Below are 223,186 nucleotides of genomic sequence, written 5' to 3' on the forward strand. Positions count from 1 at the left end.
TCTTGGACTCCTTGGCCTTGCGCGACCGGGTCAGGGCCTCGGCTTCCTTCATCGCACCCTTGGTGGCCAGGATGGCCAGCCCACGGGGCAGCAGGAAGTTGCGGCCGTAGCCGTCAGCGACCTCGACGACGTCGCCCGCCAGCCCGAGGTTGTCGACCTCGTCCTTCAGGATGACCTTCATCGGGCGACTCCTAGCGGGTCGTGTAGGGGATCAGCGCCATCTCGCGGGCGTTCTTGATCGCCCCGGACAGCTGGGCCTGGTGCTGCGCACAGACGCCCGACGTGCGGCGCGCCTTGATCTTCGCGCGCTCGTTCAGGAACGGCTTGAGCAGCGACAGGTCCTTGTAGTCGACGTACTCGATGCCCTGGACGCACACCGGACAGGGCTTGTCCTTCTTCGGCTTGCGTGCCTTCTTGGGCTTGGGAGGCATGTGGCTTCTCCTCGAAGGCCCGGCGCATGGCGCTCGGGCGAAGGTCGATGTCGGATCAGAACGGGACGTCGTCGTCGGACGGCGGCGGAGGTGCGAAGTCGCTGGTGCCGCCGCCACCGCCGGAGCCGCTGGTACGCGACACCTGGGCGCGGGCCCACCGCAGACTCGGGGCGATCTCGTCGGCCTCGATCTCCGTGACCCAGACGGTCTGTCCCTGCTGGTTCTCGTAGCTGCGCACGCGCACCCGGCCGATCACGATGACACGGTCGCCCTTGTGCAGGGACTCGGCCGCGTTCTCCGCCAGGTCACGCCAGCAGTTGACGTTGAGGTAGGTCGTCTCCTCCTGCTGCTGACCGGAACGGTCCGTGTAGCGGCGGTTGGAGGCGACGCGCAACGTGGACACGGCGGCCCCGCCACCGGTGAAGCGCAGTTCGGGGTCGTCGGTCAGGTTGCCGATGAAGGTGATGAAGTTGCTCTCGAACGCCACGGTGGGCTCCTCGCGTCGAGCGGCTGATCAGGGTCGCGTGAGCGGACGCGGTCCCGGCGTCAGGCGCTGGTGCGGACGCGGAGCTCCGGGCGCACCGTCTTGAAGCGGACGATGTCGTCGGAGATCTTGAGCAGGCGCTCGAGCTCGTCCACGGCCTCGGCGGTGGCCTCGAAGTCGAGGACGCCGTAGTAGCCGAAGTCGCGCTTGTTGATCTCGTAGGCCAGCTTGCGGCGGCCCCACCAGGCTTCGTCGAGGACCGTCCCGCCCTGCTGGGCGAGGATGTCCTTGGCCCGGTCGAAAGCCGCGCGGGCGGCCTCTTCCTCGAGCGTGTCGGTGACGATGATCATTATCTCGTAGCGGCGCACAGTGCACCTCCCATGGTCTCTGATCCGCCCGCACCGGGTGGCGCGGCCGATGCCGCCGTCGAGGCGCGCGGACGCGACCGACGGCGGCGGGGTGGCTCCCGCGGACGCGGCCCGCGTGCGCGCACGCAGGGCCGCCGGTGGGAGCAGGGGTGCTGCCTGGGAGCGACGCCGAACGCCACTCCGCCGGCACGCACGCAGCACGCGCACGCCGGACACAGGACCTCGGAACCGTACCGGACACCCCGTCCGCTCACAACCGCGCACGGTAGGCAGACCCGGTGACATCCCGCCCGATCGGTGCCGGCGGCGCTGTGGAGAACCCGGGAAGGATCAGTCGTCGACGTCGACCCAGCCGAGGGTGCGCTCGACCGCCTTCTTCCAGCGCGCGTGGCCGGCGCTGCGCTGGGCGTCGTCCCAGGTCGGCTCCCAGCGCCGGTCCTCGTGCCAGTTCTCGCGCAGCTCGTCGGTGTCCTTCCAGAACCCGACCGCCAGCCCGGCCGCGTAGGCGGCCCCCAGAGCGGTCGTCTCCGCCACGACCGGCCGGCTGACGGGCACGCCCAGCACGTCGGCCTGGATCTGCATGCACAGGTCGTTGGCGGTCACGCCGCCGTCGACCTTGAGCACCTCGAGGGCCACGCCCGAGTCCTGCGCCATGGCGTCGGCGACGTCCTTGGACTGGTAGCAGATGGCCTCGAGGGTGGCGCGTGCCAGGTGGGCGTTGGTGTTGAACCGCGACAGCCCGACGATCGCGCCGCGCGCGTCGGAGCGCCAGTAGGGCGCGAACAGGCCGGAGAAGGCGGGGACGAACACGATCCCGCCGCTGTCGGGCACCTGGCGGGCCAGCGACTCGGACTCGGCCGCACCGCTGATGATGCCGAGCTGGTCGCGCAGCCACTGCACCGCCGAGCCGGTCACGGCGATCGAGCCCTCCAGCGCGTAGACCGGCGCCTGGTCCCCGAACCGGTAGCAGACGGTCGTCAGCAGGCCGGCCTGGGAGCGGACCACCTCGGTGCCGGTGTTCAGCAGCAGGAAGTTGCCGGTGCCGTAGGTGTTCTTCGCCTCGCCGGGCGCGAAGCAGACCTGACCGACCATCGCGGCCTGCTGGTCGCCGAGCGCACCGGTCAGCGGCACCTCGGCTTCCAACGGCCCGCCCGGGCGCGTGACGCCGTAGGACGCCGGGTCGGACGACGGCCGGATCTCCGGCAGCATGGCTCGAGGGACGCCGAACAGGGCGAGCAGTTCGTCGTCCCAGTCGAGGGTCTCCAGGTCCATCAGCATCGTGCGGCTGGCGTTGGTCACGTCGGTGACGTGCACCCCGCCGTCGGCTCCGCCGGTCAGGTGCCACAGCAGCCAGGAATCGGTCGTGCCGAACAGCGCCTCGCCCCGTTCCGCGTCCTCCCGTAGACCGTCGACGTGCTCCAGCAGCCACTGGAGCTTGCCGCCGGCGAAGTAGGTGGCCGGTGGCAGACCGGCGCGAGCACGGATCAGGTCGCCGGCACCCTCGCGTTCGAGGCGCGCCGCGATGCGGTCCGTGCGGGTGTCCTGCCACACGATCGCGTTGTGGTACGGCCGGCCGCTGCGGCGGTTCCAGACGACGGTCGTCTCGCGCTGGTTGGTGATCCCGAGCGCCGCCAGGTCACGGCCGGACAGCCCCAGCCGGTTGAGGGTCGTGCGCAGCACCGACGACGTCCGTTCCCAGATCTCCACCGGGTTGTGCTCGACCCAGCCGGCCCGCGGCAGGATCTGCTCGTGCTCGAGCTGGTGACGGCCGACCTCGTTGCCGTCGTGGTCGAACACCATGAACCGCGTCGAGGTGGTGCCCTGGTCGACCGCGCCGACGAACTCCGCCATGTTGTCGCTCCTCCTCCGGTTGCCCGACCTCCGCCGCGGCGTCCTTCGCGTACCCCGCCCGGCCCCGCGCGGGAGCCGGCCACCGACGCTTCAGTCCAGGCCGTGGTCGACCGCGTAGCGGATCAACTCCTGGCGCCGGTTGAGCTGCAGCTTGTCGAGGATGTTGCGCACGTGGTTCTCGACCGTCTTCGGCGAGATGTGCAGTCGCTCGCCGACCTCCTTGTACGGGTACCCGCGCGCGACGTGCTGCAGCACCTCCCGCTCGCGTTCGGTCAAGGGGTTGGCGCCGGTGGCCTGCTTGGCCAGTCGCCGGAACTCGCCCAGCACCAGCATCGCCAGCGAGGAGGAGAACACCGGCTCACCCGCGGCGGCCTTGCGAAGCGAGGTCCGCAGCTCGTCGCCGGGCGTCGCCTTCGTGAGGTAGCCGACCGCGCCGGCGGCGACCGCGTCCAACAGATCGCGTTCCTGCTCGCTGACGGTCAGCATCACGATCCGGGTCTGCTGGGCACACGCCCGCACGACCGCCAACCCGCCGCCTTCGGGCATCTGCACGTCGCAGACGACCAGGTCGGGCCGCGTCTCGCGGACCACCCGTATCGCTTCCTCGGCGTCCGAGGCCTCTCCGACCACCTCGAAGCCGCTGCCCAGGTCCGCCTTCACCCCGTCGCGCCACACCGGGTGGTCGTCGACCAGCACGACCCGGATCGGTGGTCGACGCACGCTGGCTCGCTGTTCCACCACGACGCTCCCTTCCCGGCGGCACCGCAGCCTAGAGGCGGCTAGCGTCGATCGGCTCGCGGCCGCAACGGGAGGCAGGCATGCAACGGATCGCGGTCGTCGGCAACGCCGGCAGCGGCAAGTCGACGCTCGCCCGGCGACTGGCCGACGGGCTCGGGCTGCGCCACGTCGAACTCGACGCCATCTTCCACCAGCCCGGGTGGCAGCCGTTGCCCGAGGCGACGTTCCGGGCGCGCGTCGAGGACGCCGTCCGGGCCGACCGCTGGGTCGTCTGCGGCAATTACGGCGCGGTCCGCGACCTGGTGTGGCCGCGAGCGGACACGATCGTGTGGCTCGACCTGCCACGCCGGGTGGTCACGCCCCGGATCGTCCGCCGCAGCGTCGTGCGCGCCATCACCCGCCGCGAGCTGTGGAACGGCAACCGCGAGGAGTGGCGCAACCTGCTCAGCGCGGACCCGGAACGCTCCATCGTGCTCTGGTCGATCACCCAGCACGCCACCAACCGGGCCGGCTACCGGCGGCGGCTGCTCGACGACCCGCCGCAGGACGTCGAGGTGGTGCACCTGCGCTCGCCGGGAGCGGTCCGCCGGTGGCTGCGGGCGACCCTCAGCGCCGCGCGTCCGGCGGGCTGAACGGGACCGTGAGGCGGATCTCCGCACCGCGCCCTGGCGCCGCGTCCACCTCGACCTCGCCGCCGACCTCGGTGATGCGGCCGCGGACCGAGCGGGACAACCCGACCCCCTCGCGGGCGTGGGCCGGGTCGAACCCGGCGCCGTCGTCACGGACGGAGCAGAACACGGCGTCGTCCAGCGGCTCGAGATAGACCACGACCCGGCTGGCGGCGCCGTGCTTGCCCGCGTTGGTGAGCGCCTCGCCGACGGCACCGACCAGGGCCTGCTGCACCGGCGCGGCCAGCGGCGGCAGGTCCTCGGGCACCAGCACCTCGGCGCGGGCGTCGAAGGCGGTCTCGAACCGCTGGGCGGCGGCCTGCAGGTCCGTGACGAGGTCGACGCTCGCCGAGGACGCCGGCGGCCCGAACAGGTAGCGGCGCAGGTCGCGCTCCTGCTCGCGCGCCATCGCGGCCAGCCGTGGATCGTCGGCGCGACGCTCGACCAGCGCCAGGGTCTGCAGCACACCGTCGTGCAGGCGGCGGGCGACGTCCTCGCGGGCCCGCGCGTCGGCGAGCTCGCGCTCCGCCGTGGCGATGCGGTCCTCGCCGGCACGGATCAGCCGCATCGCGTGGCCGCCGACGCCACCCGCGAGCCCGTACAGGACCATGGTGGTGACCAGCGACAGCAGCTGGACGGGCTCGATGCCCAGCAGCACGACCTCCGAGGTCGGCGGCGGGGCGTGCCACAGCGACGACACGGCCCGGCCGGCGCCGACCAGTACGCCCGTCGCGCCACCCACCAGCGGGCCGAAGGCGATGCCGGCCGACAGCACGGTCGCGATCGGCCAGGCGACGCCCAGCGGCTGCGCGCCGGAGAAGACGTGCGGCGCCCGGTACACGAACCCATCCGCGAGCTGCAACCCCAGGGCGACCCCGACCTCGACGCCCACGACCTGCGGGCGGCACAGGCGGGCAGGGTCACGACGCAGCAGCGAGGTGGTCCAGATCGTCACGGCCAGCGCGGCTCCCACCAGCAGCACGGCCGCGACCGGTCGTTCCAGCGCACGGCGCGCCAGCACCAGCACGATCGCCATCCACACCCATGCCGCCCAGCGGAACACCGCCAGGCCGCGCAGCACCGTCTGCTGCACCCCGGTCAGCCAGTCCGGCGGGCACGCGCGTCACCGCCGCAGGCCCGCAGCATGCCGCACGGACGGCGACGGGCGCGGCTGCGCCGACGTCGGGTCAGTGGAAGCGGGCGAGGTAGTAGCGCTTCTTGCCGACGCGGATGACCATGGTCCGGTCGCTGGCGAGGTGTTCGGGCCCGACCTGGACGGCAGAATCCTCGATCAGGGCGTTGTTGATCCGGACCGCGCCCTGCTGCACGAGGCGCCGCGCCTCACCGTTGGACCTGCTGGCACCCACCTCGGTCAGCAGTTCGAGCAGGCCGAGCCCGTCGTCGAGGCGGCTGCGCGTGAGCACCACCGACGGCGCCTCCTCGAACGCGGCGCTGAGGGTGGCGTCGTCGAGGCCGGAGAACGGCTGGTCGCCGAACAGCACGCCCGTGGCACGCTCGGCCGCCTCCACCCCGGCGTCGCCGTGGATGACCCGGGTGGCCTCGCGGGCCAGGGTCCGGTGGGCGACCCGCGCGGAGGGGTCCTCGAGGTGGCGCTTCTCCAGGTCGGCGATCTCGTCCAGCTCGAGGTACGTGAAGAGCTTGAGGAACCGGACGACGTCCGCGTCGGCCGCGTTGAGCCAGAACTGGTAGTAGGCGTAGGGCGAGGTCATGTCCGGGTCGAGCCACACCGCGTTGCCGGCCGACTTGCCGAACTTGGCGCCGTCGGCGGTGGTCAGCAGCGGCCAGGTCAGCCCGTAGACCTGCGCACCGTGCAGTCGGCGGGTGAGGTCGATGCCCGCGGTGATGTTGCCCCATTGGTCCGAGCCGCCGCCCTGCAGCCGGCATCCGCGCGTCCGGTACAGGTGCGCGAAGTCGTTCGCCTGCAGCAGTTGGTAGCTGAACTCCGTGAACGACAATCCCTGTTCGCGGGTGTCCAGCCGGCGCTTCACCGACTCGCGCGAGAGCATCGCGTTCACCGAGACGTGCTTGCCGACGTCGCGCAGGAAGTCGAGGAAGTTGAGCTGGCCGGTCCAGTCGAAGTTGTCGACGAGGACCCCGCGTCCCTCGGTGAGGTCGACGACCTGCCCCAGCTGGCGCCGGATCGCCGCGAGGTTGGTCTGCAGCGCCTCCTCGTCGAGGATCTCCCGCTCGGTGTCCCGCCCGGAGGGGTCGCCGATGCGACCCGTCGCGCCGCCGGACAGCGCGATCGGGTGGTGGCCCAGGCGCTGCAGCCACGACATCGCCATCATGCCGACCAGGTTGCCGGCATGCAGGGACGCGGCGGTCGGGTCGAAGCCGACGTAGAAGGTGACCGGACCGGCGTCGAACAGCTCGCGCAGCCCGTCTTCGTCGGTGACGTCCTGTACGAACCCGCGGGCCTGCAACACGTCGAGGGCGTTGACGTCCGACGCGTGACCCGCGACCGGGGTGGCCGGCGGGTCCAGGTCGGGCGCGGGGCTGGGATGGGGGGTCTGGTCGCTCATGGCAGCAGAAGCTACCGGTCGCGGCCCGTCACCGGGATCCCGCGCAGGTCCGTCAGTGCCAGCCCTCGAGGCGCTCGCGCACCTCGGCCGGCGGCGTCACCGCCGGCACCTCGCGCGCGGGCAGCCAGTCGGGCATGCCGTCCGCCCACACGTAGGTGTCGGGCCTGACGGTGCCGTGCAGGACCAGGCGACGCATGGTGTCGAGGTCCAGCGGTCCGTGCTGGTCCTGACCCTGTAGGTGGTACCAGCGGGCCGGCTCGTTCACGTTCGCGTCACTCCTGGATCCCGCACGTCAGCGAGAAGCTATCCGCTGCCGCGCGACTGGTCGGACGGGAGCTGGTCGGACGGGAGCGGGGCGGACGGTTGCTCGTCGGACGGGAGCGGGGCGGGGCCGTCGTGGCCCCGCCCCGCCCTCGCTGTCCGCGGGCCGGTCAGGCCAGCCGGCGACGCAGCCCGAGCCCGAGGGCCCCGGCGGCGAGGAACGCGCCGATCGCGATCGCGGCCCGGACCGGCGCCGAGGTGCCGTCGTCGGCGCGGCTGCCGACACCCGCGATCTCGAACTTGTAGACCGCGCTGGCGTCGGCGCCGTCGACGGTGCCGTACGCGAGTCCGTCGCCGTTGGCACCGCGTGCGTCGATCGCCTTGATGGTGTTGTAGAGCAGCGAGGAGCCGGCCGAGGCGTCGCTGACGCCTTCGATCAGCTTCTGCATGCCGGCCTCCGACAGCTTGACCGTGCCGTCGGCGATCTGCTGACCGCCGTCGGCCGCGGCGTCCAGACCCTCGGCGATCTGGCCGGCGCCGTCACCGGCGTCGCCCAGGCCGTCGGCGAGCTGGTTGGCGCCGTCGTCGATCTGCACCAGGCCGTCGGCGAGCTCGTTGCCGCCGGTGGCCGCGGTGCGGGCGCCGTCGGCCAGCTTGCGGCCGCCGTCGTCCAGCTGCCCGAGCCCGCTGGACAGCTCACGCCCACCGCCGGCGGCGGTCTTCGCGCCGTCCGCCAGCTTCTTGGCGCCGTCGTCCAGCTGGCCGAGCCCGCCGGCGAGGTCCTTGCCGCCCTTGGCCGCCGAACCGGTGCCGGCGTTCAGCGCCTTCGCGCCGTCGTCGAGCTGGCCCAGGCCGCTGGCGAGCGTGCCGGCCCCCTTGCGGGCGGCACTGGCACCGTCGGCGAGTGCCGGCAGCTTGCCGGCGAGCGTGGCCGTGCCGTCCGCCAGCGGGACCAGCGCGTCGGCGCGGAACTGCTGCAGACCGCCGTGGAGGTCCGCCGAGCCCTGCTTCAGGTCCCGGACACCCTTCAGCAGTGCACCGGGCTTCTCGGGCGAGCCGAGGTTGGCGGCGTAGGCCTCGAGGAGCGGCACGATCCCGGTCAACGCCTGGGCGCCGGCGACCAGCTGGTCGACCTGGCCCTTGGCGGCGGTCAGGTTCGTGACCGAGCCACCGACGATCTGGTGCGCACCGCCGACGCCCTGGCAGACCGCGGCGTACGGCGAACCCTCGGCGCACGCGCCGACAGCGTTGAGGCCGGCCATCACGTCCTGGAGCAGGCCGTTCGCCACCTTCAGCGAACCCAGCAGGCCGCACTGGCCGTTCTGGACCGCCGTGAGCGTGCACCCGTCGGCGTTGGCGTAGATCGTCCCCGACAGGTCAGAGAGGCCACCGGCGACCTGCGGGAGGCCGGCGATGGCCGCCGGCGCGCCCTGCGCCGTGCCCGCCGCCAACTGCGTGAGGCCACCCTCGATGAGGACCAGACCGTCCTCGATCTTCTCCGCGCCGGGGAGGATGAGCTTCTCGAAGCTCTTGCGCGCCTCGGCCGCGCCGTCCGCGATCTGCCCGGCACCCGCCGTGGCGTCGCCGGCGCCCGCCGCGATCTGCGAGAGCCCGTCGGCCAGGTCCTTGCTGCCGACCCGTGCCGAACCGGTTCCCTCGGCCAGCTTGCCGGCGCCGTCGTTCAGGTCGCCGAGCCCCTTGGCGAGCGTGCCGGCGCCGGTGCGGGCCGCGCCGGTGCCGTCGGCGAGCTGGCCGGCACCGCCGGACAGCTCACCCAGACCGGCGGCCAACTTCCCGCCGCCGTCGCGCGCGCTGCCGAGCCCGTCGGACAGCTGCGTGGCCCCGGCACCGAGATCGTTGAGACCGTTGGCCAGCTGCCGGCTGCCGCCGCGCGCCTTGGAGGTGCCGTCGGCCAGCTGGCGCGCGCCCGGCACGGCCGTGCCGTTCAGGCCCTCGGCCAGCTGCGTGGCACCGTCGGAGAGCTGCCCCAACCCGTCGAGGAGCTGGGCCGCTCCCGCCGCGAGCAGCTGCACGTTGCCGTCGATCAGCACGCCGTTGATCGTCAGGGTGCGGGTCGACTCGACCGCGCCCTTGTAGGACTCGGCCGTCGAGCGCAGCGAACCGAAGGACTTGGAGTCGACCGGCAGGACCTGCGCGACCGCCTCGGGAACGACCGCGTCGGTCACGTGTGCGGTGTAGCTGACGGTCTGCTCCTCGTCGCCCAGCGGCGAGAACAGCAGCAGCGACCACTGCACGACCGTGTTGCCCCGCCCGTCACCGGCGACGGAGGCACCCGGCGCCTTGACGTCGAGGAAGCGCCCGTCGAGGGTCGTGGACACCGTGCCCACCATGGGCACGGCCACGTCGACCGTCTCCGTGCGCTCCTGCTGGCGGCCGTCGAAGTAGCGGATCTCGGTCGGCTGGGCGGTGAGGTTGCGGACGGTGTAGGTCACCGTCACCTCGCCCGACCGTCCGACGAGGGCCTTCGGCTCGATGGGCTCGCCGTCGAGGGCGTAGGAGATCTCCACGCTCAGCGGCAGGTCGGCGGTGTTGTCCGCGACCGTGCGCTCGGAGACGCCGGACCGCGAGGCAGCCATGCGGTAGACGACCTGGTCGCCGTCGACCCGTGGCTTGCCGAAACCGTCGAGGTTGCGCAGGCCCTTGGTGGCTTGGTCGGGCAGGGCCAGCTCGACCTCGCCGTCGCCGGCGACGGTGAGCTGCGTGAACACGCGCGAGGTGCGGACCTCACCGGTGGGGGACACCTCGGTCAGCACCGACTGGCGGTGGGTGACGTCGGCACCGCTGGCGGACTGCGCCAGGGCCGGCAGGCTGGTGGGGACGACGGTGACGGCGGCGATGAGGCCGAGCGTCAGGACACGACGGGTGGCACGCATCAGACCGCCTCTCCTTCTGCGAGTTGGGCGGTCGGCGTCGGCTCGACGACCGGGGACGACGACGAGCGGTCGGCGAGGTTCGCGGTCACCAGTTCCGCCAGCGTCGCGGCGGCGGCGCCGAGCGCCGTCGCCAGCAGCACGGTCACGAACGCGACCGGAGCCTCGGCGAGGAATGCCGTGGGACGGTCCGCGTACATCGGCTCGTACAGCGCCGCGAAAGCGGCGTAGCCGGCCAACCCCGCCCACAGCGGGACCCGGTCACCCGAGACGGCGGCCACGACCGTCAGCACGACGATCACGACGATCAGCACGATGGCCTGCGCCGAGGGCAGGGCCGGCAGCACACCGGCCTGGACGGCCATCGCCACGAAGGCGGCGACGCTGCCGATCACGAAGCCCGCGACCCGGCCGATGGTCACGTGACCGCCGGCCAGCCCGATCGCCGCGGCCAGCAGCACCGGCCACAGCGTCGTGATGCCGAGCGCGCCTCCGGCGACGGCCAGACCGGCCGCGACGAGCGCGATCACGGCACCGGTGAGTACGGTGCGTGTCAATCGAGTTCTCCCCGACAAGGGCACGCCGTGATCGCCACCACGCCGTGCTTCCCCTCCCGGCACACTGGTCGTGCACCGAGTGCCGACCATCCGCCGGTCGCGGGGATGATCCGGGGCACGACGGACCAGATGCCATGCCCCGTTCGGGCCATCTTTGGCGTCCGACCGGGTTGAACGATCCCGGCGGGATCGAATCGCCGAAGCCGCCATCAAGCGCCGAACACCGCGCCGAAGGAACGAAACCGATGGAATCGTGCCGCTGCGACGTCCTCAACGTCCTCAGTGGTCCGCTGGCACAGGACTACGTCCGCGGCCATCTGGAGGGTGCACGGGTCGACGGGCTCGGCCGGCAGGTCCACCGTTGCGCGCGGACCGGCATCGAGTGGACCGAGGACCGCAACCCGGACGGGTACGCGGAGAACGTCCTGGTTCTTCGGCGCGTGCTCCGCTGACGACCGACCGCCACCCCAGGAGGACCGCCATGGCGTTCCTGGACCCGAAGAAGCAGGACGACCCGAACGACGTGCTGCCCGGCGCGCCCGGTCTGCACCTCGACCTCGACGTCCGGGTCTGCCCCGACTGTCGCCTGCAGACGCCACCGTGGGTCGGGCACTGTCCCGAGTGCGGCGTGGCGACCGTGGCTCCGGGGGAGGTGCCCGCCACCCGCTTCCAGCTGCCCGACCTCGACGACGAGTCGGAGTGAGCGGCGTCTGACGCGGGCCTGACGACGCGCCCCGGCGGAGCGTCACTCCAGGCGCAGGCGGATGCGCCGGAAGCCCTTGCCCTTCGACTCGACCTTGGCGACGCGCACCCGCCCGACCTCGGTGGTGTCGGCCACGTGGGTGCCGCCGTCGGCCTGCCGGTCCAGCCCGACGATGTCGATGACCCGCACCTCGCGCAGGCTCGGCGGCAGCAGCGACACCTTCGTCCGGATCAGCGACGGGTCCTCGTCCGCCTCCTCGCGAGGCAGGAAGGACACCTCCACGGGCCGGGCCGCGGCCAGCTGCCGGTTGAGCTCCTCCTCCAGCGGGTCGCGGTCCTCGGGATCCCAGTCCGGCAGTTCGAAGTCCAGCCTGCCCTCACCGGGTTCCATGTTCCCGCCGGTGACCGGGCTGGCGAACCGGTTCCACACCACCCCGCACAGGGCGTGCATCGCGGTGTGGGTGCGCATCAGCCGGTAGCGCCGGTCCCAGTCGACGACGGCCCGCACGTCCTGACCGGTGCCGGGCAGGTCGCCCGCCAACCAGTGCCACACGCCGCGGGCGTCCTGGGTGACCCGGACCACCTCGAGGCGGTCGTCGCCGATCCGCAGCTCGCCGATGTCATGGGGCTGTCCGCCCCCGCCCGGGTAGAAGACCGTGCGGTCGAGCAGCACGCGGCCGTCGTCGGGATCGACGTCCACGACGGTCGCGCCCGTCTCGCGCTCGTACTGGCGGGTGGAGTAGATGCGCTCGGTCACGTCGTCTCCTTCGGCACGGACGCCGTAGCCTTGCACCGATGCACTGTCCACGCTGCCACGCCGAGTACGAACCCCACGCGATCCGCTGCGCGGACTGTGGGGTCGACCTGGTGTCCGAGGACGGCGAGGTGCTGGCCCCCGCACCGCCGGGCGCGACGGCCCCGCTGGGCACCTTCCACGCCACGATGGCCGAGCACGTGGCCGCCCTGCTGACGCGGCGGAAGATCGCGTTCGAGACCCGTACGGAACCCGACGGCGTGCGCGTCCTGGTCGACCCGGCCTGGCGCGACGAGTTGCGCGCCGAGCTCACGCTGGCGTGGGGCGACCTGGTGCGCGGCCTGCCGGAGGAGCAGGTGCTGGAGGTGCTGGGCACGGGCGGCACGGCGCCGGGCTGGTACGACGCCCCGCGCGGCGGCCACGTCGACCGGGCGGGCCGGCTGGTCGTGGAGGCCGGCGACGACGAGGAGGCCGCCCGTGACGCGGCCCGGATCGCCGGGCCGGCACTCTTGACGCTGGGTGCGATCCTGGCCGTGTCCGGCTGGTACGTCTTCGACTCCACTGCGGTGCTGCTCGCCGGGGTGGCGCTGGTGGCGCTCGGCCTGTTCAGCCCGAAGTAGCCCACGCGGCGGCGACGTCAGCCGGACGTCGCGGAGTCCGCGTCGGGATCGCGTGCCAACAGCAGGTACGACTCGACGAGGTGGTGCCAGTGACAGGCCAGGCACACCTCGACCGTGTAGACGGTCAGATCGCCGTAGCGCTCCTGCTGGCTGGCGAGGTGCTCACGCCGCACGGCCCGACCGCCCTGCGACTTCGGCGTCCGGCCGTCGAACACGTAGTGGACGTGGCGGACCTCGTCCTCGTCGCACACCGGGCAGGCGTCGGACACCGGCGACCCGATGTGGGTACCGGCGCGGAGCAGGTCGGGATGCGCGTCGCAGACGTCCTCGCGCGAACGCAGTCCTGACGCGACGTCACGCAGCACCGACCGGCGTTGCATGCGGTAGTCGATCCGGCCCTTGCGCACCGGTGGCTCGCTCCTGGCCCGGCCGCGGCACCTCGCCACGGACGATCCGCGAAGGGTACGGGCCGTCGGGGCGGCGCGCTCGGCGAGTCGTCCACGACCATGACGTGCCGGGCTGGCTAGCGTCGGCGCCCACCTGCACCGACACCACCTCGAGGAAGCCGCCGTGCCGACGCCGACGCCGCCCGACAGCCGCCGTGACGACCTCGTCGAGGACCTCCACGGCCACCGGGTCGCCGACCCCTACCGCTGGCTGGAGGACGCGGGCGCCGACGGCGTCGCCGCCTGGATCGCCGCGCAGAACGAGGCCACGTTCGCGCACCTGGCGCAACTGCCGGCCCGGGCGGTGTTCCGCGAGCGGCTCGCCGCCCTGTGGGACCATCCCCGTCGCGGCGCGCCGTGGCGACGTGGTGAGACCTGGTTCCAGATCCGCAACGACGGCCTGCAGGACCAGGACGTGCTGTGGTGCGCTGCAGGTGTCGGCGGCGAGGTACCACCGGTCGAGGGCTGGCGGGTACTGGTCGACCCCAACGGGTGGACCGCCGACGGGACCGCCTCGCTGTCGGCGGTGTCCGTCAGCGACGACGGCACGCGGTTGGCGTTCGCGCGCTCGGACGCCGGATCCGACTGGCTGACCTGGCGGGTCGTTGACACCGCCACCGGCCAGGTCCACGACGACGTGGTGCCGTGGGCCAAGTTCGCCACCGCGGCGTGGTTGCCCGACGGCAAGGGGTTCCTGTACGGCGCCTTCACGCCACCCGCGGAGGGCGGTGAGCACGCCGCCGCCAACCGTGACCAGCAGTTGCGCCTGCACCGCCTCGGGACCGACGCGGCCGAGGACGTGCTCGTCCACCAGCGGCCCGACCAGCCCGAGTGGATGTTCCACCCGACGACCTCGCACGACGGCCGCTGGCTCGTGCTGACCGTCAGTCACGGCACCCGCCCGGAGACGCGCGTCCACGTCGCCGCGATCGAGGACGGCGCCGTCGGTGACGTCATCCCGGTGCTCGACCGGGGCGACGCGGCCTACGAGGTGCTCGGCGTCCTCGACGACCGGCTGCTGCTGTCAACGGACCTCGACGCGCCGCTCGGACGGGTGGTCGCCGTCGACCTGGCGCCCTACCGCGGCAGGCCCGGGCCGCAGCCGCCGCGGCTGGTCGAGGTGGTGGCCGAGGGCGCCGAGCGCCTGCAGGGCGTCACGCTGGTCGGCGGCGCGAGCGACGCCGACGTCGCCTGGCTCGTCTGTCACCGGCTGCGCCACGCGACCTCCCGCCTGGCGGTCCACGACGCCCGCGACGGCGCGCACCTGCACGACCTCGACCTGCCGGGCGTCGGGTCGGTGATGGAGGTCGCCGGCGGGCGCACGCGGACCAGCCTCGACCTCACCTTCGAGACCTTCGACGCCCCCGCCCGCGTACTGCACCACGACCTCACGGCCGCGGTGCTCACCTCCGCGCCGGAGCCCGTCGGGACGGCGCCGACCGTCCACGACGTCCCGATCGTCACCGAGCAGGTGCAGGTCCTGCACGACGGCGTCGCCGTGCCGCTGTTCCTCGTCCACCGTGGCGACGTGGCGCCGACCGGCGCGGTGCCGACCGTGCTGTGGGGCTACGGCGGGTTCGACATCCCGGTCGGCCCGATGCACCGGCCCGGCTGGCGGGCGTGGGTGGAGACGGGCGGGCTGCTCGCCGTGGCCTGCCTGCGCGGTGGCGGCGAGTACGGCCGCGCCTGGCACGACGACGGGCGGCTGCGCAACAAGCAGCACGTGTTCGACGACGCGCTGGCCTGCGCCGCCTGGCTGACCGGCCGTCGACGCGACGAGGTGGCCGCCGTCGCCCTGACCGAGGACACCGACCCGGCCGGGGTGTGGACCGCGCCTTCGCACCTCGGCATCGAGGGGCGTTCCAACGGGGGGCTGCTGGTCGGTGCCTGCCTGACCCAGGAGCCGGAGGCGTTCGGCAGCGCCGTGCCGGAGGTGGGCGTGCTGGACCTGACCCGCTTCCACCGCTTCACGATCGGCTGGGCCTGGATCTCCGACTACGGCGACCCCGACGACCCCGACGACCTCGAGGTGCTGCTGCGCTACTCGCCGTACCACAACGTCGAGCCCGGCATGGGTGGGCCCTGGGGCAGGCCCGGCCGCGCCTACCCGGCGACCCTGATCACGACCGGCGACACCGACGACCGCGTGGTGCCGCTGCACTCCTACAAGTTCGCCGCCGCTCTGCAGCACGCGCAAGGCGGCGAGGCACCGGTCCTGCTCCGGATCGACACCTCCGCCGGGCACGGGGCGGGCAAGCCGGTCGGCAAGCTGCTGGACGAGCGCGCCGACGTGCTCGCCTTCCACGCCCACCACCTCGGCCTCGCCCCCGGCTGACCCCGCGGTGACCCGGCCGCCGCGGCTGACGGCCGCTAGACGGCGGCCCGGTGCGTGCCGACGAGGTCGTAGTGCTGCGAGTGGGTGTCGAAGCGGGACAGGAGCCGGCGAGCCGGCTCCGGGACCACGGACGACGTCCCGCCGGGGCCGGCGAACGCCTCGACCGCCTGCCAGTCCTCGAACCGCATGATCGTGACGAACTCGACCTCGCCGCGGTCGGATCGGGCCCGCCGCACGATCTCGACGTCGAGGAGGCCGGGGATGCCGCGCCGCAGGATGGCCGGCACGATCGAGCCGTCGACGAGTCGCTCGTAGTCGTCGGCATCCGCCGGGGTCGTCCAGCCGTGCCAGATGCGAAGGATCATGGCGTCGCACTCCCTTTGTCGACTTGACAGCACACTGCCATGATGACAGCCTGCTGTCAAGAGCCGTGAGCGCGACGCCGATGATCGTCGCGGGGAGGTCGGTACGTGACGAATCGGGTCGAGGCCTACCGGCGCCTGGTCGCTGATGTCTACGAACTCGCCGGGATCTCCCGCGAGACCAGCGAGACGCTCGCCAGCGAGGTCGGTCAGACCGCGGCCCGTTGGCACGTCATGAGCGCCATCAGCGAACAGGCCCTGCCCGTGCCGGCCATCGCCCGGCGCCTCGGGCTCGCACGCCAGAGCGTGCAGCGCGTGATCGACGACCTCGCCGCGTCGGGGCTGGTGACGACGCGGCCGAACCCCGAACACCGGCGCTCACCGCTGTTCTCGCTCTCCGAGGAGGGCCAGGCGGTCACCGAGGAGCTCTTCCGCCGCTCCGAGGCCTCACGCGCCGAACTGCTCCGCCGTGCGCGCGTCAGCACGGACGACCTGGAGGGCGCCCGTCGGGTGCTGCGCGCACTCGTCGCCGCGTTCGAGTCCTGACGGGCGCCGACGGACGCTGACACGCCGCGAGCCGCGTCGCCTCAACGTCGACGTTCGGTGGCGGCCACCACGCGCGGGCGCGCCATCAGGGCGGCGATGCCGAGCAGCAGCCCGGCCAGGCTGAACGCGGCGCCGCCGAGGCCGAGCAGCAGCGGGCCCAGCGGCAGCAGGACCAGCGAGGCGATCAGCAGCCGGCCCAGCACCTGCGGTGAGAGGGCGCGCCAGGCCTGCAGGGCCCGCCAGCACAGCCACCCGGTCAGCCAGCCGGCGCCGACGGTGAGGAACAGCACACCGAACAGCGGCGCCCCCGACAGCGGCAGACTGCCGCGGGCCGGCGCACTGGCCCAGGCGAGCACGAACACCGCGGCCTGGATCATCCCCAGGGTGGCGCCCGCCCAGACCAGGGCATTGGCGAGCCGGCCGTACGGGTGACGGCGGGGTTCGGGCGCCTCGTGGTAGGTCATGGTGCCGTGCTTGGCTCGGACGGGGGACGGCAGCCGCGAACGGCGCGGACCCCGCGTCGAAGCGCGGGGTCCGAGCCGTGGGTCAACTCCAGGTCAGCTGGTCATCCAGTCGGGCTTGCCGCCCTTGGTCTTCCAGAAGATGTCGGCGATCTCGTCGATCTTGCCCAGCAGGTCGGCGCCCGCCTGCGGGTCCATCGTCTTCTTCGCGTCGCCCGCGGCCTTCGTGGCCTCCCAGAACAGCTGGTGCAGCTGCGGGTACTCCTCGAGGTGGTTGGGCTTGAAGTAGTCGGTCCACAGCACCCACAGGTGGTGCTTGACCAGGTCGGCGCGCTCCTCCTTGATGATCACGCAGCGCTGCCGGAAGGTGTCGTCGTCGGAGTCCTGGTACTTCTTGGCGATCTCGTGCACCGACTCGGCCTCGATGCGGGCCTGGGCCGGGTTGTACACGCCACACATCAGGTCGCAGTGGGCGTCCACGGCCTGCAGGTCGCGGAAGGGGTTCAGAGCATGGAGCAGCGTCGTCAGCATTTGCGTCAGCTCCTCGGTCGGGTAGACGAGCCGGAGGGGCCGAGCGTAGTCCTGTCCGCCGGCCGCTCGTGCGGCCCAACGCGCACCGTCGGACGAGGGCGATCGTCGTGAACCGGCCCAGAAACCCACAATTGCGACGGAGTCGCAACAACTCCGGACGGTGGCGCCTGAGCGTGCGCGCCGGCGCGTTGGGGGTGGCCTACCTCGCGGCGCTCGCCGTCAACCGCTCGCTGGTCGTCGTCCGGGGGCCCTCCATGCTGCCCTCGCTGTGGCCCGGCGACCGCGTGGTGACCGTGCCCGCCTTCGGCCGGGTCGACCCGGGCGACGTGGTGGTGGTCCGCGACCCGGCCGAGCCAGGCCACCTCGTGGTCAAGCGGGTCCACACCGTCGACGAACACGGGGTCGACGTCCGCGGCGATCACCCGGCCGCCTCCACCGACAGCCGCGTGTGGGGGCCGCTGCCCCGGCGGGCGATCCGCCGTCGCGTCCTGCGGCGCTGGCCCGACCTCCGCACGCCGATGCGCCGCTGAGGCAAGGGCCACTCGCGGCTGCCCGCCGAGCTCAGGGACGACGCGCCACCACCAGCAGTTCCGGGTCGTCGAGGCCGACCTCGCCCGGACGCCGCCGGCCGTACGCGCCGGGCGCCACCCCGCGGACCGACGCCATCGACAGGCCGGCGTCGGCCAGCAACCGCTGCACGTCCCGGACCGTGTAGCTGGCGGTCCACAGATCGAAGGTGCGGCGGGCGTGGTCGGGGCCCCGCACCTCGCTGCGCTGGTGGTGGACGAGGTGCACGGGGTCGAAGGCGTCGCCCGGCACGAGGTGGCGCGCCGCGAACAGCGCGTGGAAGCAGGTGAGCGCCACCGTGCCGCCCGGGCGGACCGCGGCCGTCAGACCACGCAGCACCGCCGGATCGGAGGTCGGCGAGGTGCCCAGGCCCCCCTGGCACAGCGACCACGCCACGTCGAAGCTGCCGGCCTCCGCACCGAGGTCCGCGGCCAGGGTGCGCGCGTCGCCGACCCGGACATCGACACCCACGCCGGCTTCCACGGCGGCGGTCCGGGCGGCGTCCACGAGCCCGGGCGAGACGTCGATGCCGACACCCTCGATGCCGGGATCGGCCGCGAGGGCCCGCAGGTGGCGCGCGTCGCCGCAGCCGACGTCCAGCACGCGCGTGCCGGCCCGCAGGTCGAGCAGCGCACGCAGGGTCGACGCCTCCTCCGCGGTGCCGGCCGCGAAGGCGTTGCGGCGGTAGTCGCGGCCCTGGAAGTCGCCGATGGGCACATAGAAGGCCGGCTCGTCGACCCCGGGCACGGCCGGGACGTCGGCCGGGGTGTCGTCGTGAGCGCGCCACGACGGCGGCAGGACGTCGTCGGCCGGCGCGCTCACCCGGCGTCCGTGTCGCCGTCCCGACCGTCGGCGCCGCCGTCCCCACCGGCCGTGTCGCCGTCGCGGCGGTCCGGTGCGCCGTGGCGGCCGTCGGCCTGGCGCGTGGCCCACCACTCGTCGAGCACCGCGTAGGCCTCGTCCTCGGACATCGGGCCGCGGTCGAGGCGCTGCTCGAGCAGGAAGTTCCACGCCTCGCCGACGATCGGGCCGGGCCGGATCCCGAGGTGCTGCATGATCTGGTTGCCGTCGATCGGCGGCCGAAGCGCGTCGAGCTCCTCCTGGTCGCGCAGCTCGACGATGCGGGCCTCGAGCTCGTCGACGTGGCGCTGGATCCGTGCGGCCTTGCGCTGGTTGCCGGTGGTGACGTCCGCGCGGGTCAGCGCGTTCAGCCGCTCGAGCAGCTCGCCGGCGTCGCGGACGTACCGGCGCACGGCCGCGTCGGTCCACCCCATCTTGTAGGTGTGGAAGCGCAGGTGCATGCGCACGAGTTCGCTGACGGCCCGGATGGTGTCCTTGTCGAACCGCAGCTCGCGCATCCGCTGGCGCGTCATGCGGGCCCCGACGACGTCGTGGTGGTGGAAGGTCACGGTGCCGTCGCGATGCAGCTGCTTCGTGTCGGGCTTGCCGATGTCGTGCAGCAACGCCGCGAACCGCAGCACGAAGTCGGGACCGTCGGCCTCCGACGCCATCGCGTTCTCCACGACGGCCAGCGTGTGGGCGTAGACGTCCTTGTGGCGGTGCATCGGGTCCTGGCACGATTCCAGCAGCTCGAGCTCCGGCAGCACGTGGCGGGCCAGGCCCGTGCGCACCAGCAGCTCGATGCCGGCCCGGGGCCGGATCCCGGTCATCAGCTTCACGAGCTCGTCGCGGATGCGCTCGGCCGACACGGTCGCGAGCTCGTCGGCCATCTTCGTGGCCGCGTCGACGGCCTCGGGCGCGGCCTCGGCGTCCAGGACGGCGGCGAACCGGGCCAGGCGCACCATCCGCAAGGGGTCGTCCCCGAACGAGGTGGCGGGCTCGATCGGGGTGCGCAGGATCCGCCGCTGCAGGTCGCCGAGGCCACCGTGAGGATCGACGAACGCGAAGTCGGGCACCCGGACCGCCATCGCGTTCACGGTGAGGTCGCGGCGAGCGAGGTCGGCCTCGATCGTGTCGCCGAACCGGACCTCCGGATGCCGTGACCCGGGCGTGTAGGCGTCGCTGCGGTAGGTCGTGATCTCGATCTTGCGGGCGGGCCTGCCCGGCTCCTCGCGCTGGCAGGACACGGTGCCGAACTCCGCGCCGGTCAGCCACACCGCGCTGGCCCACGGGCGCACGATCCGCTCCGTCTCCTCCGGCCGCGCGGAGGTGGCGAAGTCGAGGTCCACCTCGGCCAGCGCGTCGGCGTCGCCGCCGGCGAGCAGCGTGTCGCGCACGGTGCCGCCGACCAGGTGCAGCTCGTGGCCCGCGGCGGCGAAGCGCTCGCCCAGATCGCGGGCCTCGGGATGCACGTCGACGAGCCGGCCCAGCTGGGCGGCCTGGTCGGGCGTGAGGGCGTCGGACAACGGAGCAGCGACTCGCGGCGGGGAACGGGGAGACCCCGCAGGCTAACGGCCCGGGCGGGCCGCTGACGGGTCGCGGTCGGGCCGCCGCGGCCGGGTCAGGCCGCCCACCGGCGGCGGACCCAGCCGTTGCTGGTCTCCACGGTGGCGGCCTCGCGCTGGTCGAGGATCAATCGGGCTGCGTGGTCGGCCCGCAGGTAGTTCCAGATCCAGCTCACGAGGACCCCGACCCGGTTCTTGAAGCCGACCAGCTGCAGCAGGTGCAGCCCCAGCCAGGCCAGCCACGCCAGGAAGCCGCGCAGGCGGATGCCGCCCGGCAGCTCGGCGACCGCCGCCGCCCGTCCGATGGTCGCCATGGCGCCCTTGTCGCGGTAGACGAACCCGCGCGCCGGTGCCCGGTCGAGAACGACCTTCGCCACGTGGCCGGCCTGCTGCATCGCCACGGGCGCGACCTGCGGCAGCAGCCCGCCCTCTGCAGCCGGGAAGGCCGCCAGGTCGCCGATGGCGTACACGTCACGCAACCCCACGACCCGCAGGTGCTGGTCGACGGCCAGGCGGCGGCCGGCCGTCACCGGCACGCCGAGGTGGGCCGCCAGCGGCGAGGCGGCGACGCCGGCAGCCCACACCAGCGTCCGCGTCGGCAGTACCTCGCCGTCGGTGAGCTGCACGTGGTCCGCGTCCGCCCGCGCCACGCCGATGCCCAGTCGCACGTCGACGCCGCGGCGGGTGAGCTGGTCGAGGGCGTGTGCGCTGGACCGGTCGGCGAAGGTGCCCAGGAGCCGCTCGCGCGGTTCGAGCAGAACGATCCGGACCTGCTCGAGATCCAGCTCCGGGTGGTCGCGCCGCACGACGAGATCGACCAGCTCGGCCAGCGCCCCGGCCAGCTCCACCCCGGTCGGGCCCCCGCCGGCCACGACGAAGGTCAGACCGCCGTCGGTCGCGTGGACGGGATCCGCCGAGGCCGCCTCGAACATCGCCAGCACGTGGTTGCGCAACGTCGTCGCGTCGGCCAGCGACTTCAACGCGTAACCGTGCTCCGCCACGCCCGGCACGCCGAAGTCCTCCGTGATCGCGCCGGCGGCAAGGACCAGCCGGTCGTAGGCCAGGCTGCCGCCGTCGGCGAGGTGTACGCGGTGCGTCGTCGGGTCGATGTCGACCACCTCGCCGACCCGGATCTCGACGCCACGACGGCGCAGCGTGGCCCGCAACGAGATACCGATGTCCTGCGGCTGCAACCCGGCCGTGGCGACCTGGTAGAGCAGCGGCTGGAAGGTGTGGTGGTTGCGACGGTCGACCAGGGTCACGCGCACGCCAGCGCGTCGAGCCCGGCGTGTCGACAGTTCCCGGGCCACGCGCAGCCCGCCGAAGCCACCACCGACGACCACGACGTGCAGCGCCGCCTGCCGTGGTTGCGCACGTGTGGGTGCGGTGCCCTGGGCAGACGTGCGGTGGCGGTCACCCATGTCGCACCTCCTTGGTGCCGTCGACGTGCGGCCCGGCGTCGCGGCGAGCGTTCGAGCTCGGCGACCGTGCCCGGCCCTCTCGGTCGCTCACTTCGTGAAGAATTTCACAAGGGGGCTTTGTGAAGGTTTTCACGAGCCGTCCGTCCTGTCAAGGGTCCGGCCGGCCGACGGGCAGTACGGTGCGCTCGTCGACGCGAATCCCAACTGTCGCCGCCCGGAGTTGCGCGTGAGCCACCCCGCCGAGGACCCGACGAGCCGGCCGCCTCCGCCGCCGGCCGCTGGCGTGCCGCCGCGGACCGCGCCCCCCGTACCGGCATCCGACGCTCCGGCATCCGACGTTCCGGGGCACGACGCTGCGGGGCCCGGGGCACCGCCGCCAGCCACGCCGGCGCCCGCCAGGCCCGCGCCCGGTGTGGCGCGGCCCGCTGCGCCGGCCACCGCCGCGCCGCAGCGCGGCACCGTCCCGCCCTCCACGCCCCGGTTGCCGCTCGACGACCGCGAGCGGCGGCTGGACCCGCGCATCGTGCAGGTGTGGCGCGTCGGCAACGGGATCGGGGCCCTGTTCGTCCTGGGGCCCCCGGCCGTCTTCGCGCCGCTGCTGTTCGGCCGCTGGGGCTACGTAATCACCGTGCTCGCCGCGGCCCTCGCCCTGGCGTGGATCGTCGCCTGGCCCCGCGCGCAGTACCGTCGCTGGCGATGGCAGCTGACCGACCTGGCGCTCGAGCTGCGCCACGGGGTGGTCGTGCGCCGCCACCAGGCGGTCCCCTACTTCCGCATCCAGCAGATCGACGTCGCCCAGGGCCCGGTCGACCGGCTGCTCGGCCTGGCCACGCTGCAGGTCACGACCGCGTCGGCGTCCGGCAGTGCGGCGCTGCCCGGCATCCCGGCCGACGACGCGCCGGGCATCCGGGTGGAGCTGCTGGCCCGCGCCGCCGAGGCCGTCGGCGAGCACGAGGGTGAGCTCCGCGATGCCGTCTGACCCACGGCCCACGACGCCACCACCGCCGGTACCACCCCCACCGGTACCACCGCCAGGAGGGGCTGGCCCCCGGGGAGCGATGCCCTCGACCCCGCCGCGCGCCCCGACGCCGTCCGGCCCCACGCGCGGGGCCTGGAGCGGCCCGATGCCCGGCCCGGCCGCCCGGGCTGGCGCGGCCGGCCGGTGGGCCCGCCCCCGACGACTGCATCCCGCCTCCGTCGTGCTCGGCGTCAACCTGCGCCAACTGCTGCAGGCGGTCGTGTTCCCGCTGTTCGCCACCCTGGCGGCCGGCGGCATCTTCGCGATCGCGATCATCGGCACGGCCGTGCTGGTCGGCCTGGTGATGCGGATCCTGGCGTGGCAGCGCTTCACGTTCTCGTTCGACGGCGAGGTCCTGCGCGTCGAGGAGGGCGTCGTCAGCCGGAGCGCCCGGTCCCTGGACGTCGCCCGCGTGCAGCAGGTGGAGATCGATCGCGGCCCCGTGCAGCGCCTGCTCGGCCTCGCCGCCCTGCGCGTGGAGACGGCCGGCAGCTCCTCCGAGGTGGAGGTCGACCTGCGCGTCGTCACGGAGGACGAGGCCGTCGCCCTGCGCCAGGCGATCCGCGAGGGCAAGGCACGCAAGACCGGTTCCGCACCGGCCGACGGCGGTGACCCCGCAGGCGCCGAGGCGGCCGCCGAACCGGCCGAGCCCGCGAGGCAGGAGCTGCTGGCCGTGCCGCTGGCGCACGTCGTCCTCGCCGCGGTGACCGGCGGGCGGCTGCTGGTGTTCCCGGCCGTCATCGTCGGTGCCCTGCAGTTCGCCGGGGACGTGTTCGGGCAGTTCCTGGACGACGCGCTGGAGCGGCTGGTGGAGAACGGCACCCAGGGGATGCCCGGCTGGCGTGACCTGACGCTCCAGGCCGGCCTGCTGGTGGGCGCCGGCGTGCTGCTGCTGTCGGTGGTCGCGGCCGTCGTCGTCGGCATCCTCCAGGACGCCAACTACCGCGTCAGCCGCGTCGGCGACGACCTGCACGTCCGCCGCGGCCTGCTGTCCACCCGCGAGTCCGTGGTCCCGATCCGCCGCGTCCAGCTCGTCGAGATCCAGCGCAACTGGCTGCGCCGGCTGCTCGGCTACGGCAACGTCCGGGTCCATTCCGCCGGCGGGTCCGGCGACGCCGACCGGCGCGTGACGGTGCCGCTGCTCCCGGACGGCCGGGTCGACGACTTCCTGCGCGAGGTGCTCCCCGGCGTGCCGGGGGTCCCGGCGCTGCGTGCCCACCCGAAGCAGGCGCGTCGCCGGGTGGTGTTCCGCTGGCTGCGTCCGCCACTGGTGCTGGCAGCCGTGGTCTGGGCCTGGAACCCGATCCCGTTCACCCCCTTCGACCTGCCCGACGCGGCCCGCTACGGCGTGGTGGCCCTGCTGCTGCTCGCGGTGCTGCTGGGGATCGTCGAGCACCGCAACCTGGGCCACGCCCTCACCGAGCGCATCGTCGTGTCCCGCCGTGGGGCCCTGTCCATCACCACGGGCGTCGCGCCGGTCGTGAAGGTGCAGGCCGCCAGCCGAAGCGCGAACTGGTTCCAGCGGCGGCTCGGACTCACCACGGTCGATGCCCATGTCGCGGGACCCGGCGGCGACCTCGAAGTGCTCGACGCCGGCGAGGCGGACGGCGAGCGGCTCTACCGCGCCCTGGTCCGCCACGCCGCCGATCCCGATCCGGTCGGCCCCAGCGTCGAGGAGGTGCCGGCGGGAGCGTGAGCGCGGGCCCGTCGCCCGGACGGGCCGGCGGTCACGCCGTGGCCAGTCCCAGGCCGCGCAGCGACACGCGGAAGTCGTGCGGATTCGTGGCGGCCGCCAGGGCGTCGCGTAGCGACACCTCGCCGTTTGCGTACAGCTGCAGCAGGTGCTGGTCGAAGGTCTGCATGCCGTAGTAGCCGCCCTCGGCGATGGCTTCCTCCAGCCGCGGCAGCTGGGCCGGGTCGGTGACGAACTCGAACAGCCGCGAGGTCATCACCAGGACCTCGACGACCGCCAGCCGGCCGGTGCCGTTGGCCCGCTGGACGAGCCGCTGACACACGATGCCCTTCAGCGAGTTGGCCAACGACAGGCGGGCCTGGTGCTGCTGCTCCTTGGGGAACAGGTCGACGACCCGGTTGATGGTCTCGCGCGCGTCGGTGGTGTGCAGCGTGGAGATGACGAGGTGGCCGGTCTCGGCCGCCTGCAGCGCGGCCGTGACCGTCTCCAGGTCCCGCATCTCACCGATGAAGATCACGTCGGGGTCCTGCCGCGACACCGCCTTCATCCCGGTGACGAAGTCCTCGGTGTCCACGCCGATCTCGCGCTGGTCGATGATCGCGAGCTGGTCGGCGTGGACCACCTCGATGGGGTCCTCCAGCGTGACGACGTGGCACCGGCGGGTGGTGTTGATGTGCGACAGCATCGCCGCGGTGGTGGTCGTCTTGCCCGAGCCGGTCGGCCCGGTGACCAGCACCAGCCCACGGTGTTCCTCGGCGAGCTTGCGGACCGCGGGCGGCAGACCCAGTGAGCCGAAGTCCTGCGCGCCGGGCAGCACCCGCCGGCAGACCAGGCCGACCGAGCCGCGCTGGCGGAAGGCGTTGATGCGGAACCGGCCCAGCCCGCTGATCGAGTAGGCGAAGTCGGCCTCGCGTGCCTCGTCGAACACGCGGCCGACGCGTTCGTCCATCATCTCGCGGGCCATGCGCAGCGTGTCGTCGCCGGTCAGGGCCGGCAACTGCTGGACCGCGTGCAGGTCCCCGTCGACACGGATGAACGCCGGTCCCCCGGCCTTGAGGTGCAGGTCGGAGCCGCCGGCCTGGACCAGCAGGTGGAGGTAGTCGTCGACGCGGTGCATGCTCGAACGGGCTCCCGGCGAAGGGGCGACGGGCAGCCGGTCGGCTGCCTGCTGTAGGTGTCGACCGGCGGGCGGGAGCGCTTGAGCGGTCGGGCGGCGGGCAGGCGGACCGTCGCCGTCCGGGATGGTGTGCTCGGATGCGTCCGGACGGCGAGAGGACGACCCCGGTGCACGTCACGGACGCGCAGCGGCGTGCACGCCTGGTCGCCCGCCACCGCCTCGACGGCTCGGCGCCGGATCCGGTCTCGGCCGCCCGTGCCGTGGTGGCCGTGCACGCCAGCGATCCGGTCACGCCGTACCTCGCCGTCCGGGCGCGGCTGCGAGCCCCGGCGACGGCGGTGGCGGCGCTGGACGCCGCGCTGTATGACGCCCGCACGTTGTGGCGCCTCCACGCCGTGCGCCGGACCTTGTTCGTCGCCGCGCTCGAGGACGCCGCGCTGTTGGAGGCGGCCGCCGGAAGGGACGTCGCCGTGAAGGAGCGCCGCCGGGTCCTCGGCTGGCTGACCACCGAACTGGGCGACGCGACGGCTGCAGCGGCGTGGCTGGGACGGGTCGAGGACGCCGTGTGCCGAGCGCTCGCCGGCACCGGCGTCGACGGCGGGCTGCGCACCACGGCGTTGACCGAGGCCGTGCCCGACCTCGCCCTGCCGGTCACGCTCGGGTCGGGCAAGTACACGACGCGCAGCCCGGTGGGCTCCCGGGTGCTGTTCGTGCTGGCCATGGAGGGGCGCATCGTGCGCGGCCGGCCGGCGGGCTCCTGGCGCGCCAGCCAGTACGCGTGGGCCCTGGCCGAGGAATGGTTCCCGCAGCCGCCTCCCCGCGTCGCACACCCGGTGGACGCGCGCACCGGCCTGCTGCGCCGCTACCTGGCGACCCACGGGCCGGTGACCCGCACCGATCTGCGCTGGTGGAGTGGCTGGGGCGTAGGGCGGCTGGAGGCGGCCCTGGCGGCGCTCGACGTCGTGGAGGTCGACCTCGACGGTGGCGGCCGCGGGATCGTGCTGGCCGACGACCTCGACCATCCGGAGCCCAACCTCGGCAGCGTGGCGCTGCTGCCGGGGCTGGATCCGACGCCCATGGGCTGGAAGGCGCGCGACTGGTTCCTGGGCCCCCACGCGGACCGGCTCTTCGACCGCAACGGCAACGCCGGCCCGACCGTGTGGGTCGACGGTCGGGTCGTCGGGGGCTGGGGCGTGCGTCGCGACGGCGAGGTGGTCCACCGGTTGCTCGAGGACGTGGGCGCCGAGGCGACCGCGCGGGTCGCGGTTGCGGCCGGTGAGCTCACGGACTGGCTCGATGGGACCAGCGTGACGCCGCGCTTCCGCACGCCGCTGGAACGCGAGCTGACCGCGTGACGCCGGGCGGGTCGGGCCGTGTTCAGCCCGCCCCGCCGTCGTCGTCGACCTCGACGAGCAGCGTGACCGGGCCGTCGTTGACGAGGCCGACCTGCATGGAGGTGCGGAAACGGCCCGTGGCGACCTGCGCCCCCAGCCGACGCAGGTGCTCGACGACGCGGTCCACCAGGGGCTCGGCCTGCTCGGGGCGCGCCGCGGCGACGAAGGACGGCCGCCGGCCCTTGCGGGCGTCGCCGTAGAGCGTGAACTGGCTGACGACCAGCAGCTCCGCGCCTTCGTCCGCGGCGCTGCGGTTCATGGCGCCGGCGTCGTCCTCGAAGATGCGCAGGTTCCACAGCTTCTCGGCCATGCGCCGGGCGGTCGCCTCGTCGTCGCTGTGGGTGACGCCGAGCAGCACGACCAGCCCTGCGCCGATCCGGCCGACCGGCTCGTGTGGTCCGCCGCCGTCGGGTGCCGACGTCACCCACGCCTCGCTGACCCGCTGCACCAGTGCCCGCATCCTCGCTCCCGTCTTGGACGACCGACCATGCCGCCGTGTCCGCAGCCGCCCGTGTCGATGGTCCCGGCTCGCTACCCTCGATCCATGCCCAGGTACCCGACGCGACGCGCCACCTCGGCGGGTGGCGTGGTCTGCGACGACCGGCCCGACGGCCGGCGCTGGGTCCTGCTCATCGCCCGCCGCAACGCCGCGGGCAAACCGCAGTGGACGCTACCCAAGGGCGGCATCGAGGTCGGCGAGACCGACGAGGAAGCCGCGCTGCGCGAGGTCCGCGAGGAGACCGGCCACGGCGCGCTCATCGGCCCGCTGCTCGGCACCATCGACTACTGGTTCGTGTGGCGACCCGACCAGGTCCGCTACCACAAGTTCGTGCACTACTTCTTCATGTGGTGGGACGGCCAGGAGGCGGGTCCGCGCGACGACGAGGCCGAGCACGTGGAATGGGTGCCGGTCGACGTGGCGATCGTCCGGCTCGCCCACCGCAACGAGCGCAAGCTGGTGGAGAAGGCCGGCAGCACCCAGCCCGCGCTGGTGCAGCCGGTCCGCGCGGTCGACCTCGGGGCCGACCGGTGACAGCGCGCCACCACCGGGGCCGGCCGGCCCCGCGGGTCCGCTGTGCCTGGACGCTCCTCCTCACCGTCGCCCTGCTGCTCCTGGCGGTCTCACCCGGGCTCGCGCAACCCGCCGACGCGGGCGCCGACGGCGAGGAGGCCTCGGCCGCGGCGGTGCGCCTCGTCGTCTCCGAGCTGGCCGGCGTCCTCGGCCCCGGTACCGCCGTCCTGGAGGGCGACGAACTGGACCCGCGCATGCGCTCGGACGCGGTCGAGGACCTGGCACTGCGGGTGCTCGTGGAGAACGCCGGCGACGCCGCCCTGGACCGAGCCCGTCTGATCGTGCAGCTGCACCCCCCGGTCGCCTCCCGTGACGACCTGCAGCGCGCCCTCGACGCCGGGCCGGGCACGGAGCCGCAACACGTGCTGTACGACGAGCCGCTGCGCGACGGCGAGCCGCTGCGCCCCGGCAGCGTCGCGGGCGTCGCGGCCGACTTCGGTCCGGACGAGATCGCCTGGACCGGCGGGGTCCACCCGCTGAGCGTGGCGGTCGTGCGCGGCACCGAGGTGCTGGCACAGGCCGACACGGCGGTGGTCTGGCTCGACCGGCCGGTCACGGAGCCGGTGCTGACCAGCATCGTGTGGCCGCTCGACGACGTGCCCTGGCGCGGGGTCGGCGGCGACTACCCGCGCGGCGCCGACCGCGCGATCCAGCCCGGCGGGCGCCTGGACGTGCTGCTACGCACCCTGGAGCGTCGTCCCGACGCTCCGGTGGTGATCGCCCCGGCGGTGCACCTGCTCGAGGACCTGCGTGACCGGGCCGACGGCTTCACCTCGCTGGGCCGGCAGGCGGACGGGCAGCTCGACACCCGTTTCGTCGACCCGGAGGATCCACCCGCCGTACGGGCGCGCGACACCCTGCAGCGGCTGCGGGCGGTGGCGCGCCAGCTGCCGTTCGCGCCCGTCACCGGCAGCTACGCCGACGCGGACGTCAACGCCCTGGCCCAGCACGGCGGCGACCTGACGGCGCTGGGCGCCGAAGCGGCCGTCGAGGGACGCCGCCGGCTGCTGCCATTGCTCGACCGGGCCCCCGACGCCGCCGTGCACCTGGCCGGCGGCCCGCTGGCGCCGGAGGTCCTCGACCTCATCCCGGGCGACCAGATCGTCCTGCCGCCCGACGCCGTGACGGACGCGACCGGCGCCAGCCCGGCGCTGCGACCGCTGCGCTCCTCCTCCGGCCGGCTGCTGACCGGCGTCGTGGCCGACCGCCACATCAGCGATTCGCTGGCGGCGAGCCCCTCCGAGGCCGGGCCGATCGTCGACGCCCAGCGGGTGGTCGCCCACACGGCGCAGGCATGGTTCCAGGATCCCGCCGAGTCCGGGCGCAGCCTGCTGGTGCTGCCCCCCGACGGCTGGTCGCCCAGCGCCGAACTGGCGGAACGGCTGCTCGACCAGCTCGACGACGCACCGTGGTTGCGCCTGACGACCCCCAGCCAGCAGGCGGTGCTCGGCCGGCGCGGCGCCGAGCCGGTCGAGTTGGCGACGGCGACGCAGCCGGCGCTCAGCGCTGCGTTCGCGTCGGCGCTGGAGGATGCCGGCGCCGAGCTCGCGGCGGTGCGCACGGCGCTGCCCGACGATGCGACCACGATCGGCGATCGCCGCCCGTCCGAACTGCACGACACACTGCTGCGAGCGACCTCGCGGTGGTACCTCGAGGGCTCGCCCGCCGAGGCCGAGGCGCTCGTCCGGGACGTCCGCGGCACCGTCGAGCAGACGTTCGGCGAGGTGGTCGTCGCGAGCGGCTCGCGGGTGACGCTGACTTCGGACACCGGCCAGATCCCCGTCACGCTCCAGCGGACGCGCGGCGGACCGATCGCCGTGCGCGTCGAGGTGGCGTCTCAGGGGCGGCTGCTGTGGCCGGAGGGGCAGCGCTCCGAGACGATCGTGCTGACCGAAGGTGCGGCCCAGACGGTCTCCTTCAACACCCGGGCCCTGTCGACCGGCACCTTCAGCGTGGCCGTGCGCGTCACCGACCCGTCGGGGGCACACACGCTGGAGCGCACCACGCTGTCGGTGCGCTCGGCCGCCATCTCCGGTCCGGCCCTGGCCGCCACGGGCGGCGCGGTGCTGCTGTTGCTGCTCGCCGGGGCGCTGCGGCGACGCCGCCCGCGGCGACCGCGCCTGGAGGTCGTCGACGACCGCCCAGAGCCCGTGGGACGGCCCTGACGGGCGCTGTGCGCGCACGCGGACAGGGTGCGGACGGACGATGCCGAAGCAGGGAAGGACCGCGCGAGCGCACTGCCGCGCGGCCTGGTCGGTGGTCCGGGGAGGACGTCGTGTCCCGGTGGCGCAGCGAGCATGGGGAGATCATCACGAGCTGGCTGGTCCGGCTCGTGCTCATCATGGCCGTTCTCGGCCTGCTCGCCCACGAGATCGTCGCGGTCGTGGTGAATCGCGTCGCCCTGGACGACAGCCTGCGCGTCGTCGCGCGCGACACCGCCACCACGTACCGTGACACGCGCTCGTTGGATCGGGCCACCCAGTCCGCCTCGTCGTCGGCCCAGACGGAGGACGCGCGACTGGTCGAGATGCACGAAACCGAGGGCGAGGTCGTCGTCACGCTCGAGCGGGCGGCGCGTACAGTGCTGGTCCACCGACTCGGCCCACTACGTGACCTGGCCGTGTCCACCGGCACCGGCCGCGTCCGGTGGGGCTCGTAGAGAGAGGTACGTGGCACAGGATCGACCGGAGCGCGCCAACGCGGCGACGCACGACGACGGGGATGCGCCGACCGTGACCGGCGCGGAGTCGTTCGATGACGTCGGCGTCGGCGAGGTCGCCCCGTCGGGCAGCGTGCCCGAGGGCGAGCACCGGCCGTGGCCGGACCGCTCCCACGTCGGCGGTCGCTACCACCTCGAGGAACCCATCGCGTCCGGCGGCGCCGCCATCGTGTGGCGCGCCTTCGACGAGAACCTGTCGCGCTCGGTCGCGGTCAAGCTGCTGCACCCGCACCACGCCACCGACCCGACCGTCGTCGAGCGTTTCGAACGCGAGTCGCGTGCGGCGGCCCAGCTCAACCACCCCAACGCCGTCCGGATCTACGACACCGGCCGGGACGACGACCTCGTCTACCTCGTCATGGAGCACGTCGACGGGCCCAGCCTGCGCGACGTGCTGCGCGAACGCGGGGCCCTGGAGCCGATGGTCGTCGCCGCCGTGGGCGAGCAGGTCGCCTCCGCCCTCGGCGAGGCCCACGCCCACGGGCTGGTGCACCGCGACGTCAAGCCGGCCAACATCCTGCTCGCCTCCGACGGCACGGTGAAGGTGACCGACTTCGGCATCGCCAAGGCGCTGTCCGGGGCCGACGCGACCCTGACCACACCGGGCACGGTGGTCGGCACGGCGGCCTATGTCGCGCCCGAGCAGCTCGAGGACGCCAACGTCGACGCCCGGGCCGACATCTACGCCCTCGGGGTCGTGCTCTACGAGTGCCTGACCGGCCGCCCGGCGTTCAGCGGGGACACGCCGACGGCCACCGCGGCGATGCGCCTGACCTACGAGCTCATGCCGCCGCGCCAGCTCGTCAACGACATCCCGCGCGCGCTCGACGACGTGGTGGTCCGCGCCACCCGCCGCGACCGCAACGAGCGCTACGACGACGGTGCCACGATGGCGACCGTGCTGCGCGAGCTCGTCACGGTGAAGCCCAGCGACCTGACCGCCTCCCTGCTGGGCGACGGCCGCGACCACGACGGCGAGGACTCGTCTCACGACGAGCTGCGCGCCTTCTCCGGTCCGATGCCGGCGACCCGCAAGGAGTACACCACGCGGCTGCTCGCGACGGTGGCGGCCAGCGTGATCGTCACCCTCGTGGCCGTGTTCGCGGTGCTGTCGCTGCGCGGCGCGGAGGCGCCCGAGACCGCCGCCGCCGTGGAGTGGTCACCGGCCACCGCCGCGGTGTTCGACCCGACCGCCCCCGGCGTGGGTGACAACGCCGGCGAGGCGTCGCTGGCGATCGACGGCGACCTGCAGTCGGCCTGGTCCACCAACGGCTACGCCGACGAGGACTTCGAGGGCCTGAAGGACGGGGTCGGCCTGGTCGTCGACCTCGGCGAGCCGCTGGAGGTTCGCAGCGTCGTCGTACAGCTGGTCCGCGGCGGGGTCGACGTCGAGCTCTACGCCGCCGACACGCTGCCGGACGCCGAGGAAGGCCTGGAGGGCTGGGGCCCGTACCGGGCGGCACAGTCGGACATCCGCGCGTCGCAGCCCTTCCAGCTGGCGCCGACGACGAAGCGCTACTGGCTGCTGTGGATCAGCGGCCTGTCCCCCAACGCCAGCGGCCAGTTCACCGCCGAGGTCGCCGAGATCCAGTTCCTCGGCCCCTCATGAGCGTCACGTCGCGGTGACCACGGCCGCCGAGCACAGCGACGAGGCGATCCTGGCCCGGTTCGCCGACGCCACGCTGACCCGCTCCCAGCGTGAGGCGGCGTTCCACGAGCTCGTCCGGCGCCACCAGCGGCGCGTGTTCGCCGTGTGCCTGCGCGTGCTGCGGTCTCCCGCCGACGCCGAGGACGCCGTCCAGGAGACCTTCGTCCGGCTCGCCCGCAGCGCGACCACGTTCCGCGGCGACGCCAAGCTGTCGACCTGGCTCTACCGGGTCGCCCGCAACGTGTGCACGGACCACGTCCGCTACGACGCCCGGCGGCCCGCCACGCCGGTCGACGACGTCACGGCCGTGGGCGTCGAGCCGGTCGCCGAGGACGTGCTGGAGGCGCGCGAGACCGCGCTGAGCGTCGAGGCGGCCCTGCAGCACCTGGACGAACAGTCACGGCTCCTACTGCTGCTCGTCGCGGTCGAGGGCCTGTCGTACGCCGAGGCCGCCGCCGCGGCGGACCTGCCGGTCGGCACCGTGAAGAGCCGGGTGTCCCGGGCGCGTGTCCGGCTCGGCGAACTGTTGCGGGAGTCGACGGCCACGGACGGCCAGCCGGCCGGCGCCGACGGTGACGAACGTGACCAGCGCCCGCCGCCCGCCGACCTGCAGACCCGCGGACCACCCGGCTGACACGCGCGGCGGCGGCACGGACGCAACCCGCGCCCGTCCGCCGACGTCCCACCGCCAGGTTCCCCCACCGACGCCACCGTCGAGGAAACGACCACCCCCGTGGACGCCGCCGAGCGCATCGCCGACTACCTGTCGGGCGACCTGTCCCCGGACGAGCACGCCGCCTTCGAGGCGGAGCTCGCCCGGGACGCCGCGCTGCGCGCCCGCGTCGCGGACGCACGGCGTGCCGACGACGCGCTGGCCGAGCTGTCGCCGACGGCGCTGCCGGAGGGCTTCGAGGAGCGCCTGCGTGCGCGGGTCGACGCCGAGCTGGCCGACGTCCTGGCGAGCCCCGACGTGACGGCGCCGGACGACCCGCGGGCCGCGGCCGAGGCCGAGCTCGGCGCGCGCGACGAGCTGGCCGCCCGGCGCGCCGCCCGCAGCGCCTCGCGCTGGACCGTGCTGGCCGGCGCCGCCGCCGCGGTGCTGGTCGTCGCCGGTGTCGTGGGCGTCGCCTCGCTGGGCGGCGCCGGGGGCGACGACGCCGCCACGGACATGGCCGCACCCACCGACGCGGGCGGGGACGCCGGGGAGGCGCCGGCGCAGGAGTCGGCCGACGAAGAGATGTCCACGATGGAGGCGCCGGCCGAGGCACCCGAGGAGGAGAGCGCGGGCGACGGCGAGATGGAGGCCGACGCGGACGCGCTGACCCTGTACGCCTTCGGGCGCGAGCTGGCCGACGACGACCTCGACGCCCTGCTCTTCACGCCCGAGGTGCAGGCGTTGGCCTCACGCCAGCTGGACCCGGATGCCGCCGGGCGACTCCGGGCCGCCGAGCCGGCGCCCGAGGCCGCGGAGCAGGACGCGGCCACGGAGCAGGACGCGGCGACGGCCGACCTGGGCAGCGCCGACGACCGGCAGGCGGCGCAGCGCTGCCTCGACGCCCTGCCCGACGACGCCCTGCCCGCCTACCTGGAAGCGGCGCGCTACGACGGTCGCGAGGTGGTCGCGGTCGGCCTGGTGACCCTCGACCCCGGTACGCAGCGCTTCACGGTGCCGGAGGTGCGCGTGCTGGACCGGGAGACCTGCGAGGTGGTCGCCAGCCGCCCGTGAGTCCGGCGGGAGGGACTCTCCCTCACTCGTTCGATTCACGCCGTGTTCTCGGCCATCCGGCAGCGCCCGCGAGTGCGCGCAGGTCGGCGGCATCCCCGTGACCACCGGCCCTGCTGGCCGCGCCACGTCACACGGTCGGTGCGCCAGGTCACCGCACGGTCGAGGCAGCGGCGCGCGGTCGAGGCAGCGGTGCACGGTCGAGGCAGCGGCGCACCCGTGCGCTGCTGGACTGACCATGCGTCGCTCGTTCGACCTCGTGTCCGACGGTTGGGCGCACCGTCGGCCCCCGGACGTCGGCACGCCGAAACCTGGCCATGCTCAGGGAGTGGGTGGGCGTGCGGTGGGCCTCGCCGTCGCCACCCGCCGCGAAACCCAGCCGCCGGACCGCGCCAGCGACCAGCGTGACCGAGGCGTCAGCGCTGCCGCACCACGATCCAGCCGCCGTACATCGCGGCCGGGTAGGCGAGAAAGGCCAGTTCGCGGACCGTGGTCGGTCCCGCCGCGGTGGCCATGCCGATGGCGACGCTGAAGCCGGCCGCGGTGAGCGCGATCGCGCGGACGTAGGGCGTGCTGACCTCGTCCGTGGCCCAGTAGACCGCGCGGGCCACCCCCCAGCCGATGACGCCGGCCGAGATGAGGAAGAACGCGCCCCCGATCAGGATCGGCCCGAGCAGCAGTCCGCCGAGCGCGGCGGCGGCCAGGCCGATGGCGGTCGCCTTCACGGCGGTCGTCGTCGGCAGTCGCTCGCCCGGCGCGGGTGCCGCGACCGCGCCCCGGGCCCGCGAGCGGCTGCGGGGGCGAGGCGTCGACGCGCCGTCCTGGCGTGCACAGTCGGGGCACTTGTAGCCGACGGCCGCCTCGACCCCGCACGACGGGCAGATCGGCGTCTCGCACGCCGAGCACGACAGACGTGTCTCCACGTCGGGATGGCGGGGGCAGGTCGGGGCGTCCACGTCGCCCAGGGTAGGCAACCGTTCACCTCGAACGGGAATGCCACCGTGCAGGTGGCCGTTTAGGCTCTCGACGCAGGTGACGGCCGACGGCGGCCGTCACTCCCGCCTGCTCCCCGCCGTCGTCGACCACAGGTGCCCGCCGCATGTCCCTGACCGTCCCGCCCACTCCCGGTGCCGCAGACCAGGCCCCCGACGCGCGCGTCCACGACGTCGTCATCATCGGCTCCGGCCCCGCCGGGCTGACCGCCGCGCTGTACACGGCCCGCGCCAACCTCGAGCCGCTGTTGGTCGAGGGCGTCGTCGACGGCGGTCCGACCGGTGGTCAGCTCACCCTGACCACGGACGTGGAGAACTTCCCGGGCTTCCCCGACGGGATCATGGGCCCCGAACTCATCATGAACATGCGCTCGCAGGCCGAGCGGTTCGGGACCCGGTTCGTCACCGAGGACGTCACCGCGGTCGACCTCGACGGGCCGGTCAAGACCCTGAAGACCGCTTCCGGGCAAGAGATCGCGACCCGGTCGCTGATCATCGCCACCGGCGCCAAGCCGCGCCGGCTGGACGTTCCGGGCGAGACCGAGCTGTGGGGCTCGGGCGTGTCGGCGTGCGCGACCTGTGACGGGTTCTTCTTCAAGGACAAGCACGTCATCATCGTGGGCGGCGGCGACTCCGCCATGGAGGAGGCGATCTTCCTGACCAAGTTCGCCGCCAAGGTCTCGGTCGTCCACCGCCGCAGCGAGCTGCGCGCCTCCAAGATCATGCAGGAGCGCGCGTTCAAGAACGACAAGATCGACTTCGTCTGGAACGCCGAGGTGGCCGAGATCAAGGGCGCCGACGGTCAGGTCAGCGCCGTCGTGCTGCGCGACACCGTCACCGGCGAGACCCGCGACTTCGCGTGCGAGGGGCTGTTCCTGGCCATCGGGCACATCCCGAACACCTGGCTGTTCGAGGGCGCGCTCGAACGCGACGGCGAGGGCTACCTGCTCGTCGACCAGCCCTCGACCGCCACCAACGTGCCGGGCGTGTTCGCCTGCGGCGACGTCATGGACCAGGTCTACCGGCAGGCCATCACCGCCGCCGGCACCGGCTGCCGCGCCGCCATCGACGCCGAGCGCTTCCTCGCCGAGCACACCTCCGCCGCACCCGACGACCCCCGCTGACCCACCCGAACGGTCGTCCGGTGGGTACGGGCACGGCGGAATAGCCTGTCGCCTCCGACGCGTTCACCCGCGAGACGTCCCACCATCGACACGAAGGAACACGAGCATGGGCGCGACCCCCGTCACCGACGGCGAGTGGAAGACCGAGGTCCTCGAGGCCGACGCCCCGGTCCTGGTCGACTTCTGGGCCGAGTGGTGTGGTCCGTGCCGCATGGTCGGCCCGATCGTCGACCAGATCGCCGAGGAGCACGCCGGCCAGCTCAAGGTCATGAAGCTCAACGTCGACGAGAATCCCGGCACGGCCCGCGAGTACGGCGTCATGTCGATCCCGACGCTGATGGTCTTCAAGGGCGGCCAGCCCGACAAGCGCATCGTGGGCGCCAAGCCGAAGTCGGCTCTGCTCGCCGACCTCGCCGACTACGTGGGTTAGGCCTCGCCAGCCATCCGTCGCGCTGCCCCGGGCCCCTTCGCCCGGGGCAGTCGCCGTGAGGGGGTGGAACGGCCCCGCACGCACCGTCCGAGGAAACTGCGCCATGCCCGACGTCGTGGAACTGATCGGCTACCTGGCCTCGGGGCTGATCGTGCTCAGCCTGCTGATGGCGTCCGTGCTGCGACTCCGGGTGGTCAACCTGGTCGGCTCGGCCGTGTTCACCGCCTACGGCGCGCTCATCGGGTCGCTGCCGGTCGTGCTGACCAACGGCGCCATCGTCTGCATCAACGTCTACTACCTGGCCCGGTTGTGGCGTGACCGCACCGGCAACGGCTACTTCGAGGTCGTGGCCAGCGACACGCGCGCGCCCGTGCTGCGCCGTTTCGTCGACTTCCACCTCGACGACATCCGGCGTTTCCAGCCCGACTTCGCCGGGGTCCGGGACGACCACCTGGCCTGGTTCGTGCTCCGCGACGCCGTCCCGGTCGGCGTGGTGCTCGCCCGCCGCGACGGCGAGGTCGGTCACCTCGACGTCGACTACGTCACCCCGGCCCACCGCGACTTCACCGCCGGGCAGGTCCTCTTCGGCGCGTCCGGGGCCTTCCGTGGGGCCGGCATCTCGCGCGTCACCGCGCACGCGGCGACCAGTGACCACCGGCGCTACCTCGCCCGCATGGGGTTCGCCGAGGACGGCCAGCGCTGGCGACGCGAGGTGTGACGGCCGCCCGCCCTCACGCCTCCGTTCGCGGCGTCGGCAGCCGCAGACCGACCACCCGGCTTCCGATCCGTACCGCGATCGCGGTCGCCGCGCCGGCGATCACGGCCAGGGTGGTGTCGATCGGCTGGAGCAGGAAGCAGACGCCGGCGCCCGCCGCGGCCGCGGTCGCGTAGAAGTCACCCGAGCGGTACAGCACGCCGGGTACCGCGCCGGTCAACAGGTCGCGGATCACGCCCCCGCCCACGCCGCTGACCGCGCCGGCGAAGACGGTGCCCCAGAATCCGAAGCCGGCCGACAGCCCGCGCTCGGCCCCGAGCGCCGCGAACAGGCCGAGGCTGACCGTGTCGAACGCGTAGAGCGTGCGCCCCGTGGGCACGAACCGGTGCAGTGCGAACACCATGACGCCGGTCGCGAACACCAGCCACAGCAGCGTCTCGTCGCGCAGCGCCGTGGGCGGGACGATTCCGACCACCACGTCTCGAATGGAGCCGCCGCCGACCGCCGTCACCGCGGCAAGCACCAGAACGCCCACGATGTCGAAATCCCGGCGAACCGCGGCCAGCGCACCGGTCACGGCGAACGTGACCGTGCCGACGTAGACCAGTGCCTGCTCCACCGTCGTCCTCCGCTGTGCGCCCGGACCCGCGCATACAAGCTTGCGGCCGCGGCCGGCGTCGCCGCCGCGGCAGGGCGGACGTGACCTCGGGCTTGCACCGAGGGCCTAACCTCTGCGCCCGTATGGAACTCATCCAACTCGGAACGGCCGGCGCGGAGGTCGAGGACGTCCAGGGACGCCTCGCCGATCTCGGCATGGCCTGCGACGACGAGACCGGCGTCTTCGGCGAGACGACCCGGGCGGCCGTGCGCGCCTTCCAGCAGCAGCGCGGTCTGCCGGCCGACGGCATCGTCGGCCCCGACACCTGGCACGCGCTGGTCGGCGCCTCCTACCGCCTGGGCGACCGGATGCTGTACGTGACCCGGCCCGTGCTCCAGGGCGACGACGTCCGGGACCTGCAGCGGCGGCTCAACCAGCTGGGTTTCGACGCCGGCTACGAGGACGGCCTGTACGGGTTGCAGACCTTCGAGGCCGTCCGCGAGTTCCAGCTCAACGTCGGCCTGAACAACGACGGCATCGCCGGCCCGGACACCGTCGACCTGCTGCGCCGCCTCTACCGCCAGCACCAGGAGGCCCCGGCCTACGCGGTGCGCGAGCGCGAATGGTTGCGCAGTGCCCCACGCCTGTCGATCGCCGGCGTGCGCATCATGATCGATCCTGGACACAGCCCCGAACTGCCCGGGTTCGTCAACCCCGAGGGCATCGAGGAACAGCGAGTCACCTGGGAGATCGCCGCCCTGCTCGAGGGCCGGCTGGCCGCGCTGGGGGCCCACGTCATCCTCGCGCGTGGCCCGGCCACCTCCCCCACCCCGTCGGAGCGGGCCCAGCACGCCAACCGCGAGGACGTCGAGGCCATCCTGTCCATCCACTGCAACGGCCTGGCGTCCCCGGCGGCGCACGGGGCGGCGGCCTACTACTTCGGCCACGACGGGGCCGTGTCCGAGCGCGGCCGGCTGCTGGCCCAACTGGCGGTGGACAAGGTCGTCGAGGCGACCGGCACGCTCAACTGCCGCACGCATCCCTCCACCACCGCGCTGCTGCGCGAATCGCGCGCGCCGGCGGCGCTGATCGAGCCGGGGTTCCTGACCCACCCGTGGGAGGGCCGCAGGCTGGCCGATCCCGGCCACCAGCGCGACGTCGCCGCGGCACTGGCCGACGCGGTCGTGGCCTTCCTGACCGGGGATCGCACGCTCGCCGGGGTCGCCTGACGCTGCTCCGGGCTGGTCAGCCCGGCGACACGCTGGGGCGCAGACGGCGGGCGCCGGTGTTGATGACCAGTGCCCCGAGGGCCACGCAGCCGGCCCCGGCGAACAGCGCCAGCGCCGGACCGCGCACGTCCACCGCCGCCCCGGACAGCGCGGCCCCGGCGGCCACGCCGAACACGACCGCGGACTGGGTCCACGACTGCGCCTCGGTCTGGGTGCCGGCCAGCGCCAGGTCGTCGATGAGCTGGAAGGCGCAGATGGTGGTCGGTGCGAGGAACAGGCCGCCGACGAACAGCGCCACGGCGAACGAGCCCAGCGAGCCCAGCGCCAGCGGCAACAGCGTCAGGCCGAGGGCCATGACCACGACCAGCACGCGCAGGCGCTGCTCGAGCGTCCCCGGCCAGGACCGGGAGCCGTACACGAGCCCCCCGAGCAGGCTGCCGCCCGCGATCGCGGCCAGCAGGCCACCGGCGGCGTCCGGCTCCCCGGCCAGTTCGGCCACCGCCGGCACGACGATGTCGATCACGCCGAACACCACCGCGATGCAGGCGAAGGCCAGCACCATCACCCGAATGCCGACCGCCCGCAGGGCCCCGCCGACGCCGACCGCGTGCACGCGCGGCGGGATCGCCCGCGCCGCCCCGGTCGCCGCGTAGCCCAGGGCGCCGACCATCGCGATGGTGCCCGCCACGATCACGGCGACCCCACCGCCGAGCCGTGCGTTGATGGCCGCCGCCGCGAGCGGCCCGACGATGAACCCGAGCTCCACGGCGATCGAGGACACGGCGAACGCCGTCTCGCGCTGGCGACCCGTGGGGAACAGCCGGGACAGCAGCACACGCGAGCACGCGGTCACCGGTGGCAGGAACAGCCCCGTGATCACGGTCACCACCACCAGCAGCGGCACCGGCGCTCCCCGGCCGGCGAGCACCGCCAGCGCCGCGGTCCCGGCGGCGTACACCAGTGCGTCCGGCACCAGGAGGCGGGCCTGTCCGATCCGGTCCGCCAGCCGGCCCTGCACGGGTGAACCGAGCCCGACGCCGATCTGATGGGCGGAGGTGACCAGGCCCGCGGCGGCGTAGCCGTAGCCGTGGCCGCGCAGCATCAGCACGATCGCGAGGGCGATCATGCCGGGCGTCAGCCGCGAGACGGTCGAGGCGACCAGCGGCCAGCGGGCGTCGGGATGGGCGAACAGGTCGCGGTAGGCGCGCAAGCGGGCACCAGCGGGAGCATCGAGGCGGCGCCGGCGTCGACGCCGCGGGAGGCGGACCGCTCAGCGTAGCCCGTGGGGGTCGCCGTCCTCGCCGCGGCTGGGGTGTGCCGAGGGCGCCGGGGCCGGCACCGGTACCCGCACGCGGCGCGGCAGGTGGGCGAGGATCTCCTCCAGGGCGTGCTCCAGCGACTCCGCCCAGCGCAGGGTGCGGCGGGTGTCGATGCGGAACAACGGGGTACGTGGATGCTCGCCGTGCACCTCGAAGCCCTCGTGCAGCAACCAGGTCGCGGGTAGGTAGCAGCCCCGCTCCAGCCAGCGGCGGTCCCCGTAGGCCTCCACGGAGGTGATGTCGAGCCGGATCGCCTCCTTGAGCGCGGCCTGGACCAGCAGGCGGCCGAGGCCCAGGCCGCGCCACTGCGGCTGGACCCACACGGTCGCGAGCAGCAGCGCACCCGGCGAGGGTCGGGGCACCAGCGCCGGCCGCGGATGGAAGGCCTCGGCTGGCCCGAACAGCGCGTGCGCGACCACCTCGTCGTCGATCTTGACGACCCGGCCGGCCGAACGCCCGTCCTGCGCGAGCGCGGAGGCCCAGGCCTGCTTGCGGGTGAGGGGGTCGGACCAGCGGCCGTTGCCGTCGAGCGCGGTGGGCGGGTCGTCCTGGGGGCGGCGGCCGCCGAGCTCCCAGAACAGGCACTCGCGGCAGTGCGGCGGTAGTTCCTCGACCACCTCGCCGTACAGCGGAACCACGCGGCGCGCCATGGGGCCGCCTCAGCCCGGTCCGGGACGCGGCGCGGCGGTGGCCTCGTCGTCGGGTGGCAGCACCCGCAGCGCCAGGCCGGCGGCGATCGCGCCCACCAGGAGGCCGACGACCGCCCGTCGCCAGCCTCCGGCGGCGACATGGCGGGTCGCCGGTGGTGCCAGCTGGACCTCGGTCATCCGGCCTCCTCGCGACGGCGGGCTCGAGTGGGCCCGGGCGGAAGGTGTGCCGATGCGCCCTGGGCGGCTCGCTACGCTCGATGCTACCGGCGACGCGGGCGTGCTCGGCAGGGTCGCGCAGCGTCTCGCGACGCCCTCACGGGGCGACGACCCGAAAGACGTGTGTGCGGCTCGACACCGATCCCTACCTGGACCGCTACGCGGGCCGTGTGCAGGGGATGAGTGCGTCGGCGATCCGCGCCCTGTTCGCCCTCACCGCGCGGCCGGAGATCGTGTCCTTCGCCGGGGGCAACCCCGCCGTCGAGGCCCTGGACCTCGAGGCGGCCGAGGCGGTGGCGGCCGCCGTCGTGCGCGAGACGGGTGCGACGGCCCTGCAGTACGGCATCGGGCAGGGCCGCCCGGAGCTGCGCGAACAGCTCGTCGAAGTGATGCACCACGAGGACGTGCCGGCCCACGTCGACGACCTGGTCGTCACCGCCGGCGGGCAGCAGGCGCTGGAACTGATCGCCAAGTGCTTCGTGGATCCCGGCGACGTCGTCATCGCCGAGGGGCCGACCTACGTCGGTGGGATCGGCGCGCTCAGCAGCCACCAGGCCGACGTCCGCCACGTGCCCATGGACGCCGACGGGATGCGGGTCGACCTGCTCGAGGACCTGCTGCAGCAGCTGCGGGCCCAGGGGCGGCGTGCCAAGCTCGTCTACACGATCCCGAACCACCAGAACCCGGGCGGTGTGTCGCTGTCGCCCGAGCGCCGCCGACACCTGGCCGAGCTCGCCGAGCGCCACGACCTCCTGATCCTCGAGGACAACCCTTACGGGCTGCTGGACTTCGCCGGGCGGATCCAACCCTCGATCCGCCAGCTCGTGCCGGACCGCGTCGTCTACGTCGGGACCGTGTCGAAGACGTTCGCCCCGGGGGTCCGCACCGGCTGGATCGCCGCGCCGCATCCGATCCGGGACAAGCTGGTGCTGCTGCGCGAGGCCGCCGACCTCTGCCCTGCCACGCTGACCCAGATGATCGTCGAGCGCTGGCTGGCGGAACAGCCCTGGCGCGAGCAGGTCAAGCGCTTCCGCGGGGTCTACCAGGAGAAGGCCGAGGCGATGCTCGGCGCGCTGGACGCGCACATGCCGGCGGGGGTCACGTGGACGCGCCCCGCCGGGGCCTTCTACGTGTGGATGACCGTGCCGGCGGGCATCGACACGTCCGACCTGCTCGCCAAGGCGATCAACCACCGCGTCGCGTACGTACCTGGCCGCGGGTTCTACGCCGAGGGCTCGGGCGGCGACCAGCTGCGGCTGTGCTTCTCACAGCCCTCGACCGAACGCATCGTCGAGGGCGTCGAACGGCTCGGTGAGCTGCTGCACGCCGAGCTCGACCTGGTCCGGGCCGTCTACGGTGCACATGCCCCCACACCGCCGCCGCGCCCCAACGAGGGCCGCGGCGGCATCGGCTAGCGACCACGCCAGGAGGTCCCCGTGCCGTCGAACGTCGCCGTCCTGTCGGGCGGCATCTCGCTCGAGCGCGAGGTGAGCCTGCGCTCGGGCACCCGGGTCGCCGACGCCCTGGCGGACCGTGGCCACGACGTCACCCGCGTGGACGTGGACGGTGAACTCGTCCACGTCCTGGAGCGCGGCGGCTTCGACGCGGCGTTCCTGACGCTGCACGGATCGGCGGGCGAGGACGGCACCGTGCAGGCGCTGCTCGAGCTGGTCGGGCTGCCGTACACCGGCCCGGACGTGCTGGCCAGCTCGCTCGCGTGGAACAAGCCGATCGCGCAGGGCGTCTACCGCCGCGCCGGCATCCACACCCCCCGCAACGTGACGCTGACGCAGCAGGCCTTCCGCGAGATGGGCGCCGTGGCGGTGCTCGACCGGCTCGCGGCCGCCCTCGGGTCGCCGGTGGTCGTCAAGCCGGCGACCGGCGGGTCGTCGCTCGGGCTGACCATCGTCGAGGAGGCGGCCGGGCTGCCCCAGGCGATCGTGGGCGCGTTCAGCTACGCCGACACCGTCCTGCTCGAACAGTTCGTCGCCGGCACCGAGGTGGCCGTGACGGTCCTGGACGGCCGCGCGCTGCCGGCGGTGGAGATCCACCCCAAGGAGGGCGCCTACGACTTCGCGGCGCGGTACACGGCCGGCGCGACGGAGTTCCACGCACCGGCCCGGCTGGATGACGCCGTCGCGCAGGCGTGCGCCGAGGCCGCGGTCGGGGCCTACCGGGCGATCGGGGCGCGCCACATCTCGCGTGCCGACCTCGTCGTCGACGCCCACGGCACGCCGTGGCTGCTGGAGCTCGACACCTGCCCCGGCCTGACCGACACCTCGCTGGTGCCACTGGCCGCCGAGGCGGACGGGCTGTCGTTCGGTGACCTGTGCGAGACCTTGCTGGGCCTCGCGCTGGCCGACGGCGCCCGGGCCGCGACCGTGGACGCCGACGCATGACCACCTCGGAGATCCCGATCGACCCGTCGGCCGCGCCGCCGCCCGACGCGGTCGACGACCACCTGCGCGAGCTCGACTTCGACCCGGAGACCGTCCCGGACCCGGACGGTCCCTCCCCGCGGACGGTCGTCTTCGACATCGGTGAGGTGCTCGTCGACGAGACCCGGGTGTGGTCGATCTGGGCCGACCTGCTCGGCGTGTCGCCCCTGACGTTCGCGGCGGTGCTCGGGGCCGCCATCTCCCAGGGCGAGGATCACCAACTCGTCTTCCCGCACCTGGCACCCAACATCGTCTGGGAGGAGTTCCAGGACGAGCACGAGCGACGCCTGGGTGGTCTGCAGGAACGCGACCTCTACCCGGACGTGCGCCCGTGCCTGGACGAACTGCGCAGCCTCGGCTTCGAGGTGGCGCTGGCGGGCAACCAGCCCGCGCTACGCAATGCCCAGCTGCGCGCCCTGGACCTGCCCCATGACGTGCTCGCGACGTCCGAGGAGCTGGGGGTGGAGAAGCCCGAGCTCGCGTTCTTCGAGGGCGTCATGCGTCTGGTCAAGGCGCCGGAGCCGGCCGACGTGCTGTACGTGGGCGACCGCATCGACAACGACGTCGAGCCGGCGGCACGATTCGGCATGCGAACCTGCTGGCTGCGGCGCGGACCCTGGGCCCACCTGCAGGACCCGTCCGAGGACCTGGAGATCGACCTCGTGCTCGAGGGGCTGGGTGAGTTGCCGCTGCTGTTGTCCGAGTGGCGCGGCTGAGAAGAGGCGTCGCAAGCGCCCGGCAAGCCCGGGCGCTGCGGCCGGTACGAGGACGTGACGGGATGAGCACAGGCAAGCAGGCGGCCGGCGAGGCAGCGGCCGAACTGGTCGAGTCGGGCATGCGGCTCGGGCTGGGCACCGGGTCGACCGTGGCGTTCTTCCTCGACGCCCTCGCGGCCCGGCGCCTGGACGTCGCGGGCGTCCCCACCTCCGAGGCGACCGCGGCCCGCTGCCGCGAGTTGGGCATCCGGCTGCTGGACATCGACGAGACGACGGAGCTGGACCTGGCCGTCGACGGCGCCGACGAACTCGACCAGCGGCTCCAGCTGATCAAGGGCGGCGGCGGCGCGCTGCTGCGCGAGAAGGTGGTCGCGTCCCTCGCCGTGCGGTTCGTGGTCATCGCGACCGTCGACAAGCTGGTCGATCGGCTCGGTGCGTCGTTCCCGCTCCCGGTCGAGGTGGTGCCGTTCGCCCGCCGGCCCGTCCACCATCGGCTGCAGCAGCGCGGCTTCGAGGTGGTCGAGCGCCACGGTGACGCGGGCCCCTATCGGACCGACAACGGCAACGCCATCCTCGACGCCCGCTTCCCCGGCGGGGTGCAGGATCCGACGGTGCTGGACATCGAGTTGGCACGCATGCCGGGGGTGGCCGACCACGGGCTCTTCGTGGACCTGGCCACCGACGCGCTACTGGGCGACGATCGCGGCGGCGTACAGCAACTCACCAACGAGTCGACAATCGATTTGTCGACATAGAGACGTTGATGGCGCCGTGGTCGCTCGGATGTCGGTCAGACGTCGAGCGCCCCGGCGCGCCGCCACCTCAGGCGTCGGGCCGGGTCAGCTGGTCGAGGTCCGCGTCGTCCAGCGCGTCGAGGTCCAAGCCGCTGACGTCGTCCAGTCCTTCGAGGTCCGGCGCGTTGACGTCGACGGCGTCGAGGACGGCATCGAGGTCGTCGTCCGCGCGCATGCCCTGCGCCTCGGTCACCGCGGCCGCCGCGGCCGGCAGATCGCTGCCGTCGCCCTCCAGGCCGCGAGCGATGATGGCCACGACCCGCTCGAGATCGTCGACCGAACCGAACTCGATCTGCAGACGGCCGGTGCGGGCGCCCATGCTGATCTTCACTCGGGTCCGCAGGGCGTCGGAGAGGTCTTCCTGCAGGTCCACCAGCCCGGGAGCCACCGGGCGGCGACGCGCGCGGGGCGTGGCGGCTGGTTCCTCGACGCGTTCCAGCAGCCGGAGGCGCACGACCTCCTCGGTGGCCCGCACGGACAGCCCCTCAGCGACGACACGGTCGGCCATCCTGGTCATCTCGGCCGGGTCGTCGATCGCCAAGAGGGCCTTGGCGTGGCCCGCGCTGAGCACGCCGGCCGCGACACGTCGTTGCACGGCAGGCGGCAGGGCGAGCAGGCGCAGCGCGTTGCTGACGGCCGGGCGTGACTTGCCGAGTCGGTTCGCGAGCTCCTCCTGCGTGAACCCGAAGTCCTCCAGCAACTGCTGATAGGCGGCCGCCTCCTCGAGCGGGTTCAGCTGCACCCGGTGGATGTTCTCCACCAGGGCTTCCTTGAGCAGGTCCGCGTCGTCGGTGTGCCGCACGACCGCCGGCACCGTGTCCAGACCCGCCAGCCGCGAGGCGCGCAGGCGGCGTTCACCGGCGATCAGCTCGTACCTGCCGTCCTCCCGCGGCCGGACGACCAGCGGCTGCAGGACCCCCATGTCACGGATGGACGTGGCGAGGCCAGCCAACTCGTCCTCGTCGAACACGTCGCGCGGCTGGCGTGGGTTCGGGACGATCTGGTCGACGGCGACCTCGGCCAGGGTCGCCCGCGCCTCCTCGGTCGGATCCTCACCGGGCGGGATCAGGGCTGCCAGGCCCCGGCCGAGACCACCACGTCGTGACATCACGCTTCCTCCTGCACCGAGCTGCGGACGGGGGCGGCACCGCCCAGCAGGCGGTCCAACGGGGAGTCCTCGATCGGGGCGATGCCGAGGCCCAGCCGCTCGCCCACCTCGCGCGCGAGTCGCTGGTAGGCGCGCGAGCCGCGACTGTGGGGGTCGAACACGGTGATCGGCTGGCCGAAGCTCGGTGCCTCGGAGAGCCGCACGGTGCGCGGGATGACGGTGGCGTACGCACGATCGCCGAAGTAGCCGCGGACCTCGTCGACGACCTGCTGGGACAGGTTGGTCCGCCCGTCGAACATCGTGAGTACGACGCCGCCCAGCTCCAGCTCGCGGTTGAGGTTGTCCCCGACCAACTGCACCGTCCGCATGAGCTGGCCGAGTCCCTCGAGGGCGTAGTACTCGCACTGGATCGGCACCAGCACCTGGTCCGCGGCCACGAGTGCGTTGATCGTGAGCAGGCCCAGCGATGGCGGGCAGTCGACGAAGATCACGTCGTAGTCGCCGCGCACGGCGTCCAGGGCGCGACGCAGACGCAACTCGCGCGAGAACGCCGGTACGAGCTCGACCTCCGCACCCGCGAGGTCCAGCGACGAGGGCAGGACGTCGAGGTTCTCCAGCTCCGTGCGCTGACGCGCCTCGGTCACCGCCATGCCGTCGACCAGTACCTGGTAGGTGCTGGGCGCGCCCTCGGTGATGCGGTGTCCGAAGCCGGTGGTGGCGTTCCCCTGCGGATCCAGGTCGACCACCAGCACCCCGGCGCCGAGCTGCGCCAACGCCGCCGCGAGCGACACGGTGGTCGTCGTCTTCCCGACGCCGCCCTTCTGGTTCGCGATGCACATGACGGTGGCACGCCGACCGCTTGACGAACCGGTGCCCGGACGCGGGGTGGTCACCGCCTCGACGAGCTCCGGTGGCGGCGGTGGAACCACGGCGCCGGCGCTGGGACCGCCGGACCCGGCCGGAGGCGCATCGAGGTCGGGTGCCGACGGCCCCTCGATCCCTCGGTTCCTGCCACGTTTCCACGCCACGAACACGGTCCTCAGATCGGCGGGCGCGCGATCCTAACAACCAGGGGTGACGGCCCTCCGTCGGTGTCCGCTGCTGCCGTGTCCGCGTCGTTCGGGGTGGCGACGACCCGCGCCCCGTAGCGACGCACTACCGGCTCCGCCGCGGCCAACTCCTCGGACCATCGCTCGCCCTTGATCGCGTGCAGGACTCCCCCGGGCCGGAGGAAGGGCAGCGTCCACGGGATCAGGCGCTCGAGGGACGCAACGGCACGGGCGGTCACGAGGTCGAACGAGGCGGCGAGTTCACCCCGCGCGAGGTCCTCCGCGCGGCCGTTGTGGACCGTGACCGCGAGGCCGAGTCGTGCGGCCGCGTCGCGCAGGAAGTCGGCCTTCTTGCGGGTGCTGTCCAGCAGGTGGATCTCGTACTCGGGTCGCACGATGGCGACGACCAGACCCGGGAATCCGCCGCCGGAGCCGATGTCCAGCAACCGTTGCGCCCCCGCGGGGAGCCCGCGCGCGAACGCCACCGACTCGGGGATGTGACGTGTGCGTAGTTCCGACCGTGCGAGTTTGGACACCAGGTTGTGCGGCGATGTCTCGACCGCACGCGTGAAGGCTTCGAGTGCGTCGCTCTGGCGCGGGGTCAGGGATTCCATGCCGCTGACCCTACTCGGCGGGTGGTCCGCCTCCGTTCCACGTGGAACGGCGCGCTCGAGTCGCGGCGGTGGCGAAGTGTTCCACGTGGAACGTCTGCTGCGCGGTTCCACGTGGAACGTGGCGCGGCGCCGGCTACGTGAAGCATTTGCGAGCACTGCCCGCTGGACGGGACGTTCCCCTGCCCGCGCCCCCGATTTCTTCGACCCGGTTGTGAGGCGGCGGCAGACGCCGCCAGCTGCAACGGCCCCAGCGCCACCGGGCCTGGGGCGATGGACCCCCCCCCCGCTGCGCGCAGCCCGAGACAACGCGACGACCCTCTAGGCGGACGGCCGAGGTACCGCGAGCGGGGCTTGGTCGCTGCCTCGCCCAAGGGGCCCGACCAATGCCCGCGACGCTTCACGGCGCATCGGGGCGAGGGTCCGCCGGCGGCTTTCGCGCGACGTGCCGGGCGGGACGGGGGCGCCGTCCCGTCGGACCTCGTCGACGAGGCGCGACGCTGGCTCGCACGGGCCACCACACTTCGTCCGACGTCACGTTCGCCTCTGGGTAGGCACCGAGTTCACGGCTGGCTGCCGTCAATACCCCTCGGGAGCACTGCCAGGCCATGTTCCGGACTCGCCACTCTGCGTCGAGACACGAGACCGGGTAGGTGCGCCGGGGCGACTCGGCCGTCGGGCTCCAGCGGCAGGTGCCCAGCGCATCGGTGCTGGAGGCGGTCGACCCTGCTGTCGGAGGTGGTTCCGGCGGTTTGACGGCCCTCGCCCGGCAAGCGCGCCGGCGTCGAGCGTGTTGGCGCCCGTGCTCGGCCGGCCCCTGCGCCGTATCCGGGAGCGTCTGCCGGCCGCGCTCCCGATCAAACGGAACGCCCGGTGGCTCTTCACTCCGGTCCCCGCGTTCCACGTGGAACACGGCGGTGACCGTGACTTCGCCACGCTGACACCCAGTTCCTCAGCGCGTCGAAGCCGCCGTCCGCCAGCCAGGCGCCACGAGAACAAGCGGCGTGCTGGACAGACCAGCTACCGCGGCAGAGCGGGCGACCGCTGCCGGGCCACTGGCGGGACACGGCCGACGGTGCGCTGGCTACATCGCAATGGTCGAAGCGGGAAGCGTGCCGGGGCGCAGCCCCCGTCGGCGTGGCCACGGAGCACGTCGGGGTGATCCGGCGGCCTGGTAGCGCAGGCTGGCCTCTGAGGCGGCGCCGCCCGTCCGACGCTGCCGCATGACGAGCCAGGGCGGACGGGCAACCCCCCGTCGCTTCCCACGCGCCGGCAGGTTCGTAGGGCCCGGGCCCGGAGACCGCCGTCGGTCGCCACGCCCAGGGATGGAAACCGAGGCGGTGCCGCCCCCCAGGCCGCGATGGGCGGTCGTGTCCCCGGTCAAGGCTTCGTCGTTCAGGAAGGCGCCCGCCGTGATGATCACGGGCATGCTCGAACGCAAACGACGGTCGCAGGCGTCGGTGCCGCCAGGTGGCGCCGGACGCAGCGGGGCGAGACCGGGCAACCCGACAGGATCGATCGAGAAAGCGCGGCCGAGCGCAGTTCCGACTCGGCTTCGGTCTGCGTTCATGGCTGTGCGCGGTGAACGCTCATCAGGCCGCTGGTGCGGCCTGTGGTGCGCGGGCCGAGACAACGGTCTCCCCGGCAACTCGTCACACGCGGCATCTGAGCGCGTTTCCCCTGGTCAGCCGGGGTCGACGCGCGGCATGGCGCCGGGAATGTGTGCCGAAGCACCGTCGCACCAGCCTCGCAATGTCGACCTGTCCGTACATCCCGATCGACTTGTCGATAGGAAGACAAAAAGCATCCCGCAGCTTGCTCGCCGGCAGCCGAACACCGCGCGCGTCACGCTGCCGCTGGACCGGTCGCAACGCCGTAGGCGTCGAGTCCGCGCAGCGTCCCGACACCAACATGGCCGCGACCACTGATCGACGCTTGGGCGCCTCGGGAAGGGCGATGCCGCAGTCGCGACGCGGTTGCGGAGGCGCATCGCGGCGCCGGCGCGAAGGCGACGCGACCGCGTGGCGACGTGTGTCGAACCCCCCCGATGCTCGGCGAAGTCGGACGTCACCGCTCGCCGCGCCGATGCAGAGCCGGAACCGTGACCAGGCGCGCCGACGACGATGGACGGGCCCGACGCCGTCGACACGGTTGCACCGGTACGTCGTCAGGCCCAGCCCGGCCCGGACGCCTCGCCGGACGCGGGCGCACCACCGTGGGCCCGTCGCTCCACGGAACGGCTCACCTCATGCACACCTGGTCCGGCTCGCGAGCCGCCGGGGTGGTCGCGGGCGATCACCACCCGAGCCTGCTGCGCACCCGACGGCACAAGCCCACACGTCGCCTCGACCGGCACCCCGTCGGCCAACGCCTCGACACGTGGCTCACTGCCAGAGCGCTGGTCGTGGATCCGTCCCGGTCGCGAGCAGCAGGCGTTCCACGTGAAACGAGAACGGCGGCCGAAGGCCGCCGGTTCTCGAGGTGAGGGGAGGCGCCGTACGAGCGGTCAGTCGTCGAGTTCGATGATCACTCGCCGCGCCGGCTCACGGCCCTGGGAGCGGCTGACGACACCATCGTATTCGGCGACCAGGTGGTGGATGGCCTTGCGCTCGAAGACGTCCATCGGCTCCAGGCGCACGGGGTCGCCGGTGTCGAGCACCTCGTCGATGGCTTCCTCGGCCTTCTCCAGCAGCTTCTCCAGGCGACGGGACCGGTAGCCCTCGGCGTCGATCTTGACCCGGGACCGGCGCTGGAACTCGCGCTGCAGGGCACAGCGCACCAGCTCCTGGATCGCCTCGAGCGTCTGGCCCCGGCGTCCGATCAGCGCACCGCTGCCAATCTCGACGACCTCCACCTCGGCGTGGTCGTCGTGGACCCGGATCCGCAGGTCCCCGGGCAGCTCCAGCGCGTCGAGGAGACCCTCGAGGAAATCGGCGGCGGCGTCGGCCTCGTCGTCCAGCGCCTCGGGCGTGATGAGCTCGGATTCCTCGCTGCGGTCCTCGTCGCCGTCGAAGGCCTCGTCCTCAGCGACGTCGTCGCGCTCGGCTTCGTCGCGTTCCCGGCGGAGATCGCCAGCGACCGTCAGGTCGACCCGCAGTTCACCAGTGAAGTCGTCGGCCCCCGGGGCGTCGAGGCTCAGGTCGACCTTCTCCGGTGCGCAGTCGAGCAGGGTGGCCACGGCGGCGGTCAGCGCTTCCTCGAGCGACTCGCCCCGGACATCGATACGTCGGCTCATGACACGTGCTCCAGATCAGCGGTCGCGCGCATCGCCGCCCCGTCGGGGGAGGTGATCACGCTTCTTCGAGGTTCGAGGTTCCTTGGAGGCCGCCGGCCGCTCGTCGGGCCGACGGTCCCCTGGCTGGTCGGGCTTCTTGCCGTCACGACCCGACCGGGCGCTGCCGGTGCCGCGCGTCGACCCGCCGGCCTTGGGGCCACTGCCCGCGTCCTTGCCGTCGCCGCCCTTGCCGTTGCTGCTCTTGCCGTCGGCACCCTTGCCGTTGGCGCCCTTGCCGTTGGCGCCCTTGCCGTTGGCGCCTTTGCCGTTGGCGCCCTTGCCGTTGGCGCCCTTGCCGTTGCCCTTGGCCGGCTTGGTGCGTCGAGCGGCCTCACCACCCGGGTGATCGGCGAGCGTGCCGATCTCCGCCTCGTGCTTCACCTCCCGGAGAATGATGGCCTGCTGCGCGACCTGCCACACGTTCGTGGTGACCCAGTAGAGGAGGATGCCCAGGGGGAAGTTGATCGAGATGAAGGCCAGGAACAGCGGCATGATGTACAGCAGCATCTTCTGCTGCTGGGCCATGGGGTTGTCGGCCATCTGGGCGGCGTTGCGCGCCATCATCTGCTTCTGCGACCAGAACATCGTTCCGGACATCAGCACGATGAGCAGCCAGCCGGGCCAGCCCGCGGCCCGGACCAGCATCTCCAGGCCGCCCTCGCCGAACGCGGTGAAGAAGTAGAACGGCGCGCCGTTGAGCTCCCCGCCCTCCTGGCCGGCGTACCGCAGGGTCCAGAACAGCGCCAGGAAGATCGGCGCCTGCAGCAGCAGCGGCAGACAGCTGGCGGCCGGGTTGACGCCCTCGCGCGAGTAGAGCGCCATCTGCTCCTCGTTGAGCTTCTGGCGCTTCGCGCGGTACTGCTCGGGGTCCTTGCGCAGCAGGTCGCGGTCGACCTTGTACTTCTTCTGGATCTCCTTCAGCTGCGGCGCCAGCGCCTGCATGGCCCGCATGCTGCGGGTCTGCTTGATGGCCAGCGGCAGCAGCGCGACCCGGACCACGATGGTTAGCAGGATGATCGCCCAGCCCCAGGCGTTCGCACCCGTGAGCGGCTCGACCAGGTCGTGCAGCAGCGTCAGCAGCGCGTCGAGCGCGCCGATCGTGCTGTCACGGATGGTCTCCCAGAGAGATCCCACAGCCTTCTACTTCCTCGGGGGGACGGGATCGATCCCGCCCACGTTCCACGGATGACAGCGGCCCACGCGCTTCGCGGCCAGCCAGCCACCGCGCAGCGCGCCGTGCCGGCGGATGGCCTGCACGGCATACGTGGAGCACGACGGCGAGAACCGACAGCGGGGCTGACGCAGCGGCGCGGTCGCGCGCCACGCCTCGACGAGTGCCAGCAGCACCAGCGCGAGCGGCGAGCGACGTCGTCGCGCCTCGGGCTGGGCCACCGACGTGTTCATGCCTTGCCGTCCAGGGCGTCCAGACCGCCAGCGAGGTGGCGGATCTCGTCCAGCACGGCGTCCAGTCGGCTCTCCGCACACCCGGCCCGCGCGATCAGCACGACGTCGAGGCCGGCCCGCCAGTCGACGTGGCGGGCCGCTTCACGCAACAGGCGTTTGGCACGGTTGCGCGCCACGGCCGAGCCCACGCGACGCGAGGCCACGACCGCGATACGCGGGAGGCCGGAGGTGCGCTCGGCACGGACGTGCACCACGGCGAGACGGCCGGCGCGCTGGCGCCGGCCGCGAAGGACCGCAGCGATGTCGCGTCCCTCGCGCAGCCGATCGACTGCGACCGGGACCACGATGGTCAGGCGCTCAGCGACGCGCGACCACGACGCCGGCGGTTCTTGATGATGGCGCGACCGGCACGGCTGGACATGCGGGCGCGGAAGCCGTGCTTCTTCGCACGGCGACGGTTGTTGGGCTGAAAGGTGCGCTTCACGGACCGGCCCCCCTGGGGTGCGGTGATCGGGTGCACACGGCAGGTCGGGTCCGTTCCGAACAAGAGGAGAGATGGACCGCGAGCCAGCACCGGTGCAGGCAGGACGTGCGCAAAAGCGTACCCGCCCGCGCGCAAGGCGAGCAACCGTCGCGGCGGGTGGGTCGTCGGGCCGGCAGCGTAGACGCATGGGCGCCGGCGTTTCACACCGGGGCAGCTCGTCCCACCACGGGTGCTGCGACCGTCAGCACGAAGCGGGTTGGATGTCCAGCGGTTGCGCGCGAAGCGTGCGGCGCAGCGCCGTGTGGATAACTCCTTGCGACGGCTCGCTCCAGGCGTGTACGGTCCTCGGCCGTTCGCCGTGCGGAGGCGACGCCCGCCCCAGGGGCAAGTCTTTGTGGCGGGCAGCGACAACCTTCGGCGAACCTTCCCCCCGCGGCCTGCTCTGCGTCGTTTCGGACGGGTGAGCTGCGCTTTCCACACCTGTGGACGCTGTTGTGGACAGTGTCTCGCGGGGGGCGCAGGCACACGCTGCCGACGCGCGTGGAGCGGGTCCCAGGATCGCCGGACCCGGCGGTTCCTCGACCCGGATCGGCAGGAGCAGGTGTGTCACGACCCTCGACGCTCGATCTCGACGCACTCTGGGGACAGAGTCTCGAGGCGGTCATGGGAACCGTCTCCTCTCCGGCGCAGCGTCAGTGGCTGGCCGCCACCCAACCGGTCGGCTTCAGCGACGACACGGTCGTGCTGGCCAGTCCGCACTCCTTCGCGCGCGAGTGGCTCGACACCCGTTGCGGGGATCGGATCCGGCAGGCGCTGTCCGCGGCGGCGGGTCGTCCGCTGCACGTCGTGATCACGGTCCAGCCACGGCCCGAACCGATCGACCACCTCGCCAGCAGTGACGGGGACCGGTCGCCGACCGGTGCCTCCGAGCAGGCGCGCTCTGCCGACCACCTGGCCGGCGAGTCGTTCACCGCCGCCTCGTACGTCGACACCGACGGCCGTGCGGCCGACACCTTCGACGCCGCCCCGGTCACACCCGACCGCGGCCCGAGCCACACGCCGCTCGGGAACGCCGCCGGGAACGCCGCCGGAGAGGCGGCCCGCGAGCGCGACGGGTCGCCGCCCGACCGACCACTCCAGGCACCGGGTCGCCCCGCCGGCCCGATCGTCTCCCTGCCGGACCGCCCGGTCCGCACCGACGACGTGGAACCGGAGACCCAGCTCAACCCGAAGTACTCCTTCGACGACTTCGTCATCGGTTCGTCCAACCGGTTCGCGCACGCAGCCGCCAACGCCGTCGCCGAGGCACCGGCCAAGTCGTACAACCCGCTCTTCATCTATGGCGGCGCCGGGCTGGGCAAGACCCATCTGCTGCACGCCATCGGCCACTACGTGCGTAACCTCTATCCGCGGCTCAAGGTGCGCTACATCACCACCGAGCAGTTCACCAACGAGTTCATCAACGCCATCCGTGACGACCGGATCACGACCTTCCAGCGCACCTATCGCCAGGCGGACGTCCTGCTCATCGACGACATCCAGTTCCTGGAGCAGAAGGAGCGCACGCAGGAGGAGTTCTTCCACACCTTCAACGCGCTGCACAACGCCGAGAAGCAGATCGTCATCTCCAGTGACCGCCCGCCGAAGCAGATCCCCCACCTCGAGGACCGGCTGCGCAGCCGCTTCGAGTGGGGCCTGATGACGGACGTGCAGCCGCCCGACCTGGAGACCCGCATCGCCATCCTGCGCAAGAAGGCGGAGTCGGACCGCCTCGGCGTCGCACCAGAGGTGCTGGAGCTGATCGCGTCCAAGGTGGAGTCCAACATCCGCGAGCTCGAGGGTGCGCTCATCCGCGTCAGCGCGTTCGCGAGCCTGCAGCGCTCGTCGGCCGACTCGGCGATGGCGGAGATGGTCCTGAAGGACCTCTTCCCCGACGACCGGGAGCAGGAGGTCTCGGTCCAGCTCATCATGGACGAGGTGGCCGACTACTTCTCGCTGACGGTGGAGGACCTGTGCTCGCCTTCGCGCAGCCGCCAGCTGGTGACGGCCCGTCAGATCGCCATGTACCTCGCCCGTGAGCTGACCGACCTGTCGCTGCCACGCATCGGCAAGGCCTTCGGTGGTCGCGACCACACCACCGTCATGCACGCCAAGTCGAAGATCGCCGGCCTCATGCAGGAACGACGCACCATTTATGACCAGGTCCAGGAACTCACCAACCGCATCAAGACCCGGGCGCGGCGTCCGTGACCCATCCACAGTTTCCACAGTCGGCTGTGGACAGCCCGTGGACCGGCCTCGGGACGAGGTGTGCACGAACGGTGGACACCGGGGGGTCGGTCGTGGACGGACTGAGGACGGCGGTCTCGCACCGGTGGTGGACGAGGCGTGGACAGGTGGTGGAGAATGTCGGGGCGCCGTGGAAGCACGCCGATGTGATTCGTCGGGCTGGGGATGCCGACGTCGTTCGTCCCCACACCGTCCACGCCACCGAAACCCCGTTTGACCTGCAGGAACAAGCCATCATCCACACCGTCCACACCCCCTACGAAGACCACGGGATCTCTCTGTTCTCTCTGGTCTTCCATCAGCGGTGTGCACAACCGCACCGGTAGAGAGGAAGCCACGTGAAGCTGCGTGCCGAGCGAGCCGAGTTCGCCGAGGCCGTGTCCTGGGCCACCCGCACCGTCGGTGCCCGGGTCACCCTGCCGGCGCTGTCCGGTGTGCTGCTCGAGGCCGCCGACGGGCGCCTGGTCTGTCGAGCCACCGACCTCGAGGTGGCGGCGGAGATCTCGATCCCCGTGCAGATCGACCAGCCGGGGCGGGTGCTGCTGCCCGGCCGGCTGCTCTCGCAGCTGGTGGCGCGGTTCCCCGACGCCCCCGTGCAGCTCACCGGCGAGCCGGACCGCGTGGAGATCACCTGCGGTCGGGCGACCTTCCACGTCCGCGGCATGCAGGCCGAGGACTTCCCGGCCCTGGCCCAGCCCGCCGAGGACGCCGCGCAGGGCATCGTCAAGGCCGACGCGTTCGCCCGGCTCGTGTCGCAGGTGGCGCGGGCCGCCTCCTCGGACGAGGGCCGGCCCGTGCTCACCGGCGTCCACCTGGAAGCCACCGGCGAGACCCTGACCGCGGCCGCGACCGACAGCTACCGCCTGGCGGTGCGCTCGCTGACGTGGGACCAGGCGGTGGAGGGCACCGCGCTGGTGCCGGCCCGCTCGCTGCAGGAGGCCGCCAAGGCCGCCAGCGAGGTCGGCGGCGCCGTCACGATCGCGCTCGAGCCCGGTCAGGTGTCGTTCCTGTTCGGTGACCGGCGGCTGACGACGAAGCTCATCGAGGGCACGTTCCCCAACTACCGCGCCCTGCTGCCCGACGCCCACGAGACCTCGGTGGTGGTCGAGCGCGCCGCCCTGATCGAGGCTCTGCAGCGCGTGTCGATCGTGGCGATGGGACAGGCCAACACTCCCGTCAGCCTCACGTTCGGCGACGGCAGCGTCGACCTGCAGGCCAGCAACCAGGAGATGGGCGACGCGGCCGAGGCCCTGCCCGCGGAGATCGACGGCGAAGGGCTCACGATCGCCTTCAACCCGGGCTTTCTCCTCTCGGGCCTGGAGGCGACCGGCACCGAGCACATCCGCGTGGAGTTGCGTGACGGCCTCAAGCCCGCGGTCCTGCGGCCGCACGCCGAGGACGGCCAGGTCGACGACCTGACCTACCTGCTGATGCCGATGCGCGTCAGCTAGCTCGGCTTGCGGCCCGGCCACCCCCGTCCCCGTCAGGAGCTCCGCGTGCACGTGCGTCGCCTGGAACTGCGCGACGTGCGGTCCTACGAGCAGGTTCGGCTCGACCTGCCGGCCGGCGTCTGCGTGCTGATCGGACCCAACGCCCAGGGCAAGACCAACCTGCTCGAGGCCGTTCAGCGGGCCGCGACCGGCTCCTCCCACCGGGTGGCCGGTGACGGCCCGCTCGTGCGTGCCGGCGCCGAGGTGGGCGTGATCCGGCTGGAGGTGGAGACCGACGAGGGGCGGCGGCGCACGCTCGAGCTCGAGCTCGGATCCGGCCGGCGCACGCGGACGAAGGTCGACGGGCACGACGTGCGACGTGCGGCCGAGGCGCTCGGCGTGCTGCGGGTCGTGTTGTTCGCTCCCGAGGACGTCGCCATCGTCCGGGGCGATCCGGCCGAGCGCCGCCGCTTCCTCGACGAGCTGCTCGCCCAGCGCCGCCCCGCGTTCGCGGCCGCCCGCAGCGAGTACGAGCGCGCGCTGCGCCAGCGCAACCAGCTGCTCAAACAGGCGCGGTCCCTGCCGCCCTCGGCGCGCGAGGCCGCCACCGCGACCCTTGACGTGTGGACCGAGCAGCTCGTCCAGCACGGCACCCAGCTGATCGCGGCCCGGCTCGCCGCGGTGCGCACGCTGGCCGGACCGGTCGACCGGTTCTACCGCGACCTCGCCGACCGGCCCGAGCCGGTCGGGCTGACCTACCGGTCCTCGGCCGGTGACCTGGCCGACGTCGGTGCGGGCGTCGTCCCCGACCCGGCCCCGATCGCCGCGGCCATGCGTGAGGCGCTCGCGCGCGCTGCCGGCGACGAACTGGCCCGTGGCGTGAGCCTCGTCGGTCCCCACCGCGACGACCTGGAACTGCACATCGGGACGCTGCCGGCCCGCGGCTACTCCAGCCACGGCGAGGCCTGGTCGCTGGCACTGGCCCTGAAGCTCGCGACGTTCGAGGTGCTGGCCGACGTCGGCGATCGACCCGTCGTGCTCCTCGACGACGTCTTCGCCGAGCTGGACGCGATCCGCCGCAAGCGGCTGGCCGCGGCCTGCGAGCGCTTCGATCAGGTCCTGGTCACGGCCGCGGTCGAAGAGGACGTCCCCCTGCAGGGTGCCAAGGTGGACGTGCGGATCGAGGACGGCCGTTCCTCCGTCTCGCCGCGCGCCGGCGGTGCCACGTGACCGGCGCTCAGGGCAACCGGCGCGGTGGCCGGCGAGGTCGCGAGGGCCGCGCAGCCGAGCGGCGCGATCCGACGGTCGAGGCCCGCCGTGCCGGCTGGCAGGACCGCGACGAGCAGGTCTATGCCCGCAAGCGCGCCCGTCAGGCCCGCGACCGCGCGGCGCTCGAGCGGCGGGCCTTCGACCCGTCACCCCCCTCCGACGACGACTGGACGGTCGCCGAGGAGGAGACCGACGGCATCCGCCGCATCAGCCGGCCGACGGCGATCGGCGACAGCCTCCAGACCTTCGTGCGCCGCAAGGGGTGGGAGGAGCGCCTGCGCGGGGCGAGCGCCTGGTCGCACTGGGAGCAGATCGTCGGGCCGGAGCTGGCCGCCCGCTGCGAACCCGTCCGGCTCGCTGGCGGCACGTTGGTGATCCGTGCCGAGTCGCAGGTGTGGGCGACCCAGCTGCGGTACCTGACCACCCAGCTGCTCGCCAACGCCCGGGCCGTGCTGGGCGAGCAGGCGGTCCGCGAGCTGCGGCTGACCGTCGGACCACTCGAGGGTCGGCGGGAGCCGGACGCCCGCTGAGCACCGCCGGGAACCGACCGGCGCCGTCCAGCGACCACCTCCTCGACATCGTCTTCGCGCTTCGGTGTCGAAGGTCCCTCGTGCCGAGGACCGTTCTGCCCTCGCCGCGGGTCGGGCGCCACGACACGCTTCCCGCAGCCCGCCCGTGGCTCCCGGCCACCCCCGGAGGAACGACCTGCCGTGTTGACCGCTGTCGTCGAGCGCACGCTGGCCTTGCTGGCGCTGCTGGCCATCGGTGTCTCCGTGGCCTGCGTCGTCGCGCTCGTACGCGGTCGCGTGCCCGCGGTCCTGCGGGACCAGGCGCTGTGGCTGGCCACCGCCGTCGCGATGGTCTGCACCGGCGGGTCGTTGTACCTCTCCGAGATCGCCGGCTACCTGCCCTGCGTGCTGTGCTGGTACCAGCGCATCGCGATGTACCCGCTCGTGGTCGTCGTCGGCGTCGCCGCACTGCGCCGGGACGTCAGCGCCTGGCTGACCACCCTGCCGATCGCCGCCATCGGTGCCGGTGTCGCCGCCTGGCACGTCGCGGTGGAGCGCTGGCCGTCCCTCGGCGGCGGCGTCTGCGACGCCGCCGCGCCCTGCACGATCCGTTGGGTCGAGGAATTCGGCTTCCTGACCATCCCGACGATGGCCCTCATCGGCTTCGTCACCATCTCCCTGCTCGTGCTGGTCGCCCGCCGTGGCGCCGCCGAGTGCCGTTGACGCCCCACAGGAGGGCTGCCATGAACGCCACGACGACCCGTCGACGTCCACCGGCGAAGAAGAAGATCGCCCCCTCGCGGCTCCCGCTGCTGCTCGGCGGGCTGGCCGTGCTGGCCCTGGCGGTCGTCATCGCCGTCCTCACCACCTCGGACACCGCCTCCGCCGTGCATGTGGCCGACCTCGCCGGCAGCCCGGAGGTCCGCTCCGACCCGCTGCCGCCCTTCGGGGGCGACCCGGCGAGCGACCCGGCCACCGGCCAGCGCGCCCCGCAGGTCGACGGGCAGGGGCTTGCCGGCACCGCCAACGGCGGGCGGGACGTCACGATCGGCGAGGCCGGTACGCCGCAGCTGCTGGTGTTCCTCGCCTCCTGGTGCCCCGCCTGCCAGGCCGAGCTGCCCGAGCTCGTCGAGTGGCTCGACGCCGGCAACCTGCCCGACGACGTCGAGCTCACCGCCGTCGTCACCGGCCTGGACGACACCCGCCCGAACTGGCCACCGACCGACTGGCTCGAGCGCGAGGGCTACACCGGCGCCACCATCGTCGACGACGCCGACGGCACGATCGCGCAGACCTACGGCATGTCGGGCACCCCGTTCTGGGTCGCCGTCGACGCCGACGGCCAGGTCGTCGCCCGCGCGGCCGGACAGCTGCCCATGCCCCAGGTCCAACGACTGGCCGACGCGATTTCCTGATTGCGCCGGGTTCCTCGTCGACGGTGGCATGAGCCGTTCGCGCGGCGGTCCGGAACGGTCACCCGGCGCGCCGGGTTGCTCTCTGGCGGTCCGCGGGCGGTGCCTCGCCCGCGGGGTGCCCGTGCGCAGGTGCGTTGCGTCGGGCGGGCCGGGCGGCCACGATGCGCGGGTGCCGGAGCTGCCTGACATCGAGGACTACCTCGCCGCCCTGCGGCCGCGGGTCGTCGGCGCACGCCTCGACCGGTTGCGCATCACCGGCTTCTCGCTGCTGAAGACCTTCGACCCGCCGGTCTCGGCCATCGAGGGGCAGCGGATCACCGATCTGCGGCGGCTGGGCAAGCGGATCGTGTTCGTCTTCGACGACGTGCCCGGAGCGCCCGAGCCGCTGTTCGCCGTGCTGCACCTGATGATCGCCGGGCGGCTGCGGTGGCGCGAGGCGGGAGCCAAGATTCCCGGCAAACTCGGCATGGCGGCCTTCGACGTCTCCGACGGCCCGCTCGGCGACGGCACCCTGCTGCTGACCGAGGCGGGCACGAAGAAGCGCGCGTCGTTGCACGTCGTGCGTGGCGAGGCGGCGCTGGCCGAGCACGACCGCGGCGGGGTCGACCCGCTCTCCGTCGACCTGGACGGCTTCGCCGAGCAGTTGCGGCTGGAGAACCGCACGCTCAAGCGGGCACTGACCGATCCCCGTCGCTTCTCGGGCATCGGTAACGCGTTCAGCGACGAGATCCTGCACGCGGCGCGCCTCTCCCCCGTCAAGCGCACGCGGCAGTTGACCGACGAGGAACTCGCACACCTGCACGCGACGACACGGACGGTCCTGACGGACTGGATCCGTCGGCTGCGCGAACGCACCGGCGACGGGTTCCCCGAGGAGGTGACGGCCTTCCGGCCCGACTTCGCCGTCCACGGCAAGTACGGCGAGCCGTGCCCCGTGTGCGCCACCACGGTCCAGCGCATCCGCTACGCCGACAACGAGACCAACTACTGCCCGCGGTGTCAGACGGAGGGCAAGCTGCTCGCCGACCGCAGCCTGTCGCGCATCCTCAAGGAGGACTGGCCGAAGACGGTCGACCAACTCGAGGGCGCCTGACGCCACAGGGATGCCCAACGGTGCGAGGACAGCCGTCCTCTGCCTAGCACGGACGCCGAAATCGCGCCAGCGCCGTTGCAGGGCGTCTCCGGGGTGGGGTACGTGCGAGGGGGTCACGTTCTCCACAGCGCGTCTGGATGCCTCTGGAAGCGAAGGTCGGTCTGATAGGCTGGGAGTTCCTGCCGCTGCCCCCTCTCGGGCGTTGCGGCGTCTCCTCGCCACGAGAGGCTCTTGTTTTGGCTGCTGCCCCCGAGTCCGGCGTGCCCGAACCCGTTCCCGCGATGGGCAACGGGGACTACAGCGCGAAGAACATCACGGTCCTCGAGGGACTCGAAGCCGTCCGCAAGCGGCCGGGCATGTACATCGGCTCGACCGGTCCCCGCGGCCTGCACCACCTGGTGTGGGAGGTCGTCGACAACTCCGTGGACGAAGCGCTGGCCGGCCGCTGTTCGGCCATCGAGGTCACCCTGCTCGCCGACGGTGGCGTGCGCATCGCCGACGACGGCTCGGGGATCCCGGTCGACCTGCACGAGAAGGAGGGCCGCTCCGCCCTCGAGGTCGTGCTGACGGTCCTCCACGCCGGCGGCAAGTTCGACTCCCAGGCGTACGCGGTGTCGGGCGGTCTGCACGGCGTCGGCATCTCGGTGGTCAACGCCCTGTCGCGGCTGCTGGTCGCCGAGGTCCGCCGCGACGGTGGCCTCTACCGCCAGGCCTACGTGCGCGGGGTGCCGCAGGCGCCGGTCGAGCGCGTCGGCGACGCCGACCAGGCCGAGTACACGATCGAGGGATCCGCGACCGGCACGACGATCACGTTCTGGCCGGACCCCGAGGTGTTCGAATCCGTCGAGTTCTCGGTCGACACGATCACCCGGCGCCTGCGGGACACCGCCTTCCTGACTGCCGGCCTGCGCATCACCCTGCGCGACGAGCGCGAACTGGACGCGACCGAACTGCCCGAGGACGCCACGCCGGGCGAACCGCGGGTGACGGTCTTCCACGCCCCGGGTGGCCTGCGCGACTTCGTCGACCACATCCGCTCGACGAAGACCAAGGACGGCCTGCACCCGGTCATCCACTTCGAAGCCGAGGAGCAGGGCCCCAACGGGCCCCAGTCGGTCGAGCTCGCCTGCCAGTGGATCAACGACTACAACGACTCGATCCTGTCGTTCGCCAACACCATCAACACCCACGAGGGCGGCACCCACGAGGAGGGCTTTCGGACCGCGATCACCTCGGTCATCAACCGCTGGGCCAAGGACAAGGGCCTGCTGCGCTCCAAGGAAGTCGAGTCGCTCACCGGCGACGACCTGCGCAGCGGCCTCGTCGCGATCGTGTCGGTCAAGGTCGGCGACCCCCAGTTCGAGGGGCAGACGAAGACCAAGCTCGGCAACACCGAGGTGAAGTCGTTCGTGCAGACGACGACCTACGCCCGCATCGCCGAGTGGCTCGAGGAGCACCCGGCCGAGGGCAAGCTCATCGTGCAGAAGGCGGAGTCGGAGGCGCAGGCCCGCATCGCCGCACGCAAGGCCCGCGACCTCACGCGCCGCAAGTCGCTGCTGGAGTCCACCTCGCTGCCGGGCAAGCTGGCCGACTGCCAGTCCCGGGACCCGGCGGTGTCCGAGCTCTACATCGTGGAGGGCGACTCCGCCGGCGGGTCGGCGAAGATGGCCCGTGACCGCAGCACCCAGGCGATCCTGCCCATTCGCGGCAAGATCATCAACGTGGAGAAGGCGCGCCTGCCCAAGGTGCTCTCCAACACCGAGGTGCAGGCGCTGATCACCGCCATGGGCACCGGGTTCGCGGACGACTTCGACGTGGCCAAGGCCCGCTACCACAAGCTGGTGCTGATGGCCGACGCCGACGTCGACGGCGCCCACATCCGCACGCTCTTGCTGACGTTCCTCTTCCGGCACATGAAGCCGCTGATCGAGGCCGGCTACGTCTACCTCGCCCAGCCGCCGCTGTACCAGATCACCCACCCGACGCGGAAGAAGGAGGTCTTCTACGCCTTCTCGGACGCGGAACGGGACGCGATCTTCGCGCAGCTGCCCAAGGACAAGAAGATCGACGTGCAGCGCTTCAAGGGGCTCGGCGAGATGGACGCCGACCAGCTGTGGGACACCACGATGAACCCGGAGAAGCGCACACTCAAGTTGGTCACGATGGAGGACGCGGCCGTCGCCGACGAGATGTTCTCCATCCTCATGGGCGACGACGTCGAGTCGCGGCGCAACTTCATCCAGACCAACGCCAAGTACGCGACCCTGGACGTCTGATGCGTCGTGCCCTGCTGTGGCTCGGTGCCGGCGTGCTCGCGCTGGTCGTGCTCGTGCTGGTCACCGCACCCGAACTCGTCGGCGCCGACCTGTCGGGTGTCGCGGGTCTGCTCGGCATCGTGCTGCTCGCCGGGGTGCCGGGCGTCCTCCTGATCGGATGGCTCGCCGCCCGCCGCGCCCGCCGCGGCGATCACACGACCCCCGATCCTGGTGGCAACGGTGCCCTGCGGAGGAGGACCTGATGGATCGCACGCTGCGCGCCGCCGTGCTGGCGGCCTTCATCGGGTTCGCGACCGTCGCCGGGCTCGGAACCTTCCTCGGCTTCGACCCCAGCGGCTCCCTGCTCGCCGGCGTCGTTGTCGCGCTCGTCGCCGGGTTGCTGATCTGGGCCGCCGCCCGGCGCGCCGAGACGTTCCACCAGCCGACGCCGCCCTCCCCCGGCTTCCCCGGCCCGCCCGACCGGCCCGACGGCACGCCGTCGGACCCCTCGGACCCGGCCTTCGGGAGCGCCGACGCGCCGCCGACGGACACCACCCGCGACGACGACGAGCGCTGATCACGCGCCCGCTCGCGACCACCACTCGACTCGCTACCGCTGACGGAGGACCCCCGTGTCCGACGGACCCACGCCCCCGCCCGGGAACGACCCCGACCAGACCGGTCAGGACCCGCGTCCGGAGGAGCAGATCCCCGAGGTGACGCCCATCGGCACGCCCGCGCCGTCGCCGGGCGACCCCGTGGCGCGCGCGGAGGACGGCACGCCCGTCGACGAGTCCGGTGGCGTGCTCGCCGCCCGGGTCGAACCGGTGGTCATCGAGGACGAGATGCGCTCGTCCTACCTCGACTACGCCATGTCGGTCATCGTCGGGCGCGCGCTGCCCGATGCCCGTGACGGCCTCAAGCCCGTCCACCGGCGCATCCTGTACTCGATGGACGAGACGGGCCTGCGCCCCGACCGGCCCTACCGCAAGTGCGCGTCCGCTGTCGGCGACGTGATGAAGAAGTACCACCCCCACGGTGACTCGGCGATCTACGACGCGCTGGTCCGCATGGGCCAGGACTTCTCGATCCGCTACGAGCTCATCGACGGGCACGGCAACTTCGGGTCCGTCGACGGCGACCCGGCGGCGGCCATGCGCTACACCGAGGCGCGCCTGTCGCGGCTGGCCATGGAACTGCTGCGGGACATCGACGAGGACACCGTCGACTTCGTCCCCAACTACGACGGCTACGAGGAGGAGCCGGTCGTCCTGCCGGCCCGGTTCCCGAACCTGCTCGTCAACGGCTCGACCGGCATCGCCGTCGGCATGGCGACCAACATCCCGCCGCACAACCTCGGCGAGATCATCGACGCGACGATCGCGCTGATCGACGACCCGTCGTTGACGGCCGTCGACCTGATGCGCCACGTGCCGGCGCCCGACTTCCCGACCGGCGGGCTGATCCTCGGCAACCAGGGCGTGTACGACGCCTACACGACCGGCCGCGGGTCCATCAAGGTGCGGGCCGTCTGCACGATCGAGGAACCGGAGAAGGGGCGTGACCGCGAGCGCATCGTGGTCACGGAGATCCCCTACATGGTCAACAAGGCGACCCTGCTCAAGAAGATCGCCGACCTCGTCAACAGCAAGGTGCTCTCGGGCATCGCCGACCTGCGCGACGAGTCCTCGCGCGAGGGCATGCGCATCGTCATCGACCTCAAGCGCGACGCCAACGCCCAGGTCGTGCTCAACCAGCTCTACAAGCACACGCAGCTGCAGGACACGTTCGGGGCCAACATCCTCGCGCTGGTCGACGGCGTACCGCGCACGATCACGCTCGACCAGGCGCTCAGCCACTACATCGGCCACCAGGTCGACGTCATCACCCGTCGCACCCGCTACCGGCTGCGCAAGGCCGAGGACCGTGCCCACGTCCTCGAAGGACTGCTCACCGCGCTCGACCACATCGACGAGATCATCGAGCTGATCCGTCGCAGCGAGTCCGCCGACGCCGCCAAGCTGCAACTGATCGAGCGTTTCGAGCTGTCCGACGTGCAGGCGCAGGCCATCCTCGACATGCAGCTGCGGCGCCTGGCCGCCCTCGAGCGCCAGCGCATCCAGGACGAGTACGACGAGCTGCAGCGGCTCATCGCCGAGCTGCGCGAGATCCTCGGCGACCCGTCCCGCGTGCGGGCGATCATCAAGGACGAGCTGACCGAGATCCGCAACCGCTTCGCCGACGAACGCCGCTCGCGGATCGTGCCCGACGAGGGCGCGATGACGGTCGAGGACCTCATCCCCGTCAGCGACGTCGTCATCACGCTGTCCCGCGCCGGCTACGTGAAGCGCACGCCCGTCGACGCCTTCCGGACGCAGCGCCGCGGCGGCCGTGGCGTACGCGGGGCGGAGATGAAGGAGGACGACATCGTCGCCTCCCTGCTGACCTGCTCGACCCACGACCACCTGCTGTTCTTCACCAACCGGGGCCGCGTCTACCGGATCAAGGCCTACCAGGTCCCGGAGAAGTCGCGGGCGTCCAAGGGGGTCTACGTCGCCAACGTCCCCGGGCTCGCGCTCGAGCAGGGCGAGACCGTCGCCGCGGTCATGTCGCTCAAGGACTTCACCGGCGAGCGCTACCTCGTGTTCGCCACCAAGCAGGGCACGGTCAAGCGCACCCGCCTCGACGCGTTCGACTCCCCCCGCTCGGTGCTGATCGCCATCAACCTCAACGACGACGACGAGCTCATCGGGGTGGCCGTCACCTCGGGCGAGCAGGACGTCGTGCTGGTGTCGCGCAAGGGCTACGCCATCCGGTTCGCCGAGGAGGACGCGCGCGCGATGGGCCGGACCGCGGCCGGCGTTCGCGGCATGCGGCTGAAGAGCTCCGCGCCCGAGGAGAACGGCGACCAGGTCCTGGCCATGGGGGTCGTCGGCAACCAGGACGCCGACGACGACACCTACCTCATGGTCGTCACCGACCGCGGCTACGGCAAGCGCACCCCCATGGTCAACTACCCGACGCAACGTCGCGGTGGGCAGGGAGTCCAGACGGTGCGCCTCACCGAGGCCCGCGGTGGCCTCGCCGGCGCGCTCGTGGTCCCCTACGAGGCCGAGGTGCTGCTGGTCAGCGACAACGGCACACTGATCCGGATGAGCCTGGCCGACGTGCGGCCGATGAGCCGGTCGACCCAGGGCGTGAGCCTCATGAAGCCGGGCGACGGCGCCAGTGTCGTGGCGGTCGCGTTGGTCGTCGACGCCGACGAACCCGACGGCTCCAGTGCTGCGGACGTCGCCGGCCCGGCCGACGGGGACGGCAACGCCCAAGAGCCCCCGCAGTAGGCTCCGACGACTCTCGAGGGAGCACGCCCGTGGCGAGACGCCGCTCGACCGTGAAGCGCATCGACCCCTGGTCGGTGCTGAAGTTCGGCTTCGTCGTCAACCTCGCGCTGCTGGCGGTCGGCCTGCTGGTCGCCGCCATCGTGTGGATGATCATCGACCGGCTGGAACTCGTCGACCAGGCCTGCTCGATCGCCCTGGACGTCGGGTTCACCGCCTGTGGGGTCAACGCCGGCAACCTGTTCCGGGCGCTGATCCTGCTCGGGCTGCTGTGGGTGGTGGTACAGACTGCCGTCCTGGTCTTCCTGGCCTTCCTCTACAACCTGATCGCCGACCTGACCGGCGGGCTCACGTTCGGGATCGTCGACGACACGCCCGCCGGGCCGGCCCGCACGGTCGGCCCGCGCGCCGGCGCCGCGGCGGGTGCCGGCGCGGCGACCACCGGCCGCCGCAGCGGGGAGTTCGACCGGCCCGCGCAGCCACGCGGCACCGGCGACTTCGACCGGCCCGGGCAGGCACGAGGGACCGGCGAGTTCGACCGGCCCGGCGGCGAGCCACGCCACCAGGCGTCCACGCCCACGCGCGAGCCATTCGGTCGAGCGGGTGCGCAGACCGGGCGGCCGCCCGTCCCACCGCTGGGTGCCGACCCCGACGGCACCGGCTCCTGGACCGACGGTTTCGTCATCGACGAAGGCGCCCCCACGGGCCAGCGTCCCAGCGACAACGAACGCGACGACGACCTGTTCGGGCCCCGTTGAGCCCGGTTCGCCACGTCGCCGGCGGCTCGGTACGCTGCGCGTCGCCGCGGGGCCCTGGCGCCCCGCGTTCGCACGGGCCAATAGCTCAGCTTGGTTAGAGCGCACCCCTGATAAGGGTGAGGTCGGAGGTTCAAGTCCTCCTTGGCCCACTTCCGGTTGCCGCCGGGTTCCTCGGTTCCACTGCCGCCGGGTTCCTCGGCGGCGCTGGCGCGAAGCCGCAGGGTGGGCAGGACACGAACCGTCACCCGGCGGCGCTCGTCCCGCGCCGCCATCGCTGCCGCCGGGTTCCTCGGTCACGTCGGTGCGAAGCCGCTCGGTCGACGCGACACGAACCGTCACCCGGCGGCCCTCGTCCGCGCCAGCCGCGCGGTTCCGCGCTTCTCTGTGGCGGCCTCGGCGTTCTCTACCCCTCGGCCGGATGTCCGGCCCACACCGGGTGCGCGCTGCGCACCGGTGGCTAGGCTCGGGCGCGACCGCGTCCCACTGACGCCGCCGACATTGCGGGGAGGCACCCGATGGCCAAGACCGAGAAGCTCAGCAAGAAGGTCGCGAAGCTCGAGAAGAAGGCCGACGCGCTGCGCAAGCAGGCGGAGAAGAAGGGCAAGCAGCTCACCTCCCAGGCCGGCGACACGTTCGACACCCTCACCAAGGAGGCCAAGTCGCGCGTCGGCAAGGAGCAGGAGGAGGAGTCCGGCGGCGGCAAGGGCCGTTTCGCCCTGCTGCTGGCGGTGCTCGCCGGGGTCGCCGTGGCCCTGAAGCGCAAGCGTGACCAGGAGCTCGACGAGGCCCTCTGGGAAGAGCCCCGCTCGGTCTGACCTCGGCGTCGGCCTCGACGCCGACGCAACGCGTCGCGGCGGATGACCGCCGCGACGCTTTTCACCGCTGGCCCGGTCCGCCGTCCTGGTGGCCGGGCCGCGTGCGTGTCCGCTCCGGCGGCCGGTCGGCAGCCGGCAGCTCCAAGGAGCGCACCAGCGCGTCGAGGAAGCGCTCGACCACCCGTTGCTCGGCCTCGGACAGCCCGGCGACGACTCGGTCGATGCGACCCACCAGCTCCCCGAAGTAGCCGCCCGCGGTCGCCCTGGCGGTCGGACTGATGCCGATGCGGCGTCGCCGGCGGTCGTGCCGATCCGGCCGACGCTGCACGTGTCCCGCCCGCTCCAGCCGGTCCACCAGCCGCGTCGTCGCCCCGGTCGACAGCTGCAGGGCCTTGGCGAGTTCGCCGGCGGTCATCGGTCCGTCGGCGCGGGCGAGCAGCGACAGCGCCTGCAGGTCGGTGGGATGCAGGTGCTCCCGGGCGGCGAACCGGGTCCCGGCCGCATGCATCTGTGTGCCCACGGCGTGCAGCAGGGCCACGATGGCGCTCGCGACGGAGCGGTCCGCTGGCCGCGGGTGCTGCTGTCCCATGGAGGCCGTCCGATGCCGAGGCCGCACGAAGCCGCCACGGCGTCGGCCGCGCCGGCGCCGCCGCACGTTCCTCCGCGCGCCAGCGGTTCGGACCCACGGTCGGGGCCGGTCGGGTCCGTGGACCCGGACGTGCGGAGGGTGCCGGCCGGCGACGACCGCCTCGGGCGGACCGGCGCCGCGCTCAGCCGGTGATGCGGCCGTCGACGATCTCCACCACCCGGTCCCCCAGGTCGGTCACGCGCTCGTCGTGGGTCACCACCACCGACGCCACCCCCCGGTCCTTGACCTCCGAGCGCAGCAGCTCCATGACCTGGCGGCCGAGCTTGGAGTCCAGCGCCGACGTCGGCTCGTCCACCAGCACCAGCGCGGGGTCGTTCATCAGCGCGCGGCCGATCGCGACCCGCTGGCGTTGCCCGCCGGAGAGCGCGCTCGGCAGGTTGCCGGCCCGGTCCGCCAGCCCGAGCTCCTCCAGCAGGTCGTCGGCGCGACGCCTGGCCCCGGCGTCCACCCGGCCGCCGCCGAGCTCGCGGACCGCCAGCAGGTTCTCGCGTGCGGTCAGGAACGGCACCAGGTTGACGTTCTGGAACACGAACCCGATGCGCTCACGCCGGAAGCGGGCCAGTTCCTTCTCCTTCAGCCGGCCGACCTCGTCGCCGCCGACCGTGATGCGTCCGCGGTCGGCCGCGAGCAGGGCGCCGGCCACCGTCAACAGCGTGGTCTTGCCCGATCCCGACGGACCCATGAGCAGCAGCATCTCGCCGTCGTCGACCTGCAGGTGCACGTCATCGAGCGCCACGACCTCCTGGTCGCCGGCGCGGTAGGTCTTGCGGACCTCTTGCAGTTCGAGCGCGGGCATCGGGGTCTCCTGGGAGCGTTGCGGGCGGGCAGGCGGCGCGGACGGGTGGGCGGTACGGGGAGGTGGACGACGCAGACGCCTTCACGGTGCGCGCCGGGTCAGCCGATGGCCCGGGCGGGATCGATGCGCAGGATGCGGCGCAGCACGAGAGCGACCCCCAGGACCGAGGTCAGCAGCGTGGCGACGGCGATGGTCGCCAGCCGTTGCGGCTCGAGCCGGACGGGCAGGTCGGCGGGCAGCGCCGCCACGATCGCGACGGAGGCGAGCCCCCCGACGACCAGGGCGGCGACGGCGATCACCAGCGCCTGGACGATGACGCCGGCGACCAGGTCGCGCGAGCGGCCACCGATCGCCTTCAACACGGCGTACAGCCGGGCCCGCTCCAGGATCAACAGGGCGAAGAAGAGCGCCACCACCAGCAGCACGACCACGAACGTGATGCCGATGATCCCCTGGAACGTGGCCGACTGCTGGGCGACGACCGGTTGCCCGTCGACCAGCCCGGCCAGGTCGACGGTGGTGGTCGAGCCGGTCGCCTCGTCGATGAGGGCCGCGAGCGTCACGGGATCGGTCCCCTCCGCCGGCGTGACCACCAGCGCCTGCACCGTGCCGGGCGGCAGGGCCGCCTGGGGGGCGGCCGAACGCTGCAGCTCACGCCAGGCGTCCAGGTCGAGCCAGGCCGTGACGGCGCCCTGTGACACGTCGTCGGCGATCGCGGTGATGGTCACGGGTTCGTTGCCCGGACCGATGCGCAGCTCGTCCCCGACCTCGCCGGTCGTCAGCCGGGACAGCTGCGCGTCCAGCACCGCCTCCCCGGCACCCGGCGGGTCGGGCGGTACCTCGGTGCCCGTCTCGTAGCCGAAGACGGCGAGGTCGACCACCTCGCCGCTGTCCGGCACCGTGCCCGTGGTCACGAACGACGCGATGCCGCCGATCTCGGCCACCCCGTCGACGCCGGCCACGGTCTCGGCGACGTCCTCGTCGAGCAACGAGCGGCCGAGCTGCAGCTCGGCGCCGTCGTCGATGACCCACAGCCGCTCGCCCTGGGCGCGGAAAGCGCCGGTCTGATTGAGCTCGAGGCCGTCGAGGAAGCCGCCGAGGACGACCAACAGGACGACCAGCAGCGTCATGGCGAGACCCACCGGCAGGAACCGGCCGGGGCGGCGTCGCAGTTCACGGAGCGTGAGGCGCATGGTCGTCTCCCTCAGCCGAGCCCGGCGGCCTGGGTGGCCTCGACCGGTTCGATCTGCAGGACACGCCGGATGGCGCCGCTGGCCGCGATCACGCCCAGGACCAGGACCGCGGCCGCCGACGCGGCGATGGTCGAGACCGCCAGCTCCGAACCGAACAGGTCCTGCGTCGCACGCAGCAGCCCGACGGCCAGGCCGGTCCCCAGCAGGACTCCGAGCCCGACGACCGTGAGCACCTGTGCGAGCACGAGGCGAACCACGTCGGCGCGCTCGGCCCCGACCGCCCGGAGCAGCACCAGCGCGTCCCGCTTCTGGACCGTCAGGATCAGGAAGAACACGCCCGTGACGATCGTGACGACGACGTAGAGCAGCACGTAGAGGATGCCGAACGAGCGGCTGATGAGGTCCACGCCCGGCAGCGCGTCGACCGCTTCCGCGCGGGTCAGCGCCTGGACGTCCGGCACCCGGTCGGCGATGTCCTGGGCCAGGACCTCGACAGCCACCCCGTCGGCGGCGCGGACGGCCACGAACGAGGCCGGCGCCGCACCGCCCGGCCCGAGCCGGTCGGCCAGCGCCTGCTCGTAGGTGTCGAAGGGCACGTACAGGGTGGTGGCGACGTTGTAGCTCGCGTCCGCGGCGATGCCGACCACCTCGACGTCGAGGTCGTCGCCGACCTGCACGGTGGCGCCGACGGGGAAGTCCTCGCCGAACCCGCCGCTGGAGGCCAGGGCTTCGCCGGGCGCCGTCGGCAGCCGCCCCTCGGCGATCGCCGAGGGGGAGCCGGGCGCCCCCGGCGTGATGCCGACGAGGATCGCCTCCTCCTCGACCCCGCCGGACGCCGCGACCACGAAGGTCTGTGCGACGGCGGCGGCCTCGGCGACGCCCGACACCCGGGACACCTCGTCGACCGTGGTCATGGGCAGCACCGACACCACGGGGTTGGCCCGCGCGGTCGCGTCGTAGACGACGACGTCGGCGTCGGCCTGTTCGAGCCCACCCGTGAACCCGGCCAGCAACGAACCAGCGACGGACTGGAAGAACAGCAGCAGGAACACCAGCAGCCCGACGGCGCCGGCCAGCAGGACGAACCGCAGCTTGGACCGGCGGATCTCTCTCAGGGCGAGTCTCATACGGGGCAGTATCACGACACTCTGTCGTGTTGTCAACACCGTGTCGTGAAAGCTCGCGGCGCGCTAGGCTGCGCGGCATGCCGTCCATCTGGGGAGAGACACTCGGCGAGCACCGGGCGTTGGTGCTCGACCGGCTGGTGGACGCCTTCGCCCAGCTCGTGCGCGAGCGCGGATTCGAGGCGACCACCATGGCCGCGGTGGCCGAACGGGCCGGCCTCGCCCGCAGCGCCGTCTACAACCACGTACGCGACAAGCACGACCTGCTGCTGACGCACACCGCCCGGGTCCTGGAGCGCACGGCCGCCGACCTGCAGGCCGCGCTGGACGCCGAAGAAGGTGTGGAGCGCAAGCTCGCCCGCTTCGTGCACGTGACCTTCCACAGCTGGGCCGCGGAACCCGGCGCCGGGCACGACGTCATGGCGAGCCTCGACGAGGACGAGCGCGAACGGCTCCTCCGTCAGCTCGCGCCGATGGGGCAGATGCTGGCGGACGTCCTGCGCGACGGGGTTCAGAGCGGTGAGCTGGCGGGGGGCCAACCCGAGGAGCTCGCGCGCTTCGTCTTCGCGACCCTGGAGGGCTACCGCCTGGCCATTGCCTCCGGGGAACTCGATCCGGACCGCACGGCACAGCAGGTGACCCGGCTGGTGCTGCACGGGGTCATCGGCACGCCGGGCTGAGTGGTCGAGGGCCACGGTCCCCGTGCACGGGACAGGCGCCCCTGCCCAGCCGGGCGTCGGATCGTGACCATCGGGGCTCGCGACCGGCTGCCAGGGGGGAGGCGGCGGATGCCCGCGTGGCCGAACACACGTACGACTTCCACAGGTGTGACCACAGGTGTGGAAGTCCAGGCGTGTTCCTCGTCCACATCCCCACAGGTTTGTCCACATGCTCGCGGCCGGGCCGGCCGGTCGCCTCCGCAGCCCGAACGGCCGTGGTCCGTTCGACGGTCCCGCTTCCTAGGGTCTCCTCGACGCCGATGTCAGGGATGCTCGTGCGCACTCGTGTTCTGGCCCTGTCCGCTGCGTTCGCGCTCTTGCTCACCGCCTGTGGGGACGGCGGCGGGGGCGTGGACCTCGACGACCCGGGCGCGGAGCCCGACACCGGGGATCCCGGCGTCGAGGGCGAGGGCGAGGCCGCCGGCCCGGAAGGTGGGACGCTCGTCGCGGCCATCGGCGGGGAACCCGACCAGCTCAACCCGCTGACGACGACCTCGTCGTTCGCGTTCACCGTGCTGGAGAACGTGTACGACACGCTGGTGCAGCCCGGCGAGGACCTGCAGATGGAGCCCGCGCTCGCCGAGTCGTGGGAGACCTCCGACGACCTGCTGACCTGGGTATTCACCCTGCGTGAGGGCGTGACGTTCCACGACGGCTCCGAGCTGACGGCGGACGACGTCGTGGCTTCGATGGAGTACATCCGTGACGAGGGTGCCAACGGCTGGCGGCTGGAGGCCGTCGACGCGTTCGAGGCGACCGACGACTACACGGTCACGATGAACCTCAACCGTCCGGCGCCCAACCTGCTCGAGCAGCTCGGGCCCTTCAAGGGCATGGCGATCGTGCCGTCCGAGGCGATCGAGGGCGGCACGCTGGGTGACGAGGTGGTTGGAACGGGGCCGTTCCAGCTGACCTCGGCCAGCGCCGACGTCATCCAACTCGAGGCCTACGGCGACTACTGGGGCGAGGGCCCGTACCTCGACGGCATCGAGTTCCGGATCATCCCGGACGAGGGCGTGAAGCTCACCAACCTGGAGACCGGCGAGGTCGACTGGATCGACTCGGTCCCGCCGGAGCAGGTCGTCGACCTCGAGGGCCGTGACGACCTCGTGATCGGTCGCACCCCCGGCAACGACTACTGGTACATGGCGCTCAACAACGAACGCGAGCCCTTCGACGAGGTCGAGGTGCGGCGCGCCATCGCGTTCGCGCTCGACCCGGCCGCCATCGCCGAGGCCACCAACTTCGACGCCGCCACGCCCAACGAGACCGCGATCCCCGAGGGCAGCTTCTGGTACCACGAGTACGCGCCCTTCGGGCACGACCCGGAGCAGGCACAGCAACTGCTCGACGAGGCCGGCGTCGACGGGTTGTCGATCGACCTCATGGTCACCAACGAGTTCCCGGAGACGGTGACCGGCGCGCAGGTGATCGCGAGCCAGCTCGGCGAGGTGGGCATCGACGTCCGAATCCGTACCGAGGACTTCACGACCTGGCTGGCCGATCAGGGCGAGGGCGACTTCGACGCCTTCATGCTCGGTTGGCTCGGCAACATCGACCCGGACGACTTCTACTACGCCCAGCACCATTCCGAGGGCGTGAACAACTTCCAGGGCTTCGCGGACCCCGAGGTGGACCAGCTGCTCGACGACGCACGGGTCGAGGTCGACGACGACGCTCGCAAGGAGCTGTACGACCAGGCGGCCGAGCGCATCGTCGACCAGGCGTCGTACATCTACTTCTACAACCCCGACATCGTCGAGGCCTGGTCGCCGGCCGTGAGCGGCTACGAGACCCGGGCCGACTCGGCGACCCGTTTCGTGGACACCCGTATCGAGAACTGACCGCGTCGGCCCGGACGCGCGTCGCCGCGTCCGGCCGCCATCCGACAAGGAGCCGGATTGGGCCGCTACCTCGCCCTGCGGGTCGGACAGGCCGCGCTGGCGTTGTTCGGCGTGTCGATCGTGGTCTTCGCCCTGATGCACCTCGTCCCCGGCGACCCGGTCCGGGCGGCGCTGGGCACGCGGTTCACCCCGGAGTTGTACGAGGCGCTGGTCGAGCGCTCAGGCCTCGACCAGCCGTTGGTCGTGCAGTACGTGGACTGGATCGGGCGGGCACTCGTCGGCGACCTCGGGGTCAGCTTCCGCACCGGGCAGCCGGTCACGACCATGCTGGCGCAGCGCATCCCGGCGACCGCCCTGCTGGCCGTGGGCGCGATGCTGATCGGGCTGCTGGTCGCCCTGCCGGCCGGCATCGTCTCCGCCGTGCGCCAGGGCAAGGCCGCCGACTACGCCGCCAACACGTTCTCGCAGATCGGCGTGTCGATCCCGGACTTCTGGTACGGGATCCTGCTGATCCTGATCTTCGCCCGGGTGTTGGGCTGGCTGCCGCCGGGGGGCTACCGGCCCCTGACCGAGGACCCGGGCGCGGCGCTGCGCTACCTGGTCCTGCCGGCCGTCACGGCCGGTGTGGTCACCGGCGCGATCCTGACCCGCTTCGTGCGCTCCTCGATGCTGGAGGCCCTCAACGCCGAGCACGTCCGCCTGGCGCGGGCCAAGGGCCTGCCGTGGCGCTACGTGCTGCGCCACCACGTGCTGCGCAACGCCTGGATCCCGATCGTGACCGTGACGGGCCTGCAGCTCGGGACCCTGCTCGGCGGCATCGTGATCGTGGAGATCGTCTTCTCCTGGCCGGGGATCGGCCGGCTCGCCCTGGACGCGGTCGAGACCCGCGACTACCCGGTACTGCAGGGGGCCGTGCTGCTGATCGCGGCGGTCTTCCTGGTCATCAACCTCCTGGTCGACCTGCTGTACGCGCGGCTCGATCCGCGCATCCGGGTGGGAGCGTCGACATGAGCCAGATCGACACGGGCGCCGACCGCCAGGAGCAACCGGGTGAGGGGCCCGGCACGCTCGAGCGCCCCAGCGCGAAGCCGGTACCGCGCTGGCGCGAGACGCTGTCGGTGCTGCTGGCCAACCGCCTGGCGGTCTTCGGGCTGGTGCTGCTCGCGTTGCTGCTGCTGACCGCGATCTTCGCCGACCAGCTCGCCCGCTACCCCATCAACGCCCAGAACCTCGCCGAACGCTTCTCTCCACCCTCGGGTGAGTACTGGTTCGGGACCGACGAGCTCGGCCGCGACCTCTACAGCCGGGTCGTGATGGGCTCGCGCATCTCGCTGCAGGTCGGTGCGGTCTCGGTCGGGATCTCGTTGGTGGCCGGCACCCTGATCGGGCTGATCGCCGGCTACCGCGGCGGGTGGGTCGACACGGTGTGGATGCGCACCATGGACGTGTTGTTCGCCTTCCCGGTCATCCTGCTGGCGATCGCGCTGGTCGCCGTGCTCGGTCCCTCGCTACGCAACACGATGATCGCCGTCGGGATCGTGTTCACCCCGATCTTCGCCCGGGTGGTGCGCGGCAGCGTGCTGAGCGTCCGCGAGGAACTGCACGTCCGCGCCGTGCGGTCGCTGGGCGCCAGCGACTGGCGGATCATCGGCCGGCACGTGCTGCCCAACGTCGCCGCCCCGATCATCGTCCAGGCTTCGCTGAGCCTCGCGTTCGCGATCCTCACCGAGGCGGCGCTCAGCTTCGTGGGGGTCGGCGTGCAGCCACCCGACCCGGCCTGGGGCCTGATGCTCTCCGACGCGCAGCGCTACCAGACCCAGGGGTGGTGGCTGTCGGTGTTCCCCGGCGCCGCGATCTTCCTCACCGTGATGGCCTTCAACCTCCTCGGTGACGGCCTCCGCGACGCCCTGGACCCCAAGCAGCGCTCCGTGATCGAGTCCCGGGGGGTGGAGTGATGACACGGACGGGCGACAGCCGGCAAGAGGTGGTGCTGTCCGTACGCGACCTCGAGGTGTCGTTCGCGACCAAGCGCGGCCTGGCCCAGGTCGTGCGTGGTCTGGACTACGACCTGCACCGCGGCGAGACGCTGGCGCTGGTCGGCGAGTCCGGTTCCGGCAAGTCGGTGTCGACCCTGGCGCTCACCAAGTTGATCCCGATGCCGCCCGGGCGCGTGTCGGGGACGGCGCACCTCGGCGACACGGACCTGCTGTCGCTGTCCGAACGCGAGTTGCTGGCCGTCCGCGGCCGCCGGGTCGGCTTCGTGTTCCAGGACCCGATGACCTCGCTGAACCCGGTGCACCCGATCGGACGCCAGCTCGTCGAGGGCATGCGCCACCACCTCGGCGTGTCCGAGCAGGAAGGCCGCGAGCGTGCCGTGGACCTGCTGCGGTTGGTCGGCATCCCGGCCGCGGAGAAGCGCCTGGACGACTACCCGCACCAGTTCAGCGGCGGCATGCGCCAGCGCGTGGTGATCGCCATCGGGCTCTCGTGCGATCCCGAGGTGCTGATCGCCGACGAGGCCACCACCGCCCTCGACGTCACCACCCAGGCCCAGATCACCGAACTCGTCGACCGGCTCCAGGAGGAGCTGGGGATGGCGGTGATCTGGATCACCCACGACCTCGGCGTGGTCGCGTCGATCGCGGACCGGGTGCTGGTCATGTACGCCGGCGAGATCGTCGAAGAGGCGCCGGTCGACGAGCTGTTCGCCGACCCGCGGCACCCCTACACGGTCGGGCTGCTGAAGTCGCTGCCCGTGCTGGGCGCGTTCGAGCGCGAGGACCTGGCCGCCATCCCCGGCCTGCCGCCGGCACCGATCGACCTGCCGCCGGGCTGCGCCTTCCATCCGCGGTGCACGTACCGGCACGACGAGCGCTGTGCGGTCGAGCGCCCGCCGTTGCGCGAGGTCGCACCCGGGCACCGCATCCGCAGCTTCTACGAGGTGGCCGAGGCCGACCGGCGCGAGGCCGCGACCGTCGGCGCCGCCGAGCCGGCCGGGGTGGAGGAGCAGGGATGAACGACGCGCTGCTCGAGGTCGACGACCTCCACGTGCACTTCCCGGTGGGGCACCGCCGCCGGGGCGGCGAGCGGTCCGCGGTCCGCGCCGTCGACGGCATCAGCTTCGACATCCCGCGCGGCCGGACGTTGGGGCTGGTGGGTGAGTCCGGCTGCGGCAAGTCCACGACCGGCCTGGCGGTGCTGCGGCTGCTCGAACCCACCAGCGGCACGGTCCGCTTCGACGGCACGGACCTGTCCAGCCTGAACCGCAAGCAGCTGCGCCGCTTCCGCCGGCGGGCGGCGATGATCTTCCAGGACCCCTACGCCTCGCTCGACCCGCGCCGGTCGATCGGTGACGCGATCGGTGAGGCGCTTGACATCCACGGCCTGCACCAGGGCAAGCCGGCCCGCCGCGACCGGATCGGTGAACTGCTCGAGCGCGTGGGCCTGCACCCCGACACGGCTGGCCGTTATCCCCACGAGTTCTCCGGTGGTCAGCGACAGCGGGTCGGGATCGCACGGGCGCTGGCGGTCGAACCCGACTTCCTGGTGTGCGACGAGCCGATCGCCGCCCTGGACGTGTCCATCCAGGCGCAGGTGCTCAACCTGCTCGCCGAACTGCAGCAGGAGCTCCGGCTCACCTACCTGTTCATCGCCCACGACCTCGCGGCCGTCCAGCACGTCTCCGACCGGATCGCGGTGATGTACCTCGGGCGGGTGGTGGAGATCGGTGACCGCCGGCAGGTGATCACCGACCCCCAGCACCCCTACACCCGCGCGCTGTTGTCGGCGGTCCCGGTGCCCGACCCGGTGCTCGAGCGCGAACGCCGCCGGGTGGCACTGGCCGGCGACGTGCCGAGCCCGATGGACCCGCCGTCGGGATGCCGGTTCCGCACCCGGTGCCCGGAGGTGTTCGAGGCCTGTGGCCGCGTCGATCCGGACCTGATCGACGTGACGCGCGGGGCGCACGACGCCCCCGGCCACCGGGCCGCCTGCCTGCTGCACGGCGAGGTCGGCCAACCGGTCGAGCGGTCGGAGCACCCCGACGCGAACGCGCGCGACGCCGGATTGGATGGCGCCCTGTCGAACTGACGAAGGGCGCACCATGAGCGAGCAGGACGCGGACCGCACCCCCGGCGGGGACTCCTTCGAGACCGACCGCCTCACCGACGATCAGCCGCCGCGCGAGGACCTCATCCCGGTCGAGGAACTCGACGAGATCGCCGAGGCGGAGGCGACGGAGGCGGACCCGTACCTCAGCGAGGACGACGCGGCGCTGCCACGACCGGCAAGCGAGGACCTGCCGGAGTCGCAGGGCATGGACGTCGACCTCGGCGACAAGATCAGCGAGGACTACGCGGACCGTCCGCGACTCTCCGACGAGGAGCGGTGAACCACGCCGAGAAGTCGTGAAACCTTGTCCAGTCGGGTGGGCCGCGGTCGCCGTCCGCCCGACCTTCGGTTCAGGGAGACTTCAGCCGCCCCGCTCCTAGGGTCCCGGACGTTGGGAGGGGCCGCATGCCTCCATCGGGACAGCAGGAGCGGGGAACCGGGCCGCGAAGCGAGCCCGCGGAGGCGCCGCGAGGCGACGCCTCGACGGCGCCGGTCGACGGTGCGGCAACGCCGACGGCGACGCCGGCGCGCCTGAGCCGCCGGTCGTTCCTCGCCGTGACCGGGACGCTCGCGACGGCGGCCGTCGTGCCGGGCTGCACGACCGACCGCGCGACGGTGCCCGGACCCCAGGAAGGTCCCTCGGCGGTCCCGCAACCCGGTGTGCAGGTGCCCGAGGCGACCGGCGCCGCGACCCGCTTCCTCAACCCCGACCAGTACGAGCTGCTGGAGGCGATGGCGGCCCGGCTGATTCCCGGCGACGAGGACGACCCCGGTGCGGTACAGGCCGGGGTCGTCGACTACATCGACCGGCTGCTGGCCACGCACGAGGGCTACCCGCAACGCACCTACACCATGGGGCCCTTCGCCCGCGGCTACGAAGGCGACGAGGAGCCGCCGGCCGAGCCGGGCATCGTCTGGGTGCCGGCGGACGAACTCGACCGCTACGGCTGGCAGGCCGGGCAGACACCGCGTGAGCTGTACCGCATGGGGCTCGCCCGCTTCCAGGAGCTCGTTGCCGCCCGGCACGGCGGGGCGAGCTTCGTCGAGCTGAGCGAGGACGAGCAGGACGCCCTCATCGAGGCCATCGAGGACGACGAGGACGACGACGTCGGCGAGATCTTCGACCCGATCCCGGCCGGCACCTTCTTCGAGCTGGTGCACAAGCACGTCGTCGAAGGCTTCCTCGCCGATCCCATGTACGGCGGCAACCGCGACATGATCGGCTGGCGCCTGATCGGCTTCCCCGGGGCGCAGCGTGCCTACAGCCCCGAGGAGATGGTGGACCCGGACTTCAGCCGGCCACCGCAGTCGCTGGCCATGCTGCCGATGCTGCACGGCGCCCATCGCGGTGACACGACCGCGCTGGGGTCGGTGCGCCGGCGTCACCCGAACGGACCGATCGACTGATGGGGGCGGCGTGATCGAGCATCCCGAGGTCGACGTGGTCACCGTCGGTGCCGGCTGGACGGCCGGCATCGCGGCCCAGCAACTGACCGCGCAGGGCCTGACGGTCGTGTCGATCGAGAAGGGTCGTGCCCAGTGGACGTGGCCCGACTTCGCCCACAACCACGACGAACTGCGGTTCACGGCCCGCCACGAGCTGATGCACGAGATCGAGCGCGAGACGTGGACCTGGCGGCCCAACGACCGGATGCCGTCGCTGCCGATGCGTCAGTACGGCGCCTTCCACCCCGGCTCCAACGTCGGCGGCGCCGGCGTGCACTGGTCCGCCGTGATGTGGCGGTTCCTGCCGACCGACTTCGACTACCTGTCCCACCACACGGAGCGCTACGGCCGCGACCTGCTGCCGGACGGGCACAGCAACCAGGACTGGCCGGTCGGCTACGACGAGCTCGAACCCCACTTCACCCAGTTCGAGGTGGACACGGGTATGTCGGGTCAGACCGGCAACCTCAACGGCGAGATCCTCGAGGGCGGAAACCCCTACGAGGGGCCCCGCAGCCGGCCGTATCCGTTGCCGCCACTGGCGCCGACCCGGGCCGGGCTGCGGTTCGCCGAGGCCGCCGAGGCACTCGGCTACACCCCGTTCGTGCAGCCCTCGTCGATCCTGTCCGAGGGCTACACCGACATGTCGGGCGAACCGCGGGCGGGCTGCGTGTACTGCGGGTTCTGCACCCGCTACGGCTGCCACGTGGACGCGAAGTCCTCCGCGCTGACGGCCCACATCCCGATGGCGCTGGACACCGGCCGCTACGAGATCCGTACCCGCTGCTACGTGACCCGGATCCCCGTCGACGACACGGGGCTGGCGACGGGCATCGAGTACCTCGGCCCCGACGGGCGCGAGCACTTCCAGCCCGCCCGCACCGTGCTGGTCAGCGGCTACACGATGTCCAACGTGCGCCTGCTGATGCTCTCGACCAGCGACGCCCACCCCGACGGCATCGGCAACGCGCGGGGGCAGCTCGGGCGCAACGCGACCCACCAGATCTGGCAGCAGCCCACCATCGGCCGCTTCGACGGCGAACGCTTCAACACCTACATGGGCAACACGTCCACTTCGCACGCGATCTACGACTTCGCCGGCGACGTGTTCGACCACAGCGGCCTGGGGTTCATCGGCGGCGGCCAGTTGTTCGCCGACGCGGGTGAACGGCTGCCGATCGGCACGGTCGAGGGCATCCCCACGGCACAGGGCGAGGGCGCGGAGACCGCGGACGGCGAGCCACGCGAATGGGGCCAGGCCTTCAAGGACCGCATCCGTCACTGGGACTCGTACATCCCGATCACGATGCAGGCCGAGAGCCCGGCCTACGAGTTCAACCGCTTCGACCTCGATCCGACCTACACGGACTTCTTGGGGCGTCCGTTGCTGCGGATCACGTTCGACTGGACCGACAACGAGCGGCGCATGTACGCGTTCATCGCCGAGCGCGCCATGGAGATCATGGACCGGATGCAGCCGACCGCCCGCGTCGACAACCCGGAGATCGAGCCCTACAACGTCGTCGACTACCAGTCCACGCACATCCAGGGCGGCGCCATCATGGGCACCGATCCGTCCAACTCGGTCACCAACCGCTACGGGCAGGTGTGGGACGCACCCAACGTCGTGGTGACCGGGGCGGCGCTGTTCCCGCAGAACCCCGGCGCGAACCCCACGGCCACCGTGAACGCGCTGATGTACCACACGCTCGAAGCGATGCGTGAGCAGAACTACTTCCGCGCTCCGGGTGAGCTGCTGTCGTGAGGGGGTGGTCGGTGGTGCTGGTGTGCGGCGGACTGCTCGCGGGCACCGTCGGCTGCAGCGGAACCGGGGCCACCGACGCGCAGGTGCTCATGACGGGCGAGTTGCGTTTCGAACCGACGACGGTGGAGATCCCCGCCGGGGGCAGCGTGACCTGGCGCAACGACGGTCAGCGACCGCACACGGTGACGGCCATCGACCGGGACCGGCAGCCGACCGGCGACTTCGACTCGGGGGAGATCATCGGGACCGGCACGTTCACGCACACGTTCCAGGCGGCGGGGACCTACGTCTACCACTGCGAGTTCCACGGCCGCTCGGAGATGGTCGGCATCGTCGAGGTGACCCCGTGACCCGGCGTGCCGCGGCGGCGGCCCTGCTGGTGACGTTGCTCGCCGGCTGCGCCGGTCCCGAGGCGATGCTGGACCCCTTCGGGCCGTCCGCCCGCAACACCGCCCTGCTGTGGTGGATCATGTTCGGGATGGGCACGGCGGTGTACGTCGTCGTGATGGTGCTCGTCGTGCTGGCCTTCCGCCGCGGTCGCCGGCGGCCGGCCGACGACCCCGCCCTGGCGGCGCGCGACGAGGACACCTCGCCGGTCAACCGCCGGCTGATGATCTTCGGCGGCATCGTCGGCCCGGCCCTGGTCCTGCTGGTGCTCAACGTCATCTCCGTGCCGATGGGCATGGCCGTCGGCGACCGGGGCGCCTCGGCCGAGGGCGTCGAGGGCTTCGCCGAGGAGGACGTCGTCGTCAACGTGACCGCCGAGCTGTTCTGGTGGCGCGTGGAGTACCCCGGCCGTGACGTGATCACCGCCAACGAGATCCACATCCCCGCCGGCGAACAGGTCCGCGTGCGCCTGACCAGCCAGGACGTCATCCACAGCTTCTGGGTGCCCAAGCTGGCCGGCAAGATCGACGCCACCCCCGGCCACACCACGGAGCTGGTCCTCGAGGCCGACGAACCGGGCCGCTATCGGGGCCGCTGTACGGAGTTCTGCGGGCTGGCGCACGCGCAGATGATCATCCATGTCGTGGCCCAGGAGCGGGCCGAGTTCGACGCCTGGGTCGAGCACCAGCAGCAGCCGCAGCCACAGCCGCCCACCGAGCGCCTGGAGGAGGGCCGGCAGGTCTTCTTCGGCTCCTCGTGCGTCTACTGCCACACGGTCGACGGCCATGGACCTCCCAACCAGATCGGCCCCGACCTGACGCATCTCGCCTCCCGAGAGACCATCGCCGGCGGCATCCTGCCCAACAACCGCGGCAACCTCGCCGGCTGGATCGTGGACCCGCAGGCCCAGAAGCCGGGCAACCTGATGCCCGGCACCCAGATCGCGGGTGAGGAACTCGACGCGCTGCTCGACTACCTCGAGTCGCTCGAATGAGCGCGGAGACCACCGTCCTGCACGAGGCCGACTACGCCGTCCTCGACCGCACGTGGGACCGCAAGCCGGGGCTGCGCGGCTGGCTCGGGCAGTGCAACCACAAGACCGTCGGCCTGCGGTTCATCGTCACGTCGCTGTTCATGTTCCTGCTGGCCGGCGCGCTGGCGCTGGTGATGCGGATGCAGCTGGCGGTGCCGGAGGCCAACGTCACGACGCCCGAGGTCTTCAACCAGCTGTTCACCATGCACGGCACGCTCATGATGTTCATGTTCGTCGTGCCGATGTTCGAGGGCCTGGCGATCTACTTCCTGCCGCTGCAGCTGGGTGCGCGCGACATGCCGCTGCCGCGGATCAACGCGTTCGGCTACTGGGCCTACGTCGGCGGTGCCGGGCTGCTGCTCACGAGCATCTTCTTCGGGGCGGTGCCCGACGGGGGCTGGTACGCCTACGTGCCGCTCACGACGGCCGAGTACTCGCCGGGGTTGAACCTCGACTTCTGGCTCCTCGGGGTCACGTTCGTGGAGATCTCCGCGATCGTGGCGTCGATCGAGATCATCGTGCTGATCTTCCGCTCACGCGCACCCGGCATGACGCTGGCGCGGATGCCGATCTTCGCGTGGGCGAACCTCGTCACCTCCGGGATGATCCTCGCGGCCTTCCCGCCGCTGGTCGCCGCCAGCCTGCTGCTGGAGGTCGAGCGCAAGCTGGGCACCGCCTTCTTCGACGCCGCCCGCGGTGGCGACCCGCTGCTGTGGCAGCACCTGTTCTGGTGGTTCGGCCACCCCGAGGTCTACATCCAGCTGCTGCCGGGCCTCGGCATCCTCGCGGCCGTCATCCCCGCCATGACCCGCCGGCGCCTGCCGCTTCGCTGGCTGGTCGTCGGGTCGTTCATCGCGATCGGGATCGTCAGCTTCGCGCTGTGGGTGCACCACATGTACGCGACCGGCATCCCGACCCAGGCGCTGCAGTTCTTCGGTGCCGCCAGCTTCATGATCACGATCCCGACCGCCGTAATCATCTTCGCCTACGTCGGCGCGGTCTGGACCGGGCACGTGCGCTGGACCGTGCCGATGCTGTTCGCCGTCGCCTTCCTGGTGGTGTTCATCCTGGGCGGCATCACGGGCGTCATGGTCGCGGTCGTGGCCTTCAACTGGCAGATCCACGACACCTACTTCGTGGTGGCCCACTTCCACTACGTGCTGTTCGGCGGCTCGGTGTTCCCGATCTTCGCCGGCCTGTACTACTGGTTCCCGAAGCTGACCGGCCGCCAACCCAACCGCGCCGCCGGCCTGTGGGCGTTCTGGCTGATGTTCATCGGCTTCAACGTCACCTTCATGCCCCAGCACATCCTCGGGTTCCTCGGCATGACCCGGCGCCTGTGGACCTACGAGGCGGGCCTGGGCTGGACGATCTGGAACGTCATCTCGTCGGCCGGCTCCGGCCTCCTCGGCCTGGGCGTGCTGATCAGCGTGGTGGCCTTCGCCGTCGCGTGGCGCCGGGGCGAACCCTGCGGGGACGACCCGTGGCAGGCGTCGTCGCTGGAATGGTCGTTGCCGTCGCCGCCGCCGAACGAGAACTTCGCGCACCTGCCGGTCGTGACCGACCAGGAACCGCGCTGGGACGCCGGTTCGCGGCCACATCCCCACGAGACGACGGCCTGGTACCAGGAGCTGGCGTCCCCACCGGAGGGCCAGCGCGAGGCCGTCCTCACCACCGTCGCCGACGCGCGACCGCAGGCGATCGTCGTGCTGCCCGGCCACTCGCTGTGGCCGCTGTGGCTGACGCTGGCCATCCTCGTCGGCCTCGTGGGCGTGCTGTTCGACCTCTACGTCGTCGCGATCGTCGGTCTGGTCGGCATCTTCGTCACGCTGGTCGGCTGGCTGTTGCCCGACAGCCTCGTGGACGCCCGTCCGGCCGCGGACGACGACGCTCCCGGCGACCCCGCCGCGACCGGAGGTGGCCGCCGATGAGCCTGCGCACCGCCCGCAACGTCCGCGCGATCGGCGCCGAGGAGGGCCGCACCATCGGCTGGTGGGGCACCGTCATCGGGCTGATCGCGCTGGCGCACCTGGTCGCGGCCGCCAACGTCGCGGCCGTCTATCTCCGCTCGGTCAGCGGTACCTGGCCGCCCGGCGCGATCGACCCACCCGAGGTCTGGCTGAGCCTGCTCGCCGTCGGCCTGGCGGTGGCGGCCGCGGCCGCCACGGGCGTCGCGGCGCGTGGCTTCCGCGACGCCACGCCGCTGCGACTGCCGTTGCTGTTGGTCGCCGCCGTGCTGGTGCTCGCGGCCGCCGTCATCCGCGGCGGGGTGACGATCTTCTCCGACCACCCCGTGACCGAGCACGCCTACTGGTCGATCCGCTGGTTCCTCGGCGGCATCGACATGGTGCTCCTCGGTTCCACCGGCCTGGCGCTGCTGGTGGCTGCGGTCCACGCCGTGCGCGGCTGGACGGTGCCGGGCGCCCACGCCGAACTCGCGTCGATCACCCTGTGGACGGCGACCGTCGCGGTCTTCGTGAGCGTCAGTTGGCTCGTGCTGACGGGTGTGACGTTGTGGTGGGGAGGGTGAGCATGGCCGTCACCGAGCAACCTCCCGCGGCCGAGGACGTGCGGCAGCCGCCGTGGTGGGCGATCACGCTGGTCGCTTTCGGCGCGACCATCGTGTGGGCCGTCCGCTTCGGCCTGAGCTACCTGATGGTGCCCGCCGCGTGCGAGGTGGGTGACTGGCTGCTGCACGCCATCAGTGCCGTCGCCCTGCTCGGCGGTGGCGCGGTCACGGCACTGAACGTCGCCTGGCTGCGCCGACCGCTGGGCACGCAGGCCCGCTTCGCGCTGCTGTTCGGGCTGACGCTCAACGGCTTCTTCGTCCTGGTGACCGCGCTCGAGGGGCTCACCGTGTTCTTCGTCGACTCGTGCATGAAGGGGGCGATCCCGTGAGAACGCCCCGGCCGCTGTTTCCCGTCCTCGCCGTCGTGGGCGTGGTCGGGCTGCTGCAGGGTTGCGACGACGGCGGACAACCGGTGGCCTTCGCCGACGTCGAGCACGGCCGCGAACAGTTCGTCGGCTACGGCTGCGGTGCCTGCCATCAGGTCGACGGCATCCGGCAGGCGCGCGGGCGGGTCGGACCGGATCTCAGCGACCTCCCCGACCAGCGCATCGTCGCCGGTCAACTCCCGAACACGCCCGAGCAGGTGTCCGCCTTCATCCAGAACCCGCAGGAGTACGCCCCCGGCACCGGCATGCCCAACCTCGGGGTCACGCCCGAGGACGCCGAGGCCATCACCGCGTTCCTGTTCGACCAGGGGTGAGTGCCGTGCCCGCCGTCCTGCTGCCCGCGGTCGGCGTCGCGCTGCTGTACCACCGCGGCGCCCGGCGCGCCGGGCTGGCGCCCGCCCGGCGCTGGGCCTTCCTCACGGGGCTGGCGATCGTGGTCCTCGCGCTGACCCCGGCGTTGGAGGGCCTCGCCGACACGAGCTTCGCCTGGCACATGGTCCAGCACCAGTTGCTGACGCTGGTCGCGGCGCCGCTGCTGGCGTCCGGCGGCGCGCTGCGGGCCGTGCTGGCCGCCCGGCGACGGCCCGGCGGCGCCGCGCACGACCCGGCATCCCCGCCGCCGAGCGGGCTGCGCGGCTGGCGTGTTCCCGGCGATCCGGGCGTGCGGGTCGTGCTCGCGGCGGTCATGGGCCTGGGCGTGATGCTGGCCTGGCACCTGCCGCCGCTGTTCGAAGCCGCGCTCGCCGATCCGCGCCTGCACGGCCTCGAGCACCTCAGCCTGCTGGGTTCGGCCGTCGTGCTCTGGACGGCCATCTGGCGGGCCGCCGAGGAGTCCCGCTACGTGCTGGCCGCGGTGCTCGCCGCCGCGGTCAGCGCCGTCGGCGGCGCCGTGCTCGGCGTGTTCCTGCTCGGTGCGAGCGAACTGCTCTACCCCTGGTACGCCGGGCAGCCCGGCGCCCTCACGAGCCAGCGCGTCGGCGGTGCGCTGATGAAGGTCGGCGCCCTGGTGGTCTACGTGGGCGTGGCCGTCACGCTCGTGGTGCGGTGGCTGGCTCGCTCGGCACGTGAGCCGGCGGGGACAGGGTCGTCGCCGGTTGGGTGACGTCGATGACGAGACACCGCACCGGGGAGGTCAGCTCGTCGCGTCCGGGTTCGATGCCGTCCGGCACCCGCTGGCCGAGCTCGCGCAGCACGTCGCACGCCGCGTCCCGGATCCGCAGCAGCGGCCGGCGGCCGCCCAGGTCGTCCGGTTCCAGCCGCAGGTGCAGGCGCGTCGGCACGCGCACCATCAGGGTCGTGTAGACGCGCCCGAGCTCGCGCAGGTCGCGACGGTCGACGACGTGACGCAGGTACGGGAAGACCTCCAGCTCCTCGCGATCGGTGTGCTCGACCAGGTTGCGGTGGACGTGCTGGAACGCGGTCCGGAAACCCTCCGAGGCCAGCGGCAGGCGCAGCGCCGACAGCAGGAGCCGTTCGAGCAGGTCCTCCTCCTCGAGGCGGTGGATGGCCAGTTCCTGACCGCTGGGGAGCCGCTCGGCCACGATCGGGTGCAGCAGCAGCTGCTCGATCGCCTCGTGGGCCAACAGGTCGATCGCCAGGCCACGAAGCAGCCGCTCGCCGCGGCGGGTGGGGGCGTCGAGGAAGGACCGGCAACGCTCGTCGAACCGTCGGTGGTCACGTGCGAGGACGTGCAGCAGATCCTGAGCGCTTTTCATCGTTTCCTCCCCGTTTCCCGCCGAGTCTCACGACCGGCGGAGGAGCATGCCCCTCGCCGGCGCGTCCCGCAGGAGGTGGCCGGCCCGTCGCGCCTGGTCGAGCGACCAGCATGTGGGCGTGTCGCGCCGTCTGACAACCGGCCGCGCGTCCCTCGCCGAGCGCGGAGCGCGCCCGGCGCGGGCCGGGCGCGGGCCGGGCGCGGTACGCGGCTCAGTCGCGCTGATCGCCGCTGTGCGGGGCCTGGCCGGGGTTGGCGGGCCGGGAATCGGGTCCCCGTCCCACCTTGGGGTGGTGCGAGTCGAGGAGGGTCGCGCCCTGGTTCTGGAGCAACTCGACGACGCTCTCGCGGTCGCGGTCCACCGTCACCGTCAGCAACCGGAGCCGGTCCGCATCGGCCGGTCCGACGTGATGAATGTCCTCACCGAGGTCGTCCTCACGCTTGTCGACCTGGATGCCGCGCGCCGTGGTGGCGATGGCGCCGCCCCAGGCACCGCCGAAGACGAGGATGAGGCTGAACGGCAGCCACTCGCGCAGCGGCGGGATGATCACGACCAGCAGCGCGGCCAGCACCGCACCACCGACGGCGCCCAGCACGGCGCGGCGGCTGCCCACCTTGAACATCCGGGTCACTTCGAGGTCGGGCGCCTCGTCGCGGTAGTCGGCCACTTCGGGCTCGCCCAGGGTGATGTGGTCGGCGGGCAGGTCGAGCTCGTCCATCAGCTCACGGCGTACCCGGGGCGCGTCGTCGCGGGCGACGAGCGCCCGTACCAGATGTTGGTCGGCCATGGTTCGCGTTGCTCCTCGGCACGTCGGCGGTGTCGGCTGCTGGGTGGGTCGTCGGCGGGTACCCGGTGAGGGCGTCAGTTGCCCATCCGGGCCGGTTCCAGCGTGGAGCCGTACAGGTCGGTTCGCCACCCGCAGCCCGGCCGGTTGTCCAGCCAGTGGCGGATGACCGGGCGCGCCCACAGCGGGGTGCGCCCGCGGGTCGCCTGCGGCGCCGGCAGGTAGCCGCGGTAGCGGTAGCTGTCGATCGTCGCCTTGGACACGCCGGCCAGCTGACCGATGTCGGCCACGGTCAGCATCGTCAGCACGTGCAGCTCGGGCGCCATCATCCCGACGACGAGGTCGCCGACCCCGGGCGAGCGGCCGTTGCGTGCCGGACGCACCAGCACGTTGTCCAGGTCGGTGGCCTCGCCCTTCACCCAGGCGACCTCGTCGGCGGTCAGCGTGCGCAGCGGCACGGAATCGGTCGGCCCGAGGTGGATGGCGAAGACGTCCGCGAGCGTCAGGTCGGTGGCCCCGGGCACCGGGTCCCCCCAGCCGTAGCGCCACACACCGTCGGCACCGCGGACGTAGGTGTCGTTACAGCAGGTCAGTTCTCGAGTCATCAGTGATCTCCGCTGTCGACGACCTCGCCGTCACCTTGACGCACGAACCCGGGTGGGGTGAGCCGGTCGTGTGTCCAATTGGTCACGTCTCGTGACACGCGCGGCGCCGACGCGGGACGAACGGCCTCCCGTCGGGCGGCCGGGGCGCCCGCGGGCGACCGCCCCCGTCGCGGTGTGAGGTGAACGCCCAGACGCCGGCGAGCCGGGACCGGCGCGCGACGCGAAGGGCCGCCCATGCGGGACGACCAGCGGGGACACGACCACAGCTACTGGCGGGCCACGACCGACGCCTCCTCGCTGGCACCGCTGCAGGGGCTGGCCGACGCCGACGTGACCGTCGTCGGCGGCGGGATCGTCGGCCTGACCACGGCGGCGCTCGCGGCCGAGGCCGGACTCCGGGTCGTCGTCCTGGAGGCTCGCGGCCTCGCCAACGGGACGACCGGTGGCACGACCGGCAAGCTGACGGCGCAGAACGAGACCCGCCTCGCCCGGCTGCGATCCGAGGTCGGCGCCGACGCCGCCCGCCACTACGCACGCGCGAACCAGCGTGGCATCGAGATCTTCGACCGCCTGGTCGCGGACCACGCCATCGCCTGCGACCGCGAGGAGGTGCCGGCCCACCTCGTGGCGTTGACGGAGCAGCAGGAGCCGTCGCTGCACGAGGAGGCCGCGGCCGCCCGCGAGGCCGGCCTGACCGTCGAGGTCGGCCCGGCACCGGACGAGGTCCCGTTCGCCGGCCGACCGTGCCTGACCGTGCCGGACCAGCGCCAGATGCACGCCGTGCGCTACTGCCACGGCCTGGCGGCGAGCGTCCTCGCGCTGGGCGGTGCGGTCCACGAGCACGCTCGCGTCGTCGACGTGGTGCGCCAGCACCAGAGCGCGCGGCGCTGGCGGGTCCTGACCGAGCAGGCCGAGGTGCGCAGCGACCACGTCGTGCTGGCGACGCGACTGCCGGCGTTCCGCGACGGCCGCCTGTTGTTCGGGCGCACGAAGTCGATGTCGGCCGTCGGTGTCTCCGCGCGCCTGGACGGGCCGGCACCGCGCGGGATGTACCTGTTCCAGGAGTCCCGGACCTGGTCGGTCCGCTCCAGCCGCACCGACGGTGCCGGCGAGCACCTGATCGCCGTCGGGATGAGCGAGCCGACCGCGGCGAGCAGCGCACTCGACGGCCGGACCGGTCGACTGGAGGGCTGGGTACGCGAACACTTCCCGGTGACCAGCGTCGACCACGCGTGGATGGCCGAGGACCAGTCGCCATCCGACGGCCGTCCCTACGTCGGTGCCCTGCCTGGCGACGGCCTCTGGACGGCCACCGGGTTCGGGAAGTGGGGTCTGGCCTTCGGCAGCGCCGCCGCCGAGGCGCTCGTGACCCGCCTGCAGGGCGGACCCGACCCGTTCGCGGGCTGCTTCGACACCAACCGCGTGGAACCACCGGCCGGCTGGCGCCAGATGCTGCGCTACAACCTGCGCGTGGGTGGACTCTTCGTCGGCGACCGGCTCCGGGCCCTGCCGGCCGGCGACCTCACCCTGGAGCCCGGCGAGGGACGCCTGGTCCGCCGGGGCCGCACCCCCACCGCGGTGGCCCGGACCCGCGACGGCCCGGTCCACGCCGTCTCGGCGACCTGCACCCACCTCGGCTGCCTGGTGCGCTGGAACGCCGAGGAGGAGACGTGGGACTGCGGCTGTCACGGCTCGCGATTCACGGCCGACGGCGAGGTGCTGGAAGCGCCCGCCACCCGCCCGCTGCGGCGCATCGACCTGGACGGCCAGGGCGGCTGACGGCTCGCCGACCGGTCAGTCGGCCCCCGTCCCGTCGCGCCGGGCGGCACGGCGGGCCGCCGCCTGCTCCCGCAACCGGCGTTCGGCCTCCTCGGGCGTCGGCGCCGTGCCGCCGAGGTGCGCCGGCAACCACCAGCGGTCTTCGGCGTCGCGGGGCTGCTGCGGGTAGGCGGCCTGCTCACGTGCCAGCAGGTCACCGATGCGTCGCATCAACTCGGCGGTCGACACGGCCGGTGGCACGTCCGCGGGCGGATGCCACGGCTCGCCGTAGCGGACCGAGACGCACGCGCCCGTCCGCAGCCGCTTGGGCTGCCACTTGGTGAGCAGCCGCTGGCTGCCCCACACCGCCACCGGCACGATCGGCGCGCCGGTGCGCAACGCCAGGCGCACCGTGCCGGTCCGTCCCCGGCGTGGCACGAACGACGGGCTGATGGTGCCCTCGGGGTGCACGCCGACGACCTCGCCTCGCGCCAGCGCGGCCTCGGCGGCGGCGAACGCCGTCGTGGGGTCGCCGTGGACGTCCACCGGGATCTGCTGCATGGCCCGCAGCGCGCCCCCGACGACCCGCCCCTCGAAGAAGTCGTCCCGCGCCAGGAACCGCACGCGACGGCGTGGCGGTGGCGGCGCGAGCGCGACGAAGCAGAAGTCGAGGTAGCCGACGTGGTTGCTGGCGAGGATCGCCGGCCCCCGGCGGGGGATGTTCGCGTGCGCGGTCGAACGCACGTCGAGGCGCAGCGCACGCCAGCCCGCCCGGAAGCCGGACGCCACCACGACATACGGGTCCACGAACGTCCTCACGCGTCGGCGTCGGCGTCGTCGTACGTCCGCGCACGGGTTCGGTACGGCGACGCGCCGGGCGCATCCTGCCGCGCCGGCGCGTCGATCACCAAGACGCCGCGCAACCGTGATCGCGCGCCGTCGGCGGGTCGGTCAGCCGCCGCGGTTGCGCTCGGCGGTCTCGATGCCCTCGATGGCGGCGCGCAGGTCCCCGTCCTCGGGGATCCGCTGCAGCGGGCCGATGCGGTCCTCGGCCAGCATGACGTCGTCCATCTCGGGCAGCAGGGCCGGCTCGACCTCGCCGAACCAGGCCACCCGCGGCTCCTCGCCGTCGGCGATCTCGCCGACCTCGACCAGTTCGCCCGTCCGGCGGACGACGAAGTCGCCGGGTCCGGCCTGGTCGGAGACGGCGATCGTGTGCTCGTCGCCGTCGAGCAGCCACACCGTGCGCGCCATGAGCCCTCCGTTGTTCTCGGTGGCGGGGGGCGCAACCGTGGCGTCACCCGGCCCGGTCCCGCGGTGCGCGGCCCGGCCGCCGTGTCACCATCCCGGGCCGACGACTGCCCCTCCGGCCGCAGTGCCCGGTCGACCGTCGCAGCGAGGGGCGCCGGCCAGCCTCATACGCTGGGGAGTGGGCCGAGGGCGTGCACCGCGCGGCGGACCGCCGCCGGCACGTCGGTCGGGCGGCCGGTGTCACGGTCGACGTAGACGTGGGTGAAGCGGCCGATCGCCGCCGCGACGTCGTCGGCGCCGAAGACCGCCAGCCGGTAGGTGATGCTGGTCCGCCCCAACCGCTCGACCCCGAGTCCGACCTCGACCGGCTGGGGGAACGACAGCGGCTGCAGGTAGCGACAGCCGGTCTCCACGACCAGGCCGATGGCGTCGAGGTCGCGGGTGTCGGTCCCGCTGTGCTCGATCAGGTAGCCGTTCACCGTCGTGTCGAACCACGCGTAGTAGACGACGTTGTTGACGTGGCCGTAGTGGTCGTTGTCGTGCCAGCGGGTCGTGATCGACCGGTGGTGGGCGAAGTCGCTGCGGCGCGGAACGGGCAGGTCGCGCAGATCGGTCAAGGCCGGCTCCTTCTTCGCCGCGGGGTCGGCCGAAGGCTAGGGAGCCGGGCGGCACGCCGCCGCCGCGGCTGTCTCGACGGGCGGGTCGAGCGGTGGCGCCCGCCGTACGCGGGCGACTAGCACCACAGGTGCCGCCGCGGCCGGCAGCCTCGCCGCGCCCGCTCCCCCGCACGGAGGCAGCCGCACGTGACCTACTCGATCGTCGCCCGCGATCCCCGCACCGGGCAGATGGGCGTCGCGACCCAGACGCAGGCCCTCGCCGTCGGCGCCAGCGTGCCCTGGGCGCTGCCCGGCTACGGCGTCATCGCGACCCAGTCGATGGGTGAGCCGATGTACGGCGAGCTCGGCCTGGACATGCTGCGGGGCGGGTTGACCGCGCCGGAGGTGCTGGCCGCCCTGCGCAGCGTCGACCCGCACCCGGAGCGGCGGCAGGTCGCGATGGTCGACGCGGCGGGTGGCATCGACGTGTACACCGGGGACGACTGCGTGGCGGCCGCCGGCCACCGGCTGGGCGACAACTGCGTGGCGCTGGCGAACATGGTCACCGGGCCGGCCGTCTGGGAACGGATGGTCGAGGCGTACGAGTCGACCACCGGGCCCCTGTCGCGGCGGCTGCTGAAGGCGCTGCACGCGGCGGAGGACGCCGGTGGGGACTTCCGCGGCCGCCGGTCGGCGGCGGTGCTCGTCGTGCGGGCCGAGCGGACGGGCCGCCCGTGGCGCGACCAGGTCGTCAACCTACGTGTCGACGACCACCCTGAGTCGCTGCTGGAGCTCGAGCGGCTGCTGGATCAGAGCAGTCGCTACCACCGCGTGGTCGCGGCGTTCGAGCTGGCGCTCAACGGCCACGCCGAGGCGGCCGTCGTCGACCTCGACCGGATGCGCGAGGAGGACCCGACCGAGGAACCCGACCTGCTCATGTGGCGGGCGATCGTGCTGGGGCTGGCCGGCCGCGAGGACGACGCGCGCGCGATCTTCCGCGAGCTCGAGGAGTGCGCCCCGCCCTTCGTCGAGGCGGCCCGCCGCTTCGGACCCGCCGGTCTGGTGCCCGACCGCGACCTGCTGGCGCGGCTGCTGCCGGACGGCACACCGGTCGCCGTGCCCCCCGGGGACGAGACGGCGGCCGAGGACTACAGCAGCCGGACGTAGTCGTCCTCGATTCGGTCGAGGTCGAGTTGGTTCAGGAAGCCGGAGTAGGCCAGCCAGGACGCCAGCCCCGACAGATCGGCGAAGTGTGGCGGCAGGTAGCGTGGCGGGTCGAGCAGCCCCTCGTCGAACGCCTCGAAGAGCAGGTCGATGCGCTCGAGTGCGGTCTTGCCGGTGAACAGCAGTCCGATGCGGAACACCCGCCCACGCGCGACCGCGACCCGGAAGAAGTTGTAGGTCTGGACGAACCCGCGCGCGTAGGCGAGGTCCTTGGGAAACGGTCCGGCCTCCGGCAGCGACCCCCGGAACACTCGCGTCGTGTCGGCGTACGCCGCCGGCGGCTCGTGCCCCCGCTCGGTCAGGAACCAGCGGTAGACGTCCAGGAACGTCGCCCCGTCCTCGACCTTGTGGATCGCCTCGACCCGGTCGTTGATGCGCCGCAGCCGCGTCGGGTGCGAGGTGAACGCCGTCACCTCGACGAGCACGGCCAGTCCCTCCTGGCTGATCGTGGTCGACGGTGGTCCCTTGTCGAGGAACGTGAGGGTCGACTGGCGCCGGCCGTTGAGCGTGGTCGCGACGTGGACGTAGGCCTCGTGCACCTCGAGGATCCGCAGCGCCCGCTCGCTGAACCGTGCGTCGGCGCGCAGCCGGATGCGGTCGGAGCCGGCGATGGCCTCGGCGACGATCGCGTCGGACACCTCGACACGGACGCGGTCCTCGTCGAAGACGCGGTCGAGCCGCTCTTGCAGCCAGGCGGCGCCTTCCGTGGCGTCCATGGTCTTCTCGTCGGCCGGCAGCAATCCCGAGCCCTCGATGCGCTCGAGCCGGGCCGCCAGGTCGACGCCCAGGTCCGCCGTCGTGGGACCGGCGACGTGGAACGCGTCGCTCGTGCGGCCGTACAGCAGCCCGGCGCTGCGGGAGAAGTCGGGCGTGCCGCGCGCGGTCAGCATCGCGACCGTCTCACGCCACTCGAGGCAGCGCTGCGCCATAAGCTGCCCGACCGGGTTGAAGCGTCCCAGCCGGTTGCGGATGTCGCCGTGCAGGTCCTCGAGCGCCCGGGTGAGCGCGGTCGGGTCGTACGGCAACGGGGCGTAGGTCTCCCGGGTGACCTCCGGCTGACGCGTCGCGCCGGCGGCGAAGAAGCCCTCCTCCACCGCCTTCGGCCACCGCAGCGGCGAGAGCACGTTGATCGGCCGCTGCAGCTGGCGCAGCCGCTCGGCCAGGTCGCGGACGGTGGCGCGGTAGGCGGGGTCGACCTCCGGCGGCGGACGCAGGTCCAGGACGCGCGCGACCTCCGGCACGTCGGAGGTGGCGTCCTCGTGCTCGTCCCCGCTGGCCGGGATCGTGTTCACGTCGGCGGTGGGTACGGTGGTGGGCTCGTCGCTGGCGGACACGGCAGCGCGACCTCGGCTCGGGCCGCGCAGCACGCGCGGCGGAGACGCCGAAGGTAGGCCGTCGTGGTTCGCGGCGAGGCCACTTCGGCGCACGACCGTGCCGGCGAATCCCTACCCTGACGGACAGCACCGGTGGTGGTGGCCGTGGACACACCGTTTGCCGCAGGACCCGTCGTCGCGCTGGTCGGTTCGGCCGGTGGCTTGCCGCAGGTGCGCCAGGTGCTGGCCGACCTGCCCGCCGGCCTGGAGGTCGCGGTGCTGGTGCTGCTGCACCAGCAGCCGGAGCGGGAGAACCAGTTGGCGCAGTTGCTGCAGCGCGGCTGCGCGCTGCCGGTGCAGCCGGCCGGCGACGGCGAGCCCCTGCACGGTGGGGCGGTGACGGTGGCCCCGCCGGGGCGTCACCTCGTCATCGCCCCGGACGGCTGTCTGGCGATGATCCGCTCCGGACCCTTCCCACCCAGCCGTCCCTCGGCGGACCTGCTGCTGACCTCGATGGGGCTCGGCCTGGGCGAGCGGGCGGTCGCCGTGATCCTGTCCGGTGACGGCAACGACGGGGCGACCGGCGCCGCGGTCGTCCGCCGCTTCGGCGGTCGGGTCGTGACGATCGAGCCTCGCGCCGCCGATCACCCGAGCATGCCCCGGGCGGTCATCGAGCGCGGCATGGTCGACGAGGTGCTGCCGCTGGCCGTCATCGGCGACTGGATCGCCGGGCGCGCCGCGGCCTGAGCCGCGAACTATGTGTGTGTGGACCCGATCGGAGTCGAACCGACGACTTCTGCCATGCAAGGGCAGCGCTCTGCCAACTGAGCTACGGGCCCGGACCGTCGCGCAGGGTAGCGGCCGGCGCCTGCGCCGAGACGTGCGCCGTGCGACCGCACCGCTGGTCGGGTGACTCAGTGAGCGGCTCGCGGGGTAACCGAACGGTTCTTGCGTCATGTGGAACGGAGGGGGCACATGCCGGTGACCGTGACCGCGTACTGCCTGATGTGTTCGGCGCCGGTGGAGTCCGCACCCGGTGTCTGTTCCCTGTCCTGCGCGCTCAGCGCGAACAACGAGATCCGCCGCAACGTCCGGCACTACCGGGAACTGCTCGGGCAGGCCGAGACGCGCAACCGGCGGTATGCCCTGGTGCTGCGCAACGGTGAGCTGAGCGCCGCCATCCAGGCGCGGGCGATCCTCGACCGGCGTCCCGGCCGGTTGCCGCACCGCCCGGCCCCGGCGACGGCGTCAGCTTTCGACCGCCAGGTGCGGCGCGACGCCGGCCAGCTCGATCAGCCGCTGCAGCGGCGGGCTCGGCGCCCGTAGGACCAGCCGCCGGTCCAGCGATCCAAGGGTGCCGGCGGCCCGGAGCAGACAGCCCAAACCGGAGGAGTCGACGAACGTCAGCTCCGACACCTCGAGCCGGACGTCGCCGTCGGTCGCAGCGACCGCGTGCTCGAGGTGGTGCTCGAGCAGCGGACTGGTGTGCGCGTCGAGTTCGCCCGACAGCCTGAGCGTCACGTCGCGGCCGTCGCCCGGCGCGGTGCGGACGGCCAGTGGCTCGGCCATGGCGGCTGCCTCCGACGTGCGTGACACCGGGCACGGTAGCCGGCTATGACGCCCATCACGAGCCCCCCGACCAGGACCACGCCGCCGTGCCGCCACTCGACATCCGACTCGACGTGCCGGCCGACACGCGTTGCCTGCGCACGCTGCGCCTCGCCATCGCGGGAGCCGCCGAGCTGGCGGGATTCGACGAGGAGGCGGTCGGCGACGTGCGCATCGCGGTCGACGAGTTGGCCGCGGCCGTGATGTCCGTCGCCGACGGTGGCGCCCGGTTGATCGCGGACGTCGAGGTCGGGCGGGGTCGGCTCCGGGTCGTCGGCAGGCTGACCCGCCCGCCGGGGTCCACGCCGCAGCTGAGCCCCATCGCGCAGGACGTTCTGCCCCGGACCACCGACCACCATTGGCTGGGTGCACGGGGGACCTTCGGGCTCGAACGCGTGACGGCGACGCCCACGACGCCCTAACCTCGTCGAGGTCGGCCGACCAAGGCCTGGGGCCCGGCCGACGGGGGAGCATGGACGAGCCGACGACCATCGACACCCGGTTCGAACGGTACGCGCGGACCGGGGACCGTGCGTTGCGCGACGAACTCGTCGTCGACCACCTGCCCTTCGCCACGGCGCTCGCCCGCCGGTACCGGCACCACCGCGAGCCGCTGGAGGACCTGCAGCAGGTCGCCGCGCTCGGCCTCGTCAAGGCGCTTGAGCGCTTCGACCCGGCGCGCGGCGTGCCGTTCGAGGCCTTCGCGGCGCCCACCATCCTCGGCGAGTTGCGGCGGCACTTCCGCGACGGTTGCTGGAGCGTGAGCGTGCCCCGCCCGATCCGGGACCGCAGCCGGGCCGTCCTCGACGCGCGTGACGCGCTGCTGCAGGAACTCGGGCGCAGCCCACGGCTGTCCGAGGTCGCGACCCGCGCCGGCTGCACGGTCGACGACGTGGTGGCCGTGCTGGACGCCACCGCCGCCAGCCGCCCGCAGCCGCTGTGGACCGAGCCGTTGGCCGACGACCCGTTCGACGACCCGACGCGGGTCGAGGCCCGGGACCTGCTCGGCCATCTCGTCCGGGACCTGCCGGAACGCACGCGCCGGTTGCTGTACCTCAGCTACGTCCGCGGGATCCCGCAGCGCCAGATCGCGCACGAGGTCGGACTCAGCCAGAAACACGTGTCACGTCTGCTCGCGCGCGCGTTGGAGCAGCTGCGGCGCCGCGCGGCCTAGTCGCTGGGCAGCACCGCGGACAGTACGGCGCGGACCGCCGTGCCGGTGGCCCCGGACGCGACGACGAACGGGTCCGCGAGCTGCTGCACGACGTGCAGGCCGCGGCCGCGCGTCGCTTCCGAACCCACCGGCGGAACGTGTGCGTCCGGGGGCTGGATGCCGGGGCCGTCGTCGCGGACTTCGACGACGACGTCGCGGCCCAGCCGTCGCAGGGTGAGCCAGATCGTCTCGCCACCGTGCTCGACGGCGTTGGTGGCCAGCTCGGACACCACCAGCAGCACGTCGCCGGCGCGGTCGTCGGCGACGTGAAGGGCCCGCAGCCAGTCACGAACGACGTGCCGCGCCCGGCCGACCTCGCTGGCCTGACGCGCCAGCGTCAACTCCAGGCCAGCGGCCGGCGAACGGGTGGCGGCTGGATCCTCCAGGTAGCGCAGACAGAGAGCGAGCGCGTCGTCGGCGCGTTCGCCGTCGGGGACGAGACGGAGCGCGGCGGTGGCCAGGTCCGCGGCCGCCGGCACGTCCGCGAGCCGACGGATCAGTTCCTCGGTGTCCAGCACGGCGCCGGGGGTGGCGAGCACACCGTCCGTGACCAGCAACAGGCGGTGGCCCGACATCGGCAACGGCGTCACCCCCGTCTCGGCCGTGAGTCCGAACCCCAGCGGCGGTCCGGCGGTACCGACCGGCAACAGCGGCCCCGCCAGCGGACCGTGGAAGGCGGATGGATGTCCGGCCAGGACCAGTTCCGCCTTCCGGCGCTCGGCGTCGACACGCACCAAGGCGGCGGTCCCCGTCACCGCGCCGCCCTGCTGGCGCAGGCGTTCGTCGGCGCGAGGTGGCAGTGACGGCAGCGGACACCCGTCGAGCGCCAGGAGGCGAAGCGTGTAGAGCAGTTCCGCCGCTGCCTGCGCCGCGGGCGCGCCGTGACCGGTGGCGTCGATGACCGCGACGTGGACGCTGCCGTCGTCGAGCGGCTGCACGTCGTAGCGGTCACCGCCGGGCCCGTCCTGCAGCGGTGCGTCGGCGACGTCGACCGCGAGTCCCGGCACGTGGTCGTGGGGCGGGTGGTGCTGGGCGTGGAGCTCGCGCAGGCGCTCGCGGTGCTCGCGCAACTCGACCACGGCAGGGAGCAGTGGGAACGTTGCCGCCTCGTCGTGGAAGCGGGCGGCGACGTGCACCAGCGGCTCGTCGTCGTCGCCGAGGCGGGTCAGCAGCAACTGCGCCGGATGGCTCCACTGATTCGTGTCGCGCAGCACCACCTCGCAGGACGTGTGCGCGTGGAAGGCCTCGGAGAGCGCCCGCCGGAACGCCGGACGGTCGGGCACCGCGACGTGGACCGCCAGCGGCTTGCCGACCAGCCACCTCGGATGTCGCCCCAGCCGCGCGGCGAGTGCCGGGTTGGCCCAGCGCAGCGTGCCGTAACGGTCGGTGATCGCCTGCGCGATCACCGACGCCTCGAGGGCATCGCGCCAGGTGCCCTCGTCGATCAGGTCGTGTCCGGCCGCCGTCGTTCCTCCATGAGCAGGATCGCACCCTTCACGGCACCGTCGTCGGTGTGCAGCGGCATGCACGAGACGTGACACTCGACCGGCATGCCACGGCGGTTGCGCGCCGGCAGCACCAAGAGCTTGGTGTCGTCCTCGCCGGCCAGGGACGCACGCAACGGGTCCCGCAGCTCGTGCACGGGCAGGCCGACGTCGAGGTCGAGGAGGTTGGTGCCGACGACCTCGTCGCTGCGCAGTCCCCACAGGTCCTCGGCGAGGTCGTTCCAGACCCGGACGAGCAACGCCTCGTCGACGACGACGACGGCCCGGCGCAGGCTGCGCAGCACCGCTGCCAGGAACGCATTGGCGTCGTTGAGCTGGCGCTGACGCTGGAAGAGCTCCTCGTTGGCGACGTGGAGCTCGTCGTTGGTCGACTGCAGCTCCTCGTTCATCGTCTCCAGCTCTTCGTTGGTGGACTGCAGTTCCTCGTTGGTGGTCTCCAGTTCCTCGATGGTGGACTGCAGTTCCTCGTTGGTGGTCTCCAGCTCCTCGTTGCTGGACTGCAGCTCCTCGTAGGCGGAGGCCAGACGGCTGCGGGACTCGGCGAGCTGGTCGCGTAGGCGATGACGGTCGCTGATGTCGGCGAAGGTGATGGCGGTGCCGCACACGCCACCGTCGTCGTCGGGCAGCGGCTGCACCAGCACGTCGAGCGTGGTGACGACGTCGGGCTCGACCTGCCAGCGGACGTCCTGCAGCTGGACCGGCCCGCCGGACTCGTAGGCGCGTTCGATGGCCGCGCGGAGCTCGACGGGTCGGTACGACAACTCCAGGTCGCGCAGCGGACGACCCAGGTCGCGCAGGCTGAGCCGGAACAGCTGACGCGCCGGGGCGTTGGCGAGCAGCAGGTGGCCGTCGCGGTCGACCGCGACCGTGGGCAACGGCACGACGTCGAAGGCGCGATCGCGCAGCGCGACGTTGGCGACGGCCGGCTCGGCGTCCACGATGACGCGCTGTAGTAGCCGCTGACGGGCCTCGCCGGTGGGCACCTTCCGGAAGAAGCGGCGCTTGGCGTCGATCGGCTCGAACAGGCGACTCGAGCGCAGCAGCTTCTCCGCCTTGCCGAGGAACAGCACGCCGCCGGGCTGCAGCGCGAAGTGGAAACGGTCCAGGGCGTGGGCCTGCACGTCGCTGTTGAAGTACATCAGCGTGTTGCGACAGACCAGCAGGTCGAGCCGGCTGATCGGCGCGTCCTGGATGAGGTCGTGACGGCCGAAGATGATGTTGCGGCGCAGGTCCCCGCGGAACTGCAGGCGTGTGACGTCGTCGCGGGCGGGACCTCCGCCGTTCGGTGGTTCGAAGTAGCGCTCGCGCCACGGCTCCGGGACACGTGCGATGTCCTCCGCGTCGTAGCTGGCGGAGCGGGCGTCCGCCAGGGCCTCCTCGTCGACGTCGGTGCCGTAGATCTTCACGCGCTCGACGAACAGGTCGGCGCCGAGCAGTTCGCACAGCACGATGGCGATGCTGTAGGTCTCCTCGCCGCTGGCACAGCCGGCGGACCACACCCGGATCGGCTCACCGGGGTCCTTGGCCTGCAGCATCCCGGGCAGGACCTCCTGCTGCAGGTGCTCCCAGGCGTCGAGGTCGCGGAAGAACGACGTCACGTTGATGAGGATGGTGTTGAAGAACGCGGTGAACTCGTCGGGATGCACCTGCAGGTGGTCGAGGTAGGCACCGTAGGAGTCCAGCCGGAGCGTCTGCAGCCGCTTGTCGATGCGCCGGTGCAGCGTGCCGCGCTTGTAGCCGCTGAAGTCGAAGTTGCGGGTCCGCTTGACGTGGTCGAGCAGGGCCGAGAAGGCCGGCTCGTCGTCGGTTCGCTCCGCCATGACCTGTCTCGTGCCGTCTGACGGTCACTGTAGCGGCGAGGACCCCCGCGTCCGGGGGCGCCGCCGGGTCAGCCCGCGGAGCTGGCCGCGCCGCCGGCGGCCAGCAGTGACCGCAGGTGCTCGAGCTGCTGCTCGATGTCGTCGATCTGTTCGTCGTAGCGGCGCACGGCGCGCCCGAGGTCGCGTTCGGCGGCGCGTTCGCGCAGTCGCTGGGCCAGCTCCGAACGCTCTTCGAGCAGGCGGACGACCGTCCACAGCGAGCCCTCGATCTGCACGCCCTGCGCGTCCAGCAGGCTCCTGCCACCCCAGGCGTGGCCGACGTGGCAGCGGAAGACCGGCACCTCGTCGCGGCCGGCCACGACGCGCAGCGGCCCGCCACAGTCGGGACACACCGCCGGGAGCTGGCCGCCCTCCTGGTCGCGCTGCTGGGTGCCGTGACGGCTGACCGCGAGCTCCAGCGGGTCCGGGGTGGGCGGGTCGTCGAGCGCGGCCGCGGCGGGGATCCTCGTCAGCGTGGTGATGCGCCGAGCGAGCTCGGCGATGGTCAGCGACTCGGCGCTCGTGCACGCGTCCGCGACGTTGGCGGGAAGATCCGGGAAGGTGGCCTCCTCGACGTCCTGCACGAGGACGCGTCCGCCGGCGGCCTCGACCTCGCGGGCGCCGGCGCTGCCGTCGTCCAGGACGCCGGAGAGCGCGACGGCGACCGTGCGCGGGCCGTAGGCGCTGGCGGCGCTGCGGAACAGGGGATCGATGGCGGGGCGGAAACCGTGTTCGGGCGGGCCCTGCACCAGTCGCACGAACCCGGGCTTGACGAGCAGGTGCAGCCCCGGCGGCGCGACCCGGATCCGCCCGCACTCGACGGGCTCGGCGTCGGCGACGTGTGCGGCGGGCAGCGGGCCGGCACGGGCCAGCAGGCGTGGCAGCTCGCTGCGCGCGTTGGCGGGCGTGTGCACGACCACGAACACGGCGGCTTCGAGGTCGGCCGGCAGCTCGCCCACCAGTTGGGTCAGCGCCTCGATCCCCCCGGCGGAGGCACCGATGACCACCAGGTCGTGCGTGGACAAGGTGCGGCTCCCGGACGCGGATTCCTCCGCACTCTCACCGATCGCCGCGCCCCGGGGACCGTGCGACGACGGTCGGACGGCCGTGCCCGCGGGGCTGTGGTGGTCGCCTGCGCACGGGTCGCTTCGCTCGCTCTCGGTGCGCGCCGGCTGCTCCGAGCCCGCTCCGGGGCTGTGGTGGTCGCCTGCGCAGGGGTCGCTTCGCTCGCTCTCGGTGCGCGCCGGGCTGCTCCGAGCCCGCTCCGGGGCTGCGGTGGTCGCCTGCGCAGGGGTCGCTTCGCTCGGTGCGCGCCGGGCTGCTCCGAGCCCGACCGCTCCGGGGCCGTGGTGGTCGCCTGCGCAGGGGTCGCTTCGCTCGCTCTCGGTGCGCGCCCTGGGGGCGCTTCCGAGATAGCCCCTGCTACGGCGACCACCACACCCCTCCGCTCCGTGAAGGCCGCGGCAACGCGCCTCCCGTCGCGCGATCCGGCAACCGTCGAGCGAACCGGCAACGGTCGCGCCTTGCTGCCGACCCGGGGCGACCAGCCGCGACCGATGCGCGCAGGCGCGACAGCACCACCTCGTCGCGCCACTCGACAACCGTCGAGCGAACCGGCAACGGTCGCGCCTTGCTGCCGACCCGGGGCGGGCAGCCGCGACCGATGCGCGCAGGCGCGACAGCAGCACCTCTTCGCGCCACTCGGCAACCGTCGCGCCCGCCGGCGACCGTCGCGCCTCGCTGCCGCGCCGGGGCGACCAGCCGCGACGGATGCGCGCGGGGGTCCCCTCAGCTCCGGTCGGGGCGGGTGCGGGTCACCCACTCGGCGAACCCGGGCACGGTGAACGCCAGCCGGCCGCGTGCGGGGGCCCAGCACAGGCCCCGCTCGACCAGGTCGCGTCGCGCCGGGGAGAGCGCCTGATGGGTGAGGTCGAGCACCTCGGTGAGGTCGCCCATCTCCGCGTCGCCGCCCTGCTCGGCCAGCGCGACGGTCAGCAGGGCGCCGCGCCCCGAGGGCACCCGCCGCCAGCGGTCGGCGAAGAACGCCTGCACGCGCTCGTGGACCTCGACACCGGCGGCGCGGGCGTCGACGAGATCTACCCGCTCGGGGCTCCTGGCGGCGTCCCACAGGGCCGCGCCCCACAGTTGCACGAACCAGGGGTAGCCGCCCGACTCGTCGTGGACGTGGTCCAGGACGTGTTCGTCGACCAGGACATCGGCTTCGCGCTCGAAGGGGCGGCGGACGGCCTCCACGGTGCCGTCGCGGTCGAGCAGGCCAAGTTCCAGCCGTTCCAGCCGTTCCGTGTAGGTCTGGCCCTCGTCGAACAGCGTCTCCGCCGCCGACGGCAGGCCCGACAGCAGCACGCCGACCGGGCGGTCCTCCTGTGAGGCCAGGTGGGCGGCGCGCAGCAGCGGCTTCAGCAGCGTCTGTTCGGCCTCCTGCACCTCGTCGACCGTCAGCAGCACGCCCTGCTTCAGCGTCGCCGCGAGGATCCCGAGGTCGGCCACGAGCCGTTCGACGGTCGCGGCCGGGGTCCCGCTGGCGCGAACCTCGACGCTGCCGTCCCGGCCGCGCCGCAGGCTGCCGCAGCGCGCCAGCGTGGCGTCGTCGGCGCGCTCCACCAGGCCGGCGGCGCCTCGGCGCAGGGTCTCGCGGGCGGCGACGAGGTCCCCGTCACCCCGGTCGGCTTCCAGCGCGATCGTGTGGACGCCACGCTGTCCGGCCTGCAGTCGCACGTAGGCCAACAGGGCGGTCTTGCCGACGCCGCGCACCCCGCGGTAGAGCAGCAACTGCGGGGCGGCCGGGCGGGCGAGGCGGTCGACGACCACCTTCGCGCGGCGCAGGGCCGGCTCGCGGCCACCGAAATCGGGCGGCACACGCCCCATGCCGGGACGGAAGGGGTTCGCGGCGGGATCCAGGGCCCCGTCGGTGAACGGGTCCTCGAACGGGTTGGGCACGACGTCTCCGACCCGGCCGTTCGGTGTTCGCGACCGGATGCGAGCGGAGTATAGGAAAGCTAGGGGTCTGTAGCCGGCAACCTCGACGCGGGCGGTCAGCCGCCGAATGCCTCGCGGGCCTTGTCGCGCGCCCGGTCGAACACGCCGGCGACCGGACCGACGGCGGCACGCACCAGCGGCTGGTTGGGCGTGTTGGGGTGGGGTCGCGTCGGGCCACTGTCGCGCAGCGTCGTGAACGTCCTGCCGATCTTCCGGCGGTGTTCGATGTCGAGGCGCTCCCGCAACCGCGGAAACTCCTCGCGCTCCTCGTGCTCGGCGTGGGCGAGCACGTCCCCCTGCAGCGTGACCAGGGCGTCCTCCCATTCCGGGCTGGCCACCTCCAGCTTCGTCATGCGGTGCAGGAGCTGCTCGGCGTCGGCCTCTTCCTGCATGACCTGCTCGGCGACGGCCTCACCGTCGGGGACCTCGTCACGGAGGGCGGGGTGCACGACCGACTCCTCCGCCGCCTCGTGGCTGGCCAGGCGCGCGACGAGGTAGTGGAACAACTCCTCCTTGAACTCGTCCTCGCTGCGTTCGAGCTCGGCGAACAGCTCCCGGAACTCGTGGTGGTCCTGCAGCAACAGGTCGATGATGTCCTGGTCGGCCATGGCGGGTGACTCCGGTGGTGGTGAGCCGCGTGGGTGTCGTCGAGACGTCACGGTGGCGTCCTGCAGCGGCTGGCGGGCGCCGGCACCGACCGCCGCACGGCCGGGGACCGGCTCCGATCCAGTGCGTCGGCGTGGAGCGGACGCGGCGTGGCAGGCTTCGCCGTGTCCACGCCGCCCGAGGAGGCCGAGCGATACCCCCCGCCCCTGTCCCCCGCGGCGTCGTCGCCGCCGGACACCCGGAGACCGCCGCCGCGGCCGCACGCGTGCTCGCGGCCGGCGGCAACGCCTTCGACGCCGCCGTCGCCGCGGGCTTCGCCGCCGCGGTCGTCGAACCCTGCCTCAGCAGCCTCGGCGGCGGCGGCTTCCTGCTCGCCCACACCGACGCGGGACACCAGGTCCTGTTCGACTTCTTCGTCGACACGCCCGGCCGGGGCGTGCCCGACGAGGTCGAGCCGCGCCTGGACGCCGTGACCCTGCGTTTCGGCGCCGCGGACCAGGTCTTCCACGTCGGGCACGGCTCCGTCGCCGTGCCTGGTGCCCTCGCCGGCTACCTCCACGTCCATCGACGGCTCGGCTGCCTCCCGCTGGTGGACGTGCTGGAACCGGCGCGGCGGATGGCCGCCGACGGTGTGGTCCTGGGCCCGGACCAGGCCGCCGTGGTGCACCTGCTCGAGCCGATCCTCGGTCGCTCGGCCGAGGGGCGCGAGCGCTTCCTGCCGCGTGGTGCCCGTCTCGGCCCCGACGCCGCCGTCCGCAACGCACCCCTGGCCGCGTTCCTGGAGCGGGTGGCCGGCGGGGAGACCACCGGCTTCGCCGCCCCCGACCTGTCGGCCGGGATCGCGGCCGACATGGCCGCGCACGGGGGACTGGTGAGTGCGGCGGACCTCGCCGCCTACACGGTCGTCGAACGCGAACCGTTGCGGGTCGACTACCGCGACGCGACCCTGGTCACGAACCCGCCACCGTCCCACGGTGGGACGCTGATCGCCCGCGGTCTGCGCCACCTGCGGCAGGCCGACGCCGAACCGTTCGGCAGCGCGCGCCGGCTGGGTCACCTGGTGGACGCCTTCGACGACGTGTGGCGTCACCACACCGGCGCGGCCACCGAGCAGGCCCTGCCCGAGCGCCGCCCACGCAGCGCGCGCGGCACGACGCACGTCAGCGTCTGCGACGACGAGGGCAACCTCGCGTCCATGACCACGTCCAACGGAAGTTGCAGCGGCGTCATCCTCGCGGACACCGGGGTCATGGCCAACAACATCATGGGCGAGACGGACCTCAACCCGAACCTTCGCGGCATGGGCGAGGGCGGCCGGCTGCGGCTGCCCGCCGGGCGGCGGGTGGGCTCCATGATGGCCCCGTCGCTGCTCCTGCGTGACCGGCGCGCGCCGGTGGTGCTGGGCAGCGGCGGCTCCGAGCGCATCCGCACCGCCATGACCCAGGTCGTCGTGAACCTCGTCGACCACGGCTTCGACGTGGCGGGCGCCGTCCGCGCCCCCCGCGTCCACTGGGACGGCGAGGTGGTGCAGGTCGAGCCGGGCTTCGCCTCGGAGGCGGTCGCCGAACTCGCGACCCGGCGGGCCGTGAACGTCTGGCCGGTCACCGACCTCTACTTCGGCGGCACGCACGTGGCCAGCCCCGACGGCAGTTGCGCCGGCGACCACCGCCGTGGCGGGGCCTGCCGGGTCGTCGAGGCGTGACCGGAACGACTTCCCCTGCCGCGTTCCGGTCGGCGGGTGCGCGCGGGTAGCCTCGCGGCACGGAGAGAGAGGGAGGCGCGCCCATGCGTGACGCGGTCATCGTCGAAGCCGTCCGGACGCCCGTCGGCAAGGGCAAGCCCGGCGGTGCCCTGTCGGGCTGGCACCCGGTGGACCTGCTCGCTCACACCCTGCAGGCGTTGGTCGGGCGGGCCGGCATCGATCCCGGCGAGGTCGACGACGTCATCACCGGCTGCGTGTCACAGGCTGGCGCGCAGGCCTTCAACGTGGGCCGCAACGCGGTGCTGGCGGCCGGCTTCCCGGAGTCCGTGCCCGCCACGACCATCGACCGGCAGTGCGGCTCCTCCCAGCAGGCGCTGCACTTCGCCGCCCAGGGGGTCATCGCGGGTAGCTACGACGTCGCCATCGCCTGCGGCGTCGAGGTGATGTCCCGGGTCCCGATGTTCTCCTCGACCATGGGCCAGGACCCCTTCGGCACCCGGATTCCCGAGCGGTATCCGGGCGGTCTGGTCCCGCAGGGCATCTCCGCGGAACTGATCGCGGCCAAGTGGAACCTCTCACGCCAGGACCTCGACGCCTACGCCGCACGCTCCCACCAGCGCGCCGCCGCGGCCACCCGCGACGGCCGCTTCGCGGCCGAACTGCTGCCGGTCGCCGTCGACCGCGGCGAGGGGCCGACCGGTGAGACGATGACGGCCGACGAGGGCATTCGCCCGGACTCGACGCCCGACTCCCTGGCCGGTCTGCAGCCCGCTTTCCGCAACGACGCGGTCTCGCAGCGCTTCCCGCAGATCCAGTGGGTCGTCACGGCCGGCGGGGCCTCGCAGATCTCCGACGGCGCCGCCGCGGTGCTGGTCATGGAGCGCAGCAGGGCCGAGGCGCTCGGTCTCACGCCGCGGGCCCGGGTCCATGCCATGGCGGTGGCCGGGGACGACCCCGTCTTCATGCTCACCGGCGTGATCCCGGCGACGCAGCAGGTGCTGGCCCGCGCCGGGATGTCCATCGACCAGATCGACGCCTTCGAGGTCAACGAGGCCTTCGCGCCGGTCGTGCTCGCCTGGCAGCAGGAGACCGGCGCCGACCTGGACCGGGTCAACGTCAACGGTGGCGCGATCGCCAACGGCCATCCGTTGGGGGCGTCGGGCGCCAAGCTCACGACCACCCTGCTGCACGTCCTGGAGCAGACCGGCGGGCGCTACGGCCTGCAGACCATGTGCGAGGGCGGCGGCATGGCCAACGCCACCGTCCTCGAACGCCTGGGCTGACGTGGACGCGCCGCACGCCGAGGTGGACGTCCCCAACCGGGCGGCACTGGACGCGCTGTGGCGCGGCGACGAGTACGCCGGGCGACTGGGCGCGGAACTGGAGGACTGGGGCGGCGGCTGGGCCCGCGTGGGCCTGACCGTCACGGACCAGCACCGCAACTTCGCCGGCTGGCTCCACGGCGGGGTCGGGTTCGGGCTCGGCGACGTCGCGTTCGCGGTCGCGTCCAACTCCTGGGGGCGGTTGGCGGTCGCACTCAGCGTCGACGTGCAGTTCCTCGCCTCCGCCGCCCCCGGCGAGCGGCTGGTGGCCGAGGGCCGCGAGCGTCACCGCACCGCCCGGACCGGCGCCTATCTCATCGAGGTCAGCTCCGACGGTGCGCTGGTCGCCAGCCTGCACGCCCTGGTGCACCGCACGTCGCGCTGGCACCTCGGTGAGGACGCCTGGTCCGCGGAGTGGCGCGCCACCCACTAGGCCGCAGCTGGGGCACACTGGGCGGCGTCGTCCCCGTCCACGTCCGCGAGGTTGCCACCGTGGTGCTGCTCCTGATCCCCGCCGTGGGTGTCGCGGTCGCCGTCGGCGTGCTGTTCGGCTGGCGGTGGGTGCTGGCGCCGCTGCTCGGCTGGGCGATGCTGACCTGGCTGCTGAGCTCGCTGCGGGTGCTCGGCAAGGACGCCCGCGCTCCCGGCATGCCCGACGAGGAGGTCGTCGCGACTCCGATGGTCACCAGCGAGCGCACGCTGTTCTGGTGCGAGGAGTGCGGGACCGAGGTGCTGCTGCTGGTGCGGGGCACCTCGCGCGCCCCCAGCCACTGTGGCCAACGGATGCACGAACGCACCGAGATCCTGAACTAGGCGACGGCGCGCCGCGGCCTCAGGTGTCGCCGTCCGCGATCCGCTCGGCGCGCTCACGGACGGTGCGGAAGTCACCGCGGCCGGGCCGGTCGGGAACGAAGCCGTCCGTGCGGCTGAAGCCCCAGGCGTTGAGCCGCACGGCCACCCGGCTGAAGCGCCGCTCGAGCGTGCCCTCGCACGCCGGGCAGGGGCCGGGCTCGCCGGCCTGTGCATGGGGCAGCAGACGCTCGGTGCGCTGTCCACAGACGGTGCAGACGTACTCGTAAACCGGCACGCGTGCTCCTTGGACGCCTGTCCAGCCAGTTCGGACGATCTCGATCACCGCCACCGACGGTACCCGGACGCTCCATCGAGGTTGTCCACGAGCCTGTGGACAGTGACTGTGGAGGAGCGCCATGACGACGCTGCGTTTGTCCACAGGATGTGGACCTGCGGCCGGGGCGAAGCTGGGGATAAGTCCGGCTTCCGGCCGCTGACCTGGGGAAACGCCGACGACCCGTCGCGCGGGTGTCAGCGCCAGCGGGTGAGGAAGACGAACCCCGCGAGCAGCATGACGAAGCCGACGACCAGGCCCCAGTTGCCGTAGAAGGGCGGCGCGGACGCCAGCAGGTCCTGCAGGAACGGCAGGTAGGCCAGCAGGATCACCAGGACGCCGGCCACCAGCAGACCGACCCCGACGGCCGGGACCCACGGTGCCGACGGTGTCGGGTTCTTCGCCGGCGGCGCGGTCTGGTAGGCCCGCGGGCGGTTGTGTCCCTTGCGGCGGTGCTTGCTCTGCGGCATCGGGGCCTCGGCTGACGAACGGCGTACGCGCGCGTCAGCCTACCGCTTCGGGTGGCTACCCTCCCGGCTCCGGTCGGGCGGCGCTCGACCGGCCGACGCGAGGGGCGAGGTTGGCACGGGTCGTGCGCGGGGTCGGTTGGACCCTGGTGGTCGCCGGCAGCGTCGTCCTGCTCTACGTGGTCTACCTGCTGTGGTTCACGGACCTGTCGACCAACGCCTCCCAACGCGACCTCGCCCAGCAGTGGGAGCTGCGCCTACCCGACGGCGACGACGACGTGGGCCGGGACTCCACGCCGGTCGCCGACGACGGGGACGAGCCCGTGGCGACGGGCGATGCCTACGCCGCGCTGTGGTTCGAGCGCGACGGCCAGCGCATCGTCAACGACGAGGTCCTCTACGTCGTCGAGGGCGTCTCCCTCGACGACCTGCGCCTGGGTCCGGGGCACTATCCCGACTCCGCTCGCCCCGGCGGCGAGGGCAACCTCGCGATCGCCGGCCACCGCACCACCTATGGCCGCCCGTTCTGGGCGCTGGAGGAGTTGCGCGACGGCGACACGATCCACGTCGTCGATCGTGACGGCCGGGAGTGGGTGTACGCCTACCGTGAGCAGCGCGTCGTGGCGCCGACCGACGTGTGGGTGGTCGACGAGGACCCGCTGGGCACCGGCGCCCCGACCATCACGTTGACCACCTGCCACCCGAAGTTCTCCGCCGCGCAGCGGCTGATCGCCTGGGGCGAGCTCGTGGAGGAGCCGACGACCTCATGACCGGCGAAGGGACCGCGACCGTGCCGAAGTGGCTGAAGGTGGTGCTGCTGGCCGTCCTGATCGCCGTGGCGGTCGTCGTGCTGTTCACGACCGTGTTCCCGTGGGTCGAACGCCAGCTCGAGGACCCGACGCTGGGGGCGGCCGTTCAGCTGCTGCGGTCGCCCAGGTAGGTCGCCAGCTCCCGCAGGGCCGTCGCCACCCCGTCGGGCAGCGCCAGCCGGTCGAGTTGCGCGTGCGCCTCGGCGATGGCGGCCGCCACGTAGGCCTCGGCGGCGGCTTCGGCCCCGGAATCGCGCAGCAGGCGCCGGGCGTGGTCGCCGGTCTGCTCGTCGAGGGACGGGTCGCCCAGGGCGGCATCCAGGCGGGACCACGCGTCGGGGGCCAGGCGCGCGGCCGCCTCGGCCACCAGCAGCGTGCGCTTGCCCTCCACCAGGTCGCCCAGCGTCGACTTGCCCGTCTCCGCCGCCACCCCGAACACGCCGAGCAGGTCGTCGCGGACCTGGAAGGCACGGCCCAGCGGATCACCGAAGCGGACCAACCCGTCGATCAGCGCCGGGTCCGCACCGGCGAGCGTGGCCCCCACCTGCAGCGGCCGGGCCACCGAGTACCAGCCCGACTTCATCGCGGCGATGCGTTCGGTGAGGTCGCGGTCGGTGGTCCGGCTGGTCGCCGCCCACAGGTCGAGGTACTGGCCGGCCATGACCTCCTCGCGCAGCCGGGTGAAGCCGGCGAGGCCGGCCAGCAGCCGCTCCGCCGGGACGTCGGCGGTGAGGAACACCTCGTCGGCCAGCACGAAGGCGAGGTCGCCCAGCAGGATCGCCACCGCCTCCCCGTACGCCTCGGCGTCACCCTGCCAGCCCGCCCCCGCGTGGAGGCGGGCGAAGCTGCGATGCACCGTCGGCTCGCCGCGGCGGGTGTCGGCACGGTCGATGACGTCGTCGTGGGCGAGGGCGCAGGTGTGCAGGAACTCCAGCGCCAGGGCGGGACCCATGACGGACCCGGGCGGCATGCCGCCGCCGGCCGCGTAACCCAACAGCAGCAGCACCGGACGGATGCGCTTGCCGCCGGTCATGAACCGCTGCAGGTGCTCGGCCACCGGGTCGAGCGCCGGGTGGTAGTCGCGCAGCCGCGGCAGGCGCTCGGCGAGGGCGCGTGCGAGTGCCGTGTCCACCTCGGCGCGCAGGGCGGTCACGGCGGGTGGTGCGGCGGTCACGTCGTTCCTCGGTCGGCGGTGACGTCGTCACGCCGGCGCCCGTCGCGCGCGGCAGGTCGCCGCAACCTACCGCGCGTCCAGGGTCGGCTCCGGCGGCTCGTCGGCCGGCCGGGCCGTCGGTCGAATTGCGGCGGGTGGGCGGGCGCCCCCCGCGGACGCAGCGCCCACCCGCCGCACCTCAGCCGGCGTGGGCAAGCGCCGGGATCCGGCGGGGCCCGCGGCTGAGTCCGGCGCGGTTCGCTCCGCCGACGACGGCCGCCGTCAGCTCTGTGCGGTTGCGCGCTCCGGTCTTGGCGAGGATGTTGGACATGTAGTTGCGCACCGTCTTCTCGGCCAGCGACAAGCGGTTCGCGATCTCCCGGTTGGTCGCTCCCTCGACGACCATGGTGAGGATGCGCTGTTCCTGGCCGGTCAGGTCCCGCTTGAGCCGGTCGGGTACCACCGAGGCGCGCGACCGGGCGCGCAGCTCGTCGATGGTCGAGGGGCTGATGAGCGACCGGCCGCGGCCGACCGCGTGCAGCGCCCGGGCCAGGGCGTCGGCGTCGATGTCCTCGGCGAGGTAGCCGAAAGCACCGGCCACGACGGCCTGGAAGAACGTCTCCTCGTCCGCGAAGGGGCTCAGGACCACGGTCCGGGCGCCCGGGACGCGGGTGCGCAGGTGACGGATGAGGTCGGCGCCGCGCCCGTCGGGCAGGTCGGCCCCGACCAGGACCACGTCGGGCCGCAACGTGACGGCCTTGGCCACCCCGGCGGCGACGGATGCCGCCTCTCCGACGACGTGCAACTCGTGGCGGCCGTCGACCATGGCGCGTACGCCCTCGCGTACCACGCAGAACATGTCTACCAGCAGAACCTTGATGGTGGTGTGCTGCATCTTCAGTTGTCCCCGTTGTCGCGCCTCGGCTTCCCGTGCCGCAGCGTCGACTCGGAGGATGGGGGTTTGAGACGTGCTTATCGGTCGAATTGGAGATCGCTTGATCAGGTTGATGCATCGTTGACGCAGCCGTGCAGTGGGCGCGCGAACGAATTTGCTTCGTGCGTTCCGGCGAGCTACTGGAGGGCCGGTGTCCCGTTCCATCGGGCCATCTCCGCGGCCGTTCGGCGGGCCTCCTTGCGGTGCTGACCGGCGTCGGGAGGCCGCCTGACGGCCCCCGATACACTGATCGGCTCGCCCGATCCCCGGAAACGACGAGCCAGGAGTGCCGCGGTGGCCGGACCGCCGGACCCGGCGTCCCTCGAGCGGCCGTGGCTCGCCGCCTACCCGCCCGGGGTACCGCCCACCTACCGTCTGCCGGCGGTCGCGCTGCCGCGCCTGCTCGAGGACGCCGCCCGCGACTTCCCGGGCACGGCCGCACTGGTGAGCGACGGCCGCGGGGTCGACTACGCGTCCCTGCGTGACCGCGTGGACGACCTCGCCCGCCGGTTCGCCGGCACCGGTCTGGTACCCGGCGACCGGGTGCTGGTCGGCCTGCACAACGGCGTGGTCGCGCCCGTCGTACTGCTCGCGCTGTGGCGCCTGGGGGCGGCGGTCGTGCCCGTGCCACCCGACCTGCCGGCCGAACGGCTGCGGGCGATCGCGCAGGACGCGGGCGTGGCCGCCGTCGTCGGTACCGCCCGGGTGCTGCACGAGCTGCGTCAGCACGTCGCGCTCCCCCCGATCGCGGTGTGCGTGAGCGGCGAGGAGTGGCCGGGGCCCCGTCGCCGTCTTCGATTGCCGCGGCGTCCACATCGCGGCGGGCACGACCACGTCCGGCTCGCCGACCTGCTGGCCGGTGACGGTGCGCGGACGGTCCCGGCGGCGCCCGAGCCCGACACCGTCGCGGCCCTGGTCTACCGCGCCCGCGGTGACGACCTGCGTGGGGTGGGGCTCACCCACGCCAACCTCGTCGCCAACGCCTTCCAGGCCCGTCTCTGGGTCCCCGACGTGCAGGCTGGGCGTGAGCGGGTGCTGGTGGCCGACCCGCTGCACGAGGTGTTGCCCCTGACGCTGGGGCTGCTGGCCGGCGTGCTGTCCGCCGCGACGATCGTGCTCCTCGACCGTCCCGAGCCCGCCGCCCTGGCCCGCGCGATCGAGCGGGAGAAGCCGACGCTGTTCCCGACCGTTCCCGCCCGGCTCGGTGCTCTGCTGGCGGACCGTGACGGGGCACGTCGCGACCTGACCTCCCTGCGCGTCTGCGTCGCGGGCGGCGCGCCCCTCGATCCGCGCCTGGCCGCCGAGGTGGAGCGGCGTACCGGCGGCGCCCGCGTCCGTGAGGGCTACGGGCTCGCCGAGGCGGCACCGCTCACCCACGCCCAGCCGGTCTACGGGCGGGCGACGTTCGGCACGATGGGCCTGCCCGTGACGGACACGGTCGCGATCGTCGTCGACCCCGACGACTTCGGCCGGGTGTTGCCCCCGGACACGCCGGGCATGCTCCTGGTCCACGGTCCCCAGGTGGCGCCCGGCTACCGGGACCGACCCGAGCTCACGGCGCGGACGTTCGTGGACGGCTGGCTGGTCACCGGCGACCTCGCGACGGTCGACGCCGACGGCGTCTTCACCCACGTCGGGCGCATCGACGAGGTCGTCAAGCGCGAGGGCCGGTTCGTGTCCCCCCGGCACGTCGAGGCGGCGCTGCTGCACCATCCCGCCGTCGCCCGCGCCGGTGTCGTCGCGTCCGGTGACCTGCTGCTGGGGGCCGTCGTGACGCGCCGGCGGACCCGCCTCGGCAGCGACGTCCTCGTGGAACACTGTCGCCAGCTGCTGGACGCCGCCGCCGTCCCCGACCGGGTGACCGTCGTGGACCGGCTGCCCGAGACCGCGGCGGGCGACCTCGACCGCGACGACCTGCGCCAGCTGCTGGCGGGAGGGTGAGCGACGTGACCGACGGTCCGACACCGGTGTCCGACGGCGACCGGCCGCGACTGCTGCTCGTCGACAACTACGACTCGTTCACCTACAACCTCGCACAGGAGCTGGGTGAGCTGGGCGCGGACGTCGAGGTGGTGCGCAACGACGCCTTCACGCTGGACGAGCTCGAGGCCGACCTGCCCGACGGCGTGGTGATCTCGCCCGGCCCCGGCACGCCCGACGACGCGGGGCTGTCCAACGACGTCGTGCGGCTGGTGGCCGGGCGGCGACCGCTGCTGGGGGTGTGTCTCGGCCACCAGTGCATCGGCGAGGTCTACGGTGGCCACATCGTGCGGGCCCCGGTGCTCGTGCACGGCAAGACCAGCCCCATCTACCACCGGCGGGAGGGCGTGCTCGCCGACCTGCCGGTGCCCTTCGACGCGACCCGGTACCACTCGCTGGTCGTCGACCGCCAGACACTGCCCTCCGCATTGAAGGTCACCGCGGAGACCTCCGACGGGCTGATCATGGCGATGCGCCACCGCGAGGTGGACGTCGAGGGCGTGCAGTTCCACCCGGAGTCGGTACTGACCAGCGCCGGGATGCAGCTGCTGGGCACCTTCGTGGCCCGCTGCGCCACCGCGGCGACACCGGCCGACGCGCCGGTCGCCTAGCGGCCCTTGCCGCGCAGCGCGTCGATCGCCTCCTCGACGGTCGCGACCCCGATCACGTCGAGGTCCGGTGGTGCCGTCGTCAGCGCCTGGTCGAGCTGCGACGCGGGGACCAGGACCACGTCCGCGCCGTACTCGGCCGCGGCCAGCATCTTCTCCGGCACCCCGCCGACCGGGCCGACCCGGCCGTCGGCGTCCACGCTGCCGGTGCCCAGCACGGTGCGTCCCCGCAGCAGGTCCTCCTCGGCCAGCAGGTCGTACACCGTCACGGCGACCATCATGCCGGCGCTGGGACCGCCGATGCGGGTCGTCGACGCGAGGCGGACGTCGAACGGCAACTCGATGTCGTAGACGGCCGTCTCCACCGAGATGCCCATCGCGGGGAAGTCGACGCCGGGCAGTTCGCCGAGGACGACCGAGGTCTGGATCGTCTCCTCCCCGCGGCGGACCTCCAGCGCGATCTGCTCGCCGACGGCGCCGGCGCGCGTGCGGGCCTGGATCTCCTCGGCGGCGACGACCGCCTGCCCGTCGACGGCGACGATGACGTCGCGCGGCTGCAGGACCCCGTCGGCCGGGCTGCCGGGCAGCACGCTGACGACCACGGGTTCGGACAGGATCGTCGTCTCCACCCCTGCGGCCTGCGCCCCGATGACCGCGGCGATCTCGAACTGCCGGCCGAAGACCTCGCGCTGCCCGGCGAAGAAGGTGTCCCGGTCGACGTCCGGCGGGAACACCTGCGCGAGCGGGATGAGCCGGCGCTGGTCGGAGACGGCCGCCCGCAACGACTGCAAGGTCGGCTGTTGGCGCAGGAACACGGTCAGCAGCGACGCGCTGCCGTCGAGTTCGGTCGTCTCCGTCCCCTCGATCTCCAGGAGCGGTTCGATCTCCGTCGGACCGCCGGGGACGTACTCCACGTAGGGCAGCGGCACCAGCACCGCCGCCCACAGCACGATCGCCAGCGTCAGCGTGTAGAAGCCCACCCGCCACCACGACCGGGGCCGCGGTCGTGTGGGCGGCGTGGGCTCGGGAACCGGCGGTGGGCCCGACGTCGTCACGTCCGGCTGGCTCACGACGCCGGCTCCGTGGCCTTGTCCGGTGCGGGCGTGCCACCGTTGCGGCGCAGTGCCGTGAGGGCGCGTGCCACCTCGCGTTCGGTGACCACGCCGACGTCACGCCCGTCGGCGTGCAGCCGCACGGCGTGCACCTTGCCGGAGAAGGCGGCGATCAGGTCGCGGACGTCGTCGTCCAGGCCGACCCGCGGCAGGTGGTCGACGTGCTGGAGCAGGTCGCGGGCCACCCGGGCCGCGCGGTCGGTCGGGTGCAGCTCGACGAGCTCACGCACCGAGAGGACCCCGGCGAGGTGGCCGTTGGGGCCGCTCCCGAGGGGCGCGTCGCCCGTCGGGTGGTCCGCGGCGACGGGCAGCAGCGTCCGACCGGGCGCGACCGTGTCCGGGTCCAGCAGGTGCAGCGGCTGGTCGGGGTGGACCGCGTCGGGCAGCCGACCGACGAGGTCGCGGGCCGCCCGACCCTCGAGGAGCGCGTCCACGTCGCTCTGGCGGATCTCGGCCCGCGCCGCCGACCACAGGAAGAAGCCGACGGCGAGCCACATCAACGCGCCGAAGAGCCCGTCCGTGCCGGCGACCTGCACGGCCCGTACGCCCAGCAGCATCAGCCCGATCGCCAGCGCCTGACCGGCGCGGGCGGCGATGCGCAGCGCGCGCCGACGGTCCTTCAGCAGCCACCACAGGCCGGCGCGCAGTACCCGGCCGCCGTCCAGCGGGGCGCCGGGGACGAGGTTGAACACGGCCAGCACGACGTTGACCCAGGCCAGCAGGCCCGCCACCTCGGCGATCGGCGCGGCCGCGGCGGCGGGCAGCGACCACGTCGCCCACGTCCCGAACAGGCCGAAGGCCGCGCCGCACACGAGGCTGATCCAGGGGCCGACCGCGGCCACGACGAACTCGTCACGAGGCGTCTCGGACGCGGCGTGCATCTCCGTCACGCCGCCGAACAGGAACAGCGTGATGCGCGGCACCTCGAGGCCGCGGTGGCGCGCCTCGAGGGCGTGCGCCACCTCGTGGGCCAGGATCGAGGCGATGAACAACAGGCAGCCGATCCCGGCCATGACGATGGCGGTCGACAGCGCGTGCGACTCCCGGAACCGCGCCGCGAAGAACCAGGCCACCAGCGCGGCGAACGGCACCAACGACACGTCGAGACGCACCTCGACGCCACGGATGCGGGTGAGCCGAACGGCGCGGGAGAACATGCGGGGACGGTACCCGCAACGCCGCTGGTCCCGATGGCCGACCCGCTGGCCGCCGCGCGCCCCCCGTCGTCCGTCCGTGCCGCACGCCTCCGCACGCGCCCCGCGCGAGGGCTACGGTCGGCGTCATGAACCTCGCTGACTCGCTCATCAACGACCTCATCGACTTCACGGACGAGCAGGGTGTGCTCTCGTTCTACGTGGGGCACACACCGGCTCAGGCAGCCGACCCGCAGCCGACCCAGCCGATCGAGATCCGCAACCAGGTCCGGGACCTGAAGGCACGACTCGCGGAGAGCGACAAGGACCTCGCCGCTGCCGTGGAGAGACGCATCGACGCGCTCGACGGCGAACTCGAGCGACTCCTCGATCCCAAGGCCCACGGGCAGGGGCGGGCGTTGTTCGTGGGCGTGGCCTCGGGTCGCACCGCCTCCGTGGCGCTGCAGATCCCCTTCCGGGAGCGCGTGATCCACCACGAACGGGCCTTCCTGCGTCCGCTCGTGGCCGCCGTCGACGAGGGGCGCCCCGCGGGCATCCTCGTGCTCTCGCGCAGCGGCTCGCGCCTGCTGCACTGGAAGGTCGGTGAAGCCGAGGAACTGACCAGCGACACGTTCGAGCTCACCGACGCGCAGCTCGCCGACCGCAAGAGCGGTCCGTCGCCGGCCGCCCCGCAGATCCAGGGCCACGGCGTCGACCACAAGGAGATGTTCGAGAACCGCGTCGACGAGAACCGCAACCGCTGGCTGCGCTCGCTCGTCGACGAGGTCGTCGGCACCGCCAAGGAGCACGGCTGGGACCGGCTGGTGGTGGCCGGCAGCGCCCAGGTGCGCGAGTACGCGACGAACCTGATCGGCGAGTCCGACGGGCTGCGCGTCATCCAGGCCGACTCGGACTGGGAGCACCAGAGCCCCGCCGCCATCTCCGCCAGCGTCTGGCCGATCCTGCGTTCGGTCCACGAGGAGCGCGAACACGAACTGGTCGACCTGGTGATGGACCGGGCGCTGTCCAACAACGCCGGTGCCCTGGGCCTGCTGGACGTCTGCGACGCCCTCAACCAGGGCCGGGTCGCGCACCTGCTGTTCGACGACCGGCTCCAGTTGACCGGCTACCGCTCGTCCGAGGACACGCTGCACCCGGAGCTCACCGGTCAGCTCACCCAGTCCGAGGGCGTGGAGTTCCACGAGGAGCCGCTGTTCGTGGAGCGGATGATCGAGAAGGCCGTCGCCACGGGCGCGGCCATCACCCCGGTCGCGCAGGCCCCGGCGGCGCCGCTGGGCGCGTACGACGGCGTCGCCGCACTGCTGCGGTGGTGACGGCGGCGTGCCGGGCATGCGCGACACGTCGGGCATGGACGCGGTCGCCCGGCGACTGAGGGCGGAAGCGGACCAGGTCCTCGAACTGCACGAGGCCGGGGACCTGGACGCCGCCTTCGCGGCCTGCGAGACGCTGCTGGCGGCGGCGCAGGCCGCGGATCCCGCCGATCCGGTCGTCCGCGAGAGCCTGTTCCTCGCCCGCTTCGAACGCGCGCTGCTGCTCACGGAGCTCGGTGAGCTGGAGGCGGCCGCGGCGGCCTACGACGACGCGGCGGAGGCCCCGGCGGACCTCGACGACCCGGACCAGCGTCACGAGGTCGCGATGGCGCTGCTCAACCGCGGGGTGTGCCTCGACGCCATGGGTGACCACCGCGGCGCGCTGGAGGCCTACGACCGGCTCGTGGTCCGGTTCGGTGACGCCGACGACCCCGTGACCCGTGACCAGGTCGTGCGTGGTCGGGTCAACCGCGCGGCCGCGTTGCTGGCCCTGGACGAGCTGCACGAGGCGTTGACCGTCGCCGACGCCGTCATCGGCGAGCTGGACGCCTCCGAGGCGCTTGGCGCCGAACAGCTCGCCATGGCGATGCGGATCCGCGCCGCAGCGCTGCGTGCACTGGACCGCGCCGGCGAGGCGGCCGAGGTCCTGGCGGCCGTCGAGCTCTGCGCCGCCGACGACCCGGCCGCGCGCACGCAACTCGCCTCGGCGCAGCGGGAGCGGGCCGAGGTGCTCACCGAGCTCGGCCGGCGCGACGAGGCCGTCGCCGTGCTCGACGCCACAGTCCGCCGGCTCGAGGGCGACCCCGACCCGGAGGTGGCCGAGGCCCGCCTGGAGCTGCTGGACGTGGAGGCCGACCTCCTGGACGAGCTGGGCGACCACGCCCGCGCCCGTGCCGTGCGCGCCGAGCAGGACGAGGCCTGACCCGAACGCCGAACGGTCAGGCCCGCTCGTCGACCGGTTCCAGCATCGCGAGCAGGTCCTGGCGGGCCCGGGCCACCCGTGAGCGGATGGTGCCGACGGGTACGCCGCACACCGCCGCCGCCTCGGCGTAGCCGAGCTCCAGCAGCTGGGTCAGCACGAAGGCGCTGCGGCGGTCGTCGTCGAGGGCGCCGACCAGGTCCAGGAGCTCGACGTCGCCGGCAGGGTCGGGTTCGACGCGCTCGGTGACCTCGGGCAACCGCCGACGGCGCTGCCGCCGGCGGATCTCGTCCGCGGCGACGTTGCGTGCGATCGCGAGCAGCCAGGTACGCGCCGACGCGTCACCGCGGAAGCGCGGGGCCGAGCGCATCGCCCGCAGGTAGACCTCCTGCGCCAGGTCGTCGGCCACCGCGGGCTCGACGAGATGCGCGCAGAACCGCCACACGTCGTCCTGGGTCGCGCGGACGAACGCGGACAGCGCGGCACGGTCGCCGTCACCGGCGGCGCGTAGCAGTCGCGTGAGCTCGTCCATCGGTTCCCGACCCGGGGACAGGTGTCCGTCCAGCGTACGAGGTGCCGCCGGGCGCGGCGATCGTGGAACCGGAGCGTGCGCGGCGACGACCACTGCGGCGATGCCGATCCCCGGCAGCCGAATCTGGGAGGAACCCTCGTGCGTCGCCGTCTCGTCAGCGTCCTGTTGCCCGCCGCCGCACTCGTCGGCCTGCTCGCGGCCCCCGCCGCCGCCCACGTCACCGCCAATCCGAACGCCGTGCCGGCCGACGGCTACGCCGCCGTCTCGCTGCGCGTGCCGCACGGGTGCGGTGACGCCGCGACCACCGAGCTGGCCGTGCAGATGCCCGCCGGCGTGCAGTCGGCGACGCCCGAGCAGGTGCCGGGCTGGACCGTGCGCACCGTTGTCGGCGAACTCGACGAGCCCTACGACGCGCACGGCGAGACCGTCACCGAGGGCGTCCGCGAGGTGGTGTGGACCGCCGAGGCAGGCGCCGAGCTCCCCAGCGACCAGTACCGCGAGTTCGGCCTGTCGCTGCGCGTCGGCGGCGAGGACGGCGAGACCCTCTACTTCCCGACCGTGCAGACCTGCACGGAGGGTGAGACGGCGTGGGTGGAGATCCCCGACACGGTCGAGCAGTGGGGTGAGCTGGACCGCCCGGCGCCGTACGTGACGCTGACCGGCGGCGCTGGGCACGGTGACGACGCCGCCGAGGCGTCGGACCTCAGCGACGCCGACCTCGCGGCTGCGGAGACCGGGACCACCGCATCGCTGACCTGGGTGGCCTTCGCCCTCGGCCTGGTCGGCGCCGTGGCCGGCCTCGGCGCGCTGGCGGTGGCCCGCCGCCGCTGACACGTCTGCCCGCCGCCCGGCCGGTCGCTCCCTCCGGCCGGGTCGGCGTCGTCGGCCCCCGGCCGGGCTCCCAGCGGCCGGGGGCCGTCGTGCGCTCGCAGCACCGCCCCGGGAACCGAACGGCGGGCTGGAGCGACCACCTCGACGGTTCCCGCGCCGCCTACCCTCGACGGCGGCCGAACGGAAAGGACGCAGCATGCGCAGCGCGCGCCGCACCGGCTCCCCGTGCGAGCAGGTCCGGGAGGCACTCTCGGCCGCCCACGACGGCGAGGCCGTCCCGGCCGGTCGGCCCGTCGACGCCCACCTCGCGGGCTGTGAGGGGTGCGCGTCCTTCGCCGCGTCGCTGGATCGCCTCGACGACCGGGTGCTCGCGGCCCGGGCGCTCCCGGCGGCCGACCTGACGGCCGGTGTGCTGGCCGCGGTGACGGCCGAGGCACGGGCCGAGCGTGACCGTCGCGTGCTGGAGCTGCGCTGGATCGTGGCTCTGGCCGGCGCCGTGCAGCTGCTGATCGCCCTGCCGCTCGTCCTCGGCGTCGCCGGTCCGGCCGCGCACGTCGGCCGCGACCTCGGGGCGCTCGAGCTGGCGCTCGGCATCGGGCTGCTGTTCGCGGCCTGGCAGCCCGAGCGCGCCGCCGGTGTGCTGCCGGTGGCGGCCGTGGTCGCGACCGCGGCCGTGGTCACCGGGGTGCTGGACCTGGCGGCCGGCCGCGCGACACTGCTGCAGGAACTGCCGCACCTGACGGAGATCGTCGGTGTGCTGGCGCTGTGGGCGCTGACGCGCCGGTTGCCGCGCCCACGGCTCACCGCGCCGATCGGGAGCACTGCGTGAGCCAGGGCCACCTCGAGCGCCGGGCAGGCGGGCCGACGACGGCCCGCCTGCTGGTGGTGCCGCTGCTGGCCCTGGTGTGGCTCACCGCCCTTGCCGTGCCGGCCGCCGCCCACGCGGTGCTCGTGGAGACGCTTCCAGCCGACGGCACGGCGGCGCAGACCCCGCCCGAGACGGTGGTGCTGCGCTTCAACGAGCCGGTCCAGGTGCCGGCCGACGGCATTCGCGTCTTCGACTCGTCGCCGACGCGGGTGGACCGCGGGCCCGCCGACACCGCCGACGCCACCGAGGTGGCCGTCGCGCTGCCGCCGGACCTGCCCGACGGCGGCTACGTGGTCACCTACCGGGTCATCTCGGCCGACAGCCACCCGGTCGCCGGCACGTTCACCTTCACCGTCGGTGCGGGCGAGCCGGTCGACGAGGCCGTCGTGGCCGACCTGTTCGGCGGCGCGGGGCAGGCCTGGACGGGCACCGTCGGGCCCGTCCTGCGCGGGCTGAGCTACCTCGGCGTGCTCCTCGCGGCCGGGGCAGCGGCGTTCTCGGCCTGGGTGGCCGGGTCGGTGCTCGACCGTCGCGCGGTGGGGACCTGGGCCGTGCGTGGCGCCGTGGTCGGTGCGGTCGCCAGCCTGCTGGCCGTCCCGGTCCAGACCGTGGCGGTCACGGGACGGGACCTGGCCGGGGTCTTCACGCCCGGCGGCGGCCTGGGCGAGACGCTCGTCTTCAGCTCCTTCGGGCAGAGCACGCTGCTGCGGCTGGTGGCACTGGCCGCCTTCGTCCTGGCGTGGCAGCGCCTCGGCGACGCGCACCAGGGCGGCACGCGCGCCCACCTCGAGGTGCTCCTGACCGGTGCCCTGGCCGCCGGCTCGTACCTGCTCGACGGGCACCAGCGCGCGGTCGAGCCCACGTGGCTGCTGATGGGCGCCGACCTGGTGCACCTGCTCGGGGCCGCCGTGTGGCTGGGTGGTCTGGTGCTGCTGTTCGGTGCCGTGCGGACCCGCCGGCTCGACGACGACCCCGTCGGCGCCGCCGGCCTGGTGGCGCGCTTCAGCCGGGTGGCCTTCTGGTCCGTCGTCGCCCTGAGCGCGGCGGGGATCGCCATGTCGGTCGTGCTCGTCCGGGTTCCGCGGGCACTGACCGCCACCGGCTACGGCTGGACGCTGGTGGCCAAGGTCGCCATCGTCGCCGTCGTGCTGCTGGCCGCCGCCTACAACCGCTGGCGCCTGGAACCGGCCATCGCGGCGCGCCTGGCGCCGGCCGGCGGCGCCGTCGACGTCGACTCGCCCGACACGGACGTGCGCGAGCGTCGTTCCCGCCGGGCCTGGGCGCAGTTGCGCACCACCCTGGCCGTCGAGGTCGTGGGGGTGCTGGTCGTGGCGTTGCTGACCGGCTTCCTGGTCTCGCAGCGGCCGGCCGCGGAAGCGGCCGGCGTCACCGGCGCCTACCAGACGACCGTCGCTCTCACCGAGGAGTACGACGTCGACCTGGTCGTCGACCCGAACCAGGTCGGTCTGAACGCCATCCACGTCTACGTGCTCGAGCAGACCGGGCAGCCGACCGGCGACGTCCAGGACCTGCGCCTCGAGCTGACCTACGTGCCCCAGCAGATCGGCCCGATCGAGATCGAGCCGTTCCTCGTCGGTCCCGGGCACTGGACGGCCAACATCGAGGACCTGCGCTTCGCCGGCGAGTGGGAGGTCCGGGTCGTGGCCGGGATCGACCGGTTCACCGAGGCCGACGTCCGCATCCCGGTCGTCGTCAACCGCTGACGAAGCTCCCCGAGACCGCGACCGCACCGGCCGCGGAGGAAGAGGAACACGTGCTTCCCGTCCGACGTACCTGGCGTCGCGGCCTGGTCGCCGCGCTCGGCGCCACCCTGCTGCTGGCTGCTCCCGCGTCCGCGCACCCGTTCGTGCGCGGTGGCGAGGTGCCCGTCGACAGCCTCGCGACCATCACGCTCGCGATGGCGCACGGGTGCGGCGGCGACGGTGGCGGCGAGGAGGAGCCGACGCTCGAGGTCGCCCTGGAGGTGCCCGAGTGGCTCCGCGTGGTCGAGGTGGCCGACACGGAGGGCTACACCGCCGAGGTGGAGACCGCCGCCGACGGCACGGTGGACGCGGTCGTGTGGACCGCCGACGGCGAGGGCGAACTGGCACCGGATCTCGACCTCGACGTCGTCGCCAGCGGCGAGGAGGGCGACGAGCGCTACCTCGCCGTCTTCCAGGGCTGCGAGAACGCGAGCTACCGCTGGGTCGGCACCCCCGACGAGCCCGCCGAGGACCCCGCGATCGGCGTGACGTTGACGGCCGCCGATCCCGACAGCCCGCCCCCGCCCGAGGAGGAGGTTCCGGCGGCGGACGAGGACGGGCCCGAGGACCCGGTCGACACGGTCGTCGAGGACCCCGCCGACGAGCCGGGTGACAGCGCCGACGACGAGCCGGCCCCCGACCAGACCACCGCGGAGTCGGAGTCCGACGACACCACGACGGACGAAGCTGCCGCGCCGGGCGAGCAGGCCGCCGACGAGGGCGGTGTCTCCGTCGCGCTGATCGTGCTGCTGGTGCTCGTGGCCGTGGTGGCCGCTCTGGTCGCCGCGCGACGACGCGGGGGCGCGTCGACGCCCGGCGCCGGGCCGGAAGGGGACGCCTGATGCCGTCCATGGAGGCGACGGTGCGACGCAGCGGTGCGGCGCGCCGGCGGTGGCTGCGTGTCCTGACGGCGACGGCGGTGCTGCTGGTCGGGCTGGCCTCGCCCGCGGCCGCCGACCCCGCCGGCCCGACCCACTACGACTCCGTCCTCGGCGCGGTGGAGCCGGCCGACGCCCCGCTGGACGTGCAGATTCTGGGCGGTGACGCCTTCCTGGTCGTGTCCGTGCCCGCGGGCGTGCAGGCGGAGGTGCCGGGCTACGAGGGCGAGCCCTACGTCAGGTTCGAGCCGGACGGGACCGTGCTCGTCAACGAGCGCTCTCCCGCGCGGTGGCTCAACGACGCCCGCTACGGCGAGCTCGAGGTGGAGCTGCCCACGATCGCGGATGCCGAGGCCGCGCCGGTCTTCGTGGAGGTGGCGAGCGACGGCACCTACGCCTGGCACGACCACCGCATCCACTTCATGAGCCCGAGCCTGCCGCCCCAGGTCGACCCGTCGGCGGGCAGCCCGCAGCCGGTGATGGACTGGACGGTACCGGTCGAGGTCGACGGCCAGACGGTGGAGATCACCGGGACGCTGTCGTGGGTGCCGGGGCCCTCGCCGCTGGTCTCCGCGCTGCTGGTGGTGCTGGCCGTCGCGCTCGCCGCCGCCGTCGTGCTGCGGCGCCCCTCGGCGGCGGCGGGGCTGACACTCGTCGGCGCGGTGGTCGCGGTCGGTGTCGGCGTGACCAAGGTCGTCGGGTTGCCTGCCGGCGCGGACGGCGAGCCGATGCTGCTGGTCCTGCCGGGGATCACGCTCGCCCTGCTGGGCATGGGGCTCGCGCTGTCGCGGCGTGCCGATGGTGCCGACACCCGTGGAGCCCTCGTCACGGCCGCCGCCGGGATCCCGCTGCTGGTGTGGGCCGTGTTGCAGTTCGGCGCGCTGACCCGCCCGATCGTGCCCGGCCCGCTGCCCGTCGGGGCGGTGCGGGTGGCGGTGGCGCTCACCGGCGCGGCCGGCCTGGCCGCCCTGGGAGCCGTGGTGCGTCGGGTCATGGCGGCCACGTCGCTGGACGCGCCGACGCCCCGCCCGGCCCCCTAACCCTCGGTGGTGTCACCGTCGGTCGGCGGGTCGTCCTCGTCCGGCGGCGAGGGCGTGGGGGTCGGCGTCGGCGTCGGTTCCGGTTCGGGTTCGGGCTCGGGTTCCGGCTCCGGTTCGGGTTCGGGCTCCGGTTCCGGTTCGGGTTCGGGGTCGGGCTCCGGTTCGGCCCCGCGGCTGACCACGATCGTGACGATCGAACCGCGCCGCACCTCGGTGCCGGCGGGCGGGTCCTGGCGGATGACGAAGCCCTCGGAGACGACGTCGGAGAACTCGCGCAGGATGTTGACCTCGAGGCCCTGGTCCTCCAGGCGGAACTGTGCCTCGGACTCGCTGTAGTTGGTCACCGGCCGCACGATGACGCGCTCCTCGCCGGCGCTGACCACGTAGTCGACGGTGCTGCCGAGCGGGACCTCGGTGCCGGCCTCCGGATCGGTGGCGAGGATCCGTCCCGCCTCGACGCTGTCGCTGGCCTGGCTGGTGGCACGTCCCGGGCTCAGGCCCGCCTCGCGCAGGGCACCGAAGGCCTCCTCCTCGGTCATGCCCACGAGGTCGGGGACGGCGACCTGTTCCTGACCGACCGACACGACGAGGTCGATCTCCGCGCCCTCGGGCGCCATCGTGTCGGCGTCGGGCGACTGGCTGATGACGCGGCCGGCCTCGACCGTGTCGGAGAACTCCTCGGTGACCTCGCCGCGGACGAACCCCTGGCGGGTGAGGATCTCCTCGGCCGCTTCCAGCGTCTGGTCGACGAGGTCGGGGACCGCGATGCGGTTGGTGTCGTCGGTGAAGAGGCTGGCCAGCGCCCAGGCGCCCCCGATGAGCGCGAGCAGCGCCAGCACGGCCAGCACGCCGTACAGCGCGCCCTTGCGACGCCGTTCCTGCTCGTGGGACGGCAGCGGCCGCGCCGCGGTGGTGGGGTTCAGCAGCGCCGTGTCGTCCTCGGTCAGCACGGCCGGTGCGGCCACCGGGTCGCCGACCCGGGCGCTGAGCAGGTCGTCGCGCATCTCCGCCGCGCTCTGGTAGCGGTTGGCGGGGTTCTTGGCCAGCGCCCGCATGGTGATGGCCTCTGCCGCCGGCGACACCGACGGCTCCAGCTCACGTGGTGGGCGGGGCGGCTCCTGCACGTGCTGGTAGGCGACGGTGACGGCCGAGTCGCCGGTGAACGGCTGCTGGCCGGTGAGGGCCTCGTAGAGCACGACCCCCAGGGAGTACAGGTCGGAACGTTCGTCGACGTCGAGGCCCTGGGCCTGCTCCGGCGACAGATAGGCGGCGGTGCCGAGGACCGCGGCGGTGCGGGTGACGGTCTCGTTGCCGACCGCCCGCGCGATGCCGAAGTCGGTGACCTTCACCGTCCCGTCGTGGGCGAGCAGGATGTTGCCCGGCTTGACGTCCCGGTGGATCAGCCCCCGCCCGTGGGCGTACTGCAGTGCCGCGCAGACGTCGGCGACGACCTCCAGCGCCCGGTCCTCGGTCAGCCCGCCGGCGTCGATGGCCTGCTGCAGCGAGCGGCCCTCGACCAGCTCCATGACGATGAACGGCTGACGGATGCCCGACGCCGGATCGACGCCCGGGGGCACCTCGGAGCCGGTGTCGTAGACCGCCACGAGGTTGGGGTGGTTGAGCCTGGCGACGTGGCGGGCCTCGTCGTGGAAGCGGCGGGTGAAGGCCTCGTCGTCGCGGAAGCGGTCCAGCAGCAGCTTGATCGCCACCTCGCGGTCGAGGGTGCGGTCGTGCGCCGCCCACACCTCGGCCATACCCCCGCGACCCAGCGGTCGCCGCAGTTCGTAGCGGCCGACGAGCACGCGACCTTCGGTCACCGTGGCCTCCGTGCGGGGTTTCGGGCAGGGCGAACGGGCGGGGGTGCGGGGGCGGCCGCCGAGCGTAGCAACGGCCGGGAAGGCAACTTCTCAGGCACGCACGCCCCTAGGACCCGTCGAGTGCCGCCTGCATGACGGCACGGGCGATCGGGGCGGCGACCTGGCCGCCGGTGGCGTCGTCACCGGCCTGCGGGAGCACGACCGCGACGGCGACCTCGTCCTCGGCGAAGCCGACGAACCACACCGTCGGTGCGCCCCCGGTCTGGGCGGTGCCGGTCTTGCCGCCGACCGTCACGCCGTCGATCTGCGCGCGGGTGCCGGTGCCGTCCTCGACGACGTCGATCATCATGTCGCGCAACTGGTCGGCGACGGTCTCGTCCACCACCTGGCTGTCGAAGCGGCCCTCGTTCCAGGTCCGCGTGCCGGTCTCGCGCAGCAGGCGGCCGGACGGGTCGCGCACGGCGGCGACGACGTGCGGCTGGAGCAACTGGCCACCGTTGGCCAGGGCGGCCGCGACCAGCGCCATCTGCATCGGCGTGGCCCGCACGTCACGCTGGCCGATGGCGCTCTGGGCCGTGGACGGCGGGTCCATCGACTTCGGGATCGCGCTGCGGGCGACGGTCAGCTCGTACGGCGGCTGGCGGTTGAAGCCGAACCGTTCGGCCATCCCGATCAGTTCCTCGTCGCCGAGTTCGACGCCGAGCCGGGCGAACACCGTGTTGCACGACACCCGCATCGCGTCGGCGAGCGAGACCGTGTCGCCGTCGGCGCAGTCGCCGCCGCCGAAGTTGCCGATGTCGGAGGCGGTCTGCGGGACGTCGTAGGTGCCCTCGTCCGGGAACGCCGTCTCCGGTGACAGGCCGTTCTCCAGCCCGGCGGCCGCGGTGACGAGCTTGAAGGTCGACCCGGGCGGGTAGGTCTCCGCGATGGCGCGGTTCACCAGCGGCCGTTCCGGGTCGTCGCGAAGCGGCTCCCAGGCCTCGCGGATGGCGGCCGCGTCGTGGGTCGACAGCGGGCCGGGATCGAAGCTGGGGTTGGCGTAGCTGGCCAGGACGGCACCACTGCGCGGGTCCAGGGCGACCACGGCGCCGATGCGGCCCTCCAGCGCGTCGGCGGCGGCCTGCTGCGCTTCGGGGACGATCGAGAGCTCGATGGTGTTGCCGGCCCGGTCGCGGGTGAACAGCAGGTCGCCGAGGTTCTGGGCCAGCACCTCGAGCGGCTGCCCGATGAGGTCCTCGTTCATGGCCGCCTCGAGCCCCGACCGGCCGAGGATGAACGAGTAGTAGCCCGTCAGGTGCCCGTAGAGCTCACCGCCCGGGTACTCGCGCAGGTAGCGCAGGTCACCCTCGGTCTCCAGCGAGCGGGCGATCGCCTCCTCGCCGACCACGATGGCGCCGCGCTCGATCTGGTACTCGCGGATCAGCAGGCGCCGGTTGGCGGGGTGGTTCGCGAGGTCGTCGGCCTGCACCAGCGCGATGAGGTTCAGGTTGACGAACAGCACCCCGAACAGCAGGAGGGTGAAGGTCGCGACCCGGCCGATCTGCTTGGTCATCGGCCGACCTCGGCGGGGGCGGCGCGCCGGCTGCCGACCCGGCGGCCCGCACGGTCGAGCACCCGACCACGCGCCGAGCCGCGCGACTCGTCGCTGATCCGCAGCAGCAGCGCGATCAGCACGTAGTTGCCCAGCAGCGACGAGCCGCCGTAGGAGACGAACGGCAGGGTGATGCCCGTCAGCGGCACGACCCGGGTGAGCCCGCCGATGATCACGAACGTCTGCAGCGCGATCGTGACCGTCAGGCCCAGCGCCAGCAGGGTGCCGAACTCGTCGCGGGCCGTCAGCGAGATCTTGTAGCCACGCACGACGAGCAGCAGGAACGCGACCAGCAGCGCGGTGGCGCCCAGCAGCCCGAGCTCCTCGCCGACCACCACGAAGATGGCGTCGGTCGACGAGAACGGCACGTCCTGGGGGCGCCCGCCGCCCAGCCCGGTGCCGGTGAGCCCGCCGGTGCCCAACGCGAACAGACTCTGGGCGAGCTGATAGCCGGCGTCGGTCACCTGGGACCACGGGTCCAGCCAGATCGACACCCGGACCCGCACGTGACCGAACAGCTGGTAGGCGATCGTGGACCCGATCGCGAACGCCACCAGCCCGAGCAGCGGGTAGGCGAGGCGGCCCGTGGCGACGTAGAGGACGGCGAGGAAGGCGCCGAACAGCAGCAGCGCGGAGCCGAGGTCGCGCAGACCCGCCATCACCACCAGCGCCGCGAACGTCGCCAGCAGCACGGGCGCGAGGTGCCGCGGCGCCGGGATCAGCAGCGGGCCGAGACGCTGGTTGGCGACCGACAGCAGGGCGCGTTTGCGCTCCAGGTAGCCGGCCAGGAACACCACCATCGTGATCTTGGCCAGCTCGCCGGGCTGGAAGCGCATCCCGAAGACGTCGATCCACAGCTGCGCGCCGTTGATGACGCCGGCGGTCAGCCCGGGCACCAGCGGCAGCACCAGCAGCACCAGTGTCACCAGGCCGAAGGTGTACTGGTAGCGCGAGAGCTGCCGCACGGCCGGTACCACGACCAGGACCCCGCACATGGCGGCCACGGACACGGCGGTCCAGATCGTCTGCGTCGTGGCGAGGTCGCTGCCCGCGGCGAGGTCGACCCGCCTGACGAACACCAGCCCCAGACCGTTGAGCAGGAACGCGAGGGGCAGCAGTGTCGGATCGGCGTCGGGGGCGACCGCCCGCACGACGAGGTGGGCCACGATCGCGATCACGGTCAGCGCGACGCCGGTGACGATCGCGCTGGGGGGCAGTTCGGGGCCCTGCGACCAGCCGAGCAGCATGCTGGCGAACACGGTGATGACGACCGCGAAGGCGAGCAGGCGTGCCTCGGTCGAACGCAGCTTGTTGCCGGAGCGGCGCTCGGCGCCGCGACCGGTCCCGGTCGCCGCGCTCACGGCTGGTCGGCCGTGTCGTCGGTGTCGGTCGCCGTGTCGGTGGTGGGGTCGCCGGCGGTGTCCTGCGCACCGGCGGGTTCCTCCTCGATGCCGGTGCCGCCGATGCCGTCCTCCGCGCCGGCGGGCTCGTCGCGGCGTGGCGCACCGGCCACGATGCGGCGGGCGACGCCCCGGTCGGGGGCGTGGATGCCGTCCTCGAGCGCCGGGCGGTACCAGGCCGGGACGTCGTCGACCGTCAGGTCGGTGCGTTCCACGACCCGCGCGAGGTTCCAGGTGCCGATCGAGAAGTCGACGCCCTGATAGATGACGACCTGCTCGTCGTCCAGACCCACGAAGTACTGCTGGCTGAGCAGGAACCGTCCGCCGACGAAGACGACGGCAGCCAGCACCGCCAGCCCCAGCAGACCGGCCGCGAGCCGGCCGACCCAGCCACGCGAGCGGCCCTCGTCGGCCGGCGTGTGACCGCCCGGGCCACCGCGTCCGAGCGAGCCGTAGTTGCCCAGGCGGCCGGCCCAGTCACCCGATGGTGACTCGTCCCGGGTGCTGATCGCGACGGGAGCGCCGCGGCTGCGACGCTCCCCCGGTGTGGTCTCGCCGCGAGCGGCCGTGCCGGCCGCGGCCGCGGCGCCGCCGTGTTTGGCAGACGGAGGTTCGTCCGGGCCGTCGGGGTCACAGCGCAGGAGCACGAGCGTGATGTTGTCGGGACCCCCGCGGGCGTTGGCGGCCTGGATGAGGCGCTGGATGACGTGCTCGGGGTCCTCGCCGCTGCGCAGCTCCTCGGCGATCTCCTCGTCCTCGAGCACCCCGGTCAGCCCGTCGGAGCACAACAGGACCTGGTCGCCCGGTTCGACGTCGATCGTCATCGAGTCGACCTCGACGTCGCGCGCCACGCCGATGGCCCGGGTGATGATCGAACGCTGCGGGTGGGAGGCGGCCTCCCGGCGCGTGATCTGGCCCGCGTCGATGAGGTGCTGGACGAGCGTGTGGTCGTCGGTGAGCTGGCTGAACTTGTCGTCGCGCAGCAGGTAGGCCCGCGAGTCGCCGACGTGGGCGACGTGCAGACGCCGACCCTCCAACATCGCGGCCGTCAGCGTGGTTCCCATGCCGCGATAGGCGGGCTCCTCCTCGGCCATGCGCGAGACGATCTCGTTGGCCTCCACGATCGCGCGACGCAGGGCCTCGTCGGCGTCGTCGGCGTCGGCGAACACCTTGCCGTCGAGGGCCTCGACGGGACCGAGCGCCGTGGCGGACGCGATCTCGCCGGCGAGGTGGCCGCCCATCCCGTCGGCGACGGCGAAGACGCTCTCCGCGACGAGGAAGGAGTCCTCGTTGCCCTCGCGGACGCGGCCGACGTCGGTGCCGCCGGTGGCGACCATGCGCCTCATCGACGTACCTCGATGCGCGTCTTGCCGAGGCGGAGCTGGTCACCGGCGGCCAACGGGGTCGGGCGGGTCACCTTGGCGCCGTTGAGGTAGGTGCCGTTGGTGGAACCGAGGTCGCGGACCGACCAGCCGCCGTCGTCGGGCAGGATCTGGGCATGCTCGTCCGAGACGTAGACGTCGTCGACGACGACATCGACGCCCGACGAGCGACCCAACGTCACGCCATGCCCTCCGAGCCCGTGGGTCCGCGTGCCGCCGTCCGGCCGATGGACGACGATCTCACGCGGGATCTTCCGGGACTTGCGCGGTGAGGGTGCCGGGGCCGGTGCCTTGGGGCGGGCCGGTGCCGACGCCGAGCGACGGGGGCCGTAGAGGTCGACCACCACCGCCCGGAGGGTGCGCGCGAGGAAGAGGTAGAGCAGCAGCAGCAGCCCGAACTTCAGGACCGTGAGCAGCGCTCCTGTCACTCCCGGCCCTCCACCAGTTCGACGACGGCGTCGCCGAGCTCGATGCGGTCACCGGGCGCCACGGGCTGCTCGGCCGCGTGCACCCCGTTCACGCTGGTGCCGTTGGTCGAGTTCAGGTCGACGACCCACCACGTCTCGCCGCGCCGGACCAGGGCGGCGTGCTCACGCGACACGGTCGAGTCGTCGAGGGTCACGGTGCACGAGTTGAGCCGGCCCAGGGTCACCCGCTGGCCGGTGAGCGGGGTGGTGGTGCCCTTGCCCGGGCCGTTGGCGATGCGCAGCTGCAGGGTCGCCCGGGCGTGGGTGACCACCTGGGTCTGGTCCAGCCCCGGCGGTGGGCCCGTGCTGCGGGTGGGCGGCGGCGCGCTGGCCGGGGCGCCGGACGGCGCGCGCGAGCCGCCACGCAGGCGGGCGCCGGAGGGTGCCGAGGGGTCGACCACCTCGACGCGGCCGGCCAGGTCGTACATCCCGAAACGGACCTCGTCGAGCGCCTCGATGCGGACCTTCACCGGCCCGCGCAGCGACCAGCCCCGGTCGGTGCTGGTGCGCACCACCACCTCGGCGAGCTCGCGCGGCAACGACGCACCGAACGACGACAGCCGGTCGTGGTCACGCGGGCTGACGTGGATCCGGTAGACGTTGGGGACCACCACCCCGTCGGCCGTGACGTGCTGGTTGTCCTCGGCGTAGCGTTGCAGCGCCTTGGCGAGTTCGACGGGCTGCAATCCGGACCGGAAGGCGCGCGCGAAGAAGCCCTCGACGGCGCCCTCGAGGCGTCGCTCGAAGTCCTGTAGCACGCCCATCGCTATCCGGTGTCCGACTCGGCTCGTACGTGGGTTTCCGGGGCGGCGCGCAAGAGCCACCCGGTGGTGCGGTACCCAGCCGACTCGGCACCTACGCCCGCTCGAACGAAGTTCGCGCGGAGCCTAGCTCAGCCCTGTCCCGGGGCACCCGTCCGATCGTCGCGCAGGGTGCACGTCGGCGCGCTCGCCTGTCCAGTCGAGGGTCACGTTGCCGACCTTCCGCGACGGGTGGTACCGTCCGCGCCTCCACCTGGGCGGGTGGCGGAATTGGCAGACGCGCACGGTTCAGGTCCGTGTGTCCGTAAGGACATGGGGGTTCAAGTCCCCCCTCGCCCACCAGGCGCAACCGGGCCGCGATGCCCGGTTCGCGCCGAGAATCGCCGGAACGCCCTCGCCCACCGCGAGGGCGTTCTCCGTTTCCTGCGACGCCGGGGGGACGTCGAGGTTGGAGGCGAGACAGCGACTCGAGGTCGGCCCGGCGCCTGCACGGTCGGCCCAGCGCTGCACGGTCGGCCCAGCGCGTCACGGTCGGCCCAGCGCGTCACGGTCGGCCCGGCGCTGCACGGTCGGCCCAGCGCTGCACGGTCGGCCCAGTGCTGCACGGTCGGCCCAGTGCTGCACCGGTGCGACGCTGGCTCGACCGTGCGGCAGGACACCGACGTCGAGGAACCGGTACGCCGACGGAGCCTCGACCACCACCATGGGTGCCAGGTTCTCGCGGGAGTCGTCGAACCCGCGCACGGCCTCCGCGCCCCTCGGCGATCACGCTGCACCCGTCCTGAACGCCGGCCATCTCGGCCGGCGCGGGGTGGGTGGCCCGCGGTCGCGGTCGATCAGGACGCCCGGTAGCCGAGGCCCTTCGCCGCCAGCGCGTCGCCGAGGATGGCGATCGCCTTGGGACCGACGCCGTGGATGGCCAGGAGTTCTCTCTCCGAATGGTCCGCCACCTGCTGCAGGCTCATGATGCCGTTGCGGGACAGTTCGCGCGCGGCGGTCTTCCCGATCGCGTCCGGCAGATCACCGACCGGCCGGATGTCGGGTGTGGCGGCCATGGCCTCTCCTTCTCGTCCCGCCGCTCAGTCGGTCCTGCGCGGGTCGCGGCGAAGGACGCAGAACTCGTTGCCTTCGGGATCAGCGAGCACCACGAACGGATCGTCGGCGCGCTGGCCCACGTCCACCCGGGTGGCGCCGAGCGTGAGCAACCGCTCCACCTCGGCATCGACGTCACCGTCCACGGGTCGCAGATCGGGATGGTTGCGGTTCTTGTGCTGCTTCGGCGTGGCCGTGTTCTGGAGCCACAGTGTCGGCATGCTCGGCGACGCCTCGTCCGGCGGGTAGAGCTTGGCCGACCCGTCGTCGCCCGCGTCGACCGTGTAGCCGAGGGCCTCGGACCAGAAGCGCGCCATCCGCGTGACGTCGCGGACGTCGAGGGTCCACTGGACGAAGTGGACGGTCACGGCTGCACCTCCACGGTCGCGGCGTCAGTCGACCGTAGTCGTGCGCCCGGCCGGATCGAGGTGCAGGCGCATCAGGACGCGGGGGAAGCCGCCGGAGACGGATGTCGTGTCGGCCGCCTTGGTGAAGCCGGCGCGCTCGAACAGCGCGCGCGTGCCGACGTACGCCATGGTGAGGTCGACCTTGGCGCCCTGGTTGTCGACGGGGTAGCCCTCGACGGCCGGCGCGCCGCGGGCGGCGGCGTAGGCCACGGCCCCGTCGAGCAGCGGACGGGAGATGCCCCTGCCGCGGTGGCCGGGCCGCACGCGGATGCACCAGACCGACCAGACCGGCAGGTCGTCGACGTGGGGGATCTTCGTCGAGCGGGCGAAGGGTAGTTCGGAGCGGGGAGCGACCGCGGCCCAGCCGACGACCTCGTCACCGTCGTAGGCCAGCACGCCGGGAGCGACGGCGCGTTCGCACAGCGACCTGACGTACTCGCCTCGCGCCGGCCCGACGAGCTCCTGGTTGGTGCGAGAGTCGACACGATGGCTGAGGCACCAGCACACCGAGGAGGCCGGGTTCTTCGGCCCGAGCATGGTCGCGACGTCCTCGAACCGCTCGATCGTCGCCGGTTCCACGTGGAAGGCCATGACACCTCCAGAGCCGTCGGCATACACACATCGTGCCCGCAGCCGCGGCTCACAGCCACGGGGTGACGCGGTCGTGGAAGACGTGGAGCTGCTGCACCGGATCGTGGATCGGCCACAGGAGCAGGAGTCGGGCGCCGGCCTGCGCGTAGGCGCTCAGCAGCTCGATGCAATGGTCGGCGGATCCGATCGGCAACTGGGCGGCCAGCTGCCGGGCATCACGCTGCAGGATCGGCGCCAGGACGTCCCGCAGCAGGCGCTCGGCCGGCGCCTGGTCGTCGCTGACGTACAGCCAGACGGTGGCGATCAGGTCGGGGAACGTGGTGGGGTCACGACCGGCCGCGCGCAGATGAGCGTCGAGGCGCCGACGTGTTTCGGCGAACCGCTGCGGTGTGGTGTTGTAGCCGGACGCCATCCAGCCGTCGGCGAGCCGTGACATGGCGCGCAGCCGAAGCTCGGACCCCCAGCTGCCGAACCAGACCTCGGGAGCCACCTCCGGCACGGGAGCCAGGTGGACGTCCCGGAGGTCGTAGAAGTCGCCCCCCTCGGGACCTTCGCCGCGGACCAGGGCCCGGACCGCCGCGAACGCCTCGTCGAACCGAGCCCAGCGTTGGTCGAACGGCAGCCCCACGACGGCATAGTCGGCAGCCGACGAGCCCGGGCCCAGCCCCGCCACGATCCGCTGGTCCGTCAGGCACCCGAGGGTGGTCAGCCACTTGGCGACCACCGCGGGATGCCGGACCACGGGCAGGCTGATGCTCGTCACCAGGGCCATGCTCCCGGCCTGTGCGTGCACCGCCGTCAGCGTGGCCGGGCCGTCCAACCATGGTCGCTGCCAGAGCAGGTGATCGTTGACCGCCAGCGCGGCGTAGTCCAGAGCCGCTGCGGTGACCACGTACTCGCGCAGCTGTGCGGAGCTCGGCAGACCCTGCCCGAAGTCCGTCAACGGCAGGTGCACCCCGAACTGCATCGGCGGCTCCTCGTGCGAGGCCATGTTCCGCGGCCCCGACGGGCAGGGTCAACTCCGGCCGGGAGCGGCCGTCGTGAGGTTGTGCAGGAAACGGGTGCGAATGCAATGAAATGACGTGCGCCCACCGCCCTGACGGTCGGGACAGCGCGCGCGAGCAGCGCGGTGCCACGCAGACCGCCCGCCAGCGCCTACTCGGCCGTATTCGCGTGAGAACTCCGGACTAGAGCGGCTTCGCCAGCCCGCGTTGACCGCGTCGCAACGAAATGGTGTGAGGAGGACGTTGAACCACTGGGTTAACGTCCTCGCGCTTGGCGTCACCACACGACCGAGCCGTCGTTGGACTTCCTGCTCGACGGGGTGCTCGGGCGCACGACCGGACATCGTGCGGGAAGAACTGGGGACACGGGGTTGCTGCGTCTGCTGACCACGCGACTGCCGATGGCGTTCGACGGGACGCCACCGGCCTCGTTGCGTTCCTACGACCCGCCCGGCGAGGGCGGTGACGATGCCTACGCGCATCTGGCCGACACGCTCCGGCCCCACCTGGACGCGGGCCACCTGGTCCTGGCGGTCCTCGACGAGCGCGCGGCCGAGCCGCTGCACGCGCGTCTGCTGGCGGTGCGCTCGGCCATGGAGACCACCCGGCTGGTCGTGCACACGACCGCACTGCCGCCCCTCGGCGCCGCGCTCCTGGTCCGGGCCCTGGCGGAACTGGACGCGGCCGGCGACCTGCCCGCCAGCGTCCTCGCCTCCGGGGTGTCCCGGCTGGAACGCACGGTTCTCGGCGCCGCGTGGCTGCGCTCGGTCGCGAGGCTGCAGCACCCGGCGCCGCCGCTGAAGCTCCATGCGCGCTCGTACCTGCCGCGCGCGGGCTTCGCGGCCGTGGTCGATGACCAGCCGCGGGTCGTGCGCCATCGCGGTGCCGACCACCCCCTGCCCCTGCCGCCCCTGGAGCCGGCCACCGACTGGCGCGTGGTCGTCGGCACCGGACTCGGCGACGTGAGCATGGTCGAGCACACGCTCGCGACCGTCGCGGCCGGCGCGGAGATCGTCCGCGTCCCCAACCGGCGCGCCAGCGCGACCTGGTGGGGCACCGACGACGTCGTCGAGTTGGCCTGCATGCCGCGCTCGCCCAGCCGCCTGCGTGCCGCCGTGCTGGGGGACGGCGGCACCACCACCTGCACCTGGTGCGGCGAGGTCGTCGCCGCCGCCACCTGTCCCCTCTGCGGCGCCCTCTGCGCGACGGCGTCGCCCGCTCCCGGAGCCGCCTCGTGAACCCCCGCCAGCGCCGCGGTGTGCTGCTGATCTCGCTCGCCGGCGTGTGCGCCGTCGCCGTCCTGGTCGCCGTCAGCGGCTACCTGCGGGACGTGCGCGCCCAGCTGGGTCCGATGCTGACGATCGTGGCCACGGCCGGCGACCTGCAGGCCTACACCCCGATTCAGCCCGAGCACCTGGTCACCGCCCAGGTGCCGCAGCGGTGGGCGCCGCCCAACACCTTCCACGACCCACAGGAACTGATCGGGCTGGTGACCGCCGCCGACGTGCCCGAAGGCACGCTCATGACCAGCGGCCTGGTCCGCGAGCGCCCCGCCGTCGAACCGGGCCAGCGCGAGATCGCCATCCTCGTCGACGCGGAGACCGGCGTCGCCGGCAAGCTGCGCACCGGTGACGTCGTCGACATCTTCGCGACCTTCCCGGGCGACGAGACGGCCGGCACCCGCCCCTCGTCGCGCATCGTCGTCCAGCGGGCGCAGGTACTCGAGGTCGGCTCGCTGGTCACCGAGGAGGACGAGACCTTCAACGTCAGCACGAAGGTCCCGATCACGTTCCTGCTGTCCATCGCCGACACGCGCACGCTCACGTACGTGGAGTCGTTCGCGACCAGCATCCGCCTGGCGCTGCGATCCCCGCTGGACGACTCGCTGCTCGACGACGGGCAGACGATCTACCAGCCGGGCCTCGACGACCTCGGACGCGTGGGCGACCCACTCCCGCTGCCCGCTCCCGACGCCACCGCTGCCGATGCCGCCTCCGAGCCGGAGGCGTCCGACGACGACGCCACCGACGACGGCGCGGAGGCCGACGCCGCGGACCCCGATGACGACGCCGACGACACGGACGACGGCGACGCCGACGAGGACGAGGAGGCGGACGCATGATCCGGGCCCTGCTCGCCACCCCCGACGCGGCCCTGACCGCCAACGCCCGCGCGATCCTCGAGGAGGTCGGTGACATCGAGGTCGCCGCGGTCGCCTCGCACGCCTCGGCCGTCACCTCGGTGCTGGGCGACGACGACCGCGACCTCGACGTGGTGGTGCTGCACGAGGACCTCGGGCCGCTGCCGGTGCTCGACCTGGCCCGCGACCTCAACCACCGCTTCCCGGAGGTGGGCGTCGTCCTGCTGGCGCGCGACCCGGCGCTCGACCTGCTGCGCTCGGCGATGTCGGCGGGCGTCCGCTCGGTGGTGCGACTGCCACTGACGCTGGCCGAACTGCAGCTCGCCATCGTCGAGGCCAACGAGTGGGCCCAGACCGTCCAGGGCCGGCTCGCAGCCGTCACCACGCAGGACAAGGGCGCCCGCCTGCGTGGGCGCGTGATCGCGGTGGCGGGCTCCAAGGGCGGCGTCGGCACGACCATGGTCGCCACCCAGCTGGCCCTGCACTTCCAGCGTCAGGACGACCAGCAGCGGGTCGCGCTGCTCGACCTCGACCTGCAGACCGGCGACGTCCGGGCGCATCTCGACCTCACGCACCGTCGCAGCGTCACGGACCTAGTGGAGGTGGCGTCCGAGCTGACGACCGGCCACCTCGACGACGCGATGTTCGCCCACGACAGCGGGCTGCGGGTGCTGCTGCCGCCGGTCGACGGCGAGGACGCCGAGGACCTGGACGCCGCCACCTCGGCCCGCATCCTGGGCGGCATCCGCTCCCGCTACGACGTCGTCGTCATCGACGTCGGCGCCGTGCTGACCGACGCGTCGGCGACCGCCCTGGAGCTGGCCGACGAGGTCGTCGTCGTCTGCACCCCCGACGTCGTCTCGCTGCGCGGCGTCAACCGGCTGACCGCACTGTGGGAGCGGCTGCAGGTCCGCGACGGCGGCGTCCGCGCGCTGCTCAACCGCGCCGACCGGGCCCGCGAGATCCAGCCCAGCCTGGCTGCCCGTGTCGTCGGTGTGCCGATGCTGGAGACGGTGCTGCCCGACGACGTCCCAGGCATCGAGCACGCCACCAACACCGGCGTCCCCGACCGGGTCGCCGGTCGTCTGCGCGACGCCGTGGCGGCCCTGGCCGAGGAGCTCGCCGCCGCGCGCACGGGGCCGGCCGAGGAGGCAGAGCCCAGCAGCGAGCAGGAGCTGACCCGCCGCGTCGCCGCCGCCGAGGCCGGGTCGATCTCCGCGGAGTTCGCCGGGCTGATCCTGCCGGTCGGCATCGTGCTGCTGGTCGTCTGGCAGGCGATCCTGGCCGGCTTCACGACCGTGCTCGCCAACGGCGCCGCCGCGGAAGCGGCCCGGGCGCGCACGGTCGACGCCTCGGCCAACGTGCAGCAGGTTGCCGAGGACTACCTCTTCGGCTACTGGGGCCGCCACGTCACCGCGGCCTCCACGGCCGACGAGATACGGGTCCGCATCCCGGTGCCGATGCTCGTGCCGGGCCCGTCCTCGCCCTGGCGCGTGCAGAGCTCGGCGGGCGTCGTCCGCGAGCCGACCGTGTCCCGCCTCGGCGCCCCGGTGGACGGGCCGGGAGGGGCCCCGGCATGAGGTCGCGCCTGCGTCGCGAGGACGGCGCGCTGTCGGCCGAGTTCGCGGCCGCGGTGGTGCCGCTGACGGTCGTGCTCGCCTTCGGCTGGCAACTGCTGCTGTTCGTCGCGGCCGGCAACTCCGCGGCGCACGCGGCCCGCAACGGCAGCCGCGCCGCCGGCATCGGCGAGACCTGCGCGACCGCGGCCGGCGACGCGCTGCCGCGGTGGCTGCGGGCCGGCGCCAGCGCCGACTGCGCCGGCGAGCGCGTCACCGTCCGCGTCGACGTACCGATCCTGTTCCCGGGCATGGGCTGGGCGTTCGACCTGGAACGCTCCGCCGAGCTGCCCCGCACCGCCCGGGGGATGCCGTGAGCCTCAAGGACCGGGTCAGCCGCCGCCACGACCTCGGTGTCGCGCTGGAGAAGGAGGACGCGACCGACGCGATCACGCGGTTCCGCGCCCAGTTGTTGCGCGAGGCCGACCTGGACGCGCTGGCGCGGCTGGACGCGACCCAGTTGCGGGCCCGGCTCGAGCGCATCGCCGGCAACCTGCTCAACCGCGAGGGCCCGGTGATCTCCGCCGAGCAGCGCGCGACGCTGATCCGCCAGATCGTCGACGAGATGATCGGGCTGGGCGTCCTCGAACCGCTGCTGGCCGATGAGTCCGTGACCGAGATCATGGTCAACGGCTACGACGACATCTGGGTCGAGCGCGGCGGCCGGCTGGCCCGGGACGAGGACCTGCGGTTCGCGTCCGAGGCGCAGCTGTACCAGACGATCGACCGGATCGTGGGTGCCGTGAACCGGCGCGTCGACGAATCGTCGCCGATGGTCGACGCCCGCCTGCCTTCCGGCGAACGCGTCAACGTCATCATCCCGCCGTTGTCGCTGAAGGGCCCGTGCCTGACCATCCGGCGCTTCCCGACGCCCTACACGATGGCGCAGCTCATCGGGCTGGGTTCGCTGGACGAGCCGCTCGCGCAGCTGCTGGCCAGCCTGGTGCGGGCCAAGCTCAACGTCATCGTCAGCGGCGGTACCGGCACCGGCAAGACGACGTTCCTCAACGCGCTGTCGTCGTTCATCCCTCCCGAGGAACGCATCATCACGGTCGAGGACGCGGCCGAGCTGCAGCTGCAGCAGCCCCACGTCATCACCCTGGAGTCGCGGCCGCCGAACGTCGAGGGCCGCGGCCAGGTCACCATCCGCGACCTGGTCCGCAACTCGCTGCGCATGCGCCCGGACCGGATCATCGTCGGCGAGGTCCGTGGCGGCGAGACCCTGGACATGCTCCAGGCGATGAACACCGGCCACGAGGGCTCGCTGGCCACGGTGCACGCGAACTCGCCCGAGGACGCGGTGCTGCGCCTGGAGACGCTGGCCTCCATGACCGAACTGTCGATCTCGTTCGAGGCCCTGCGCGACCAGATCAACAGCGCCATCGACGTGTTCGTCCAGCTGACCCGGGCGGCCGACGGCACCCGCCGGGTCGCCGAGGTGGCCCTGGTCACCTCCAGCCACCGCGAGCCGTTCCGGCTCGCCACCGTGTCCGCGTTCGTGCCCGACCCCTGGACCGAGGACGGCCGCTCGACCGGCCGCTACCTGCACGCCGGGCTGCCCTCCGCCGTCCGGCACCGGCTGCACCAGCGCGGCCTGCGCGTGCCCGAGGCGTTCGACCGCGACCTGAGCGAGGACGCGGTCCAGACCGTCGAGGTGGGCAGGTGAGCGCCGAGCTGTACCCGCTGGCGGTGCTGGGCGCGACGGCGCTCGCCCTCGTGGTCCTGCTGCTGGGGGTGTGGCAGCTCGTGCTGGCCTGGACGGACCGGTCGCTGCTCGAACGCCGCTCCGAGCTGGAACGGGTCGAGCTCGAGGCGTCCCGGGTCCGCTACCGCCTCAACGCGAGGCTGCAGCGGACCGCCCTCGGCCGGCAGCTGGGGACGTCGATCTCGCGTGCCGGCGTCGACCTGGCCCCACTCGACCTGCTCGCCCTGTACGCGGTCGCCGTGCTGACCGGGTTCGTGCTGCTCAACGTGCTCGGACCGCTCTACCTCGGTGTCGTCGGCGGCGTGGTCGGCTGGTTCGCGGTCCGGCAGTGGCTGGAGGGCAGGCGGCGCGCCCGCATCGAGGAGTTCGTGGCGCAGCTGCCCGAGTTCGCGCGCACCCTGTCCAACGCCACTTCGGCGGGCCGGTCCCTGCACTCGGCGCTGCAGCTGGCCGCCAACGAGCTCGACGAGCCGGCCGCCACCGAGCTGCGGCTGGTGTCCGAACAGCTACGGATCGGCGCGTCGGTCGACGACGCGCTGGAGACGCTCAAGCGGCGTTTGCCGTCGCGCGAGCTGGCCGTGCTCGTGTCCACGCTGGTCATCCAGCAGCGGACCGGCGGTGACGTCGTCACCGCCCTGCGGGACATGGCCGAGACCCTGGAGACCCGCAAGGACCTGCGCCGCGAGGTGCGCACGATCGTGTCCGGCGCGGTGCAGACCGGCTACGTCACGGGCGGGATGGGCCTGGGGCTGATCCTGCTGATGAACGTCGTCTACGGCGGGATGATCGACGCGATGGCCCGTCGGCCGTTGGGGCAGCTGGCGCTGCTGGTGGCCGCGTCGCTGTACGCGCTCGCGTTCGTGCTCGTGCGGCGCATGACCCGGATCGACGTGTGATGGACGCGACCGTGCCGTGGTTGTTCGCGTCCGCGTTGGCGGGCTGCGTCGTGCTGGCCGGCGTCGGCACGGCCATGCTCGTCCACCAGCCGATCGGCGACCGGCTGCCCGGCGCGATCCGCCGCCGCGAGCGCCGCGGGGCCGGGCAGCGGCGTCCGCCGCTGACGGCGCTGCTCGACCAGCTCGGGTCGCTGCTCGCCGGCAGTGCCGCCGCCGGCCTGGGCGAGTCGAGGTTGGCGGCGATCGACGAACTGCTCGATGCCGCCGGCCGGCCCGGTGGGCTGAGCGCGCGGGAGTTCGCCGGCCGCAAGGCCGCCTTCGCGCTGCTGATGGTCGTGCCGGGCGTGATCTTCGCGGTCGGCGGGACCATCTGGCCGGTCGTGGTGCTGCCGCTCACCGGCTGGTTCCTGCCCGACCTCGACCTCAAGGGCAAGGCCGACGACCGGCAGGAGGAGATCACCCGGGCGCTGCCGGACTTCCTCGACGTGCTGTCCGTCACGGTGTCGGCGGGGCTGGACTTCCGCGCGGCGCTCGGCCGCGTCGCCGACTCGTTCGAGGGTCCGCTGTACGACGAGGTCCGTATCGCGCTGCAGCAGATGGCCCTGGGTGAGAGCCGCCGGCAGGCGTTGACCGACCTGCGCGGCCGCAACCGCTCCGAGTCGCTGAGCGAGTTCGTGAGCGCGCTGCAGCAGGCCGAGGACCTGGGCGCGCCGCTGACCGGTGCCCTGCGCGACATCGCCGAGGACGTCCGCCGCGCCTACGCCCAGGAGGCCCGCCGCGCCGCCGCCAAGGTCGAGCCGAGGTTGTCGGTGCTGACCACCCTGACGTTGATCCCGGCCGCGATGATCGTGATCGCCGTCGGCTTCTGGATCACCAACGAGATCGACCTCGGGGGGCTGTTCGGTGGGGGCTGACCGCGCGCTGCGCCGGGCGCTGGAGAGCGTCGTGAAGCTGGTGCTCAACGCCCGGCTGTTCTCGCTGCTGCTCACGCTGCTGTGGTTGCCGTTCAGCGACCCGGCCGGGCGGGGCGTGGTGACCGGTCTGCTGGTGCTCGTGCTGGCCACCTCGGCACTGCCGTTGCTGCGCTGGGACCGGCTGGGCGGCTGGATCCTCGAGCACCCCGCCTGGCTGCTGGTCGACCTGTGCGCGGCGGTGGCGGTGCTCGGCCTGGTCGGCCTCGAGACGCCGTTCGTGCTGTGGCTGCTGGCGACGGCGCTGGTGTCCGGGATCCTCTACGGCTGGCGTGGGGCGCTGCCGATGAGCGCCGCCATCGTGGCCGTGTACCTCGCCGGCGCGATGCTGGGCGAGACCCGACCGACGCTGGTGGAGGTCCTCGGCACGCCGGCGCTGGTGCCCGTCGCGGCGTTCGGCGGCGCCGCCGTCCGCGAGCTGCTGCTGCGCCAGCACGCCGCCGGGCGGGCCCTGGCGGAGTCGGCGATGACCGAGGCGGCCGGCTCCGAGCGCACCCGCCTCGCCCGCGAGATGCACGACACGCTGGCGAAGACCCTGCACGGCATCGGACTGACGGCCACGGCGGTCGCGGAGCTGGCCCGGCAGGACCCGGACGCGGCGGTCACGACCGCGCGGACCCTGGCGGCGACGGCGCAGCGGGCGGCGGCCGAGGCGCGGGCACTGATCGGCGACCTGCGCGTCGACGACCTCGACCGGCCACTGCCGGCGACGTTGCGCGAGGCGACCGAACGGTGGTCGCGCCAGACCGGCGTGCGCGTCCACCTCGACACGCAGCCGTGCGCCGGGTTGTCCCCGTCGGCGCGCTACGAGCTGTTCTGCATCGTCCGCGAGGCGCTGCGCAACGCCCACGAGCACGGCCAGGCCCGCGAGGTGCGACTGTCGCTGCGCGACGGCGAGCTGGTGGAGCTCACCATCGTCGACGACGGTCACGGGTTCCGGGTGCCCGACCACCTCGACATGCTCGCGGACGAGCAGCACTTCGGGGTCATCGGCATGCGCGAGCGCGCCGAACAGGTCGGCGGCTCGCTCACCGTCAGCAGCACCCCCGGACACGGGACCCGGGTCCAGGCCAGGGTGCCCCGCGGGGTCGACGGACGACCCGCGCTGGCCCCGACCGGGATCGCCCGTCCGTCCGACGACCTGGAGCCGTCGCCGTGATCCGTGTGCTGGTCGTCGACGACAACGAGGTGGTCCGCACCGGCGTGACCGCGCTGGTGGCGTCGCTGCCGGACGTCGAGGTGGCCGGCGAGGCCGCCACCGGGCGCCAGGCCATCGAGGTCGCCGCCGAGGTGGCCCCCGACGTCGTGCTGCTGGACGTCCGCATGCCGGTGCTGGACGGCGTCAGCGCGGCCGCCCGGCTCTCGCAGGACCACAAGGTGCTGATGCTGACCTACTCCGACGAGCCGTCGGTGGTGGCGGGCGCACTCCGCAACGGCGCCAGCGGCTACCTCGTGCACGGCACCTTCACCGCGCAGGAGTTGGCCACGGCGATCCGGGACGTGGCCGCGGACCGTCCCGCGGTCGGTGACGCCGCCGTGCCGGCGCTGTTGAGCGCGCTGCGCGGCAGCGCGCCGGCCACCACCGCACCGACGCTCGGACTGCGCGGCGGTGGGCACGGCCTGACCCCGCGCGAGGCCGAGGTGATGGACGGCATCGCGCGCGGACTGTCGAACCAGACCATCGCCGCGGAGCTGTTCCTCGCCGAGAAGACGGTCAAGAACACCATCAACCGGATCTACACCAAGCTGGGGGTCGCCAGCCGCAGCGAGGCGATCGCCCGGTGGCTCGGCAGCGACGGCGAGGTGGGCCCGTGACGGCCCGGCGGCAGGGCCGGGGGCCCGGGTCCCCCGGCCGCGAATCGGCCGAATTTCGGGCCTGGGGGCCCTCTTCGCCGCGATGGCCGCTCCGTAGCGTGCTCCTCACATCGACCACCGCGGCCGTCCCGGAACGGGGGCCCGCACGCCGGGGAGTACCCACCCATGCTGACCACGATCCGCGAAGGCCTGACCCGCACCCGCGACGACCAGGTCGGCGGCATCTCGGCCGAGTTCGTCGCCGTCCTGATCATCGTCGCCGCCCTGATCGCCGCGATCTGGGGTTCGGGCATCACCGACCGCGTCGACGAGTGCGCCTCGACGGCCTCCCAGAACCTCTTCTCCGAGAGCGCCGACGTCAGCTGCTGACGCGCACCGTTCCTGCATGCGGGTGGGGCGGCCTACGGTCGCCCCACCTCGTCATGTCCCCCCGCCACCGAGGCTGCCCATGCGCGTGACCCGACGTCCACGCTCCCTGACCGCCGTGCTCACGGCCGGCACGCTGGCCGTGTCCGCCTGCACCGGCGGCGGGTCCGGCGACGCCACGGGCGCGGCGCCCGCCGACGAGTCCACGCTCGAGGCCGCGAAGGAGCGCGAGCCTGCCGGGGCCTCGGGCACGATCGAGCTCGCCGGCGTGCAGCAGACCCACCCGAGCGGCGCCACGGTGGCCGTCAACGCGATCACGGTGGACGAGGCCGGCGACGTGTACGTGGAGATCGAGGCCCTCGTGGCCGGCCGGCGCGGGGCCCAGCTCGCCGGCCGGACCACGATCCTGGAGGACGACCTCGGCAACCGCTACGAATTCGTCCAGCCGGACGGCAACCGAACGCTGGACTTCGCCCGGGACACGCAGGCCACCGCCACCCTCGCGTTCGTGGGGCCCCTCGACGTGGACGCGACCCGGGTGACCTTGGGCCTGAACGGCCACTTCCGGGACGGCGCCCGCCCGACGTCCGACACGCCGGCCCGGACCACGACCCCCACCTTCGCGTTCGAGGGGCTGCCCCTGCCGGGCGTCGGGCTCGACGACGAGGCCGCCGGCCCCGACGACGTGGTCGGCCTGCAGATCCCGTCCGCCGACGTCCAGGTCACCGATGCCGCGCACGAGGGCCCGGCGCAGGTCACCATCGAGGTCACGGGCATCGAGGTGTCACCGTCGCTGGTGATCGTGACGCTGGAGGCCCGCAACGAGGGCGACCGCGAGAAGAACCTGATCCAGCGACCGCCGGAGCTGCGGGTCGAGCAGGACGGCCAGTCGCTCGGCAACGACCACCCCTTCGCCTTCGAGGGCATCACGACCGAGGACGGCGACGTCGACCGCCTCACCCTGGCACCGGGCGAGGAGGCCACGGCCAGTTTCGCGTTCCGGGGCGTCGTGCCCGCGCGGGCCACCGGCCTGCGGCTGGGCTTCCAGGTGCTGCAGAGCGAGGTCGACCGCGGTGCGCCGCGCACCGAGGAGCGCGCCGCCGGAAACCCGACCGTCGTCTTCACCGGACTGCCGCTGCCGGACGACGCCGCCGCGATCTCCGGTGGCGACGAGGCCGACACCGGCGCCGACACCGGCGCCGACAGCGGCGTCGACACCGGCGTCGACCCCGACACCGACGATCCCGACGCCTGACGGTGGGAGGAGCCAGCATGCGCGTGACCGGACCCCGGACCACCGCCGCCGTGGCCGCCCGACGGGCCGCCGCGGCGGCGGCCGCGGCGCTCCTGCTGACCGCGTGCGGCGGAGCCGACGCCCAGGACGCGGACATCGCCGGCGACGGCGCCTCGGTGGCCGTGGAGGACGAGGACCCCGACGGTGCCGACGCGGAACCCGAGGAGACCGAGCGCGAGCGGCCGCAGTCGTCGGTCAGTTCGTCCTCGGTCGACGCGCCCCGCAGCGAGGCGGAGATCCGTGTCGGCGAGATCATCGTCGAGTTCGACGGCGAGTTGGTCGACGACGGCACCCTGCTCACGCTCGAGGAGCCGATCCTGTTCGAGTTCGACTCCGACCGGCTGAAGTCGTCGGCGTCACCGGCACTGGACGACATCGCCGAGGTGCTCGATTTCTACGGTGACGCGCCGGTCCACGTCATCGGCCACACCGACGACCAGGGCAGCGCCGCCTACAACCAGGACCTCTCGCAACGGCGTGCCGACGCGGTCACCGCGGCGCTGACCTCGCGCGGCATCGACGCCGGGCGGGTCACCTCGGACGGGCGCGGCTTCGACGAGCCGGTGGCCTCCAACGACAGCGACGCGGGCCGCGCGCAGAACCGGCGCGTCGAGGTGCTGATCGTCGGGGTGGAACCCCCGGACCCGGAGTGAGCCGAGCAGGGAGCGGGCGCATGCGGGGACGCCGGGAGCAGGAGGGGGCGCTCTCCCCGGGCTTCCTGCTGTTCGTCGTGGCCGCCGCCGTGGGCTCGCTGTTCCTGGTGCAGTTCGCCCATGCCCACGTGCTGCGCACCGAGGCGCACACGGCCGCCGACGCGGCGGCCCTGGCCGGCGCCCGCGAGCTGCGCGACCAACTGCTGTCGGCCCCCGGCTTCGGTGCGCCGGGGTTCGACGTGGCCGTGATGGAGGCGGCGGCGCGCAGCTACGCCGGCCGCAACGACGCGGACCTGACCGGGTTCACCCGCACTGGCCCGTGCACGGTCCGGGCCCACGTCCGCGGACGCACCAACGTCACGTCCGGGCCGTCGGCGCAGCTGCAGGAGGGCCTGCCGCGGGCGCGCGCCGCCGCCGAGGTGCAGCTCCCGCCGCTGGGCGGCTTCGGTCTGCGGTTCACCTGCGGCGGTGGGCTCGAGCTGCTGGACCCGGCCCGGGCCGGCGAGGCCGTCGGGCGCCCGTTCCCGGCCGACGAGGAGTTCGACGTCGACCTGCCGGACCCGGCCGACTTCGACGACGAAGACGAGTACGAGGACGCGCTCGAGGCCTGGGAGGAACTGCGTGACGCCTTCGAGGCGTCGCAGGTCGAGGCGCTGGCGGCCTGGCGCGACGAGGTCGCCGGCTGGGCGTTCGGGCTGCTGCGCAACCGCAGCGAGGTCCGCCTCGTCGCGGCCGACTGACTCGCCGGCCGTGAGCCGGGTACCGCCTGACGGTTCCGGGACCGCCTGACGGTTCCGGGGACCGTCCGGTCAGCGTTCCACGCCGGCGCTGGTCATCGCGTCGATGACGGCGTCCATGAAGTCGCTCGCGAACTGCTCGAGCCGGGCCACGTGGGCGGCGCCGCAGGCGGGACAGACCCGGGCGGCGGCCGTCAGGGTCACGGTCCCGGTGGTGTCCGCGGGCGTGTCCAGCGTGACCGGTCCGAGGGCCACTGGCGCCGGTGGCAGCGGTGCGGCGCAGACCTCGCAGGTGCTCTGCTTCCGGCGCAGGCGGTGGAGTTCGAGCTGCCCGAGCGCGTCGAGCCAGGCGAGGGTCGCGTCGACGTCGACCAACCGCCGCTTGCCCGAAGCGCGTACCGACACGGGCACGGCGCGCAGGTGGACGCGGGTGTCGGCGTGGGCGCCGTCGAGGTCGACGTGCGTGCGCTCGACCTCCGCGTCGCGGTTGCTGCGGAACACCGGTCACTCCCGAGGTCGACGGCGCGGTCGGCGCACCCTGCACGTGGGTGCGGTCGCGTGACACACGTGGGGCGGGTCTAGGTCGTGCGGCTGCGGGGACCTCGCCCGGGCGTGTGCTCGGACGGGACCCGCAGCCAGCGCAGCGGCCACAGGAGGGCCACCGGGAACAGCAGGACGGCGGCCAGCGGCTCACCGCTGGGGTCACGGGCGAGCCGGGCGACGAGACCGGCCGCGAGCGCCCAGCCGAGCACGACGAGCAGGACGCGGAAGCGGCGTACCCGCGTCATGACCAGGGCGGCGGCGACGCCCAGCGCGACGGGCACGCCGACCGCCAGCAGCGCGCCGGCCGGGGTGGTGCCGAAGTACCACAAGCTCGCGAGGGCGCCGACGGTCAGCAGGCCGCAGAAGACGTGCAGGCCGAGGTGGTCCCGTTCGGTTCCGCTCACGACTACCCCTGACACTTGGCGCACGAGCGCTGCTGCGACTCGAACGCGATCCTCGCACCGCCTTGTACCAAGCCCCAGCCGAGGCTGGCGAGCTCCGACTCCCGCATGGCGCGGTAGTTGCGGCTCGGCGCGAGCGCGTTGCTCCAGCGCTGGGGGCCGAAGTGCCGGAACTGGGCCAGCGTGTGGATGCCGTGCGGCTGCGTGATGACGCCGTACCGGCCGAGGAGTCCCGTGACGGCGCGGCCGGCGGCGGCACCGCCGGCCCCCAGCGCGGTCGCGCTCGCGCTCGCGAACCCGTCACCCGCCAGGAGCGAGGACGCCTGTGTCGCCACGCCGCCGCTGGCGGCGGTGACGCCGTAGGTGATCGTCCGGGCGGCGGTCCCGTTGGCGGTCGCGCCCAGTGCCCCGCGGGCGAGGGTGCCGCCCACCGGCCCGGCGATCACGCTGACGCCGCCGACGATCGCGCCACCGACGGCTTCGCTGCCGATCCGGCGCCAGTTCAGGTCGCCGACGCCCTTGCCCTCCACGAGCATCTGCCGGCCCGCCTCGACGGCGCCGCCGACGACCCCGCCGACGACCGCGCCCACGACGCACCACGGGCAGGCACCCGACGGGTCCGTGAACACGGTCGGGGCGTTGAAGCCGTAGTGGTAGGGGGTGACGTAGGGCGACAGCGCCGGATGTGGTGCCGGGTCCAGGGCCGTGAACAGCCCGGTGGCCGGGTCGTAGTCGCGCAGCCGTAGGTGCACCAGGTCAGACGTCGGGTCGTGGTACTCGCCGGTGAACCCGAGCGAGAGCGCCGACGGGTCGCTGGTGGCGTCGCGGTGCGCCCCGAAGGGCTCGTAGGCGAAGGTGGCCGCCAGCGCGCCGTCCGGTGAGGTGAGCGCGGTGACGCTGCCGAGCGCGTCGGTGTGGAGCGCACCACCGTCGTGCGTCTCGGTCGCCAGCGCCGCCAGCAGTTCGCCGTCGGGACCGGTGAGGTAGCGCTCGGCTCGCTCGGCGTCCGTGACGGCGAGCAGCGGGTGGTTGCCGGCCGCGAGGTCCCACCCGAACGTGACCGTCCCGCCGGCACTGGATTCGGCCTCCCGGCGGACGCCGGCGCCGTCGTAGCGGTAGTCGACGCGGGTGCCGTCGCCGGCCTCGACCGCGTCCACGCGTCCGAGCGGGCCGTAGGCGACCTGGAGGTCGCCGGCCCGGACCCGGTTGCCGGCCTCGTCGTAGGCGTACTCCACGACACCGTCGGGTCCGACGGCCTCGACGAGTTGCTCACCCTGGTTGTAGCGGTAGGTCACCGTGCCATCGGGTCCGTCCATCGCGGTGCGCCGGCCGGCCCGGTCGTAGCGGTAGGCGAATGCCGCGACCGGTTCACCGGTGCCGCGGGCGGTGGTGACCGACTCGACGAGCCGGCCCTGCGCGTCGTAGCGATGGCGGGTGTCCTCGGTGAGCGTCTGGTGCCGGACGGGCAGCCCGTTGGCGTCGTAGCGGTAGACGTGCGCGTCGACGGTGCGCCCGTCGGCGTCCCGGGCCAGGATCCGGGTCGGCCGGGACGCGGCGTCGTAGGCGACCCGGGTGACGGTGCCGTTCGGGTGCCGGCGCTCCACGAGCCGGCCACGTTCGTCGAACTCCTGCTCGACCTGCACGCCGGTCGTGGCGATCGCGGTCGGCAGCCCGTCGGCGTCGTAGGCGAAGCGCACCTCCCCGAGGTCGCCGACGGACCGGGACGTCAGCCTCCCGAGTGCGTCGTACGCGTACCGGTGGGTCACCTCGCCGTCGGTGGCGATGGTCGCGAGTCGGCCGAGCGGGTCGTGGTCGTAGGTGTGCTCGCCGAGCGCGTCCTGTCGCTGCGTCACCCGGCCGAGGCGGTCGTAGCCGAAGGCGACCTCGCTCCCGTCGGGCTGGATCAGCCGCTCGACGGCGCCCACGGCGTTGGGGACCACCTCGGTCGGGGCGCCGGTGGGCTCGAGGATGCTGGTCAGGTTGCTCGCGGCGTCGTAGCCGTAGCGCCAGGTGCCGCCGTTCGGGCCGAGCACCTCGACGAGCCGGCCGGCGTCGTCGTAGCGGAAGCCGGTGCGTGCGCCGGTCGGGGCCAGCCGGCTGACGAGCCGGCCGCCGTCCCAGTCGTAGACCGTCTCCGCCCCGTCGCCGCCCACCACGCGGGTCAGCTCGGAGGCGGCGTTGTAGTCGTAGCGGGTCCGCGAGCCGTCCGGCAGCGTCACCGCCAGCAGGCGGCCGATCGCGTCGTAGTCGTTCGTGAGCGTGGCCCCGAACGGGTCGGTGGCCTCGACGACCCGGCCGGCCGCGTCGCGGGTGAGGGTCCAGGTCGCCTCGGTGTCGTCGGCGCCGTGCTCGGTGACCGCGACGACGGCGCCGTGGTCGTCGTGGGCGTACGACGTCACCCGCCCCTCCGGCGAGACGGAACGGACGACCTGACCGAGCATGTCGTACGCGTAGCTCCAGACGCTGCCGTCGGCCAGTTCGACGCCGGTCGGCAGTGCCGGGTCGTCGTCGTAGTGCAGCCGGGTGGTGTTGCCCTGGGCGTCCTCGACGGTGAGGAGACGACCGTCGACGTCGTAGCCGAAGCGGGCCCGGCCGGTCAGCGGGTTGGTGACCTCCAGGAGGTTGCCGTCGTCGTCGTACCGGAGCCGGGTCTCCACGTCGAAGGGCGCCGCCGGCGTGATGCCGGTCATGCGGCCGGCGTCGTCGTAGCGGTAGGTGGTGCGGTTGCCGAGCGGATCGGTGGTCGTGACGAGGTTGAGGTCGTCGTCGTAGGCCCGCTCCGTGCGGTTGCCGAGTCCGTCCTCGACGGCGACCAGCAGGCCGCTGCGGTAGTGGTAGGTGCGCGTGGTGCCGGCCGGGTCGGTCACGACCGTGGTCTGGTCGTCGCCGTCGCGCTCGTAGGCCAGCGCCCACTGGCGGCTGCCGCCCTCGACCTGGGCGACGACCCGACCCGCCGCGTCGTACTCGCTGACGACCATCGGGTCGCCGTTGCCGTCGACGATCTGGTCGAGGTGGCCGGCGGCGTCGTAGCCGTAGCTGAACACCGCGCCGGTCACGTCGGTGGCCGTGGTGAGGCGGCCGTCCTCGTAGGTGAACGACACCTCGCGGCCGTCGCTGGCCGTGACCGCGGCGAGGTTCGCGTCCTCGTAGCGGAAGTCGAGGAAGCGGCCGCTGGCGTTGGTGACGCGGCCGATGCGATTGCCGTGCCAGGCGACCTGCAGCGCCCGTCCGAACCGGTCGGTGACCTGCCGCAGCCGCCCGTCGGCGTCGAATCGCAGGCGCTGCCCGTCGAGCCGACGTGCTTCCCAACCGTCTTCGTGCTCGGTCAGCAGCGTCCTGGCCCCCGGCCGCGGTGCGAGTCCGTCCGCCACCCGGTCGTAGACGGTGCGCTGGCCGTCCTCGCCGACGAGCACGACCGTGTCCGGGGAGGCGACCACACGGGTCTCGTAGGTGTGCTGCCAGCCGGGACCGAGGTCGCCCGGGTCGCGGTCGGTGGACTGGTAGCTGCGCCCGAAGAGGGCCGCCGGGCCCCGGCCCGGCAACACCAGGTCGACCGTCGTCTCCACGAACGCGCCCGTGAGCGTGTTGACGGGGTCGGCGTCGGTCGTCGAGGTGTCGACACTGTCGGCACCCTCGCCGGCGCCGGGGGTGTGGTCGTTGCCAGGTAGGCCGTCGTCATCACCTGGGGGGCCGTCGCCGGAACCGTCGTCGGATCCGGCCGAGCCGCCACCGTGACCGGAGTCGTCGTCGCCGGGCCTGGCGCCATCGTCCGAGCCGGGATCGGCGCCATCGCCGGAACCGTCACCTGCGCCCGGGCCGTCACCACCGGTGCCGGTGCCGTCGCCTGCGCCAGGGCCGTCACCACCGGTGCCGTCAGCTGCGCCAGGGGCTTCCCCGCCGGTGCCGTCGCCTGCGCCGGGGCCGTCACCACTGGTGCCGTCGCCCGCGCCAGGTCCCTCACCGCCGGCACCGTCGCCGCCGGCACCATCCTCGCCAGCACCGTCACCGGACACCGGGTCGCCGCCCTCGCCGGTACCGGTCCCGTCGCCCGAGCCGTCGCGGCCGCCGTCTCCGGAGCCGCCGCCGTCGTCTTCGGAGCCGCCGCCGGAGTCGTCGCGGCCGCTGTCGCCCCCGACCGACGTGGCGCTCGGTCCCTCACAAGCGGTGCTGAACAGGCACTCGGCCGCGACCCGTGCCTCGGTGTCGACCCGGTCCGGAACGTTGGCGGCCAGGACGGCGGCCACCAGGGCCGCGACGACGACGATGATCGCGACCTGCTCGGCGGAGATCGCACCGGCCTCGGCGCGGGCCCGGGCCCGGGCCAGACGCCGCTCCAACCACAGCATGCTCGGTTCGCCCCTGATGGCCCCGGACGGCAGGAGACGGGCCATCGAACCGGAGTCTGCTCGGAGGCCCCCACGTGGACGAGGGCCCCGGGGCCCCGATTTCCGCCCGGAGCGCCGTGGGGGACCCGGGCCCCCACGGGTCGGTCCTCAGCCGGCGACCGAGCCGCCCAGGGGCCGGCCGTCGACCCGGGTCACCGCGCAGACGAACTGGCGGTCGCCGTCGGCCCAGCTCTGCTCACTGGGGTGGTGGAACCAGATGTCGAGGTCGGAGGCCACGACGTCGCGGCCGGTGTACTCGTCGGCGGCGGCCGCGCAGCGGTCGAACGCCAGCGACGAGAGCGCCTGCAGGCCCGGGTAGGCGCCCTGCTCGTCGAGGGCCGCGACTGCGACCAGTTCGTAGACACCTTCGTCGCAGCCGACCGTCGGGGACGTGGCGAGCTGCCGCGGCGGATCGGCGAAGCAGTCGCCGGCCTGTGGGCCGGTCTGCCCGCCGGTACAGCCGAACAGACCCAGGCCGAGGCACGTCACGAGCGCCAGTCGACGTGTCGTTCGCACCCCGTGCTGCCCCTTCACCCCGACGCCGCCCGACGCCGCCCGACGCCGCCCCGACGTCGATCCGACGTTCGACCGCGCGCACGGTAGCCCGCCGGCGTCGATCGCCGCCGGGGCCGGCAGGGCGCGCGGGACGCTCAGGTGATGTTCAGGTCCGTCATGCCGCTCTATGGTCGCCCGGCTAGTTCGATGTGACCTTCCCGTGGAGAGCGGGATCGTCACTTCCGCTCAGGGAGGGAGCGTCTATGAACGGGGCCTCGATGGGTACCCCCATGCCGAAAACCGGCACGCACCGAACGAGTCGGGCGACGGGACTGCTGCTGGCGTTCGCGCTGGTCGCCGCGGTTCTGTCGACCGGTGCGACCGCCAGTGCCGCGCCGGCCACGGCCAGCTGTGACACTCGGAACAACAACACCTACGAGAAACTGCTCGAGTGCGTGACCGTCGCCGGCGCGATGCGTCATCTCGAGGCGTTCCAGGCCATCGCCGACGCGCACGGCGACACCCGGGCGGCTGGCACCAGCGGCTACGACGCATCGGCCGCCTACGTCGCGGACCAGTTGCGCGCGGCCGGCTACGTGGTCGAGCTGCAGGCGTTCGAGTTCCCGTTCTTCCAGGAGCTCACCCCGCCGGTGTTGCGTCAGCTCGCACCCACCGCCGTGGACTACGTGGCCGGGCAGGACGTCGTCACCATGACCTACTCGGGCGCCGGTGACGTCACCGCGGCGGTCACCGCCGTCGACATCCCGCCGACGGGTCTGGGCAGCGGCTGCGAGGCCGCCGACTTCGCCGGCTTCACCGCCGGGACCATCGCGGTGATCCAGCGCGGCGGCTGCAACTTCTCGGTCAAGGCCCTCAACGCGCAGAGCGCCGGCGCCGCCGGCGTCGTCATCTTCAACCAGCCCGCGGGCGCTCCCGCGTTCGCCGGCACGCTCGGCGAACCGGGCTTGCGCATCCCGGTCGTCGGGACCAGCTGGGACGTCGGCCAGCAGCTGATCGGCGCCACCTCGGTGCAGTTGAAGACCGACACCATCGCGGAGATCCGAACCACCCACAACGTGCTGGCGGAGACGCCGGGCGGTCGCGCCGACAACGTCGTGATGGTCGGTGCCCACCTCGACTCGGTGATCGCCGGTCCGGGCATCAACGACAACGGTTCCGGTTCGGCGGCGCTGATCGAGGTGGCGCAGAAGCTGCGCAAGGTCGACGTGGAGAACAAGGTCCGGTTCGCGTGGTGGGGCGCCGAGGAGCTCGGGCTCATCGGCTCGGACTACTACGTCGCCAACCTCACCGACGAGGAGCGCGACGACATCGCGCTGTACCTGAACTTCGACATGATCGCGTCGCCGAACTACGTGCGGTTCGTGTACGACGGTGACGGTTCCGCCTTCGGGCTGGCCGGCCCGGAGGGCTCGGCGCAGATCGAGGCGCTCTACGAGGACTTCTACGCCTCGCGTGGGCTGGCGTGGGAGCCGACCCAGATCAGCTTCCGGTCCGACTACGCCGCGTTCTTCGACTTCGGCATCCCGTTCGGTGGGTTGTTCACCGGCGCCGAGGGCATCAAGACCGTCGAGGAGGCAGCGATCTACGGCGGCACCGTGGGCGAGTGGTACGACCCCTGTTACCACCAGGCCTGCGACGACATCGACAACCTCAGCCTCGAGGTGTTCGACCTGAACCTCGACGCCGTCGCGTTCTCCACGCTGACCTACGCGTACAGCACGGAGGACGTCAACGGCGAGCCGGGCCGACGCGTGCCGGGTAAGGCCAGCAGCGTCTTCGGCAGCCGCGTCAACGCGCCGGCCGGGGCCGGCCAGCACACCCACAGCGGTGGCGGTGGTCTGCACCCGGAACGGGACCCGGACCACGACGATGATCACGACCACGACCACGATCACCTCTACAACCGTCCCGCCGAATGACCCGATCGGCACGGGACGCGTCCGGGTGAGCCGGCGTGCCCCGTGACGACCACGGAGGGGGCGCCTCGAAGGCGCCCCCTCCGGTATGTGTCCGGTGTGCGGATCTCGGCCGCGGTGAGGCAGGATGCGCCGACCTTCCCGACGGCGGGGACGCACATGGGCAGACGGCTGCGCGAGCTGGCCAACCAGGTCGGTCCGACCCGCGTCGGCACGAACGTGTTCCGTCGCGTCGTGCCGTTGGCGGACCGGCTCGTCTACGCGCTGTCGGGCGGCCGGCACACGGTGACCGGCCGGAGCCTGCCCACGCTGGTGCTGCACACGGTCGGACGGCGCAGCGGCCAGCCGCGTGAGCATCCGCTGCTCTACGTCAGGGAGGGTGACGCGTACGTCGTCGCCGGCTCGAACTGGGGACAGGCCCACCATCCGGCCTGGACGGTGAACCTGCTCGCCGACCCCGACGCCGAGGTGGCCGTGGACGGCGATCGTCACCGCGTCGTCGCCCGGCTCGCCACGGACGAGGAGCGCGAGCGGCTCTGGCCCCGGTTCGACGCCGCCTACCGCGGGTTCGCCGTCTACCGGGAACGGGCAGGTGACCGGCAGATCCGCCTGTTCCTCCTGGAACCGACCTCGAGGTAGCCGACCGGGTCGGGTCGGCAACGGGCACCGCGTCAGCCGGCCGGCACCAGCCGGAGCACCTCGCCGGTCCCGGTCGCGACGAGGACCTCGCCGTCCCCGTCGACGCCGAGAGAGACCGGCGAGCGCAGCGTCCCCGTCCGGTCGGTGAGATCGCCCTCGTCGGCGAGCTCCCCGTCGTCGAGCAGGAAGGTGCGAAGCCAGCCCGCGCACACGTCGGTGTAGAGGTGGTGGCCCCACAGTTCCGGCAGCGCCCGGCCGCGGTAGACCGGTCCCGCGACGACGGCGCAGGCCTGCCCGTCGTGGGCGTAGGTCACCACCGGGTCGACGAGGCCGTCCTCGTCACACGTGTCCGCACCGAAGCAGTCGGGCCCTTCGCGGACCGCCCAACCGAGGTTGGCGCCGGCCTCGTCGACGCCCAGGACGTCGATCTCCTCGTAGCGGTACTGGCCGACGTCGCCGATGGTGACCGTGTCGTCCACCGGGTCGAGCCAGAAGCGCCACGGGTTGCGCAGTCCGTAGGCCCAGACCTCGGGGGCGCCGGCGTCGCCGTTGGCGAAGGGGTTGTCGGCGGGGACGGCGTACGGCTCGTCACCGTCGGGGTCCGGGTCGATCCGCACGAGCGAGCCCAACAGGTCGGTCGGGTCCTGCCCACGCCCGGCCGGGTCCTCACCCGGTCCACCGTCGCCGAGGCCGAGCCAGAGCAGCCCCTCGCGGTCGAACGCGACCATGCCGCCATTGTGCCAGTGGTGCGGCTGCTCGAGCGTCAGGATGTCCCGGGCGCTGCCGGGATCGGCACGGTCGGGATCGTTGGGGTCGGCTCGGTACTGCACCACACGCGTGTCGCCGTCCGGGCGGGCGCTGTAGTGCACGACGAAGCGGTCCGGGTCCTCGGGATGGAAGGCCAGACCCAGCAGCCCCTGCTCGGTGCCGACGACCACCTCGTCGCGCAGGTCGAGGAACGGGCGGGAGAGCACCTCCCCGTCGACGAGCAGCAGCACCTGGCCGTCCTGCGTCAGCAGGAAGATGCGCTCGTCACCGGGCGGCGCCCCGGCGAACGTCAGCGGATCGAGCCCGGCGGCGAGGGACTCCACCTCGACGTCGAAGTCGTCCGGGAGCGGGCGCGGATCCGGCGCGTCCGCGGGATCCTCCAGTGCCTCCGCGTCGTCGTTCGGGCCCGCCGCGCCGTCGTCTGCGTCCGCCGCGCCGTCGTCCGTCGTCCCCGCGTCGTCGGGTGGCGGCGGCGGATCGGTCGCGGTGTCATCGGTGACGGTGTCCTCACGAGGTGCCGGCGCCATCGCCGTCGGCGTCGGCTCGGGTCCGTCGGCCTCCGTCGCTGCCGTTCCGCAACCGAGCACGAGGACGGCCGCGGTCACCAGCACCGCCCCGGTGGCCGCCCGCGGCGATCTTCGAAGGCACCGTCCCCGCACGAGCCACCTCCGCGTCGCCGGCCGAGGGGTCAGCCTCGTCCCGCGCCGGACGTGGAACAGGGTCATTCGTTCCGTCAATGACCAGCCGGGGCCGGGGCACGCGGTCGGTTCGCCGAGGGGCGTCACCGGGTGGCGAGAGCGGTCACCCGTTCGAGCGATCGTCCGAACGCCTTCTCCGGGGTCAGCGGCTCCGTCTCCGTGGCAGGCAACAACCAGAACGCCGGGTACATCGCGAGCAGGCCGAGGTTCAGGGCGAGAAGATCCGAGAAGGCGAGCAGGTCCCGGCTCGCCCCGACGATGAGCATGCAGTGCGTCAGAACACCGAGAAACGCCGTCGGGACGCGCGTGCGGCGAAACCACAGACCGATCGCCAGCCAGGCCTCGACGAAGAGGACGGCGACGGCGATCACGACGACCCACGATGACAAAAGGATCGGGCGGAATGGCTGCAATTGCCACACCTTGCGGCCGAGCACGGCGATCTGGTCGCCGGCCAGCCAGACAGGGTTGAGCTTGGAGAGGACGGCGAACCCGTAGACGACGCTGACCATCACCCGCAGTAGCAGAGCCCGCTCGAACGGATGCTCGTGCGTCGCCAGCAGGATGATGGCGAGCCAAGAAAAGAGGTAGTCGCCTCCGACGCCCCACACGTAGCCGCCCAACGAAAGACACAACAGCAGTGTCAGTGCCAGGCGGGTGCGCCGGCCGAGAAGCAACAGCGCGGCCGGCACGAGCCACACACCGGCGACGAGCGTCGCGAACCAGGATGGCTCGACAGGCTTCGAGGCGATGAAGGGAACGTAGGTGAAGACGAGGGCGCCGACGATTCGCGGGAAGATCACCTGCATCGGTGTTCGGCCCCCCAGCAGCCGGTGTGCATCTGCCAGCCGAATGGCAACTGGTCGAGCGTGGGATCGGACCAGCGCAGCCCGAGCATGGCGAGCGGCAGAAGAATCTGGAGCACGATCAATACGCCGACGCGGCGTCGCATCGACAGCCGCGCCCTTCCTCCTGCGGCGGGCCGTGCCGCCCTCTCGGCAGGTGATGATTGGAGTTCAGTCACGCGTACCCCCGTCCGCGGAGAAGGCGATCCTCCGTCGGCCACCCGCTTCGTGACAGGGAGTTCCGTCCTGCGCTCGCCGCCGCCCGCCTCCCGCTGCTGACTTCGAGGGACACGGTCATTCGTTCGGGCGATGCCGGGCGTTAGAGTCCGGCGAGGGGCTGGGAGGCCTGTCGGGGGCGGAGGGCACCGCGATGAGCAAGCTGCCGGTCGTGTACGTCCGGGGCTACGCCGGAACCACCTCCGGCATCGACGCGCAGGTCGAGGACCCGTTCTACGGGTTCAACCTCGGCTCGACACACGTGCGTGTCGGCGGCAGCGGCGAGCCGCTGTTCCACCAGTTCGAGAGCCCGCTGCTGCGCCTGATCCTCGACGAGGACTACCACCTGCTGGTGCAGGGCAGCCAGGCCGACTACCTGTCGCGCCAGCCCGACGGCCGCGTCCCGCCGGACAGCATCTGGATCCACCGCTACTACGACGTGTCGGCGTCCACGTGGGGCGAGAAGCCCCAGGCCTTCCGGCTCGAACGCGCCGCCGAGGACCTGCTCGAGCTGATCGAGCTGCTGCAGCGCAAGACCGGAGCGCCGCGGGTGCACCTGGTGGCGCACTCGATGGGCGGGCTGATCTGTCGCAGCCTGATCCAGAAGATCATCCCTGACCAGCGGCCCGGCAGGCACGCCACCGACTACGTGGCGCGGCTGTTCACCTACGGCACGCCGCACGGCGGCATCCAGTTCGACGTCGGCTTCGGGCTGTTCGAGCGGCTGCGGGACACGTTCGGGATCGCGGGCGCCGAGGTGTTCGGTCCGCGCCGCATGTACGAGTACCTCACCCCGGCGCGCGACACCGCCCCCAAGGGGCCGCCCAAGGGCTGGAGCCCGCTCGACGTGCCCGACCACGTCTTCCCCAACGAGCGGATCTTCTGCCTGGTCGGCACCAACCCGGACGACTACGGCGCGGCGTTCGGCCTGTCCTCGAAGGCGGTCGGCGCCAAGAGCGACGGGTTGGTGCAGATCGAGAACGCCTATCTGCCCGGCGCCAGACACGGCTTCGTGCACCGCAGCCACAGCGGCCGCTACGGCCTGGTGAACTCCGAGGAGGGCTACCAGAACCTGCGGCGGTTCCTGTTCGGCGACCTCGCGGTCCAGGCCGACCTGCTGCACCTGAAGCTGCCGCACGACGACCCCGAGGTGGTCTGGCAGGCGGAGACGCGCCTGTCGGTCCGCGGCCTGCCGATCGCGATGCACGAGCAGCTGGCGGCGCACCACTGCCCGATCCAGCTCGGCCAGCCCGAGGTCGCCGGGACCGCCGACCGGCCGGTGCCGCTGGTGACCACCTACCTGTCGAGCCGCGCGAGCCGGCCCACCGAGACGATGCGCTACATCCTGCAGGTGCGCATCCTGTCGTTGCGGCAACGGCGCGGCGCCTTCCAGTTCTTCGACCACCTCGAGCAGGCCGCCGACTTCGACGACGTCCTGGTCGTCGACGTCGGCCACCTCGACCACGGCTTCTCCGCCTGGGTGGTCTGGAGCTCGGAGCTGCCGGTGCCGCTGCGCGACTACGTGCCGCAGGGGCCGCCGCTGACGGACGAGGACCCGGAACTGGGCTCGTGGGTGGCGACCGTCCCGCTGCCCGAGCGGGCACGCCGCTTCCTCGGCGACCACGCCGCGGTCCGCCTGTCGGTCAGCGACCGCACGGTCTTCTAGGCGGCGCGGGCGGCGCGAGCGTCCGTCCCGTGCGTACGTCGCACCGTGCGTCGGGCCCGGTCAGCCGTCGGGGTGACGCTCCTCGCGCACGCGGGCGTCGACCACGGCCAGGTCGGGGCCGGGCAGTCGCCCGAGGACCCGGATGTTGTGCGCGACGTCGTTGCGTTCCCGGGCACGCACGACCAGCAGGCCGGTGCCAAGCAGCCCGCCGGGGTGCAGGACGCGCCTGGCCAGGCGCGTCACCACCGCGTCGCGCGCACCGATCGGACCGCCCCACTGGTCGGGCGGCAGCGTCGCGAGTTCGCGGGCGAACCACCACGCCTGCGTGCGTGCCACCTCGATGCTGAAGCGGACCAGTTCGTCCTCGCGGCGGCCACCCACCAGCCGCAGGAACCCGATCCACGGGGACAGCGACCCGACGTCGTCGGCGACGGTCGCGATCTGCGCGGCGAGGATCTCGTTGATGCGGTCGAAGTCGCGTCGCAGCGCCGACAGCTGCGCGCCGGGGGCGACCGTGGCGGCGGCGATGCCGAGGTCGAGGTTGATGTGCGCGTTGATGCCGACCAGCAGCTGCTGCAGGATCAACGGTCGTCGCTGCCCGGCCGCGTCCAGCGCCGCCTGCCAGCAGTGCGTGATCGGCGTCCCGGCGCGAAACCCCGCCAGGGCGTCGAGGTAGCGGTTGGCGAAGACGACGTCCAGCCGGGCCATCCGCTCGACGTCGTCGAACCGGCCCTGCTCGATGCCCTCCTTCACCTTGGCGGTCACGGTCCGGTACAGGGCCGCGAAGTAGCCGACGCGATCCTGCTGCTCGATCGACCGTGCGACGACGTCGTCGAGCGCCGCGAGGACGTCGTCGATCGTGTCCGCCTGCCCCACCTCGGGCATCGTCTCGCTCCCGGCCGCCACACAGCGCATCCTGCCGGCTCGACGGCGTCCAGCCACGGAGGTGCCGCCGGAAAACGGTGGACGGCCGGGCACACGCCCGGCCGTCGGTGACGTCAGCGGTGACGTCAGCGGTTGACGTAGCCGGCGCAGTTCGCCAGGTCGTCGGCACTGCCCTTGACCCAGACGACGTGCTCGCCCTGGCGCGTGCCGGGCTCGCCCAGGTGCACCTTGACGTGCAGTGGGTGCCGGCGGTTCTCCGGCAGCTCCTCGTAGTGGGGCAGTTGCACGGATGCCTCGCCGCTGCCTTCGGCCAGCACCACGCACTGGCCGTTGCCGAGCTGACGGACGTGCGCGTGGTCGGCCGCGGCCGGCAGGGCGCTGCCCAGGACCATCGCGCCGGCGGCCGCCGCGAGGACGGCCGTTCGACGAGCTCGCATGGTGTTCCCCCTTCGTGTCGGTTCGTTCGTCGACGCCTGACGATCGGTCGCCGACGGGCACGGTCTGCGCCGGCGCGCCGGGATAGCCGACCGTGGGGGGCGCTGGCAAGACCCGCCACCGGTTCGGGGCGTGGCGGACGCGTGTCAGTCCCGGCGGCGGTAGGTGCGGAAGGCGTCGACCACGAATCGCTTCGGGAAGCGGCCGTGCGGATCGTCACCGAACTGGTAGACGCCGAGCATGAACTGCATCGGGTACTGCGGCGCCTGCGTGACGGTGCGGACAGCGACGCCGTCGACGTGGAACGTCACGCCGTCGGGGCCCCAGACCGCCGCGTACTCGTGGAACTCGGTCACGTCGATCGGCAGCGAGACCTCGGCGAAGTCGTCCGCGAGCGTCGGGTCACCGAACGGGTGCACGCCCATGCCGATGCGTGCGCCCTCGGGGCCGGCGTTGCGACCGAAGATCTCGCAGACGCAGATCTCGGCGGAGCGGTCCGGCTGGTCCTCGAAGCCGATCATCCAGAGCGCCGCCATCGAGGTGGCGTCGACCTCGGCCCGGGCGCGCAGCTCGACGGCGCCGAAGGTCGGCGTCAGCAGGCGGCGCGGCGGCTGCTCCTCGCGGACGACGGCGTCAGGGTGGAATCGGTGCTGGCCGATTCGGCTGCCGACCGGGCCGGAGAAGACGCCGGTCTGCAACGACGAGACTCGCGTGTCCCCGTCGAACTCCGGGCACCACGGCGGCTGGTCGGCGTCGACCCGCAGCTCGAGATGGCCGTCGCGGAGCCGGTAGCGGGCCGCCGCGGCCGCCGACGAGCTCCACTGCGGCAGGTGGTACGGCAGCCAGACCTCGCGGTCGAGTTCGTCGGTGTCGAAGGTCTGCTCGACGTCCAGGACGTGGTCGCGGGCCAGCACGTCGTCGAGATCCACCGTGGGCTCCTCGTCCGCGGGCCCACCAAGCGTGCCATCGTCGGCGGCCGTGCACCCGGCGACTCGCGATCCGGCCCCCGGGTGACAGGCGTCGAATCCGCTCGGTCAGGCGCCGAACCCGCTCGGTCAGGCGCCGAACCCGGTGGTCAGGACGATTGCCGCGAGCACCCACACGTAGACCGAGAAGATCCGGAACCGGGCCTGTTCCAGCAGACGCAGCACGGCCCACAGCGCGCCCGCGCCGACGACCGCGGCGGTGACGGTGCCGACCGCCATGGCCGCCCAGCTGACCTGCGTCAGACCGCCGGCACCCAGCACCTCCAGGGCCTGCAGTCCGGCGGCCGCCAGGATGGTGGGGATCGCGACGTAGAACGAGTAGCGGGCCGCCAGCTTGCGGTGCATGCCGACCAGCAGCGCGGCGAAGATGGTCGTGCCCGAGCGCGACAGGCCGGGCGCCAGCGCGGCGAACTGCGCGATCCCGATCGCGACGGCGACGCCCACCCCGACGTCGCGGGCCCGCAGCCGGCCCGGTCCGGCCCGGTCGGTCCACCACAGCATCGCGCCGGTCCCGACCAGCGCGACGGCGATCGCGGTCGGGGAGCCGAAGACGCGGGTGAGCGGATCGACGAACACCAACCCGAGCACGCCCGTCACCGCCGTGGTCAGCAACCCGAGCAGCACCAGCCGTGTCGACACCGCCTCCCGCAGCCCGCCGGCGCGCAGACGCCCGGAGCCGAGGTCGTCGACGACGCCGGAGGCCAGCGCGCGCAGCCCGGCGCCCATGACGACCGCGATCGACACCAGCGTGCCGACGTGGACGAGCAGGTCGAACAGCACCATCTCGGCGCTCTCGGGCGGTGGCAGATCCACGCCGACGCCGCGCAGCCAGGTCTGGGTGAGCACGAGGTGGCTGGTGGACGACACCGGGAAGAACATGAACACCCCCTGCACGACGCCGAGCACGAACGCGACGAACAGGGACATGCCGAGCAACTCCGGAAGGCGGGCGGAAAGGGGCGGGAAAGGCGCCTACAGCTGGCGGCGGCCGCGCTCGATCACGGCGGCGCGGCGTTCGGCGACGGCGTCGGCGTCCACGACCAGGGAACGGCCGCGGATGCGTTCGCGTTCCAGGGCGTCCGCCAGCGGAACACCCGACAGCTCGCGGTAGGTGTGCAGGAGGGCGGCGGTGATGCGCGGGTCGGTCTCGCCGATCGCGGTCCCGATCGACAGGGCCGTGCGCAGCAGTTCCTCGTGGTCCACGACCGCGTTGACCAGGCCCATCGCCCGCGCCTCGTCGGCGGCGACGAACCGGCCGGTCAGGCTCATGCCCATCGCGTCGCGCAGGCCGACGTAGCGCGGCAGCAGCACCGACAGGCCGCCGGAGGGATGGATGCCGACCCGGGCGTGCGTGTCCGCGAACCGGGCGCGGTCCGAGGCGACGGCGAGGTCGCAGCACAGCACCAACTCCAGCCCGCCGGTGACGGCGGCGCCGTTGACGGCCGCGATGGTCGGCGTGCGCAGCTCCTGCAGCGTCTTCCACGGGTCGGCGTCGCGGTCCTCGACCTCTTCGAGCACCAGGTCACCGGAGCCGACCGCCTCGAGGTCGAGGCCGGCGCAAAAGGCCGGGTCGGCGCCGGTCAGCACGATCGCGCGGACCTCGTCGTCCTCGTCGGCGGCCCGCAACTGCGCCACCAGGTCCTGCATGGTCGCGAGGTCCAGCGCGTTGCGGCGGTCGGGGGCGTCCAGGGTCAGGACGGCGACGCCGTCGCGGGGAGGGACCGTGGTGAGACGCGACATGGGCACTCCGGGAGCCGGGTCGGGCGGGCGTCGGTGGGTGTGTGGGCGCGAGCCTGCCAGAGCCCACGCGCCCGCCGCACACCGCGGACGGCGACTACAGGCCGAGGACGGCGCGCGCGATCAGGAAGTAGATGACCAGCCCGGTCGCGTCGACGAGGGTCGTGATCAGCGGTGCCGACACCACGGCCGGGTCGATGCCGATCCGCTTGGCGAGCAGCGGCAGCAGGCCGCCGGAGAACGACGCCCACGTGCAGATCGTCAGCAGCGTCGAGCCGATCACCAGGGCGAGCTGCCAGCCGAAGAAGATCGTCACCAGCGGCAGCGACACCAGCCCCAGCATCACCCCGAGCAGGGCCCCGACGACCAGCTCCCGGCGCAGGATGCGTGGCAGGTCGGCGAAGCGCACCTCGCCGACGGCCATCGCCCGGATCACCACGGTGGCCGCCTGTGAACCGGAGTTGCCGCCGGTGTCGATCAGCAGCGGGATGAACAGCGCGAGGGTGACGACCGCCTCGAGGGTGTCCTCGAACACCTGCAGGACGTTGACCGTCAGCACGGCGGCGGCGATGAGGATGAGCAGCCACACGGCTCGCTTGCGGGCGAGGTGGAACACGCCGGCGTCGAGGTAGGGCACGTCCAGCGGCTCGGAACCACCGGCGCGGGCGATGTCCTCGGTCTCCTCGGCCTCGATGATCTCCATCGCGTCGTCGACGGTGACCACGCCGACGAGCCGGCCCTCCGTGTCGACGACCGGCAGGGCGACGAGGTCGGCCGCCTGCATCAGCCGGGCCGCGGCTTCCTGGTCGTCGTCGACGCGGGCGGAGAACGTCTCCTGACGGAGCAGGTCGGCGATGCGGGTGCCGGGGGCAGCGGTGACGACGTCGGGCAGGTCGACGGCGCCGACCAGCCGCCGCTGGTCGTCCGTGACCGGCAGGACCAGCACCTCACGCGGCCGCAGCCCGGCGCGGCGGACCTTGCTGAGCGCGTCGGCCGCGGTCATCGAGGCGCGCAGGCTGACGTAGCGCGGGCTCATGACCCGGCCGGCCGACTCCTCCGGGTAGCCGAGGAGGACGTTGGTGCTGCTGCGGGCGTCGACGGGCAGGGTCGCGAGCAGCCGGCGGGCGACCTTGGCGGGTACCTCGTCGAGGAGACGGGCACGGTCGTGCTCGTCGAGGCCGAGGAACAGTTCGTTGACGGCCTGGTCGGCCAGCGCCTCGAGCAGCTGCTGCTGGTGCACCGGGTCGAGCGCCTCGAAGACGGCCAGTGCCCGGTCCTTGCCGAGCAGGCGGAAGACGACGGCGCGGTCGGCCGGCTCCAGTCGGGCCAGTTCCTCGGCCACGTCCAGGGCGCCGTGCTCGTCGAGCCAGGCGTCGATGCCGTCGAGGTCGCGCTGGCGGACGAGGTCGATCAGGGTGAGGGTGTCCTGCGTCATGGTCGTGCACTCCCTTCGCGGGCACGAGGAAGCCCGCGGGGTCGGGGCGCGCCGGACGCAGGACGGCACACCCCGGATCACTCAGGGAGTGTCGACCGCCGCCCGACGCTCGGGCGAGTGACTAGAGCTCGGGTCCAGCGGTCTCACCTCCTCGAGGTCGTGGCGTCGCCGGACAGGACAGCGGGGCACACCGCCCCGGTGTCGCGGCCGGAGGGTGCCCGAGGTACCGACGGGTGTCAACGGCGGCCGTGTCGGTCATCCGGACCGGACACAGAACGTGCGTCGGCGCCGCCGCGGCTTCTCCGTGCCGTCGGCGCTTCCGCGGAAGCGCCGAGGGCACGGAGGTCGCCCATGGTTGACGTTCGACGTGCCAGCAGCCGGCGTCAGCGGCAACACGCACGGGCAGTCCCCCGAGCGCTTCGGGGGAAGCACCTCGCGTGCCGGACACCCATGGTTGATGTCCGAGCCGACGCCCCCCACCTGGGCGTCAACCCGCCCGACAGTCCCCGTTGCGGGCGCCCCGGCGGCAGCGGCAGCCGATCGAAGCTGCGCGGGGGCACGCCCTTCGGCTGCAGAGTGGACGAGTGGCAACGTACGCGGGAGCGCCTGAGGGGCGCGCGGTGAAGGGCAACGACGCCGCGGGTGCGAGCTGCAACGAGAACTGGCGCGCATCCTCGCTCGGAGTCGGGACCTTCGCAACCGCCAAGCCCTAAGGTTCTCGCCGGTTCACGGTTTGATGCGACTCACTTGCTAGCCTTATTGGCATGGATGCCCCAGGAATCAGCGAACACGGCACAGACCGCGACCGCCGACTTGCACGAAAGCTGGAGCGGAGTCCCGGCGCCTTCTTCATAGAGCGCGGACGAGACTTGACATTGGCCGCTCCCTACTTCAATCAGCGATTGGCCGAGGGAGCGTACTCCGGTGCGGCGAAGCGGCATCTGCACAACCTGTGCGCGGCTACGTATGCGGTTCTACTCAGTTCGTTCGAGTTGACCTGGAAGGCCCTCTTTGCGCACATCATCGATCGAACGACTTCGTACGATAAGCGCCTCCTAGATTGGAACAAGACCTCGGTGTCCGTCGAAAGTCTGCTAGCCCACCGTGACCAGACCTCAGTCGGAGCAATGTTCGCTTCCACATTCGGCGCTTGGCAGCAACCGGACCTAGTGAATGACCGGTATGAACGGCTCCTTGAGTTGCGCCCGTTCAGCAACCAAGATGTGACAACACTTACAGATCTCTGGCAACTTCGGCACGTCATCGCGCACAGTTCCGGCATTATGGGAGGGCTCGACGCGTATCGAGTCAGCTGGGACCTGCCGGTTGACAGCGCGCTGCAGCTTGATCCTCAGTTCGTCGAGCAGTCCTATGCAGAGCTCAGAGGCATTGTCGCGGCTCGCGTAGCGGACATCGGCACGAAGTTGCTCGACGACTTCTTCAGTGGTGCCGCGACTGGAGACTGGGCATCCGATCGGGAGACATTCAGCGCGTTGTATCTGCTTGGCCACGTTGTCGGCCAGCGACAAGAGCTACCGGAAGTGGACGAGGTCGAATATCAGCAACAACGCCTAGCGCATCAATGACTGTTCACAACTTGCCGGAACCGACACATGAGCAGGCTCGTTGTTCACCCTAGCTACGAGAACGGGCTATTCGACAACACGACAGAGGCTGAGCGTCTCGTCATCACTCGGGGGAACCGCTTCGATGCAATCTCGCGGTCCTCTCGGAGTCGCTATGCGCTCTCGATGGCGGATGGCGCCGCGCTGGAAGTCACGGTGATGGTGTCACCGACGGGTAGTACGTGCGGGCGTTGTTCACACGCTTGGGCGCCGGCAATCATGTTTTCGGGGCATCTGCAACGATTGCAGTGCAGCGCCGGCAGGGCACGAAGGAGTCGTACCGCCTTCTGGTATCAGGATGTACAACCTTGATGCCAGCGATTCGCCGACCCGGCGAGGCCCGGGGTGTTGGAGAAGAGCATGAGCGCGACAGAGCTTCGCTCCGCCGCCATCGCGGCCGCCCGGGCGGTTCTCGAGGCTACAGTGACGTGGTTCCCGTATAAGGTCAGAGACGGTGACGCCGATCACGTGATCTTCGCGGGTGGCTACGTAGCCCGCGGCAGGCGCCTCTTGGGGGTTTGGCCGTGCTCGCCGAAGCGGGCGAGGACGATTCGGTCGGGACTCTGTACCGAACGCTGCTTGAGACGTACATGGCAGGAACGTTTGTCCTGCTCGGTGAGGAAGGCGCGCTAGAGGTCCTGCAGCGCTCGCTCAAGTTCGAGGTTCACCACTTCGAGTCCGTCCTGACTGGTGAGTCGCGGCCGCGACCCGAGGGCGCGGAGAGGCTCAAGCTGTCCGACTACAAGGCGAAGAACGGGCTCGTCGAACGGCTCGACAAGATCTTCGCGTCACGCAAGGACTCATACCGGGGATGGGCGCCCGCGATCTATCGAGATCACTACCGGGTAACGAGTCTGCACGACGCCCACGGTGGCCTTGGTTGCCTGACAGGGCACTTCGACCGCGAAGACGGCAGCATTCTGCCTCAACGCGACACCGGCTATCCCACGACCCCTTCGGTGCTGCTGCACCACGCGGTGGCTCACGTCGGCAGTTTCGCTGGAATTTGGGGTTTGCGAGCCGGGATCGACATCACCCCATTGAGCGAGGCGCTTCAACGCTGGGAGAGCGACTTCCCTCAGTAGTTCTCGCCGCGGGGGGTTCGGCCGGGCCGCAACGCCATGCTGTCAGGCAACCGGCATGGGAACAACCGCCGTTCTTATGGACGCGATGGCGAGCAGAGCGGATCGCCCGCAATCACGGCTTTGGCGTGTACGAGCCCGCCGCAGCGCCGTCCCTCCCTGAGCCGCGGGTGGAGTTCCATCGAACCCCGGTCAGCTCCTTCCTGCAGATTGGCTCTGTCGGCGCCTTCAATCGGCTCGTGGTACGACACCACGCACCTGCCGTAAGAATCTGATCACGTCGGCAGCTCGGCCGGACACCGCCCACTTGAAGACGCCTTGAACGGAGTCATGGTCTTGCCACGGGCCAGGATGAACGCCCAGGTACTCACCCAGGGCGTAAATCGCTTCTATCTGCTGGCTGCTCGGCGTGACGGTGTCGAACCGGACGTGCTCGGCGCGGAAGAACCGTAGAAATGCCGCGGTACTAAGCACAGCACCGGTTACTGCCATACTCGCCCTGGTCACGTGTGGCCTCCTGACGAGTGAGAGCGGGAGGGAGATCGTTGCACGCCGTCGGCGAGATGACGAATCTGCTGACCAAAGCGCTGGCCAGCCTGGATGAGAGTTGCGCCGAGATCGCGCTCAATGGTGGTGTCGAGCTTGGTAGTTGGCGAACCGACCGTCGTGTCTGGTCGTCCGCCGCGCTCGGATCGCTTCTCCTCTGGCTCGGTGGCGTTGGTGGTGGCGCCTTTGCGGAGATGGAGTCGCCCGAGCTCGCCGGGTCGGCCACCCTCAGCCTGGCGCTGGTCTCAGGTATCTGGTGGGCAACGCTCGTCAGCGCGAAGAGGAAGCCTCGCGCGCATCCCGAGGTCGCCCTCAGCGGCGGCGCCCTGCGTACGTACACAAGTCAGGCACCGAGCGAGAGGAGGCCAGCCACAGGGCCTTCCGACGCGCTGCAGTCGCCGCCCTCGGCGACGGGCACACCACCGCCGGGTGGTACCCGGACCCCTGGAGCGAGGGTTCGGTCAGGCACTGGAACGGGCTCGAGTGGACCACGGATACCAGGCACGATGCGCAGCCGCGGTAGCGATTCTGGGCACGGGGCGCGGGTCTAGCTGTAGATGCCAGCAGGGTTGTTCAGCTGATGTAGCCGTAGTCCGGGTGTCGCTCGGTTGAGGGAGCCGTGGGGTCGGTGGTGGTTGTAGTAGTGCAGCCACGCGGGCAGGGCGCGGCGGCGGTGCTGCGAGGTCTGGTAGGTGACACCGTAGGCCCAGCTGTTGGTGATCAGCCGGATGAACCGTTCGGCCTTGCCGTTGGTTCGTGGCCGGTAGGCCCGGGTGCGCAGGTGCTTGAGCCCGAGCTGGTGGCACACGCGGGCGTGGTCGCGGGAGCGGTAGCCGGGGCCGTTGTCGGTCATGACACGCCGCACGTGTACCCCTCGGGCGGCGAACCAGGCCACGGCACGCTCGAGGAACCCGGCGGTGGTCTGGGCGGTCTCGCCCTTATCGAGTACCTCGGCGTAGGCCAGCCGGGTCGCGTCGTCCACGGCGACGTGGAGGTACTCCCAGCCGATGCCGCGCACGCGGGTGGTTCGATCACCGTGCACGCGGTGGCCAGGCCGGCCGATCTTGCCGAGCTTCTTGACGTCAACGTGGATCAACTCGCCAGCGTGACGGCGCTGGTAGCGGTTGGGCGGCTCGACCGGGCCCAACTTGGACAACCGGTTCAGGCCGAGCCGGCGACACACTGCGGTCACGGTCGAGTACGGCATCCGCAGCGCGTCCCCGATCGCCGGCACGGTCCAGCGCTGCCGGCGCAGCTGCTCGATCGTGGCCACCATGGCCGGTGGGGTCGCGTGCGGCAACGATCGGGCGATCGAGGGGCGGTCGGCGAGCAGTTGGTCGCCGTGGCGCCAGCGGTCGAGCCACTTGAACACGGTGCGTTCGCTGACGCCGCCAAGCTCGGCGACGTCGGCCACGCTGAGCTGGCCGGCGTCGATCTTCGGGATGAGCTGTCGGCGTCGCAGAGGCGTCCAGGGCGCGTTAGCGTGAACCTGCATCCGGGTCTCCAGGTGCTGGCGGCGGTAGCACCCCCAGTCCTAGCGAGACCCGGATGTCTTCTGAACAACCCTCGTAGCAACTACATCTAGCGCCCCTTTGAGTAAGGCGTGGATCGTCCATGCTCATCCGTGGCTGGAGGCCCCGGGCGTCGGGTTTTGGGCGGGCACGCGCACGTCGGTCCTGACCCGGAGCCCGCAACGAATCGCGACGACCCCATCTCGTTATGAGCGGCCCTGGTCTCTAGCGGTGGCGCACAGAATCACGGTTGTGGCCCCTCCGTCGGTTCGGCGTCGGCTGCGCCCCTAGGTGCGCGACCGGGCTTCCGCCAGGTCGGCTAGCCGGTCGAGAGACGCCTGCAACATCTCGGACGTCGTGGACCGGGCTCGGGCGAAGCGGTTCTCGTCCGTTAGTTGCGACCAGTCGTAGGTGTGTGTCACCAACGTCGTCGACCCTCCTGCGGGCTCGAGCTCCCACCGCCAGAGGTGACCGGCCGGTGGCCGCCCCGGATCGGCGGGCCGCCACGCGATACAACGACATTCCTGGAACTCTACGACGTGGTTCTCGCGGACCTTGCCGCCCGTCAGCACCATGGTGAACACGTCCCCGACGTGCTGGACGCGCTGCCCCGTGGGCGCTTCGGCGAGGTTGTCGTTGCCATCCCACTTCGGCTGGTGGGCGGGGTCTGCGATCAGCTCGAAGACCAACTCTGCGCTGGCGGCCACCTCGCGGGTGGCCGACACTGAGCGGGGAACGTTGGCGTCGTCGATCATGCACTCTCCTGACCGCCCGGGGGCGCGTGCACCACGTGGTGGTGCTTGTTGTTCGCGTCTGTCGGTTCTACCACTGCTGGGGAGGGGCAAGGCGCGGCGCCGCCGACACTATGGGCGGCTCGGCCCCGTGCCTGCGTCGCTCGCAATCACGGTCTCGAGCGGGTAGCTATTGCGGGCGTGTAGTCAGCGTTGGGCTCAGCGCTCGGCGTGACGACAAGGTCGGTGCCATCGTCGCCGTCGCTTTTCGCTTCGAGGTGCTGCCATGCTGACGGGCTCGGCGACCTCGTCATGCCATCTCGCCCCGCCGCCGCGTGCCGGTCGTCGTGGCCCGTGTGGACGGTGCCACGTGCCGGCACGCGGTCCCGCGGTAGGACTACCCATCAGCACCTCATGCAGGCTCGCGGCCCGGCACCAATCGCCACGAGGCGACGGCCAGCCACGCGGTTGCGCTCGTCACGATGACCGCCACGAGGTACTTGACCCAGGTGGGGGCGGTCTCGGTGGCGAGCACGAGTGGCACCGTCAGCGCGTACGGGACGCCTCGGCTGCGTGCCATGCGATCCGACCGCCACACCGAGATCGCGACGAGGACGCCTCCGATCGCCAGCAGCGCCGCTCCGGCGAAGACGACGGCCAGCGCTCGTGTGCTGCCGTCGAGCACCGCACCGATGATCGCCGGCGCATCGACGTGCGCAGCGGCGACGTCGGGGTACGCCAGTGTCGCTGCACCGAGTCCGAACACCACGAGCGCAGCACCCGTCAGCGTGCTGAGGAAGGCGCCGAGCGCCACCCGTTCGGCTCGCGATGAGGAGAGCAATGCGTAGAGGGATGCCGTGCCCACGGCCAGCAGCATCACGGCGACCGCAAGCAGGGTGTGAGCGAAGGCGAGCCGTTGCGTCGTCATCGCGGTGACGAAAGCGTCGAGGTCGGCGGGGCTCACCTCCGGACCGTGCACGACCTGGCCGAGACCGAACAGCACCGTCCCGGCCAGCAGGACGACGATGCCGGCGCGCAGCCGTCTTCCGGGTACGTGGGAAGCAGCCGTGGAGGCTGGACGGACGTCGGTCATGACCGCACCTCCCCGCGCACGTCAGGCCGTCGCCGGGAGGGCGCCGACCTGTGCGAACATCGAGGCGAGGTCGCACAGGGTCCACGCCTCGACGATGCGGCCCTCACGAACCCGCAGGACATCCGTGCCGCCGATCCGGAACGGGAGGTCGCTTGCGGGGATGCCAGCGAAGTCGCCGGACTGGGTGCCGACGAGCTGCATGCGGATCGCCACCAGCTCCCCGTCAGCGACGGTGTCCTCGATCTCGATCCGCAGGTCGGGCACCGCGGCCGCCCACGTCTCGAGGTCGCGACGAACGCTCGACGGGCCGCCGTCCGAGCCGAGCCCGTGACCCACGTAGCCGGCGTCGACCAGTGCTGTCGCGGCGTCGAGGTCGCCTGCAGAGATGTGCTCGTAGAAGGCGATCGCAACCGCCGTCGCCGTGGTGTCCGTGGTCGTAGATGTGCTCATGTGGCTACCTCCTGAGCGGGACCGGCTCCCGCTCACGGAGGCACCATCCGTGCGTCCCGGCGAGGGAGCATGGGGAGGCCTCCCCATGTGTTCGCCCAGATCACCGGTCGCCGGCGTGGAGGGCGGCGTACGCCGCCGCCTCGACCCGGCTGCGCAGGCCCAGTTTGGCGAGGATGTTGCTGACGTGGTTGCCGGCGGTCTTGACCGAGATGAACAACCGCTCGGCGATCTCCGCGTTGGTCAGACCCTGGGCGACGAGACGCAGCACCTCCTGCTCCCGCTGCGTCAGGACACCGACGTTCTTCGGCCCGACACGGCTGCGGTCTCCGAGCGACCGCAGGAGTGCTGCGGTGCCATCCACGGCGTGCGTCGCGCCGACGCGTTCGTAACCGGCGAGGGCAGCGCGCGCCTCGGCAGCCGCGAGATCCGGGGCGTCGACCACCAGCAGCCGACCTAGCGCGAGGTGGGCGTCCGCGGTCTCGATCGCGCCCGGCGCCACGACCTCGAGGTCGTCGAGCGCGGCCTCGAGGTGCTGCCGGGCAGCCGCGGTGTCGGCCGACGCGGCCGCGACCTGCGCGCGGGCGAGGGCAGCGCGGCCGGCGACGCGGCGGTGCCCGGTGCGCCGCGCGAGCGCGTCGAGCCGCTCGACGACCCCGCTCGCCATCTCGACGTCGTCCCGCTGAAGGTGCGCCGTGACCAGCAACGCGAGGGCTGGCGCCGTCAGCAGGGAGTCGCCACCGAGCCGGCGGCACGCCCGTTCGAGGAGCGTGCTCGCGCCAATGGGATCGTCTTGCGCCAGCGACAGCTTGGCTCTCACGACCAGCGTGGCCGGTTCGTCCGCCTCGTCGACGGCCGCCGCGGCCTCCTCGAACCGTCCCTGGTCGACGAGGAGCTCGGCGAGCTTCGCCGCGGGCGGAACGCAGCGGGCGCGGTGTCCGGAGGCACGAAGTTGCCCGAGGAGCATGCGCAGCTGCTCCTCGGCCGCGGCCCAGTCACCGGCGGCGGTGAGCGCCTCGGCCGAGCACGTGGCGCAGAAGCTCAGCAGCCCCGGATGGCCATAGCGTTCGGCGACCGATGAGACGATGTCGTTCCACTGTGTGAACCGCTCGAGCTCGCCCGACAGCTCGCAGCGAGGACGAGATCGCAACACGCGGTGGCCAGCGTCGACAGCCGGGTCTCGCCACCGGTCGCCGCGGCCATCGCCTCGTCGAGATCCACGAGGCCGGACTCCAGGGCACCGCTGGCGACGGTGGCGAGCCCGCGGCGTGAGAGGGCGAGCACCTCGATGTCGACGTCGCCGGCGGCGCGGGCGTGGGTCAGCGCCGTGCCGGCCAGCGTGATCTGCTCGAACGGGTCCCGGGCCGTGTAGGCGCCAGCGAGTGCGACCCAGCCCTGAACGACGGGAGACGAAGTCGTGTCAGCGAGCGTCTCGGCACGCGCGAGCCATCCTCGCGATGCCGCCTCATTGCCGATGGCACCCGCGTACTCGCGGGCGAGCCACGCGGCAGCCGCGGCGGCCGCGTCGTCCTCGCCGCTCGCGCGCCAGCTGGCGTAGGCCATGGTGCGGGTCTCCAGCGCCGCGTCGACCTCGCCCAACCACCACAGAGCCTCGCTCAGGCCTGCGGACGCGCGCGCGTGCTCGGGCCCGCCGGGCGGGAGAGCAGGCGCGGCGAGTGACAACGCTTCGACGGCGTCCTGCCACCGGGCCTCATCCAACGCGCGCGAGCCCGCAGCCAGCAGCGCGTCGACGGACGCGCGTGTGCTCTGGGGCACGGGTCCTGCCTGACGGTCGTCCATCGGCCCAGCATGCTCGCGGCCGGTGGCCATGGCCACCATCGCGCTCGGATCGCGCTCCGAGGCGGCTGGCCTGCGCGCCGACACCGAGGGCAGGCCTGGGGTGCCCAGCCGTCTGGCACGTTGTACCGGCGAAGCGTCGACGGTGAAGCTCGCCACGGGCACCCTCGACCCTGCGGGTCGTCACCGCAGAGTGTTGGGCTTGGGGAGCGAAAGCAGCCGCACACTTCGTCGCGCTGCTTGCGGGGTAGCAGCAAGATCGGGATGGGTTCGCGGTCGGGGCACCTACCGCCGCTATGACTATGCGCAGGTCTGCGCCGAGGCCGACGCGCACGAAATCACGGTGATGGCGTACCGGGCGTCGTTGAGGCCGTTGCTGGTCTCAAGAAGGCACGGATCACGTCGTTGAGACCGTCAGGCGCTTCCATGTCGACCATGTGCCCGACGTTGGGGATCAGCACGAGGTCGGCCTCAGGGATGGTGGAGTACAAGGGTTCCCACACCGAGCGGGGAGCACGCACGTCTCGCTCGCCGTTGACGATCAGCGTCGGGACGTTGACCTGCGACAGCACGTCGCGCAGATCGGCCTCGGCGAAGGCACGCAGCGCGGTCCTGGTGGCAGCCGGGTGCAGTTCGCCGATGATCGATTCGAGCTCATCGATGATCACTGTCGGCGCGTCGTCGGCAACGAGCGTGCGGATGAGCGCTGGTGCCCAGTTTCTGGGCGGAAGCTGGGAGTTGCGCTCCATCAGCTGCAGCCGCTGCTCGACCGTTGCCGCGGGCAGCGAGCCGCGCCATCCGGCGTAGGCGCCTACGAGGATGAGCGAGCTCACCAGCGTCGGATGTTGGCGGTACAGCTCCAACGCAAGGCCTGCGCCCCACGACAGGCCACCGACGTGCACACGCTGCAGGCCCAGCGCCTGGAGGAAGGCGGCCAACACATCTGCCCAATCCGGCAGGCTGAAGTCCTGCGGTGGGTCCGATGACGGACCCGCACCCGGCGCGTTCCACGCCACCACCTGGAACTCGTCGGCGAGCCCGTCGATCTGTGCGCGCCACTCGCGGCTGTTCGTAGGCCATCCGTGCAGGAGCACCAGGGGTGGCCCGTCGCCTCGTCGGTCATAGGCGATTGAATGGCCCTCGACCTCTACTACGTGCACAGAACTGCCCCGCCACGGCCGTCCCAAGCCTACGGCTCTTCGCCCTGAAGGAACACCTCGAAGGGGGCGCACGCCTCAGCGATCGCGTCCTGCGCGTCACCTGTCACAACGATCGGGGGTTATGCACGCCCGGCCACACGAATGGTCGCACGCATATTCACGGCGATGTGCGTGGCCACGATTTGAGGATGACTCGCAGCTGACCGATGTCGCCCGATCACGTCCTAGCCTGCCGCCCGGTAGCGTCGAGTCGTGGGCACAGATGAGGAGACGTCGTGGACATCGAGTTCGTCGCGAGCTTCTCCCCGATCGTCGAGGACATCACCGGCGCACGCAGCTTCTACGGTGAGCAGCTCGGCATAGACTTCGAAGGTGGCGAAGACGACTACGCGTTCACGGAACGGCTCGACGGCGTGAAGCACCTGGGCCTGTGGCCGCTGTCGGCAGCTGCTGACGCGTGCTTCGGCACGCCGAACTGGCCTTCCGACCTCCCCCGGCCCCAGGCCAGCATCGAGTTCGAGGTGGCGGACGTCGCGGCCGCTGCGGCGGAGCTCGTCGAAGGCGGCCATCAGCTCCTGCATGAGCCGCGCACGGAGCCCTGGGGCCAGACGGTCGCCCGGCTTCTCAGCGCTGACGGGCTACTAGTCGCCGTCTGCCACACGCCACACCTGCGCGAGGGCGCCACCTGACCGGCAACTCCTGAGCCAGACGACTGTTGGTTTCGGGCGGTGCAGCCGCTCAGCCAGTCCGCCCCATGGTGACGGCTGCCCGCGTGGGACTCGGCAGCCGAGTCGTGGAGGGATGCGTTACCGGGCGCCGGTGGCTCCGGCGAGGTAGGTCGGTGGGATGTGCTCATCGATTCCGGCGCGTTCCAGCGTGGTGCCAGCGGGATGAGGACGGGCTGGTTGCCCCGGCCCACGACGCGGACCACGCGGTGCGTTTGCGAGCGCCAGGTCGCACAGGTCGGCGCCGCACGCCTCGGACACCCGCAGGGCGTTGAGTGCGAGTAGGCAGGCCAGGGGCGGGGAGGGTCGAACTCGACGAGAACCTGCCGAACGATCTGGCGACGGCGCTACGTCGCGACGGCCGTGACGTGCACACGGTCGTCGTGAAGCGACTCGCCGGCGAGAGTGACCCGGTGGTCATGGCGGCGGCAACGGATGAGGGCAGGATCCTGCTCACGCTCGACCGCGGAATCGGTGACCTGCGGCGCTACCCACCGGGCAGCCATGCCGGGATCGTCGTCGGCGGGCCGTCTGGACACGGTCCGGACCGCACGAAGAACCCAACCTGTCAACGCACTCCGACCAAGAGGGTGGCGGCATGACGCTGCAACGGATGGACAACGTCGGCATCGTGGTGGAATCCCTCGATACCGCCATCGCCTTCTTCCTCGAACTCGGCCTCGAGCTCGAGGGACGAGGCATGGTGGAAGGGGAATGGGCAGGGCGCGTCACCGGGCTGGGTGACCAGCGAGTCGAGATCGCGATGATGCGTACACCGGACGGCCACGGACGGCTCGAGCTATCCCGCTTCGTCGAACCGGATGTGATCGCCGATCACCGTGACGCTCCTGTCAACGCCCTCGGCTACCTCCGCGTCATGTTCGCCGTTGACGACATCGATGACACGCTCGCCCGGCTTCGCGAGCTCGGCGCGCAACTCGTCGGCGAGGTGGTGCAGTATGAGGACGCGTACCGCCTCTGCTACATCCGAGGCCCGGAGGGGATACTGATCGGGCTGGCCGAGGAAATCGGTTAGCAGCTCGGGTATGGCGTTCTACGCACCTGGTCTCGTCTACAACGGCGATCGAAATCACGGTCTGGGGCCGGCAGCTGACGCGGGCACGGCCCGCCGCTACGGGTTTCGCTTCAGCCCGTAACCCTGAGACCGGTCCGAGCGACTCTGTTGTGGGTTGCGCAGGGTCGAGGTGCAGCACCGGGTGGGAGAGGGTCATCGCTGTGGACGACGCGTCGCTCGTGCGTCGGGCCCGAGAGGGCCGGCCGGAGGCGTTCGCGGTGCTGTTCGAGCGGTACGAGACGCGATTGCAGGCGGTGGCCGGCGCGATGCTCGGCGACCGAGAGTTGGCCCGGGATGTCGTGCAGGACACTGCGCTCGTCGCGTTGGCTGGCCTCGATCGGCTCCGCGACCCCGACCTCGTCGGGGCGTGGCTGAGTGGGATCTGCCGCAACCTGTGCCGGCGGCGGCTGCGCTCGCGCGTGCGATCGGAGTGGTCGTGGACTGCCCTGCAGGGCGGTCGGATCCCGCTCGACCAGCCCGATCCTCACGCCACCCCTGAAGACGACGCCGTCCGTGCCGAGGCAGCCGAGGCCGTTCGGCGAGCGGTCGCCGAGCTACCCGCGGGCCAACGTGACGCGGTGAAGCTGTTCTACCTCGATGACCGCAGCTACCGCGAGGTGGGCGAGATGCTCGGTCTTGACGTGAATGCGGTCAAGGCTCGGCTCCATCGGGCACGAAGGCGCCTGCGGCCGCGCGTCCGTCCGGAGGCGGCGGCCGCCAGCCCGCTGCCGGTTCGTCCTTCAGGCGTGCGGCAGCCCGCGGGAGCCCTACCGACCCGCACACCGACACCGGAGGAACACATGACGACGACGGACACCCCCACCCCGGTCGAGCTCGAGATCGATGAGGTGCGGCGACGAACGATCGACGGGCAGGAGCAGTACGTCGTCGTGCTGCAGGCGGCGACGGGTGAGCGGCTGCCGATCTGGATCGGCCCCTCGGAGTCGATCGCCTTGGCGCTGCGACTCACTGGCACACCCACCCCGCGGCCGCTGACCTACGAGACGATGGCGAGCCTGCTCGCCGCGGTCGACGGTCGAATCACCGAGATCTTCATCACCAAGGTGGAGAACGGCGTTTTCTACGCCGACGCCGTGGTCGAGGGCGCTGGTGGCAGCGCGCGGGTCGACCTCCGCCCCAGCGACGCGCTGAACCTCGCTCTCGTCACCGGGTCGCCGATCCGCGCCTCCGCCGCCGCGCTCACAGAGGGGCTGAAGACCGAACGGGCTCATGTCACCAGGCTCGAGGACTTTCCCGACGACGCCGCGTCGATCGTGGCGGATCTTCGTCGACAGTGGGAGGTGCAGCTCGGGCACTTCTCGGAACCCGAGGCGGAGTAGGCCGACGATCCCAGCGATGCCCTTCGGCGATCAGTCCGCTGGCCCCGCGGGTCGGTGACGGGATCGTTCGCTTGGCGGCCAGGCGCGCCATCAGGTCGAGCTTCGACGGCCACACGAACCGGTAGTCGTGAGGCGAGTACCGGAAGGTGCCGTCGTCCAGCCGGCCGTCGTGGTGGACACCGCACGCTGCGTCACGACGTCGAAGGTGTCGAACCCGACGTGCTCCGCCGCGAGGTCGAACGGGACAGCGACTGGCCATGTCTCCGACCGAACGTGACGTGGTTGACCGAGTCGACCGGCCTTCTAGAGTCGCGGCATGGTGACGAATCTGGAGCCCATCGTTCACGAGTACGCGCTCCGTTGCGATCCGGAGAGCGCTTTCGTGATCTACACGACCCGGATCGGGGACTGGTGGGATCCCCGTTATTCGGAGAACGCTGAGACGTTCGAATCGGTGACCATCGAGCCGTGGGTCGGTGGGCGAATCTATGCCGAACACGCGGATCTCGGGCAGCACGACTGGGGTGAGGTGACGCTCTGGCAGCCGGAACGTCGGGTCGTTCACACCTTCACGCTCGCCCAGGACCCCAGCCACCCCAGCGAGGTCGCCGCGAAGTTCGAACCAGGCGAGAATGGCCCTGGCTGCGTCTTCCGGTTCGAGCACGGGGGATGGAACGAGACCAACGCGGCCACACGCGAGAAGTTCGGTGACTGGCCGGTCATGCTCGACCGCTTCGCCGCCCTGGTCGAAGCCCGAACCTGACCCGATCCCGGGCGTCGGATCCGCTAGGGGCGGCAGCGGCTTCCCGAGCATGCGGTCGACGTCCCCGCCGTAGCCAGCGATGACATCCTCGAGATGCTCGTGGTGCCCCAGCGTGAGCGTGGCGAGGTCGAACAACGCGTCACCCTGGCTGGCCTCGCACCAGTCGATGATCCCGGTGGCCGGTTCACCGTCGATGAAGCCGTGCTCGACGTGCAGGTCACCGTGGAGGAACGCCGGCGTCCACGTCCGGAGCGCCGCCTCGGCGAGATGACGATTGCGCGTGACGATGTCGGGAGGAAGAACGCCGTTGACGACGAGCCAGCCGCACTCGTCGACCAGCCGACCGGAGAGCGAGATCACGGCGGTGGCGCAGCCTGCCGGGACCTACCCTTCGTGACGCCTCGTGGAGGAGCTGTCCGTGGACCACGTGAAGGTCGTCGTACCCACCCCCGGCGGACCGGGGTCGGAGCGCGCCTGGGCCGAGCCGGTCGACGTGGCGGCGGGTCGCTACCGCATCGACAACGTGCTCTTCTTCGCGGACGGGGTGTCACTCGATGACATCGTGCGGTGCGAACCCAACGCCGCTGGTGACCTCATCGTGGTCGAGGTCGTCGAACGCTCCTCCAATGCGACCCTCGCGTTCTACCCCCACGACGAGACGATGGGCCAGGACGGTCGTGACACCGCCTGCCGGCGACTCCTCGCTCGCATCGCCGACCGACACGGCGACACCGTCAGCTGTGAATCCGGCATGGGGTTCGTGACCGTCTGCGCCTTGCCGGATACGGCCGACAGCGTGCTCGCCACCGTTGCGGCCGAACACGACCCCGACGGCGCCGTCGACCAGGACGAACGGCGTGCCGGACGCTGGCGGTTCTTTCCTGTCGCCCATCCGGCGTGGGAGGTCCCGTCCCCCATCGAAGGGGCCGACGACCTACTCGCCGAACCAGCCCCCGAGGTCTTCGCGGTCGCCTGGCCCGAGCCCGGTGACGACCTCGTCGCGTCCTGGCCCCCCGAGTTCGTCGAGTCCTTGCGTTCCTGGGCCTCCACCGACGAGCGCATGCGTGACGTGCTCGACCGGCGCATGTACGTGCAGGCCGTCGGCATCTACGGGCGCAACGCCCTGATGCATGAGCTCGGTGGCGATGAGGTCGGCCCAGCACCGTTCCGCCTGCTGACCACCGAAGTCGACGACGGCATTCGACAGGGCTGGCTGGCCGCCCACATCGACGGGCAGGTCCGCTGGTGCCGTGGCGACGAGGCGGACGAACGGATGCGCCGGTTCTTCGGCAGGTTCGGACTCGACCCGGACGCCGACCCGTACCGTCCCGTGTCCGGCGGGCCGGGCTGACCCGCCTTCAGCGGTCGGACAGGCCTCTGCCCTCGAGGATGCGCGGGACGATCTTGTCCACGCGTCGTTCGCGCGTGGTCGACTGCTTCGCGGCGGAGACGTGCAGGTTGTAGGCGCGCTGGCGGCCGGGGGTGAGCCCGTCGAAGGACGCGGCGAGCTCGGGGTCCCCCGCGAGCCGTTCCGCGAGCTCCGGGGCCAGCTCCTCGTCCGGCCGCGGTGGCACCTCGGTGCCGGCGTCCTCGACGGCGATGGCCTGCTGGACGTACTCGGCGACGGCATCGGCGTGCGTCTCGACATCCTTCACCGACGTGAACATCATCCGGCGAGCGGCGTGCGAGTTCGGCCCGACCTCCTCGAGCAGCCCCGCGGGGTCGTCGAGCAGGATGCCCTTGAAGAACATCAGCGCGAGGTTGTCGGCGAACTCCTGGACGATCGCGATGTTCGCGTCGCCGTGGGTGTAGCAGGGCTTGCCCCACTTGATCGTCTCGTCGAGGCCGGCCGAAACCAACAACGGACGCAAGGCCCGGATCTCCTCCGGCCACTGCTCGGAGGCCTCGAGGTACGCGTCGACGTCGGGGAAGTCCTCCATGGCTTGCTGCCCCCTTCCGGGACGGGAACGACGCCTTCAGTGTGCCGAGCTGGTGGGTCCGTCGCCGGACCGATCCCGAGTGCGAGCACGTCGTCGAGCCAGCTCCGCGTGCTCGGCGGGCCGGCTTCCGCGGAAGCGCTTCGGCGGGGGGCGTCGGCGATCCCAGCCGGCGCCGGCCACTAGGGTGGGTCGGCGTGTCACGATCCGATCCCGCCATCGCCGCGTCGACGCTGCGCGACGTCGCGCTCGGTGGTGCCGCCGGGGCGCTGCTGCGCGCGGGCGCGGTGCTTCCCGCGGTCGTGGTCGCGGAAAGCGAACTGGTGGCGCTGGTGGCGCTCAACGCGCTGGGCGCGTACCTGCTCGGACGCCTGCTCGTGCGGGCCGTCGACGACGTCCGGTGGCGGGCCCGCCTGCCGCTGCTGGGGACGGGGCTGCTCGGCAGCCTGACGACCTTCTCCGGGCTCGCGGTGCCGCTCGCGCTGCTGTGGGCCGGCGGCGCGCCGCTGGCGGCGGCGATCTGGGCGCTGGTCAGCCTGGCCACCGGCGTCTGGGCCGCCGCCCAGGGCTTGCGGGAGGTCGACTCGTGACGGCGGCGGCGCTGTCGGGCGCCGTCGCGGCGGCCGTCGGACTGGCCGTCGCCGGCGCGCTGGGTGCGGTCGTGCGACACCTCGCGGTCACCGTGGGCAGCCGTCGTGGTGACACGGGACGCGCGGCGGCCATCGCCGTCTGCAACCTCCTCGGCGCGCTCGCCCTGGCGGGGCTCGTGGTGGCGGACCGCCGTGGCGTGGTCGGCACCTGGTCGCTGCTCGTGGTCGGTACCGGCTTCTGCGGGGCCGTCACGACCTTCTCCACCTGGGTCGTGGACGTGGTCGCGGCCTGGCACGGCGGGCAGCGCCACCGCGTCGTGCTGGTCGGGGTGGACCTCGTCGGGCAGCTGGTGGTGGGCGTGCTGCTGGCCTCCCTCGTCGTCCGCTGGGCGGCCGGCTGACGGGCGGCCCTCAACGCAGCGCCTCGACCAGCAGCACCACCGCCATGCCGGCGAACAGCGCCGCGGAGGCGAGCCGCACCGTCCGTGGCGAGAGCCGCTTCCACAACGCGCGCCCGACCACGACGGCCAGGACCCCCGACACCGTCATCCCGAGCGTCGCCCCGACCCACACCCCGAACGCGGAGGTCGTGGCGGCCAGGGCGAGCGCCGCCACCATCGTCTTGTCGCCCAACTCGGCCAGCGAGATCCCCGCCACCACGGCGAGGAAGCCGCGGCCACCGCCGGGTGCGCGATGCGCGTCGATCTCGGTGGCCGGCTCCTCGCGCCAGGTCCGCACCGCGAACAACGCGAACAGCGCGGCTGCGACGAGCAGCAGTGGCTGGGTCGGCAACGCCGTGCCGAGCAGCGCCCCGGCCGTCACCGACAGCCCCATCGTCAGTGCCGACGCCGTGGCGACCGCGGCGACCAGCAGGGCGGTGCGGTAACGGGCGGCGAGGGAGAGCGCGAGCAGCTGCGACTTGTCGCCGAGTTCGGCGAGGAAGACGGTCGCGAACGCCAGGAGGGCGGCGTTGAGCATGTCCGGCACCTTCGACTTCCTGGTGGTGCCGGGTGGGGGCCACGTCGCTCCGACCCGACACGCACGACGTGTCTGGGTCGGAGGTCTCGCCCGCTGACGCCTGTCGGCGATCAGCCCGCGCGGCCGGGTGCGACGCACCAGTGTGTCGACCGTGCGATCGGGGGCTACTCCCCTCCGAGGCGGCGAGGGTATCGCAGGGCTCGCCCGCCGCGCGAGGCGGTCAGCGGCAGGTCTCGCTGCGTTCCACCACGGAAGCCGCCTCGTCCTCCGACGGTGCGTCCCCGCCGGTGGCCTCCTCCGCGCCGGTGGTGACGTCGTCGGAAGGCGTGTCGGCGTCCGTGCCGTCGCCCTCGGCCGCCTCGGCGCCGGTGTCGCTCTGGACGTCGGGGGTGGCGCCGTCGGTGCCGGCGTCGGTGCCACCAGAGCCATCGGTGGTCGCGCCTTCGCCAGCCGCGCCCTCGCCCGCCGCGTTCTGCTCAGCCGGGTCCTGCCCGGTCATCAGCCACCGCAGCAGCTCGCGGGTGCGCTGCTCGTCGACGACGACGTAGGCGGCCCCGTCGATCGTCTCGATGTCGCCGGGCACGACCTGGCCCTCGAGACCGCCCCGGACGGTGGCGCGGTGCTCGCGCGCGAGCTGCTGGATGCGGTTGAGCGTGAGCGTGTCGTCGAGCTCGACGGCCTGGGCGACCGCCTCGGCGACGCGGAAGGTGCGCGCCGGGTCGTCGAAGACCCCGACGCTGGCCAACTCGTTGCGCAGCTCGGTCACGAACCGCTGCTGGCGTCCCATACGTCCGAAGTCGTTGTCGATGTGACGGGCCCGCACGAACGCCAGCGCGTCGGCGCCGTCGAGCCGGACGCAGCCGGCCTCCAGGTCGAGGTTGGCGTTGTCGTCCTGGAGGGGTTCCTCGACGTACATCGACACGCCCCCGAGGGCGTCGACGATGTCGACGAAGCCGCGGAAGTCGACCTTCACGACGTGGTCGATGCGCACGCCCATCCAGTTGCTGAGTGTCTGGACCACGCAGGTGGCCCCGCCGCGACCGTCGAGTTCACCGATCGCGTAGGCGGCGTTGACCCGGCCGCTGGTGCCGTCGCAGCGGGTGAGCAGGGTGTCGCGCGGGATGCTGAGCAGGCGTACCTCGCCGTCGTCCGGGTCGAGCCGAGCCAGGGAGATCACCTCGGTGCGCTCGCCCTCGGCGTCGCCCGTACCCAGCTCGCGGCGCTCCTCGGGCGTGAGCACCTCGCGGGAGTCCGACCCGAGGACCAGCACCGTCAGTGCACGCGGGTCGAGTTCCTCCTCGTCCGCGCCCTCGTCGGCTCGGCCGTCTCCATCGGCGTCGCCGGACGCACCCACCGGCGGGCCCTCGCCGAGCCCGTCCACGCCGACCCGGTCGATCGACGCGTTCAGGGACCAGAGCCCGACGGCGACCAGCGCGGCGACCGCCAGCAGGACGGCGCCGCCGATCAGCGCGGTCCGACGGCCCCAGCCGGGCCGTCGCTCGCGCTCGGCCCAACTCGCCCCGCGGATGGTGTCGGCCACGCCCTGTCCTCGTCCCTATCGTTCCCGGTCGTCGATCGTCCCCCGACTCGCGCAGGATGAGCCACCCGGAGGGTGGTGTGCGGAGCGCGGTGCGGTCGTACGGCCGTCCAGTCCGCGCACGGGCCGGTCGTTCGGGGCCGCCACCTGTTCGTCGGGACGCCGACCGATCGGGCGGGGCGGGCCGGCTAGCGTCTCGCGTCACCCGAGCCGGCGATGTGCCGCGTTGTTCGCAGACCTGTTCCCCCTCACGGACGCCGGTGCCGTCTTCGCGGTGCTGCTGCTGCTCGTGCTCGTGGGGCCGATGCTGGTGCGGCCGTTGCGGCTCCCGGACCTCGTCGGGCTGATCGCCCTGGGCATGGTCGTCGGTCCCAACGTGTTGGGCATCGTGTCGGGGCAGGTGCTGATCCACGCGCTTGGCTTCGTCGGCCTGCTGTACCTGATGTTCCAGGGCGGCCTGGACCTCGATCTCGAGGGGTTCGTCGAACGGCGCCGGGCGTCGATCCTCTTCGGCACCGTGACGTTCGTGCTGCCGATGCTGGTGGTGACCGGGGTCTCGCTGGCGATCGGGGTGCCGTTCCTGGCCGCGGTCATCATCGGCTCGGCGCTGACCAGCCACACCCCGCTGTCGTACCCGACCATCGCCCGCTACGACCTGGCCCGCAATCCGGCGGTGACGGCCAGCCTCGGTGCCACGTTGCTGGCGACCGTGGCGGCGCTGCTCGTGCTGGCGGTGGCGTCGGCCGGCGCCGAGGGCAACCAGGGCGTCGGCTACTGGCTGCTGTTCACGGCCGGCATGGTGCTCTACGTCGGTGCCATGCTGCTGGGGGTGCCACGCTTCACGCGCTGGTTCTTCCGCGGCCTCGGCCAGGACCGCGAGGTACGGCTGACGTACCTGCTGTCTGGCATGGGCCTGGCCGCGGTGGTGGCCGGTGCGATCGGCATCGAACCGATCGTCGGCGCCTTCCTCGCCGGTCTGGCGTTCAACCGGTTCGTGCCCGACGGCACCGTCATCGCCGACCGGGTGGCGTTCCTCGGCCGGTCGCTGTTCATCCCCGCCTTCCTGATCAGCACCGGGATGATGCTGGACCCGGTCGCGCTCGTGACCGACCCGGCCACGCTCACCCTCGGGGTCGCGCTGGTGGCCGCCGAGGTGGTGTCCAAGTGGGGTGCCTCGACGGTGTCGGGGCGGTGGCTGGGGTTCACCGCCAACGAGCGCGGCCTGATGTTCTCCCTGAGCGTCGGGCAGGCGGCCGGCGCCCTGGCGGCGGTCGTCGTCGGCCAGGAGCTCGGACTGCTCGGCACCGCCGAGGTCAACGCGATCATCCTGGTCATCATGGTCACGGCACTGCTGGCCGGCGTCAGCGCCAACCGGCACGCCCCGCAGGTGCCGCCGCCGGGCACCGAGGGCCGCTCGCTGGGCAAGCGGGTCGTGGTACCCGTGTCCAACCCGGACACGATCGAGTCGCTCGTGCGGGTCGCCGGGCAGGTCGCCGCGCCCGACTCCGGGGCCGTCGTCGCGGTCAACGTCCTGCCCTTCGACGCCGCGCCGGAGCAAGTCCGCGCCAACCGCGAACTCGCCAGCCGGGCCGAGCGCGCCGCACTGGCCGTGGGCTCCGAGGTCAACACCAGCGTGCGCATCGACGCGTCGATCGACGGTGGTGTGCTGCACAGCGTGGTCGAGCAGGACGGCACCTGCCTCGTCATGGGGTGGGAGGGCCAGTCACGGCGCCGGGGATCGCTGTTCGGCAGCGTCATCGACCGGTGCGTGGCGATCTCGCCGGTGCCCGTGCTGGTGTGCCGGCCCGGGATCGACGAGCCGACCCGCCGGGTCGTGCTCGTGGTCACCTCCGACGAGGTCGGCTTCGGCCACGACCGGGGGCTGGTGCTGGCCGCCGAGGTCGTCGGCCGGCTCACCCGGCAGGCCGAGGTGCCCTCGCTGGTCGTCACCGACCTGCCCGAGGACGAACTGCGCCACCGCCTCGACCATCGCATCCGGCCCAGCGAGATCGTGACCGAACCGACCGTGCTGCGGGCCCTGGCCAGCCGCGTGCGAGAGGGCGACGTCGTGCTGGCCGTGACCCCGCCCGCCACCAGTCGGCTCGGTCGCGGCGCCCACCGTGTCGCGCAGGCCGCCCGTGGCCGCACCGTGGTCGTGGTCGTCCCCCGCTGATCACTCGCGGCCCGTGCCGGGCCCGGCTCGCTAACGTGTGTCGCTACGCCGAGCTCGGACGCCATCGTCCGGGACGGGGGACCCACTCGGATGCCGCGGCATCCACGGGGCGAATCCGCGTTCGCGCGGTAAGGCGACCCTTCGCGCCCGAGCCCGACAGCTAACCCCGTAGGCGACACCGGAGGAGCGTCGCAACCGGCACGGCGTCCACGACGGATGCACGGCACCTGCGGCCTCCACGCGACCGAGCCCGTCGCGCGTGAGACCCGTAGAGGCATCCCGTGTCCTTCGAGATCCCACATCTGCCCCTGCAGCAGCCGGGCCTGCTGCTCGCGGTCCTGACGGCGGCCATCCTGCTCGCGCCGATCCTGGCGCGTCGGCTGCGGCTGCCCGAGGTCGTCGCCGTCGTGGTGGTCGGCTTCGCGATCGGCCCGACCGGCCTCGGGCTGGTGGAACGCGCCGGCGTCGTCGAGGTGCTCGGCAACGTCGGCCTGCTGTACCTGATGTTCGTCGCCGGGCTGGAGCTCGACCTCGACGACTTCATCGAGCACCGGCGCGACTCGATCGGCTTCGGGGCGTTGACCTTCGTCGTGCCGATGGCGCTGGGCACGGTGTCGTCGCTGGCGCTCGGCTACGACCTGCTCGCGGCGATCCTGCTGGCGTCGTGCTGGGCGTCGCACACGCTGGTGACCTATCCGGCCTTCCAGCGGGTGGGCACGGTCGGCAACCGCGCCGTGGCGACCTCCGTCGGCGCGACGATCATCACCGACACGGCCGCGCTGCTGGTCCTGGCGGTGGTCGCCCGCGCCCACCAGGGCGCGCTGACGCCGGTGTTCTGGCTCACGTTGCTGCCGTCGATGGCGATCCTGACCGCGGGGGCCGTCCTCGGGCTGCCCCGCGCCGCCCGCTGGTTCTTCTCCGGCCGCGGCCAGGACCGCTCGCTGCGCTTCCTGTTCGTCATGGTCGCCCTGTTCACGGTCGCGTCGCTGGCCGAGGTGATCGGCATCGAGGCGATCGTCGGCGCCTTCCTCGCCGGCCTCGCCCTCAATCGCAGCGTCCCCAACGGCGGCGCGCTGATGGAACGCATCGACTTCCTCGGCGCGACGCTGTTCATCCCGCTGTTCCTGCTCGCGACCGGGATGCTCATCGACATCCAGGTCCTGCTCGAGCGGCGCACGCTGCTGATCGGCGGGGTGTTCACGGTGGTGGCGCTGGTCGCGAAGTTCGTGGCCGCCTGGATCAGCGGCAAGGCGCTGCGCTACACGTGGCCGGAGATCGGGGCGATGTTCGCGCTGTCGGCCGCGCAGGCCGCCGCGACCCTGGCCGCCATCGTCGTCGGCCTCAACGTCGGGCTGATCGACGAGGACACGGTCAACGCCGTCATGATGGTGATCGTCGTGACCTGCCTCGTCGCGCCCGCGGTGGCGGGTCGCGCGGCGCCGCTGCTGCCCCGCCCGGAGGTCGCCCGTGACCTCGGCGAGGTCGTCGTCGTGCCACTGGCGAACCCGGCCACGGCCCCCCGGCTGATGCGGGTCGCGTCCGCGTTCGCCCGGGCCGACGGTGGCCTGGTCGTGCCGCTGATGGTCGTGCCGTCCGAGACCGACCGCGAGCGGCTGCGCGAGGTCCGCGAACTGGACGCCGAGGTGGTGGCGGTCGCACAGTCCGCCGGCGCGGAGGCCCGCAGCGTGCTGCGCATCGACGTCTCGACCGACGCGGGCATCGCGCACACGGTCGTCGAGCAGCAGGCGTCGCTGCTGGTCATGGGCTGGAAGGGCGGCACCGACCGGCACGGCGCGCTGTTCGGGGGCGTCATCGACCGGGTGCTGTCCCGCAGCTTCCTGCCGATGCTGCTGGTGCGCGAGGGCACCGAGCGTGTGCAGCGCGTCCTGGTGGTGGTCGACGACAGCATCTCCTCGCCCGCGGGCGGCCCGGCCCTTGAGCTCGCACTGGAGTCGGCCCGACTGCTGGCGCGCGAGGCCGGTGGCGTGCCGGTGGCGGTGGTGTCGCAGGAGGCCGACGGACGCGTCGACCGGCGGGTGCGCGAACACCTCGACGTCGAGGTGGCACACGACGGGCGGCGCCGTTCGATCGTCGTGAAGGCGCTGGCCCGGCCGGAGGACCTGATCGTCGTGCCGACCATCGCCGACGAGCCGAACCTGACCTCGGTCGCGGCACGGATCGCCCGGGCGGCACCCGAGGGAGCATCGCTCATCGTGGCCGTGGACAACTCCCCGGTCGCGCCCGGCCGGATCGTGCCCAACGACGAGGAAGCCGTCGCCGTCGGCGAGGCCGGTCGCACCGCCCACTCGACCGCCCCGATCACCGAACCGGGCACCGACGCGGACGCCTGATCCGGCCACCACCGCACGCCGGACACGAGCGAGGCCCCGGCGTGGGGGACGCCGGGGCCTCGAGAGGGGCAGCGGTGGGGCTAACCGCGCCCGCGGGCGGACGCCTGGGCCGGACCGGGCTGCTCGCCCGCGTCCGTCCCGTCCGCCTCGTCGTCGCCCGGGGCGGGGCGACGGGTCTGTGCGTCCTCGCGCTTCTCCTGCGCGGCCTGGCGCTTCTCCTGCGCGGCCTCGCGACGCTCCTCGGCGCGAGCCTGGCCCGCGGCCGCCTGCTCGTTCGGCGCGGCCGGACGTGCCTCGGCGTCGTCGTCGGCGCCCTCACGTGCCTCGCCGGAGCGGCCACGCTGCTCCGAGCGGCCCTCGCTGGCGGCGGCGGCGACCGCCCGGCCGAAGCCCTCGTCGCCCGGCTGCAACTCACCGCCGCGGATCACCTCGTGGACGGCCTCGGCGCGCCCGTTCGCGGAACGCGGCGCCTCGTCCGCGGCGTGCTCGGGTGCCCCGGCGTCCTCGTCCGCAGGCTCGTCGGCGGGGTCGTCGGTCTCGCCCTCGTCGGAGGTCGTCTCGTCGTCGGTGGCGTCGCCGTTGCCGTCGGTGCTCTCGTCCGGCGCCTGGGTGGCCTCGTCGGCCGCGTCGTCGGCGTCCTCGTCCTCGATCGCGAGGTCGGGCGCCTCGGCGGACGGCTCGTCCACCGGGTCGGTGGTGACCTGGTTCGCGACGACGGCGCCGCCGGCGATGGTCAGGCCACCGATCGCGGCCGAGGCGACGACGTGCTTGGCCAGGTAGGCCAGCAGGGTTTCGACGAAACTCACGGGTACCTCCGTTTCAAGTCGGGCCGCCAGGCCCGCTCGACGTTGCGGTCACCCGGGTCATCGTCCGTCCGGCCGGGCCGGGGGCGGCGCCTCCGTTGGTCGTGCGTTGGCTGCACGCCCTGCTCCGGAGGTGTCCTCCTGGGGCGGCGCCTCGGGCAGCCAACGGCGACCCGCCGCTCCCTCGTCGCTGCGCGAGGCACGGTCGGCGCTGGCGGGTGGTGGGGACGGCCGCCGGGTGGGCCGGTCCGTCGCCGGTCGGTCGCCGGGAGCGCCGGCCGTGCGCTCGTCCGCCCGGCCCGGAGGCGTGTCCTTGGCGGCCGGCCGCTCCGCCGTCGGCGTGTCACCCGCGCGACCGCGGGCAGGCGGCGGCGTGGCCGGCCGGGACCCGGCGGCCGGCGGTTCGGAAGACCGCGCCGGGGGCCGGGTTGCGGGCGCACGGGCCGCCGGCGGGGTGAGGGCCGTGTCGCGGTCGCCGGCCTTGCCGGCGGGCGGCGCGGGCTGCCGGCTGCGCCTGGCCGCGGCGGCGTCCTCGTCGACGGTGGCGGGACGACTCGTGCGCGCCGGCTCCGCACGCCCGGTCGCGCCATCGACCTGCGGGTCGCGGGCCGGCTCGGACCGGTCCGGCACGTCCTCGTCGTCCATGGCCGGGACGACGTCGTCCGGGGTTGGCGCCGCGGTGTCGTCCGACGGGCGTGGCAGGTCGAACCCGACCCACGCGGCGGCGTCCGCGACGACCTCCTGCGCCGGGGCGGGCAGCAGCCCGCCGGCCGCGAGCCCGGCCAGGACCGCCGCGGTGGTGAGTCCAGCGGCGACGGAGCGGCGTACCGCCTGGTGACCCGTCGCACCGAGCGCCGAGCGGATGGCGCGCCGATGCCGCTGGGCGGTGACCTCGTCGGGCGGGGCACCGAGCTCGCGCTCGATCGCCAGGAATGCCGCCGCGACCCGCGGGTCGTCCTGCGGGTCGACGAGGTCGTCGAGGGGGTCGTGGTGGGTCATGGTTCTCGTGTCGTCACCCAGGTCATCGACGGTCGGGCCCGGGAGGGGGCGTGAGTGCCGAGGAAGTTCCGTCGTCGTCCGCGCTGCGCGCGTCGGTGGCGATCAGTTCCCGGAGGCGGGCGAGGCCGCGCTTGGCCAGTCCCTTGACCGCCTCGGGATGGCGGTCGGTGACGCGCGCGATCTCCGGCGTGCGCAACCCGGCGACCAGGCGCAGCACCAGGACCTCGCGCTGGTCGTCGGAGAGCCGATCGAGGAGCGCCAACACCTCGTCGCGCGAGAGGCGGGCGAGCGCGTCCTCCTCGAACCCGCCGGCGACGGCCGCCAGGTCCTCGGGCGCCGCCGGTTCTACGGGACGGCGCGAGGCGGCACGCCGGGCGTCGATCAACCGCCGACGCGCGATGGTGAACACCCACGCGCGGAACGCGTCCTCGTCGTCGTCCGCCAGGCGTGGCAGCGAACGCACCACCTCAAGGAAGACCTCGCCGACGAGGTCCTCCGGGTCCGGGGCGTGCTGCGCGCGGGCGTAGCCGAGCAGGGACGGCGCCAGGTCCCGGTAGAGGGCATCCCACGCCGCCTGCCGGCCGCGGCGCGCCGCGCGCAGGGTCCGAGGAAACGCCGAGCCGAGCGAGGCCGTCCTCCAGATCGAACCGTCCCGGGCCGCTCCCGGCTCACCGCTGGCCGGGGTAGAGCCAGCCGTAGACGGCACGGGTGATCGTCGGCATGACGGCCCACGTCATGAGCGCGACCAGGAACGGTGTGACGACCACCGTACGCAACCAGCCCGGCCAACCCGCAGTCAACGGCGCCAACAGCGCGTTGGACGCCAGCAACAGCGGCACCAGCCCGAGCGTCGTGAGGATCGCCTGCTTCCAGCGCGGCGGTGGGCCGGTCGGCGTCGGCCGGCCGTCGAGCGTGAACCAGGTCTCCAGCCCGGTCTGCTCCTCCCACGCCCCGGTGTCGACGGTGAGGTCGTCCAGGCGCGCGATCCACCGGGCCCGCAGGTCCGAGCGCTTCCAGCGCACCATCGCCTCGTAGTCGCGGAAGCGCAGCACCAGCACCCACTCCGGGCCGCTGTGGGCCGTGCCCGGCGGCAGGACGGTGATGCCCTCCGCACCCGGGAACTCGGTCAGGATCAGCCCGATGTCGTGCACCCACGCCTCGTAGGCCGCCTCCATGCCCGGCCGCACCAGTCGGCTGATGACGACGGTGACCGGCTCGGCGGGCTCGGTGGGCGTCCCGGCCGGATCCGCGGGGCCGGCGGTCACGACGCGCCGGCCCGCTGGCAGTCGGCGCAGCGGCCGTTCACGACCAGCTCGACGTGCTCGGTCGCGAACCCGTGGCCTTCCTCGAGGTGCTCGCGGATGCGTGCCACGAGCGTGCCGACGTGGTGGTCGACGTCCCCGCACACCTGGCAGACGAGGTGGAAGTGCTCGTCGGGATGGGCCAGTTCCCACCGGCCCGCGTCGCGGTCGCCGAGGCGTGTCACCCGCGCGAGCCCGAGCTCCTCGAACAGCGACAGCGTGCGGTACAGCGAGGCGGTGTCCACCTCCTCGCCGGCGTCCTCGATCGACGCGGCGATCTCCTCCACCGTCCGGTGCCCGTGCTCCGCCTGCAACGCCTGCCAGACCACGCGTCGCGGTCGGGTGACGCGATGGCCGTGGGCGCGCAGGGTGCGATCGAGCTCGGTGTCCATCACTCGACAGCGTACGTGCGCGGCCGGTGGCCGGGACGCTCGGCGGGGCGGGTCGGCGGTCGCGCCGTGCGGGTCAGTGGTCGTGCTCGTCGGCGTCGGCTTCGGCCTTCGTGGCGTGGACCGTGCCGTCGGGATGCTCCGGCGGGGTGTAGACCGTCCACACGCGCAGCGACTCCTCGCCGGCGTTGCGGATGTCGTGGCGCACGCCGGCCGGCACGTACACCAGCTGGCCCGGCCCCATCGGCTGTGCCTCGCCGTCCAGGACCGCCTCGCCGCGGCCGGACACCACGTACAACAGCTGGTCGGCGTCGTCGTGGTGCTCCTCGCCGATCGCCTCGCCCGGCTGCAGGTGCATGGTGACGAGCTGGCTGTGGGGCCCGGTCTGCACGACGCGGCGGTAGTCGTCGGTCTGGCGGGCCAGCTGCTCGATGTCGTGGATGCGGCCGTCGCTCATGGGTACCTCACGTCTCGTCGGCATCGGCCCGCGGGACCGGTTGGACCGATCCGCGCGGGCGTCTGCGGGAGAGCCTGCCACCGCGGCCAGTGTCTGGCCGGGGAACGCCCTGACCGTCAGCGGGGGACGACCAGCATCCCGCTGCGCAGCTTCGGCAGCACGTAGGTGGTCTTCGGTGGCATGGTCGCGCCCGCCTCGGCCACCCGGAGGACCTGCTCGACGTCGGGTGGTGCCAGCGCGATGCCGACGGCGTCGGGGACCTCCAGCGCCGCGAGCCCCTGCGGCGCCGGGACCGGCACGGTCGCGCCGGCCGCGCCGGCCTCGCCGGTCGTGGCGGCGAGCAGCGGGGCCACGATCTCCCGCTCGGCGAGACGGACGTCCAGGGCCTCGACCGGGTCGTCGGTGACGGCCCGGTCGCGCAGGTCCAGCGCCCACCAGGTGCCGGCGACGACGAGGTGGACGCGACCGGGCCCGTCCGGCGCAGCCGCGCCCGGCAGCGGTTGCGGAACCAGCCCGCGGTCGCGCAGCCGGTCCAGGACCATGTCGGCGAGGGGCTCGCCCAGACCGTGCACCCGCCGGTGGAAGGGCAGGACGCGTAGTTGGTCGGCCGGCAGCAGGGCGGACAGCACCCGGCCGGTGCCCGGCTCGTGCGCGGCGACGGCCGCCGCGCGGTGATGGCCGTCGGCGACGAACAGTCGGCCGGCGGCGTCGACCGCGGCGACCAGGTCGGCCTGCCGAGCGGGGTCGGTCACCAGCCACAGCGCCACGTCCATCCCGTCGTCACCGCGGAACGCGACGTCCGGGGCGTCGGCGACGATCGCCGCCGCTGCGGCCGTGACGGCCGGGTGCGGCCGGTGGGTGAGGGCGACGGGGCTGGAGGCGACCCCCACCACCTCGAGGTAGCGCACGAGCTGCGCGACGCGGTCGCCGTCGACGCGTTCGTGGGGCAGGATCTCCGCCGCCTCGCCGGGGGCGCCGAAGCCGGACACCTCGAGGTCGCCGACGATCGCGATGACCCGGTCCGCGCCGGCGCCCAGCGCCACGACGACCAGGGTCGGTCGCGGGATGGCCTGGAAGTGACCGTCCTGGAGCAGCCGGTCGAGGTTGCGGCGGCAGGCGTGGAGGGTGTGCTCGAGGTCGGCGTGCGCCTCGGGGCCGGCCGGTGGCAGCACGTTGAGGAAGCTGCGCGGGTCGGCGGCGGCCATGGCCGTGCGCTGCGCCGGCGTGAGCGCGTCGTAGGGCGGGGCGACGACCGCGTGCGCGCCGTGGTCCGCGACGACGTGGCCCGTGAAGGGCAACAGCTTGGCCACGTCCACCTCCCGGAACCGCTCGACGCCCCGACCACGCTACCCGTCGCCGGTGCACCGCCGGCGCCGGGCCGCCCCGTGCGGGGGGCGAAGCGCCGGTGAACCGGGAGCCGGCGAGGGCCACCCGTGCCGCGCGTCGCCGGGTGGTGGGGCCGCCGGGCCGCAGCGCGTCGCCGGTGACCGTTCGGTTCCGGCTCCGGTCCGCTCTCGATCCAACGCCGTCGAGGAACCGGCGACAGAAGAAGCCGTCGTAAAGGAACCGGCGACAGATCAGGCTCTGTCGATCCAGCGGTCGGCGGCGCGCAGCCGGCGTTCGAGGTCGCGGATGGTGGCCTGGTTGATCGAGCGGATCCCGGCCTCGCGGTTGAGCTGCCCGTTGACGACCTCGGGGGCGAGGCCGGTGAGGTGGGTGAGCATGCGCACGCGGTCGGTGTTGGCCTGGCGCAGTTCGCGTTTGCGCTGGGTGCGGCTGACCGTGAGCGTGGTCCCGTCGGCGCTGCCATGGTCGCCGACCCGCGGCGGTGGGGGTGCGAGCTCGATCTCCAGCGCCAGGTCCTCGTGGGCCGGGTCGTGGACGAGGTCCTCGGGGTGGTGGTCGTCGAAGATCGACGACGGGTCGTGGTCGACGACGGCGGTGGCGGAGATCGCGGCGAACAGCGACAGCTGGTCCTCGCCGTCGGGCGGCAGCTGGTCGAGCAGCTCGACGGGGTCCTGGTCGCCCTCGTCCTCGCGCCGCTTGAGGCTGTGGGTGCGCTGGTCGGCGATCTGGGCCGCGAAGGTCCGCAGCCGGAAGTCGTCCGGGATGAACATGAAGGCCTTCTGCCGGCGCAGGTTGCCGGACCAGCGCACGAGCCGGCCGACGGCCTGGCGGAAGAACAGCTCGGTGACCGTGTTGGTCGCGTAGACGCCAACGCGCAGGCGCGGGACGTCGACGCCTTCGGACACCATGCGGACCGCGACGATCCACGGGTCGCGGCTGGCGGCGAACTCGGCGATCCGTTCGCTGGCCTGGGGGTCGTCGGAGGTGGCCACGACCGCCTCGACGCCCTGCTTGGCCTTGAGCAGCTTCTGGATCGCGCGGGCGTGGTCGACGTCCATGGCGATGACGAGCCCGCCGGCGTCCGGGTGGGTCTCGCGCAGGCGCAGCAGCTGCGTGTGCGCCTGCTCGAGGACGGTGGGCAGCCACTCGCCGTCGGGGGACAGCGCGGTGCGCAGCCGCTGCGAGGCGAGGGTGCGGTCGAGCCGGTCGTCGAAGGTGGCGGACACGATCGTGCCGTCGGGCGTGGACCACTCCATGTGCCCGTTGATGCGCGGGAAGAACACGGGCCGGACGACGCCGCCGTCCTTGAGGGCCTCGCCGTAGCCGTAGACGTAGTCGGCGACGGCTTCCTCGAAGTCGTAGTCGACGAACGGGATCGGGTTCTGGTCGCTGCGGAAGGGGGTGCCGGACAGCGACAGGCGCCGGGCGGCGAGCTCGAACGCCTCGAACACGCCGTCGCCCCAGGCGCGTTCGGTGCCGGCGTGGTGGATCTCGTCGAGGATGACGAAGGCGTCGTCGGACGGACCGCGCAACGGTCGTGGCTGGGCGGCGACCTGCTGGTAGGTCACGACGACGCCGTGCATGTCGTGCGGGAACGGGTCGGACGAGGCCCACTCCGGCTCGAGGTGGACGCCGAAGTTGGACGCGGCCTCGGCCCACTGGTGCTTGAGGTGCTGTGTGGGCGCGACGACGACCAGCCGCCGGTGCGGGTGGCCGGCGAGGTCGCGGACCCCGGCGGTCAGCGCGAAGGTCGTCTTCCCGGCGCCCGGCGTCGCGACGGCGAGGAAGTCGCGCCGCGTCGTCTTCTCGAACCGGTCCAGCGCCTCCTTCTGCCAGCGGCGGAGTCGCAGGGATCGGCGCACGGCGGGACCTTCGGGATGGTGCGGGCAGGGGTTTCGGGCGGCCGCGGATGATGCCATGCGGGCCCGACACCGACGAACGACCTCGCGCCGGTGCACGGCGGCTTGACGAGGCGGCCGACCGCCGTTCGAGCCGGGCCGGTCAGGCGCCGGGCGGGTCCTCTGCCCGGGCGTCGAGGATCTGGGCGTGGGCGCGCAGCGACTGGCCGATCGCGTCCTGCAGGGCCCGCGCGACGAACGGGCGGACGACCTCGATGGCGATCGGGCGGAGGCGCTGCAGCGAGGCGAGCACGTCGTGCGGGTCACGGGCGTCGGACCGGCCCTCGACCAGGGGCAGTAGCAGCTGCTGGTCGACGAGGTCGAGGAAGCGGCGGGCGATGGTGGCAGCGTCCCCGCGCAATTGTTCGACGAGGTCGAGCACGACCGCGAGCGGGATGCCGCTGCGGGTCAGCTCGGATCCGGCCTCGAGCAGCAGCGGCGAGGGCACCGTGGCCATCTCGCCGTCGGCATCGAACTCCACCAGGCCGAGGTCGGCGGCGCGGACGAGCAGCGCCGGGTCCTCGGCGGCCTCGGGGAACCGCTGGCGCAGTTCGTCGAGGTGCAGGCGCTGGGGCTGCTCGTCGGTCAGCGGGGCGGTGAGCAGGTGCTCGAAGCCGAGCAGGTCGCCCAGGTCCCCGCCGGTCGCCCACGTGTCCAGCGTGTGCCGGATGGCCGCCAGGCTAAACCCGCGCGCCTGGAGGTCGTCGATCAGCCGCAGGCGGTGTAGGTGCTCGTCGCCGTAGTAGCCCGTGCGGCCCTTCAACTGCGGCGGCGGCAGCAACCCCCGCGCCTGGTAGGCGCGGATGGTGCGGGACGTCGTGCCCGCTCGGGCGGCGAGTTCGTCGATCCGGTACATGGCGCGACCGTAGCCGGTCGGCCTCGATCGATCGTCGGGTTGCGAGCCACGCAACGATGTGACATCGTTCGGTGTCGTATAGGAGGTGGCCGAATGGAGCCGACCAGCTCGAGCGCCGCACTGCGCGGCCTGTGGCAGGACTTCGCCCAGTTCGGCGGGGACTGGTGGTACGTGGCCGCTGTCGTGGCCGCGGGTGTGGTGGCGTTCGTGTGGCTCGCCGCCGTCGGCGCTCGGGTCGCCGCACCCACCGACGCGCCGGCGGCCACCCGCGCGGGCCGGGCTCTGGACCGGTTCGGGGCCGGCGCCGCCCACCTCACCGGACTGCCCACGTGGTCGGCCGCCGGCCTGCTCGTGCTGCTCGGTGCTCTGCTGGTCGCCTACGCCGGCTTCGTGTGGGACGTCGCCTGGCACATCGACCTCGGCCGCGACGAGTTCCTGCTGAGCCCGCCCCACGTCTACCTGCTGCTCGGGCTCACCGGTCTGGGTGCCGCCGGGGTGGTGTCCACCGCCCTGGCCACCCGTGCCGGCGCGGACGTCGGCTGGCGCGTGCGCCGCTGGACGGTGCCGCTGGGCGCCGCCGGCCTGCTGGTCGGCGGTGCGCTCGCGATCGCCGGCTACTGGATCGACGAGTTCTGGCACGCGGTCTACGGCCTGGACGTCACGATGTGGAGCCCACCGCACCTGACGATGATCTCCTCGGCGGTGTTCTCGCCGCTGGCCGGGTGGCTGCTGCTGACCGAGGCCGGCCGCGGCGCCGGCCGCCCGTGGGTGCACCGCCACGGCCGGGCCGTGCTGGCCGGCGCCTCGCTGATCGCGCTGTCGGCGTGGCAGCTGGAGTTCGACCTGGGCGTGCCGTTCTGGCAGCAGGGCTACCAGCCGGTGCTGCTGGCACTCGCGGCCGGGTTCGGGCTGACCGCGGCCCGGGTCGTGCTGGGCCCGGGCGGCGCCCTGTTGACCGTCGCCCACTTCGTCGTCCTCCGCGTGCTGGGTGCCGCGATGGCGGCCGGCGCGTGGGGGCTGTCCGCGCCGCGTTTCCCGCTGTACCTCGGCGCGGCCGTGGCGATCGAGATCGCGTTCCGGCTCGCTCGCGGCCGGGGACCGCTGGCCACGTCGTTGGCCGCCGGGGTGGGCGTCGCCACCCTCGGACTCGCCGAACTGTGGGTCTGGGCGCAGCTGGTCGCCCACCACCCGTGGCAGCCCGGCCTGCTGCCGTTCCTGGGCGTCGCCGCGGCGGCCGGCGTTGCCGCGGCGGTGCTCGGGGGCGCCTACGGCCGGGTCGTGACGCATCGCCCCGCCGGCCTGCCGCGCGCCGGCGTGGTCGCCGCCCTGGCCGTGGTGGCGGTCGCGGTCGCCGTGCCGTTCCCGCGCATCACCCCCGACGTGGACGTGCGCATCCTCACCGCGCCCGCCGGCGAGGGGCGCGTCGACGTGGTCGTCGAGGTCGACCCGCCGGACGCCGCGGTCGGCGCCGACCGCTGGGAGGTGTTCGCCTGGCAGGGCGGGGGACGCCAGCTGCTGCCGTTGCAGCCGGTCGCACCCGGCCGCTACGTCGCCCCCGAGCCGGTCCAGGTCGGCGGCAGCTGGAAGGCGATGGTGCGCCTGGCCGACGGGGCCGCGCTCGGGGCCGCACCGATCGCGCTGCCGGCCGACCCGGAGTACGGCCAGCCCGCCATCGAGCTGCAGGCCGTCCGCGAACAGCCGATGCAGTTCCAGGACGAGCTGATGCTGCGCGAGCAGCAGGACGGTCCGCTCTGGCCGGGCATCGTCGGGGGCATGCTGATCGCGGGCATGATCCTCGGCCTGCTCGGTGCCGTGGGCGGTGGCGTCGTCGCGGCGGATCGTCGGCGGCCGGCGGTGGCGCCGCCCGACCACGCGCCCGAGGCTGCGCCGACCGGCGACCGCGGGGCCGCCGACCACGGGACGGCCGACCACGGGACCGCCGACCACGGGACGGCCGACCACGGGACCGCCGCCCCGATCGGCGTGGAGCGCCAGCGATGACGACCACCCACCACCACGACGTCGTCGTCATCGGGGCCGGTTTCAGCGGCCTGGGCGCCGCGGTCCAGCTCCTGCGCAACGGGTTCGACGACCTGGTCGTGCTCGACCGCGGCGACGACGTCGGCGGCACGTGGCGCGACAACACCTACCCCGGCGCCGCCTGCGACGTCCCGAGCCACGTCTACTCGTTCTCCTTCGCCCCCAACCCGGACTGGTCGCGCAGCTTCTCGCCCCAGGCCGAGATCCACGCCTACCTGCGCAAGATCGCCCTGGAATGGGGTGTGCTTCCCCGGCTGCGGCTGCGCCGCACCGTGACCGAGGCCCGCTGGGACCCGACCACCGCCCGGTGGCACGTCACCACCGACGGCGGCGAGGCCTACGTCGCCCGGGTCCTGGTCGCCGCCGCGGGGCCGCTGTCGGAACCCTCGATACCGCCGATCCCCGGTGTGAACGCCTTCCCGGGCCGCGTGTTCCACTCCGCGCGCTGGGACCACGACCACGACCTGACCGGACGGCGCGTGGCCGTGGTCGGCACCGGCGCCTCCGCGATCCAGTTCACACCCCACGTCGCCCGCCGGGCCACACGCACGACCGTCTTCCAGCGCACGCCGGCGTGGATCGTGCCGCGGGCCGACCGTGACCTGACGGCGGCGGAGCGGTGGCTGTTCCGCAACGTGCCGTTGATCCAGCGGCTGGCCCGCGCCGGCGACTACTGGCTGCGCGAGAGCTACGTGCTGGGCCTGGCGCTGGACCCGCGCCTGCTGGCCGTCGCGGAGCGCGCCGCCCTGCGGCACCTGCACACCCAGGTCCCGGATCCGGCGCTGCGCACGAAACTGAGGCCCGACTATCGGCTGGGCTGCAAGCGCGTGCTGATCAGCAACGACTTCTACCCGACCCTCGCACGGCCCGACGTCGACCTCGTCGCGTCCGGCCTGGCCGAGGTGCGCGGCAGCACCGTCGTCGCAGCCGACGGCACCCGGGTCGAGGTGGACACCATCGTCTTCGGCACCGGCTTCGAGGTGACCCGCCCACCGATCGCCCGGCGCATCCACGCCGGCGACGGGCGCAGCCTCGCCGACGCCTGGGCCGGTGGGATGCGCGCCTACCTCGGCACCCAGGTGGCAGGCTTCCCCAACCTGTTCCTGCTGGTCGGCCCCAACACCGGGCTGGGCCACAACTCGATCGTGTTCATGGCCGAGGCCCAGATCCGCTACCTCGTCGCCGCCATGCACACCATGGCCGAGTCCGCCGTCCCCGCCGTCGACGTGCGCCCCGACGTCGAGGCCGCGTGGGACGAACAGGTCCAGCAGCGCCTGGCCGGCACGGTGTGGACGACCGGCGGCTGCGCGAGCTGGTACCTCGACGCCTCCGGCCGCAACTCCACGCTGTGGCCGCGCTTCACCTGGCAGTTCCGCCGCCGCACCGGGCGGTTCGATCTCGCCGAGCAGCGCGTGGTCAGGCCGACGCCCGCTCCGGCGACGCTTCCTCGGCCGGCGGCACCGCCCGTTCCCGCACCAGCCTCGTGAACTCGTGGTGCCGCTCCAGCGGCGCCTGGTGACCGGCCCCCTCCAGCTCGACCAGCTGCGCGTTCGGCAGGGCGGCGACCAGCCGGCGCGAGTGCACCGGCGGCGTCAGCCGGTCCGCGGTGCCCATCACGACGGTCGTGGGGATCGCCAGCTTCGTGACCCCGCGGGTGAGGTCGAGCGAGCTCATCATCACGCCGATCGCCGAGCGGACGTCGGCGGGCGTGTCGAGGAACAGCTGCTCCGTCAGCGCGATCGCGGAGGGGGGCGCGTCCTGACCGTGGGCGAAGTGGGCGGTGACGCGGTAGCCGACCGGGTTCGGCCCCGGCGGCAGCGGCAGCCGCGAGGTCATCGCCCGGGCGCCGACCGTGTCGGCCAGCAGCTTGGCGACCCCGAGCTCGGCGAAGAACGTCGAGTGCAGCTGGTCCACGCCGGTTTGCGCCAGGATCGCCGCGTGCGCCCGGTCCTCCAGCCGGCCGTCACGGGCGTTGGCCCACGCCACGATGCTCATCGCCCCCATGGAGTGGCCGACCAGCAGCGCCGTGCGGCCGGCCGGCACGCACGTGCGCAGCACCGCCTCGAGGTCGTCCGCGAGCGCGTCGGCCGAGTAGTCACCGTCGGTCGGGCGGCCGCTGGCGGCGTGCCCGCGCTGGTCGTAGGCGATCACGCGGTGGTCGACGGCCAGGTCCCGCAACTGGTGGATCCAGAACCGGACCCCCATCCCCCAACCGTGGGCGAACACGACGACCGGCCCGTCGACGGGGCCGGCCTCCCACACCGCCAGCCGCGTCCCGTCGGCCGAGACGACCGTGCGGCCGATCCCGGGCAGGGGCGCGTCGAGGATGTCGTGCTCCGGGTCGTCGAGGAGTCGCCGGCGGTCCCGCCGGCGGGTGAGCTCCCAGGTGGCGACGGCGCCGGCGAGGCTGGCCAGGCCGGTCGCCGCACCGGCCCACTTCGTGCGCCGCGTCACCATCGGTTGGCTCTCCTCGCATCGGACAACGGTCCAGCGTATCCGTCACCGATCGGTGTCACGAAGCCCGGCTGCAGGCCACCGCAGTGGTGCGCAGCCGGCGGCCCATGTGGTCGAGCCTGCGCCGCACGGTCGAGCCGCTGCCGCAGCGGTGCAACCTCGGCTCGACCGTGGGTCATGTCGTCGACTTCGGGCGCACCTTCGAGGGTGCACCGTTTCCGTGGAAGCGCTTCCGCGGGAGCAGCCCAGCCGCTCACCACTACCGACTCAGCGCCGGTCTGGCCAGCCGGAGATTCGTCCCGCTGGTGCTCACGGCGTCGCCGCGAGGAACGCGGCGAGCACGACGACGCCGTAGGCACCGGCGAGCACCCAGGCCGGGCCGCCCCAGCGCGCGGTGACCGGCGCGTCCTGCCGCTCGACGGCGGTGGCGCGCTCCTGCATCGCGGCGATGACCGCCCCGAGCGACGCGGCGCCGTCGATCCGGGTCGCCGACGCCGCCTCGAGCTCCGGGAGCTCGACGATCTCACCGGCGCCCCAGGCCAACGACAGCCGGGCGCCGTCGCGTCTGACCCCGTGGAGCGCGGCCCACTCGATCGAACGGGACCGCCACGCGGTGCGCACCTCGAGCGCATCCGTCGTGAGCCGCAGCCGCGTGCGCATCCGGTGGATGCCGGACGACAGCGTCTCGAGCCCCCCCGAGCGCGGCGATCGCGAGGCCGAGCCGGCCCCCGCCCAGCAGCACGAGGACGGCGGGGACCCCGACGAACGCGCCGACGACCAGCCCCAGTCCCTGCAGACGTGTCCGGCGCGCGACGTGGACGGTGAGCGGCAGCCTCGGCAGCGCCTCCCATGCCGCCGGGGTGACGGGGACGCCCGGCAGGCCGCTGTCCACCGTCCCGCTCGCGCGGGCGTCCTCGCCGACCGGCGCCGCCGTGCCCGGCGCCGACTTCCGCCGCCATCGGCGGCGGACGGCACCCGGCAGGGTGTCCGTGCAGGCCCGCAACGGTCCGGCGGGCACCAACGTCCCGGCCGGCGTGACGAGGGCGACCCAGCCACCGTCGTGGAACGCCCCGAGCAGGGTCGCGCGCTCCGGGGCGGAGGCGTCCGCTCGTCCGTCCTCGCCGCGCCAGGCCCGGGCGAAGGCGGCCTCCTCCTCGACATCGTCCTCGGGATCGTCGCCCTCGACGAACCCCACGGGCGCGGCCAGCGGTGATCCGTCGGGGAGGAGGCCTGCGACGGGCAGCCGTGCCACGGGCGCCGACGTGATCGGGTCCGCGTCGACCCCGAACACGAGGGCATCGCCCACCTCGTCGGGCACGAGCAGAACGTCGACCGCAGGGAGCGGGCCGAACCAGAGCGAGGAAACCGCCCACCGGCGTCGCCACTCCTGCGCCCCGCACAGCCCAGCGAACAGGAGCGCCACTGCCGCGGCGCCCAGCCAGAGGGTTCGATCGTGCGGCTCGGCGACGAGCTCGACCCAACCCTCGTCGGTCGGGTCGACCCGCACCGGGGCGCGTACCCCGACCGGGTAGTCGTCGGGATCCCACACCTCGAGCACGACCTGACGGGAGGCGCCGAGCGCGGTGGGCACGGCGAAGGTGACGTCCCACTCGTCGACCGCCACGACGTCGGCAGCGACGGCGACCGCGCGGCTGCGGTGCTGCGCATCGGCGCGGTCGAGGTGGAGATAGCACCCGGCCAGCACCGTGGCGCACAGCAGCGCGAGCGCGGTGGCGCCGACACGCAGGAGGTGCCAGTCACGGCGGGGGTCGTGCAGCGCACCGCTCGGGTCGACCGGCACGGCGGGCAGCGGCCGGAGCGCGTCCGCGGCGACGGCGCCGACCAACTGCTGCTGCGCGGCGCGGGCTCGCCAGAACCGCACAGCGACGACCACGGACGCGAGCGCGTGGACGGCGAAGGCGGCGCGCACCGCGAGTTGGTCGTCACCGACGACTGCCCACATCGCGAGTGCCCCGCCCCAGACGCACCCGAGGCGGGGCAGCCACCAGAGCAGGACCGGCGTCGCGAGGATCGGGACGAACAGGACCGTCCCCAGCGGGTCGGGCCAGCACGGCTCCGATGCGGTGCAGACCGTGTCGTCGGACGCCACCCCGACCACCACGGCGACGGCCCAGAGCGCGGTGAGCGCGAGTCGCGGCACCCAGCTGGGCACGGCGAGACGCCGCCATGCCGCCGCCTGCTCCGCTGTCAACGCCCCCACCCGCGTGCCTGTCCGAGCGGTCCGCTCACGCCCCCGTGGACGCGTCGACGACCGAGGCGGGAGGATGCCGGCTCGGCGGCCCGCCACCCGGCGGACGGGCGCTCGCGCCCGCCCTGCGCACGTGTGCTCCGGCTGCTGGGCAGGCCGACGCGATGCGCCCATTGCTCGTCACGGTGGACACGCTGACGCGGGGCGGCTGCGTGGCCCATACTTCGCCGTGGGCACGACGCGAAGCGATGATCCGTCGGCACCGGCCGGCTCCGGCTCCGGTTCGCTGCTGCGGGCCATCCGGGCAAGGCCGGAGGACGTCGTCGACGTCTTCGTCTACGTCGTGGTCCTCAACCTCGCGATCGAGTACCTCCCCGCGGTGATCAGCGAAGGCTTCACGCTCTCGTTGCTCACCGCGGTCCTGCTCAAGCTCGCCCTCGAGCTGGTCGTCATCGTCAAGGGAAGGGCCGTCGCGCGGTTCCGCGGCGCAATGACCGTCCGCGCGAAGGTCGTCGCTGCGCTGCTGCTGTGGCTGGCCGCCGCGGGCAGCAAGCTCGTGGTGCTCGAGCTGGTGGACCTCGTGTTCGGCGACGCGGTCAGCCTGGGCGGTTTCTGGTCGGTCACCCTGCTCGTGGTCGCCCTGCTGCTGTCGCGCGCGGCGGTCCGTCGCCTGCTGTCGGACGGGCACGACGAGGCCGCCGCGTCCGCCCCGACCGACCCGCATCCGGCACCGTGACGGGTGCGAGAGCGCGCGCACCGATGAGTTCGGCCGAGCCGGGTCGTCAGCCTCGCGAAGGACGACCGGACGAGCAGGAGCGAGCCCGATGCGCATCGTGGTCAACGAGTTCATGAGCCTGGACGGGGTCGTGCAGGCGCCAGGAGGGCCGCAGGAGGACACCGACGGCGGCTTCGCGCACGGCGGCTGGTCGCACCCGTTCTTCGACGAGACCGTCATGGGCGCCGCCATCGACGACGGCATGTCGCGCAACGAGGCGCTGCTGTTCGGGCGCCGGACCTGGCAGACGATGGCCGCGGCCTGGCCAGAGCGCAGCGACGACCGGTTCGCCGAGCGGATGAACAGCATCCGCAAGTACGTCGTGACCTCCACCCTGGGCGACGACGACCTGACGTGGGCGAACACGACCCGCATCCCGGGTGACGAGGCAGTGGCCCGCATCCGCAAGCTGCGCGAGACCGAAGGTGGCGACCTGGCGGTCCTCGGCAGCCCCACGCTCGTGCGCACGCTGCTGAGCGAGGACCTCGTCGACGAACTCGCACTCATGATCGAGCCGGTGATCCTCGGGGGTGGCAAGCGCATCTTCCCCGAGGACGGCGCCATGCGGACCTTCGAGCTGGTGTCGGCCGTGACCGCCGGCACCGGCGTGCAGATCTGCACCTACCGGCCCGCCCGCCGCGCCTGACGCGATCGGCCGCGGGGCGCCGCGGGCGCCGCGGTTCAGCCGCCGAGGTCGCGCAGGTCGTCGGGGACGTCGACGGCGTGCTGGCGCAGCACCTCCAGCGGGACGAGCTGCAGGGTCCGCTCGCTGGTGGCGGACAGCACCACGGGCGCGGCGGCGCCGTCCTGGTGTGCCCGCAGCCAGTTGATCGCCGTGACGCACCACCGGTCGCCCGGTGAGAGGCCGGGGAAGCGGAACTCCGGTCGCGGCGTCGTCAGGTCGTTGCCGATCGACTGCTGATGAGCCAGGAACTCGGCCGTCATCACCGCGCAGATGGTGTGGCGGCCGACGTCGTCGGGGCCGCTGCGGCACGAGCCGTCGCGGAACCAGCCGGTCAGCGGCTCGACGCTGCATCCCTGCAGGTCGCCGCCCAGGACGTTGCGCTCGCTCATGCCGGCCAGGCTAGCTGCGCGACTGCCGTCGCCGTCGCGAGGCGCCGACGGTTCCACCCGATGTGGCCATCACGGTGGCCGCCCGGCCACATTTGTTCTAGTGTAGAACGAATCCGGCGGGCCGAGGTGGCACGTCGGGTCCGACCGAGCGGGAGATCGGGCGGCCCCCCGCCGACGAGCGCCGGGGGTGGGAACTCACCGGGAGCACGAGGGAGAGCAACGTGAAGTTCGCCAGACGCCGACTCCTGGTCGGCACGACCGTCGCCGCACTCGCACTCGGGATCATGCCCGGCGCGACGGCCGTCGAGGACACCGATCCGTTCAAGGTGCTCGTGGTCGGCAAGACCACGGGCTTCCGACACGCCAGCATCGTCCCCGCCACCACCGCGATCATGGCCATGGGCGACGCCCATGGCTTCGAGGTGGACGTCTGGGACCCGCCGAGCACCGGTGTCCCGGGCGGCAACTCGCCCGGCCAGCCGGACCGGACCCTGCCCAGCACGCCGTTCACCAGCGCCGCGGACCTGGCCCAGTACGAAACGCTGGTGTTCGTGTCCACGGTCGACGGCACGAACAGCCTGAATCCGGCACGGCCGACCCTCCTCGACGCGGACGAGCTCGCCGCGCTGCAGGGCTACGTCCGCGCCGGCGGGGGCTTCGCCGGCGTCCACGCCGCGACCGACTCCATGCACACCGTCCCCTGGTACGGCGAGCTGACGGGCGGGGGCGCGCGGTTCCGCAGCCACCCGGCCAACCAGCTCGCGGACAAGGTCGTCGAGAGCCCGGCGCACCCCTCGACGCAGATGCTGCCGCCCGTCTGGCACCGCTACGACGAGTGGTACAACTTCTTCGTCAGCCCGCGCCCGTCGGTCCACGTCCTGCTGAACCTCGACGAGTCGACCTACGGCGCCGGCTCGGGGGCCATGGGTGAGGACCACCCGATCGCCTGGTGCCACAACTTCGAGGGTGGCCGCTCCTGGTACACGGCGGGTGGCCACACCAACGAGTCGTTCGTCACCGACGTGCTGTTCCTCGAGCACCTGCTGCAGGGCATCCTGTGGTCGGCCGGCCGTGTCGACGGCGGCGGCGACTGCGTGACCTTCTTCGAGGTGCGCAACCTGCTCGCCGACCTCGAGGCCGCCGAGTTCGACGCACCCGCCGAGCGCGCCCGGCAGGCGGCGGCGGTCCGCAACGTCACCAGCCACGTCGACCGGGGCGAGGCCTTGGCCGAGGATGGCGACCGCGACGGCGCGATGCGGGAGCTTCGGACCGCCTCGACCCTGGCGCGGGCGCTGGGCCCGGACGCGGCCGCCGGCGCCGTGCTGTCCGGCAAGCTCCTCGACCTCGTGGCCTGGCAACAGGGCCTCGCGGACGCGGGGATGTGACGACCGCGTGGCGGCCGGGGGTGGACCCCCGGCCGTCGCGTTCGCTCGCGTGGTGGCCCGCTCCGTGACACCGACGTCCGGACCGGGCCGCCGGACGAAGATCGGGACCCGCGATGCCCAGCTCGACCACCAGCCGCCGTCGCCACGTCCCCGCCGCCTCGGCGCGGCGGTCGCCCCTGCTCGTGTTCGCGGCCGGGGTCCTGCTCGGCGGGCTCGTCGTGGGCCTGCTCGGCGGCGCCGCCAGCCGCCCCGACACGCCGGAACCCAACTCGATGGAGGAGATCGCGGCGGCGCTGGCCGACGAGTACGACGCCGAACAGCGCCGGCTCGCCGAGGCACTCACCGACGAGACCCGGCACGTCCACGCCGACCTGATGACGCTGCTGGGCGATCTGGACGCCGTCCTGCCGGTGCACGACCCCGCCACGGGCCGACCGGCCGACGCCGAGGCCGTCGCGACCTGGCGGGCCAGGACGCAGGACGCCGTCGACCACCTGGCCCCGTTCGGGCACGGCTCGCCGGCCTTCAACGGCACCCACGGCTCGCTGCTCGGAGCGGTGCGGCAGCTGGATGCCGCCGTCGTCACCTACGCGGAGGCCGTCGCGACCGACGGGCCCGCCGCCGACCGGCTCGTCGCGCTGGCCGCCGAGCAACGCGACAACGCGGTCGAGCTGTGGGCCGTCGCCGCGGAGCAACTCGACGAGCTCAACATCGACGCCGGGCTCGGGCACGTCCACCTGTTCCTGCCCGCCGACGGTGATCCGGTGTCGGTGCCGCTGGAGTTCCACGACCACTGACGCGCACGTTCAGGCCGCGCCGATCGCATCGACCACGTCGTCCAGCGCGGCCAGCGAGTGGCCGGAGACGAACACGTCGACGAACGGCAACGCGGCGGCCATCCCGGACACCAGCGGTTCGTAGCGCGGGCTGGCGGAGCGCGGGTTGACCCACACCACGCGGAACGCGAGCCGGTGCAGCCGCCGCATCTGCTCGGCCAGCAGCGCGGCGTCGCCGTGCTCCCAGCCGTCGCTGACGATCACCACCAGCGCCCCGCGGGCCATGCCGCGGCGGCCGTGGTCGTCGAGGAAGCGGCGCAGCGCCTCGCCGATCCGTGTCCCACCCGACCAGTCGGGCGCGGCCCGGCCCGCCTGCCGCAACGCCAGGTCGGGGCTGGTGGTCCGCAGCGCTTTCGTCACCCGGGTCAGCCGGGTCCCGAACACGAACGCCTCGGCGCGGCAGGCCCGCACGGCCGCGTGGAGCAGTTGCAGGTAGACGCGCGCGTAGGGCTCCATCGACCCGGAGATGTCGCACAGCAGCACGAGCCGGCGCGGCCGGGTCCGGGTCGCCCGTCGGGCGAGGTGGTGCGGGTCGCCGCCGGTGCGCCGCGCCCGTGCCAGCGTCGTGCGCAGGTCGATCCGGTCACCGCGTGCGGACAGCACCCTTCGACGGGAGGGCCGAGGCGGCGGTGCCAGGGTCAGCTGCGCGACCAGCCGGTGCACGGCGGCCACCTCGACGTCGGTGAGGGTGGCGAAGTCCTGGCCGCGCAGGCGCTCGCGGCCGCTGACGGTGACCATCGGCGCCTCGCGAAGCGGGTCCGGCGCCCCGGTGGTGCCGGGTGCCGTGGCCGCCGACGGCAGGCTCGCTTCACCCGCGGGCGTGCCGGTGCGTCCGCTCGGCCGCGGCGCGCCGGGCCGCACGTGTGCCGGAGCCGGGGCGGCGGCATCACCGCGGAAGTCGGCCGGGTCGACCAGCCCGCCCACGAGTTGCGCGAACACGCGATCGAAGACCGCCACCTGGTCGTGCCCGCTCAACAGCGTCACCCGCGCCGTCCAGTACAGCTCCTCGTCCGTGGCCGGCAGCGCGTGCTGGAGGGCGGCGGCGAACCGGCCGCTGCGCTCGGGCGTGACCGGCAGCCCGGCGGCGTGCAGCAGGGCACCGAAGCGGCCGGCCACCTCGGCGACGGAGATGCGCTCGGCGAGGCTCGGGCCGGTCGGGTCGTCCGTCATCCGCCGACCCAGCCGGCCCCGCGGTCGAGCGCGTACTCGACGTCCTCGCGGTACTTGAGCACCGACCCGAGCGTCTGGGCGACGGCGACCTCGTCCAACTCGGTCACGCCCAGCAGCTCGAGGACCCGGGTCCAGTCGATCGCCTCGGCGATGCCTGGCGGCTTCTGCAGGTCGAGGCTGCGCAGCCGCTGGACCGCCGCGGCGACCTGCGCAGCCAGCGGCTGGTGGCTCTCCGGCACGCGGCGGCGGATGATCTCCACGGCCCGGTCCAGGTCGGGGTAGTCGATCCAGTGGTACAGGCACCGGCGCTTGAGCGCGTCGTGCAGGTCGCGGGTGCGGTTGGAGGTGAGCAGCACGATCGGTCGCTGCAGCGCCCGGACCGTGCCGAGCTCGGGGATCGTGACGCTGGCCTCGGCCAGCAGTTCCAGCAGGAAGGCCTCGAACTCGTCGTCGGCGCGGTCGACCTCGTCCAGCAGCAGCACGGCCGGGTGAGGGCCGGGGTGTTCGATGGCCTGCAGCAGCGGGCGGGCGACGAGGTAGTCGGGGCCGAACAGCGACGTCTCCGTCAGGGTGCGCCCCTCCGCCTCGGCCAGCCGGATCGCCAGCAACTGGCGGGGGTAGTTCCACTCGTAGAGGGCCTCGGACGCGTCGATGCCCTCGTAGCACTGCAGCCGCAGCAGCGGCGTGTCCAGGGCCGCGGCCAGGGCCTTGGCCGCCTCGGTCTTGCCGACGCCGGCCTCGCCCTCCAGCAGCAGCGGTTGGGCCAGGCGGGTGGCGCAGAACAGCGCCGTCGCCAGCCCCTGGTCGGCGAGGTAGCCCTGCCGGTCGAGCCGGTGCGAGAGCTCCGCGACCGACTCGACCAGCGGGGGTGGTCCGTTCACGTGGCTCACGCGCCGAACGCGGCCGGGTCGGCGGCGAAGGCCCGCTGGCAGCCGCTGCCGCAGAACCACCACGTGCGGCCGTCGACCTCCAGGTGCAGCGAGGCCTCCACCATCGGCACCGACATGCCGCACACCGGGTCGGTCGCGGTGGCGTCCTGCACCATCGGCAGCGGGGACGGGCCGGGGGTCTGCGGACGTGGCCGCCGGGCGATCAGCTCGGCGAGGATCGACAGGGCGACCTCGCCGGGCGTGTGCGCCCCGATGTCCAGGCCGGCCGGCGTGCGGACCTTCGCCCGCAGCTCGTCGGGGACGTCGAGGGAGGCCACCACGGCGCTGCCCCGGCGCGGGCTGGCGACCAGCCCCACGTAGGGCACGCCGGCCCGCAGCGCCGCGCTCAGCACGGCCTCCTCGTCGCGGCCGTGCGAGGCCACGACCACCGCACTGGTGTCCTCGGGAAGCGTGCCGTCGTGCGGGCGCAGGTCGTAGCCGAGCCGCTCGCCCAGCTCGACCAGCGCCTGCGCGATCGGGGCGCTGCCGGCGACCACCACCAGCGGGGCCGGCACCTCGGGCTCCAGGAAGATCTCCAGCGTCCCGCCCGACAGGCACGGGTTGTGGACGACCACCTTGCCCGGCTGGTCCGCCTCGGCGTCGGGGGTGATGCGCAGCAGGGCGGACTCGCCGGAGCGCAACGCGGCCAACGACCGCTCGCGGACCGTCGACTCCGCGCACTCACCGCCGACGAAACCTTCGATCGTGCCGTCGCCGAGCACGATGGCCTCGTCGCCGGGCTTGGCGGAGGTGGGGCGCTCGGCGAGCACGACGCGGGCGTGCACGAACGGGATCCGTGACGTGCGCAGCTGCGCCGAACGCTGGTCCAGGGCGAGGTCCATGGTCACTCGACGATCGCGAGGTCGGTGCGCAGCGGCCGGCCCTGGGCCGCCCGCCACACGACCGCGGGCGTCAGCGGCATGTCCGCGTGCCGGATCCGCAGGGCGTCGCACACGGCGTTGACCACCGCCGCCGGCGAGCCGACCGTCGCCGACTCCCCGACACCCTTCAGACCCTGGGGATGGTGCGGCGAGGGCGTCACGGTCTGTCCCAGCTCCCAGGACGGGCACTCCATCGACGTGGGCAGCAGGTAGTCCATGAACGAGCCACCGAGGTTGTTGCCGTCCTCGTCGAAGGCGATGACCTCCATCAGCGCCATGCCGATGCCGTCGGCGAGGCCGCCGTGGATCTGGCCCTCCACGATCATCGGGTTGATGCGGGGGCCGCAGTCGTCCACGGCGACGAACCGGCGGACCTTGACCACGCCGGTGCCCGCGTCGACGTCGACCACGCAGATGTAGGCCCCGAACGGGTAGGTCAGGTTCGGCGGGTCGTACACCGCGGTGGCGTCGAGGTGGCCCTCCACGCCCTCGGGCAGCTCGAGGTTGGAGTGGGCGGCCATCGCCAGTTCCTGGATGGTCTTGCCCTGGTCGGGATCGCCCCTCACGAACCAGCGGCCCTGCTCCCATTCGAGGTCGTCCGCCGAGCACTCCAGGGCGGCGGCTGCGATCAGGCGGGCCTTGTCCTTGACGCGCCGGGCGACCACCGCCGCGGCCGCGCCGGACACCGGCGTGGAGCGCGACCCGTAGGTGCCCAGCCCGAACGGCGTGTTGTCGGTGTCGCCGTGGAGCACCTCGATGTCCTCGGGCGGGATGCCGAGCTCCTCGGCCACGATCTGCGCGAACGTGGTCTCGTGCCCCTGGCCCTGGGACTGCACCGACAGCCGCAGCTGCGCCTTGCCGGTCGGGTGGACCCGCAGCTCGCAGCCGTCGGCCATGCCCAGGCCGAGGATGTCCATGTGCTTGCGCGGTCCGGCGCCGACCCCCTCGGTGAAGAAGGAGATGCCGATCCCCATCAGCTCCTGGGACTCGCCGGCCTCGTAGGCGCGCCGCTTGGCGGCCTGCTCGGCGCGTAGCTGGTCGTAGCCGGCGATCCGCATCGCCTCGTGCATGGCACGCGGGTAGTCGCCGGAGTCGTACTCCCAGCCGGTCGGGGTGGTGTAGGGGAACTGCTCGGGTCGCAGGAAGTTCTTCAGCCGCAGCTCGGCCGGGTCCATCCCGAGCTCGTCGGCGAGGCAGTCGATCATGCGCTCGACGAGGTAGACCGCCTCGGTGATCCGGAACGAGCAGGCGTAGGCGACGCCGCCCGGCGCCTTGTTGGTGTAGACCGCCTTCACGTTGCAGTGCGCGGCCGGGTAGTCGTACGAGCCGGTGAAGATGTGGAAGAACCCGGCCGGGTACTTGGTGGGCTGGGCGACGCCGTTGAAGGCGCCGTGGTCGGCCAGCACGTCGACCTGCAGCCCCAGGATCCTGCCCTCGCGCGTCGCGGCGATGGACCCGGTCATGTGGTAGTCGCGGGCGAACGACGTCGACATCAGGTTCTCGGAGCGGTCCTCCATCCACTTGACCGGCTTGCCGGTGACGATGGAGCCGACGATCGAGCACACGTAGCCGGGGTAGATGCCGACCTTGTTGCCGAACCCGCCGCCGATGTCGGGCGAGATGACCTGGATCTTGTGCTCCGGCAGCCCCGCGACCAGCGCGTACAGCGTCCGGTGCGCGTGCGGGGCCTGGGTGGTGGTCCAGATCACGAGCTTGCCGGTGATCGGGTCCATGTGCGCCACGGACCCGCACGTCTCCATCGGGGCGGGATGCACCCGCGGGTACAGCATGTGCTGGGTCACGACCACCTCGGCGTTCGCGAACGCCTCGTCGGTCCTGGCCTTGTCGCCGGCCTCCCAGTCGTAGATGTGGTTGTCGGTGCGGCCCTCGAGGTCGTCGCGGATCACCGGGGCGTCGGGCGCCAGGGCCTGCTTGGCGTCGGCGACGACGGGCAACGGCTCGTAGTCGACGTCGATCAGCTGCAGGGCGTCGCGGGCGCTGTAGCGGTCCTCGGCGACGACGAAGGCGACCTCCTGGCCCTGGAAGCGCACCTTGTCGGTGGCCAGCACCGCCTGGGTGTCGTTGGACAGCGTCGGCATCCACGCCAGGCCCAGCCCGGCGAGGGTCTCACCGGTGATGACGGCCCTCACCTTCGGGTGGGCCTCGGCCGCGCTGGTGTCGATCGAACGGATGCGGGCGTGCGCGAACGGGCTGCGCAGGATGGCGCCGTGCAACATGCCCGGCAGCGTCACGTCGTCGACGTAGTTGCCGTGGCCGCGGAGGAAGCGCACGTCCTCCTTGCGCAGCATGCGGCCGAAGCCGATCGGGTTGCCCGCGTCGCTGTGCCGGCGGTGCTCGGGGGCCGGCGCCGGCGTGTCGGTGGTGGTCATGCCGTGACCTCCGGTTCGCTCGTGGCCGGGTGCTCGGCGGCCCAGCGGACGGCCCGCACGATGTTCTCGTAGCCGGTGCAACGGCAGAGGTTGCCGCTGATGGCCTCACGGATCGTGGCGTCGTCGGGGTCCGGGTCGCGCTCCAGCAGCCACTTGGCGGTCATCATCATCCCCGGGGTGCAGAACCCGCACTGCAGGCCGTGCTCCTCCATGAACCCCTGCTGGACCGGGTCGAGGTGGCCGTCGCGGGCGAGGTCCTCGACGGTGCGGACCTGCCTGCCCTCGCACATGACCGCCAGCGTCGTGCAGCTCTTCACGGCCTCACCGTCGACCCACAGCGTGCAGGCGCCGCAGTTGGAGGTGTCACACGCCCAGTGGGTGCCGGTCAGGCCGAGTTCGTCGCGGACGAAGTGGACGAGCAGCATGCGCGGCTCGATGTCGCGGGTGACCTCGTCGCCGTTGACCGTCATCGTCACCTGCATCACACGCCCCTCCCGTCGTTCCAGGTCGGGGGCTCCTGCCCACGGGCGTGGGCGACGGCCCGCGTCAGTGCCCGCATCGTCAGCTCCCGCGCCAGGTGGCGCTTGTAGTCCTCGGGTCCACGCTGGTCGGCGGTCGGGTTGACGTGGTCGTGGACCAGTTGCGCGGCTCGCGCGAGGGTGTCCCGGTCCGCGGGCGCGCCGCGCAGGGCGTGCTCGGCCTGGGCGCACGTGAAGTGCTCGGCGCCGACCGCGGCCAGTCCGAGCCCGACGTCGGCGATCGTGTCGCCGTCGAGGCGCACGAACGCGCCGGCGGCGGCCACGGCCCAGTCACCGGCACGGCGCTCGACCTTCTCGTACGCGCTGCCGGCACCCGGCCGGATCGGGACGCGCACGTCGGTGAGGATCTCCGCGTCGCCGACCGCGGTCATGTACGGGCCTTCGTGGAACGCGCGGAGCGGGACGATCCGCGAGCCGTCCGAGGAACGGATCACCACCTCGGCGCGCAGGGCCGAGCAGACGGCCGAGAGGTCCTCGGCCGGGTCGGCCTGGCACAGCGAACCGCCGAGCGTGCCGCGGTTGCGGACCAGCGGGTCGGCGATGACGCGTTCGGCGTCGGCGAAGATCCGGTAGTGCTCGGCGAGCAGCGCGGATTCCAGCAGTTGGCGATGGCGTACGAGCGCGCCGATGACGAGGTGGTCGCCCTCGACCCGGATCTGGTCCAGGCCGGGGATGCCGTTGATGTCGATCAGGGTCTCGGGCGCGGCGAGCCGTAGCTTCATCATCGGCAGCAGGCTGTGGCCGCCGGCGATCAGCCGGGCGTCCTCACCATGTCGTTCGAGGAGCGCGATCGCCTCCTCGATGCTGCCGGCCCGTTCGTAGGCGAACGTCTCCGGTACCTGCATCCTGCGGTGGCCTCCCGGTCCGTCGACGTCACGAACCGTGGGAGACACGGTGTCCACCGGCCCCGTCGCTGCGGCCGTGGCGCGCCAGGTCGCCCACGCCTCGCCGTCGAATCCGTGCGGTCCGCCCGCTGGTCCGGTGCGGCGCGGGCCGCTGCCTTCCTCCCGCCCCGAGTGTGCCCCAGCCGTTTGCGGCAGCAACCGGATCCGTGAGGGTGGGGACACATCGGACGCCGGTGCGCGCGTGGCACACGACGGCCAGGGTCTTCCGGCCGTCCAGCCTGGACACGCCCGCACCTCCAGCGGTGCTGGGCTGCCTCGTCGGCGTCCACGACAGGAACAGCTCCGTGCTCACCCTGCTGCTCGCGACGGTCGGGCTGCTCGCGTTGGCGATCGCCGCCGGCTCACGGTGGCTACGGGAGACGCCGGTGACGCCGCCGCTCCTCGCGCTCGGCCTGGGTGTGCTGTTGGGTCCGACCGTCTTCGGCCTCGCCGAGCTGCGGCCGGGCGAGACGCACCACGTCCTCAACGTCGCGGCCGAGCTGCTGCTCGCCGTCGGGCTCATGGCGGTCGCGCTGCGCTTCCCGGCGGGTCGGCTGCGCGCGCACGTCCGGCCGCTGCTCTGGCTGCTGCTGGTGGTGCTGCCGCTGATGGCGGCCACCGTCGCGCTCGTGTCGGTCCCGCTGCTCGGACTCGGTCTCGGGACGGCCGTCGCGCTCGGGGCGGCGCTCGCGCCCACCGACCCGGTGCTCTCCTCGGGGGTCGTGACCGGCCCGGCGGCCGAACGTGACGTCCCCGAGCGGCTGCGGCAGGTGCTGTCGTTCGAGTCCGGTCTCAACGACGGGCTCGCCCTGCCGCTCGTGGCCGTGGGGCTCGCGTTCGCGCTCGGACACGACGTGGTGGCAGCGGGCGCCCGTGGCCTGCTGGAGGTCGCGGTCGGCGCTGCGGTGGGGCTGGCGCTGGGGGCGGCGGCGGGCCGCCTGCTGCGTGCTGCGGAGAAGCATGGCGACGTGACGGACCCGGCGCGGCTGCTCTACACGCTGGTCCTGGCGCTGGCGGTACTCGGGATCGCCGACGGACTGGGCGGCAACGGCGTGCTCGCGGTGCTGGTGGCCGGGCTGGCGCACAACCTGCTCGTGTCGGGTGGTGACCGCGCGACGGAGGCCGACCTCGACGAAGGCATGAACACCTTCCTCATCCTGCCGGTCTTCACCCTGCTCGGCATCGCGTTGCCGGTGGACGGATGGCGTGAGCTCGGGTGGGGTGGCGTGGCGTTCGTTGCGGCCGTGCTGTTCCTGCGCCGGTTGCCGTGGGTGTTTCTCGTTGGTGGCGCGCTGGGGACCGGCCGCGGACGACCCGCGGTCTGGCTCGGCTGGTTCGGCCCGATCGGGGTCGCCGCCCTGTTCTACCTGACCCACCTCCACGAGCGCGGGCTCGTCGACGAGGTCGTCTGGGATGCTGGCAGCCTTGCGGTCGTTGCCAGCACGGTGTTCCACAGCCTCACCACCCCGCTCGGCCGGCGGCTGCTCGCCGGGGAGGCACACGCCGACCACGGGCGGTGACGCGGTACGCGGCAGGTCCACACGGTGGGCCGACCGGCCCTCATCCGCGGTCGCCGGACTCCGTTCGCCGTTCGCGCGACGCGGTGGAGGTGACGACGTCGAGGAGGTCGTCGCCGTAGCGCTCGAGCTTCGCCGGCCCGACGCCGGGACACGACGCCAGCTCGCGCAGCGAGCCCGGCTTGCGGCCGGCGATGACCTGCAGGTGACGGTCGTGGAACACGAGGTAGGCCGGGACCCCCTGTTCCGCGGCGACCCGGGTGCGCCAGGCCCGCAGCGCCTCGTAGAGGGCGTCGTCCATCGGCGGCTCGTCGTCGGCGAGCAGGCGGCCGCCCAGACCCTCGAGCCCGCCCGTGGCGCGGCCGGCGCCGACTCGGGTCGTTCGCGGAGCCGGTCCGAGCGCGACCCGACGCCCCTCGATGGTCACCTGCGCGCCGAACGGCAGCCGGAGCACGACCGGCCGGCCCTCGTCGTCGATCTCCACGGCGATGGTCTGCCCGTCCACGGCGACCACCCGCGCGGCCAGCCCGCCGGGCAGCGTGCAGCGCAGCCCCGGTTCGGCGACGACCCCGCCGTCCGGGCGGGACGTCGGCGTGACGTGCTCGGGGACCGCCGGCGGTCGTGTCGACTCCGTGGCGGCTGCCGTGCCCGCCTGCCGCAACTCGCCGACGAAGGCGGACGTGCGTTCCCGGTCGGCGACCACGTCGACCCGCTGGCGGCCGCGGGTGACGGCGACGTGGAAGACCCGCCGCTCCTCCTCGACGTCGTCGGCGAGGCGGTGCGGGAACAGTCCGGCCGAGGCGGCGAACACCACGACGTGGTCCCACTCCATGCCCTTGACGCGGTGCACGGTCGACAACGTCACGCCGTCGGGGTCGGCCGGCACGCGCAGCCGGTCGACCAGCCATTCGCGGAAGGTGGCCGGATCGGTGTGCAGCGCGGCGAGCTGCTCCAGGGCGTCGAGGTCGTCGCCGTGGCTGGAGCCCTCCGGACGGGTCCGCGAGGAGTCCAGCGCCTCCATCGCCTCGCCCAGGCCGATGCGGTTGCGCACGATCCACAGGCAACGGGCGGTGTCGGCGCCGTCGGTGATGGCCGCGGCGAGGTGGTGCAGGTCGCCGAGGTAGCCGGTCCAGCGTTCGCGGTGGTTGGGGTCGAGCGCGTCGGCCAGGGATTCCAGCTGCCGGATGGACCAGCGCGTCGAGCGGCGCAACAGCGGCTGCACCGCCGATTTCACCTTGCGGGCCGGGCGGTTGAGGGTGTCCAGCAGGTCGTCGCGCTGGCAGCGGTCGAGGTCCAGGCCGAGCCGCAGGTAGGCCAGCGCGGTCCGCACGCCGGTCCGGCCGAGCACCGTGGTGTCCAGCGGTGCGGTGTGGGGCACGCCCGCCTCGGTCAGCGCGACCTGCACCGGCAGCAGGGCGCTGTTCACGCGGGCCAGGACCGCGGCCTGGTCCGGGCTGCCGCCGGCGGCCAGCCGGTCGCGCACCAGCGCCACCGCCCGGTCCGCCATCGCCCCGCCCGTGACGCGGTGGATCGACAGGGCGCCGTCGGTCATGCGCCGACCACCGCCTCGTCGCCGGGCTGGCGCACCTGGCCGGCGTCGTGGTCGTCGGCCTGCCCGGCGCGGATCCGTTTCGGGACGCGGTGACGGTTGTGGCCCAGCAACGACACGGCCGCGTCCACCACCGCCGGCGGGCAGCGGTAGTTGACCTCCAGCGCGTGGTGGTGCGCGCCCGGGAACCACCGGTCGAAGTCGACGAGGTAGTCGGGGGTCGCGCCGGCGTAGCTGTAGATGGTCTGGTCGTCGTCCCCGACCGCGAACACCTGCATCGACGGGCCGGCCACCAGCCGCACGAGCAGCAGGAACGCCGGGGTGAGGTCCTGGAACTCGTCGACCAGCAGGTGGGTACCGACCCGCTGGGCGGTGCGACGCAGGTCGGGCCGGGTGAGCAGCAGTTCGAGCGCCCGGTACACCTGCTCGTCGAAGTCCAGCACGCGCCGGTCGGCGAGCAGTTCCCGGTAGCGCGGGAAGAGCTCGGCGAACCCGTCGACGTCGCCGCGCAGGGCCTCCACCTCGGCCGGGTCGCGCAGGGCCAGGCGCACCTCCGCCAGTGCCTCGAGGTAGGGCTGGAACGGGTCCTGGTTGGGAATCTTCGCGACCGTGATCAGCCGCTCGAGCAGCGCCCGCTGGTCTCGTTCATTGATCACGTCGCGACGGACGTCGAGGTTGCAGATCCACAGCGCCAGCGAGTGCAGCGTCCGGATCGACGCGCCGGTGCCCTGGGTGCGGGCGCGCATCTCCGCCGCGGCGCGGGTGTTGTAGGCCACGGCCGTCAGCAGCTCGCGCTCGACGCCTCGGTCGCGCAGCAGGTGGCGCAGCCGCGCGGTCAGGACCCGGGTCTTGCCGGAGCCGGCCGGCGCGATGATCCGGGCTGGACCGGCGCGGTGGGTGACGGCGGCGAGCTGGTCGGGCGCCAGCGTGTCGGTCGGGGCGGCGTCGCCCTGCACGGTCAGCCGGCCGAGCCCGACCGATTCGCGGTGCACCAGCGGCAGGTCGAGCGGCGTCGCCTCGCCGTCCGACGGCGGTGGCTCCAGCAGCGGTCCGCGCGGGCCGCCGTCGACCCAGACGTCGCGGCCGTCGGGCAGGGTGACGTCCGCGACCGTCGACGGGGTGGCGCCGCCGCGTCGCTGCGCGAGCTCGCCGTGCCACCAGATCGGATGTCCCGCCCGCAGGTCGTAGGTGTTGGCCCAGGTCAGGAAGTGCAGCCGCTCACGGTGGAAGGTGAAGTCGGCCGGCAGCTGGTGTGGCGCCAGCCGGGTCACCTCCGGCTCGCGCAGCGCGTCGTTGTCGGTGGCCAGTTCCAGCACGAAGCGGCGGCGCTCCAGCCACCGGTGGTGCAGGACCGCGGCGAGCGCCGCGGGTGCGGCTGCCACCTCGTCGTCGACGACGAAGCGGCGCACGCCCTGGAAGCCGTGGGGCGTCGGCGCCTGCGCGGGAACGACGACCCCGCGGCCCAGGACCTCGGGGCCGGGATAGGAGGCGGCTGGCGTAGCGGCCACGCTCAGGCACCGTCGTCGGTCGGTGAGCCCAGCTGCGAGAGCAGCTCGCCGAAGTCGACGACCTGGTCGGGGTCGGGCGGGGAGACGTCGACCGGTTCACCGAAGTCGTACAGCTCCGTGCGCATCTCCCGGGTGGTCGAGCCCAGCGTCGGGTCGTCGTCCTGGGTGACGGTGACGATGCGGCGGGGCAGGGCGTCCTCGTCGAGCCAGAGCTCCATCGGATAGCGGTCGGGGACGCCGAGCTGCTCCACCGCCCGGCGCAGGCTCTCGCGGGTGTCCTCGTCCGCCTGTTCGATCGCCCGCTGCGTGTCGATCGTCACCCGCAGGTGCCGGGTCCGGACGCCGCGGACCTCCTCCTCACCGAGCTCCTCGACGTCGTCGGCGGCGCCGCGCAGCTGCCGCAGCAGCCCGAGCGGGCCGGTCTGCTCCTGCGCGCCCGGCTCGAAGCCGGGCAGCTGTCCCGCCATCTCGGTGAGGTCGAAGCGCGCCCACTGGGCCCCGACGAGCGTCTCCAGTTGCGGCGAGTGGACGTAGGCGATGGTGTCGTCGACCAGCACCTCGAGGGTGTCACCGCCGGCGAGCTCACCCAGGTGCATGACCATGCGCGCGGCTCCGCGCTGCAGGTCCTGGCGACCCTCGGTCCGGGTGTCGAGCACGACCTCGCCGCCGTCGTCCGTGACCACGATGGTCTGGTCGTAGCCGACCGTCCCTTGCTCCTCCAGCGCGTCGGGCGAGCGGGCGAGCAGCTGCTCCGGGTCCTGGCCGCCGCCGCACGCCACCAGCGCCACGGCCAGCACGGCGAGCAGCACGGCACGAACGGAGCGGGGCACGGCGCCTCCTGCGCACGACGGGTCGCCGGACGGTACCCGCGTGTCCGCCGGTCGCGGTCGCCGCGTGCGACGCCGCTGGGGACGGTGGCCAGCTCGGCAATCGCGATGTCGAGGTAGTGACGCTCGGTCGAGCCTGCGACGCACCGGCGCGACGTTGCACCGACCGATGAGCTTTGCGCGCCGTCTCCGTCACACTGCTGTACCCGATCCGGAGGCTGCCCATGAGCTCCAGTCGCGTGAGTCCGCAAGCCCTCCCCGCTCCGACGGGCGAGACCGTCGTCGCATTGCTGCGCACCGAGGACGCCAGCGCGTTCGCCGAGCTCGTCGAGCCCTACCGGCGGGAACTGCAGGTGCACTGCTATCGCATGCTGGCGTCGTACGAGGACGCGCAGGACCTCGTCCAGGAGACGTTCCTGCGGGCCTGGCGCCGCCGCGAGACCTTCGAGGGCCGAGCCTCGCTGCGGGCGTGGCTGTACCGGATCGCGACCAACGCCTGTCTGGACTTCCTCGCTCGGCGGCCCGAACGGGCCGACCTGCCCCTGCCCGACGACGCCCGCCGCGGGGAGGTCCCGTGGCTGCAGCCAGCCCCGGACCGGCTCCTCGCGGCCACGCCGGACCAGCAGGAACCCGGCGCCGTGGCCGTGACCCGCGAGACGATCGAGCTGGCCTTCCTGGTCGCCGTGCAGCACCTGCCGCCCCGGCAGCGCGCGGTCCTGATCCTGCGCGACGTGCTCGGCTGGCCGGCCAAGGACGCGGCATCCCTGCTGGAAACCAGCGTCGCGTCGGCCAACAGCGCCCTGCAGCGGGCACGGGCCACGATGCGCACGCATCTTCCCGCCGCCCGCATGGACTGGACGCAGACGGCCGAGCCCAGCCGTCATGAGCAAGCCCTGGTCGAGCGGTACATGGCGGCCACCGACCGCACCGACGTCGACGCACTCAAGGCGCTGTTCGACGAGGAGCTGCGGTTCGCGATGCCGCCGGAGCCGGGCGTCTGGATCGGGCGCGATGCCTGCGTCCAGTCCTGGGTCGACGGCGGGTTCGGGTCCCCGGAGGTCGGCGAGTTCCGCACCCTCCCCACCAGTGCGAACCTCCAGCCTGCGGTGGCCAACTACGTACGCCAGCCGGGCGACCGCCACTTCCGCCTGTTCGCCATCGACGTGCTGACCATCCGCGACGGCCGCATCACGGAGGTGACCGCATTCGGTGGCGACGCGCTGCAACCGTTCGACCTGCCTCGGACCCTCGACGAGGCCGGCAGGGCTGTTCACGCAGGCGACGAGTGAACCCCGCCTCGGTCAGGCGGCCGGGAGGGTGACGACGAAGCAGGCCCCGTGGGGTTGATTGGGTTCGTAGCGGGCGCTGCCGCCCAGGGCTCGGGCGAGCTTGTCGACGAGGTACAGCCCGAGGCCGGAGCCGCTGGTGCGGCGGGCGGTCTCGTCCGGACGGGCGTAGCGCTCGAACAGCCGCGGGACGAAGTCCTCGGGAACGCCCGGGCCCCGGTCGGCGACGGTGAGCTCCACGACGTCGCCGACGCGGCGGGCGCTGACGGTGATGGGGGCTGCGCCGTACTTGGCGGCGTTCTCGACGAGGTTGATGACGATCTCGTCGAGGTAGGCGGGATCGGCCTGCACGCGGAGGTCTCGTGGGCAGTCGATCTGTACCGAGGGCACCCCCAGATCGGGCAGGTGGGACAGCGCGACCTCCCACAGCTCGAC

At 72.9% G+C, this 223,186-nt stretch carries 225 protein-coding genes, 3 tRNA genes, 1 pseudogene and 1 riboswitch (2 of these 230 running past the window's edge); of the genes and pseudogenes, 113 read left to right on the top strand and 116 right to left on the bottom strand.

Annotated elements, in window-relative coordinates:
* The 6 genes from rplI to ACERM0_RS15000 form a co-directional block, all read right to left on the bottom strand.
* On the bottom strand, positions 1-181 hold the 5' portion of the coding sequence (gene rplI / locus ACERM0_RS14975; RefSeq protein WP_373679416.1) for a 50S ribosomal protein L9. It extends 482 nt beyond the left edge of the window; only the first 181 of its 663 coding nucleotides appear in the window; the start codon lies at positions 179-181; its stop codon lies beyond the left edge, outside the window.
* A gap of 10 nt (positions 182-191) precedes the next feature.
* The gene (rpsR, locus tag ACERM0_RS14980; protein ID WP_373679417.1) at positions 192-431 is read right to left on the bottom strand and encodes a 30S ribosomal protein S18; all 240 of its coding nucleotides are present in this window, start codon (positions 429-431) and stop codon (positions 192-194) included.
* Positions 432-486: 55 nt separating this feature from the next.
* Positions 487-918 (bottom strand): single-stranded DNA-binding protein, encoded by a 432-nt coding sequence (gene ssb, locus ACERM0_RS14985; RefSeq protein WP_373679418.1) that lies wholly within the window; start codon positions 916-918, stop codon positions 487-489.
* Positions 919-977: 59 nt separating this feature from the next.
* The gene (gene rpsF / locus ACERM0_RS14990; RefSeq protein WP_373679419.1) at positions 978-1,283 is read right to left on the bottom strand and encodes a 30S ribosomal protein S6; all 306 of its coding nucleotides are present in this window, start codon (positions 1,281-1,283) and stop codon (positions 978-980) included.
* A gap of 330 nt (positions 1,284-1,613) precedes the next feature.
* Positions 1,614-3,134, bottom strand: coding sequence for a glycerol kinase GlpK (glpK, locus tag ACERM0_RS14995; protein ID WP_373679420.1), 1,521 nt, complete (start codon positions 3,132-3,134; stop codon positions 1,614-1,616).
* 90 nt (positions 3,135-3,224) lie between these two features.
* On the bottom strand, positions 3,225-3,872 hold the full coding sequence (locus ACERM0_RS15000) for a response regulator (RefSeq protein WP_373679421.1): 648 nt from the start codon (positions 3,870-3,872) through the stop codon (positions 3,225-3,227).
* Positions 3,873-3,952: 80 nt separating this feature from the next.
* Between ACERM0_RS15000 and ACERM0_RS15005 the strand changes: the two genes are divergently transcribed.
* Positions 3,953-4,504 (top strand): adenylate kinase, encoded by a 552-nt coding sequence (locus ACERM0_RS15005; RefSeq protein WP_373679422.1) that lies wholly within the window; start codon positions 3,953-3,955, stop codon positions 4,502-4,504.
* On the opposite strand, the gene ACERM0_RS15010 is transcribed toward ACERM0_RS15005, so the two are convergent.
* From ACERM0_RS15010 to ACERM0_RS15030, 5 genes are all read right to left on the bottom strand, one after another.
* Positions 4,479-5,633 (bottom strand): ATP-binding protein, encoded by a 1,155-nt coding sequence (locus ACERM0_RS15010; RefSeq protein ID WP_373679423.1) that lies wholly within the window; start codon positions 5,631-5,633, stop codon positions 4,479-4,481. The two genes, ACERM0_RS15005 and ACERM0_RS15010, sit on opposite strands and share 26 nt — an antisense overlap.
* A gap of 94 nt (positions 5,634-5,727) precedes the next feature.
* The gene (gene tyrS / locus ACERM0_RS15015; RefSeq protein WP_373679424.1) at positions 5,728-7,083 is read right to left on the bottom strand and encodes a tyrosine--tRNA ligase; all 1,356 of its coding nucleotides are present in this window, start codon (positions 7,081-7,083) and stop codon (positions 5,728-5,730) included.
* 52 nt (positions 7,084-7,135) lie between these two features.
* Complete coding sequence (locus tag ACERM0_RS15020; protein ID WP_373679425.1) at positions 7,136-7,348, bottom strand: DUF4339 domain-containing protein; 213 nt, start codon at positions 7,346-7,348, stop codon at positions 7,136-7,138.
* A gap of 166 nt (positions 7,349-7,514) precedes the next feature.
* On the bottom strand, positions 7,515-10,238 hold the full coding sequence (locus ACERM0_RS15025; protein WP_373679426.1) for a hypothetical protein: 2,724 nt from the start codon (positions 10,236-10,238) through the stop codon (positions 7,515-7,517).
* The gene (locus tag ACERM0_RS15030; RefSeq protein ID WP_373679427.1) at positions 10,238-10,792 is read right to left on the bottom strand and encodes a hypothetical protein; all 555 of its coding nucleotides are present in this window, start codon (positions 10,790-10,792) and stop codon (positions 10,238-10,240) included. The genes ACERM0_RS15025 and ACERM0_RS15030 overlap by 1 nt, the downstream gene beginning before the upstream one ends.
* Before the next feature lie 245 nt (positions 10,793-11,037).
* Here ACERM0_RS15030 and ACERM0_RS15035 point away from each other — a divergent pair, with 245 nt between their 5' ends.
* Entirely contained in the window at positions 11,038-11,244 is a 207-nt protein-coding gene (locus ACERM0_RS15035; protein WP_373679428.1) for a hypothetical protein, read from the top strand.
* Positions 11,245-11,273: 29 nt separating this feature from the next.
* On the top strand, positions 11,274-11,495 hold the full coding sequence (locus tag ACERM0_RS15040; RefSeq protein WP_373679429.1) for a hypothetical protein: 222 nt from the start codon (positions 11,274-11,276) through the stop codon (positions 11,493-11,495).
* Positions 11,496-11,537: 42 nt separating this feature from the next.
* Here ACERM0_RS15040 and ACERM0_RS15045 read toward each other — a convergent pair whose 3' ends face one another.
* Positions 11,538-12,251 carry an alanyl-tRNA editing protein gene (locus ACERM0_RS15045; protein WP_373679430.1) on the bottom strand — a complete coding sequence of 238 codons (714 nt, stop codon included), beginning with the start codon at positions 12,249-12,251 and terminating at the stop codon, positions 11,538-11,540.
* A gap of 38 nt (positions 12,252-12,289) precedes the next feature.
* Between ACERM0_RS15045 and ACERM0_RS15050 the strand changes: the two genes are divergently transcribed.
* Positions 12,290-12,868, top strand: a complete 579-nt coding sequence (locus ACERM0_RS15050; RefSeq protein WP_373679431.1) for a hypothetical protein — start codon at positions 12,290-12,292, stop codon at positions 12,866-12,868.
* 17 nt (positions 12,869-12,885) lie between these two features.
* Here the strand turns inward: ACERM0_RS15050 and ACERM0_RS15055 are convergent, their stop codons facing one another.
* Positions 12,886-13,275: a DUF5318 family protein gene (locus ACERM0_RS15055; protein ID WP_373679432.1), complete on the bottom strand. Its 390-nt coding sequence runs from the start codon at positions 13,273-13,275 to the stop codon at positions 12,886-12,888.
* Positions 13,276-13,438: 163 nt separating this feature from the next.
* Between ACERM0_RS15055 and ACERM0_RS15060 the strand changes: the two genes are divergently transcribed.
* The gene (locus ACERM0_RS15060; protein ID WP_373679433.1) at positions 13,439-15,649 is read left to right on the top strand and encodes a prolyl oligopeptidase family protein; all 2,211 of its coding nucleotides are present in this window, start codon (positions 13,439-13,441) and stop codon (positions 15,647-15,649) included.
* A gap of 35 nt (positions 15,650-15,684) precedes the next feature.
* Here ACERM0_RS15060 and ACERM0_RS15065 read toward each other — a convergent pair whose 3' ends face one another.
* Complete coding sequence (locus ACERM0_RS15065; RefSeq protein ID WP_373679434.1) at positions 15,685-16,014, bottom strand: antibiotic biosynthesis monooxygenase; 330 nt, start codon at positions 16,012-16,014, stop codon at positions 15,685-15,687.
* A 105-nt stretch (positions 16,015-16,119) separates the two neighbouring features.
* On the opposite strand from ACERM0_RS15065, the gene ACERM0_RS15070 reads away from it, so the two are divergent.
* Positions 16,120-16,557, top strand: coding sequence for a MarR family winged helix-turn-helix transcriptional regulator (locus ACERM0_RS15070; protein ID WP_373679435.1), 438 nt, complete (start codon positions 16,120-16,122; stop codon positions 16,555-16,557).
* A 41-nt stretch (positions 16,558-16,598) separates the two neighbouring features.
* Here ACERM0_RS15070 and ACERM0_RS15075 read toward each other — a convergent pair whose 3' ends face one another.
* Together ACERM0_RS15075 and sodN are read right to left on the bottom strand one after the other, a co-directional pair.
* Positions 16,599-17,021 (bottom strand): hypothetical protein, encoded by a 423-nt coding sequence (locus tag ACERM0_RS15075; protein WP_373679436.1) that lies wholly within the window; start codon positions 17,019-17,021, stop codon positions 16,599-16,601.
* 93 nt (positions 17,022-17,114) lie between these two features.
* A complete protein-coding gene (gene sodN / locus ACERM0_RS15080; protein ID WP_373679437.1) occupies positions 17,115-17,549 on the bottom strand; it encodes a superoxide dismutase, Ni in 435 nt (144 codons plus the stop codon).
* Positions 17,550-17,680: 131 nt separating this feature from the next.
* On the opposite strand from sodN, the gene sodX reads away from it, so the two are divergent.
* Positions 17,681-18,079, top strand: coding sequence for a nickel-type superoxide dismutase maturation protease (sodX, locus tag ACERM0_RS15085; RefSeq protein ID WP_373679438.1), 399 nt, complete (start codon positions 17,681-17,683; stop codon positions 18,077-18,079).
* A 31-nt stretch (positions 18,080-18,110) separates the two neighbouring features.
* Here sodX and ACERM0_RS15090 read toward each other — a convergent pair whose 3' ends face one another.
* The 3 genes from ACERM0_RS15090 to ACERM0_RS15100 form a co-directional block, all read right to left on the bottom strand.
* Entirely contained in the window at positions 18,111-18,938 is an 828-nt protein-coding gene (locus ACERM0_RS15090; protein WP_373679439.1) for a class I SAM-dependent methyltransferase, read from the bottom strand.
* A complete protein-coding gene (locus ACERM0_RS15095) occupies positions 18,935-20,482 on the bottom strand; it encodes a CCA tRNA nucleotidyltransferase (RefSeq protein WP_373679440.1) in 1,548 nt (515 codons plus the stop codon). Before ACERM0_RS15095 ends, ACERM0_RS15090 begins: the two co-directional genes overlap by 4 nt.
* Positions 20,483-20,577: 95 nt before the next feature.
* Positions 20,578-21,942 (bottom strand): NAD(P)/FAD-dependent oxidoreductase, encoded by a 1,365-nt coding sequence (locus tag ACERM0_RS15100; protein WP_373679441.1) that lies wholly within the window; start codon positions 21,940-21,942, stop codon positions 20,578-20,580.
* 481 nt (positions 21,943-22,423) lie between these two features.
* Between ACERM0_RS15100 and ACERM0_RS15105 the strand changes: the two genes are divergently transcribed.
* Both ACERM0_RS15105 and ACERM0_RS15110 read left to right on the top strand, forming a co-directional pair.
* On the top strand, positions 22,424-22,921 hold the full coding sequence (locus ACERM0_RS15105; RefSeq protein WP_373679442.1) for a PH domain-containing protein: 498 nt from the start codon (positions 22,424-22,426) through the stop codon (positions 22,919-22,921).
* Between the two features lie 145 nt (positions 22,922-23,066).
* Complete coding sequence (locus tag ACERM0_RS15110; protein WP_373679443.1) at positions 23,067-24,656, top strand: PH domain-containing protein; 1,590 nt, start codon at positions 23,067-23,069, stop codon at positions 24,654-24,656.
* Positions 24,657-24,687: 31 nt separating this feature from the next.
* On the opposite strand, the gene ACERM0_RS15115 is transcribed toward ACERM0_RS15110, so the two are convergent.
* The gene (locus ACERM0_RS15115; RefSeq protein ID WP_373679444.1) at positions 24,688-25,770 is read right to left on the bottom strand and encodes a type IV pilus twitching motility protein PilT; all 1,083 of its coding nucleotides are present in this window, start codon (positions 25,768-25,770) and stop codon (positions 24,688-24,690) included.
* A 167-nt stretch (positions 25,771-25,937) separates the two neighbouring features.
* Between ACERM0_RS15115 and ACERM0_RS15120 the strand changes: the two genes are divergently transcribed.
* A complete protein-coding gene (locus ACERM0_RS15120; protein ID WP_373679445.1) occupies positions 25,938-27,125 on the top strand; it encodes a winged helix DNA-binding domain-containing protein in 1,188 nt (395 codons plus the stop codon).
* A 22-nt stretch (positions 27,126-27,147) separates the two neighbouring features.
* Here ACERM0_RS15120 and dtd read toward each other — a convergent pair whose 3' ends face one another.
* A complete protein-coding gene (gene dtd / locus ACERM0_RS15125; protein ID WP_373679446.1) occupies positions 27,148-27,624 on the bottom strand; it encodes a D-aminoacyl-tRNA deacylase in 477 nt (158 codons plus the stop codon).
* 84 nt (positions 27,625-27,708) lie between these two features.
* Between dtd and ACERM0_RS15130 the strand changes: the two genes are divergently transcribed.
* From ACERM0_RS15130 to ACERM0_RS15155, 6 genes are all read left to right on the top strand, one after another.
* On the top strand, positions 27,709-28,197 hold the full coding sequence (locus ACERM0_RS15130) for an NUDIX hydrolase (RefSeq protein WP_373679447.1): 489 nt from the start codon (positions 27,709-27,711) through the stop codon (positions 28,195-28,197).
* The gene (locus ACERM0_RS15135; protein WP_373679448.1) at positions 28,194-30,401 is read left to right on the top strand and encodes a DUF6049 family protein; all 2,208 of its coding nucleotides are present in this window, start codon (positions 28,194-28,196) and stop codon (positions 30,399-30,401) included. The genes ACERM0_RS15130 and ACERM0_RS15135 overlap by 4 nt, the downstream gene beginning before the upstream one ends.
* Before the next feature lie 110 nt (positions 30,402-30,511).
* Complete coding sequence (locus tag ACERM0_RS15140) at positions 30,512-30,895, top strand: hypothetical protein (RefSeq protein WP_373679449.1); 384 nt, start codon at positions 30,512-30,514, stop codon at positions 30,893-30,895.
* Between the two features lie 10 nt (positions 30,896-30,905).
* The gene (locus ACERM0_RS15145; protein ID WP_373679450.1) at positions 30,906-32,564 is read left to right on the top strand and encodes a protein kinase; all 1,659 of its coding nucleotides are present in this window, start codon (positions 30,906-30,908) and stop codon (positions 32,562-32,564) included.
* A 13-nt stretch (positions 32,565-32,577) separates the two neighbouring features.
* Positions 32,578-33,237 carry an RNA polymerase sigma factor gene (locus ACERM0_RS15150; protein WP_373679451.1) on the top strand — a complete coding sequence of 220 codons (660 nt, stop codon included), beginning with the start codon at positions 32,578-32,580 and terminating at the stop codon, positions 33,235-33,237.
* Positions 33,238-33,336: 99 nt separating this feature from the next.
* Complete coding sequence (locus ACERM0_RS15155; RefSeq protein ID WP_373679452.1) at positions 33,337-34,329, top strand: hypothetical protein; 993 nt, start codon at positions 33,337-33,339, stop codon at positions 34,327-34,329.
* 413 nt (positions 34,330-34,742) lie between these two features.
* Here ACERM0_RS15155 and ACERM0_RS15160 read toward each other — a convergent pair whose 3' ends face one another.
* Positions 34,743-35,282 (bottom strand): B-box zinc finger protein, encoded by a 540-nt coding sequence (locus ACERM0_RS15160; RefSeq protein ID WP_373679453.1) that lies wholly within the window; start codon positions 35,280-35,282, stop codon positions 34,743-34,745.
* A 143-nt stretch (positions 35,283-35,425) separates the two neighbouring features.
* Between ACERM0_RS15160 and trxB the strand changes: the two genes are divergently transcribed.
* The 3 genes from trxB (at position 35,426) to ACERM0_RS15175 (ending at position 37,590) form a co-directional block, all read left to right on the top strand.
* Positions 35,426-36,442 carry a thioredoxin-disulfide reductase gene (trxB, locus tag ACERM0_RS15165; RefSeq protein ID WP_373679454.1) on the top strand — a complete coding sequence of 339 codons (1,017 nt, stop codon included), beginning with the start codon at positions 35,426-35,428 and terminating at the stop codon, positions 36,440-36,442.
* A gap of 106 nt (positions 36,443-36,548) precedes the next feature.
* Positions 36,549-36,872 carry a thioredoxin gene (trxA, locus tag ACERM0_RS15170; RefSeq protein WP_373679455.1) on the top strand — a complete coding sequence of 108 codons (324 nt, stop codon included), beginning with the start codon at positions 36,549-36,551 and terminating at the stop codon, positions 36,870-36,872.
* A gap of 103 nt (positions 36,873-36,975) precedes the next feature.
* On the top strand, positions 36,976-37,590 hold the full coding sequence (locus tag ACERM0_RS15175; protein WP_373679456.1) for a YgjV family protein: 615 nt from the start codon (positions 36,976-36,978) through the stop codon (positions 37,588-37,590).
* Positions 37,591-37,603: 13 nt separating this feature from the next.
* Here ACERM0_RS15175 and ACERM0_RS15180 read toward each other — a convergent pair whose 3' ends face one another.
* Positions 37,604-38,206, bottom strand: a complete 603-nt coding sequence (locus ACERM0_RS15180) for a trimeric intracellular cation channel family protein (protein WP_373679457.1) — start codon at positions 38,204-38,206, stop codon at positions 37,604-37,606.
* A 122-nt stretch (positions 38,207-38,328) separates the two neighbouring features.
* On the opposite strand from ACERM0_RS15180, the gene ACERM0_RS15185 reads away from it, so the two are divergent.
* Positions 38,329-39,414, top strand: a complete 1,086-nt coding sequence (locus tag ACERM0_RS15185) for an N-acetylmuramoyl-L-alanine amidase (RefSeq protein WP_373679458.1) — start codon at positions 38,329-38,331, stop codon at positions 39,412-39,414.
* A gap of 16 nt (positions 39,415-39,430) precedes the next feature.
* On the opposite strand, the gene ACERM0_RS15190 is transcribed toward ACERM0_RS15185, so the two are convergent.
* From ACERM0_RS15190 to ACERM0_RS15200, 3 genes are read right to left on the bottom strand one after another with little or no spacing between them, the layout of a single operon-like run.
* Entirely contained in the window at positions 39,431-40,624 is a 1,194-nt protein-coding gene (locus ACERM0_RS15190) for an MFS transporter (protein ID WP_373679459.1), read from the bottom strand.
* A gap of 60 nt (positions 40,625-40,684) precedes the next feature.
* Positions 40,685-41,383, bottom strand: a complete 699-nt coding sequence (locus ACERM0_RS15195) for a GNAT family N-acetyltransferase (protein ID WP_373679460.1) — start codon at positions 41,381-41,383, stop codon at positions 40,685-40,687.
* Positions 41,384-41,392: 9 nt separating this feature from the next.
* A complete protein-coding gene (locus tag ACERM0_RS15200; RefSeq protein ID WP_373679461.1) occupies positions 41,393-41,560 on the bottom strand; it encodes a hypothetical protein in 168 nt (55 codons plus the stop codon).
* 164 nt (positions 41,561-41,724) lie between these two features.
* Between ACERM0_RS15200 and ACERM0_RS15205 the strand changes: the two genes are divergently transcribed.
* From ACERM0_RS15205 to rpiA, 4 genes are all read left to right on the top strand, one after another.
* Positions 41,725-43,014: a PLP-dependent aminotransferase family protein gene (locus tag ACERM0_RS15205; protein ID WP_373679462.1), complete on the top strand. Its 1,290-nt coding sequence runs from the start codon at positions 41,725-41,727 to the stop codon at positions 43,012-43,014.
* Between the two features lie 21 nt (positions 43,015-43,035).
* Complete coding sequence (locus ACERM0_RS15210; protein ID WP_373679463.1) at positions 43,036-43,998, top strand: D-alanine--D-alanine ligase; 963 nt, start codon at positions 43,036-43,038, stop codon at positions 43,996-43,998.
* On the top strand, positions 43,995-44,753 hold the full coding sequence (locus ACERM0_RS15215; RefSeq protein ID WP_373679464.1) for an HAD family hydrolase: 759 nt from the start codon (positions 43,995-43,997) through the stop codon (positions 44,751-44,753). The genes ACERM0_RS15210 and ACERM0_RS15215 overlap by 4 nt, the downstream gene beginning before the upstream one ends.
* A gap of 62 nt (positions 44,754-44,815) precedes the next feature.
* Positions 44,816-45,508 (top strand): ribose-5-phosphate isomerase RpiA, encoded by a 693-nt coding sequence (gene rpiA / locus ACERM0_RS15220; protein WP_373679465.1) that lies wholly within the window; start codon positions 44,816-44,818, stop codon positions 45,506-45,508.
* Between the two features lie 67 nt (positions 45,509-45,575).
* On the opposite strand, the gene ACERM0_RS15225 is transcribed toward rpiA, so the two are convergent.
* From ACERM0_RS15225 to rpmH, 8 genes are all read right to left on the bottom strand, one after another.
* The gene (locus ACERM0_RS15225; protein WP_373679466.1) at positions 45,576-46,655 is read right to left on the bottom strand and encodes a ParB/RepB/Spo0J family partition protein; all 1,080 of its coding nucleotides are present in this window, start codon (positions 46,653-46,655) and stop codon (positions 45,576-45,578) included.
* Positions 46,655-47,494 carry a ParA family protein gene (locus ACERM0_RS15230; protein WP_373679467.1) on the bottom strand — a complete coding sequence of 280 codons (840 nt, stop codon included), beginning with the start codon at positions 47,492-47,494 and terminating at the stop codon, positions 46,655-46,657. Before ACERM0_RS15230 ends, ACERM0_RS15225 begins: the two co-directional genes overlap by 1 nt.
* Positions 47,495-47,694: 200 nt before the next feature.
* Positions 47,695-48,318 (bottom strand): 16S rRNA (guanine(527)-N(7))-methyltransferase RsmG, encoded by a 624-nt coding sequence (gene rsmG / locus ACERM0_RS15235; RefSeq protein WP_373679468.1) that lies wholly within the window; start codon positions 48,316-48,318, stop codon positions 47,695-47,697.
* A gap of 2,503 nt (positions 48,319-50,821) precedes the next feature.
* Positions 50,822-51,550 carry a protein jag gene (locus tag ACERM0_RS15240; protein WP_373679469.1) on the bottom strand — a complete coding sequence of 243 codons (729 nt, stop codon included), beginning with the start codon at positions 51,548-51,550 and terminating at the stop codon, positions 50,822-50,824.
* A gap of 15 nt (positions 51,551-51,565) precedes the next feature.
* The gene (locus tag ACERM0_RS15245) at positions 51,566-52,723 is read right to left on the bottom strand and encodes a YidC/Oxa1 family membrane protein insertase (protein ID WP_373679470.1); all 1,158 of its coding nucleotides are present in this window, start codon (positions 52,721-52,723) and stop codon (positions 51,566-51,568) included.
* Between the two features lie 6 nt (positions 52,724-52,729).
* Positions 52,730-52,993: a membrane protein insertion efficiency factor YidD gene (yidD, locus tag ACERM0_RS15250; protein ID WP_373679471.1), complete on the bottom strand. Its 264-nt coding sequence runs from the start codon at positions 52,991-52,993 to the stop codon at positions 52,730-52,732.
* Complete coding sequence (rnpA, locus tag ACERM0_RS15255; protein WP_373679472.1) at positions 52,990-53,337, bottom strand: ribonuclease P protein component; 348 nt, start codon at positions 53,335-53,337, stop codon at positions 52,990-52,992. Before rnpA ends, yidD begins: the two co-directional genes overlap by 4 nt.
* 5 nt (positions 53,338-53,342) lie before the next feature.
* Positions 53,343-53,477, bottom strand: a complete 135-nt coding sequence (gene rpmH, locus ACERM0_RS15260; RefSeq protein WP_373679473.1) for a 50S ribosomal protein L34 — start codon at positions 53,475-53,477, stop codon at positions 53,343-53,345.
* A 603-nt stretch (positions 53,478-54,080) separates the two neighbouring features.
* On the opposite strand from rpmH, the gene dnaA reads away from it, so the two are divergent.
* The 14 genes from dnaA (at position 54,081) to ACERM0_RS15330 (ending at position 68,648) form a co-directional block, all read left to right on the top strand.
* Entirely contained in the window at positions 54,081-55,727 is a 1,647-nt protein-coding gene (dnaA, locus tag ACERM0_RS15265) for a chromosomal replication initiator protein DnaA (RefSeq protein ID WP_373679474.1), read from the top strand.
* A gap of 377 nt (positions 55,728-56,104) precedes the next feature.
* Entirely contained in the window at positions 56,105-57,217 is a 1,113-nt protein-coding gene (gene dnaN / locus ACERM0_RS15270; RefSeq protein WP_373679475.1) for a DNA polymerase III subunit beta, read from the top strand.
* 45 nt (positions 57,218-57,262) lie between these two features.
* A complete protein-coding gene (gene recF / locus ACERM0_RS15275) occupies positions 57,263-58,426 on the top strand; it encodes a DNA replication/repair protein RecF (RefSeq protein ID WP_373679476.1) in 1,164 nt (387 codons plus the stop codon).
* Positions 58,423-58,995, top strand: a complete 573-nt coding sequence (locus ACERM0_RS15280) for a DUF721 domain-containing protein (RefSeq protein ID WP_373679477.1) — start codon at positions 58,423-58,425, stop codon at positions 58,993-58,995. The genes recF and ACERM0_RS15280 overlap by 4 nt, the downstream gene beginning before the upstream one ends.
* A 180-nt stretch (positions 58,996-59,175) precedes the next feature.
* The gene (locus ACERM0_RS15285) at positions 59,176-59,697 is read left to right on the top strand and encodes a disulfide bond formation protein B (RefSeq protein ID WP_373679478.1); all 522 of its coding nucleotides are present in this window, start codon (positions 59,176-59,178) and stop codon (positions 59,695-59,697) included.
* Between the two features lie 20 nt (positions 59,698-59,717).
* Entirely contained in the window at positions 59,718-60,389 is a 672-nt protein-coding gene (locus tag ACERM0_RS15290; protein WP_373679479.1) for a TlpA family protein disulfide reductase, read from the top strand.
* A 169-nt stretch (positions 60,390-60,558) separates the two neighbouring features.
* The gene (locus ACERM0_RS15295; RefSeq protein WP_373679480.1) at positions 60,559-61,482 is read left to right on the top strand and encodes an Fpg/Nei family DNA glycosylase; all 924 of its coding nucleotides are present in this window, start codon (positions 60,559-60,561) and stop codon (positions 61,480-61,482) included.
* A gap of 281 nt (positions 61,483-61,763) precedes the next feature.
* Positions 61,764-63,758 (top strand): DNA topoisomerase (ATP-hydrolyzing) subunit B, encoded by a 1,995-nt coding sequence (gyrB, locus tag ACERM0_RS15300; protein WP_373679654.1) that lies wholly within the window; start codon positions 61,764-61,766, stop codon positions 63,756-63,758.
* The gene (locus ACERM0_RS15305) at positions 63,758-64,000 is read left to right on the top strand and encodes a hypothetical protein (RefSeq protein WP_373679481.1); all 243 of its coding nucleotides are present in this window, start codon (positions 63,758-63,760) and stop codon (positions 63,998-64,000) included. The genes gyrB and ACERM0_RS15305 overlap by 1 nt, the downstream gene beginning before the upstream one ends.
* Entirely contained in the window at positions 64,000-64,314 is a 315-nt protein-coding gene (locus ACERM0_RS15310) for a hypothetical protein (protein WP_373679482.1), read from the top strand. The genes ACERM0_RS15305 and ACERM0_RS15310 overlap by 1 nt, the downstream gene beginning before the upstream one ends.
* A 181-nt stretch (positions 64,315-64,495) precedes the next feature.
* Complete coding sequence (gene gyrA, locus ACERM0_RS15315) at positions 64,496-67,078, top strand: DNA gyrase subunit A (protein ID WP_373679655.1); 2,583 nt, start codon at positions 64,496-64,498, stop codon at positions 67,076-67,078.
* Positions 67,079-67,107: 29 nt separating this feature from the next.
* Entirely contained in the window at positions 67,108-67,833 is a 726-nt protein-coding gene (locus ACERM0_RS15320) for a DUF3566 domain-containing protein (RefSeq protein ID WP_373679483.1), read from the top strand.
* Positions 67,834-67,907: 74 nt separating this feature from the next.
* Positions 67,908-67,982, top strand: a tRNA-Ile gene (locus ACERM0_RS15325).
* Between the two features lie 366 nt (positions 67,983-68,348).
* Positions 68,349-68,648 carry a hypothetical protein gene (locus tag ACERM0_RS15330; RefSeq protein WP_373679484.1) on the top strand — a complete coding sequence of 100 codons (300 nt, stop codon included), beginning with the start codon at positions 68,349-68,351 and terminating at the stop codon, positions 68,646-68,648.
* A 61-nt stretch (positions 68,649-68,709) separates the two neighbouring features.
* On the opposite strand, the gene ACERM0_RS15335 is transcribed toward ACERM0_RS15330, so the two are convergent.
* The 4 genes from ACERM0_RS15335 to ACERM0_RS15350 form a co-directional block, all read right to left on the bottom strand.
* Complete coding sequence (locus ACERM0_RS15335) at positions 68,710-69,237, bottom strand: MarR family winged helix-turn-helix transcriptional regulator (protein ID WP_373679485.1); 528 nt, start codon at positions 69,235-69,237, stop codon at positions 68,710-68,712.
* Positions 69,238-69,418: 181 nt separating this feature from the next.
* Complete coding sequence (locus ACERM0_RS15340) at positions 69,419-70,093, bottom strand: ABC transporter ATP-binding protein (RefSeq protein ID WP_373679486.1); 675 nt, start codon at positions 70,091-70,093, stop codon at positions 69,419-69,421.
* 98 nt (positions 70,094-70,191) lie between these two features.
* Positions 70,192-71,286 (bottom strand): ABC transporter permease, encoded by a 1,095-nt coding sequence (locus tag ACERM0_RS15345; protein WP_373679487.1) that lies wholly within the window; start codon positions 71,284-71,286, stop codon positions 70,192-70,194.
* A gap of 11 nt (positions 71,287-71,297) precedes the next feature.
* Positions 71,298-72,413, bottom strand: coding sequence for an ABC transporter permease (locus ACERM0_RS15350; protein WP_373679488.1), 1,116 nt, complete (start codon positions 72,411-72,413; stop codon positions 71,298-71,300).
* A 77-nt stretch (positions 72,414-72,490) separates the two neighbouring features.
* On the opposite strand from ACERM0_RS15350, the gene ACERM0_RS15355 reads away from it, so the two are divergent.
* From ACERM0_RS15355 to ACERM0_RS15430, 16 genes are all read left to right on the top strand, one after another.
* A complete protein-coding gene (locus ACERM0_RS15355) occupies positions 72,491-73,090 on the top strand; it encodes a TetR/AcrR family transcriptional regulator (RefSeq protein WP_373679489.1) in 600 nt (199 codons plus the stop codon).
* A gap of 299 nt (positions 73,091-73,389) precedes the next feature.
* Positions 73,390-74,973, top strand: coding sequence for an ABC transporter substrate-binding protein (locus ACERM0_RS15360; RefSeq protein WP_373679490.1), 1,584 nt, complete (start codon positions 73,390-73,392; stop codon positions 74,971-74,973).
* Between the two features lie 57 nt (positions 74,974-75,030).
* Complete coding sequence (locus ACERM0_RS15365; RefSeq protein ID WP_373679491.1) at positions 75,031-75,984, top strand: ABC transporter permease; 954 nt, start codon at positions 75,031-75,033, stop codon at positions 75,982-75,984.
* A complete protein-coding gene (locus ACERM0_RS15370) occupies positions 75,981-76,928 on the top strand; it encodes an ABC transporter permease (protein WP_373679492.1) in 948 nt (315 codons plus the stop codon). The genes ACERM0_RS15365 and ACERM0_RS15370 overlap by 4 nt, the downstream gene beginning before the upstream one ends.
* Positions 76,928-77,989 (top strand): ABC transporter ATP-binding protein, encoded by a 1,062-nt coding sequence (locus ACERM0_RS15375; RefSeq protein ID WP_373679493.1) that lies wholly within the window; start codon positions 76,928-76,930, stop codon positions 77,987-77,989. The genes ACERM0_RS15370 and ACERM0_RS15375 overlap by 1 nt, the downstream gene beginning before the upstream one ends.
* Positions 77,986-79,062, top strand: coding sequence for an ABC transporter ATP-binding protein (locus tag ACERM0_RS15380; protein WP_373679494.1), 1,077 nt, complete (start codon positions 77,986-77,988; stop codon positions 79,060-79,062). The genes ACERM0_RS15375 and ACERM0_RS15380 overlap by 4 nt, the downstream gene beginning before the upstream one ends.
* 13 nt (positions 79,063-79,075) lie before the next feature.
* Entirely contained in the window at positions 79,076-79,363 is a 288-nt protein-coding gene (locus tag ACERM0_RS15385) for a hypothetical protein (RefSeq protein WP_373679495.1), read from the top strand.
* 275 nt (positions 79,364-79,638) lie between these two features.
* Positions 79,639-80,490: a gluconate 2-dehydrogenase subunit 3 family protein gene (locus ACERM0_RS15390; RefSeq protein WP_373679496.1), complete on the top strand. Its 852-nt coding sequence runs from the start codon at positions 79,639-79,641 to the stop codon at positions 80,488-80,490.
* A 10-nt stretch (positions 80,491-80,500) separates the two neighbouring features.
* On the top strand, positions 80,501-82,294 hold the full coding sequence (locus ACERM0_RS15395; RefSeq protein WP_373679497.1) for a GMC family oxidoreductase: 1,794 nt from the start codon (positions 80,501-80,503) through the stop codon (positions 82,292-82,294).
* Entirely contained in the window at positions 82,291-82,644 is a 354-nt protein-coding gene (locus ACERM0_RS15400) for a plastocyanin/azurin family copper-binding protein (protein WP_373679498.1), read from the top strand. The genes ACERM0_RS15395 and ACERM0_RS15400 overlap by 4 nt, the downstream gene beginning before the upstream one ends.
* Positions 82,641-83,675 carry a cytochrome c oxidase subunit II gene (gene coxB, locus ACERM0_RS15405; RefSeq protein ID WP_373679499.1) on the top strand — a complete coding sequence of 345 codons (1,035 nt, stop codon included), beginning with the start codon at positions 82,641-82,643 and terminating at the stop codon, positions 83,673-83,675. The genes ACERM0_RS15400 and coxB overlap by 4 nt, the downstream gene beginning before the upstream one ends.
* The gene (locus ACERM0_RS15410) at positions 83,672-85,645 is read left to right on the top strand and encodes a cbb3-type cytochrome c oxidase subunit I (RefSeq protein WP_373679500.1); all 1,974 of its coding nucleotides are present in this window, start codon (positions 83,672-83,674) and stop codon (positions 85,643-85,645) included. The genes coxB and ACERM0_RS15410 overlap by 4 nt, the downstream gene beginning before the upstream one ends.
* Positions 85,642-86,244 carry a hypothetical protein gene (locus ACERM0_RS15415; RefSeq protein WP_373679501.1) on the top strand — a complete coding sequence of 201 codons (603 nt, stop codon included), beginning with the start codon at positions 85,642-85,644 and terminating at the stop codon, positions 86,242-86,244. The genes ACERM0_RS15410 and ACERM0_RS15415 overlap by 4 nt, the downstream gene beginning before the upstream one ends.
* A 2-nt stretch (positions 86,245-86,246) precedes the next feature.
* Positions 86,247-86,612, top strand: coding sequence for a hypothetical protein (locus ACERM0_RS15420; protein ID WP_373679502.1), 366 nt, complete (start codon positions 86,247-86,249; stop codon positions 86,610-86,612).
* Positions 86,609-86,983 (top strand): cytochrome c family protein, encoded by a 375-nt coding sequence (locus ACERM0_RS15425; RefSeq protein ID WP_373679503.1) that lies wholly within the window; start codon positions 86,609-86,611, stop codon positions 86,981-86,983. The genes ACERM0_RS15420 and ACERM0_RS15425 overlap by 4 nt, the downstream gene beginning before the upstream one ends.
* A 5-nt stretch (positions 86,984-86,988) precedes the next feature.
* Positions 86,989-87,771 carry a cytochrome c oxidase assembly protein gene (locus ACERM0_RS15430; protein ID WP_373679504.1) on the top strand — a complete coding sequence of 261 codons (783 nt, stop codon included), beginning with the start codon at positions 86,989-86,991 and terminating at the stop codon, positions 87,769-87,771.
* Here the strand turns inward: ACERM0_RS15430 and ACERM0_RS15435 are convergent.
* From ACERM0_RS15435 to ACERM0_RS15445, 3 genes are all read right to left on the bottom strand, one after another.
* Positions 87,698-88,384 carry a hemerythrin domain-containing protein gene (locus tag ACERM0_RS15435; RefSeq protein ID WP_373679505.1) on the bottom strand — a complete coding sequence of 229 codons (687 nt, stop codon included), beginning with the start codon at positions 88,382-88,384 and terminating at the stop codon, positions 87,698-87,700. The two genes, ACERM0_RS15430 and ACERM0_RS15435, sit on opposite strands and share 74 nt — an antisense overlap.
* Positions 88,385-88,595: 211 nt before the next feature.
* Positions 88,596-89,171, bottom strand: coding sequence for a hypothetical protein (locus ACERM0_RS15440; RefSeq protein ID WP_373679506.1), 576 nt, complete (start codon positions 89,169-89,171; stop codon positions 88,596-88,598).
* 74 nt (positions 89,172-89,245) lie between these two features.
* Positions 89,246-89,773, bottom strand: coding sequence for a helix-turn-helix transcriptional regulator (locus ACERM0_RS15445; protein WP_373679507.1), 528 nt, complete (start codon positions 89,771-89,773; stop codon positions 89,246-89,248).
* Positions 89,774-90,007: 234 nt separating this feature from the next.
* On the opposite strand from ACERM0_RS15445, the gene ACERM0_RS15450 reads away from it, so the two are divergent.
* Entirely contained in the window at positions 90,008-91,552 is a 1,545-nt protein-coding gene (locus ACERM0_RS15450) for an FAD-dependent oxidoreductase (protein ID WP_373679508.1), read from the top strand.
* A gap of 15 nt (positions 91,553-91,567) precedes the next feature.
* Here ACERM0_RS15450 and ACERM0_RS15455 read toward each other — a convergent pair whose 3' ends face one another.
* The 3 genes from ACERM0_RS15455 to ACERM0_RS15465 all read right to left on the bottom strand — a co-directional run bounded on the left by ACERM0_RS15455 (position 91,568) and on the right by ACERM0_RS15465 (position 93,399).
* A complete protein-coding gene (locus ACERM0_RS15455) occupies positions 91,568-92,338 on the bottom strand; it encodes a lysophospholipid acyltransferase family protein (protein ID WP_373679509.1) in 771 nt (256 codons plus the stop codon).
* Between the two features lie 144 nt (positions 92,339-92,482).
* Positions 92,483-92,785, bottom strand: a complete 303-nt coding sequence (locus ACERM0_RS15460) for a hypothetical protein (RefSeq protein WP_373679510.1) — start codon at positions 92,783-92,785, stop codon at positions 92,483-92,485.
* A gap of 161 nt (positions 92,786-92,946) precedes the next feature.
* The gene (locus tag ACERM0_RS15465) at positions 92,947-93,399 is read right to left on the bottom strand and encodes an acyl-CoA thioesterase (protein ID WP_373679511.1); all 453 of its coding nucleotides are present in this window, start codon (positions 93,397-93,399) and stop codon (positions 92,947-92,949) included.
* Between the two features lie 186 nt (positions 93,400-93,585).
* On the opposite strand from ACERM0_RS15465, the gene ACERM0_RS15470 reads away from it, so the two are divergent.
* A complete protein-coding gene (locus tag ACERM0_RS15470; protein WP_373679512.1) occupies positions 93,586-94,545 on the top strand; it encodes a DUF1028 domain-containing protein in 960 nt (319 codons plus the stop codon).
* On the opposite strand, the gene ACERM0_RS15475 is transcribed toward ACERM0_RS15470, so the two are convergent.
* Positions 94,527-95,936 carry a flavohemoglobin expression-modulating QEGLA motif protein gene (locus ACERM0_RS15475; protein WP_373679513.1) on the bottom strand — a complete coding sequence of 470 codons (1,410 nt, stop codon included), beginning with the start codon at positions 95,934-95,936 and terminating at the stop codon, positions 94,527-94,529. The genes ACERM0_RS15470 and ACERM0_RS15475 overlap by 19 nt on opposite strands.
* A gap of 144 nt (positions 95,937-96,080) precedes the next feature.
* Here ACERM0_RS15475 and ACERM0_RS15480 point away from each other — a divergent pair, with 144 nt between their 5' ends.
* Entirely contained in the window at positions 96,081-96,662 is a 582-nt protein-coding gene (locus ACERM0_RS15480; protein WP_373679514.1) for a chemotaxis protein CheB, read from the top strand.
* Between the two features lie 19 nt (positions 96,663-96,681).
* Here ACERM0_RS15480 and ACERM0_RS15485 read toward each other — a convergent pair.
* Positions 96,682-96,754 (bottom strand) — tRNA-Ala (locus tag ACERM0_RS15485).
* Positions 96,755-96,890: 136 nt separating this feature from the next.
* Between ACERM0_RS15485 and ACERM0_RS15490 the strand changes: the two genes are divergently transcribed.
* A complete protein-coding gene (locus ACERM0_RS15490) occupies positions 96,891-97,241 on the top strand; it encodes a hypothetical protein (protein WP_373679515.1) in 351 nt (116 codons plus the stop codon).
* Here the strand turns inward: ACERM0_RS15490 and ACERM0_RS15495 are convergent.
* Positions 97,164-97,511 carry an STAS domain-containing protein gene (locus ACERM0_RS15495; RefSeq protein WP_373679516.1) on the bottom strand — a complete coding sequence of 116 codons (348 nt, stop codon included), beginning with the start codon at positions 97,509-97,511 and terminating at the stop codon, positions 97,164-97,166. The two genes, ACERM0_RS15490 and ACERM0_RS15495, sit on opposite strands and share 78 nt — an antisense overlap.
* A 59-nt stretch (positions 97,512-97,570) precedes the next feature.
* On the opposite strand from ACERM0_RS15495, the gene ACERM0_RS15500 reads away from it, so the two are divergent.
* The gene (locus ACERM0_RS15500; RefSeq protein WP_373679517.1) at positions 97,571-97,945 is read left to right on the top strand and encodes a hypothetical protein; all 375 of its coding nucleotides are present in this window, start codon (positions 97,571-97,573) and stop codon (positions 97,943-97,945) included.
* 50 nt (positions 97,946-97,995) lie between these two features.
* Positions 97,996-98,697 carry a sigma-70 family RNA polymerase sigma factor gene (locus ACERM0_RS15505; RefSeq protein ID WP_373679518.1) on the top strand — a complete coding sequence of 234 codons (702 nt, stop codon included), beginning with the start codon at positions 97,996-97,998 and terminating at the stop codon, positions 98,695-98,697.
* Here the strand turns inward: ACERM0_RS15505 and ACERM0_RS15510 are convergent.
* The 5 genes from ACERM0_RS15510 to ACERM0_RS15530 form a co-directional block, all read right to left on the bottom strand.
* Positions 98,694-100,142 carry a SpoIIE family protein phosphatase gene (locus ACERM0_RS15510; RefSeq protein ID WP_373679519.1) on the bottom strand — a complete coding sequence of 483 codons (1,449 nt, stop codon included), beginning with the start codon at positions 100,140-100,142 and terminating at the stop codon, positions 98,694-98,696. The genes ACERM0_RS15505 and ACERM0_RS15510 overlap by 4 nt on opposite strands.
* 38 nt (positions 100,143-100,180) lie before the next feature.
* A complete protein-coding gene (locus ACERM0_RS15515) occupies positions 100,181-102,061 on the bottom strand; it encodes a CheR family methyltransferase (RefSeq protein WP_373679520.1) in 1,881 nt (626 codons plus the stop codon).
* Positions 102,062-102,129: 68 nt separating this feature from the next.
* Complete coding sequence (locus ACERM0_RS15520) at positions 102,130-103,125, bottom strand: chemotaxis protein CheB (RefSeq protein ID WP_373679521.1); 996 nt, start codon at positions 103,123-103,125, stop codon at positions 102,130-102,132.
* A gap of 763 nt (positions 103,126-103,888) precedes the next feature.
* Positions 103,889-105,058 (bottom strand): hypothetical protein, encoded by a 1,170-nt coding sequence (locus ACERM0_RS15525; RefSeq protein WP_373679522.1) that lies wholly within the window; start codon positions 105,056-105,058, stop codon positions 103,889-103,891.
* Positions 105,059-105,153: 95 nt separating this feature from the next.
* Complete coding sequence (locus tag ACERM0_RS15530) at positions 105,154-105,705, bottom strand: hemerythrin domain-containing protein (RefSeq protein ID WP_373679523.1); 552 nt, start codon at positions 105,703-105,705, stop codon at positions 105,154-105,156.
* Positions 105,706-105,968: 263 nt separating this feature from the next.
* Between ACERM0_RS15530 and ACERM0_RS15535 the strand changes: the two genes are divergently transcribed.
* The 4 genes from ACERM0_RS15535 (at position 105,969) to ACERM0_RS15550 (ending at position 109,540) form a co-directional block, all read left to right on the top strand.
* Entirely contained in the window at positions 105,969-107,405 is a 1,437-nt protein-coding gene (locus ACERM0_RS15535) for a gamma-glutamyltransferase (protein ID WP_373679524.1), read from the top strand.
* An 83-nt stretch (positions 107,406-107,488) separates the two neighbouring features.
* Positions 107,489-108,688 (top strand): acetyl-CoA C-acyltransferase, encoded by a 1,200-nt coding sequence (locus tag ACERM0_RS15540; RefSeq protein WP_373679525.1) that lies wholly within the window; start codon positions 107,489-107,491, stop codon positions 108,686-108,688.
* 1 nt (position 108,689) lies between these two features.
* On the top strand, positions 108,690-109,160 hold the full coding sequence (locus ACERM0_RS15545) for a PaaI family thioesterase (protein ID WP_373679526.1): 471 nt from the start codon (positions 108,690-108,692) through the stop codon (positions 109,158-109,160).
* Between the two features lie 59 nt (positions 109,161-109,219).
* Positions 109,220-109,540 carry a hypothetical protein gene (locus ACERM0_RS15550; protein ID WP_373679527.1) on the top strand — a complete coding sequence of 107 codons (321 nt, stop codon included), beginning with the start codon at positions 109,220-109,222 and terminating at the stop codon, positions 109,538-109,540.
* Between the two features lie 19 nt (positions 109,541-109,559).
* On the opposite strand, the gene ACERM0_RS15555 is transcribed toward ACERM0_RS15550, so the two are convergent.
* Complete coding sequence (locus ACERM0_RS15555) at positions 109,560-109,814, bottom strand: FmdB family zinc ribbon protein (protein WP_373679528.1); 255 nt, start codon at positions 109,812-109,814, stop codon at positions 109,560-109,562.
* A gap of 236 nt (positions 109,815-110,050) precedes the next feature.
* A complete protein-coding gene (locus ACERM0_RS15560; protein ID WP_373679529.1) occupies positions 110,051-110,323 on the bottom strand; it encodes a cell division protein CrgA in 273 nt (90 codons plus the stop codon).
* A 110-nt stretch (positions 110,324-110,433) separates the two neighbouring features.
* Between ACERM0_RS15560 and ACERM0_RS15565 the strand changes: the two genes are divergently transcribed.
* Both ACERM0_RS15565 and ACERM0_RS15570 read left to right on the top strand, forming a co-directional pair.
* Complete coding sequence (locus tag ACERM0_RS15565) at positions 110,434-111,090, top strand: class E sortase (protein WP_373679530.1); 657 nt, start codon at positions 110,434-110,436, stop codon at positions 111,088-111,090.
* A complete protein-coding gene (locus ACERM0_RS15570; RefSeq protein WP_373679531.1) occupies positions 111,087-111,260 on the top strand; it encodes a hypothetical protein in 174 nt (57 codons plus the stop codon). Before ACERM0_RS15565 ends, ACERM0_RS15570 begins: the two co-directional genes overlap by 4 nt.
* Here ACERM0_RS15570 and ACERM0_RS15575 read toward each other — a convergent pair.
* A complete protein-coding gene (locus ACERM0_RS15575; protein ID WP_373679532.1) occupies positions 111,236-112,303 on the bottom strand; it encodes a polyprenyl synthetase family protein in 1,068 nt (355 codons plus the stop codon). The two genes, ACERM0_RS15570 and ACERM0_RS15575, sit on opposite strands and share 25 nt — an antisense overlap.
* Before the next feature lie 178 nt (positions 112,304-112,481).
* A complete protein-coding gene (locus ACERM0_RS15580) occupies positions 112,482-113,177 on the bottom strand; it encodes a LuxR C-terminal-related transcriptional regulator (RefSeq protein WP_373679533.1) in 696 nt (231 codons plus the stop codon).
* A 333-nt stretch (positions 113,178-113,510) separates the two neighbouring features.
* On the opposite strand from ACERM0_RS15580, the gene ACERM0_RS15585 reads away from it, so the two are divergent.
* Together ACERM0_RS15585 and ACERM0_RS15590 are read left to right on the top strand one after the other, a co-directional pair.
* Positions 113,511-115,157 (top strand): AMP-binding protein, encoded by a 1,647-nt coding sequence (locus tag ACERM0_RS15585; protein WP_373679534.1) that lies wholly within the window; start codon positions 113,511-113,513, stop codon positions 115,155-115,157.
* Between the two features lie 5 nt (positions 115,158-115,162).
* On the top strand, positions 115,163-115,807 hold the full coding sequence (locus ACERM0_RS15590; protein ID WP_373679535.1) for an aminodeoxychorismate/anthranilate synthase component II: 645 nt from the start codon (positions 115,163-115,165) through the stop codon (positions 115,805-115,807).
* On the opposite strand, the gene ACERM0_RS15595 is transcribed toward ACERM0_RS15590, so the two are convergent.
* Positions 115,804-116,874 carry a PDZ domain-containing protein gene (locus tag ACERM0_RS15595; RefSeq protein WP_373679536.1) on the bottom strand — a complete coding sequence of 357 codons (1,071 nt, stop codon included), beginning with the start codon at positions 116,872-116,874 and terminating at the stop codon, positions 115,804-115,806. The two genes, ACERM0_RS15590 and ACERM0_RS15595, sit on opposite strands and share 4 nt — an antisense overlap.
* Positions 116,871-118,073 carry a site-2 protease family protein gene (locus tag ACERM0_RS15600; protein ID WP_373679537.1) on the bottom strand — a complete coding sequence of 401 codons (1,203 nt, stop codon included), beginning with the start codon at positions 118,071-118,073 and terminating at the stop codon, positions 116,871-116,873. The genes ACERM0_RS15595 and ACERM0_RS15600 overlap by 4 nt, the downstream gene beginning before the upstream one ends.
* Before the next feature lie 125 nt (positions 118,074-118,198).
* Here ACERM0_RS15600 and ACERM0_RS15605 point away from each other — a divergent pair, with 125 nt between their 5' ends.
* Both ACERM0_RS15605 and ACERM0_RS15610 read left to right on the top strand, forming a co-directional pair.
* On the top strand, positions 118,199-119,383 hold the full coding sequence (locus ACERM0_RS15605; RefSeq protein ID WP_373679538.1) for a VLRF1 family aeRF1-type release factor: 1,185 nt from the start codon (positions 118,199-118,201) through the stop codon (positions 119,381-119,383).
* A gap of 16 nt (positions 119,384-119,399) precedes the next feature.
* A complete protein-coding gene (locus ACERM0_RS15610) occupies positions 119,400-120,302 on the top strand; it encodes a hypothetical protein (RefSeq protein WP_373679539.1) in 903 nt (300 codons plus the stop codon).
* A 16-nt stretch (positions 120,303-120,318) separates the two neighbouring features.
* Here ACERM0_RS15610 and ACERM0_RS15615 read toward each other — a convergent pair whose 3' ends face one another.
* Complete coding sequence (locus ACERM0_RS15615) at positions 120,319-120,831, bottom strand: sigma-70 family RNA polymerase sigma factor (protein ID WP_373679540.1); 513 nt, start codon at positions 120,829-120,831, stop codon at positions 120,319-120,321.
* A 138-nt stretch (positions 120,832-120,969) separates the two neighbouring features.
* Between ACERM0_RS15615 and ACERM0_RS15620 the strand changes: the two genes are divergently transcribed.
* From ACERM0_RS15620 to ACERM0_RS15640, 5 genes are all read left to right on the top strand, one after another.
* Positions 120,970-121,662, top strand: coding sequence for a YcnI family protein (locus tag ACERM0_RS15620; RefSeq protein ID WP_373679541.1), 693 nt, complete (start codon positions 120,970-120,972; stop codon positions 121,660-121,662).
* Positions 121,663-121,858: 196 nt separating this feature from the next.
* A complete protein-coding gene (locus ACERM0_RS15625; RefSeq protein WP_373679542.1) occupies positions 121,859-122,491 on the top strand; it encodes a zf-HC2 domain-containing protein in 633 nt (210 codons plus the stop codon).
* Entirely contained in the window at positions 122,488-124,254 is a 1,767-nt protein-coding gene (locus tag ACERM0_RS15630) for a copper resistance CopC/CopD family protein (protein ID WP_373679543.1), read from the top strand. Before ACERM0_RS15625 ends, ACERM0_RS15630 begins: the two co-directional genes overlap by 4 nt.
* A gap of 50 nt (positions 124,255-124,304) precedes the next feature.
* Positions 124,305-125,135 carry a hypothetical protein gene (locus ACERM0_RS15635; protein WP_373679544.1) on the top strand — a complete coding sequence of 277 codons (831 nt, stop codon included), beginning with the start codon at positions 124,305-124,307 and terminating at the stop codon, positions 125,133-125,135.
* Complete coding sequence (locus ACERM0_RS15640) at positions 125,135-126,211, top strand: hypothetical protein (RefSeq protein ID WP_373679545.1); 1,077 nt, start codon at positions 125,135-125,137, stop codon at positions 126,209-126,211. The genes ACERM0_RS15635 and ACERM0_RS15640 overlap by 1 nt, the downstream gene beginning before the upstream one ends.
* Here ACERM0_RS15640 and pknB read toward each other — a convergent pair.
* From pknB to ACERM0_RS15670, 6 genes are all read right to left on the bottom strand, one after another.
* The gene (gene pknB, locus ACERM0_RS15645) at positions 126,208-128,028 is read right to left on the bottom strand and encodes a Stk1 family PASTA domain-containing Ser/Thr kinase (protein WP_373679546.1); all 1,821 of its coding nucleotides are present in this window, start codon (positions 128,026-128,028) and stop codon (positions 126,208-126,210) included. The two genes, ACERM0_RS15640 and pknB, sit on opposite strands and share 4 nt — an antisense overlap.
* Before the next feature lie 106 nt (positions 128,029-128,134).
* A complete protein-coding gene (locus ACERM0_RS15650) occupies positions 128,135-129,580 on the bottom strand; it encodes a peptidoglycan D,D-transpeptidase FtsI family protein (RefSeq protein ID WP_373679547.1) in 1,446 nt (481 codons plus the stop codon).
* Positions 129,577-130,980, bottom strand: a complete 1,404-nt coding sequence (locus tag ACERM0_RS15655; protein ID WP_373679548.1) for an FtsW/RodA/SpoVE family cell cycle protein — start codon at positions 130,978-130,980, stop codon at positions 129,577-129,579. The genes ACERM0_RS15650 and ACERM0_RS15655 overlap by 4 nt, the downstream gene beginning before the upstream one ends.
* A complete protein-coding gene (locus tag ACERM0_RS15660) occupies positions 130,977-132,365 on the bottom strand; it encodes a Stp1/IreP family PP2C-type Ser/Thr phosphatase (RefSeq protein WP_373679549.1) in 1,389 nt (462 codons plus the stop codon). Before ACERM0_RS15660 ends, ACERM0_RS15655 begins: the two co-directional genes overlap by 4 nt.
* The gene (locus tag ACERM0_RS15665) at positions 132,362-132,829 is read right to left on the bottom strand and encodes an FHA domain-containing protein (RefSeq protein ID WP_373679550.1); all 468 of its coding nucleotides are present in this window, start codon (positions 132,827-132,829) and stop codon (positions 132,362-132,364) included. The genes ACERM0_RS15660 and ACERM0_RS15665 overlap by 4 nt, the downstream gene beginning before the upstream one ends.
* Positions 132,826-133,632 (bottom strand): FhaA domain-containing protein, encoded by an 807-nt coding sequence (locus tag ACERM0_RS15670; RefSeq protein ID WP_373679551.1) that lies wholly within the window; start codon positions 133,630-133,632, stop codon positions 132,826-132,828. The genes ACERM0_RS15665 and ACERM0_RS15670 overlap by 4 nt, the downstream gene beginning before the upstream one ends.
* A 252-nt stretch (positions 133,633-133,884) precedes the next feature.
* Here ACERM0_RS15670 and ACERM0_RS15675 point away from each other — a divergent pair.
* Positions 133,885-133,971 (top strand) — tRNA-Leu (locus ACERM0_RS15675).
* Positions 133,972-134,465: 494 nt separating this feature from the next.
* Here ACERM0_RS15675 and ACERM0_RS15680 read toward each other — a convergent pair.
* The 4 genes from ACERM0_RS15680 to ACERM0_RS15695 are packed head-to-tail and all read right to left on the bottom strand — an operon-like array spanning position 134,466 to position 136,686.
* Complete coding sequence (locus ACERM0_RS15680) at positions 134,466-134,684, bottom strand: hypothetical protein (protein WP_373679552.1); 219 nt, start codon at positions 134,682-134,684, stop codon at positions 134,466-134,468.
* A gap of 24 nt (positions 134,685-134,708) precedes the next feature.
* Entirely contained in the window at positions 134,709-135,089 is a 381-nt protein-coding gene (locus ACERM0_RS15685; protein WP_373679553.1) for a VOC family protein, read from the bottom strand.
* A gap of 24 nt (positions 135,090-135,113) precedes the next feature.
* Positions 135,114-135,719, bottom strand: a complete 606-nt coding sequence (locus tag ACERM0_RS15690) for a GNAT family N-acetyltransferase (protein ID WP_373679554.1) — start codon at positions 135,717-135,719, stop codon at positions 135,114-135,116.
* A 49-nt stretch (positions 135,720-135,768) separates the two neighbouring features.
* Positions 135,769-136,686: an LLM class flavin-dependent oxidoreductase gene (locus ACERM0_RS15695; protein ID WP_373679555.1), complete on the bottom strand. Its 918-nt coding sequence runs from the start codon at positions 136,684-136,686 to the stop codon at positions 135,769-135,771.
* 336 nt (positions 136,687-137,022) lie between these two features.
* Between ACERM0_RS15695 and ACERM0_RS15700 the strand changes: the two genes are divergently transcribed.
* The 13 genes from ACERM0_RS15700 (at position 137,023) to ACERM0_RS15760 (ending at position 148,919) form a co-directional block, all read left to right on the top strand.
* Positions 137,023-137,961: a hypothetical protein gene (locus ACERM0_RS15700; protein ID WP_373679556.1), complete on the top strand. Its 939-nt coding sequence runs from the start codon at positions 137,023-137,025 to the stop codon at positions 137,959-137,961.
* Positions 137,958-138,845 (top strand): Flp pilus assembly protein CpaB, encoded by an 888-nt coding sequence (cpaB, locus tag ACERM0_RS15705; RefSeq protein WP_373679557.1) that lies wholly within the window; start codon positions 137,958-137,960, stop codon positions 138,843-138,845. Before ACERM0_RS15700 ends, cpaB begins: the two co-directional genes overlap by 4 nt.
* Positions 138,842-140,443 carry a CpaE family protein gene (locus ACERM0_RS15710; RefSeq protein WP_373679558.1) on the top strand — a complete coding sequence of 534 codons (1,602 nt, stop codon included), beginning with the start codon at positions 138,842-138,844 and terminating at the stop codon, positions 140,441-140,443. Before cpaB ends, ACERM0_RS15710 begins: the two co-directional genes overlap by 4 nt.
* Positions 140,440-140,796, top strand: coding sequence for a pilus assembly protein (locus ACERM0_RS15715; RefSeq protein ID WP_373679559.1), 357 nt, complete (start codon positions 140,440-140,442; stop codon positions 140,794-140,796). The genes ACERM0_RS15710 and ACERM0_RS15715 overlap by 4 nt, the downstream gene beginning before the upstream one ends.
* Positions 140,793-142,145, top strand: a complete 1,353-nt coding sequence (locus ACERM0_RS15720; protein WP_373679560.1) for a CpaF family protein — start codon at positions 140,793-140,795, stop codon at positions 142,143-142,145. Before ACERM0_RS15715 ends, ACERM0_RS15720 begins: the two co-directional genes overlap by 4 nt.
* Positions 142,142-143,080 carry a type II secretion system F family protein gene (locus ACERM0_RS15725; protein WP_373679561.1) on the top strand — a complete coding sequence of 313 codons (939 nt, stop codon included), beginning with the start codon at positions 142,142-142,144 and terminating at the stop codon, positions 143,078-143,080. Before ACERM0_RS15720 ends, ACERM0_RS15725 begins: the two co-directional genes overlap by 4 nt.
* On the top strand, positions 143,080-143,994 hold the full coding sequence (locus ACERM0_RS15730; protein ID WP_373679562.1) for a type II secretion system F family protein: 915 nt from the start codon (positions 143,080-143,082) through the stop codon (positions 143,992-143,994). The genes ACERM0_RS15725 and ACERM0_RS15730 overlap by 1 nt, the downstream gene beginning before the upstream one ends.
* Positions 143,984-145,210, top strand: a complete 1,227-nt coding sequence (locus tag ACERM0_RS15735) for a sensor histidine kinase (protein WP_373679563.1) — start codon at positions 143,984-143,986, stop codon at positions 145,208-145,210. Before ACERM0_RS15730 ends, ACERM0_RS15735 begins: the two co-directional genes overlap by 11 nt.
* Positions 145,207-145,866, top strand: coding sequence for a response regulator (locus tag ACERM0_RS15740; protein ID WP_373679564.1), 660 nt, complete (start codon positions 145,207-145,209; stop codon positions 145,864-145,866). The genes ACERM0_RS15735 and ACERM0_RS15740 overlap by 4 nt, the downstream gene beginning before the upstream one ends.
* A gap of 165 nt (positions 145,867-146,031) precedes the next feature.
* Entirely contained in the window at positions 146,032-146,235 is a 204-nt protein-coding gene (locus ACERM0_RS15745; RefSeq protein ID WP_373679565.1) for a hypothetical protein, read from the top strand.
* Between the two features lie 79 nt (positions 146,236-146,314).
* Positions 146,315-147,487: a hypothetical protein gene (locus tag ACERM0_RS15750; RefSeq protein ID WP_373679566.1), complete on the top strand. Its 1,173-nt coding sequence runs from the start codon at positions 146,315-146,317 to the stop codon at positions 147,485-147,487.
* Positions 147,488-147,504: 17 nt separating this feature from the next.
* Entirely contained in the window at positions 147,505-148,179 is a 675-nt protein-coding gene (locus tag ACERM0_RS15755) for an OmpA family protein (RefSeq protein ID WP_373679567.1), read from the top strand.
* 20 nt (positions 148,180-148,199) lie between these two features.
* Positions 148,200-148,919 carry a pilus assembly protein TadG-related protein gene (locus ACERM0_RS15760; protein WP_373679568.1) on the top strand — a complete coding sequence of 240 codons (720 nt, stop codon included), beginning with the start codon at positions 148,200-148,202 and terminating at the stop codon, positions 148,917-148,919.
* Between the two features lie 69 nt (positions 148,920-148,988).
* Here ACERM0_RS15760 and ACERM0_RS15765 read toward each other — a convergent pair whose 3' ends face one another.
* The 4 genes from ACERM0_RS15765 to ACERM0_RS15780 all read right to left on the bottom strand — a co-directional run bounded on the left by ACERM0_RS15765 (position 148,989) and on the right by ACERM0_RS15780 (position 154,761).
* Positions 148,989-149,417 (bottom strand): hypothetical protein, encoded by a 429-nt coding sequence (locus tag ACERM0_RS15765; protein WP_373679569.1) that lies wholly within the window; start codon positions 149,415-149,417, stop codon positions 148,989-148,991.
* Positions 149,418-149,494: 77 nt separating this feature from the next.
* The gene (locus ACERM0_RS15770) at positions 149,495-149,863 is read right to left on the bottom strand and encodes a hypothetical protein (RefSeq protein WP_373679570.1); all 369 of its coding nucleotides are present in this window, start codon (positions 149,861-149,863) and stop codon (positions 149,495-149,497) included.
* Between the two features lie 2 nt (positions 149,864-149,865).
* Positions 149,866-154,251 carry a DUF6531 domain-containing protein gene (locus ACERM0_RS15775; protein ID WP_373679571.1) on the bottom strand — a complete coding sequence of 1,462 codons (4,386 nt, stop codon included), beginning with the start codon at positions 154,249-154,251 and terminating at the stop codon, positions 149,866-149,868.
* A 102-nt stretch (positions 154,252-154,353) separates the two neighbouring features.
* Complete coding sequence (locus ACERM0_RS15780; protein WP_373679572.1) at positions 154,354-154,761, bottom strand: septum formation family protein; 408 nt, start codon at positions 154,759-154,761, stop codon at positions 154,354-154,356.
* Between the two features lie 242 nt (positions 154,762-155,003).
* Between ACERM0_RS15780 and ACERM0_RS15785 the strand changes: the two genes are divergently transcribed.
* Together ACERM0_RS15785 and ACERM0_RS15790 are read left to right on the top strand one after the other, a co-directional pair.
* Positions 155,004-156,680, top strand: a complete 1,677-nt coding sequence (locus ACERM0_RS15785; RefSeq protein WP_373679573.1) for a M28 family metallopeptidase — start codon at positions 155,004-155,006, stop codon at positions 156,678-156,680.
* Positions 156,681-156,836: 156 nt separating this feature from the next.
* On the top strand, positions 156,837-157,316 hold the full coding sequence (locus ACERM0_RS15790; RefSeq protein ID WP_373679574.1) for a nitroreductase/quinone reductase family protein: 480 nt from the start codon (positions 156,837-156,839) through the stop codon (positions 157,314-157,316).
* 32 nt (positions 157,317-157,348) lie between these two features.
* Here the strand turns inward: ACERM0_RS15790 and ACERM0_RS15795 are convergent, their stop codons facing one another.
* From ACERM0_RS15795 to ACERM0_RS15805, 3 genes are all read right to left on the bottom strand, one after another.
* On the bottom strand, positions 157,349-158,689 hold the full coding sequence (locus tag ACERM0_RS15795; protein WP_373679575.1) for a sorbosone dehydrogenase family protein: 1,341 nt from the start codon (positions 158,687-158,689) through the stop codon (positions 157,349-157,351).
* Positions 158,690-158,865: 176 nt separating this feature from the next.
* Positions 158,866-159,591 (bottom strand): HTTM domain-containing protein, encoded by a 726-nt coding sequence (locus ACERM0_RS15800; RefSeq protein WP_373679576.1) that lies wholly within the window; start codon positions 159,589-159,591, stop codon positions 158,866-158,868.
* Positions 159,582-159,734: a hypothetical protein gene (locus ACERM0_RS15805; protein WP_373679577.1), complete on the bottom strand. Its 153-nt coding sequence runs from the start codon at positions 159,732-159,734 to the stop codon at positions 159,582-159,584. Before ACERM0_RS15805 ends, ACERM0_RS15800 begins: the two co-directional genes overlap by 10 nt.
* Positions 159,735-159,997: 263 nt before the next feature.
* On the opposite strand from ACERM0_RS15805, the gene ACERM0_RS15810 reads away from it, so the two are divergent.
* A complete protein-coding gene (locus tag ACERM0_RS15810) occupies positions 159,998-161,509 on the top strand; it encodes an esterase/lipase family protein (RefSeq protein WP_373679578.1) in 1,512 nt (503 codons plus the stop codon).
* Positions 161,510-161,569: 60 nt separating this feature from the next.
* Here the strand turns inward: ACERM0_RS15810 and ACERM0_RS15815 are convergent, their stop codons facing one another.
* From ACERM0_RS15815 to mgtE, 6 genes are all read right to left on the bottom strand, one after another.
* Positions 161,570-162,394, bottom strand: a complete 825-nt coding sequence (locus ACERM0_RS15815; RefSeq protein ID WP_373679579.1) for a DUF5995 family protein — start codon at positions 162,392-162,394, stop codon at positions 161,570-161,572.
* A gap of 125 nt (positions 162,395-162,519) precedes the next feature.
* A complete protein-coding gene (locus tag ACERM0_RS15820; RefSeq protein WP_373679580.1) occupies positions 162,520-162,831 on the bottom strand; it encodes a hypothetical protein in 312 nt (103 codons plus the stop codon).
* Between the two features lie 144 nt (positions 162,832-162,975).
* Entirely contained in the window at positions 162,976-163,758 is a 783-nt protein-coding gene (locus ACERM0_RS15825; protein ID WP_373679581.1) for a glycoside hydrolase family 16 protein, read from the bottom strand.
* Between the two features lie 126 nt (positions 163,759-163,884).
* Positions 163,885-164,742, bottom strand: coding sequence for an undecaprenyl-diphosphate phosphatase (locus tag ACERM0_RS15830; RefSeq protein ID WP_373679582.1), 858 nt, complete (start codon positions 164,740-164,742; stop codon positions 163,885-163,887).
* A 45-nt stretch (positions 164,743-164,787) separates the two neighbouring features.
* Positions 164,788-165,555 (bottom strand): enoyl-CoA hydratase, encoded by a 768-nt coding sequence (locus tag ACERM0_RS15835; protein WP_373679583.1) that lies wholly within the window; start codon positions 165,553-165,555, stop codon positions 164,788-164,790.
* A gap of 94 nt (positions 165,556-165,649) precedes the next feature.
* A complete protein-coding gene (mgtE, locus tag ACERM0_RS15840; RefSeq protein ID WP_373679584.1) occupies positions 165,650-166,987 on the bottom strand; it encodes a magnesium transporter in 1,338 nt (445 codons plus the stop codon).
* A 764-nt stretch (positions 166,988-167,751) separates the two neighbouring features.
* Between mgtE and ACERM0_RS15845 the strand changes: the two genes are divergently transcribed.
* From ACERM0_RS15845 to ACERM0_RS15855, 3 genes are all read left to right on the top strand, one after another.
* On the top strand, positions 167,752-168,573 hold the full coding sequence (locus ACERM0_RS15845; RefSeq protein WP_373679585.1) for a hypothetical protein: 822 nt from the start codon (positions 167,752-167,754) through the stop codon (positions 168,571-168,573).
* A 563-nt stretch (positions 168,574-169,136) separates the two neighbouring features.
* A complete protein-coding gene (locus tag ACERM0_RS15850) occupies positions 169,137-169,697 on the top strand; it encodes a hypothetical protein (RefSeq protein WP_373679586.1) in 561 nt (186 codons plus the stop codon).
* Positions 169,698-170,496: 799 nt separating this feature from the next.
* Positions 170,497-170,763 (top strand): DUF2510 domain-containing protein, encoded by a 267-nt coding sequence (locus ACERM0_RS15855; RefSeq protein WP_373679587.1) that lies wholly within the window; start codon positions 170,497-170,499, stop codon positions 170,761-170,763.
* Positions 170,764-170,787: 24 nt separating this feature from the next.
* Here ACERM0_RS15855 and ACERM0_RS15860 read toward each other — a convergent pair whose 3' ends face one another.
* From ACERM0_RS15860 to ACERM0_RS15890, 7 genes are all read right to left on the bottom strand, one after another.
* Complete coding sequence (locus tag ACERM0_RS15860; RefSeq protein WP_373679588.1) at positions 170,788-171,735, bottom strand: IS481 family transposase; 948 nt, start codon at positions 171,733-171,735, stop codon at positions 170,788-170,790.
* Positions 171,736-172,038: 303 nt separating this feature from the next.
* Positions 172,039-172,506, bottom strand: coding sequence for an SRPBCC family protein (locus ACERM0_RS15865; RefSeq protein WP_373679589.1), 468 nt, complete (start codon positions 172,504-172,506; stop codon positions 172,039-172,041).
* 388 nt (positions 172,507-172,894) lie between these two features.
* Positions 172,895-173,575, bottom strand: a complete 681-nt coding sequence (locus ACERM0_RS15870; protein ID WP_373679590.1) for a hypothetical protein — start codon at positions 173,573-173,575, stop codon at positions 172,895-172,897.
* Between the two features lie 21 nt (positions 173,576-173,596).
* Positions 173,597-174,025 carry an ester cyclase gene (locus ACERM0_RS15875; RefSeq protein ID WP_373679591.1) on the bottom strand — a complete coding sequence of 143 codons (429 nt, stop codon included), beginning with the start codon at positions 174,023-174,025 and terminating at the stop codon, positions 173,597-173,599.
* Positions 174,026-174,125: 100 nt separating this feature from the next.
* The gene (locus tag ACERM0_RS15880) at positions 174,126-175,172 is read right to left on the bottom strand and encodes a response regulator transcription factor (RefSeq protein WP_373679592.1); all 1,047 of its coding nucleotides are present in this window, start codon (positions 175,170-175,172) and stop codon (positions 174,126-174,128) included.
* On the bottom strand, positions 175,064-175,978 hold the full coding sequence (locus tag ACERM0_RS15885) for a hypothetical protein (protein WP_373679593.1): 915 nt from the start codon (positions 175,976-175,978) through the stop codon (positions 175,064-175,066). Before ACERM0_RS15885 ends, ACERM0_RS15880 begins: the two co-directional genes overlap by 109 nt.
* 179 nt (positions 175,979-176,157) lie before the next feature.
* On the bottom strand, positions 176,158-176,913 hold the full coding sequence (locus tag ACERM0_RS15890; RefSeq protein ID WP_373679594.1) for an alpha/beta fold hydrolase: 756 nt from the start codon (positions 176,911-176,913) through the stop codon (positions 176,158-176,160).
* Positions 176,914-177,254: 341 nt separating this feature from the next.
* On the opposite strand from ACERM0_RS15890, the gene ACERM0_RS15895 reads away from it, so the two are divergent.
* From ACERM0_RS15895 to ACERM0_RS15915, 5 genes are all read left to right on the top strand, one after another.
* The gene (locus ACERM0_RS15895; RefSeq protein ID WP_373679595.1) at positions 177,255-177,668 is read left to right on the top strand and encodes a VOC family protein; all 414 of its coding nucleotides are present in this window, start codon (positions 177,255-177,257) and stop codon (positions 177,666-177,668) included.
* A 311-nt stretch (positions 177,669-177,979) separates the two neighbouring features.
* Complete coding sequence (locus ACERM0_RS15900) at positions 177,980-178,306, top strand: DUF5615 family PIN-like protein (RefSeq protein ID WP_373679596.1); 327 nt, start codon at positions 177,980-177,982, stop codon at positions 178,304-178,306.
* Positions 178,303-178,740 carry a VOC family protein gene (locus ACERM0_RS15905; protein WP_373679597.1) on the top strand — a complete coding sequence of 146 codons (438 nt, stop codon included), beginning with the start codon at positions 178,303-178,305 and terminating at the stop codon, positions 178,738-178,740. The genes ACERM0_RS15900 and ACERM0_RS15905 overlap by 4 nt, the downstream gene beginning before the upstream one ends.
* Before the next feature lie 200 nt (positions 178,741-178,940).
* Complete coding sequence (locus ACERM0_RS15910) at positions 178,941-180,119, top strand: bifunctional nuclease domain-containing protein (protein WP_373679598.1); 1,179 nt, start codon at positions 178,941-178,943, stop codon at positions 180,117-180,119.
* Positions 180,120-180,435: 316 nt separating this feature from the next.
* Positions 180,436-180,882, top strand: coding sequence for an SRPBCC domain-containing protein (locus tag ACERM0_RS15915; protein WP_373679599.1), 447 nt, complete (start codon positions 180,436-180,438; stop codon positions 180,880-180,882).
* Positions 180,883-180,936: 54 nt separating this feature from the next.
* Here the strand turns inward: ACERM0_RS15915 and ACERM0_RS15920 are convergent.
* Positions 180,937-181,224: pseudogene (locus tag ACERM0_RS15920) on the bottom strand (phosphotransferase); the annotation flags it as partial.
* 76 nt (positions 181,225-181,300) lie between these two features.
* Between ACERM0_RS15920 and ACERM0_RS15925 the strand changes: the two are divergent.
* Positions 181,301-182,233 (top strand): DUF4265 domain-containing protein, encoded by a 933-nt coding sequence (locus ACERM0_RS15925; protein ID WP_373679600.1) that lies wholly within the window; start codon positions 181,301-181,303, stop codon positions 182,231-182,233.
* Positions 182,234-182,240: 7 nt separating this feature from the next.
* Here the strand turns inward: ACERM0_RS15925 and ACERM0_RS15930 are convergent, their stop codons facing one another.
* Positions 182,241-182,822 (bottom strand): YdeI family protein, encoded by a 582-nt coding sequence (locus ACERM0_RS15930; RefSeq protein ID WP_373679601.1) that lies wholly within the window; start codon positions 182,820-182,822, stop codon positions 182,241-182,243.
* Positions 182,823-183,016: 194 nt separating this feature from the next.
* Between ACERM0_RS15930 and ACERM0_RS15935 the strand changes: the two genes are divergently transcribed.
* Both ACERM0_RS15935 and ACERM0_RS15940 read left to right on the top strand, forming a co-directional pair.
* Positions 183,017-183,409: a CrcB family protein gene (locus tag ACERM0_RS15935; protein WP_373679602.1), complete on the top strand. Its 393-nt coding sequence runs from the start codon at positions 183,017-183,019 to the stop codon at positions 183,407-183,409.
* Positions 183,406-183,810, top strand: coding sequence for a CrcB family protein (locus ACERM0_RS15940; RefSeq protein WP_373679603.1), 405 nt, complete (start codon positions 183,406-183,408; stop codon positions 183,808-183,810). The genes ACERM0_RS15935 and ACERM0_RS15940 overlap by 4 nt, the downstream gene beginning before the upstream one ends.
* Before the next feature lie 10 nt (positions 183,811-183,820).
* On the opposite strand, the gene ACERM0_RS15945 is transcribed toward ACERM0_RS15940, so the two are convergent.
* Complete coding sequence (locus tag ACERM0_RS15945; RefSeq protein WP_373679604.1) at positions 183,821-184,387, bottom strand: TMEM165/GDT1 family protein; 567 nt, start codon at positions 184,385-184,387, stop codon at positions 183,821-183,823.
* Positions 184,388-184,607: 220 nt separating this feature from the next.
* Complete coding sequence (locus ACERM0_RS15950; RefSeq protein ID WP_373679605.1) at positions 184,608-185,927, bottom strand: LCP family protein; 1,320 nt, start codon at positions 185,925-185,927, stop codon at positions 184,608-184,610.
* A gap of 223 nt (positions 185,928-186,150) precedes the next feature.
* Here ACERM0_RS15950 and ACERM0_RS15955 point away from each other — a divergent pair, with 223 nt between their 5' ends.
* Positions 186,151-188,097 (top strand): cation:proton antiporter, encoded by a 1,947-nt coding sequence (locus ACERM0_RS15955; protein WP_373679606.1) that lies wholly within the window; start codon positions 186,151-186,153, stop codon positions 188,095-188,097.
* Positions 188,098-188,133: 36 nt separating this feature from the next.
* Positions 188,134-188,287: riboswitch (cyclic di-AMP (ydaO/yuaA leader) on the top strand.
* Between the two features lie 91 nt (positions 188,288-188,378).
* Entirely contained in the window at positions 188,379-190,448 is a 2,070-nt protein-coding gene (locus tag ACERM0_RS15960) for a cation:proton antiporter (RefSeq protein WP_373679607.1), read from the top strand.
* Positions 190,449-190,528: 80 nt separating this feature from the next.
* On the opposite strand, the gene ACERM0_RS15965 is transcribed toward ACERM0_RS15960, so the two are convergent.
* The 9 genes from ACERM0_RS15965 to ACERM0_RS16005 form a co-directional block, all read right to left on the bottom strand.
* Positions 190,529-191,254, bottom strand: coding sequence for a hypothetical protein (locus ACERM0_RS15965; RefSeq protein WP_373679608.1), 726 nt, complete (start codon positions 191,252-191,254; stop codon positions 190,529-190,531).
* A gap of 57 nt (positions 191,255-191,311) precedes the next feature.
* A complete protein-coding gene (locus ACERM0_RS15970; RefSeq protein ID WP_373679609.1) occupies positions 191,312-192,250 on the bottom strand; it encodes a hypothetical protein in 939 nt (312 codons plus the stop codon).
* 22 nt (positions 192,251-192,272) lie between these two features.
* Positions 192,273-192,956 (bottom strand): RNA polymerase sigma factor, encoded by a 684-nt coding sequence (locus ACERM0_RS15975; RefSeq protein ID WP_373679610.1) that lies wholly within the window; start codon positions 192,954-192,956, stop codon positions 192,273-192,275.
* A complete protein-coding gene (locus ACERM0_RS15980; RefSeq protein WP_373679611.1) occupies positions 192,919-193,515 on the bottom strand; it encodes an antibiotic biosynthesis monooxygenase in 597 nt (198 codons plus the stop codon). The genes ACERM0_RS15975 and ACERM0_RS15980 overlap by 38 nt, the downstream gene beginning before the upstream one ends.
* Positions 193,512-193,943, bottom strand: a complete 432-nt coding sequence (locus tag ACERM0_RS15985; RefSeq protein WP_373679612.1) for a Fur family transcriptional regulator — start codon at positions 193,941-193,943, stop codon at positions 193,512-193,514. The genes ACERM0_RS15980 and ACERM0_RS15985 overlap by 4 nt, the downstream gene beginning before the upstream one ends.
* Positions 193,944-194,016: 73 nt before the next feature.
* The gene (locus ACERM0_RS15990; protein WP_373679613.1) at positions 194,017-194,397 is read right to left on the bottom strand and encodes a cupin domain-containing protein; all 381 of its coding nucleotides are present in this window, start codon (positions 194,395-194,397) and stop codon (positions 194,017-194,019) included.
* A gap of 116 nt (positions 194,398-194,513) precedes the next feature.
* Positions 194,514-195,707 carry a DUF1015 family protein gene (locus ACERM0_RS15995; protein ID WP_373679614.1) on the bottom strand — a complete coding sequence of 398 codons (1,194 nt, stop codon included), beginning with the start codon at positions 195,705-195,707 and terminating at the stop codon, positions 194,514-194,516.
* A 267-nt stretch (positions 195,708-195,974) separates the two neighbouring features.
* Positions 195,975-197,606, bottom strand: coding sequence for a DEAD/DEAH box helicase (locus ACERM0_RS16000; RefSeq protein ID WP_373679615.1), 1,632 nt, complete (start codon positions 197,604-197,606; stop codon positions 195,975-195,977).
* A 139-nt stretch (positions 197,607-197,745) separates the two neighbouring features.
* A complete protein-coding gene (locus tag ACERM0_RS16005) occupies positions 197,746-198,498 on the bottom strand; it encodes a MerR family transcriptional regulator (RefSeq protein ID WP_373679616.1) in 753 nt (250 codons plus the stop codon).
* Between the two features lie 93 nt (positions 198,499-198,591).
* Here ACERM0_RS16005 and ACERM0_RS16010 point away from each other — a divergent pair, with 93 nt between their 5' ends.
* Both ACERM0_RS16010 and ACERM0_RS16015 read left to right on the top strand, forming a co-directional pair.
* Positions 198,592-200,499, top strand: a complete 1,908-nt coding sequence (locus ACERM0_RS16010; RefSeq protein WP_373679617.1) for a hypothetical protein — start codon at positions 198,592-198,594, stop codon at positions 200,497-200,499.
* Positions 200,496-202,025, top strand: a complete 1,530-nt coding sequence (locus ACERM0_RS16015) for a flavin-containing monooxygenase (protein WP_373679618.1) — start codon at positions 200,496-200,498, stop codon at positions 202,023-202,025. The genes ACERM0_RS16010 and ACERM0_RS16015 overlap by 4 nt, the downstream gene beginning before the upstream one ends.
* Here the strand turns inward: ACERM0_RS16015 and ACERM0_RS16020 are convergent.
* The 3 genes from ACERM0_RS16020 to ACERM0_RS16030 form a co-directional block, all read right to left on the bottom strand.
* Positions 201,955-202,995 (bottom strand): alpha/beta fold hydrolase, encoded by a 1,041-nt coding sequence (locus ACERM0_RS16020; protein ID WP_373679619.1) that lies wholly within the window; start codon positions 202,993-202,995, stop codon positions 201,955-201,957. The two genes, ACERM0_RS16015 and ACERM0_RS16020, sit on opposite strands and share 71 nt — an antisense overlap.
* 306 nt (positions 202,996-203,301) lie before the next feature.
* On the bottom strand, positions 203,302-203,535 hold the full coding sequence (locus ACERM0_RS16025; RefSeq protein WP_373679620.1) for a hypothetical protein: 234 nt from the start codon (positions 203,533-203,535) through the stop codon (positions 203,302-203,304).
* Positions 203,516-205,204 carry a hypothetical protein gene (locus tag ACERM0_RS16030; protein WP_373679621.1) on the bottom strand — a complete coding sequence of 563 codons (1,689 nt, stop codon included), beginning with the start codon at positions 205,202-205,204 and terminating at the stop codon, positions 203,516-203,518. The genes ACERM0_RS16025 and ACERM0_RS16030 overlap by 20 nt, the downstream gene beginning before the upstream one ends.
* Positions 205,205-205,430: 226 nt before the next feature.
* Between ACERM0_RS16030 and ACERM0_RS16035 the strand changes: the two genes are divergently transcribed.
* Positions 205,431-205,937: a hypothetical protein gene (locus ACERM0_RS16035; protein ID WP_373679622.1), complete on the top strand. Its 507-nt coding sequence runs from the start codon at positions 205,431-205,433 to the stop codon at positions 205,935-205,937.
* 88 nt (positions 205,938-206,025) lie between these two features.
* Entirely contained in the window at positions 206,026-206,622 is a 597-nt protein-coding gene (locus ACERM0_RS16040; protein ID WP_373679623.1) for a dihydrofolate reductase family protein, read from the top strand.
* 35 nt (positions 206,623-206,657) lie between these two features.
* Here ACERM0_RS16040 and ACERM0_RS16045 read toward each other — a convergent pair whose 3' ends face one another.
* Positions 206,658-207,050 carry a DUF2237 family protein gene (locus tag ACERM0_RS16045; protein ID WP_373679624.1) on the bottom strand — a complete coding sequence of 131 codons (393 nt, stop codon included), beginning with the start codon at positions 207,048-207,050 and terminating at the stop codon, positions 206,658-206,660.
* 221 nt (positions 207,051-207,271) lie between these two features.
* Between ACERM0_RS16045 and ACERM0_RS16050 the strand changes: the two genes are divergently transcribed.
* The gene (locus ACERM0_RS16050; RefSeq protein WP_373679625.1) at positions 207,272-208,435 is read left to right on the top strand and encodes a ThuA domain-containing protein; all 1,164 of its coding nucleotides are present in this window, start codon (positions 207,272-207,274) and stop codon (positions 208,433-208,435) included.
* Positions 208,436-208,548: 113 nt separating this feature from the next.
* Positions 208,549-209,232 carry a hypothetical protein gene (locus ACERM0_RS16055; RefSeq protein WP_373679626.1) on the top strand — a complete coding sequence of 228 codons (684 nt, stop codon included), beginning with the start codon at positions 208,549-208,551 and terminating at the stop codon, positions 209,230-209,232.
* Positions 209,233-209,241: 9 nt separating this feature from the next.
* Here the strand turns inward: ACERM0_RS16055 and ACERM0_RS16060 are convergent, their stop codons facing one another.
* Genes ACERM0_RS16060 through ACERM0_RS16085 form a run of 6 tightly spaced genes read right to left on the bottom strand, consistent with a single transcriptional unit; the run spans position 209,242 to position 216,025 of the window.
* Entirely contained in the window at positions 209,242-210,441 is a 1,200-nt protein-coding gene (locus tag ACERM0_RS16060) for a VWA domain-containing protein (protein ID WP_373679627.1), read from the bottom strand.
* Entirely contained in the window at positions 210,438-211,322 is an 885-nt protein-coding gene (locus ACERM0_RS16065; protein WP_373679628.1) for an AAA family ATPase, read from the bottom strand. Before ACERM0_RS16065 ends, ACERM0_RS16060 begins: the two co-directional genes overlap by 4 nt.
* Positions 211,323-211,327: 5 nt before the next feature.
* Positions 211,328-212,212, bottom strand: a complete 885-nt coding sequence (locus ACERM0_RS16070; protein ID WP_373679629.1) for an XdhC family protein — start codon at positions 212,210-212,212, stop codon at positions 211,328-211,330.
* Between the two features lie 2 nt (positions 212,213-212,214).
* Positions 212,215-214,641 (bottom strand): aerobic carbon-monoxide dehydrogenase large subunit, encoded by a 2,427-nt coding sequence (locus ACERM0_RS16075; protein ID WP_373679630.1) that lies wholly within the window; start codon positions 214,639-214,641, stop codon positions 212,215-212,217.
* Positions 214,638-215,123, bottom strand: coding sequence for a (2Fe-2S)-binding protein (locus ACERM0_RS16080; RefSeq protein ID WP_373679656.1), 486 nt, complete (start codon positions 215,121-215,123; stop codon positions 214,638-214,640). Before ACERM0_RS16080 ends, ACERM0_RS16075 begins: the two co-directional genes overlap by 4 nt.
* Positions 215,123-216,025: a xanthine dehydrogenase family protein subunit M gene (locus ACERM0_RS16085; protein WP_373679631.1), complete on the bottom strand. Its 903-nt coding sequence runs from the start codon at positions 216,023-216,025 to the stop codon at positions 215,123-215,125. The genes ACERM0_RS16080 and ACERM0_RS16085 overlap by 1 nt, the downstream gene beginning before the upstream one ends.
* Positions 216,026-216,369: 344 nt before the next feature.
* On the opposite strand from ACERM0_RS16085, the gene ACERM0_RS16090 reads away from it, so the two are divergent.
* Positions 216,370-217,584, top strand: coding sequence for a cation:proton antiporter (locus tag ACERM0_RS16090; RefSeq protein WP_373679632.1), 1,215 nt, complete (start codon positions 216,370-216,372; stop codon positions 217,582-217,584).
* 40 nt (positions 217,585-217,624) lie between these two features.
* Here the strand turns inward: ACERM0_RS16090 and ACERM0_RS16095 are convergent, their stop codons facing one another.
* From ACERM0_RS16095 to ACERM0_RS16105, 3 genes are read right to left on the bottom strand one after another with little or no spacing between them, the layout of a single operon-like run.
* Entirely contained in the window at positions 217,625-219,133 is a 1,509-nt protein-coding gene (locus tag ACERM0_RS16095) for an HRDC domain-containing protein (protein ID WP_373679633.1), read from the bottom strand.
* Positions 219,130-220,638: a UvrD-helicase domain-containing protein gene (locus ACERM0_RS16100; protein WP_373679634.1), complete on the bottom strand. Its 1,509-nt coding sequence runs from the start codon at positions 220,636-220,638 to the stop codon at positions 219,130-219,132. Before ACERM0_RS16100 ends, ACERM0_RS16095 begins: the two co-directional genes overlap by 4 nt.
* 2 nt (positions 220,639-220,640) lie before the next feature.
* Entirely contained in the window at positions 220,641-221,468 is an 828-nt protein-coding gene (locus ACERM0_RS16105) for a hypothetical protein (RefSeq protein ID WP_373679635.1), read from the bottom strand.
* 221 nt (positions 221,469-221,689) lie between these two features.
* Here ACERM0_RS16105 and ACERM0_RS16110 point away from each other — a divergent pair, with 221 nt between their 5' ends.
* A complete protein-coding gene (locus ACERM0_RS16110) occupies positions 221,690-222,754 on the top strand; it encodes an RNA polymerase subunit sigma-70 (RefSeq protein WP_373679636.1) in 1,065 nt (354 codons plus the stop codon).
* 12 nt (positions 222,755-222,766) lie between these two features.
* On the opposite strand, the gene ACERM0_RS16115 is transcribed toward ACERM0_RS16110, so the two are convergent.
* Positions 222,767-223,186, bottom strand: partial view of an ATP-binding protein gene (locus ACERM0_RS16115; protein ID WP_373679637.1) — the 3' end only. 573 nt of this gene lie beyond the right edge of the window; 420 of the gene's 993 nt are visible here — the last part of the coding sequence; its start codon lies off the right edge, out of view; its stop codon occupies positions 222,767-222,769.

This window comes from Egicoccus sp. AB-alg2, from assembly GCF_041821065.1.
Classification (GTDB): domain Bacteria; phylum Actinomycetota; class Nitriliruptoria; order Nitriliruptorales; family Nitriliruptoraceae; genus Egicoccus.

What these genes read in the sequence shown, in the direction of transcription:
- rpsR (WP_373679417.1), bottom strand. Translation starts at nt 431, where the DNA reads ATGCCTCCCAAGCCCAAGAAGGCACGCAAGCCGAAGAAGGACAAGCCC.
- glpK (WP_373679420.1), bottom strand. Translation starts at nt 3,134, where the DNA reads ATGGCGGAGTTCGTCGGCGCGGTCGACCAGGGCACCACCTCGACGCGG.
- ACERM0_RS15005 (WP_373679422.1), top strand. Translation starts at nt 3,953, where the DNA reads ATGCAACGGATCGCGGTCGTCGGCAACGCCGGCAGCGGCAAGTCGACG.
- tyrS (WP_373679424.1), bottom strand. Translation starts at nt 7,083, where the DNA reads ATGAGCGACCAGACCCCCCATCCCAGCCCCGCGCCCGACCTGGACCCG.
- ACERM0_RS15025 (WP_373679426.1), bottom strand. Translation starts at nt 10,238, where the DNA reads ATGCGTGCCACCCGTCGTGTCCTGACGCTCGGCCTCATCGCCGCCGTC.
- ACERM0_RS15035 (WP_373679428.1), top strand. Translation starts at nt 11,038, where the DNA reads ATGGAATCGTGCCGCTGCGACGTCCTCAACGTCCTCAGTGGTCCGCTG.
- ACERM0_RS15040 (WP_373679429.1), top strand. Translation starts at nt 11,274, where the DNA reads ATGGCGTTCCTGGACCCGAAGAAGCAGGACGACCCGAACGACGTGCTG.
- ACERM0_RS15050 (WP_373679431.1), top strand. Translation starts at nt 12,290, where the DNA reads ATGCACTGTCCACGCTGCCACGCCGAGTACGAACCCCACGCGATCCGC.
- ACERM0_RS15065 (WP_373679434.1), bottom strand. Translation starts at nt 16,014, where the DNA reads ATGATCCTTCGCATCTGGCACGGCTGGACGACCCCGGCGGATGCCGAC.
- ACERM0_RS15075 (WP_373679436.1), bottom strand. Translation starts at nt 17,021, where the DNA reads ATGACCTACCACGAGGCGCCCGAACCCCGCCGTCACCCGTACGGCCGG.
- sodN (WP_373679437.1), bottom strand. Translation starts at nt 17,549, where the DNA reads ATGCTGACGACGCTGCTCCATGCTCTGAACCCCTTCCGCGACCTGCAG.
- ACERM0_RS15100 (WP_373679441.1), bottom strand. Translation starts at nt 21,942, where the DNA reads ATGGGTGACCGCCACCGCACGTCTGCCCAGGGCACCGCACCCACACGT.
- ACERM0_RS15110 (WP_373679443.1), top strand. Translation starts at nt 23,067, where the DNA reads ATGCCCGGCCCGGCCGCCCGGGCTGGCGCGGCCGGCCGGTGGGCCCGC.
- ACERM0_RS15115 (WP_373679444.1), bottom strand. Translation starts at nt 25,770, where the DNA reads ATGCACCGCGTCGACGACTACCTCCACCTGCTGGTCCAGGCCGGCGGC.
- dtd (WP_373679446.1), bottom strand. Translation starts at nt 27,624, where the DNA reads ATGCGGGCACTGGTGCAGCGGGTCAGCGAGGCGTGGGTGACGTCGGCA.
- ACERM0_RS15130 (WP_373679447.1), top strand. Translation starts at nt 27,709, where the DNA reads ATGCCCAGGTACCCGACGCGACGCGCCACCTCGGCGGGTGGCGTGGTC.
- trxB (WP_373679454.1), top strand. Translation starts at nt 35,426, where the DNA reads ATGTCCCTGACCGTCCCGCCCACTCCCGGTGCCGCAGACCAGGCCCCC.
- trxA (WP_373679455.1), top strand. Translation starts at nt 36,549, where the DNA reads ATGGGCGCGACCCCCGTCACCGACGGCGAGTGGAAGACCGAGGTCCTC.
- ACERM0_RS15175 (WP_373679456.1), top strand. Translation starts at nt 36,976, where the DNA reads ATGCCCGACGTCGTGGAACTGATCGGCTACCTGGCCTCGGGGCTGATC.
- ACERM0_RS15185 (WP_373679458.1), top strand. Translation starts at nt 38,329, where the DNA reads ATGGAACTCATCCAACTCGGAACGGCCGGCGCGGAGGTCGAGGACGTC.
- ACERM0_RS15195 (WP_373679460.1), bottom strand. Translation starts at nt 41,383, where the DNA reads ATGGCGCGCCGCGTGGTTCCGCTGTACGGCGAGGTGGTCGAGGAACTA.
- ACERM0_RS15200 (WP_373679461.1), bottom strand. Translation starts at nt 41,560, where the DNA reads ATGACCGAGGTCCAGCTGGCACCACCGGCGACCCGCCATGTCGCCGCC.
- ACERM0_RS15215 (WP_373679464.1), top strand. Translation starts at nt 43,995, where the DNA reads ATGACCACCTCGGAGATCCCGATCGACCCGTCGGCCGCGCCGCCGCCC.
- rpiA (WP_373679465.1), top strand. Translation starts at nt 44,816, where the DNA reads ATGAGCACAGGCAAGCAGGCGGCCGGCGAGGCAGCGGCCGAACTGGTC.
- ACERM0_RS15225 (WP_373679466.1), bottom strand. Translation starts at nt 46,655, where the DNA reads ATGTCACGACGTGGTGGTCTCGGCCGGGGCCTGGCAGCCCTGATCCCG.
- ACERM0_RS15230 (WP_373679467.1), bottom strand. Translation starts at nt 47,494, where the DNA reads ATGTGCATCGCGAACCAGAAGGGCGGCGTCGGGAAGACGACGACCACC.
- rsmG (WP_373679468.1), bottom strand. Translation starts at nt 48,318, where the DNA reads ATGGAATCCCTGACCCCGCGCCAGAGCGACGCACTCGAAGCCTTCACG.
- ACERM0_RS15240 (WP_373679469.1), bottom strand. Translation starts at nt 51,550, where the DNA reads ATGAGCCGACGTATCGATGTCCGGGGCGAGTCGCTCGAGGAAGCGCTG.
- yidD (WP_373679471.1), bottom strand. Translation starts at nt 52,993, where the DNA reads ATGAACACGTCGGTGGCCCAGCCCGAGGCGCGACGACGTCGCTCGCCG.
- ACERM0_RS15290 (WP_373679479.1), top strand. Translation starts at nt 59,718, where the DNA reads ATGAACGCCACGACGACCCGTCGACGTCCACCGGCGAAGAAGAAGATC.
- gyrB (WP_373679654.1), top strand. Translation starts at nt 61,764, where the DNA reads ATGGGCAACGGGGACTACAGCGCGAAGAACATCACGGTCCTCGAGGGA.
- ACERM0_RS15305 (WP_373679481.1), top strand. Translation starts at nt 63,758, where the DNA reads ATGCGTCGTGCCCTGCTGTGGCTCGGTGCCGGCGTGCTCGCGCTGGTC.
- ACERM0_RS15310 (WP_373679482.1), top strand. Translation starts at nt 64,000, where the DNA reads ATGGATCGCACGCTGCGCGCCGCCGTGCTGGCGGCCTTCATCGGGTTC.
- ACERM0_RS15330 (WP_373679484.1), top strand. Translation starts at nt 68,349, where the DNA reads ATGGCCAAGACCGAGAAGCTCAGCAAGAAGGTCGCGAAGCTCGAGAAG.
- ACERM0_RS15335 (WP_373679485.1), bottom strand. Translation starts at nt 69,237, where the DNA reads ATGGGACAGCAGCACCCGCGGCCAGCGGACCGCTCCGTCGCGAGCGCC.
- ACERM0_RS15340 (WP_373679486.1), bottom strand. Translation starts at nt 70,093, where the DNA reads ATGCCCGCGCTCGAACTGCAAGAGGTCCGCAAGACCTACCGCGCCGGC.
- ACERM0_RS15345 (WP_373679487.1), bottom strand. Translation starts at nt 71,286, where the DNA reads ATGCGCCTCACGCTCCGTGAACTGCGACGCCGCCCCGGCCGGTTCCTG.
- ACERM0_RS15350 (WP_373679488.1), bottom strand. Translation starts at nt 72,413, where the DNA reads ATGAGACTCGCCCTGAGAGAGATCCGCCGGTCCAAGCTGCGGTTCGTC.
- ACERM0_RS15355 (WP_373679489.1), top strand. Translation starts at nt 72,491, where the DNA reads ATGCCGTCCATCTGGGGAGAGACACTCGGCGAGCACCGGGCGTTGGTG.
- ACERM0_RS15360 (WP_373679490.1), top strand. Translation starts at nt 73,390, where the DNA reads ATGTCAGGGATGCTCGTGCGCACTCGTGTTCTGGCCCTGTCCGCTGCG.
- ACERM0_RS15370 (WP_373679492.1), top strand. Translation starts at nt 75,981, where the DNA reads ATGAGCCAGATCGACACGGGCGCCGACCGCCAGGAGCAACCGGGTGAG.
- ACERM0_RS15375 (WP_373679493.1), top strand. Translation starts at nt 76,928, where the DNA reads ATGACACGGACGGGCGACAGCCGGCAAGAGGTGGTGCTGTCCGTACGC.
- ACERM0_RS15380 (WP_373679494.1), top strand. Translation starts at nt 77,986, where the DNA reads ATGAACGACGCGCTGCTCGAGGTCGACGACCTCCACGTGCACTTCCCG.
- ACERM0_RS15385 (WP_373679495.1), top strand. Translation starts at nt 79,076, where the DNA reads ATGAGCGAGCAGGACGCGGACCGCACCCCCGGCGGGGACTCCTTCGAG.
- ACERM0_RS15410 (WP_373679500.1), top strand. Translation starts at nt 83,672, where the DNA reads ATGAGCGCGGAGACCACCGTCCTGCACGAGGCCGACTACGCCGTCCTC.
- ACERM0_RS15415 (WP_373679501.1), top strand. Translation starts at nt 85,642, where the DNA reads ATGAGCCTGCGCACCGCCCGCAACGTCCGCGCGATCGGCGCCGAGGAG.
- ACERM0_RS15420 (WP_373679502.1), top strand. Translation starts at nt 86,247, where the DNA reads ATGGCCGTCACCGAGCAACCTCCCGCGGCCGAGGACGTGCGGCAGCCG.
- ACERM0_RS15435 (WP_373679505.1), bottom strand. Translation starts at nt 88,384, where the DNA reads ATGAAAAGCGCTCAGGATCTGCTGCACGTCCTCGCACGTGACCACCGA.
- ACERM0_RS15440 (WP_373679506.1), bottom strand. Translation starts at nt 89,171, where the DNA reads ATGGCCGACCAACATCTGGTACGGGCGCTCGTCGCCCGCGACGACGCG.
- ACERM0_RS15445 (WP_373679507.1), bottom strand. Translation starts at nt 89,773, where the DNA reads ATGACTCGAGAACTGACCTGCTGTAACGACACCTACGTCCGCGGTGCC.
- ACERM0_RS15450 (WP_373679508.1), top strand. Translation starts at nt 90,008, where the DNA reads ATGCGGGACGACCAGCGGGGACACGACCACAGCTACTGGCGGGCCACG.
- ACERM0_RS15460 (WP_373679510.1), bottom strand. Translation starts at nt 92,785, where the DNA reads ATGGCGCGCACGGTGTGGCTGCTCGACGGCGACGAGCACACGATCGCC.
- ACERM0_RS15490 (WP_373679515.1), top strand. Translation starts at nt 96,891, where the DNA reads ATGCCGGTGACCGTGACCGCGTACTGCCTGATGTGTTCGGCGCCGGTG.
- ACERM0_RS15505 (WP_373679518.1), top strand. Translation starts at nt 97,996, where the DNA reads ATGGACGAGCCGACGACCATCGACACCCGGTTCGAACGGTACGCGCGG.
- ACERM0_RS15515 (WP_373679520.1), bottom strand. Translation starts at nt 102,061, where the DNA reads ATGGCGGAGCGAACCGACGACGAGCCGGCCTTCTCGGCCCTGCTCGAC.
- ACERM0_RS15530 (WP_373679523.1), bottom strand. Translation starts at nt 105,705, where the DNA reads ATGGCCGACCAGGACATCATCGACCTGTTGCTGCAGGACCACCACGAG.
- ACERM0_RS15540 (WP_373679525.1), top strand. Translation starts at nt 107,489, where the DNA reads ATGCGTGACGCGGTCATCGTCGAAGCCGTCCGGACGCCCGTCGGCAAG.
- ACERM0_RS15560 (WP_373679529.1), bottom strand. Translation starts at nt 110,323, where the DNA reads ATGCCGCAGAGCAAGCACCGCCGCAAGGGACACAACCGCCCGCGGGCC.
- ACERM0_RS15570 (WP_373679531.1), top strand. Translation starts at nt 111,087, where the DNA reads ATGACCGGCGAAGGGACCGCGACCGTGCCGAAGTGGCTGAAGGTGGTG.
- ACERM0_RS15580 (WP_373679533.1), bottom strand. Translation starts at nt 113,177, where the DNA reads ATGCAGCACACCACCATCAAGGTTCTGCTGGTAGACATGTTCTGCGTG.
- ACERM0_RS15600 (WP_373679537.1), bottom strand. Translation starts at nt 118,073, where the DNA reads ATGTTCTCCCGCGCCGTTCGGCTCACCCGCATCCGTGGCGTCGAGGTG.
- ACERM0_RS15605 (WP_373679538.1), top strand. Translation starts at nt 118,199, where the DNA reads ATGAACCTCGCTGACTCGCTCATCAACGACCTCATCGACTTCACGGAC.
- ACERM0_RS15610 (WP_373679539.1), top strand. Translation starts at nt 119,400, where the DNA reads ATGCGCGACACGTCGGGCATGGACGCGGTCGCCCGGCGACTGAGGGCG.
- ACERM0_RS15615 (WP_373679540.1), bottom strand. Translation starts at nt 120,831, where the DNA reads ATGGACGAGCTCACGCGACTGCTACGCGCCGCCGGTGACGGCGACCGT.
- ACERM0_RS15625 (WP_373679542.1), top strand. Translation starts at nt 121,859, where the DNA reads ATGCGCAGCGCGCGCCGCACCGGCTCCCCGTGCGAGCAGGTCCGGGAG.
- ACERM0_RS15640 (WP_373679545.1), top strand. Translation starts at nt 125,135, where the DNA reads ATGCCGTCCATGGAGGCGACGGTGCGACGCAGCGGTGCGGCGCGCCGG.
- ACERM0_RS15650 (WP_373679547.1), bottom strand. Translation starts at nt 129,580, where the DNA reads ATGACCAAGCAGATCGGCCGGGTCGCGACCTTCACCCTCCTGCTGTTC.
- ACERM0_RS15660 (WP_373679549.1), bottom strand. Translation starts at nt 132,365, where the DNA reads ATGAGGCGCATGGTCGCCACCGGCGGCACCGACGTCGGCCGCGTCCGC.
- ACERM0_RS15670 (WP_373679551.1), bottom strand. Translation starts at nt 133,632, where the DNA reads ATGGGCGTGCTACAGGACTTCGAGCGACGCCTCGAGGGCGCCGTCGAG.
- ACERM0_RS15680 (WP_373679552.1), bottom strand. Translation starts at nt 134,684, where the DNA reads ATGGCCGCCACACCCGACATCCGGCCGGTCGGTGATCTGCCGGACGCG.
- ACERM0_RS15690 (WP_373679554.1), bottom strand. Translation starts at nt 135,719, where the DNA reads ATGGCCTTCCACGTGGAACCGGCGACGATCGAGCGGTTCGAGGACGTC.
- ACERM0_RS15695 (WP_373679555.1), bottom strand. Translation starts at nt 136,686, where the DNA reads ATGCAGTTCGGGGTGCACCTGCCGTTGACGGACTTCGGGCAGGGTCTG.
- ACERM0_RS15710 (WP_373679558.1), top strand. Translation starts at nt 138,842, where the DNA reads ATGATCCGGGCCCTGCTCGCCACCCCCGACGCGGCCCTGACCGCCAAC.
- ACERM0_RS15715 (WP_373679559.1), top strand. Translation starts at nt 140,440, where the DNA reads ATGAGGTCGCGCCTGCGTCGCGAGGACGGCGCGCTGTCGGCCGAGTTC.
- ACERM0_RS15730 (WP_373679562.1), top strand. Translation starts at nt 143,080, where the DNA reads ATGGACGCGACCGTGCCGTGGTTGTTCGCGTCCGCGTTGGCGGGCTGC.
- ACERM0_RS15745 (WP_373679565.1), top strand. Translation starts at nt 146,032, where the DNA reads ATGCTGACCACGATCCGCGAAGGCCTGACCCGCACCCGCGACGACCAG.
- ACERM0_RS15750 (WP_373679566.1), top strand. Translation starts at nt 146,315, where the DNA reads ATGCGCGTGACCCGACGTCCACGCTCCCTGACCGCCGTGCTCACGGCC.
- ACERM0_RS15755 (WP_373679567.1), top strand. Translation starts at nt 147,505, where the DNA reads ATGCGCGTGACCGGACCCCGGACCACCGCCGCCGTGGCCGCCCGACGG.
- ACERM0_RS15760 (WP_373679568.1), top strand. Translation starts at nt 148,200, where the DNA reads ATGCGGGGACGCCGGGAGCAGGAGGGGGCGCTCTCCCCGGGCTTCCTG.
- ACERM0_RS15775 (WP_373679571.1), bottom strand. Translation starts at nt 154,251, where the DNA reads ATGGCCCGTCTCCTGCCGTCCGGGGCCATCAGGGGCGAACCGAGCATG.
- ACERM0_RS15785 (WP_373679573.1), top strand. Translation starts at nt 155,004, where the DNA reads ATGAACGGGGCCTCGATGGGTACCCCCATGCCGAAAACCGGCACGCAC.
- ACERM0_RS15790 (WP_373679574.1), top strand. Translation starts at nt 156,837, where the DNA reads ATGGGCAGACGGCTGCGCGAGCTGGCCAACCAGGTCGGTCCGACCCGC.
- ACERM0_RS15800 (WP_373679576.1), bottom strand. Translation starts at nt 159,591, where the DNA reads ATGCAGGTGATCTTCCCGCGAATCGTCGGCGCCCTCGTCTTCACCTAC.
- ACERM0_RS15805 (WP_373679577.1), bottom strand. Translation starts at nt 159,734, where the DNA reads ATGCGACGCCGCGTCGGCGTATTGATCGTGCTCCAGATTCTTCTGCCG.
- ACERM0_RS15810 (WP_373679578.1), top strand. Translation starts at nt 159,998, where the DNA reads ATGAGCAAGCTGCCGGTCGTGTACGTCCGGGGCTACGCCGGAACCACC.
- ACERM0_RS15815 (WP_373679579.1), bottom strand. Translation starts at nt 162,394, where the DNA reads ATGCCCGAGGTGGGGCAGGCGGACACGATCGACGACGTCCTCGCGGCG.
- ACERM0_RS15820 (WP_373679580.1), bottom strand. Translation starts at nt 162,831, where the DNA reads ATGCGAGCTCGTCGAACGGCCGTCCTCGCGGCGGCCGCCGGCGCGATG.
- ACERM0_RS15830 (WP_373679582.1), bottom strand. Translation starts at nt 164,742, where the DNA reads ATGTCCCTGTTCGTCGCGTTCGTGCTCGGCGTCGTGCAGGGGGTGTTC.
- ACERM0_RS15835 (WP_373679583.1), bottom strand. Translation starts at nt 165,555, where the DNA reads ATGTCGCGTCTCACCACGGTCCCTCCCCGCGACGGCGTCGCCGTCCTG.
- mgtE (WP_373679584.1), bottom strand. Translation starts at nt 166,987, where the DNA reads ATGACGCAGGACACCCTCACCCTGATCGACCTCGTCCGCCAGCGCGAC.
- ACERM0_RS15845 (WP_373679585.1), top strand. Translation starts at nt 167,752, where the DNA reads ATGGATGCCCCAGGAATCAGCGAACACGGCACAGACCGCGACCGCCGA.
- ACERM0_RS15860 (WP_373679588.1), bottom strand. Translation starts at nt 171,735, where the DNA reads ATGCAGGTTCACGCTAACGCGCCCTGGACGCCTCTGCGACGCCGACAG.
- ACERM0_RS15865 (WP_373679589.1), bottom strand. Translation starts at nt 172,506, where the DNA reads ATGATCGACGACGCCAACGTTCCCCGCTCAGTGTCGGCCACCCGCGAG.
- ACERM0_RS15870 (WP_373679590.1), bottom strand. Translation starts at nt 173,575, where the DNA reads ATGACCGACGTCCGTCCAGCCTCCACGGCTGCTTCCCACGTACCCGGA.
- ACERM0_RS15875 (WP_373679591.1), bottom strand. Translation starts at nt 174,025, where the DNA reads ATGAGCACATCTACGACCACGGACACCACGGCGACGGCGGTTGCGATC.
- ACERM0_RS15905 (WP_373679597.1), top strand. Translation starts at nt 178,303, where the DNA reads ATGACGCTGCAACGGATGGACAACGTCGGCATCGTGGTGGAATCCCTC.
- ACERM0_RS15915 (WP_373679599.1), top strand. Translation starts at nt 180,436, where the DNA reads ATGGTGACGAATCTGGAGCCCATCGTTCACGAGTACGCGCTCCGTTGC.
- ACERM0_RS15930 (WP_373679601.1), bottom strand. Translation starts at nt 182,822, where the DNA reads ATGGAGGACTTCCCCGACGTCGACGCGTACCTCGAGGCCTCCGAGCAG.
- ACERM0_RS15945 (WP_373679604.1), bottom strand. Translation starts at nt 184,387, where the DNA reads ATGCTCAACGCCGCCCTCCTGGCGTTCGCGACCGTCTTCCTCGCCGAA.
- ACERM0_RS15970 (WP_373679609.1), bottom strand. Translation starts at nt 192,250, where the DNA reads ATGACCCACCACGACCCCCTCGACGACCTCGTCGACCCGCAGGACGAC.
- ACERM0_RS15985 (WP_373679612.1), bottom strand. Translation starts at nt 193,943, where the DNA reads ATGGACACCGAGCTCGATCGCACCCTGCGCGCCCACGGCCATCGCGTC.
- ACERM0_RS15990 (WP_373679613.1), bottom strand. Translation starts at nt 194,397, where the DNA reads ATGAGCGACGGCCGCATCCACGACATCGAGCAGCTGGCCCGCCAGACC.
- ACERM0_RS16005 (WP_373679616.1), bottom strand. Translation starts at nt 198,498, where the DNA reads ATGTACCGGATCGACGAACTCGCCGCCCGAGCGGGCACGACGTCCCGC.
- ACERM0_RS16010 (WP_373679617.1), top strand. Translation starts at nt 198,592, where the DNA reads ATGGAGCCGACCAGCTCGAGCGCCGCACTGCGCGGCCTGTGGCAGGAC.
- ACERM0_RS16015 (WP_373679618.1), top strand. Translation starts at nt 200,496, where the DNA reads ATGACGACCACCCACCACCACGACGTCGTCGTCATCGGGGCCGGTTTC.
- ACERM0_RS16020 (WP_373679619.1), bottom strand. Translation starts at nt 202,995, where the DNA reads ATGGTGACGCGGCGCACGAAGTGGGCCGGTGCGGCGACCGGCCTGGCC.
- ACERM0_RS16040 (WP_373679623.1), top strand. Translation starts at nt 206,026, where the DNA reads ATGCGCATCGTGGTCAACGAGTTCATGAGCCTGGACGGGGTCGTGCAG.
- ACERM0_RS16045 (WP_373679624.1), bottom strand. Translation starts at nt 207,050, where the DNA reads ATGAGCGAGCGCAACGTCCTGGGCGGCGACCTGCAGGGATGCAGCGTC.
- ACERM0_RS16055 (WP_373679626.1), top strand. Translation starts at nt 208,549, where the DNA reads ATGCCCAGCTCGACCACCAGCCGCCGTCGCCACGTCCCCGCCGCCTCG.
- ACERM0_RS16060 (WP_373679627.1), bottom strand. Translation starts at nt 210,441, where the DNA reads ATGACGGACGACCCGACCGGCCCGAGCCTCGCCGAGCGCATCTCCGTC.
- ACERM0_RS16070 (WP_373679629.1), bottom strand. Translation starts at nt 212,212, where the DNA reads ATGGACCTCGCCCTGGACCAGCGTTCGGCGCAGCTGCGCACGTCACGG.
- ACERM0_RS16075 (WP_373679630.1), bottom strand. Translation starts at nt 214,641, where the DNA reads ATGACCACCACCGACACGCCGGCGCCGGCCCCCGAGCACCGCCGGCAC.
- ACERM0_RS16080 (WP_373679656.1), bottom strand. Translation starts at nt 215,123, where the DNA reads ATGCAGGTGACGATGACGGTCAACGGCGACGAGGTCACCCGCGACATC.
- ACERM0_RS16085 (WP_373679631.1), bottom strand. Translation starts at nt 216,025, where the DNA reads ATGCAGGTACCGGAGACGTTCGCCTACGAACGGGCCGGCAGCATCGAG.
- ACERM0_RS16095 (WP_373679633.1), bottom strand. Translation starts at nt 219,133, where the DNA reads ATGACCGACGGCGCCCTGTCGATCCACCGCGTCACGGGCGGGGCGATG.
- ACERM0_RS16110 (WP_373679636.1), top strand. Translation starts at nt 221,690, where the DNA reads ATGAGCTCCAGTCGCGTGAGTCCGCAAGCCCTCCCCGCTCCGACGGGC.